Genomic DNA, 230,686 nt, shown 5'->3' with positions numbered 1-230,686 from the left:
CATCGCCGAACAGCTGCCGCCGATGGATTTCGGCCGCATCGCCGCCCAGTCGGCCAAGCAGGTCATCGTCCAGAAGGTGCGCGAGGCCGAGCGCGATCGTCAGTATGACGAGTACAAGGACCGTATCGGCGAGATCGTCAACGGCACCGTCAAGCGCGTCGAATACGGCAACGTCATCGTCGATCTCGGCCGCGGCGAGGCGATCATCCGCCGCGACGAGCTGATCCCGCGCGAGAACTACAAGTATGGCGACCGCGTCCGCGCCTATGTCTATGACGTGCGCCGCGAGCAGCGCGGTCCGCAGATATTCCTGTCGCGCACGCATCCGCAGTTCATGGCCAAGCTCTTCACCATGGAAGTGCCGGAAATCTACGACGGCATCATCGAGATCAAGTCGGTCGCCCGCGATCCGGGCTCGCGCGCCAAGATCGCGGTCATCTCGCGCGACTCCTCGATCGATCCGGTCGGCGCCTGCGTCGGCATGCGCGGCAGCCGCGTCCAGGCGGTGGTCGGCGAATTGCAGGGCGAGAAGATCGATATCATTCCGTGGTCGCCTTCGGCCGCCTCCTTCATCGTCAACGCGCTGCAGCCGGCGGAAGTCGCCAAGGTGGTGCTCGACGAGGATGCCGAGCGCATCGAGGTGGTGGTGCCGGACGACCAGCTGTCGCTGGCCATCGGGCGCCGCGGCCAGAATGTGCGCCTTGCCTCGCAGCTCACCGGCTGGGACATCGACATCCTGACCGAGCAGGAAGAGAGCGAGCGTCGCCAGAAGGAATTCGTCGAGCGCTCGGCCCTCTTCATGGAGGCCCTCGACGTCGACGAGATGGTCGGCCAGGTGCTTGCCTCCGAAGGCTTCACCAGCGTCGAGGAAGTTGCCTATGTCGATTCGGGCGAAATCTCCTCGATCGACGGCTTCGACGAGGACACCGCCTCGGAAATCCAGTCGCGCGCCCGCGAATATCTGGAGAAGATCGAGGCCGAGCATGACGAGAAGCGCAAGGCGCTCGGCGTCAAGGACGAGCTGCGCGAGATCCCCGGTATCACCACGGCCATGATGGTGACGCTCGGCGAGGACGGCGTGAAGACGATCGAGGACTTCGCCGGCTATGCCGCCGATGACCTGATCGGCTGGAAGGAGCGCAAGGACGGCGAGACCAAGGTCTATCCCGGCGTGCTCGCCGATCACGGCGTCTCGCGCGCCGATGCCGAAGAGATGGTGCTGGCCGCTCGCAGGAAGGCCGGTTGGATTTCCGAGGAAGAACTGGCCGCTGAAGAACCCGCGGCCGGCGAAACCGTCGGTGCGTGAGGTGACTACCAATCGCAGGGTCCGTGGACGAGATGAACGATCGTACCTGCATCGTCACGCGCAGGCAGGCCGAAGCGGATGAACTGATCCGCTTCGTCGTCGGCCCGGATTCGGCCGTCGTCCCGGACATCAAGAGAAATCTGCCCGGCCGCGGTTGCTGGGTCACCGCTGATCGCCTACATATCGACAAGGCAGCGGCTAAGAACCTGTTTGCCCGTGCCTTCAAGGCGCAGGTCGCGGTTCCCGCCAATCTCGGCGATATGGTCGACGGGCTGCTTTCCAGATCCGCTCTGGGCATGCTGGGTCTTGCTCGCAAGGCCGGAGCGGTCGTTCTCGGCGCCGCCAAGGTAGAGGCTGCCGTGCGCGACGGGCAGGCGCTGTTTGTGCTGCACGCGACCGAAGCCTCGGACGATGGCGTCCGCAAGATCACTCAGGCGCGGCGGGCAACCGTCCACCTCGGCGGCCCCGCCATCCTTGCCTACAAACTTTTCCCCGAGGCCGAGTTGAGCTTGGCATTGGGGGGTACAAATGTGATACATGCTGCCGTCCTCGCGCAGGACGCGGGTAAGGCGGTTGAGAAGCGCATGGTTGCGCTCGACCGGTATCGGGGCGGAACCCCGGACGATTTGGCAATGCTTGCGGCCGTTGCTGACGAAGATGATGCCGCAGAGGATATGGAATGAGCGATACGAAATCGGGCGACGACAAGACGTTGAGCGTTACGCCGAAGAAGACCTTGACGCTGAAGCGCCCCGGCCTTGAGCAGGGCACCGTGCGCCAGAATTTCTCGCACGGCCGCACCAAGTCGGTCGTGGTCGAGACCAAGAAGCGCAAGTTCTCGCTGCCCGGCGACAAGCCGGAGCCTGTGGCGCCGTCCGTCTTCACGCCGAAGCCCGCAGCCGCGGCACCTGCGCCAGCCGTGCAGGAAGCGCCGAAGGCGCCGCCGCCGGAACGCTCCGGCATGGTGCTGAACGAATTGTCGCGCGGCGAGATGGAAGCGCGCCGCAGGGCGCTCGAAGGCTCCAAGGCCCGAGAGGTCGAGGATCGCCAGCGCGCCCAGGAAGAGAGCAAGCGCCGCGCCGAGGAAGAAGAGCGCCGTAAGCGCGAGCGTGAGGAATCCGCCCGCCGTCAGGCCGAAGAAGAGGCCCGTCTGCAGACCGAGGCCGAGTCCCGCCGCCGCGCCGAGGAAGAGGCCCGCCGCCGCGCCCCGCAAGCTGCCGAGCTGGCGACGGTCGACGAGGAGGAGGAGGTCAAGCCGCGGCGCCCTGGTGGCGCCGGCGCGGGAGCGCCTGTGCGCCGTCCGGCCACGCCGGAAGTCGCGCGGCCGGCCAAGCCCACCAAGGGCGAGGAAGACCGTCGCCGCGGCAAGCTGACGCTGAACACCGCGCTGTCGGATGAAGATGCACGCGGCCGTTCGCTGTCGTCGATGCGCCGCCGCCAGGAAAAATTCAAGCGCGCGATGCACAACGAGCCGCGCGAGAAAGTCATGCGCGAAGTGATCCTGCCCGAAACCATCACCATCCAGGAACTGGCGCAACGCATGTCCGAGCGCGCCGTCGACGTGGTCAAGTTCTTCATGAAGCAGGGCCAGATCCTGAAGCCGGGCGACGTCATCGACGCCGACACGGCCGAGCTGGTCGCCTCCGAATTCGGCCACACGGTTCGCCGCGTCGCCGAGTCCGACATCGAGGAAGGCCTGTTCAACATCGCCGACCGTACCGAGGATCTGGTGTCGCGTCCGCCCGTGGTGACGATCATGGGCCATGTCGACCACGGCAAGACCTCGCTGCTCGACGCCATCCGCAACGCCAATGTCGTCTCGGGCGAGGCCGGCGGCATCACCCAGCACATCGGCGCCTACCAGGTCGAGAAGAACGGTCAGAAGATCACCTTCATCGACACGCCCGGCCACGCCGCCTTCACGGCGATGCGCGCCCGCGGCGCCCAGGTGACCGATATCGCCGTGCTGGTGGTGGCGGCCGACGACAGCGTGATGCCGCAGACGATCGAATCGATCAATCACGCCAAGGCGGCCGGCGTGCCGATCATCGTGGCGATCAACAAGATCGACAAGCGCGACGCCGACCCCCAGAAGGTGCGCGCGGAACTCTTGCGCCACGAGGTGTTCGTCGAATCGATGGGCGGCGAGGTGTTGGACGTCGAAGTGTCGGCGACCAAGGGCACCAACATCGACAGGCTGCTCGAGGCGATCCTGCTGCAGGCCGAAATCCTCGACCTGAAGGCCAATCCGGACCGCACCGCCGAAGGCGCCGTCATCGAAGCCAAGCTGGACAAGGGCCGCGGTCCCGTCGCCACCGTGCTGGTGCAGACCGGCACGCTGATGCCCGGCGACATCCTGGTCGCCGGCAACGAGTGGGGCCGTGTTCGCGCGCTCGTCAACGACCGCGGCGAGCATGTGCCGGAAGCGCCGCCGGCAATGCCGGTCGAGGTGCTCGGCCTCCAGGGCACGCCGCAGGCGGGCGACCGCTTCGCCGTCGTCAACAACGAGGCGCGGGCGCGTGAGATCACCGAATACCGCCAGCGCCTGGCGCGCGAGAAGGCCGTGGCCAAGCACGCCGGCCAGCGCGGCTCGCTCGAGCAGATGATGTCGCAGTTGCAGACGAGCGGACTCAAGGAATTCCCGCTGGTCATCAAGGGCGACGTGCAGGGCTCGATCGAGGCGATCAACGCCGCGCTCGAAAAGCTCGGCAACGACGAGGTGCGGGCGCGGATCGTCCATTCGGGCGCCGGCGGCATTACCGAAAGCGACGTCTCGCTCGCCGAGACCTCGGGTGCGGCGATCATCGGCTTCAACGTCCGCGCCAATGCGCAGGCGCGTACGGCCGCAGCCGCTGCCGGTATAGAGATCCGCTACTACTCGATCATCTACAACCTCGTCGACGACGTGAAGGCGGCCCTTTCCGGCATGCTTTCGCCGGAGCGGCGCGAGACCTTCATCGGCAATGCCGAGATCCTCGAGATCTTCGACATCTCGAAGGTCGGCAAGATCGCCGGCTGCCGCGTCACCGAAGGCAAGGTCGAGCGTGGCGCCGGTGTCCGCCTGATCCGCGACAACGTCGTCATCCACGAGGGCACGCTGAAGACGCTCAAGCGCTTCAAGGACGAGGTTTCGGAAGTGCCGGGCGGCCAGGAATGCGGCATGGCCTTCCAGAACTACGAGGACATGCGCGTCGGCGACACCATCGAGTGCTTCCGCGTCGAGATGGTGAGCAGGACGCTCTAAATTCGGATATACTTGCCGAAATGACCCGGGCGGCGGCCGAAAGGCTGCCGCCCAGCCCCTCATGCACATTGAGACATGCGGCGCGGTCCCATCCCGCGCTTCACGATTTCAGGACCGAAGAAAATGTCCCGTTCGACACCATCAGGCCCCTCCCAGCGCATGCTGCGCGTCGGCGAGCAGGTGCGCCATGCGCTCTCCGAAACCTTGCAGCGCGGCGAGATCATCGACCCGGTGATCGAGAACACCGTCGTCTCGGTCTCCGAGGTGCGCATGTCGCCCGACCTCAAGATCGCCACCGCTTTCGTCTCGCCACTCGGCGTCGGCGAGGCCGGTGCCGTGGTCGAGGCGCTCAACAAGCACGCGAAATTCATCCGTGGCCGCGTCTCCGGTGCGCTGAGGCAGATGAAGTACATGCCGGAGTTTCGCTTCCGGCTCGATACGTCCTTCGACAATTTCGCCAGGATCAACGAGTTGCTGAAGTCGCCGGAGGTCGCGCGCGATCTCGGCCCTGATGACCGCGACAACAACGACAAGGACGAGGAATAAGTGGCGCGGCGCGGCAAGAAAAAGGGCAGGCCGGTTTCCGGCTGGGTGGTGCTGGACAAGCCGGTCGGCATGGGTTCGACCGAGGCGGTCTCAAAGATCAAATGGCTGTTCCAGGCGGAGAAGGCCGGCCATGCCGGCACGCTCGATCCGCTGGCCTCCGGCATGCTGCCGATCGCGCTCGGCGAGGCAACCAAGACCGTGCCTTATGTGCAGGATGGCGCCAAGGTCTACCGTTTCACCGTCGCCTGGGGCGAGGAACGCTCGACCGACGACCTCGAAGGCCCGGTGACGAACAACTCCGACCGGCGCCCGGCCGAGGCCGAGGTGAGAGCGCTGCTGCCGAAATACACCGGCGTCATCATGCAGACGCCGCCGCAATTCTCGGCCATCAAGATCGCCGGCGAGCGCGCCTACGACCTCGCCCGCGACGGTGAGACGGTCGACATCCCCGCCCGCGAGATCGAGATCGGACGTCTCGACCTCGTGGAACACAGTGGCGAGCGCAGCGTCTTCGAGGTCGAATGCGGCAAGGGCACCTATGTGCGCTCGCTGGCGCGCGACATGGGCCGCGATCTGGGCTGCTTCGGCCACATCGCCGAACTCCGGCGCGTCGAGGTCGAGCCGTTCACAGCCGACGATTTTGTCACCGTCGCCGAGCTCGAAGCGGCGCGCTTCGGCGGCAAGACCGATGAAGGTGGTGGCGAAGCCGAGGCGCCGGTCGATTTCAGCGCCATCGACGCGCTGCTGGTCGACACCGCTGTTGCGCTCGATTGCCTGCCGCAGGTCGCGGTCAGCGACGACGCGGCGACGAAGATCCGCCTTGGCAATCCCGTCATCATTCGCGGCCGCGACGCGCCGGTCGAGGCGGAGGAGGCATGCGCCACCGCGCGCGGCAAGCTCGTCGCCATCGGCGCCATCGAGCAGGGCATGTTCAAGCCCAAGCGGGTCTTTGTCGGTTGACGGTGCTCGGCTACAGCAATTCCAGGAAAAGTGCGTAGCGGCTATCCGCCCGGAATTGCTAAGAAACAAAGACCAGTTCGGTTCGAGTTTGCGCCCGAGGATCCCATGGCAAAGGCTGATACCGTCAGGACACGGGCGCCGCTGAAAACCCGCCGCCCGCCGGTCGGCGCTTCGCCGGGCACGCTGATCGCCGATCCGGCGGCGCGGCGCAGCGAGCTTCGGCTGACGCTGATCTCGCCCGAAAAATTCAAGACCATCGACAATGCCAGCATTGACGATCTCAACACCCACTGCGACCGCTGGCCGGTCGTCTGGCTGGATTGTACGGGACTTGCGAACATCCCGCTGATCGAGGAGATCGGGCGGATCTTCAACCTGCATCCGCTGGCCCTGGAGGATGTCGTCAACGCCGGTCAGCGGCCGAAGGTGGATTTCTTCGAGGATCATGCCTTCGTCGCCATGCGCATGATCGACGACGTCACGGCCCATCGCTACGAGCAGATCGCGGTGTTTTTCGGCAAGAACTTCGTCGTCACCTTCCAGGAGCGTGAGGGCGACCCGTTCGATCCGGTGCGCAAGCGCATCGCGGCGGCCATGCCCAACCGGCTGCGCTCACGCGGCGCCGACTATCTGGCCTACGCGCTGATCGATGCCATCGTCGACAGCTATTTCCCGCCGATCGAGGCGGCGAGCGAACAGGTCGACGGCATCGAGGACCAGATGCTGAACACGCCGCACAAGCATCAGATGCGGCAGTTGCATGAGTTGCGGCGCGACGCCAACGTGCTGAAGGGCGTGCTGTGGCCGATGCGCGATGCGCTGGCGACGCTGATCCGCAACGACGTGCCCTTCGTAAAGGCCGAGACCAAGATATTCTTCAACGACACGCTCGACCATTCGCTGCGCCTGATCGAGCTGGTCGAGAACCAGCGCGATATGCTGACCGGCCTGATCGAGATGCACCTGTCGCTGACCCAGGCGCGCACCAATGACGTGATTTCCTATCTGACGATCGTTTCGGTGATCTTCATGCCGCTTACTTTCCTCGTCGGTGTCTGGGGCATGAACTTCGAGCCGGAGAGTTCGCCCTGGAACATGCCGGAGCTGAAGTCTTACTACGGCTATCCGGCGGCTCTGTTGTTCATGCTGGTCGTCGCTGTCGGGCTCGTCGCCTTCTTCAAATGGAAGAAGTGGCTGTAGCTCAAAGCAACCCTCTGTTTTTGCGACAAGACCTGCGACAAGCCGGCTTGACAATTGGGCTGGTGTTTTGCCGGAAATTGCACTATATGCGCCGCAGCTTCGCGCCCTGACGCGTTGCTTGCACCGGCCCCTGCTGGACGACATCCCGGCTGAGGGCGTCCCGTTTCCTCGAACAGATAAGGAAAAACACGATGTCGATTACTGCCGATCGCAAGAAGGAATTGATGACCGAATTCGCAACCGCCAAGGGCGATACCGGGTCTCCGGAAGTCCAGGTTGCCATCCTTTCCGAGCGCATCAAGAACCTGACGGAGCACTTCAAGGACCACAAGAAGGATAACCATTCCCGCCGTGGCCTGCTTGCTCTCGTCTCCCAGCGTCGCAGCCTGCTTGATTACCTCAAGCGCAAGGACGACGCGCGCTATCAGACGCTGATCGACAAGCTCGGTCTGCGCCGTTGACGAATTGACCGGCGGGCTCTCTGCGGAGGGCCCGCCGGTCGCGCATTGGCGCATCGGATGGTCCGGTGTTCCGATGCTGAAAAACGAAATTTGCATTTCGCGCATGGCGCGTTCCGGAAACAAGGGTTTTCGGCGTCATGCGCAAGGCCGGCCCAACCGGTCGGCCAGACCCGGTTCCGGGAGTGCAGAGGGCAACTCGGAACCGCCCGTGGACGGTCATGGGGCAGGATTGCAGGATGCTCGCTCGGCTGTTGCCGGACCTATCGAGCTTCCCGTTGTCTTGCCCGTGGCTGCCCGAAGGAAGCCAGGGAAGGGATGATCCGCGACCGTTGAGACGGCGTGGCCCTTTCCGCATATGAAGGACAAGATATGTTCAATCATCACAAAGTGGAAATCGAATGGGGCGGCCGGCCGCTCATCCTGGAAACCGGCAAGATCGCCCGCCAGGCCGACGGCGCGGTGCTCGCCACCTATGGCGAGACCGTGGTTCTCGCCACCGTGGTTTCGATGAAGGAGCCGAAGCCCGGCCTCGACTTCTTCCCGCTCACTGTCAACTACCAGGAAAAGACCTATGCAGCCGGCAAGATTCCGGGCGGCTATTTCAAGCGCGAGGGCCGTCCGAGCGAGAAGGAAACGCTGGTTTCCCGCCTGATCGACCGCCCGATCCGCCCGCTCTTCGCCGACGGCTACAAGAACGACACCCAGATCGTCGTCACCGTCGTTCAGCACGATCTTGAAAACGATCCGGACATCCTGTCGATCGTCGCCACCTCGGCCGCGCTCACGCTCTCCGGCGTGCCCTTCATGGGCCCGATCGGCGGCGCCCGCGTCGGCTATATCAACGGCGAGTATGTGCTCAATCCGCATATCGACGAGATGGAGGAATCGAAGCTCGACCTCGTCGTCGCCGGCACTGCCGACGCCGTTCTGATGGTCGAATCCGAGGCCAAGGAGCTCAGCGAGGACGTGATGCTCGGCGCCGTCGTGTTCGGCCACAAGGGCTTCCAGCCGGTGATCGACGCGATCATCAAGCTGGCCGAGGTCGCCGCCAAGGAGCCGCGCGACTTCACTGCGCCGGACTATTCCGAGCTCGAAGGCGAGATGCTGAAGATCGTCGGTGACGAGCTGCGCGAGGCCTACAAGATCACCGACAAGCAGTCGCGCTACGCCGCCGTCGACGCCGTCAAGGCGAAGGTCAAGGCAGCCTTCGCCCCGGCCGAAGGCGAGGAAGCCAAGTACGCTTCCGAGCAGATCGGCAGCGTCTTCAAGGAGCTCCAGGCCAAGGTGGTGCGCTGGAACATCCTCGACACCGGCTCGCGCATCGACGGCCGCGACCTGAAGACCGTTCGCAAGATCGTCTCCGAGGTCGGCGTGCTGCCGCGCACCCATGGTTCTGCGCTGTTCACCCGCGGCGAGACCCAGGCGCTGGTCGTCGCCACGCTCGGCACCGGCGAGGACGAGCAGTATGTCGATTCGCTGACCGGCATGTACAAGGAGAAGTTCCTCCTTCACTACAACTTCCCGCCCTATTCGGTTGGTGAAACCGGCCGCATGGGCTCGCCGGGCCGTCGCGAGATCGGCCACGGCAAGCTTGCCTGGCGCGCGATCCGCCCGATGCTGCCGTCGGCCGATCAGTTCCCCTACACGCTGCGCGTCGTCTCGGAGATCACCGAGTCCAACGGCTCGTCCTCGATGGCGACCGTCTGCGGCACCTCGCTGGCGCTGATGGATGCCGGCGTGCCGATCGCCAAGCCGGTGGCCGGCATCGCCATGGGCCTGATCAAGGAAGGCGAGCGCTTCGCTGTGCTCTCCGACATCCTCGGCGACGAGGACCATCTCGGCGACATGGACTTCAAGGTCGCCGGCACCGCCAACGGCGTCACCTCGCTGCAGATGGACATCAAGATCGATGGCATCACCGAGGAGATCATGGGGATCGCGCTCGGCCAAGCCAAGGACGGCCGCCTGCATATCCTCGGCGAGATGGCGCATGCGATCTCCGGCGCCCGCGCCGAGCTCGGCGAATTCGCGCCGCGCATCGAGGTCATGCACATCCCGACCGACAAGATCCGCGACGTCATCGGCTCCGGCGGCAAGGTGATTCGCGAGATCGTCGAGAAGACCGGCGCCAAGATCAACATCGAGGATGACGGCACGGTCAAGATCGCCTCGGCCAACGCCAAGGAGATCGAGGCGGCGAAGAAGTGGATCCACACCATCGTCGCCGAGCCGGAAGTCGGCGAGATCTACGAGGGCACCGTCGTCAAGACGGCCGACTTCGGCGCCTTCGTCAATTTCTTCGGCCCGCGCGACGGCCTCGTCCACATCTCGCAGCTCGCCAATGAGCGCGTCGCCAAGACCTCCGACGTCGTCAAGGAAGGCGACAAGGTTTGGGTCAAGCTGATGGGCTTCGACGAGCGCGGCAAGGTCCGCCTGTCGATGAAGGTCGTCGACCAGGCGACCGGCAAGGAAATCGTCCAGGAGAAGAAGAAGCCGGAAGGCGAGGAAGACGCCGCCTGATCGGCGTTACCAGAGCATGATCCCGAAAAGTGGAATCCGGTTTTCGGAAAAGATCATGCTCAAACAAACAGATAGAGCCCCATCCCGGTTTCACCGGGATGGAATAGGCTCGGGATAATCGAGACGGGCGCGCCGCAAGGTCGCGCCCGTTTTTGTTTGAAGAGTTGTGTGAATGGCCTCAGAGCCGCTGAAGACGCTGTTTTTTCCCTTCGAGGCCGAGGCGCTCCCTTTGCCGCGAAAAGGCGCTCACGTGCTGTTCCTGGGTGCCGAGCCCGGCTTTCGTTTGCCTGCCGGCTTCGACGCCGCGCTGCATCTCGTGCAAGGCTTCCGGCCGCATTTTCGAGCCCTGCAGGCGGCCGGCTACACGGTCGCGCCGCAGGCGGAAGGTTCCGGCTTCGACGCGGCCCTGGTGCTGGCCGGCCGGCATCGCGGCCAGAACGAGCTGCGGATCGCGGAAGCCGTCGAGCGTGTGGTGCCGGGAGGGCTGATCGTGGTCGCCGGTGGCAAGGACGATGGCATCGACAGCCTGCGCAAGCGCATCGATGCGCTGCTGTCGCTTGAGGCGCATCTGCCGAAACATCACGGCGTCGCCTTCTGGTTCCGCCGGGCCGGCATGGACGCAGCCCGGGCGCTTCGCGCCGCCAACCCCGACCTCGTCGTCGAAGGCCGCTTCCGCACCGCGCCTGGCATGTTTTCGTTTGATCGGATCGACGCCGGCTCCAAGTTGCTCGCCGCGCACCTGCCCGACAATCTCGGTGGCAACGTCGCCGATTTCTGCGCCGGCTGGGGTTATCTGGCGGCAGAGGTGGCGGAACGCTCGAAGGGCCTCTCCGGTCTCGACCTCTACGAAGCGGATTTCGAAGCCCTGGAAGCGGCCAGGATCAATGTCCACGCCGATCCAGGACCACGTTTCTTCTGGACCGATCTGCTCACCGAAGCCGTCGAACGACGCTATGACGCAATCATCATGAACCCGCCGTTTCACAGCGGCCGGGCGGCGGAACCGGGCATCGGCGCCGACATGATCCGTGCGGCGTCGAAGTCGCTGAAGCCAGCAGGGCGGCTGGTCATGGTCGCCAATCGCCAGCTTCCTTACGAGCAGGTGCTGGCGGCCACGTTCTCCAGCCACGTCGAGGTCGCGCGCGACGGCATGTTCAAGGTGTTTTGGGCGCGCCGCTGAGGCGGTTACTGCAGGCTGACGAGGCGTGCTGGCTCGCGCGTAGTATGTGCGGGTCGCGCCTGGCCGAACTCGACTTTGAGGGGCGCAGGACGGCCGAACAGATAGCCCTGCACCACCTCGCAGCCGGCGGCTCTCAGCAGCGTTGCCTGGTTCTCGGTTTCGACGCCTTCGGCGATGATGCCGACGCCCAGCGCCCGCGACAGCCCGACGATGGTCGAGACCACGGCGCCCGAGCTGGAGTCGGTGTCGATGCGGCTGACGAAGGAGCGGTCGATCTTCAGCTTGCCGAACGAGAAGTCGATCAGGTAGCTGAGATTGGAGTAGCCGGTGCCGAAATCGTCGACGGCCACTGAGATGCCCATATCGGCGAGCTGCCGCAGGATGACGGCCGCGCGGTCGCGGTCCTGCATCATCGCCGTTTCGGTGACTTCGAGCTCCAGCCGCGACGGCTTTATGCCGGTCGATGCCATGGTCTCGCGCACGATGCCGACGAAGTCCTTGGTCATGAACTGGACCGGCGAGATGTTGACGGCGACGAAGCAATCCTGCGGCAGATACTGGGCGTCGCTGCAGGCCTTGCGCAGCACCCATTCGCCGATCGGGTTGATCATGCCGGTCTCCTCGGCGATCGGAATGAACTCCATCGGCGGGATCATGCCGCGTTCTGGGTGCTTCCAGCGGATCAGCGCCTCGTAACCGACCACGCGGCCGGTCGGCATGTCGAATTGCGGCTGGTAGTGGAGGCTGAAGTCGCCGCGGTCGAAAGCGGTTTTCAGCTCGGATTCGATCCATTGCCGGTAGTCCGCCACCCGCCCCATATCGGCATGGAAGACCGACCAGTTGCCGATGCCGCTTGCGCGCGCATTCTGCAGTGCCAGATTCGAGCGGCGAAGGACGAGCACCGGATCGTTTCCGTCCTTCGGCATCGCCACGATGCCGACGGACATGCTGACGGACTGCAGGTGCGTCTGGAGTTGGTAGGGCTCCATCATGTCGTTGATGAGCTTTTCGAGGAACCGTTCGAGCGATCCCCGGATCTCGCGGTCCGGCAAGAGCACGGCGAATTCGCCCGCGCCGATGCGACCGATCACCGCGTCCTTAGGCATGTTCTGCTTCAGCCTGCCGGTGAAGGCGCGGATCAGCTCGTCGCCGTGGCTGTAGCCGATGGCGTCGTTGATCTGCTTGAAGCGGTCGATGTCGATATCGATCAAATAGACCGGTTCGCCGGTCTCTATCGTTTCCGCTGCCGCCGCCGCCACCTTTCCGACGATAGCCTGGCGCGTCAGCAGGCCCGTCATCTTGTCGAAATGCGTTTCCTTGAAGACATATTCGGCCGATTCATCGACGCCTGCGAAGAAGGACAATGCGGCGCCACCGGCGGAAAGGGCGCAGAGCGCGGCGATGATGCCCGCCATCGTCTCCGCCGGCATGCCGGCCAGGCCGTCGCCGAAACCGAACCGCAGCCCCCAGAGCCCGAGGATAAAACTGCACATGCCCGAGCTGGCGATGGTGATCAGCCGGAACAGCGGTGTTCGCTTCGGGTTGCTGACTGGTGGCATGCAAAGTCCCTGAACTACAGGACCTTCTAGCGGATACCTCCTTAAAATGAGTTTCCGCCGATGCCTCCAATTTTACTGGAAAGTACTTTTTGCGTTAGCGAATTATTCGCGGTCGCCGCCGTTCTGCTTCAGTTCCTCGAGCGCCGGCATGGAGACGATGTGATAGCCGGAATCGACATAGTGGATTTCGCCGGTGACCCCGGAAGACAGGTCGGACAGCAAGTAGAGCGCCGAGCCGCCGACCTCGTCGATGGTCACCGTGCGTCGCAGCGGCGAATTGCGCTGCTGATAGGAGAACATGTGGCGCGCGTCGGACACGCCGGATCCGGCGAGCGTCCGCACCGGTCCCGCCGAGATGCCGTTCACCCGGATGCCGCGCGGGCCGTAGTCATTGGCGAGATAGCGCACGCTTGCCTCGAGGCCGGCCTTGGCGACGCCCATGACGTTGTAGTTGGGCATGACCCGCACCGACCCGGCATAGGTCAGCGTGATCATCGAGCCGCCCCTGGTCATCAGCGCGGCGGCGTTGCGGGCGACCTCGGTGAAGGAATAGCAGGAGATCACCATGGTGCGGACGAAGTTGTCGCGGCTGGTGTCGGCGTAAAGGCCCTTGAGCTCGTTCTTGTCGGAAAAGCCGATGGCATGAACGACGAAATCCAGCCCGTCCCAGGCCTTGCCGAGCGTCTCGAAAGTGGCGGTGACAGAGGCGCTGTCCTCGACGTCGCAGGGCACGACCAGCGAAGCGCCGAGTTTTTCGGCAAGCGGCTTGACGCGCCGCCCGAATGCATCGCCCTGGTAGGTGAAGGCAAGTTCCGCCCCGTGTTCGGACAATTTCTTGGCGATGCCCCAGGCGATCGAATGATCGTTGGCGACCCCCATGACAAGCCCGCGCTTGCCCTTCATCAACCCTTCCATAAAAGGCAATCCTTATGCGGAATAGCGCTGGAAAATCAGCGTTGCGTTGGTGCCACCGAAACCGAAGGAATTGGACAAGACGGTGTCGATCTTGGCGTTGTCGATGCGCTTGCGCACGATCGGCATGCCCTCGAATTCCGGATCGAGCTCCTCGATATGGGCGCTCTCGCCGACGAAGCCGCCCTGCATCATCAGGATCGAGTAGATCGATTCCTGGACCCCGGCGGCACCGAGCGAATGGCCGGTCAGCGACTTGGTCGAGGTGATGTACGGCATCTTGTCGCCGAACACCTCGCGGATGGCGCCCATCTCCTTGGAATCGCCGACCGGCGTCGAGGTGCCGTGCGTGTTGATGTAGTCGACCGGCGTCGAAACCGTGGCAAGCGCCTGCCGCATGCAGCGCACCGCGCCTTCTCCCGAAGGGGCAACCATGTCGTAGCCGTCGGAGGTGGCGCCGTAGCCGACGACCTCGGCATAGATCTTGGCGCCGCGCGCCTTGGCGTGCTCCAGCTCTTCCAGCACCAGAACGCCCGCGCCGCCGGCGATGACGAAGCCGTCGCGGTTTACGTCATACGCGCGCGAAGCTGTCGATGCTTTGTCGTTGAACTTCGACGACATGGCGCCCATGGCGTCGAACAGGTCCGACATCGTCCAGTCGAGATCCTCGTGGCCGCCGGCGAACATCATGTCCTGCTTGCCCCACTGGATCAGCTCGTAGGCATTGCCGATGCAATGCGCCGAGGTCGAGCATGCCGACGAGATCGAGTAGTTGACGCCGTGGATCTTGAACCAGGTGGCTAAAGTGGCCGAAGCGGTCGAAGACATCGCCTTCGGCACCGCGAACGGGCCGATGCGCTTCGGGCTGCCGTTCTTGAGCGTGGTTTCGGCGGCTTCGACGATGGTCCTGGTCGACGGCCCGCCGGAGCCCATGACGATGCCGGTCCGTTCGTTGGTGATGTCGCTTTCGCCTAACCCGGCGTCCGCGATCGCCTGGTCCATGGCGACGTGGTTCCAGGCGGCACCTTGGCTCAGGAAGCGCAAGGCGCGGCGGTCGATCATCGCCGACGGGTCGAGCGTCGGCGCGCCCCACACCTGGCAGCGGAAGCCGTGCTCGGCAAAAGAATTGGAAAAGCTGATGCCGGACTTGGCATCGTAAAGCGAGGACTGCACCTCGTTGGCGTTGTTGCCGATCGACGACACAATGCCGAGGCCTGTCACTACGACACGTCTCATTCGCAACTCCTTCCGGCGTACTTTGGCGAAAAACCTAGTCGGTTTTCGCCTTCGATCATACGCAAAATAAACTGTCGCGGCGTCCTTGCGCATCCGTCGGACACGCGAGGCCCCGTGGCGGTGGCGATCAGGCGGCCGACTGCTTGGACAGGCCGACCTTCAGATCCGTTGCCGCATATATGGGTTCGCCATCCGCCTTGAGCCAGCCATCGGCGATGCCGAGCACGAGGCGTCCGCGCATCACGCGCTTGAAGTCGACGCCGTATTCGACCTTCTTGACCGACGGCGTCACCATGCCCTTGAACTTCACCTCGCCGGTCGACAGCGCCATGCCCTTGCCGGGCTCGCCGAGCCAGCCGAGATAGAAGCCGGTCAATTGCCACATGGCGTCGAGGCCGAGGCAGCCCGGCATGATCGGATTGCCGATGAAATGGCAGGCGAAGAACCAAAGATCCGGCTTGATGTCGAATTCGGCGCGGATGAAACCCTTGTCGAAGGCGCCGCCGGTCTCGCTGATCTCGGTGATGCGGTCGAACATCAGCATCGGCGGGTAGGGCAGCTGGGCGTTTCCCGGTCCGAACAACTCGCCGCGGGCGCAGGCAAGCAGTTCCTCGTAATCGTAGCTGGACTTTTGACCCGCCATTAACTCCGTCCCCGTTTTCGTTCCGGGCGGCAGGGCGCCCATGTCGTTGGTTTCCTAACACACTCTGTTTGCGGCCGGAAACCGGCGTTTGCGCTTAACCCGTGCGCCTGCCTGGGTCAATGCGCGCTATTGATCGCATTTGGGCGACAGAATATATGTCGAGTGATGTCCAGTTTTTGGCGATGACGTCTTTTTGCCATTCTGGGCCTGTCTATGGGGCTGGGCCACGAGCTTTGACGGGATAGATGGATTCGGGTTGCCGGAAGGAAAATGTCGCTGTGGACAAGCGGGTTCGCGAAGCCGGCCTGAGGCCGACGCGCCAGCGCATCGCGCTGGCCGATCTGCTTTTCGCCAAGGGCGACCGTCACCTCTCGGCCGAGGAACTGCATGAAGAGGCGGTTGCCGCCGGCGTGCCGGTTTCGCTGGCGACCGTCTACAACGCGCTGCACCAGTTCACCCAGGCCGGCCTGTTGCGCATCCTCGCGGTCGAAGGGTCCAAGACCTATTTCGACACCAACACCTCCGATCACCATCATTTCTATGTCGAGGGCGAGAACCGGATCTTCGATATCGCCAGCGGCCCGGTGAGCGTGTCCAACCTGCCGGACCCTCCGGAAGGCATGGAGATCGCCAATGTCGACATCGTGGTGAGGCTGCGCCCGAAGCGCCGCGATTGATCGTTGGCGATGCGGCCCGTCGATCTGATGGTCCGGCTGGAATGGGCCGCCGTCGCCGTGGTGGCCATCGTCTTCTATAAAATGACCGGCGTGTCGTGGTGGTTGTTTGCGCTGCTCATCCTGGCGCCTGACCTGTCGATGCTCGGATACCTGGCTGGGCCGCGTGTCGGCGCCTTCGCCTACAATGCCTTGCACATCCTGATTGCCCCGCTTGTCCTTGCGCTCGCCGGCGTCCTGCTTGCCGGTCCGATCACCACTGCCGTGGCGCTGATCTGGATCGCGCACATCGCCATCGACCGCGCCCTGGGCTATGGCCTGAAACTATCCACCGGTTTCCAGGATACGCATCTCGGTCGCATCGGACGCGATCGGGGCAGGATCAGTTCTTGACCTTTTCGCCCGGATAGGCGCCCCAGACCTGCGACTGGGCCATCCAGCCGGTGTGGCCGTCGAAGGTCATTTCGCACCATTGACCGTCGCATTTCTTGATCGAGCCTATCACCCCCGGCTCGATGATGGCGACGACGTTGGCGTCCTTGTTGGGATCGTCGAGCAGATTGATTCGCCCGCCCTTGCCGCGCTGCCAGGGCGCGACGATCGCCGTGCGGCGGCCCGAGAGCAGCGACTGGTTGATCCAGCCCTCGGAGCCGTCGGCATCGCGCACGCGGCGCCAGGTGTCGAATTCCTGGATGACTTCCATAGGCAACCCGGCCTTCATGTACATCCAGTTGACGGAATAGTTGGCGCCCGGGCCGACGCGCGAGTTGACGCGCGCCGGCTTAAGGCTGACGAAGCGCGGCAGCGGCAGGCCGCTCGGCCCCAGAGTCACCGTTTGCGCAGGGGCGGCGGCACTTTGCGCGGATGCCTGCGGCGCGCAAAGCATAGCGCCGAGAACGGCTGCGCTGAAAGCCAGGCGAAGCGACGCGAAACCAGACACTTTCGTTCCTTTCGGCGCCGGTCCGTCGGGATGAGCGCCCCTTTTTCTTTGTCTTCGGCGGCACCGCTTGTTACAGGAGTGGGCTGGTACCGCGATCGGCTACAAGTTTCGCCGGTCTTGGTTAAAGAGGTCTCAACGAGATCGGTTTCGAGGAAGCTTCGGGGATAAAATGGCAGGCAAAAAACGGCCCCTCGTCGTCATCACGCGCAAGCTGCCCGATCCGGTCGAAACCCGCATGCGCGAGCTGTTCGACGCGCGCCTCAATGTTGAGGACCGGCCGATGACCCAGCCGGAACTGGTCGCGGCCGTCAAGGAAGCCGACGTGCTGGTGCCGACCATCACCGACCACATCGATGCCGCGCTGATCGCCCAGGCCGGCGAGAACCTGAAGCTGATCGCCAATTTCGGCAACGGCGTCGACAAGATCGATGTCGCCGCGGCGGCCAAGAAAGGCATCACCGTCACCAACACGCCGAATGTGCTGACCGAAGACACCGCCGACATGACCATGGCGCTGATGCTCGCCGTGCCGCGGCGGCTCGCCGAAGGCGCCAACGTGCTTACCGGCGAGAAGAAATGGGCCGGCTGGTCGCCGACCTGGATGCTCGGTCGCCGCATCTGGGGCAAACGCCTCGGCATCGTCGGCATGGGTCGCATCGGCACGGCGGTTGCGAGACGTGCCAAGGCGTTCGGCCTGTCGATCCACTACCACAATCGCCATCGTGTGCTGCCGGCGGTCGAGGACGAGCTGGAAGCGACCTACTGGGAGAGCCTCGACCAGATGCTGGCCCGCATGGACATCATCTCGGTCAACTGCCCGTCGACGCCGGCGACCTTCCATCTCTTGTCCGCCCGGCGGCTGGCGCTGATGCAGCCTTCGGCCTACATCGTCAACACCGCGCGCGGCGACATCATCGACGAGGAATCGCTGGTCAAGCTCATCCACGACGGCAAGATCGCCGGCGCCGGCCTCGACGTCTACGAGCACGAGCCGGCGCTGAACAGCAAGCTTTTGAAGCTCGCCGCCAGGGGCAAGGTCGTTCTTTTGCCGCATATGGGCTCGGCCACGCTCGAAGGCCGCATCGACATGGGCGAGAAGGTGATCATCAACATCCGCGCCTTCTTCGACGGCCACCGCCCGCCGGATCGCGTGCTGCCGCTCAGGACTTGAAAATACCTCGGGTGTTCAGGCGACGGTGACGACGCCGTCGCCGTCGACTTTGATGCCGCTTCCGCGATAGGTCTCGAACAGGCCACGCTCGAGCCTCACCGCCATCGGCGTTTCCCAGCCCATTTCCCGGGCGACGATCAGTCCGAGCAGCAGGATGGCGTCCGGCTCGTGCAGCACCAGGGCCGCCGGCGCGCGGCCGTTGTGGACCAGCTCCATCAGCACCGCCGAAGCCGACGATGAGCCGATAGTGCCCGGCAGGAACAGCACGCGGCCGGAAATCACCTCGCCATGCTGCGGGTGGCGAACATCGGCGATGCGCCCGGTCTTCGGGTCGACGCCGCCCCAGAAACTGATAGGTGCCGTCAGCACCAAAGCCTCCCCTTCGCCGGCCTTGCCCGGCACCAGGATCTCGGCGGCGCTCATGCGGCGATATCCGTGAAGCGCGGTTTGCCGACGACGGCGCTTTCGACGCAATCGGCGAGCGAGGCATAGAGCACCGCGTAACCGGTGTTGCCCGGCGCGTAATGCGCGAACTTGCCCGAATTGGTCATCAGCACGCCGCCGTCGAGATCCGGCATGATCGGCGTCACCACCACGCAGGTGTCGGCGACGATGACGACCCCGCTTGTTTCGAGCGCCTTTCGTCTACCGTCCTGCTCGAGCGAGGCCAGCACGTGGCGGCCGGTGCAGGCATAGATCGGCACGGCAAGCCGTCTTCCGGCGATCAGCCGCTCCAGCATGCTAAACTCGGCGTCTGACAGATGCGGACTGCCGATCGCCACCGCATCGATCGCCTTGGTCGCTGCGGCGGTCGACAAGCCGGCGCGAGCTTTCGCCACCATCTGCGGCGTGACGTGGATCACCGCCTCCGGTTCCGGCCCGGCCAGAATGGTTTCGGCGTCGGGAGCCTCGGGCGTCACGCCGGCAATATGGAAGAGCCCGACCGCGCCGGACGACGCAGCCGCTGCGCCGAAAGCCTTCAGCGCATCCTCGCCGGGGTGATTGGCGATGCCCGAGACGACGCCGACCGCATTGCCGACCTCGCGGCCGTAGAGGCTGCCCAGCACCGGCCAGGCGATCTCGGTAGCGAGGAAGGAAAGAGGAAGGTCAGAGACGTCGAACATCAGCCGCGCTCTGCGGTTCTCCGGGCGATGCAGGCCATAGTCGGGCGCCTGGCCGGTTATGGCGCAGGCAATGTCGAGGAAGTCGCCGTAGCGGTTGGTGCGGGCGCCCAGCACCGAATTGCAGAACACCACTGCATTGGACTCGCCCCAGGCGACATCGCTGCCCTGCGCGGGCCTGTGCCCGGCCTGATAGGGCGCGCAGGTCCAACTCTGCTCGCAGCCGAGCCTGCGATAGGCCTCCATCATCCGCCGCGCCATGCCGCGCTGCGGCTCTTGCAGCCGAATGCGCGAGCAGCCCATCAAGTCGAGCGCTCCGACATTGAGCGTCGAGCGCACCGCCACCCTGGCGCCGTCCTCGACCAACCGCTCGGCGAACAACGTGCCGGAATCGCCATGGTAGAGCGCGCCGTCGATATGCGCCGAAGCGATTGGGATCAGCCGCGGCGCTCCGAGAAGCCGCGCGCTCTCAGCGACGATGCGCATCGCCATCCCAGCGCCGTCCTTGCCGGCGGCGATTGCCTGTTGTTCGGGGCTGAGCGCGAGGCTCAAGACAACGCCTTTCGCATGGTGATCGAGGTTGGCCGGTCGTAGCCCTCATGCGCCGTGCGCGCGATCTCGCGAAAGCCAAGACGAGCAAAGGCCGCGTGATTTGCGGCGAGCTCGATCCGCGTCTGCAGCTCGATCGCATGCTTGCCGCGCCGCCGGGCAAAATCCTCCACGGCCTGCATCAGCCGCCCGCCGATGCCCCGCCCCTGAAGGCCGGGCTCGACGGCAAGCTTGCCGACATAGAAATCCTTCGCCCTCTCGAGCGCGAAGATGCAGCCGACGACCTGGCCGTTCTCCACCGCCAGGAACGCCGTTTCCTGCCCTGCCTTGCTCATAAGGTTTTCCGGCGTCAGCAGACGCGCCGAGGATGGCGGGTCGATGACGCCGTCCATATAGGCGAAGGCGCGCAGAATCAGCGCCAGCAATTCGTCCCACCGCGCGAAGTCCGGCGGAAGCTCGCTGACAAGGAGAGCGGCCGGCTGGTCCATGCGCTCAGACCGCCTTGTAGCGGACGGTGTCGAAACGGGCGGTGAGCCCGTCGTAAAGCAACAGCCGGCCGACCAGCGGCTCGCCGATCCCGGCAATCAGCTTGATCGCCTCCATCGCTTCGAGCGTGCCGATGACGCCCGTCAGCGCGCCGACGATGCCGGCGACGGCGCAGGATGGCACCAGCCCTTCGGGTGGCGCTTCCGGGAACAGGTCGCGGTAGCTTGGATTGCGCTTGCCGTCGGCACCCGTTTCGTACGGCTTCAGCACCGTCACCGAGCCGTCGAAACGGCCGACGGCGGCGGTGACCAGAGGCTTCTTTTCCAGGGCGCACGCATCGGCCAGCGCATAGCGTGTCTCGAAATTGTCGGAGCCGTCGACGACGACGTCGTAGCGGGCGACAAGGGCGGGGGCGTTTTCAGCCGTGAGCCTGAGGCGATGCAGTTCCATCCTGACATTGGGGTTGATGCGCATGATTGCCGCCGAAGCGCTGTCGGTCTTTGCCATGCCGATTGTGTCGCTGCCATGGATCACCTGCCGCTGCAGGTTGGACAGCGAGACATCATCGTCGTCGACGATGCCGAGCGTGCCGACGCCTGCCGCGGCAAGATATTCGAGCACCGGTGCGCCCAGCCCCCCGGCGCCGATCACCAGCGCCCGCGCCTGCTTCAGCTTCTGCTGGCCGGGGCCGCCGATTTCCGGCAGCACGATGTGGCGGGCATAGCGTTCGAGTTCTTCGTCGGTCAGGGCGGCATTGGTCATAGCTGGACCTTATAGCGGGCGGAAAACCTTGTCATGTACGGGCAAGGCGAAGCCTTGTCCCGCAGCGCAAGTACGGGCAAGGCGAAGCCTTGTCCCGCAGGGCAAGCACGGGCAAGGCGAAGCCTTGTCCCGCATGGCAGGCACGGGCAAGGCGAAGCCTTGTCCCGAAGGGCAAGCACGGGCAAGGCGAAGCCTTGTCCCGAAGGGCAGGCGGTGACGCCCGTTGGTTTTTTCAAGAGGTTAGCCGGTCGGCCCGACGCTGCCGTGATCGACCGTCAGGAACTGCGCCCGTCCGGCAAGGCTTGAAAACAGCGCCGCGTCGGTGCCGGTCATGAAGGCCTGGCAGTTCAGCTCCTCAAGGATGGAAAACAGTGCCGCCCGCCGGCCGCTGTCGAGATGCGCGGCGATCTCGTCGAGCAGCAGGATCGGCGTCAGGCCCGACATCTCGCCGGTCAGCCTCGCATGCGACAATACGATGCCGACCAGCAGCGCCTTCTGCTCGCCGGTCGAGCACAGTTCGGCCGGCATCGACTTCGGCCTGTGCCGGACCACGAGATCCGAGCGATGCGGACCGTCGAGCGTGCGGCCGGCGGCGCGGTCGCGCTCGCGGCCGTTGGCGAGGGCAGCGCGGAACCACTCCTCGACATCGACCGCCGGCGCGACGGCGATCTCGCTCTCCAACTCGCCGGAGAGGCTGATGTCGGCCTGCGGAAACGGGCCGCTGCCAGGCAGCTTGTCGATCATGGCGGCAAGCAGCCGCACCAGTTCCGCCCGCGCCGCCGCGATCGCTACGCCGGTTTCGGCCATCTGCGTCTCGATCGCGTCGAACCAGTCGCTGTCGCGGGAACCTTCCGTAAGCAAACGGTTACGACCGCGCATCGCCTTTTCATAGTCCAGCGCCCGCTGGCCGTGGCTGGGGTCGATTGCCAGCACGAGCCGATCGAGGAAGCGGCGGCGGTCGGCGGCCGGCCCCGGAAACAGCCCGTCCATCGCCGGCGTCAGCCAGACGACCCGCAGCCATTCTAGCATGTCCTCCGCCGACTTCGCCGGCGCGCCGTTGATGCGAACGCGTCTGCCGCCTTCTCCGGCACCGTCGCCGCCGGCAATGCCGGTGCCGATTTCGACCTGGCCTTCCGGTCCCTCGATGCGGGCATGCAAGGCAAAGCCGCCGTCACCGCCCTCGCGCGCCACGTCCGCATAGGGGGCGCGACGGAGCCCGCGTCCGGGTGTCAGCAGCGAGATGGCTTCGAGCAGATTGGTCTTGCCGGCACCATTGTCGCCGGACAGCACAACGGCGCCAGGGCCGAGCTCGAGCGAAAGTCCAGCATAGTTGCGAAAATTGGTAAGCGTAAGCTTACTTATATGGGTCTGTTCCGGCAACCGCTATCCGTCCGTGCAAGCCGCCGTAATCATCGCTCCATCGCCAGCCGGCGCGAAACCGGATGCGGCTAGACCCGCATCGGCATCAGCACGTAGAGCGCGGTCTCGTCGGCCATGTCGTGAATCAGCGTCGGCGAGCCGGCGTCGGCCAGCATGAACTTCGCCTCCGAGCCGGTGAGCTGGGCTGCGACATCGAGCAGATATTTGGCGTTGAAGCCGATCTCGATCGGGTCCGACGTATAGTCGGCCGCCAGTTCCTCGGTGGCGCTGCCCGAATCCGGATTGTTGACGGCAAGCGTCAGCTGGCCTTCGTGAATCGACAGTTTCACCGCCCGGCCGCGCTCGGACGAAATGGTCGAGACGCGGTCGACGGCGGCGGCGAAGCTCTGGCGGTCGATGATCAGCTTCTTGTCGTTGCCGGTCGGAATGACGCGCTGATAGTCCGGGAAGGTGCCGTCGATCAGCTTCGAGGTCAGGATGACGCTGCCGATGGTGAAGCGGATCTTAGTGTCCGACAACTCCGTCGTCACCGCCACATCCGGATCGTCGACCAGCTTCTGCAGCTCGCTCACCGTCTTGCGCGGGATGATGATGCCGGGCATGCCTTCGGAGCCTGCCGGCGCGTCGATCTCGGCGCGCGCCAGGCGGTGGCCGTCGGTTGCGACCGAGCGCAGCTTCAGCTTGCCGCCGGCCTCATGCGTGTGCAGGAAGATGCCGTTGAGATAGTAGCGCGTCTCTTCGGTCGAAATGGCGAACTGCGTTTTTTCGATCAGGCCCTTGAGCGCCACCGAGTCGAGCCGGAAGATGTGCGAGAAGGAGCCGGCCGAGAGCTCCGGGAAATCGGACTGCGGCAGGCACTGCAGGCGGAAGCTGGAGCGTCCGGAAGTGACGGTCATCGCGTTGCCGTCCTCGTCCGTCTTCAGCATCACCTCGGCGCCGTCGGCGAGCTTGCGCACGATGTCGTAGAGCAGGTGCGCCGGGACCGTCGTCGCTCCGCCGCGCTCGACCTTGGCGGGCGTGGCTTCCGTCACTTCGAGGTCGAGGTCGGTCGCTTTCATTTCGAGGCTCGCGCCTTCGGCGCTGAGCAGTACATTCGACAGGATCGGAATGGTGTTGCGCCGCTCCACCACGCGATGAACGTGGTTGAGGGACTTCAGGAGATTGGACCGTTCCAGGATAACACGCATGACGAAACAGGCTCGCTTCAATGAATGGCGGGTCACCGGGGAGCGGCATCCCGCGAAAGCTCCGAAAAGCTCAGAATCTGTGTAAGCTGACAGTAAAAAACCTGCAAGCGCAAGCCCGCGACACCGGTTCCGGCCGGTTGCGCGGGCTTTCTGGGGATAAAGCCTGCGAAGCGCTCAGGCCTGCTCGTTGATCAGCCTTCTGAGCAGTTCGAGTTCCTGTGCCAGCGTGTTGTCGGCACCGGAAAGATCCTCGATCTTGCGCACGGCATGCAGAACCGTCGTGTGGTCGCGGCCGCCGAAGCGCCGTCCGATCTCGGGCAGCGAGCGCGGCGTCATCACCTTCGACAGATACATCGCCACCTGGCGCGGCTTGACGATGGTGCGCGTGCGCCGGTTGGACAGCAGCTCCGTCTTCGACACGTTGTAGTGGCGCGCCACGATGCGCTGGATGTCCTCGATGCGCACCCGCTTCGGCTCGCCCGAGCGGTAGATGTGGCCGAGGATCTCGTCGATGCGGTCGATGGTGATCTGCGGTTCGAAGGACTGGCGAAACAGAAGCTGGTTGAAGGCGCCTTCGAGCTCGCGCCCGCTGCCCGTCACCGTGCGGGCGACGTGATCGAGGATCTCGTCCGAAATGTCGAGCGAGGAATCGTCGATCTTGGCGGTGGCAAGGCGCAGCTTCAGCATGCCAAGCCGCATGGCGAAGTCCGGCGCTGACATTTCGAGCGCCACGCCGCCATTGAGGCGCGAACGCACGCGCGGTTCCAGCGATTCCAGTTCCGACGGCGGCCGGTCGGCGGCGACCACCACCTGCTTGGCGCTGTCGAGCAGCATGTTGATGAGATGGCAGAACTCATGCTGGATCGACTTGCCCTGCAGGAACTGCATGTCGTCGATGATCAGGAGATCGATGTCGCGCAGTTGCTCCTTGAGGGTGAGCGCATTGTTGTCGCGGATCGCGGTGGCGAAGCGCCACATGAAATATTCCGCCGTGAGATAGACCACCCGCGACTTCGGGTTGTGCCTCAGCGATTCCGCCGCGATCGCCTGTAAAAGGTGCGTCTTGCCGAGGCCAACGGTCGCGTGAAGGAAAAGCGGGTTGAAGCGCACCGCGCTCGACTGCGATTCCGCCACCGCCTTGGCCGCCGCGAAGGCCACCCGGTTCGAGGGCCCTTCGATGAAAGAGGTGAAAGTGTAGCGCGGGTCGAGCGGTGACCCCAGCACATTGTGGCGGAACTCGGTCTCCGCCGGCATGCCCTGGCGGGGCGCCGGCGTCCGCTCCACCCGGCCGGCGCTCGCGGTGCCGGCGGCGAGCGCGGTCTGCGCCTGCTTGGTCATCTTGCGCGCAGGTGCGATCTCAGGCTCGACATTGTTGCGGCCCTGCCGCGTGGCGGTCCGCACGATGATCTCGATCTTGAGAATGTCGGGATCCTCATGTCTCCACAGTTCCGCGATAAGGTCGAGATAGTGGCCGTTGATCCACGACCGCAGGAAGGCCGTGGGCACGGAGATGCGGACAATGCCGCGCGAGGCCTCGGCAACCTTCATGCGGCCAAACCAGCTCGAATAGACCTCGGCTCCCAGACGCGCCTTAAGCTGGGTCTTGACCCGCTCGAACTTCTGTTCAGCGTCGCTGGATGCCGTCATTCCGTCCCCTCCGACGAAAGTTGTAGGGAATGGGAGCTCGCCCGCTATCTCCCGTTCGATGCCGCTCTGCATGATCAAGTTCCTTGTCTTCTCGTACCCTTTTCCCGCCGGGAGTGCGCCTCCTGCACCCTGGACCCGGCGACGTTTTTCGCTGCGCTGTCATCGCCGCCGCCGGCGATATGGTCGCAACGTTGCGCAAGGGACCGATGCCGGCTTTTGCAAGCCGGCTTGATCATGCCAGGGCAATACAACACCGTCCGGCGAAAACGCCGGCCAAACGTCGACTGCCATGTACAATTACGCCAGTCCCCTACCCACCGAAGAGACAGACCAAGCCGCACGCGGAATTGCTCCACGTCATGAATTCCGCCATTTTGTGCTGGCCGATTCAGGCTGGGTCAGGGGCTAAAGCCCGTCCCTTCGATGAATGGACATTACCGAAATCGCTGTGGATAGGGCAAGGCCACGTCTAACCGATTTTTAACGAATCTGGTTACCGGAGACGTGTTCGAAGCGGGTGCCACTGGGGCGTGTTTTGACAAAGCCATTGTGATTCAAACCCTTTTCCGGCGAATATGAAAAAGGCCGGCCGATACGAAATTTTCTGAAATAATTCTCTTGACAGCTACTTGTCCCCCGCCGCTCCTCCGCGCGTTGAACAAGCTGTGGATGACCATCCGTAAGTTTCTGAAAAATAAGCGGAATTTTTGACAGGCTAATTTATGGCCATGCCCGCATTCGACGGGCCTCAACATCAGCGATTATGTATATGCCGGCAAAACATTCGCAACTTTGAAATTCGGGCCGAGCTTCGTTATGCACGCGTTCTTTTTAAGTACTTGCCGGCAAACGAAAAAACCCGGCCTATGCGGCCGGGTTCAAGGATAACGGTTCTAAGCGGAAGTCGGTCAGGCCGACAGCACCTTGACCCTCTGGGCCAGCCGCGAAACCTTGCGGGAAGCCGTGTTCTTGTGGATGACACCCTTGGTTGCGGCGCGCATCAATTCCGGCTCGGCGACCTTGAAGGCTTCGAGCGCCGCGGCCTTGTCGCCGGCGGCAAGCGCCTCTTCGACCTGGCGGACATAGGTGCGGACGCGCGACCGGCGGTTCTTGTTGATCGCCGCGCGGCGGGCGATCTTGCGCGTTGCCTTTTTGGCCGAGGACGTATTGGCCATGGATGCCTCTCTTCTGATCTGGTGAGCGCCAGCGGGATGCCGCAGGGCGCAAAAAACAAACGGGCAGCCACGGGGCCGCCTCGGTTGGTGCGGCTTATAGTTCAGCTTTTCCGGCGCGTCAACGCCGCTTCGCGGTCTTTTTGGCGCCTTGTAACGCGCCGCGCTGAAACGCTCGACGCACCGCAAGTCTTTGCCTTATGCGTGCCGTTTTCCCAAACTGGCGCGCGCTTCCGGGGGGACACGCATTAACGGTTGGTGAAATTCGGCTTCCGCTTCTCGACGAAGGCGGCCATGCCTTCCTTCTGGTCGTCGAGCGCAAACAGCGAATGGAAGAGGCGACGCTCGAAGCGCAGCCCTTCGGCAAGCGTCGTCTCATAGGCCCGGTTGACGGCTTCCTTGGTCATCATCACCGACGGCAGTGAAAACTCGGCGATCTTGCCCGCCGCCTTCAGCGCTTCCTCGGTGAGCTCGCCTGCCGGCACCACCCGCGACACCAGCCCGCAGCGCTCGGCTTCGGCGGCGTCCATCATGCGCCCGGTCAGGCACATGTCCATCGCCTTCGATTTGCCGACGAAGCGGGTCAGCCGCTGCGATCCGCCCATGCCCGGCATGACGCCGAGCGTGATTTCGGGCTGGCCGAATTTTGCATTGTCGGCGGCGATGATGAAATCGCACATCATCGCCAGCTCGCAGCCGCCGCCGAGCGCATAGCCTGCAACCGCCGCGATGATCGGCTTGCGCGCACGCGTAAGCTCCTCCCAGCCGACGAAGAAATCCTGGGTGTAGGCGTCGACGAAGGAGATCGCCTGCATTTCCTTGATGTCAGCACCGGCCGCGAAGGCCTTTTCCGAGCCTGTGAGGACCAATGCGCCGATGCCGGCATCGGCGCCGAACGCGTTCACCGCGGCCACGATCTCTGCCAGCACCTGCGAATTGAGCGCGTTGAGCGCCTTCGGCCGGTTCAGCGTGATCAGCCCGACCTTGCCGCGTGTCTCCACGAGAATGGTTTCATAGGCCATGGCATCGTCTCCTTCGATTGAGGAGACCGGTCTAGCTCACCGCTGACAGGTCCGGCAATAGAAGGTCGAGCGGCCGCTCTGCACGATGCGCTCGATATGGCCGCTGCAGCCAGGTTTCGGACATGGCATTCCTTCGCGGTCATAGACCGCGAAGGAATGCTGGAAATAGCCGAGCGACCCGTCTGCCTGGACATAGTCGCGCAGCGAGGATCCGCCGGCGGCGATCGCGTCGGCGATGACCGAGCGGATGGCCTCGGCCAGGCGTTCGCATTGCTCTTTTGCTTTCTTGCCGGAGCCGGCGATGGTGCCGGCTTCGCGCAGCGGCGACAGGCCGGCGCGCCACAGCGCCTCCGACACATATATGTTGCCGAGCCCGGCGATCAGCCGCTGGTCGAGCAATGCCGCCTTGAGCGGCGACCTGCGGCCTGCGAGCAGCGAGGCGAGCAGGGGGCCGTCAAGCGCGTTGCCGGTCGGCTCGATGCCCAGCCCCGCCAGCATCGGATGCGTGTCCGGCGCCCCTTCGGCAAACAGCATGAAGCCGAAACGGCGCGGGTCGTTGAAGATGACGCGGGACCGCTCGCCCTTCGGCGAAGCGACGTCGAACACGACATGGTCGTGCGCCGCGCTTTTCGAGCGCTCATGGTGGAAGGCGCCGGGCGTGTCGCTGCTCCCGGCGGCTTCGACGCGGAACGATCCCGACATGCCGAGATGGCAGATCAGCACCGGACCGTCTTCGATGTGCATCGTCAGATATTTGGCGCGCCTGCCAAGCGCCGTCACGGTCTTTCCGGCAAGCCGCTCCGAAAAGCGCTCGGGAAAAGGAAAGCGAAGGTCGGGCCTGCGCGCCTCGACGTTGACGAGGCGGGCCCCTTCCAGAACCGGCTGCAGCCCGCGCCGGACCGTTTCGACTTCAGGCAGTTCGGGCATGGCCGCCTATCGTCGCCAGGAAAGAGCTGCCGTGGCGGCCGGGCGCCAGGCCGAGATGGTCCGCGACGGTTTCGCCGATATCGGCGAAGGTCGGCCTGAGCCCGATGTCGCCGCCCTTCAGCCCCGGCCCGATGCCGATCACCGGAATGCGTTCGCGTGTATGGTCGGTGCCGCGCCAGGTCGGATCGTTGCCATGGTCGGCGGTGAGGATGAGCAGGTCGCCTTGCCCGATACGCGACAGCGCCTCCGCCAGCCGGCGGTCGAAGGCCTCGAGCGCTCCGGCATAGCCGGCGACGTCGCGCCGGTGGCCGAACTCGGTGTCGAAATCGACGAAATTGGCAAAGACCAGATCGCCGTCGCCGGCGTCGTCCATGGCGCCGAGCGCCTTGTCGAACATCGCCATGTTGCCGCCCGCCTTGCGCACCTCAGAGATTCCGCGATGGGCGAAGATGTCGCCGATCTTGCCGATGGCGACGACCTTGCTGCCGCGCTCCGTCAGCCGGTCGAGCAGGGTCGGCTCCGGCGGCGGCACGGCATAGTCGCGGCGGTTGTGGGTGCGCTGGAAGGTGGCTCTCGTCTCGCCGACGAAGGGTCGCGCGATTACGCGCCCGATCTTGAGCGGATCGACCAGCCGGCGCACCGTCAGGCAAAGCTCATAAAGCCGCTCCAGGCCGAAATGCGTCTCGTGCGCGGCGATCTGCAGCACGGAGTCTACCGAAGTGTAACAGATCGGCTTGCCGATGCGGATGTGCTCCTCGCCGAAGCGCTCGATGATCTCGGTTCCGGGCGCATGGCAATTGCCGAGGATGCCCGGCACCTTGCCTTCGCGGATGATCGCGCCGGTCAGCTCGGCCGGGAAGGCCGGCACGGTGTCGGGAAAGTAGCCCCAGTCGAAGCGCACGGGCAGGCCGGCAATCTCCCAGTGGCCCGACGGCGTGTCCTTGCCGCTCGAGACTTCCTGGGCCGCGCCATGGAAAGATGAGGCAAGCAGAGGCGCGTCGAAACTTATGGGCAGTCCCGCTGCCGTCCGTGCGGCGTGGGCAAGCCCGAGCGAGACCATGTTGGGCACGGCGAGCGGCCCCCCGCGCAAACCTTCACGATCCGCGCGGCCCTCGGCGCAGGCCTGCGCAATATGCCCGAACGTGTTGGCGCCGGCATCGCCGTAGCGTTCGGCATCAGCCGCTCCGCCGATGCCGAAGGAATCGAGAACGAATAGGAAAGCCCGCGCCATAGGGTGCCGTCGTTGCCAGTCCAGTGCATGTCTCCCGAAAGTGAGAACCGGTTTCGGGACAAAGGCATGCGTAAAATCAAAAACCTGAAGCGCACGGAGCGAATCCGAAAGATTGCGACGCGCTTTAGGCAGCCAGACATAAGGTTCCGCGGTGGCGTTGGCAAATCGGAAACCAAACCGCAACGGCTTGGCGCCATAGTCGCGCAATCGGGCGCAGTGTCGGCGGAGTGCGGCAAGGATGGGCAAGGGCACAAGATCCGCGGCAAGCCGGACTTTGAGGACGTGCGCGGCGGCCCTCGCGGTGCTCTCGGCGGCCTCGTCGGCGCGTGCCGACTGGCGCGACGACATCGGCACGTTTCGCATCGGCATCGTCGCCGAGTCCGGAGGCGGCAACACGGTTCCCGGCCTGGCACGCCTGACGGATGCCTATACGAACGCGCTCGGCATGAAGGTGGAGTTCGTGGTTGCCCGCGACTATGCGGCGCTGATCGAGGCGCAGGCGAGCGGCCGCGTCCAATATGCGATCTATTCCGCGCTCGCTTATGCCGCGGCCTCCGAGCGCTGCGGCTGTGTCGAACCGCTGGTGGCGCCGGTCGATGCCGATGGGGCCGCCGGCATCCGCTCCGTGCTGGTGACGCGCGACGGCAAGGTGCCTGACCTCGCCGCCATGGCTTCGCATCGGATCGCGATCGCGCCTGCGGACAATGTCGGCGGTTCGCTGCTGCCGCTGACCGGGCTGGCTGGCCGAGGCGTCAAGATCGCGGACGATTCACCTTTCCTGGCGCGCGCGCCTTCGGCCACCGCGGCCGAGACAATGATCGGCGACGGGCAAGCCGACGGCCTGTTCGGCTGGGAATCTGTCGGCGCCGATGGCCGGCCCACCGATACGGGCGGCACGATCATGCGGCTCGAGGCCGCCAGCATCCCGAAGACGTCGCTTCGGGTGCTATGGACCTCGGCTCCACTGCGATACGGGCCTCACGCCGTGCTCAGCGATCTCGACGCCGAGGCGAAGCGCCGGCTGGCCGTGTTCCTGACCAATCTCAAGTCGATGACGCCGGACGTCTACGATCTTCTGGAATCGAAGCACTCCGGCGGGTTCGAACTCGCCGTGGCAAAGGATTACGCGACGGCGCTGGCCATCGTGCGGCGGGAAGCGGGCGGCCGGGAATAATCTTTCAGCAGTCGCTGCAGGGAACCGTGGGACCGCGCCGGGGCCTCAGATAGTAGGTTTCGCCCATCGGTATCTTGTTGAAGACCGAAGTCAATCCAGCCGCCTTCGAACCGCTGGCCGACCAGGTGATCATCGCCTCATAGCCGAGGTCGCTTTCCACCCGGACAAGGAAAGTGTTGCGGATATTCAGCGTCGCCGGAACGGTGGTGATGCTGTCCTTCAGCGCGTCGGCGCTATAGGTGGTGCCCACGAGCTTGCGCGACCATGCCACCTTCACCTGGGGCGACGCCTCGTCGGTGATCTGGATGCCGGTGATGATGATCGACGGGGTGGAGCGGTTGTAGGGCTGCAGCGTCGAGGTGCCGATCTTCATGATCGCATCGAGGTCAGCTTTCTTGACGGTCGTCTGCTGCGTGACGAGATCCGCCACCATGCTGCCGATGCGGCTGACCTTCTTGCTGGTCTCGATCGCCTGCGAGGCTTCCATCGTGATGAAGTACATGATGAACAGCACCGGCACGATGAACGCGAACTCGATTGCAGCGACGCCCTGGCGATCGCGGCAAAACCGCACGGCCTTCGCCATAATGGCCGAAATTTTCCAGTGTGCCCCCGCACGGTGCATTTTTACCTCCACCCGCCGCAGTCTCAGCCGTCGAGCGGTCTCAGTTGTCGAATGGCTCGTTCTGCCAGGTCACGGACGCGAAATGCAGCGTCTTGCCGTCCTTCAGATTGGCCATCTGTTTGGCCAGGAAATCGGTCATCACCGGCCATTTGTAGAAGACCCTGAGCATGTTCTTCGATTCCGCCAGCCCGGGAGAAACCGTGAAAGTCGTCGAGGTCGTGCCTGTCAGTACGATCTCCTTGTTCACGATCTTGAAACCAGCCGCGGCGGCGTCGGCGAAGGTCGCATACTCGCGCAGGTCCACCAGCAGTGACGCGGTTGCTCCAGACCCCGGGCAATTCGTGGTGACCATGATCGCCATCCTGTCGCAGATCAGCGTCTTGATCGAGGCTTCGGTGACGTTGGCCTTCCTGAGCTGCCCGGTCCGCAGCTGACGGGCGATATCGTCGGTGACGTTGGCCATCACCTCCTGGCCGGCGAACGAGATGCAGCTTTCGAGGATGGCGAAAACGAGCAGGGCGAACGGCACGGCCAGCATCGCGAATTCCAATGCCGTGCTGCCTCGCCTGTCGCTGAAGAAGCCATGGCGGGGCTTTGCCCGTCCCTTGCTGTCCATGCCACCCCCCGGTGCCGGATCCTTGCTCATATTCCGTTCCTGCCGATCTCTCGCAATGTCGGCGGCAACATAGCGAAAACCCATTGAGGTCCGGTTTGGATGAGCGTTAAATTCGCCGTACGGCCTTTAACCCGCCATTAATGTCGCGTGCGCCTGCCTGCGTCGACCTCAGCGGGCGGCGTTCATTTCGGTTTCTGAAGTTCTCTCGGCCTCGCTCTTGTACGAGCTTTCGCAATAGGGCGTGCAGGACATGGTCTGGACTTCGGCGCGCCTGTAGATGCGCACTGAAGACGCAGCTTGCCGCACGACCGTCACCTGCTCATCGATGATCGGACTGCCATCCTCATCGAGCACGACCAGATTGGTGACGCCGAAACCCTTGCCGGTGAGCACGACCGTCGAGGCATCCTGCACGGCGGCATCGGCGATTGCCGGATTGCCGACGACGATCGTATCGGCGGCGCGCGACAACTTGACGATCTTTGCCTGGTTCATGGTGACTTCGATGCCGGCGCCGGCGCTGGCCGGCACGACGAAAGCCGCAACTGCCAGCAACGCGGCAACTGAAAATGGCGATCTCGACAAGGACATTGAGGCGCTCCGAAGCGGCAGGCTGTTCAACGGAACATGAACGAAATTGGTGAACCGACGGTTAAACGCCGCATGGCTGCGGTAAGAATTGGTCGCCTCAAGGACCATGCGCCAGCAGCATGCGCTGTTTTAGCAAGATCGCGGGTGCACCGGATCTCCGCCCTTTTCCCGCCTGCCGATCCGATCCCGGACGTTTAGGCCACGGTTAACTATGCAGCGGGTTCGCCTCCGGAAAGGAATCGGTAAGGGTGTTTATTAAGCCGATTGAAAGAGCTTCTCCCTAGATTCGCAAGCATCCGATCGACCGGCAAGAGAAGTTGACGGAAGTGCTGTAACACGTGGAGTAGGAGCTCTCGAATGTCTAACCTTATCGCACGTTTTGTGAAGGACGAATCCGGCGCGACCGCCATCGAATACGGTCTGATCGCCGCTCTCATCGCGCTCGCCATCATGGTCGGCGCCGGCCAGCTCGGCAACGCCCTGAACACCAAGTTCAAAGCGATCGCCAGTGCGGTCGAAAATACCAACAAGTAACTAACCGAGTGACGGCGAAGTCGTTCTCGACGAGAAGGGCCGCCTCCAGGCGGCCCTTGTTCGTTGCAGCATCTGGTCACCTATACCGCGCGATTTTGATCGCTCGGCACTCACCGACCGTTAATGCCATATGCCTGGACTGGGCATGTTAATTTTCTCACGGCGCTGTGTTGTCTCATGCTTGAAGCCGTAATCTTCGTCGTCTTTCCTTTCTGCATGTTGTTTGCAGCGATCTCGGACATCTTGTCGATGACGATCGCCAACCGCGTGCCGGTGCTGCTCTTGGCGACGTTCGCTCTGGTGGCTCCGTTGACCGGGATGGACTGGGCAACCTATGGCGGGCATTTCGCGGCCGGTGCCCTGGTGCTGGCGGTGACGTTCGGCCTGTTCGCGCTCGGCGGCATGGGCGGCGGCGATGCCAAGCTTCTGGCGGCGACCGCGGTATGGATGGGGCTCAACATCAGTCTGGTCGGCTATCTGGTGACCTCGACATTGATCGGCGGCATGCTGACGGTTGCCATTCTGGCCTACCGGAAATCGCCGCTTGCGGCCTATACCGGCCACAACCGTTTTCTGCGCCATTTCGCCGACGAGAGCGTAGGCATTCCCTATGGCGTCGCGCTTGGTCTCGGCGGGATCGTCACCTTTCCGGATTCTCCGCTGATGGTCTGGGCACTGGACAGGCTCACCGCCTAAAGCGCATCGCGATCTTTCAGATTCGCTCCATGCGCTTTAGGTTTTTGATTTCAATCATGTCTTTGTCCCGAAACCGGTTCCCACTTTCGGCACGGCTGTCCGGGGAAAGTCATGCATAGGAGAAGCTCATCTGGCCTGGGGAGGATCGGAGCTTGCGTTGACTTGGGTTGACGGGCGGCGGTTTGTCGATGGCGGCGATGTTTCGTCGCTCGAAGAGGCATCGGGCGACCAGATCGGTAAACCTGAGGATAGGCATGGCGATACGGCAGGCCCGGGCGGCGATGCGCAGCAGCGCATAGGCGATCATGGCGGCGAAGAGCTGCAGGCGGATGGCGTTGTCATTGGTGCCGAGGAACTTGCGGATCTTCAGGTGCTGCTTGATCCAGCGGAACAAGAGCTCGATCTGCCAGCGGCCCTTGTAGAGGGCGGCGATCACGACGGCGGGGCGCTGGAGATCGTTGGTCACAAGCGTGATGGTGTCGCCGTTCTGGCGCTGCACGGTGAGCCGCCGCAATGGGATGGGCAGCTTGCGGTGGCTCTTGCTGGCAAGGCTCACCTCGACGTCTTCGAGAACGGTGAAGCCGTCGCCCTGCGCGCTCTTGATAGGGCGGCGGCTGAGCACCTCGAGCCCCATGTTGGATTTGGGGCGGGTGACGAAGAAGGCTTGGGCTGCGGCGATCGCCGTCCACCAGCCGTAATGGCAATAGCCCTTGTCGAACACGTAGGTGGCGCCGGTCTCAAGGGTGATCGTGCGGCCGATCTCGGCGTCGTTGACATTGGCGTCGGTGATGTCGAGGACGCGCGGGCAGTCGCTTTTGGGATCGTAGACGACATGCAGCTTCATGCCGCGGATGCGGCCGTTCGACTTGGCCCAGCCGCAGGCCTTGCCGAGCGGGATGGGGGTGGAATCGATCAGCCGCAGCATGGCCGCGCCTTCGCGGCGCATGTGCCGGTCGAGCTGGTTGGCAATGTGCTCGAAGGTCTCGGCAAACACGCCGACGGGGCGGCGCCGGTTGGCATCCGACAAGGTCGAGCGGCTCAGCCGGTCGCTGCCCAAGTGATAATGATGCTGGCAGTTGGCGTTCCAGCCAGCTTCAAGGCCGCGCAGGCTGTCAGCGCCGCTCAACTGCGCGTAGATCAGCACCATGAGATGGTCCCAGCTGTGGAACGACTTGTCGTAGGCGTCCCCATCATGGCTATCCACAATCGTCTGGAAGCGGCGCCGATTGAGCGGTTCAACCAGCTTGCCAAGAATGCTAGGCGTAAGGCGCATGCCCCGTCCCTTTCTGAGTCTCGACAACCAGAAGGTAGACGGAAAAACGCCGTCTTACGGGGCATGCGCATGTGGCATTTCGATTCACCCCTATCTTTCCCCGGACAGCCGTGCACTTTCGGGAGACATGCTTTAACTCGTTTTCCTAACAAGGGCATTTCTCGAGGTGGCGTGGCCGCCTTTTTTCGTTAACGGCGAGCGGTTCCATCCAATTTGAGTAAACCTTAAATTAATCACGATCGTAAGCATTGCATTAACCTTGTTTTGACGATTGCAACTGCAAAGTCCGACCTGGCGAGGTGGTTTGCCTTGAGGCGAAGGGTTCGGACGAATGCCAGCATCCCGACTGATTATTCTGGGCGTGGCTGTGGCCGCGGCGGGTGGCGCGGGTTATGTCGCAAAGAACATGGTGGCGGCGCCGCCCAAGGTGGTCGTCGAGGCTCCCAAGCAGCCGGCGATCGCGCTGCAGGATGTGCTGGTGCTTTCTGGCGATGTCGCCATGGGCAGCCAGCTCGGCGACAACATCAGCTGGGAGCGGTGGCCGGCCAGCGGCGTCAACGCCAATTTCATCACCCGGGCCGCCGAACCGGATGCGGTCGAAAAGCTCAAGGGCTCGGTGGCGCGTGTGGCCATGTATACCGGCGAGCCGTTGCGGCGCTCCAAGCTGGTCGGCGAGGGGCAGAGCTTCATGTCGTCGATCCTGCCGTCCGGCATGCGCGCCGTGGCGACCGCCATATCGGCCGACACATCGGCAGGCGGCTTCATTCTGCCCAATGATTTCGTCGACGTCATCATGACCCGGCGCGGCGATACCGGTAACGGCGGCAGCGGCTTCAACACCGAGACCATTCTCAAGAACATCCGCGTTCTGGCCATCGACCAGACCATCCAGGAAGACGAGGAAGGCAAGAAGACCAGGGTCGGCCAGACCGCGACGCTGGAGCTGACGCCGCAGCAGGCGGAGATCATCACTGTGGCGCAGCAGATGGCGGACCGCCTGACACTGGCGCTGCGTCCGATCGTGGACGCGAATGAGAAGAGCCTGGGCGAGGCCGACTATCTGGTGAACGGCAATGGCCGGCGCGGCACGGTGCGGCTGATCAAGTCGGGCGAAGTTTCCGAAGTGGGAGCAAGGAAATGAAGCTAAACGGCAAACTGCCAGTCATGGCGGCGGCGGCAATCGGCCTGTTCCTGCTCGGCGCCAATGCGTCCGGCCTCGTCGAGGCCAAGGCCGCGAACAGGGCGACAGGCGTGACGGCCTCGGTCGCCACGCAGCGCGTCAAGCTCGGTCTCAACAAATCGGTGGTCATCGATTTGCCGAGCGACGCCTACGACATCCTCGTCGCCAACCCGGCGGTTGCCGACGCGGTGACGCGCACGGCGCGGCGCATCTATCTGTTCGGCAAGGCGGTCGGTGAAACCAACATCTTCGTCTTCGGTCCCAACGGCGAGCAGATCGCCAGCCTCGACCTTGCGGTCGAACGCGACGTCGCCGGACTGGAAGATTATCTCAAGCGCTTCCTTCCGTCCTCTGACATCAAGGTCGAGTTGCTGAACGACAACGTGATCCTGACCGGTATGGTGGACACGCCGCTCGACGCCAAGCGCGCCGTCGACCTGGCGACCATCTTCGTCTCGGGCGGTGAAGCCACGACCGGCCAATATTCGCAGACGGCCGCCGGCGGATCGGCCAATGGCGGCGTCGACATCAACAATCCCGACCAGGAGCGCCGGGTCTCCAAGATCGTCAATCTGCTGCAGATCGTCGGCGACGATCAGGTGACGCTGAAGGTGACGGTGGCCGAAGTCAGCCGCTCGGTGATGAAGCAGCTCGGCGTCAACATGATCGGCAGCGGCAGCGCCAACGGCATTTCCTTCAGCACGGCAAGTTCTCCCGCCTTCGGGTTGGGCAAGCCGATTTCGCAGTCAACCGGCTTGTTGGTGGGAGACACCGTCGGAAACGGCATCCAGACCTACATCAATGCCATGGAGCAAAGCGGCGTCATGAAGACGCTGGCGGAGCCGACCCTCACCGCCGTTTCCGGCGAGAAGGCGACGTTCAAGGTGGGCGGCGAATACAATCTGGTCAGCGGACGCTCGAGCAACGTGTCGACCGACAACCAGACCGGCCTGACCACATATAGTTTCGACAAACTCGAGTACGGCATTGGCCTCGAGTTCCAGCCGGTCGTGCTGTCGGCCGGGCGCATAAGCCTCAAAGTCAGAACCGCCGTTTCGGAGCCGACTACCGAGGGTTCGGCGACTATCGAAGGCGGCGGCACCACGCCTGGCATGACGATTTTGTCGCTTCGCAAGAGACTGGCCGATACCACCGTCGAATTGCCTTCGGGCGGATCGATGATGATTGCCGGCCTCGTCCGCGACGACGTTCGCCAGGCTGTTTCAGGACTGCCCGGCCTGGCCAAGATCCCGGTGCTTGGCGCGCTGTTCCGTAGCAGGGACTTCGTGCGCAACGAGAGCGAACTCGTCATCATCATCACGCCTTACCTGGCAAGACCGGTGGCGCGCAACGAACTGGCCAAGCCCGACGACAATTTCAATCCGCCGAGCGACGGCGCCGGCATGTTCCTTGGCCGCGTCAACCGCGTTTACGGCACCATGCAGACCGACAGGCCACCCGGCCGTTATCACGGCGTGGTCGGCTTCATCTACAAGTGAGCGGGAAAGCGGACATGTCTCAGTCAGCATATAAGGCCATCACGATCGCGACGACAGGATCGGGCCGGGAGCGCATCCGCCGGTCTGTCGTCCCGGCCCTGGCGATCGTGCTTGCGGCGTCGCTCGCCGGCTGCGCCAGCTGGCACAGCGACAGCGTGACGGTCGGCGCCATACCGGACGACTATCGCACAAATCATCCCATCGTCATCGCCGAGAAGAACCAGAAGATCGACCTTCCTGTCGGCGCCGGCGATCGCGGCATGACTGGCGCGCAACGCGACTCACTGCTCGGTTTTCTCGATAACTACGACAGGAGCGCCGCGCCGACGTTGACGATCGCGACCCCGGTCGGGTCCGCCAACCAGCTTGCCGCTCGGGCGGCCAGCCGCGACTTTGCCCGGCTTGCCATGGCCGCCGGTGTGAAGCGCAACCGGATCGTCATGACGTCCTATCAGTCTGCCGTGCCGGAGGCCTCGGCGCCGGTGCGCGTCGCCTTTGTCGCGGTGAGGGCCCAGACCGACAGATGCGGGCGTTGGCCGGACGATCTCGCGGAGACGTCGGAGAACAAGCATTACGCCGACTTCGGCTGTTCCTACCAGAACAACCTTGCAGCTCAGATGGCCAACCCCAACGATCTGATCGGGCCGCGCAAGCAGTCCGATATCGATGCCGAGAACCGCGGCGCGGTGATCGATGTCTATCGTGCCCGAGGCATTTCGGACGAGTTCCTCGGCAATTCGGAAGTGACGTACTGAGCCGCGCCGGATGACGGAAAGAGCATGACGATGAGCAATCTTGCCTACGACACGCCCGCGGATACCGGCGATCTCTCGCAACAGGACATCGCCGCCATGCAGGCGCTGCGCCCGGTGCCGCGCATTTCCATCCAGGCCTTCTGCGAGACCGAGGGCGTCGCCAACCCCATCGGGCGTGCCGGCGAGGATCGCCGCATGGCCAAGGCCCATCTCAAGGTCCATATGGGCGGCATCGCCACCGCGATCGAATTCTACCAGTCGGCGCCGACACCCAACCTGATCCTGCTGGAATCGCGCAGCGAGCCGAAACAGCTGCTCGAACAGCTTACTCAGCTCGCCGAATATTGCGATCCGTCCTCGAAGGTCGTGGTCATCGGCCATTACAACGATGTCGGCCTCTATCGGGAGCTCATCCGTTCCGGCATTTCCGAATATGTCATCGCGCCGGTTTCGATGACCGACATCGTCAGCGTCGTGTCGTCGATCTTCGTCGATCCCGAGTCCGATCCGATCGGCCGCTCCATTGCCTTCATCGGCGCCAAGGGTGGCGTCGGCTCCTCGACGATCGCCCACAACGTCGCCTGGGCGATGTCGTCATTGTTCAAGTCTGAAGTCGTCGTTGCCGATCTCGATCTCGCCTTCGGCACCGCCAACATCAACTTCGACCAGGACCCCGCGCAGGGCATCGCCGAGGCGGTGTTTTCACCCGAGCGCGTCGACGAGGTCTATCTCGACCGGCTGCTCGCGCAGTGCGCCGAGCATCTGTCCCTCTTGGCGGCACCCTCCACGCTCGAGCGCGTCTACGATTTCGATCCGGACGCCTTCTCCCAGGTCATCGAAACGGCGCAGCGCAGCGCGCCCTTGCTTGTGCTCGACGTCCCTCACGTCTGGAGCGGCTGGACCAAGAGCACGCTGATCAAGGCCGATGAGATCGTCATCACGGCCACGCCCGAACTCGCCAATCTGCGCAACACCAAGAATATGGTAGACATGCTGAAGCGGCTGCGTCCGAACGACCCGCCGCCGAAGCTGATCATCAATCAGGCAGGCGTTCCGAAACGGCCGGAGATCGCGGCGTCGGATTTTTCCGAACCGCTCGGCATCACCCCCATGGCGGTAATCAATTTCGAGCCGCTGCTGTTCGGCAACGCGGCCAACAATGGCCGCATGCTCGGCGAGATGGACGCCAAGAGCCCGGTCGTCGGCACGATCAACGAAATCGCGCATGTGCTGACCGGGCGCAGCGAAATCAAGGTGAAGAAGAAGGCAGGCCTGGGCTCCATCCTCGGCAAGCTTTCGCGCAACAAGAAGTGACGCTCGCAAAGCGGCATCGGGTAATCGATCATGTTTGGTAAAAGAGGCAAAGACGACGGCAGCCGGGCAGCTCCCGAATTCCGTCCGCCGGCACCTCCTCCCGCCGCTCCCGCTCCGGCCGGGACGATGGCTCCCGATCGGCCGGCCGCGTCGGCGCCGAGCACGCCCGCAGCACCCCCCGTTCGCCGCCCGATCGAGGCGCCGCCGATGGCGCCCGAGCCGCCGAGAAGGGTCCAGCGCGAGCGCAGCGAGACCTATTACGACACCAAGAGCCAGGTGTTCTCCGCGCTGATCGACACGATCGACCTGTCGCAGCTCGCCAAGCTCGATCCGGAAAGCGCGCGCGAGGAAATCCGCGACATCGTCAACGACATCATCGCGATCAAGAACTTCGCGATGTCGATCTCCGAGCAGGAAGAGCTGCTCGAGGACATCTGCAACGACGTGCTTGGCTATGGGCCGCTGGAGCCGCTGCTGGCGCGCGACGACATCGCCGACATCATGGTCAATGGCTCCAAGAACGTCTACATCGAGGTCAACGGCAAGGTCGAACCGACCAGCATCCGTTTCCGCGACAACCAGCAGCTCCTCAACATCTGCCAGCGCATCGTCAGCCAGGTCGGTCGCCGCGTCGACGAATCGAGCCCGATCTGCGACGCGCGTCTTCCCGACGGCTCGCGCGTCAACGTCATTGCGCCGCCGCTCTCCCTCGATGGCACCGCGCTCACCATCCGCAAGTTCAAGAAGGACAAGCTGACGCTCGACCAGCTGGTCAAGTTCGGCGCCATCTCGCCGCAAGGCGCGGAGATCCTCAAGATCATCGGCCGCGTCCGTTGCAACGTCGTCATCTCGGGCGGTACCGGTTCGGGCAAGACGACGCTGCTCAACTGCCTGACCAACTACATCGATCGCGAGGAGCGGGTCATCACCTGCGAGGATTCGGCCGAGCTGCAGCTGCAGCAGCCGCACGTGGTCCGTCTCGAAACCAGGCCGCCCAATCTCGAAGGCGAGGGCGAGGTGACCATGCGCGACCTCGTCAAGAACTGCCTGCGCATGCGGCCCGAACGGATCATCGTCGGCGAGGTGCGCGGTCCGGAAGTGTTCGACCTTCTGCAGGCGATGAACACCGGCCATGACGGTTCGATGGGAACGATCCACTCCAACAGCCCGCGCGAATGCCTGAACCGTATTGAATCGATGATCGCCATGGGCGGTTATTCGCTGCCGCAGAGAACGGTGCGCGAGATCGTCGTCGGCTCGGTCGACGTCATCATCCAGGCGGCCCGTCTGCGCGATGGCTCACGCCGCATCACCCACATCACCGAGGTGATCGGCATGGAAGGCGATGTCATCATCACCCAGGATCTCGTCCTCTACAACATCAAGGGCGAAGACTCGAGCGGCCGTCTGATCGGCGAGCATGTCTCCACCGGCATCGGCCGGCCGCATTTCTGGGATCGTGCCCGCTACTACGGCGAGGAGCAGCGTCTGGCCAATGCGCTCGAGGCCATGGAGAAACGCGCTGACTGATGCATGTGGAGGTCTGAAGCAATTCCAGGAAAAGTGTGAAGCGGTTTTGCGTCCGGAATTGCGTCTAAACAAAGAAATAGGGCGGTTCGCCGTTTCTTTGAAGCGGCGAACCGCCCTGGGGATCCCGGTCGATGTTCGGAATTGATACCACGGTTCTGGCTTTCGTCGTGCTTGCGGGCTTAAGCGCCGGCGCGGTGGCCTATGCTTTCCTCTTCAAGCGCATCGATAACGAAAAGCAGGCCGGCAAGCGGCTTGAGACGATCAAGGCGGCCGAGACCGACCGGTCGGTGGTGAAGGCTTCGCGCGACCGAGCCGCGGAAGTGGTCCGGCGGCGCAAAAACCTCCAGGATTCGCTCAAGCAGCTCGATGAAAAGCAGAAATCCAACGACCGCAATATCAAGAAGCCGCCTCTGAAGGCCCAAATCCGCCAGGCCGGCATGACGGTTTCCATCGAGCGTTTCTACATCTACTCCGTGATCTGCGGGATCGTGCTTACCTTTCTCGTCTATCTCGCCGGTGCGCCATTGCTGGTCCTGCCTGGCGCTCTCTTGGCGGGCGCCTTCGGCCTGCCGCGCTGGTTCGTGTCGTTCCGCCGCGCGCGCCGGGTGAAGGCTTTCCTGGAGGAATTCCCGAACGCGCTCGACATCATCGTGCGCGCGGTCAAGTCCGGCCTGCCGTTGAACGATGCGATCCGCCTGATCGCCAATGAATCTCCCGAACCCGTTCGGGCCGAATTCCGCCGCATCGTCGATTCCCAGCAGATGGGTCTGTCGATCCCAGATGCCACGCTGCGCATGTCCGAGACCATGCCATGCAGCGAGGCGGGCTTCTTCGGCATCGTCATCCAGATCCAGTCGCAGGCCGGCGGCAATCTCTCCGAGGCGCTGGGCAATCTTTCGCGCGTGCTTCGCGATCGCAAGAAGATGAAGGCCAAGGTGCAGGCGCTGTCGATGGAAGCGAAGGCATCCGCCGTCATTATCGGCGCCTTGCCGTTCGTCGTCGCCTTCCTCGTCTATCTTTCAAGCCCGAACTACATCATGCCGCTATTCACGACCAGCGTCGGCAATCTGATCCTCGGCTGCTCCGGCGTCTGGATGTCGATCGGCATCCTGGTGATGCGCAAGATGATGAATTTCGAAGTGTAGGGACGCGGACCCAATGACAGACCAGGTCGTCAAGACGCTAACCGATCCTTCCTTTCTTATCGCGCTCCTGGTCGGCATCGCGGTTTTTGCGACCGTCTTCACGCTCATGCCGGCACTTGGCGGCAATCAGCTCAAGGCGCGCATGAAAAGCGTGGCGCTCGAACGTGACGAGCTGCGTTCAAAGCAGCGTGCGCGCCTCGCCAGCGAAGCCGACCGCCGCCGCAAGGGCCTGCGCGAGGAGCAGTCGATCGGCATGCGCAACATTGTCGAACGACTGGACCTCAAGCGCGCGCTTGCCGACGAAGGCACGCTGCAGAAGCTCAAAGTGGCGGGCTTCCGCGGCCAGAATCCACTGACGCGCTTCCTGTTCTTTCGCCTGGTCCTGCCCTTCATCGGTTTCGCGCTGGCGGCGATCTACGTGTTCCTTCTCGGCGGTCTGCCGCAGCAACCTGCCTTCATCAAGCTGTTCGTCTGCGTTCTGGTCGCCTATGGCGGCTTCTATGCGCCGATCCTCTATGTCAACAACCGCGCGACCAAGCGCAAGCAGTCGATCCAACTGGCATGGCCTGACGCGCTCGACCTGATGCTGATCTGCGTCGAATCCGGCATGTCAGTGGAAGCAGCGCTTCGCAAGGTCGCCGACGAGATCGGCGCCCAGTCCGTGGCCCTTGCCGAGGAATTCGTGCTCACCAATGCCGAACTCTCCTATCTGCAGGACCGCAAGGTCGCCTATGAGAACCTGGCAAGCCGCACCGGCCTGGAATCGGTGAAGTCGGTTTCCCAGGCCCTGGTCCAGGCGGAGCGCTACGGCACGCCGGTGGCGCATGCGCTGCGCGTGCTGGCCTCGGAAAGCCGCGACATGCGCATGAACGCGGCCGAGAAGAAGGCCGCAGCACTTCCGCCGAAGCTCACCGTGCCGATGATCCTCTTCTTCCTGCCGGTTCTGTTCGCCATCATTCTGGGGCCGGCCGGCATCCAGGTCAGCCAGCGCGGCATCTTCGGCGACCAGCACAATTCCAGCAGCGAGTAGGCGAAGCTGTTGAGCGACGACAAAGCCGCGTGGCGGGCGCCACGCGGCTTTCCTTGTCCGGCAGAGATGGATTGCCGCGCAGCCGCGCGGTCAGTTGGTCGCGACCTTCGCCTTGTCCTTGTCCTGATCCTTGAGCTGGCTCCAGGCGTTCTGCTGGGCAAGCATCTGCCGCAGATAAGCGATGTTGGCCCGCGCCTGCTCCGGCGAAAGCTCCTGCGAGGCAATCTTTTCGGCTTCGTCGAAGCGGCCCTGCAGGCCGACGACCAGCGCCAGGTTCTGCCGCACGCGGCTGTCGGCGTTCGGTTGCTGCACGGCCGAACGCATATAGCTCTCGGCCGTGCGCAGGTCGCCCTCCAGCACATAGGACATGCCGAGATTGGAGAGGATCGAAGCTTCGTTCGGCTTGAGCTCGAGCGCCTTTCGATAGTCCTGACGAGCCTCGTCCCGTTGCCCCATCTGGTCGAGGATCGCGGCTTCCGCCGACACCAGGCGCCAATCCGGATATTCCGGGGTCTGGGCGCGGCGCACGGCATCGAGCGCCTGCTCGAACTGCCCGTTGGCGGCCAGCGCCTTGCCGTAGGCGGCGAGCACGTCACGGTCCTTGGGGTAGGCGATTGCGAGCTTGCGCATCACGGCCAGCGACTGGTCGGCGTCGCCATCCATCTGCAGCGCCGCGGCGAAATTTGTGGCGATGCGTTTGTCGTTCGGGTTCCTGGCATAGGAATCGCCAAGCCTTGTCGTTGCGCTGTGCAATTCGCCAGCCGACATCGTCTCCAGCGGCCTGCTGTCGGAGCGGGAGATGGAGCCGGTGGTGAATTTGCTGGTGCTGCCGCAGCCCGCCACGCTGGCCGCCAGCGCTGCCACGAATGCCGCGGTGATCAGACGCTTGTTTTTGACGTTCGGCGCTGCGATCGGCATCGGCACCTGGTCTCCGTTCCTGTGCGGCCCTTGGTTGGCCGTCTTCCCTCCCGCAGAAATATTCTGTTAACCCTAACGGACCGTTAAGAAGCCGACTCGCCGTGCCCACCTGGAGACCATCGAATGCCTGTCGAACTCATTGACCAGAAGCCGGAATCCGCCTTGCCAGTTTGTCTCGTGGGAAGAGACGGCCTCGACGGCACTGATCTTCCGCCTTCCGCCGTCGCCTGGGCACGGGCCAACGGCTTTTCCGGCGAGGCGGGCCGCACGCTCGTTCTACCGGGCGAGGATGGCGCGCTCGCCGGCGCGCTGTTCGGCATCGGCGACGGCGAGAGCCAGCTTGCCGTCGGCGCCCTGGCGAGATCGCTGCCAGAGGGCGAATGGCATTTTGCCCAGGATTTGCCCGCGCCGGATCTTGCGGCGCTGGCGCTCGTCCTCGGCGGCTATGTTTTTACCCGCTACGGCAGGAAACCCGGTAAGACTGTACGCTTCGCACTGCCGTCCGGGGCTGACGGCGCGCATGTGCGTCGCATCGCCGAGGGTATTTTCCTGACGCGCGACCTCGTCAACACGCCGACCAGCGACATGGGCCCCGTCGAATTGGAAGAGGCAGCACGGACGCTCGCGGCGGTTCACGGCGCCGACATCTCCGTGATCCATGGCGACGACCTGCTGGCGCGGAATTTTCCGATGATCCATGCTGTTGGCCGCGCCTCAACCGGCGCGCCGCGGCTTATCGACATGACCTGGGGGCCGAGCGATGCGCCGAAGGTGACGCTGGTCGGCAAGGGCGTCTGCTTCGACACCGGCGGCCTCGACATCAAGCCTTCATCGGGCATGCTGTTGATGAAGAAAGACATGGGCGGCGCCGCAAACGTGCTCGGTCTCGCCTCCGTCATCATGGCGGCGAAACTGAATGTCCGGCTGCGCGTGCTGATCCCAGCGGTCGAGAATTCGATTGCCGGCAACGCCTTCCGGCCGGGGGACGTGCTGAGGAGCCGCAAGGGCATCACGGTCGAGATCGGCAACACGGACGCCGAAGGCCGGCTGGTCCTGGCCGACGCGCTGGCGCTCGCCGACGAGGAAAGGCCGGCCCTGCTGATGGACATGGCGACGCTGACCGGAGCCGCGCGTGTCGCGCTCGGCCCCGACCTGCCGCCCTTCTACACCGGCGACGAGCCGCTGGCGGCCGACCTGGCTGCGGCTTCGCTCGCCGTAGAGGATCCGCTGTGGCGCATGCCCTTGTGGCGCCCATACGATGCAAAACTGTCCTCGAAGATCGCCGACATCAACAACGTCACCACGGACGGCTTTGCCGGATCGATCACCGCGGCTCTGTTCCTCAAGCGCTTCGTCGAGAAAACGCCCGGCTGGGCGCATTTCGACATTTTTGCGTGGAACCCGAATGATCGTCCGCACGGCCTGACGGGCGGCGAGGCGCAAGGCGTTCGCGCGCTGGAGCGGATCATTTCGACGCGGTTCGGATAGAGCAATTCCAGGAAAAGTGCGTAGCGGTTTTCCGTCCGGAATTGCGTCAGACAAAGACAGCAATTCCAGGAAAAGTGCGCAGCGGTTTTCCGTCCGTAATTGCGTAAAACAAATACTCGGCGAGAACCCGGCAAAACGCGGTGGACTGAAACGGAAGCGAAACAATTTGCCGTCATGCTTACGGCATGTCGATCTCGATGCGCCCGGGCCAGGCTTTGCGACTGTGGCAGCAGGTGTTGCTGTCGCAGGTGCGCGATGGCGCGCCCGATCTCACCATGCGCCAGACGGCGATCCTGCTCACCATCTATCTCGATCCGCCGCCGCACACGGTGCGAGGGCTGGCCGCCAGGCTCAACGTCACCAAGCCGGTCATCACCAGGGCGCTCGACACGATGGGCGCGCTGAAGCTGGTCTCGCGCCACCGCGACGAGCTCGACAAGCGCAACGTGCTCATCCGGCGCACGGTCGAAGGCGCACTCTTTGTCGAGCGCTTCGGCGATGGTATCGTCGCCAGGGCGCATGAGCTGCCCATCTGACTGATCACCAACTTGACTGGATTGCCGATTTGACCGCCAGGGATGCCCGCCTTCACGCCTTCCGTTCCGATCTTGCCGATGCCAGGCTGAAAGGCGAGGTCGCCGCCGACCGCTTCGTCGCCGGCCGGCCGGCGCGGATCACGGCAGCCGTCGCCGACCTGCGCAGGGCGCCGCGCCCCGATGCCGGCGTCAACAGCCAGGCGCTGTTCGGCGACGACGTGCTTGTCTTCGAGGACGCTGAAGGCTGGGCCTGGGTGCAGGCCGAGCGCGACGGCTATGTCGGCTATGTCGCCGACAATGTTCTTGGGGCTCGCGAGCATGCGCCGACCCACATCGTCTCCGTGCCACGCACCTTCCTTTATCCGGGTCCCGACCTGCGCTTTCCGATCAGCGGACAATTGTCGATGGGTTCGGCGGTGACGGTGATGGGCTCCGCCGAAACGCGCGGCACCCACTACGCGCTGCTGCCGTCGGGGCAGGCGGTCATCGCCCGCCATCTGCGTCCGATCGGCGAGGTGGCAGACGACTATGTAACGGTCGCGGAAAGCTTCCTCGGCACGCCCTATCTCTGGGGCGGCGTCTCCGGCTTCGGCATCGACTGCTCCGGCCTCGTGCAACTGTCGATGCGCATGACGGGCAAGGATGTGCTGCGCGACACCGACATGCAGGCGGCATTGATCGGCACGCCATTCCAACCTGGCCCGGATTTTTCCGAACTGCAGCGCGGCGACCTCGTCTTCTGGAAGGGCCACGTCGCGATCATGACCGATGCGAAAGACATGATCCACGCCAACGGCCACACCATGCTGGTCTCGCGGGAAGGGCTGAAGGAAGCCGTCAAGCGCATCGGCTATCTCTATGGTGGCCCGACGGGGTTCAGGAGGCCGTAGTGCCTTTTACCTCTCCCCTTGTTGTGGGAGAGGTTGGATTGTCCCGATTTGCCCTTCGCAAATCGGTTGGCAATCCGGGTGAGGGGTAAGTGGCACCAAGCTGGAGCACCCCTCATCCGTCTCGGCGCTGCTCGCCGATCCACCGCCCGGGGGCGAGCCACGGGTCTCGCCCCGTCCTTCGGACCCCACAGGGGGAGAAGGGAGGAACGATCCCCTTTTGTTCCGATTTTTCTTGGCGAGCGCGCGCCGTCGCGCTACCTCTTCACGCGTGACAGAGCAGCCGCGCCTTGCCGAACAGAATTCCGCCGTTCTCCTGCCCGAGCCATTCGTCAAATGGTTCGCAGCAAAAGGCTGGTCGCCGCGCGTCCACCAGCTCGAGCTGCTGGCGGAGGCTCAAAGCGGACAATCGGTGCTGCTGATCGCGCCGACCGGCGCCGGCAAGACGCTGGCCGGCTTCCTGCCTTCGCTGACTGAACTAGCCGGCCGGCCGCGCCGCAAACCCGGCCAGGCGCATCGCGGCATCCACACGCTCTACATCTCGCCGCTCAAGGCGCTGGCCGTCGACATCGAGCGCAATCTCGGCAAGCCGGTCGAGGAGATCGGCCTGCCGGTCACCATCGAGACCCGCACCGGCGACACGCCTTCGCACAAGCGCCAGCGGCAGAAGCTGGTGCCGCCCGATATCCTGCTCACCACGCCCGAGCAGCTCGCCCTGCTGATCGCATCAAGCGATGCCAAGCGCTTCTTCGAGGATCTGCGCTATGTCGTGCTCGACGAACTGCACTCGCTCGTCACCTCGAAGCGCGGGCATTTGCTGGCGCTCGGCCTGGCGCGATTGCGCAGCTTCGTTCCCAAGCTGCAGACCATCGGTTTGTCGGCAACCGTCGCCGAGCCGGACGAATTGCGGCGCTGGCTGGTTGCGCAGAATCCGCCCAAAAAAGCAAAGAACCCCGACATGGCCGGGCTGATCACGGTCGCCGGCGGCGCCAAGCCCGACATCTCCATCCTCGACTCGCGCGAGCGGGTGCCATGGTCGGGACATTCGGCCCGCTACGCCATTCCCGAAATCTACGAGGCGATAAAGCAGCACCGTACGACGCTTCTCTTCGTCAACACGCGCAGCCAGGCGGAACTGCTGTTTCAGGAGCTTTGGCGGGCGAACGAGGATTCTTTGCCGATCGCGCTGCATCATGGTTCGCTTGACGTCGGCCAGCGCCGGCGCGTCGAGAAGGCGATGGCCGACAATGCGCTGCGCGCCATCGTCGCCACCTCCACGCTCGATCTCGGCATCGACTGGGGCGACGTCGACCTGGTCGTGCATGTCGGCGCGCCGAAAGGCGCCAGCCGCCTGGCGCAGCGCATCGGCCGCGCCAACCACCGCATGGACGAGCCGTCGAAGGCGATCCTGATCCCTGCCAACCGCTTCGAGGTGCTGGAATGCCGCGCCGCGCTCGACGCCAACTATCTCGGCGCGCAGGACACGCCGCCGCTGGTCAAGGGCGCGCTCGACGTACTCTCCCAGCATGTGCTGGGCGTCGCCTGCGGCGGACCGTTCGATGCCGACCTTCTGTTCGAGGAGGTGCGCGGCGCCGCTCCTTACGCGGCGCTTGAACGCGAGACTTTCGACCGCGTCATCGATTTCGTCGCCACCGGCGGCTATGCGCTCAAGAACTACGAGCGCTATGCCCGCATCCGCCGGAACAAGGACGGGCTGTGGCGCGTCTCGCATCCGAGCGTCGCGCAGCAATACCGGCTGAATGTCGGCACCATCGTCGAGATGCCGGAGCTCAATATCCGCTATGTCCGGCAGGGCCGCGGCATGGCCGGCCGCGGCGGGCCGGTGCTTGGCAAGATCGAGGAGTATTTCGCCGAGACGCTGAGGCCAGGCGACAACTTCCTGTTCGCCGGCAAGGTACTGCGCTTCGAAGGCATCCGCGAGAACGAATGCGTCGTCTCCAACGGCGCCGGTGCCAACATCATCGTGCCGTCCTATGCCGGCGGCAAATTCCCGCTATCGACCTACCTCGCCGAGCAGGTGCGCGGCATGCTGGCCGACAGCGACCGCTGGCAGGTCTTGCCCGAGCAAGTGGCCGACTGGCTGCGACTGCAGAAGGAAAAGTCGGTGCTGCCGAAGCGCGGCGACCTTCTGGTCGAGACCTTCCCGCGCGGCAACCGCCATTACATGGTCGCCTATCCCTTCGAGGGGCGGCTGGCGCACCAGACCCTTGGCATGCTGCTCACGCGCCGGCTGGAGCGCGCCCACGCGCGGCCGCTAGGCTTCGTCGCCACCGACTATTCGCTCGCCGTATGGGCGTTGGACGATATGGCGGCACTCTTCAAGGCAAAGAAGCCGTCGCTGGCCGCACTTTTCGATGAGGATATGCTGGGCGACGATCTCGAGGCCTGGTTGAACGACAGCTGGATGCTGAAGCGCACCTTCCGCACCTGCGCCGTCATCGCCGGGCTGATCGAGAAGCGCTATCCCGGCCAAGAAAAGAGCGGCCGCCAGGTGACGGTCTCGGCGGACCTGATCTATGACGTGCTGCGCAGCCATGAACCTGACCATATTTTGCTGCATGCGACACGCACCGACGCCTCGGCCGGATTGCTCGATGTCAGCAGACTTGGCGAGATGCTCTCGCGCGTGCGCGGTCGAATCGTGCATAAGCATCTCGACCAGATCTCGCCGCTGGCGGTGCCGGTGATGCTGGAGATCGGCAAGGAATCGGTGAATGGCGGCGCCAACGACACGCTTTTGATGGAGGCCGCCGACCTGGTCGAAGAGGCGATGGGCCGAGGGTAGCGGGCTGGAAGCAATTCCAGGAAAAATGTGTAGCGGTTTTCCGTCCGGAATTGCGTAACACAGATGGGAATGGAGAGGGGATGAATTTTTCGCTGTCGCGCGCAACGCTGATCGCCGAGGCCGACCTTGTCGGCATCGCCGGCGAGCGCGCGGTTTGCGACCGGCGCGGCGTGCTCTATTTCCCCGATCTGAGGCTGCTCGCCATCTCCGACCTGCATCTCGAAAAGGGTTCGTCCTTCGCCAGGCGCGGCGCGCTGATCCCGCCTTACGACACCGGCGCCACGTTGCTCAGGCTGCAGGCCGTCATCGCCGACTATCAGCCGCGGATCGTCGTCAGCCTTGGCGACTCCTTCCACGATGGCGGCGGCGCCGAGCGCATGCATTTGAGCTTCCGCGAGCGGCTGGAGGCGATGATGGCCGGCCGCGACTGGTTCTGGGTCGCCGGCAACCACGATCCGGATGCTCCCGCCGACCTGCCCGGCGAGACGGTGAGGGAACTCGCCATCGGCTCGCTCGTCTTCCGCCACGAGCCCTCGAAGCTGCGGGCCGAAGGCGAGATCGCCGGCCATCTCCATCCCTGCGCCCGCATCGTGCAGCGCGGCCGCTCGGTCAGGCGTCGCTGCTTCGCCGGCGACGGCGGCCGCATGATCATGCCGGCCTTCGGCGCCTATACCGGCTCGCTCAACGTGCTCGACCGCGCCTATGCCGGCCTGTTCCGGCTGGAAACGCTTGTCGCCTATATGCTCGGCGCCGAACGCATCTTTGCCATTTCCGGCTCGATGCTGCGGCCGGGCTGAACCCGCCCCCTATCTGCCATAGTAAAGCGTGACCGTGTGCTTCGCCTCGGCGAAGAACAGCCAGCGCTCGACCAGCATGCCGGCAAGTTGGGTGACGGCTGCAAGCACCGATGCAATGGCCGCGAGCGGTAACGGTGAGGCAAGGGCAATAGCAAGCAAGACAGCCGGCACGGCGAAGGCCAGGCCCTGCGTGATCCGCCGCAGCTTCGCACTGTGCTTGCGGGCGATGCGGAATCCCATCTCCTTGAGCAGGTAGTTTTCTTCCGTATGCGGCCATTCGATCGACCGCACCGTGCCGCCGGCGAGGCCCGTCGCCGTGTTGGCGGTGGTCGGGATCTCCAGCCGGTCGTTGTGCCGCCAAGTCGCGAGCTTCCAGGCCCAGCCCGCGAGCGTGGCAAGCAGCGCACAGACCAGCACCGCCGTCGAACCCACGGCGAAACTCTGGAGCAGGGCGTTCAGCAACACGCCGCCTGTCATCGCCGAGAAAATAAGATAAGCCGGTAAAGTATAGCGGCTGTGCCACTGCGCGATCGGCTTCAGCGAGGCGTAGATCATGCCGGTCGTGCAGACTGTCGTGACAGAGCCAGCCGCCGCCAGCAGCCCGGCAATGGCCACCCAGCCGCCACTATGGCCAAGCAGTGCCCAGCCGATGCCGAAGATCCCGGCCGGAATGAACGTCGCGACCGACGCCACGCCTTCGCGCGACAGCCAGGAGCTGCGCCATTGCGAGAAGGCGCGCCAGGCTCGTTCCGGTCTCCCAAGGTGGCCGGTCGAGGACAGCAGACCGGCGACAATCAGGCCGAGCGCAAGCGCCATGCCGACAAGGCCAAGCCAGAAATCGGGCTGGATGAAGCCCAGTCCGCCAAGCACGCCGAGCAGCGCCAGCAGGCCGTAACCGGCGCCGGTGGCGGTGGTGAAGAAGACGACGGAAAGGGCGGGATGCATGACTGGCTGAAGCTAGTTCGAAAGCATGCGGTCGATCCAGCCGAGAAGGCCGCCTTCTGCTTTGATAGGCTCCAGCGCAGGCGCGTCCACCTTCGCCGCGCGTTCGCTGCGGGCGCGCGGCGGCAGGTATTTGTTGGTCGGCTTATAGCCAAGCTCCGGCATCAGGTCGCCGCCGCCGCGCTCCTCCACAAGCTGCGATATCGCGGAAGCCGGATCGCCAAGATCGCCGAAATGCCGGGCGCTGGTCGGGCAGGCGGCGACGCAGGCCGGTACTCGGTCTTCCGCCGTCAGATTGTCGTTGTAGATGCGGTCGACGCAAAGCGTGCATTTCTTCATCACTCCGACATCCGTATCGAACTCGCGCGCGCCATAGGGGCACGCCCAGCTGCACAATTTGCAGCCGATGCACTTGTCCTCGTCGACCAGCACGATGCCGTCGGAGGCACGCTTGTAGGAGGCGCCCGTCGGGCAGACGGTGACACAGGCCGGCTGCTCGCAATGCAGGCAGGAGCGCGGGAAGTTCACCGTGCGGCCGCCCAATTCCGTCGTGTGCTCATAGCTGTGCACGCGGTTGAACCAGACGCCGTCGGCACTACCGCCATAGGGATCGATGTCGGTCAGCGGCGCCATGTGGCCGCCGGCGTTCCATTCCTTGCAGGCGGTGACGCAGGCCTGGCAGCCGACGCAGGTGTCGAGGTCGATGACGAGGCCAAGCTTCTTCTCGGTATGGGCGGGAAGGCATGTCATTCGGCGGCTTCCCTCTTCATGCGGAACGCGGCGCCGAAGCGAAGCACATCCGGCGGCGGCCCGACATTTGGCGGCTGCCGGAAACGCTCGAATTGCGGCTCGGTGAAGCCGGCTTCTTCGGGCGCGCATTTGGTGATGCGCACGCGCACGTCGAACCATGCCGCCTGCCCGGTGACCGGATCGGAATTCGAATAGCGTTTGCCGTGGGTCAGGTCGCCGATGATGTGGTTGAGCAGGAAGCCGCGATTGCTCTCTGCGGCATCGTCTTTCAGGCCCCAACTGCCCCGCCGTTTGCCGATCGCATTCCAGGTCCAGACCGTGTCCGGATTCACCCCGTCGATCAGCTTGATCTGCCCTTTCACCTTGCCGTTGGTGCTCTCGATCCACACCCAGTCGTCATCGGCCAGCCCAAGCCTCGCTGCCGTTTCGCTGTGCACGAACAGCCGGTTCTGGCTGGTGATCTGCCTAAGCCACGCATTCTGCGAGCCCCAGGAATGGTACATATGCATCGGCCGCTGCGTCAGCGCATGCAGCGGATATTTTTGCAGGTCAATGGCCTCGTCCTCGAAGGGCGCGTACCAGAAGGGCAGCGGGTCCATATAGGCTTCGATGCGGCCGCGCTCGGCCTCTGGCGGCTGCGATTTCCCATGGCCGCGCGCTGCGAGCCGGAAGCACTGCATCGGCTCTGAATAAAGCTGGAAAACGATCGGCTCCGCCTTGGCGATGAAGCCCATTTGGACTGCGAAGTCGAGATAGGCGCGGTTGCCCATCTTGTAGTAGCGCTGGTCATCGGAAAAATCGTGATGCCAGAAGCCGCCATTGTCGATGTAGCGCTGCAGCTGGTCTGGATTGACCTCGCCTTTGCCGATCGAACGTCCGTCCTTGCCGCGCCAGCCGGCGAGCGGACCGATGCCGGGCGCACGCTCGTGGTTGACGATGTAGTCGGCATAGTCGCGATATTTCGCCGAGCCGTCCTCGGTGACGAAGCCGGACAGGCCGAGCCGCGCGCCGAGCTCGATCAGCACCGACTGGAACGGCCGCACGTCGCGATCCGGCTGCACCACGGGATGGCGGATGGCGTCGCCCGGCCCGTCCGCATGGCTGATCGGCCGGTCGAGCAGGCTGATGCAGTCGTGGCGCTCGAGATAGGTGGTGTCGGGCAGCACGAGGTCGGCGAACGGCACCGTCTCGGAATAATAGGCGTCGGAATAGATGATGAAGGGGATCTTGTACGCGCCAGCCTGGTCCTTGTCGGTCAGCATACGAATCGTCTCGACGGTGTTCATCGAGGAATTCCAGGCCATGTTCGACATGTACATCATCAGCGTGTCGATCTGATAAGGATCGCCGGCCCAGGCATTGCGGATGACCGAGTGCATCAGGCCGTGCGCGGCCAAAGGCGCCTCCCAGGAATAGGCCTTGTCGATGCGGGTAGGGCGGCCGGCCTCGTCGACGAGCAGATCGTCGGGCCCGCAGACGAAGCCGAGCGGCATGCCGTCCAGCGGCGTCATCGGCCGGACGTTTTTTCCGGCGGGTTTTGGTCCAGGTGGTGCGCAACGGGGGTAGGGTGGCTTGAAACGGAAGCCGCCGGGAACGTCCACCGTGCCCAGCAGCACCTGCAGCAGATGGATCGCGCGGCAGGTATGGAAACCATTGGAATGGGCCGAGATGCCGCGCATGGCATGCATCGAGACAGGCCGTCCCCTGATCGTCTCGTGCCGCCGGCCTGCCCAGTCGGTCCAGGCGACCGGCAATTCGATCGTCTGCTCGAAGGCGACATGCGCCAGCTCCGCCGCAATGCGGCGGATCGTATCTGCAGCGACGCCGCAGCGCCCTGCAACAGCATCCGGCGAATAGCTCTCGTCCAGGTAGCGGTCGGCGATCAGTTGGAACACCGGCACGCAGCGATGGCCGTTGACCGTGTAGCTGCCGGTCAGCGCTGGCTTCGCCTCGGGATCGCCGGCGCCGACAGGAACCTTCCCAGCCCTGTCCCAGGCAAGCAGGTTGCCGGCATCGTTGCGGACGAACAGTCCGTCATCGGCCGCGCCGGGCTTCTGAGTCACGAGCACGGCGGCGTTGGTGTGGCGCAGCAGATAGTCGAGATCGACGCGGCCGGCCTTCAGCAATTCATGGACGAGCGCCAGCACGAACAGCCCGTCCGTGCCCGGCTGGATGCCGATCCAGTCATCGGCGATCGCGTTGTAGCCGGTCCGGCACGGGTTGACCGACACCACCTTGGCGCCGCGCGCCTTGAGCTTGCCGAGGCCGATCTTGATCGGGTTGGAATCATGGTCTTCGGCGACGCCGAACAGCATGAAGTATTTTGTGTTGTCCCAGTCGGGCTCGCCGAACTCCCAGAACGAGCCGCCGATCGTGTAGAGCCCGCCGGCCGCCATGTTGACCGAGCAGAAGCCGCCATGGGCGGCGAAATTCGGCGTGCCGAACTGGCTCGCCCACCAGCCGGTCAGCGACTGCGACTGGTCGCGCCCGGTAAAGAAGGCGAGCTTTTTCGGGTCGGTCCGGCGGATCGCCGAAAGTCGCTCGGTGGCGATGGCGAACGCCTCGCCCCATTCGATCTCGCGGAATTCGCCGGAGCCGCGCGGACCCTCGCGCAGCAATGGCTTCCTCAGCCGCGCCGGGCTGTAGTGCTGCATGATGCCGGCGCTGCCCTTGCCGCAGATCACGCCGCGGTTCACCGGGTGGTCCTTGTTGCCGCTGATGTAACGCACCTTGCCGTCCTTGATGTGGACGTCGATGCCGCAGCGGCAGGCGCACATGTAGCAGGTGGTCTTGGCGATGCGGTCGGAGACGCTTGGCGAGGTGTCGACCCCGTCGCCTTCGTCGGGCGCGCACGTGTCGGCTAGCGGTCGCTGGGAGGGTGCGGAATTGGCGCCGCGCGGCGCAGCCGAGTTCATGATCCGCGAACGCCCTTGCCGCCCGCCATCCTGGCCTTCGTCTTCGGCCCCGGTCCGCGCATGTAGTGAAGCTCGGGGTGGTAGCGCTCGCCGGCCAACTGCCGCCTCAGCCGGCGGGTCCAGTGCGCGAAAAGGGATTTGAAGCGCCCGATCATTTCCAACCTTGGCTGTAGAACAGCCAATTTTTTCCAAGCTTTGGCAAAAACTTAGAACAAAGCAATTGATCTGTCTAACAAGCGGTACTTGTAATTCCGATCGGTTTTGCTTCTTAGTTGGCCATGACCCTCGACCAGTTGCGCATATTCGTCGCCGTCGCCGAGCACGGCCACATGACCAAGGCGGCCGAGCTGCTCGGCATCTCCCAGTCGGCCGCCTCGGCGGCCATCCGCGCGCTTGAAAGCCAGCATGGCGTGCGCCTGTTCAACCGGGTCGGCCGCAACATCGAGCTGGCGCAGACCGGTCATCGCTTCCTGCCCGAAGCCAAGGCGGTCCTCGAACGCGCGGCGGCCGCCCACAATGTGCTGGAACATGTTTCGCAGACCGTCACCGGCAGCCTTTCGATCGCTGCGAGCCAGACCATCGCCAGCTATTGGCTGCCGCGGCGCCTGGCCGCCTTCCACGAAGCCTATCCTGCGGTGCGCCTCAGCGTCACCATCGGCAACACCAGGCAGGTGGAGGCCAATGTTCTGGACGGCCGGGCCGATTTCGGCCTGGTTGAGGGACGCACCGAGTCCGACATCCTGCGGCGCGCCACGGTCGACGAGGATCGCCCCATGCTGGTGGTGGCGCGCTCGCACCCGGACATTCCGATGACGCCGGCGGGAAACCTCGACATCAGGGCCCTGCGCTGGATCATCCGGGAAGGCGGTTCGGGCACGCGCGAGGCGCTGGAGGATTTTGCGCGCAGCGAGGGCGTCGCGCCGGCGGAGCTGCAGATATTTCTCGTGCTGCCCAGCAACGAGGCCGTGCGTCAGGCGGTGGAGGCCGGCGCCGGCGCCACCATCATCTCGGAGCTGGTCGTCGCGCGCTCCCTGGCGGAGGGGAGCCTCAGGTCCGTGCCGGTCGATCTGCCGAAGCGCGATTTCGCCATGATCACCCATCGCGACCGACAGGCGAGCCTCGCCCAGATGGCGCTGAAGGCGCATCTCAGCGAGAAGGCGGATGCGTCGTCAACGGACAGGGGCTAGTGGTGGACGCGCTCTCTATTTTGGGGGCTCTATCCGGTGGATGGTCGATCCCGATACCCAGAGCGAACCGGCACCGTAACGAATAGCGTCGCCGAACGAGTTCCCTTTGAACTTGCGGACAAGTGTGTTGGCTTTGGGATCGATCTGAGCGACCGGCGTTCCGGGCGTCGAGACCCACACATAGCCACCACCGCAAACGATATCGCCGCCACTGCCGGATAGGCCTGTTTGAATCGTCGCCAGCAGCTCGCCGGTCTTTCCATCGATTCGCTGAACCGAGCCATCGCCTTGATTGAGCACCCAGATCGAGCCTTCGCCGGAGGCGATGAAGCGTGGCGATGAGCGAAGCTTGATGGTCGAGACTACCGTGTTGGTCTTTGGATCGATCCTGTACAGCTCACTGTTGCCGAAACCGGTCACCCAGACGGAGCCAAAGTCAACGACGACGCCGGCGCTCAACGCTGGCAAATGAATATTCGCATCGACAGCGCCACTGCGGGAATTGAAACGAGTCAGCGTCGTATTGCCGATGCCCTTCCCTGTGACGACCCATACCCCGCCTTCGCCGACGCCGATGCTCCCCTCGTTGCTGAGTATCTGGGCGGGTATTTCCTGGACCAGCTTGTTGGCGATCGGGTCGACTTTGAGGATCATCTTCTTGCTCGTCGCGGGCACCCAGACAGCACCTTCGCCGATTCCGGGGGCTTGAGATCCACCGCGGCCGTTAACGTCGATATCGATGACGCTGTTGTCCGCAGCGTTGACGCGCTCAAGGAGGTTGCCGCTCATCATCCAAAGGGAATTGAACCCGAACCCAATAAGATCGCCGCCTCTCTGGATTTCCGCCTGGATCACAAGCGTATCGGCGGGAAGTTCTTCCGCCGCGATGCTCAATCCTGGCATTAGCGAAAGAATTGACAGTAGGATCAGGGACTTGATCTGGCGCATTTTCGTCCTCCCGACATTGAGACTCATCGGCTCTGCGGCCAAATCGAACGTCGAGAACACAGGTGATTGCCTGCGAGCTTAGGCAGATCATTATACTTGGTTCCGCCCTAAATGTCCGTGCCAATTCGGGCGCACCCATCCGAGGGGCCCCTCACGACCCAGAACGGAAGTCTGTGTCGGGTACCAAGCGTCTGGCTTCCACCACTAGAGAAAAGAAACCTCAAGCAAACTTACGCCGCGCATCCAGCGCCAGGCCGAGTCCGACCGAGCCGAACATGTCGCCTTCGATGACGGAAGCCTGCGGCACCAGCGAAAGGATCCGCCGCTTTGCCAGCGGGATGGCCGTCGAACCGCCGGTGAGGAATACCGCGGTGATGGCAGAAGCCGGAACGCCGGCGTCGGCGATCGTCTGCCTGACTGTCGCGGTCACCCGTTCGATGTCGCCGCCGATCGTCTCTTCCAGGCCGGCGCGCGTGATCCCGGCCGCGAAGCGCGCGCCGGGCAGCGACACCTTCACCTCGGCCGAAGACTGGTCGGTCAGCGCGATCTTGGCCCGTTCGACCAGGCCGGCCATTGCATGGCCGTAGCGATGCTCGACGATGTGGATGAAACGGTCGACGAGATCGGCCCGATCGGCCTCGAAGCGGATTTGCCTCAGATCCGACATCGCCTTGGCCGTATAGACGAGGTTGATGCGCTGCCAGGTCGCGAGGTCGACGAAATAGCTCGCCGGCAGATTGCGCTTGCCGTCCTTGGTCGGCGTCAGATAGCCGAGCTCGGGCATGACATGGGCGATGCTGAGCAGCCGGTCGAAATCGGTGCCGCCGATATGGATGCCGCGATTGGCCAATATGTCGCTCTTGCGGTCGTCCGAGCGGGCGCGCTCCGGCGAGACGCGCACGACCGAGAAGTCGGAGGTGCCGCCGCCCATGTCGACGATCAGCGCCAGCTCTTCGCGGGCGACTTTCTGTTCGTAGTCGAGCGCCGCCGCAATCGGCTCGAACTGGAAGGCGATATGCTTGAAGCCTTGCGCGCGCGCCGCCCTTTCGAGCTCGCCCTGCGCTTTGGCGTCGGCTTCGGCATCGTCGTCGACGAACTGCACGGGGCGGCCAAGCACGACGCGCTCGACCGGGCCGCCTGCGTCCTCCTCCAGCCGCTTCTTCAAATGGCTGATGAAGAAGCCGATGATGTCGGTGAAGCCGATCAGGCGCGCCTTGATGCGCGTCTTCTCGTTCGCGAGCGAGCTGCCGAGCACGCTTTTCAGCGAACGCATCAGCCGGCCCTCGACACTGTCGGTGTAGTCGGCGATCGCGCGACGGCCGAAATAGGTATGGCCGTCCTCGAAGTTGAAGAACACGGCGCTTGGCAAGGTGGGCTGTTCGCCCTCCAGCGCCACCAGTCGGGCGCGGCCGCTGCGGATCACGCCCACCGTGGAATTGGACGTGCCGAAATCGATGCCGCCGAATGCTGATTGCATCGCAGCCTCCTGTCATTGCTTCATGGCGGCAGGCAAACGCATCGACGCGCCGTCGCCCGGATAGCCGGACCGCTCTGCCGAAATTGAATGTGTGAGTGCTTGTCCCTAGGGTTGGGAGGCGGCGATTTATCGCAAAACCGGGAAAAGGAAAACCCCTCTTTTCACGGGAAATGGGTCTTCCCATTTTCCCGGCCGCATCAATCCTTGCGGAAGACGATGCGTCCGAGCCAGCCGGTCAGCATCGCAAGCGACACGGCGAACGCACCGTAGAGGAAGGAATAGTCGTGCGCGACGCGGAAGATCGACTGTTCGAAACCGGACTTGCGGATTTCGAGCTGGGCGGAGCTTTCCTTCACAAACATGCCGCTCTTGAACAGGAAGGCGCGCGCCTTGTGCGTGCCGACCGGAATGTTGGGCGCCAGCCGTACGGTGGCGCGGAACAGGCTCTGCGACAGGAACTGCACGCCGCCGACATTCTCGCTGTAGAGGCCGGTCGCCGTCTTGCGCTCGCGCAGCGCCGCCGTGAACTCCTCTATCGTCGCCGGACTGTCGGTCTCGTCGGCGGGCTTCATGTAGAGGTTCTGTGAGCCGAGCGAAAGCTGCTTGTACTTGTTCGGGTCGGCGATGTCCTGCAGTGGCCGCGTCGTGGCGACCGAATAGGACACCGGCACGTTCTCGAACGTCTCCGATTCGAGGTTGATCCAGACGCCGAGCACCCTGTCCTTGCGGCGCACGACCACCGGCCGCGGCGGCCCTTCGAGCACGACGACGACGTCGTAGCGCCCTTGCCGCGAGACCAGCGGATCGGGATTTTCAAGTGATCCGAAGATGGTGAGATCGGCGCCCGAGAACCCGGCGGTGATCGAGATCGCGTCGGTCGACAGGCCGATCTGGATGCCCTCGGCGGTCGGCGGCGTCTGCGCCGTCGCCGGCGACAGGGCGAAGAACAGCGAAAGCGAAACGGTGGCTGCGAACGCTTTCAATCCCGCCATCAGCTCAGGCCCGCAGCGGAAAGCGAGTAGGGATTGGGCGGGGTCGCGAACAGATCGACGGCAAGGCGTATGGCCACCGCCAGCACTAGCAGCGCCAAAAGCGCGCGCAATTGTTCGCCGCGCAGCCTCTGGCCGGCCTTGGCGCCGTATTGCGCGCCGGCAACGCCGCCGGCCATCAAGAGGAAGGCGAGGATGACGTCGACGGTCTGGTTGGTGGTGGCATGCACCAGCGTGGTGTAGGCCGAGGTGAAGATGATCTGGAACAGCGAGGTGCCGATGACGACGTTGGTCGGCACCTTGAGCAGGTAGATCAGCGCCGGCACCATGATGAAGCCGCCGCCGACGCCCATGATCGACGACAGGAAGCCGATTGCCGCGCCGAGACCGAGCACCGGGATGACGCTGACGAACAGCTTCGAGGCGCGGAAGCGCATCTTGAACGGCAGCCGGTGGATCCAGTTGTGCTGACCGGATTTCTTCAGCACCGGTGCGCCGCCGCTGCGTGTGGCGCGCAGCGCATTCACGCTCTCGACCAGCATAAGGCCGCCGACCGTGCCGAGCAGCGCGACGTAGAGCAGCGAGATGAAGAGGTCCAACTGGCCGATCCGGCGCAGCAGCGCAAACACATAGATGCCGGCGGTCGAACCGACGATGCCGCCGGCCAGAAGCACGCCGCCCAGCTTGAAGTCGAGCGTGCCGCGCTTCATGTGTGAAAGCGCGCCGGAGAAGGAAGAAGCAATGACCTGGTTGGCCCCGGTGGCGACCGCGATCGCCGGCGGGATGTTGTAGAATATCAGGAGCGGCGTGATGAGGAAGCCGCCGCCCACCCCGAACATGCCCGACAGGAAACCCACCGCCGCGCCCATCGCCAGCAGCACGAAGACATTGACGGAAATTTCCGCGATCGGGAGATAGATGCCCACCCGTCTGTCTCGATCAGTTTGCCTCTCGGCGAATGCCGCCGTCCCCGGCAGTTTCGCACCGAAAAGCCAATTTTTTCTTGCGCCGACGCGGCGGCAGGGTCAAACCCCGCCGCCGCGCCGAAACAAAAACCATCTCAATCAGTTAACAGGCAAATCTGTGGCAAGCCGTCGCGGAAGCGACGCGCCCGCAATTATTTGCGCGCCAGCAGCGCCTTGACGAGTGGCGCATCGATCTCGCCGGTCGGCTTCATCTTGTTGTCGGTCTGGAAGGCCATGATGGCGCTCTTGGTCTTGTCGCCCATGACGCCGTCGGCTCCGCCGGCTTCATAGCCGTTCTTGTTGAGGATCAGCTGGATATTCTTCACCGCCTTCTTCATGTCGATGCTGGCGGTGGTCTGCGGCGTGCTGTCCTGCCAGGATTCCGGAATATCGGAGGAGTTGGCGGCCGCGTTGAGGGGCTTGGCCTTCCACAGTTCCGTGGCGGCGCGGGCGCGCTCGAGCTGCTCGGGCCTGAGCGCATTGGCGATCTCGTCGCGCTTGGACGCGGCGTCCTTGTCGCCGGTCTTGGCGACAAGCGCGAACCATTTGTAGGATTCCTCCAGATTCTGCTTCATGCCGACGCCCTTGGCCGAAAGGATGCCGAGGTTGAACTGGCTGTCCTTGACGCCGAGATCGGCCGCCTCCTGGAACCAGTGCGCCGCCGATTCATTGTCGGTGACGCCGTCCGCCGCCATGGCGAACAGCACCGCCAGATTATGCATGGCGCTGGCGTTGCCCTGTTCCGCCGCGAGCTGGTAGTAGGTCTTGGCCTTCTTGATGTCGCGCGCGACTCCGATGCCCTTCTCGTAGAAATTGCCGATGCGGTATTCGGCCGGCGCGAAGCCCAGTTCGGCTGATTTCTCGTACCATTTGGCGGCCGCCGCCATGTCTTCCTTCACGCCGCGCGATTCAGCGTAGCGCGAACCGATCTCGAACAGCGCCTTGGCATCGCCGCCCGCGGCCGCGTCGCGCAGCGCGTCCGGGCCGATGTCGGTTGGGACATCGATCTTGGCGGCCGACATTGCGGGCTGGCCGCCGGCCGGCGGGACGGTGCCGGTGGTGTCAGCGGAGGTGGTTGCCGGCGTGTTGGCCGAAGAAGCGCCGGCTGCCGGAGCACCGGGCACTGGTGTGCTGGCCGCCGGCGCGCCGGTCATGGGCTGCGCATCCGTATCCGTGTCCATGGCCGGTCCGTTCACGGCTGGAGAGACGGGCTCGGACGGCATGGTCGATGCCATCGGCGCCGGCTGGGCCGGCGCGGAGAGAGTCGTCGGGGCAGGCGCCGGTTCGGCCGGCGCCGCGGCGGCGGGCATCTCGGGAGCGGACGGCTGAGCGGCGGCCTGTGGCGCCGGATCGTCCTTCGAGGGCTCGGCCTGCCTGACGGCGCGGGCCGGTGCGCCCTCTGAACCGGCGGCGTCCGCGTCGGCCTTGGACGCGCCGCCGGCATTGAGCGACGCGGTATCGACCGCCTGCGTGGACACGATCGGCGCCGCCTCGTTGCGGGCGACCGGCGCCGGGTCGGAGAAGAAGGCCTTGCCGAGCTGCAGGCCGGCCAGCGCCATCATGATTGCCGCGGCCGCCATCAGGATCGGCTTGCGCCGCGCCTTGAGCAGGTCGCCGATTCTGAGCGCCTTCACCGGGCCGGTCATCGTCGACTGCCGCTTCAGCGCGTCGGCTTCTGCGGCGGCGGCCTGCGCCGCCCGGCGGGCGGCCGCGATGAAATCGGATTTGGCGGCGTCGGTCTCGCTGCGCTTGGCTGGCTGGCCGCGCTCGTCGCGCACGCGCTTCATGATGGCGTTGAGATCCGGCGCGCCGGAGCCCGGCTCCAGCGGCCGGTTGGCCGCTTTGGGATCGAGCGGTTCGTCGATGTCGACGGTCGGAACGTCGCCGGCCGGCGCCGAGCCGGCAAGCGGTAGCGTGTCTTCGTCCTTCTTGCCCTTGAAGGCGCGTGCCAGCCCGCTGAACAACGATTTCTTGCGGCCGGTCTTTTCGGCCTGCTCGCCAATGGCGAGCGCGGCCATGGCGGCGGCCGCCGCGGCTTCGGCCGGCGTGCGCGGTCCAGGTTCGCCACGGGTAACAGGTTCGCCATGCGTAACGGGTTCACCGCGTGCGACCGGCTCATTGCGCACAATGGAGGCGGCACGCGCGTCGAGATCGGCGATGTCCCCTACCAACGGCAGGGGCTGGTCGATATCCATCGACGGCGCATCCTGCACCGCGATCTTGCCGGTGCGAGCGGCTCGTCTGCCGCCCGGCTGCGCATCGACGAGTTCGCTCACCGCTTCGCTGTGGTCGTCCGCTTCCAGCGAGCCGAGCCGGTCGACGATCTTGAGCAGCGTGTCGTGGATGGCCTCGAAGGTTCGCGAATTGCGCTCGTCGGAACGGCGGGTGAGCGCTTCGAGCGTCTTCAGGTCCTGGGCAAGGCCGCCCACGGCGGCCGCGTTGGAAGCGGCCGTGCTGGAACCCGACTCAGCCAGCGACCTGACGGCGTTCTCTGCCGCCTCGCGCGCGACGCTGAGGATGGAATCGCGCGTGCCCGCCAGCGACTTTTCGATCTCGTTGAGCCGCGGGCTGATGTCCTCGAAATCGGGCAGCGCAGCGCTCGGCTTCGAAAGATGCGCCGAAAGCGCGGTCACTTGCGATTCCAGGCTGCGGATCAGCGCCGGATCGATGCCGGCGACCTGGGCGGCGGATGATTCCAGCCGGCTGGAAATGTCTTCGAGCCGGCTTTCCAGGCCGCGGATCGCCATGTCGTTGGCGGCATCGGGCGCGCGCGTCTCGATGCGCTTGGCAAGCGCGGTGAAGCGGGCGTCGATCGCCTCCATGATGCCGGCGCCGTCATCCTGCTGCATGCGCTGGTCGAGCCTGTCGGCGACCTCGTCCAGCCGCCGCTCGAGGTCGCGGAACAGTATGTTGCCTTGCTCGATCGCATCGCCCTGCCGGCGCTCGAGCAGGCTGGACAGCGCGTCGAAGCGCTGCTCCAGGCCCTGGAAGATATGGTCGGCGTCGGGCATCGCCGGCCCGCGGTCTATTCTGTCGGTGATCAAAGCGATCTGCTTGCCCAGACGCTCCATCGCCTGCTCCGGCAGGTTGGCGCGTCCGGCGAGTTCGTCCACCCGGCTGGACAGAAGGTTGAGACGGTCGATCACCTCAGCGGGCCGCGACTGCGCGACCTCCTCGATCTGCTGCGCCAGCGAAGCGATCCGCTTCTCGATTCGGCCGAAAGTTTCCGGGTCGAAGGCATTTGCCTGAGCGGCTACCGTCGAGGCGACGATGGCGCGCGAGATTTCGTCCAGCCGCTCGTCGATCATGGCAAGCGTCTCGCCGCCGCGCATCGTCTGCTGGCTGGCGAAACGGTCGACCGCGCCGGCAAGGGTGCGCACCTTTTCCTCCAGCGAAGCGAGCGATAGCGACTGCGGCAGGTTGTTGACCGCGCTGCTGATCTGTTCGAGCCGGTCGGTGAGGACAGAAAGGTTGGGACCTTCGGCGCGCTGACGCTGGTCGGCGTCGACGCGATCCTCGAACGCGCTCCAGCGGCGGTCGAAATCGTCCCAGCGGCGATCGGCGGCCCGCACACTTTGATCGACGGCCTGCACGCTTTCCTCGCGCGCCAGCGTGTCGAGCGCCGCCTTGACCTGCTCCAGTTCCAGTCGCAGCAGATTGACGCTGCGGTCGTCGCTCTTTTCGGCAAGCGTGTGGATGGCGCCGGAAAGCCGCTCGAACTCGAGGCCGAGCTCGGCGCTGCTCTTGTCGGCGGAGGAGCCATGCTGGCTGTTCGCCTGCATGGCACGATCGATGTCCTTGCGCAGCGCGTCGAATTCGCGCTGCAGGCCGGCGGTCATCTGATGGCGCAGCTCTTCGCGCAGGCCGCGCAGTTCGACGGCGATCTTGCCGACCATCGCGACGCCGTCTTCCTGTCCGCGCACCCGGTCGATGTCGCGGGCAATGGCTTGATAGTTGGGGCCGAAGTCGGAGGGCGCCGGGTTAAGCGGGCCCCGATTTTGCGCATTGGGATTTTGCGGTCCCCGATTTTGCTCTCTCTGCGAGGTGTAGGGGTCCTCGTACCAGCGCGGCGAACCATAAGGTTGCGCGGCCGCGTAGCGCGGCTCGGCGACAGGCCGCCGCGGATCGGGACGTTCGGGCATGTCGGTGCGGGTCCGTTCCAGCCGCTGCTCCAGCGTTTCGAGCGAGCGGTTCAGCTCCTCCAGCGAGGTGTGCGGCCGGCGTTGCCTGCCGGCGTTGAGTGTATCGAGATAGGACCGCTTGCTGTTCATCGATGCGCCCGTGTTCAGAATGACCGGCCGTGGCCGGTTTCCCAAAGTCGTGCCGGGAACGAAGGCGGCCGCGCGGTTCTGCTGCGGAGGAAGACGGGCTTCCCGGGTTTTCACCCACGCTTCGAAGACCGTGAAAAATTCGCTACAGGATAAACACGGGTGACCGACATGCGCACATTTCGCCCAACGTGGTAAACAAGGCGTTAACCAAGCTTAAGAAGTCGCCCATAATCGTAAGCCTACCTAGGTGGGCATCTGGGTGCGGCATAAAGTTCCGTTCCGACAACGCCCTTGCGTCAGGTGCCGGCTATCGGTATAGAATTGACGTAAACGTAAAAGGTGCGAAGCCGTGCCTGTTGCGATTGATTTGTCGAAACCACGATTGGAAGCACGCCCCCGCTTCCACTCAGGCGACGCTTGGTCCGCGACCGCGACGCCATCAGGGGAAAGCCAGTGACCATGAAACTTGTTTCGCCCGGCGAAGCCGCGGCCAATAGCAATGACATTCCGGCCGAGGCCGGTGAGGAATTCGTCCGCATCGGCGAGATGGCCAAGAAATACGGCGTGACCTTGCGCACGCTGCGTTTCTATGAGGACAAGGGCCTGCTCAATCCGAAGCGCGACGGCTCGACCCGTCTTTATACGCGCCGCGACAAGGCCCGGCTGAAGCTGATCCTGCTCGGACGCAAGGTCGGGTTCTCGCTGCGCGACGTCAAGCAGATGATGGACCTCTACGATCCGACCGGCTCCAACACCAAGCAGTTGCGGCTGGCGCTTGACAAGTCGGAGAAGCAGCTCGCCCGCCTGCAGAAGCAGCGGACGCTGATCGAGGACGCCATCAACGAGCTGAGCAATTCGATGACGGTCGTCCGCCGGATGCTCACCGAGCGGGCCGCGCCGCAGGCAAGCGCCGCCGGCTGATCGCGCCAGCACTTAAAGCGCGTCGCGATCTTTCAGATTCGCTCCGTGCGCTTTAGGTTTTTGATTTTACGCATGTCTTTGTCCCGAAACCGGTGCCACTTTCGGGAGACATGCTTTAACGGCGACGAGCCCAAGATAGAGAAGCCGCGTGGCCTTGGCCGCGCGGCTTTTTTGTTGCCCTTGCATCTCCGCTCACCAAAATTTTTCCGGCTGCGACAAGATTGACGTTTACGCAAACGTCAATTTTTGCTATCGGGGCCTCGACATTGGCTCGGCCTCCCGTCCGGACCTGGATCGGGAACTTGCTGGCTGGCCAGGACCGCAAGGGTGGAGGAAGGCATGACGATCTACAGGGCGCCCGTCCAGGACACGCTGTTCGTGCTCAACGACGTGCTCGGCTATCAGCGCTATTCCAATCTCCCTGGCTTCTCCGACGCCACGCCCGACGTCGTCGAGGCGATCCTTGCCGAAGGCGCGAAGCTTGCCGAGAACGTCATGCATCCGCTGAACCGCGTCGGCGACATGGAAGGCTGCGTGCGCCATGACGACGGCTCGGTGACCACGCCCAAGGGCTTCAGGGACGCTTTCGACCAGTATCGCGAGGGCGGCTGGATGGGGCTCGCCGCTCCCGCCGAATTCGGCGGCCAGGGCCTGCCTTACACCGTCCACACCGCGGTCTCCGAATACATGGTCTCGGCCAACATGGCGCTGATGATGTATCCCGGCCTGACGCAGGGCGCGATCGCGGCCATCGTCACCCATGGCACGGACGAGCAGAAGGCCACCTGGCTGCCCAGGCTGATCGAGGGCACCTGGACCGGCACCATGAACCTGACCGAGCCGCATTGCGGCACGGACCTTGGCCTGCTGCGCACCAAGGCGGTGCCGAACGGCGACGGCACCTACAAGATTTCCGGCCAGAAGATATTCATCTCCGCCGGCGAGCACGACATGGCGGACAACATCGTCCACCTGGTGCTGGCCCGCGCCGAGGGGGCGCCGGAAGGCGTGAAGGGCATTTCGCTGTTCATCGTGCCGAAGCTCAAGCTCGATGGCTCGGGCAATGTCGGCGAGCGTAACGCGCTCTCCTGCGGCTCGATCGAGGAGAAGATGGGCATCCACGGCAACTCGACCTGCGTGATGAATTATGACGAGGCCGAAGGTACGCTGCTCGGCGAGCTGAACGGCGGCCTGAAGGCCATGTTCACGATGATGAACGAGGCCCGTCTCGGCGTCGGCCTGCAAGGGCTTTCGGTCTCCGAGATCGCCTTTCAGAACGCCGCCGCCTACGCCAAGGATCGCCTCCAGGGCCGGTCGCTCTCCGGCGTCAAGGCGCCGGACAAGAAGGCCGACCCAATCATCGTCCATCCCGACATCCGCCGCTCGCTGATGACCATGAAGGCCTTCAACGAGGGCGGCCGCGCGCTGGCGCTTTGGACGGCGATCAAGTCGGACGTCGCGCACCGCGCGAGCGACGACAAGGACCGCCAGGCGGCTGACGACTACACCGGGCTGATGACACCGGTGGTCAAGGGCGTGCTGACCGACAAGGGCTTCGACCACGCGGTGATGGCGCAGCAGGTGTTCGGCGGCCACGGCTACATCGAGGAGCATGGCATGAGCCAGTTCGTGCGCGATGCCCGCATCGCCATGATCTATGAGGGTGCCAACGGCATCCAGGCGCTCGATCTCGTCGGCCGCAAGCTGGCGCAAAATGGCGGCCGCGCGGTGCAGGCTTTCTTCAAGGAGGTCGGCGAGTTCTGCGAGGAGAACCGCGCCGACGAGAAGATGGCGCCCTTCACCAAGGCGCTGAAGAAGGGCCTCAACGACCTGCAGGCGGCCACCATGTGGCTGCTGCAGAACGCCATGACCAAGCCCGACAATGCGGGTGCGGCCTCGACCGACTACATGCACCTCTTCGGCCTGGTCGCGCTGGGTTACATGTGGGGGCAGATGGCCAAGGCCGCCCAAACGAAACTCGCCGAAGGCGCCAATGGCGCTACGTCCTTCTACGATAGCAAGCTGGTGACGGCGCGCTTCTTCATGGAGCGGATCATGCCGGAGACTGCGACGCGGCTGGCGCGTATTTCCAGTGGCGCGGATACGCTAATGGCGCTGCCGGTGGAAGCGTTCTAGAAATGCTCGGCGTCCCCCTCCCCCTTGAGGGGAGGGTGGCCCGAAGGGCCGGGAGGGGTCGCCCGCGACGAGCGCCCCCGCCCATGCCGACGCACTCTAGGAGGAGAAACGTAAGAGCATGACCAACCCAGCCGAAGTTCTTGGCCTTCCAAAACCCGCCTGGGCGGCGGATGAGGTTGGCATGCTCTACGACATGGCGACCCGCTTCATGGCGGAAGAGATCGCGCCGCGCTACGACGAGTTCGAGAAGAACGAGATGGTCGACCGCGAGAGCTGGCTCAAGGCCGGAGCCGCCGGCCTGCTCTGCGCCTCCATGCCGGAAAAATACGGCGGCTCGGGCGGCACCTTCGCGCATGAGAGCGCCATCATCGAGGCGATCGGCCATGTCGGCGTCGACGGCTTCGGCATCGGCCTGCACAATTCTATCGTCGCCCCTTACATCCTGCATTACGGCTCCGAGGAGCAGAAAGAGAAGTGGCTGCCGAAACTGGCGACCGGCGAGCTGATCGGCGCCATCGCCATGACCGAGCCCGGCGCCGGCTCCGACCTGCAGGGGGTGAAGACCCGCGCCGAGAAGGACGGCAATCACTACAAGATCAACGGTTCCAAGACCTTCATCACCAATGGCCAGCTCGCCAATCTGATCATCGTCGTCACCAAGACCGATCCGGAAAAAGGCGCCAAGGGCACCTCGCTGATCGTCGTCGAGACCGACGAGGTCGAAGGTTTTGAGCGCGGCCGCAACCTCGACAAAATAGGGTTGAAGGCCAACGACACATCCGAGCTGTTTTTCAACGACGTGCGTGTGCCGACCTCGAACCTGCTCGGCCACGAGGAGGGCAAGGGCTTCGTTCAGCTGATGCAGCAATTGCCGCAGGAGCGGCTGCAGATCGGCACGGGCGCCATTGCCATGATCGAGCGGGCGCTGGCGATCACCATCGACTATGTCAAGGAGCGCAAGGCCTTCGGCAAGGCGATCATCGATTTCCAAAACACCCAGTTCAAGCTGGCCGAGCTGAAGACCGAGGCGACCATCGGCCGCGTCTTCTACAATGACTGCGTTGCCCGCCATATCGCTGGCGGCCTCGACCCGGTCACCGCCTCGATGGCCAAGTACTGGCTATCCGATCTGCAGGGCAAAGTCGTCGACGAATGCCTTCAACTGCATGGCGGCTATGGCTACATGAACGAATATCCGATCGCCCGCATGTACCGCGACGCCCGCGTCCAGCGCATCTACGGCGGCACCAACGAGATCATGAAATTGCTGATCGGGCGCTCTCTCTGAGCGCGGCGACCGGCAAACCCAAGGAGCAGAAAAATGGCCGAAGCTTACGTCTATGATGCCGTGCGCACGCCGCGCGGCAGGGGCAAGAAGGATGGCTCGCTACACGAGGTGCCGGCGGTGCGGCTCGCCGCCAAGACGCTTCAAGCGCTGCGTGACCGCAACGGGCTCGACACCGGCAATGTCGACGACATCATCTTCGGCTGCGTCGATCCGGTCGGCGAGGCGGGCTCGGTCATCCCGCGAGCCGCCGCCTTCGAGGCCGGCTACGACACCAGGGCGCCGGGCATGCAGATCTCGCGCTTTTGCGCCTCGGGTCTCGACGCCATTAACTTCGGCGCCGCCAAGATCGCGCAAGGCGCGGACGAGATCGTCATCGCCGGCGGGGTCGAATCCATGTCGCGCGTCGGCATGGGGATGTCCGGCGGCTCCTGGTTCATGGATCCGTCCGTCGGCCTGCCCGGCTGGTTCGTGCCGCAGGGCATTTCGGCCGACCTGATCGCCACCAAATACGGCTTCAGCCGCGACGACGTCGACGCCTATGCGGTCGAGAGCCAGAAGCGCGCCGCCAAGGCCTGGGAAGAGGGCCGCTTCAAGAACTCGGTGATCCCGATCAAGGACCAGAACGGTCTCACCATCCTCGACCGTGATGAGCATATGCGGCCCACGACCGACATGCAGTCGCTCGCCTCGCTCAATCCGTCCTTCGTCATGCCGGGCGAGATGGGGGGCTTCGATGCGGTCGCCGTGCAGAAGCACCCGGAAGTCGAAGAGGTCAACCATGTCCACCATGCCGGCAATTCCTCCGGCATCGTGGATGGCGCCGCAGCCGTGCTGCTCGGCTCGAAAAAGGCCGGGAAAACCATGGGCATGAAACCCCGCGCGCGCATCCGCGCTTTCGCCAATATCGGCTCCGAGCCGGTGCTGATGCTGACCGGCCCGGTCGACGTTACCGAGAAGCTCTTGAAGCGCGCCAAGATGAAGCTGTCGGACATCGATTTGTTCGAGCTCAACGAGGCCTTCGCTTCCGTTGTGCTGCGCTATATGCAGGCCTTCGACATCCCGCACGACCGGATCAACGTCAATGGCGGCGCGATCGCCATGGGCCATCCGCTCGGCGCCACCGGCGCCATGATCCTGGGCACGGCGCTGGACGAGCTGGAGCGCCGCGATCTGAACACCGCGCTGGTCACGCTCTGCATCGGCGCCGGCATGGGCACTGCCACCATCATCGAACGCGTCTGACGGGGAGAGAAGAGATGAGCTACACCAATTTCACCCTCGACATCGACGCCGACGGCATCGCGCTGGTCACCTGGGACATGCCCGGACGCTCGATGAACGTCTTCACCGAAGAGGCAATGCGCGAGCTCAACGCGATCGTCGATCATGTGGCCGGCGACCCCGCCATCAAGGGCGTGGTGATCACTTCCGGCAAGGACAGCTTCTCCGGCGGCGCCGACATCACCATGCTGCAGAAGATGCTCGCCACCTTCGCCGCCGAAAAGGAGAAGGACCTCGACAAGGCGACCAAGGCGCTGTTCGACAATGCCGGCACCATGACCGGGCTGTTCCGCAAGATCGAGACCTGTGGCAAGCCGTGGGTATCGGCGATCAACGGCACCTGCATGGGCGGCGCCTTCGAGATGTCGCTCGCCTGCCACGGTCGCGTCGCGGCAGATTCCGACAAGGTGAAGATGGCGCTTCCCGAGGTGAAGATCGGCATCTTCCCGGGCGCCGGCGGCACCCAGCGCGTGCCGCGGCTGACCGACCAGCAGCAGGCGCTGCAGATGCTGACCACCGGCCAGAATCTCACGCCGCAGAAGGCCAAGTCGATGGGCCTGATCCACGAGATCGCCGAGCCGAAAAAGCTTGTCGAGGCCGCCAAGGCGATGATCAGGAACGGCCTGAAGCCGGTCGCGCCCTGGGACGAGAAGGGCTTCAAGCTGCCCGGCGGCCCGATCTATTCGGCGGCCGGCGCCAACCTGTGGCCGCCGGCCATCGCCATCCTGCGCCGCGAGACCTACGGCAACTATCCGGCCGCGGCGGCGATCCTGAAATGCGTCTATGAAGGCCTGCTTGTGCCCTTCGACACGGCGCTCAGGATCGAGCAGCGCTACTTCACCGAGATCATGCGGACCAAGGAAGCGGCTGCGATGATCCGCTCGCTCTTCGTGTCACTGCAGGAACTGAACAAGGGCGCACGCCGCCCGGCCGGCGTGCCGGACACCAGGTTCAAGAAGATCGGCATCCTCGGCGCCGGCTTCATGGGCGCCGGCATCGCCTATGTCACCGCCAAGGCCGGCATCCCGGTCGTGCTGCTCGACCGCGACGTGGAGTCGGCCGAAAAGGGCAAGGCGCATTCCGACAGCCTGATGGCCGATCAGGTGAAGAAGGGCCGCGCCAAGCCCGAGGAGAAGGACAAGCTCCTGTCGCTGATCACGCCGACGGCCGACTATGCCGACCTTGCCGGCTGCGACCTCGTCGTCGAGGCGGTGTTCGAGGACTCGGCGGTCAAGAAGCTTGCCACCGAGAGGGCGGAAGCGGTGCTGAAGTCGTCGGCGATCTTCGCCTCCAACACCTCGACCATTCCGATCACCGCGCTGGCGAAGAATTCGGCGCGGCCGAAGAATTTTGTCGGCATCCACTTCTTCTCGCCGGTCGACAAGATGATGCTGGTCGAGATCATCCTCGGCAAGAAGACCGGCGACAAGGCGCTGGCCACGGCAATCGACTTCGTGCGCGCCATCAAGAAGACGCCGATCATCGTCAACGACACGCGCGGCTTCTACGTCAACCGCTGTGTGCTGCGCTACATGTCGGAAGCCTACAAGATGCTGATCGAGGGCGTTCCGGCGGCGATGATCGAGAACGCCGCCAAGGCCGCCGGCATGCCGGTCGGGCCCCTGGCGCTGACCGACGAGACGGCCATCGACCTTGCCCAGAAGATCATGAAGCAGACCATCAAGGATCTCGGCGAGAAGGCCGTCGATCCGAAGCAGATGGCGCTGATCAACACCATGGTCGACACGCATGGACGCTTCGGCCGCAAGAACGGCAAGGGCTTTTACGATTACCCGGCCAAGCCGGCGAAGAAGAAGCTATGGCCGGGCCTCAAGGACCTCTATCCGCAGCTGAAGCACGACAAGGTCGACTATGAGGAGCTGAAAGAGCGCCTGCTGGTCACCATCGCGCTCGAGGCGGTGCGCGTCATGGAAGAGGGCATCGTCACCGATCCGCGCGAGGCCGATGTCGGCTCGATCCTCGCCTTCGGCTTCGCTCCCTTCACCGGCGGCGCGCTCTCCTATATCGACGGCATCGGCGCCAAGCGCTTCGTCAAGATCGCCAAGGGCCTGCAGAAGAAATACGGGACCGAATTCAAGGCGCCCAAGCTTTTGCTTGACATGGCCGAGAAGGGCGAGACCTTCTACCAGCGCTTCGACCCCTACCAGAAGGGCGAGGTCAAGAAGGCCGCCTGACGCTCGATCATGTACGTCTGGGGGCGCCTCGCGCGCATGATGGCCACGGCGTCCAGCCGTGGCCCTTACGTGATCGGCGATCAGAGTCGGCTGGGCTTTCGCTGCCTGCCGACCGACATCGATTTCAACAGCCATCTCAATAATGCGCGCTACATGATGCTGGCCGATCTTGGCCGCATCGACGTCTTTCTCCGCGTCGGTCTCGTCGCGCTCGCGCGTAAACACGGCTGGGCGCCGATGATCGGCGGGCTGCAAGCATCCTATGTGCGCGAGATCAGGCTGTGGCGCCACTTCGAGGTGGCATCCTCGATCGAAACCTGGGAAGCCACTTCAGTCATCGGCAAGCACCGCTTCATCCTCGACAATGGCGAGACGGCCGCGCTGATCATGACCACGGGCGGCGTCTATGACCGTCGCGGCCGACGTTTTCTGGAGATCGGCGAGGTCGTCGCGGCGCTCGGCCATTCCGTGCAACCGCGCCCGCCGACCGAGGCCGAACGGGCGTTCATGATCTCGCACCGGAACCTGCGCGAGCAGGCCAAGCAGGCCTGATTGTCGGCAATTCGGCGCTCCGCCGGTGGACATCGAGGCGATCACACGCTAGACAACGTTGAGGCATTTTTTCCTGTTTTGAAGGGAGCGCGCGTGCTCTCACACGACCGCGTATGGGCTGCAATCGACGCTCTCGCCGAGCGCTATTCGCTCTCGGCTTCCGGTCTCGCCAGGCGCGCGGGCCTCGATTCGACGGCCTTCAACAAGTCGAAGCGCCTGTCTTCCGACGGCCGGCCCCGCTGGCCTTCGACCGAATCGCTGGCCAAGATCATCGAAGCCACCGGCGCTTCGCTGGAGGAATTCACCGTGCTGGTCGAAGGTCGCGCAAGCCCTGCCGCGCCGCAGTCGCGCATGGCCGTGCCGCTACTCGGCTTTGCCCAGGCCGGCGCCGGCGGATTCTTCGACGATGCCGGCTATCCCTCGGGGCAGGGCTGGGATCTGGTGGAGCTTCCGGCGCGGGCGGCGGAAAGCTCCTATGCGCTGAAGGTCCAGGGCGATTCCATGCTGCCGCTCTACCGCGACGGCGACGTGCTGATCGTCGAGCCGGGCGCGCCGACGCGCAAGGGCGACCGCGTCGTCGTCAAGACCGCCGCCGGCGAGGTCATGGCCAAGGTGCTCGAACGGCAGACCGCCAAGTCGATCGTGCTGGTCTCGCTCAATCCCGCTCACCCGGACCGCGACATCCCGATGCGCGATGTCGAATGGGTGGCGCGGATCGTCTGGGCAAGCCAGTAGGTCCGGGCCGGTGCGGGTCCTCCATCTTGCCTTCGCGGTTCTGGCGGTTCCGGCAATGGCAGCGCTGGTCGTTGCCGGAGGCCGCTCGCTGAAGGGCAGCGAAAGCGTCGTCGCGGTCGATCAGATCGATCCAGCCGATACGCTTCCAGGACAAGGCACCGGCGCGGCGCCCCAGGAACCGGCGCCCCAGGAACCGGTGCCCGAAGAACCGGCGACTTCCGCCATTCTGGCGCCGGCCGCTCCGCAGCCGCCCAAGCCGCCGCCGGCCCATTCGCGGGCGATCGATCCCGAGGTGGTGGCGCCGCCCGAAATGCTTGACGAGACGCTCGAACGGGTCGAGCCCCGGGCGCCGCTCAGCGATCTGGCGCTGGCCGGTCCGCCCAAGCCGCCCAAGCTGAAAATGCCGGACGACTGGAATGGCACCAAGCTGTTCCAGCCGGTTGCCACCGCCGCCGGCCTCATCGAGGCAAAAGGCTACGCTGTCGCCATCACCGGCATTGACGTCGTCAAAGCGGACGAAACCTGCAGCGACGAAGGTAAGTCCTGGGCTTGCGGCGCGCGCGCCAGAACAGCGTTCCGCGCCCTCCTGCGCGGGCGCACCGTGGTCTGCACCGTGCCGCCGGAGGGCAGCCGCGACACGATCTCGGCCGAATGTCGCGTCGGCAACAAGGATATCGGCGAGTGGCTGGTGGAAAACGGCTGGGCGCGCGCCGCGCAAGGCAGCCCCTATGCCGAGGCGGGCGACAAGGCGCGCGCGGCCAAGAAAGGCATCTTCGGCGCGGGGCCAAGTCTTGGCGGCCTGCCGGCATTGCCGGCCGCCACTGGCCCGGCGCCCGCCGCGCCGACCTCTATCCTGCCGGCGGACGACGGCGCGGTTACGCCGCCAGCTGACCAGCCAGCGCCCGCTCAATGAGCGCGCGCGTCTCTGTGATGCCGTAAAGCGCCGCGAAGGAGCCGAAGCGGGGCCCGCGCTCCTGCCCGATCAGCACCTGGTAGATCATCTGGAAGAAGGCGACCGACACGCCGGGGCCGCCTTCCGGGCTCTGCTTGGAATGGTCCTGATAGCGCTCGATCCGCCGCGCGACGTTGAGCGCAGCGTTCTGGATCGCCTCGCCGTCGGCGCCTTGCGGCAGGGCGCCGAGCGCTTCCGAGAGCTTCGCCAGCGCCTCCCGTTCCACCGCGTCGGGTGCGCGATAAACCTTGGTCGGCTTCACGAAGTCGTCGAAATAGCGGATCGCATAGCCGGTCAACCGGTCGAGCTCCGGATGCGTCTTCGGCGTCACGCCCGGCGCGTGCCGCGAGATGAAGCCCCACAGCACCGCCTTGTCATGCGCGTTGGAAGCGCTGACCAGGTTGAGCAGCAGCGCGAACGGCACCGGCAGGTCGATGGGCGGCGGATTGCCGTCATGCATGTGCCAGACGGGGTTGCCGAGCCGCTCCTTCCAGTCCTGCCGCGGATAGGCGGAGAGGAAGGCATAATATTCGTCGACCGCCTTCGGGATGACGTCGAAGTAGAGCTTCTTGGCCTGCCGCGGCCGCTGGTACATGTAGAGGCCGAGGCTCTCGGTCGGCGCATAGGTCAGCCACTCGTCGATGGTAAGGCCGTTGCCCTTCGACTTCGAGATCTTCTGACCGGTCTCGTCGAGGAACAATTCGTAGACGAAATGCTCCGGCGCGCGGCCGCCGAGGATGTTGCAGATGCGGTCGTAGATCGCCGCGTTGGTCTGGTGGTCCTTGCCGAACATCTCGAAATCGACGCCGAGCGCTGCCCAGCGCATGCCGAAATCCGGCTTCCACTGCAGCTTCACCTTGCCGCCGGTGACCGGCAGCGTGGTCTCGGTGCCTTCGTCATCGAAGGTGATGGTGCCGGCCTTGGCGTCGACATTTATCATCGGCACGTAGAGCACGCGGCCGCTTTTCGGCGAGATCGGCAGGAACGGGCTGTAGGTCGCCTGGCGCTCCGGCCCGAGTGTCGGCAGCATCACCGCCATGATCTCGTCATAGCGCTCGGCGGCGCGCAGCAGCACCTCGTCGAAGCGGCCTTCCTTGTAGTACTTCGTCGCGCTGGCGAACTCGTAGTCGAAGCCGAACGTGTCGAGGAAGCGGCAGAGCATCGCGTTGTTGTGGTCGGCGAAGCTCGCATAGTCGCCGCCAAAGGGATTGGGCACCGCCGTGAGCGGCTTGTGCAGATAAGGCTCCAGCGCTGCGCGATCCGGCACATTGTCGGGAATCTTGCGCATGCCGTCCATGTCGTCGGAAAAGCAGATGAGCTTGGTCTTGACCTTGTCCGCGGTCAGCACCCGGAAGGCGTGCCGCACCATGGTGGTGCGCGCCACCTCGCCGAAGGTGCCGATATGCGGCAGGCCGGACGGGCCGTAGCCGGTTTCGAACAGCACGGTCTCGGGGAAATCCTTGTCCTTGTAGCGGGCAATGATCTTCTTGGCTTCCTCGAACGGCCATGCCTTGCTTTCGGCGGCCGCCGCAAGCATCTCGGGATTGAGATCGATGATATTTGATCCCGTCATGTCAAAGTTCCAGTCATGTGCCGGCTTTCGCCGCGGGTAAGATTTTTCAACCGGTCTCTAGGCGCGACTGGCCGGAGCGTCAACGATTTGCGGCGGTTTTCCTTGCGGTGCCACAATGGCGTTCTTACGTTGGGGCCATGCTATCAAGGAGTTTTGAATGCCTTTGACGCCACACGAAGCCCTGATCCATCTGATGGTCATCACCTCGGCTTCCGACCGCGACATGACCGATGTCGAGCTGGCGCGGATCGGCGACGTCGTCCGCTCGTGGCCGGTGTTCGTTGACTTCAACCAGGACAGGCTGGTGGCGGTGGCTCAAGCCTGCCAGAAGGCGCTGCATGAAAAGGACGGACTGGAAGGCGTGCTCGCCAGCGCCGCGGAAGCGTTGCCCGAGCGGCTGCGCGACACGGCTTATGCGGCCGCTTTCGAGGTCGCGGCCGTCGATCTCGAAATGCGCATGGAGGAGGTGCGGGTGTTGCAGCTCATCCGCCTCAAGCTCGATCTCGACACGCTGACCGTCGCCGCGATCGCTCGCGCCGCCAAGGCGCGCCTGCGCACGCTGACTTAGGGTCTGTCGATATTCAGGTGAGGCCGGCCTGCGAATGGCGGCTTCCTGCGCTTCCGGCCTTCGCCGGCCGAAGCATTCATGAGCGGCGCGGCAGTTAAGGCTACGGCCGGCGTAGGCCGGTGCTCACGTACTTTGAGTACGCTCCGCTCCGGTTCTCGGAAACGACCATTCTCGACTCGTCCTGACCTGAATCTCAACAGACCCTGGGCCGCGGCTTTGCTATCAGAAGAAGCTCACCGGGAAATAGCGCAGGTAGAACTCGGCGAAGGTTCCCTTGATCGAGATTTCCTGCAGCGCGTAGTCGAAGGCGGCCGCCAGCGCCGGATCGCCGGCCCTGGTGGCGATCGCCATGCCCGAGCCCAGATATTCCGGTGCCAGATACGGGCCGCCGGCAAAGCGGCAGCAGCCGGCGGCGTCGGAACCGCCGAGCCAAAACGAAAACCGCATGCCGTCGCCGAAGGCGGCATCGATCTTGCCGGCCTTGAGGTCGGCATAGAGGTTCTCAGGCTTGTCGAAAGGCACCACCTGCACGGTGCCGAAATAGTCGCGCAGCATCTTCTCATGCGCCGAGCCGGCAATGACGCCGACCCGCTTGCTGCGCAGCTTGTCGAGGATCGGCTCGGCGAGGGCCTTGGCCTTCGGCATGATGAAGCGCGCCGGGAACTGCAGGTAGGAACGTGAGAAGGCGTATTTCTCGCGGCTTTCCGGCGTTGCCGCGATGCCGGCGATGATCGCCTCGCCTTCCCCCTTCTGCAACGCGGCGTCAAGCTCGTTCCAGGGCAAGGCCTGGATCTGGCATTTCTCGACGATGCCGAGCTCCGCGCAGATCGCCCTCGCCAAGTCGATGTGGAAACCCGACAACCGGCCTGAGCCGTCGAGGAAATTGAAGGGTGGAAAATCGGTGGTGGTGAGGAATCGCAACCGCGGCAGCGCCGAAAGATCGGGCTTGGGCAGCCGCTCCTTGGCATCCCACAGCACCGGAACCTGCGGCTCTGCGGCCTGAGTCGCGCCGGCAAACGGCAGCGCCCCGATCAGCGCCGACAGCAGGATCAGAAATATCCACCGGAAAGTCACGATAAGGCTCCGCCCAGTCATGTTCTTGGCTTTTCGTATGAAAACAGAGCGGGCACAATTGTTTTTGATTTCAAACTCGGGAATTCGGCGTATGGTTTAGCATGTTTGCAAGTGGCAGCGCGCGCCGGCACGGGGGAGAGATCACCGGCGCGACGAGGGAGCTTGCAGCCCGGGGGGTTGATGGCGAAGGGTGGTTCGGGCATCTACCGTCGGTGATGAAAGCAGAAAGCAACATGGGGTAGATGTTGCGATGAGCATGTTCGATAGAACTCTGGAATACATAGACCAGCTGCAGCACGCCAGCACGGCGGCGGCGGTGTGCGAGCGCCTGCTCGGCGTCACCTCGAATTTCGGCCTGACGGCGCTGATGGCTGGAACCGTGCCGCAGCCCGGCACCCCGCGCGGCCGGCAGAAGGACCACGTCCTGCTCTGCGACTGGCCGGGCGAGTGGCTGGAGCGCTACGTGGCGCGCAACTACGTCGACCATGATCCGGTTGTCAGCCACATGAAGCAATTGCAGGCCCCGTTCCAGTGGCGGGAAGCCTCGCAGGCCATCGTCATCGACAAGAGCAGCAACGAGGTCATGGGCGATGCCCGCGAGTTCAAGCTCCGCGACGGCCTCGCCTTCCCACTGGTCACGCTCGACGGTCAGATCGTCATGGTTTCGCTGGGCGGCGAATCCGTCGAGTTGTCGGAGGCCGAGTTCGGGATGGTTTCGCTGGCGTCCACCTACGCCATCGGCCGCGCCATGCAGCTTCACACCATGGCCGGCAAGGTCATCGATCACATAGAATTGACGCCGCGTGAGCGCGAATGCCTGCAATGGGCGGCCGTCGGCAAGTCAGAGTGGGAGATTTCGCAAATTCTCGGCATCTCGGAGCACACCTCCGAGAAACACCTTCTCAACGCCAAGAGCAAACTGGGCGCCGCCAACCGTGTGCAAGCTGTCGCCGAGGCGATTAGACGCGGCTATATTAGCTAAGCCGGTGACAGCCCAGAAATTGTCGCCTACGCATTCGCATAATATTTTAGACAAAAGCCGACTGTGTCCTCCTCTTAAGAAAGGGCTAATACTTTCTTAACGCCAAAGCAAACTGGACGCCGTCAACTGCGTGCAGGCAGTCGCAGAGGCGATTAGGCACGGCTATATTAGTGAGGTCGGTCGGTGCCGACCTAGAAATTCTTGCCTACGCGATCGCGTAATATTTTCGGGAAAGCCCGGCCGTATCTTCCTCTTAAGCCCAGGAGACGGCTAATGCTTTTTTCCCTCACCACTCAGGAATTGATGGAACGCCCCGACCTTTGGGAAGCTGTCCATCGCCTGCGCTACAAGATCTTCGTCGAGGAGATGGGATGGGCCGATCTCGATCGCCCGGACGGGCTCGAGATCGATCAGTTCGACCATGACGAGGCCGAACATCACCTCGTCATCCGCAACGGCGAGCTCGCCGGCTATCAGCGCATGCTGCCGACGACACGGGCGCACCTTCTGACCGACGTCCTGTCGGATCTCTACGAAGGGACGCCTCCATCGGGACCGCATGTCTGGGAGCTGACCCGCTATGCTGTGGCGCCAGGCTTTCGCGACGGCAAGCGCGGCGTTTCGACGGTCGGCACCGAATTGATCGCCGGCTTCGTCGAATGGGGCCTCGAGCGCAACGTCAACCAGGTCATCATCGAGTTCGAACCGATGTGGGTGCTGCGGGCGCTGCAGCTCCACTTCCTGGCGACGCCGCTAGGCTACCAGCGCACCTATGGCAACCAGCAGGTCGTGGCGACGCTGCTCACCTTCACCGAGCATACGCTTGAGGTGGTGCGCCAGCGCCGCAGCCACTTCCTGCCGGTGCTCAACCGGGGCTATCCCGGCCAGCTCGGCCTGAGGCAGGCTTCGTGATGGAGGTGGTCATGAGCTTCCATCCCGAACCGGAACTGCACGGCCACACGCTGGTCGTCACCGTGTCCTCGCATGACGGCCGGCCGGTGCTGGACAGGCACGCCTATGCGAGCCTCGCCGGGACCTTCCACGAGGCCGCCGTCAATGACGACGTCCGCGTGGTCGTGCTGCGCGGCCTTGCCGGCTGCTTCTGCCTCGGCGGCGACTTTTCGGAGTTCCTCGACGCCACCAAGCACCGAGAGCTGATCGCCGCCGTCACCGACATGTTCCGCATGCTGGCGACCTTCCCCAAGCCGGTCCTAGCCTGCGTGGACGGGGACGCAGTCGGTGTCGGCTGCACGATCCTGTTCCACTGCGACATGGTGATTGCCTCGAGGGGGAGCACCTTCAGGGTGCCGTTCGTCGATTTCGGCCTCGTGCCGGACGCAGCGACCAGCATCCTGGCGCCCCAGAAGCTCGGCTATGCCGGTGCCTTCCGCTTCTTCTGCCTGGGCGACACACTCGGCGTCGACGACGCCAAGGCGCTCGGCCTGGTCGGCGAGATCGTGGACGGCAGCGCCGAGGACACGGCCTTGGCGCGGGCAAGGCAGCTCGCCAAGAAGCCGGTTGCAGCGCTGTTGCAGACACGCAGTCTGCTCAAGGGCGATACGGGCGTTCTGTGCGACCGCATCGACCATGAGATATCGCTGTTCCAGCAGGCGCTCCAGGACGACGCCACGCTGAAGCGGCTGCAGCGGATCGCCCGCCTGGCCGCCTGAGCACTATCGTAAAACCTCAGCGCCGCGCATCCGAAAGATGCGCGGCGCTGTAAGTTGGACGAATGTCGGCGGGCGCCGGGAAAAGCTATTTCTCCAGGAACGACGGCCCTTCGCCGACGATTTTCTTGTCTTCCTTGCCGATCACGTCGAGATCGCGTCCGGCATAGGGCAGCGACAACAGGATCCGCTGGATGACGGCGAGCCGCGCCCGGCGCTTGTCGTTGGCGCGCACGATGATCCAGGGCGCGAACTCCTTGTGGGTGCGCTCGACCATCAGGTCGCGCGCCCTGGTGTAGTCGTCCCACTTGTTGATGCCGGCAATGTCGATCGGCGAGAACTTCCAGTTCTTCAATGGCGACCAGCGGCGGTCGTGGAAGCGTTCGAGCTGCGTCTCGCGGCCTATGTTCAGCCAGAATTTGAAGAAGTGGATGCCCTCGTTGCATATCATGCGCTCGAAATGCGGCGTCTCGTCGAGGAATTTCTCGTGCTGTTGCGATGTGCAGAACCCCATGACCGGCTCGACGCCGGCCCGGTTGTACCAGGAGCGGTCGAAAGTGACGAACTCGCCCGAGGTCGGGAAATGGTTGACATAGCGCTGATAGTACCATTGCCCAAGCTCCGGCGGCGTCGGCTTGGTCAGCGCCACATTGCGCGCCGTGCGAGGGTTCATGTACTGCCGCAGCACGAAGATCGTGCCGCCCTTGCCGGCCGCGTCGCGCCCCTCGAACAGCGCCATCACCCGCTTGCCGGTCGCCTGCAGCCAGGCCTGCGCCTTGACCAGCTCGATCTGCAGGCGCTCGAGTTCCTTGTCGTAATCTTCGCTTTTCATCTTCTTGTCGTACGGATAGCCGCCGGCGGTCAGCTTGTTGTCCTCGATCCAGTCCGGAAGCGCCGGGTTGTCGATGTCGAACTCGCGTTCCTTGCCGCCGATCCTGATCCTGATCGGTCCCGCGGCGGGCGCCGCTTCGGCGGTTTCCTTGGCATTTTTCATCGAGGCGAACCCTTTCCAGCTTGCGGACTCATGCTATGGAGCCTCCACGACGCCCGCGTCCGTCCGGACGTAGGGGCGTCGTAGCACTTTGATTTTGCGCATGAACATTCCAGAAAATCGATTCCGATTTTTGCGGGGTCATGCGCCGGTTCCGGTCCGGTGAACTTTCACCGGCGGAGGGATACGGGGCAGCGCATGGTCGATACAGGCGCAGAGCGGAGAGGTGGGACGCAAGCCATCGTCGCCCGGCTGCGGCGCCGCCGCTGGTTGCTGGCCGCGGCCATCGTTGCGGTCCTCTCCGTCTACGCTTTCGGCGGCATCTCGATCTATGTGCCGCTGCTGGCCCTGGTCTTGCTGGTTGCAGCCGCGATGCTGCCCGCCGATGTCGAACGGCAATCCGCCGATGAGGCGGCGGCGATCGAGGCCGGCGGGCTGCAGCGGCTCTCCGGCGAATATCTTGCCGCGGCCGTTGCCGACCCGCTGATCATCTTCGACCCCGCGGCAACAATCGTCCACGCCAACGCGGCCGCCTTCGCCGCCTTCGGCGGGCTGGCGCCCGGCATGTCGCTGTCGCTCAAGTTCCGTGCGCCCGAAATGCAGGCCCTGCTTGACGGCATCGTCTCGGGGACCGTGGCCTCCGATGTCGTCGATTATACCGAGAAGCTGCCGGTCGAGCGCACCTACCGGGTGAGCGCATCCTCGGTCGGCCATGCCACCGATCTCTACGTTCTTGTGTTCAAGGATCAGAGCGAGGCGCGCCGCATCGACCGCATGCGCGCCGACTTCATCGCCAATGCCAGCCACGAGCTGCGCACGCCGCTCGCCTCGATCGCCGGCTTCATCGAGACCTTGCGCGGCCCGGCGCGCGGCGATCCTGCGGCACGCGACCAGTTCCTGCAGATCATGCAGAACCAGACGGGCCGCATGGCGCGTTTGATCGACGACCTGCTGTCGCTGTCGCGGCTGGAGATGAAACCCTATCTCAGGCCGGGGACCGAGGTCGATCTTCGCCAGATCATCGAGAGCGTCATCGATTCCCTTGGGCCGCTGGCCAGCGAGAACGGCCTCGTCATCGAGCGGGATTTCGTCGATGGCCCGCTTTCCGTGCCCGGCGACCGTGACGAGCTCTTCCAGGTTTTCGAGAATCTCCTGGAGAATGCCTGCAAATACGGTCAGTCGGGCGGGCATGTTACCGTATCCATCGCCCGCAGCGAGGATGGCCAGGATGCAGGCATCGACGTCACCATAAGAGACTATGGCCCTGGTATTGCCGAGGAACACATCCCTCGCATCACCGAGCGTTTCTACCGCGTTGATGTCGAGAGCAGCCGCGCCCAAAAGGGCACCGGTCTTGGCCTTTCAATCGTCAAGCATATATTGACCCGTCATAACGCAAGGCTGTCGATCAGGTCGGAGGTCGGCAAGGGCGCGGCGTTCACGGTTCATTTGCCGGCTCAATGATCCTATATTGGTTGCCAACCGGCAATTTCTTCTTTCTGTCATCCGGCTCGCGTATCAGCGACAGATTGAGGGAGCGCACCAGCCGGCAGAAACCGGGAAGGCATAGCCATGCAGTCCGTCCACATTGTCAGTGCCTATGACGAAGAACTGAAATTCCTGTCGAAGCGCATCGCCGCCATGGGCGGTCATGCCGAGCGCATGGTCGAACAGGCGATCGCGGCCCTGGTCAATGCCGACCCAGGCCTCGCCCAGAAGGTCATCCAGGACGATCTCGTCCTCGATGAGGGGCAGCGCGAGATCGACGACAAGGCGATCATCATCATCGCCAGGCGCCAGCCGATGGCGACGGATTTGCGCGAGATCGTCGGCGCCATCCGCATCTCCGCCGACATCGAGCGCGTCGGCGACCTCGGCAAGAATGTCGCCAAGCGCGTCGCGGCGGTCATCGACGGCCGCCAGCCGAACAGCCTGTTCCGGGGCCTCGAGGCGCTGGCCAACCTGGCGCTGACGCAGCTCAAGGAAGTGCTCGACGTCTATGCGTCGCGCTCGGTCGAGAAGATCGGCTTCGTGCGCGACCGCGACGACCAGATCGACGCCATGTACACCTCGTTGTTTCGCGAGCTTCTGACCTACATGATGGAAGATCCGCGCAACATAACGCCCTGCACGCATCTGCTGTTCTGCGCCAAGAACATCGAGCGGATCGGCGACCACGCCACCAACATCGCCGAAACCATCTATTACATCGTCACCGGCGACCAGATGCCGGCCGATCGGCCGAAGGGCGACAAGACCGACCAGGTGGTATCCCCGGGGACAGTACCGGCTAAATGAACGGGTGGCCCTCGAACGGCTTTCTAATTTAGGCTAAGCTCCTCCGCGTACAGCGATTTTGTCAGTCGCTGTCTCGGGAGGTTTGCGATGGAACAAGTTCGAAACCTGGCCCCGGCCCCGCAGTCGACATCCGGCATCATTGCCTCGAGCGTCTATTCAGCGGGCAAGCGCATCGCCGACATCGCGATCGAGGAGGCCGGCAGTTGGTCGGCAAGGCCCGGCCATGTCGTCTGGATCGGCCTGCTAGAGCCCGACCGCAACCTGTTGCTCAGGGTGCAGGCGCAGTTTCATCTGCATGATCTGGCCATCGAGGACGCCGAACATCCGCATCAGCGGCCCAAGATCGAGCAATATGGCGACGCGTTGTTCATCGTCGCCCGCACTGCGCAGCTGATCGACGGCCGCGTCACCTTCGGCGAGACGCATCTGTTCGTCGGCACCGGCTATATCGTCAGCGTCAGGCACGGTCCGTCGACCTCCTACGCCCCGGTGCGCCAGCACTGGGAAAGCTGCCCGTCTTCGCTCGCCAAGGGCGAGGATTTCGTCCTCTATGCCATTCTCGATTTCATCGTCGACAATTACATGCCGGTGCTCGAGCAGATCGAGGACGAGGTCGAGCAGATCGAGGACAAGGTGCTGCTGAAGCCGATGACCGGCGCCGACATCGAACGGCTCTACATGCTGCGCCGCGATCTGCTCAGGCTGCGCAACGCGGCGCTGCCGCTGGTCGAGGTCTGCCGCCGCCTGACCAGCGCCGAGCTGCCGCAGATCCACGGCGCCATGCACCCGCTGTTCCGCGACGTTACCGATCACATCCGCACAGTGCAGGAAAAGATCGACAGCCTGCGCGAGGTCCTGGCCTTCGCCTTCGAAGCCAGCCTTCTGGTCGGACAGAGCCAGGAAACGGCGATTTCCAAGAAACTCGCCTCATGGGCCGCCATCCTGGCGGTGCCGACGGCCTTCGCCGGCATCTACGGCATGAACTTCGCCGACATGCCTGAACTGAAGATGGAATACGGCTATCCGACCGTGCTGGTGGCGATCGCGCTGATCTGCGTGTTTCTGTATTGGCGGTTCAAGAAGAATGGGTGGCTGTGAAAAAAGCGAATAGCGAATAGGGAGTAGCCAATAGGGACAAAAGAAGCTTGTGCCGGACTTGGATGCCCGAAACTGTTCTATTCGCTATTCGCTATTCGCTATTCGCTATTCGCTATTCGCTATTCGCTATTCGCTATTCGCTATTCGCTATTCGCTATTCGCTATTCGCTATCCGCTATCAGCGAGCGCGGCGCCGCTCCGCCGCCGGCTGGAACGCGACACGGGCATGATATTTGCAGTATGGCCCGGTCTCGGCGGCGTCGTTGCCGCAGAAGCTGAAATCTTCCGACAACGGATCGCCGTTCGGCCACTTGCAGGTGCGCTCGGTCAGCTCGACGAGCTGCAGGTTGCGCGAGATCGGCACGACGACATTCTCGACCGGGCGGATATAGTGGCGCGCCACCGGCTCCGCGTCGAACTGCACCTGCAGCGCGGTCGCGCCGATGGAGGCCGTCACGTGACGTGTCGCACTTGCCGCCCGGGCCACCGATTTCTGCATGGAGGCTCCTTGTGTCGCCTTCTTCTGGCGCGCCGGCGCTGCTGTGGCGCGGCCGCGGCCCGAGAGTTTCAGGCGATGCACCTTGCCGATGACGGCGTTGCGGCTCACCCCGCCGAGTTGTGCTGCGATCTGGCTGGCACTGAGACCCTCCGACCACAATTTCCTGAGAAGTTCAACCCGCTCGTCAGTCCAGTTCATGAGACCGCGCTCCTGCTGAGGCGTACGGCAGTCAGAATCCTTTCCCGCCCCGGCTCCCGCCGGGCAAACAACACCAGATATACCGGGTGATTAGATCCGCCGCACGAAATCTAGTTATTTCTCGACTACAATTACCTTAAGCGCTGACTCGGTGACAAGAGTCCCCAGGGCAACACGATTCGGTTTTTTCGGTTTTCCCCAACTTGCCTGACCGCTTATGAGCCGGCGTGCCGTCAGAGCCTTGCCGCGCGCTTCTGCGCGACGTTTTCGTTGACTTCATGGCCGAAAAACATGATAAGCCGCAAAGGCCGCCGCATTGGCGGCTTTTTTGATTTCCGGTTCCGGAGACGCATATAATGAGCGGTTCGGCGCTTTACGAGACTTTTGCTCGCGCACCCCTGGCTTTCGATCACGGGGAGGGGACCTGGCTGGTCACCGACAAGGGCGAGCGATATCTCGATTTCGCCGGCGGCATCGCCGTGAACTCGCTGGGCCACAGCCATCCGCATCTGGTGGCGGCGCTCACCGGGCAGGCCGCAAAGCTGTGGCACGTCTCCAACCTCTACGAGATTCCCGAGCAGCGCCGGCTGGGCGAGCGGCTGGTCGAGGCGACTTTTGCCGACAAGGTGTTCTTCACCAATTCCGGCGCCGAGGCACTGGAATGCGCCATTAAGACGGCGCGTCGCTACCAATTCGTCAAGGGCCGGCCCGAGCGCTTCCGCATCATCACCTTCGAGGGCGCCTTCCACGGCCGCACGCTGGCCACGATCGCGGCCGGCGGCCAGTATAAATATCTTGAGGGTTTCGGGCCCAAGGTCGAGGGCTTCGACCAGGTCGCGTTCGACGACATCGACGCCGCCGAAAAGGCGATCACGCCCGAGACCGCGGCGATCCTGATCGAGCCGGTGCAGGGCGAAGGCGGCATCCGCCCGGTGCCGACGCAGTCCTTGAAACGGTTGCGGCAGCTCTGCGACAAGCATGGCCTGCTTCTGATCTTCGACGAGGTCCAGTGCGGCATCGGCCGCACCGGCAGGCTCTTCGCGCATGAATGGGCGGGCGTGACGCCTGACCTGATGGCGATCGCCAAGGGCATCGGCGGCGGCTTCCCGATGGGTGCCTGCCTTGCAACCGACGACGCCGCGACCGGCATGACGGCCGGCGTGCACGGCACCACCTTCGGCGGCAATCCGCTGGCGATGGCGGTGGGCAATGCCGTGCTCGACGTGGTGCTGGCCGACGGCTTCCTCGAGGATGTGCAGCGCAAGGCGCTTCTCTTGAAGCAGGGCCTTGCGGCGGTCGCCGATGAATTCCCCCGGATCATCGAAGGCATCCGGGGAACCGGCCTGATGCTTGGCCTGAAATGCGTCATGCCCAACAACAAGGTGAACATGGCGCTGCGCGACCAGCACCTGCTGGCGGTGCCGGCCGGCGACAATGTCATCCGCCTCTTGCCGCCTCTCACCGTCACCGACGCCGAGATCGGCGAGGCGCTGAAGCGCATCCGCTCGGGCGCCAAGGGTCTGACCGACGCGATTGCGGCCGAAGCCGCGAAATAATTCTGGAATCCTGCCGATGAGCGTTCGCCACTTTACCGATCTGTCAGCCGTTTCCGCGGGCGATCTGCGCATCATGCTGGACGATGCGGTGGCGCGAAAGACCAGGCTCAAGGCCGGCGAGCGTTCGAAGCCGCTCGAAGGCAAGGTGCTGGCGATGATCTTCGACAAGCCGTCGACACGCACGCGCGTGTCCTTCGACGTCGGCATGCGCCAGCTCGGGGGCGAGACCATCATGCTGACCGGCACCGAGATGCAGCTCGGCCGTTCCGAAACCATCGCCGACACCGCCAAGGTTCTGTCGCGCTATGTCGACGCCATCATGATCCGCACCACCTCGCATGACCGGCTGCTGGAGCTCACCGAGAATGCGACCGTACCGGTCATCAACGGACTGACCGACGATACCCATCCCTGCCAGCTCATGGCCGACATCATGACCTTCGAGGAGCATCGCGGTCCGGTGGCGGGCAAGACCTTCGCCTGGACCGGCGACGGCAACAATGTGCTGCACTCGCTGCTCGAAGCCTCGGCGCGGTTCCGCTTCAATCTCAATGTCGCAGTGCCGGAGGGCAGCGAGCCGTTCGAGAAATATGTCGACTGGTCGAAGGCCAATGGCGGCAAAGTCAGGTTCGCCCGCTCGGCCGAGGAGGCGGTCGACCAGGCCGATTGCGTCGTCACCGACAGCTGGGTGTCGATGGGCCAGGAGCATCGCGCTCGCGGCCACAACGTCTTCCTGCCTTACCAGGTCAACGCAGCGCTTATGGCCAAAGCGAAGTCCGACGCGCTCTTCATGCACTGCCTGCCGGCGCATCGCGGCGAGGAGGTCACCGACGAGGTCATCGACGGACCGCATTCGGTGGTGTTCGACGAGGCCGAGAACCGGCTGCACGCCCAGAAGGCGGTGCTGGCCTGGTGCCTGGGCGCTTGATCGAGGCCGGCTTGATCCGGGCCAACTTGATCCGCGGATGCGTGATGCCTATTTGCGGGCCATCACGCAAATCGAACGCGCTTTTCCCCATGCCGCTTGGAAAGCGGGATGGACGCGCCCCGGAGCTTTGTCATGTTGGAAATCCGTCCATTGGCTGAACATCAACCCAAACTCGGTGAATTCGGCTTCGCCGGCGACGACCATGTCGTGCCTTACGAGGTGGCGCCGCTCGACGTGCGCGGCCGCACCGTGCAGCTCGGGCCGATGCTCGACGCCATCCTCAGCCGCCACGACTATCCCGAACCGGTGGCGCGCCTGCTGGCGGAAGCCTGCGTGCTGACGGTGCTGCTCGGCACGTCGCTGAAGTTCGAGGGCAAGTTCATCCTACAGACGCGCACCGACGGGCCGGTCGACATGCTGGTAGCGGACTTCACCACGCCGCATGCGCTGCGCGCCTATGCGCGCTTCGATGCCGACCGGTTGCAGGCGCTGGTTGCCGCCGGCGAGACCTCGCAGCAGAAACTGCTCGGCACCGGCGTGCTGGCGCTGACCATCGACCAGGGCGCGCACACCCAGCGCTATCAGGGCATCGTCCAGCTCGACGGCACGTCGCTGGAAGAAGCCGCGCGCACCTATTTTCGCCAGTCCGAGCAGATCCCGACCGATCTCAAGATGTCGGTCGCCAAGCTGGTGACGCCGGGCCCCGGCGGCGCCCGCGAGCAATGGCGTGCCGGCGGCATCCTTGCGCAGTTCCTGCCGCAGGCGCCGGAGCGCATGCGCGTGCCCGATATTTCCGGCGGCGACGGTGATCCGCGCGACGTGACGCACGAGCCGGCCGACAATTCCTGGCGGGAACTTCTGGCGCTGCTCGGCACCACCGAGCCGACCGAGCTCATCGATCCGACGGTGGGCGCCGAGCGGCTGCTCTACCGGCTGTTCCACGAACATGGCGTGCGCGTCTTCCGTGGCGTGCCCGTCGCCGACCGGTGCTCCTGCTCGCGCGAGAAGATCCGCGGCATCCTCGAAGGCTTTTCGGCCGACGAGATCAAGGACTCGACCGAGGACGGCGGCATCCATGTCGCCTGCGAGTTCTGCTCGACGCAGTACGACTTCGATCCGGCGGAGTTCGCGGCCGAGTGAGATCGTCCTTCTCCCCGTCACTATACGGGGAGAAGGTGCCGGCAGGCGGATGAGGGGCGGCGCCAAGTCCGGCGATGGTCGCGCCTCTCATTCCAGCGTTGTTATATGCCTGGAAGATAATCGCACGAGTCCGGCGCTGCCCCTCATTGTCCTGCCGGGCATTTGTCCCCGTATAGTGACGGGGAGAAAAAACGCTCTCGCCCAGCGTTTAGTTCACCGTTCGCCTCGTCCCCGGCATGTCGAGCGAGAAGGCGGGGATGGCGACATCGAACGTCTCGCCGCGCCCGTTGCGCATCGTGTAATGGCCGACCATGATGCCTGATGGCGTCGAGAGCGGGCATCCCGACGTGTACTGGTAGCTGTCGCCGGGGTTGAGCTCCGGCTGGTCGCCGACGACGCCCGCGCCGCGCACTTCCTCGACGCGACCGCGGCCGTCGGTGATGTGCCAGTAGCGCGACATAAGCTGCACGAACTCGTCCGACCGGTTGTCGATCGTCACCTGGTAGCCCCACACATAGCGGTTCTCGGACGGATCGGAACGATCCTCCAGATAGAACGGCCTGACCTGCACTTCGATGTTGCGCGTCACGGCGCGATACATGGGTCACTCCGGTTTGCCGGCGAAGGGAACGTTTGTCGCGCTTCGTGGTTATTAGGTGAGGCGCCATCCTGCCAGTTTCTAGCGCACGTGCCGAAAAACAATGTCATTTAAGTGACACATGACAATGTTGGTGTGCACAAACCATGCCGGGCGACTCGGGCGCTCTGTCGACTGATTGAAATGGCCGCGGGCGGCTTTTCCGGAGTGACCAGATCTCGATGGAACTGACTCTCGCAGCCGCCTTTGCATCGTCAGCCCTTCTTCTTTCCAATTTCGCCAGCATCATGCTCGCATCGTCGCGGCTGAAGGCGCGTCGCATCATTCCTCCGCCCGCGGAGAAGCAGCCACCGGTCTCCATCATCGTGCCGTCGCGCGGCGTCGAGCCGTTCGCCGAGGAGATGCTTGATCGCGCCTTCTCGCTCGACTGGCCGCGCTATGAGCTGATCTTCTGCGTTGCCGGCGCCGAAGACCCCGTGGTCAAGCTGATCAATGCCGCGATCGCGCGCTTCCCCAAGGTTCCGGCGCGGCTGCTCGTCGGCGACGACAGGATCAGCGCCAATCCCAAGCTCAACAATTGCGTGAAGGGCTGGCAGGCGGCGCGGCACGACTGGGTGATCCTTGCCGATTCCAACGTGCTGATGCCCAAGGACTATGTCCAGCATCTGATGGCGGCCTGGCGGCCGGATACCGGCCTCGTCTGCTCCACGCCGATAGGCTCGCGGCCGGACGGGTTTTGGGCCGAAGTCGAATGCGCCTTCCTCAACACGCTGCAGGCGCGCTGGCAATATGCGGGCGAAGCGCTCGGCCTCGGCTTCGCCCAAGGCAAGAGCATGTTGTGGAACAAGCCGATGCTCGACGCGAACGGCGGCATCCAGGCTTTAGCCGCCGAGATCGCCGAGGACGCGGCCGCCACCAAGCTGGTCAACGGCTTGGCACTGCGCGTCAATCTCGTCGCGTCGCCCTTCGAACAGCCGCTCGGCCAGCGCACGTTCGCCGAAATCTGGTCGCGTCAGGCGCGCTGGGCGCGGCTGCGCCGCGTCACCTTCCCGCTGTTTTTTGCCCCCGAAATCCTGACCGGTGTGGCGTTGCCGTTGCTGCTCGCGCTTGTCGCGGCGGCCAGTGCCGGCGTCAGCCTGCCCACCACGGCGCTTTGCGTTCTGGCGTTCGCCTATGTGCCGGAATGCCTGCTCGCCTGGTCCAAGGGCTGGTATCTGTCGCCGCGCAGCGTCACCGCGATGATCGTGCGCGACGCGATGCTTCCCGCCGTCTGGGCGCGCGGCTGGCTGGCCGGCGCTGTCGAATGGCGCGGCAACGCCATGACCATCCGCACCAGCGCGATAACCGAGCTGGAAGAGATTGCCTGAGCCTCGCTCAGGCGCTCTCTCGATCGGCCTGCTACTTCGCCGCTTTCAGCGCCTCGTCGATATCGGCCAGCAGATCGTCGGCGTCCTCAAGCCCGACAGACAGACGCAGCGTCCCCGGGCCGATGCCGAGCTCTGCGCGCGCCTCGTCGCTGAGGTTCTTGTGCGTCGTCGTCGCCGGATGGGTGATCAGGCTCTTGGCGTCGCCGAGATTGTTGGAGATCAGCACGATGTCGAGAGCGTTCTGGAAGGCGAAGGCCGCCTGCTTGCCGCCCTTGACGTCGAGGCAGATCAGCGTCGAGCCGCCGGACATCTGCTTCTTGACGATATCGGCCTGCGGATGGTCGGCCCGGCCCGGATAGATGACGCGGGCGATCTCCGGCCGGCCGGCCAAGAAGTCGGCGATCTTGCCGGCGCTCTCGGTCTGCTGGCGCACGCGCAGCGGCAGCGTCTCAAGCCCTTTGAGCAGCGTCCAGGCGTTGAATGGCGACAGGCTCGGGCCGGTGTGGCGGAAATAGTCGTGCAGGTTCTCGTCGATCCACTTCTTGTCCGACAGGATGACGCCGCCGAGGCAGCGGCCCTGTCCGTCGATATGCTTGGTCGCCGAATAGACCACGACATGGGCGCCAAGCTGCAGGGGCTTCTGCTGCAGCGGCGTGGCAAACACATTGTCGACGATCACACGTGCGCCGATCGAATTGGCCAAAGCGGCAACAGCAGTGATGTCGACCACTTCCAGCGTCGGGTTGGTCGGGCTTTCCAGGAAGAACAGCCTGGTGTTCGGCCTGACCGCCTTTTCCCAATTGGCGATGTCGGTGCCGTCGATCAGCGTCGCCTCGATGCCGTAGCGCGGCGCCAGCGTCTCGACCACCCAGCGGCAGGAGCCGAACAGCGCCCGCGCCGCAACGATGTGGTCGCCGGCCTTGACGCTGCAGAGCAGTGCCGCGCTGACCGCCGCCATGCCGGAAGCGGTGGCGCGCGCATCTTCCGCGCCTTCGAGCGCGCACATGCGCTTCTCGAACATGTCGACGGTCGGATTGGCGTAGCGCGAATAGATGAAGCCCGGCTCCTCGCCCTTGAAGCGGGCTTCCGCGGCTTGCGCCGTTTCGTAGACATAGCCCTGGGTGAGATACATCGCCTCGGCGGTCTCACCGAAACCGGAACGCAGCGTTCCGCCATGCACGAGTGCCGTCTGAGGCTTCCAATTTCGCGTCTTCGTCATCGCCCTAGTCCAACCCTAAGAAGCAAACACAAAAAAACCGGCCGCGATGTCGCAACCGGTCCATACGGCCTTGCGGCCAGCGGTCCTTTAGCGACTTGTTTAACGTGGCTGCAAGCCGACCGGCCAAATCACCACGGGATAACGATCCTTTAGACCCGCGCCGCGCTTGCGTCAATTGCCGGCTTGATTAAGAGGTTTGTACCAGGCAGGAGCCTGCACCCATGCGCTTGCCCGGCCTTAGAGCAATTCCAGGAAAAGTGTGAAACCGCCGGAATTGCGTCAAAACAAAGAGGTAGAGCGGTTCGCCGTTTCCATGAAAGGGTGAATTGCTCTAGCGGAGCCAGACCTTGCGGCAGACAGGCATTCTACCGGATCAGGACATCGCGGCGCTGTTTGAGGCGAACGCGCTGAAATCGCCGCGCGCCCTCGACACCAACCAGATCCAGCCGGCCAGCCTCGATCTGAGGCTCGGCGAAAAGGCTTTTCGCGTGCGCGCTTCCTTCCTGCCAGGTCCGGATCACCTGGTGGCCGACAAGCTCGACCGGCTGAAGCTGCACGAGATCAGCCTTGCCGAGGGCGCGGTGCTGGAAACGGGCTGCGTCTACATCGTGCCGCTGCTCGAGAGCCTGGCGCTGCCGTCAGAAGTGTCGGCATCGGCCAATCCGAAGAGCTCGACCGGGCGGCTGGACATTTTCACGCGCGTCATGACCGATCGCGGCCATGAGTTCGACAAGATCGCCGCCGGCTATCAAGGCCCACTCTACCTCGAGGTCAGCCCGCGCACCTTCCCGATCGTCGTGCGCGCCGGCTCGCGGTTGTCGCAGATACGCTTCCGCACCGGCAACGCGCTGCTGTCGGAGAACGAGCTGCGCGATCTCCATCGCGCCGAGATGCTGGTCGCCACCGAGCCTCCCAACATCTCCGGCGGCGGCATCGCGCTCTCCATCGACCTCGACGGCGACAAGGACGGCCTGGTCGGCTATCGCGGCAAGCACCACACCGGCTTGGTCGACGTCGACAAGCGCGCCGCGCAGGATGTCGTCGACTTCTGGGAGCCGCTTTATAAGAGCGGTGCCGGCGAGCTGGTGCTGGACCCGGACGAGTTCTACATCCTGGTCTCGCGCGAAGCCGTGCATGTGCCGCCGCTCTATGCCGCCGAGATGACGCCCTTCGACCCGCTGGTCGGCGAGTTCCGCGTCCACTATGCCGGCTTCTTCGATCCCGGCTTCGGCCACTCCGCCGCCGGCGGCAGCGGCAGTCGCGCAGTGCTCGAAGTGCGCAGCCACGAGGTGCCGTTCATCCTCGATCACGGCCAGATCGTCGGCCGCCTGGTCTACGAGCATATGCTCAAGCGCCCGCAGGCGCTTTACGGTACCGATCTAGGCTCGAACTATCAGGCGCAGGGGCTCAAGCTCTCCAAGCATTTCAGAGCAGCGCGCTGAGGCTGGGGTCTCCCCCCTTGAGGGGGAGATGCCCGGCAGGGCAGAGGGGGTCGTCTCACATAAAGCGCGACGCCCTGCAGACGTGAAGAGGAGTTGGCGCTCTACGCGCAGCGACCCCCTCTGTCGCCTTCGGCGACATCTCCCCCTCAAGGGGGGAGATTACGCTCTCACAGCGCCTTCACCGCCACCTTGACCGGCTTTTCGATCTCCAGCGGGTTGCGCAGCGGCAAGCCGAAGTCCTTGGCCTCGATCTCGAACACGTCGCCCGCTTCCGTCCTGATGCCGTCGGCGAAGGACAGCGTCGCCGTGCCGAACATGTGCACATGCACGTCGCCGGGCTGACGGAAGGCCGAGTACTTGAAGTGGTGATGCTCGAGATTGGCGATGGTGTGCGACATGTTCGCTTCGCCCGACAGGAACGGCTTTTCCCAAAGCAGCTTGCCGTCACGCAGGATGCGTGAAGAGCCCCTGATATCGGCGGGCAAGTCCCCGATCAGGATCTCCGGTCCGAAGGACGCATTGCGCAGCTTGGAATGGGCGAGGAACAGGTAGTTCACCCGCTCGGTCACATGATCGGAGAATTCGTTGGACAGCGTGAAGCCGACGCGGAACGGTGCGCCGTCGTCGCCGATGACATAGATGCCGGCGATTTCCGGCTCCTCGCCGGCGTCCTGCGCGAAGGCGGGCGACATCAGCGCGGCACCGGGCGCAATCGCCATGGTGCCGTTGCCCTTGTAGAACCATTCCGGCTGCACGCCGATCTGGCCCTTGGCCGGCTTGCCGCCTTCCAGTCCCATGCGGAACATCTTCATGGAATCGGTGAGCTGCTCCTCGCCGTCGCTGAGCTTCTTGTGCATGGAATCGCGCGTCGCGGCTGAGCCGAGATGCGTCAGCCCCGTGCCGGTGAGGTGGAGATGCGCGGGATCGGGATGGTTGATCGGCGATACCAGGCGCCCTTTCTTGTAGGCGGCGTCGAGATCGACCGTCTCGCCGTAGCCCTTGCGCTCGATCAGCGCTTCGAGGCCGGTGCCGGTGCGCGCCGCCTCCATCGCCAGCGAATAGACGCTGCGCGCGCCGTTGATGATCCGGGTCTTGCCGCCGCTGCGGGCAACGACGCGGATCGTCTCGGCGTCGTCGAGGATCTGGGAAATCAGCATGATGTACCCTCTCTCTTTTGCCTTGGCCTGGCTGCCGACGGGCAAACCCTGACCGGCGCGGCCCGGAACCAATCCGCGCCGCGGTTGAAACTCTTCGTCCGGATTGCGCTCGCGAGCCCGGTCCTTCAGGGGACTTCTTGGCGCCGACGGGCTGCCGGCAGCGTCGCGATCTAGAACCCGTATGCCTCCTGAACCTCGCTTCCGGCCTTTAAGCCTTGTTCTTGTTGTAGACGTCGAAGATCACGGCGCCGAGCAGCACCAGGCCCTTGACCACCTGCTGCCAGTCGACATTGACGCCCATGATCGACATGCCGTTGTTCATCACGCCCATGATGAAGCCGCCGACCACGGCGCCGATAACCTGTCCGACACCGCCCATAGCCGAGGCGCCGCCGATGAAGACGGCCGCGATCACGTCGAGCTCGCTGCCGAGACCGGCGGCCGGCACGGCCTGGCCCAGGCGCGCCGCGATGATCAGGCCGCCGAGTGCCGAAAGCACGCCCATGTTGATGAACACCATCAGCGTCAGCCGTTCGGTGTTGATGCCCGACAGCTGTGCAGCCTTGGCGTTGCCGCCCATCGCGTAGATGCGACGGCCGATGGTCATGCGCTTGGTGACGAAGACGAACAGCGAGATCAGCACGCCCATCACCAGAAGCACGACCGGCAGGCCCCTGTAGCTCGCGAACTGGACGACCAGGAACAGCGCCAATGCGCTGCCGACCAGCGTCTTGATGACGAACAGCGGGAAGGGCTCGGCCTCGTAGCCATGACGCTCACGCTTGCGGCGGGCCCTCAGCCCGAAATAGGCATAGGCCAGAACGGCGATGAGGCCGAGCACGATCGTCGTCATGTGCAGGGTAAGCCCGCTGCCGACGATGGTCTTGCCGGCGGCATTCACCGTCGGCGGGATCAGCGTCAGCGGCCCGATCACGTCCGGAATGAAGCCTGAGCTCAGCGCCTTGAAGCTGTCGGGAAGCGGGCCGACCGAGGAGCCGCCGCCCAGCAGCGCCTGGCAGATGCCGCGGAAGATCAGCATGCCCGCCAGCGTGACGATGAAGCTCGGTATCCGGTGGTAGGCGATCCAATAGCCTTGCGCCGCGCCTATGCCGCCACCGACGATGAGACAGATGATTGAAACCACCAGCGGATTGCTGAGCGGGCCGAGCGGCCAGATGACCATCATCATCGCCGCCAGTGCGCCGATGAAGCCCGCAACCGACCCGACGCTGAGGTCGATATGGCCGGAAACGATGACCAAAAGCATGCCCAGCGCCATCACGATGATGAACGAGTTCTGCTGCACCAGGTTGCTGAGGTTGACCGGTTTGAACAGCGTTCCCGACGTCGTGTACTGGAAGAACAGCATGATGACGATCAGGGCGATGATCAGGCCGTATTCGCGCAGGTTCGTCGTCAGCGCCGAGACGGCGATGCGCGGCCCCTGCTTGACGTCTTCGGCAGCGCCGGTCTGCGGTGCGGGAGCGCTTTCTGTGCTCATGATGCTTTTTTTCCTTCTCCGCGAACGATGGCTCGCATGATCTTTTCCTGGCTGGCGTCACTTGCCGCCATTTCGCCGACGATGCGCCCTTCGTTCATGACATAGATGCGATCGGTGATGCCGAGCAGCTCCGGCATTTCCGACGAGATGACGATGATCGCTTTGCCCTCGGCGGCGAGGCGGGCGATGATCGTATAGATTTCGTACTTGGCGCCGACGTCGATGCCGCGCGTCGGCTCGTCGAGGATCAGCAGCTCCGGGTCGGCGAACAGCCATTTCGACAGCACCACCTTCTGCTGGTTGCCGCCCGAGAGATTGCCGGTCATCTGGTAGACGCTGGAGGCGCGGATGTTGGTCTTCTTGCGATAGTCGTTGGCCACGCTCATTTCGCGCATGTCGTCGATGACGCCGCGGCTCGAAACGCCGCTCAGGTTGGCTAAAGTCACATTGTGCTTGATGTGGTCGATGAGGTTGAGGCCGTAGGTCTTGCGGTCCTCGGTGACGTAGGCGATGCCATTTGCCACCGCCTTGCTCACCGTCGAAAGGTCGACGGGCTTGCCTCGGTGCAGGACCTCGCCGGTGATATGCCGGCCGTAGGAGCGCCCGAACAAGCTCATCGCGAATTCGGTTCGGCCGGCGCCCATCAATCCGGCGATGCCGACCACCTCGCCCTTGCGCACATTGAGGTTGACGTTCTTGATCACCTGCCGCTCGGCATGGATCGGGTGGAAGACCGACCAGTCCTTGACCTCGAAGACCACCTCACCGATGTTCGGCTCGCGCGGCGGGTAGCGGTCGTCGAGCGAGCGGCCGACCATCGAGGTGATGATGCGGTCCTCGCTGATATCCTTCCTGGGCAAGGTCTCGATGGTGCGTCCGTCGCGGATCACCGTGACCTTGTCGGCGACGCGGTTCACCTCGTTGAGCTTGTGCGAGATCAGGATCGAGGTCATGCCCTGGCGCTTGAACTCGAGCAAAAGGTCGAGCAGCGCCTGGCTGTCCTTTTCGCTGAGCGAGGCCGTCGGCTCGTCGAGGATCAGGAGCTTCACTTCCTTGCTCAGCGCCTTGGCGATCTCGACCAGCTGCTGCTTTCCGACGCCGATATTGGTGATCAGCGTCTTGGGATCTTCCTTGAGACCGACTTTCTTGAGCAGCGCGCCGGTGCGCTTCTCGTTGGCGTTCCAGTCGATGACGCCGTAGGTGGCGTGCTCGTTGCCGAGGAAGATGTTTTCCGCGATCGACAGCATCGGCACCAGGGCAAGCTCCTGGTGGATGATGACGATGCCGATATGCTCGCTGTCATGGATGCCCTTGAAGTGGCATTCCTGGCCGCGAAAGACGATCTCGCCTTCATAGGTGCCGGACGGATAGACACCCGACAGCACTTTCATGAGCGTCGATTTGCCGGCGCCGTTCTCGCCGACGATGGCGTGGATCTCACCTTCCTCGACGCTGAGGTTGACGTTCGACAGCGCTTTCACGCCAGGGAACGTCTTGGTGATGTCGCGCATCTCCAAAATCGTCGAGGTCATCAGGAATTCCGCTCCCTGGGCGCATGTCTTCCGCTTCGGGAAAGTGTCATACGCGAAATCAACATACCACAGCTTCTATGAGCCGTGACGGCGCATGGCGCTGCAGAGGCCGGCAAAAACAATACCGGGGTCGCTTCTGAACGAAAAGGGGCCCTGCGTGGCGCAGGACCCCTCGTTTTCCAAGCCGGATTACTTCAGCTCGTCGGCCTTGATGTAGCCGGAGTCGACGACCTGCGCCTGGTAGTTCGACTTGTCGACCTCATGCGGCGTCAAAAGGATCGAGGGAACGACCTTGACGTCGTTGTTGTAGGTCTTCTCGTCGAGGCCATCGGGCTTGCCGCCGGACAGCACCTTGTCGACCAGCTGCACGGTGGCTTTGGCCAGTTCGCGGGTGTCCTTGAACACCGTCGAATACTGCTCGCCCGAGATGATCAGCTTGACCGAGGCGGTCTCGGCGTCCTGGCCGGTCACGATCGGCCAGGGCTGAGCGTCCGTGCCGTAACCGACGGCGCGCAGCGAGGCGGTGATGCCGCGCGACAGGCCGTCATAGGGCGACAGAACGCCATCGACACGGCTGCCGTCCGAGTAGTTGGCCGAGAGCAGGTTGTCCATGCGGGCCTGGGCGGTGGCGGCGAGCCAGCGCAGCGTGCCGACCTTGTCCATGCCCGTCTGGCCGGACTTGATCTTGATCGAGCCGTCGTCGATCAGCGGCTGCAGGACGGAGATCGCGCCGTTGTAGAAGAAGAAGGCGTTGTTGTCGTCGGGCGAGCCGCCGAACAGTTCGACGTTCCACGGCTTGGTGTTCGGGAAGCGCTCCTTGAGGCCCTTGACCAGGGAATTCGCTTGGATGACGCCGACGCCGAAATTGTCGAAGGTGGTGTAGTAGTCGACATTCGGGGTCTTCTTGATCAGGCGGTCATACGCGATGGTGACCACGCCGGCATCGTTGGCCTTCTGCAGTGCATCGGCCATGGTGGTGCCGTCGATCGAGGCGATGATCAGCGCCTTCGGGCCCTTGGTGATTTCGTTTTCCAGCTGGCTGAGCTGGTTCGGGATGTCGTCCTGCGCGTACTGCAGGTCGACCGTGTAGCCGAGCGCCTCGAGCTGGGACTTGACGGCGTCGCCGTCGTTGATCCAGCGCTGCGAGGTCTTGGTCGGCATCAGCACGCCCACGAGACCCTTGTCGGCCGCGTGCGCCGAATAGGTCGTGGCGGCAATGCCAAGGGCCGCGATGGCGGCCAGCGTCTTGATGATCTTCACATTACTCTCCCTGGTTGATGGACGCGACACCTCGGGGCTTCGCGGGCCGCGCAGTCGAACAGGAGCGCGGTCGCGCCTCTGTCGGCTTTATCGATCTCCGGTATCCTCCCAATCGGCCCCGCGGCGCCTTTTCAATCGATACGATTTTGCTCGTTGCCGATCTCTGCGCCTCGGAACGCGCGAAGGGTGGGTCCCTTTGACATAACTGTCAAATGCGATCTTTGCTGGTTGCTATACCGAAACTGGTATAGTTTAAGGCACAACAAAAACCTGGCGGAGAGGTTCGAAAATCATGGCGGCATTGCGCGATCCCGATGCGATTTCAGTAAGTTACGAGAAGCTTCCCGGAGACGGCAAGACGCTTCTGCGCAGCGGCTTGAGTCTCCGTCACATGCGCATGATCGCGGCGCTCGACGATCACGGACGGGTGAGCGCCGCTGCCCAGGTCATGAACATCTCCCAGCCGGCCGCCTCGCGTATGATCGCCGAGATGGAGGCGGTGCTCGACGTGAAGTTGTGCGAGCGGCTGCCGCGCGGCATCACGCTGACACCTTACGGCCAGGCGCTCGCCAGGCGCGCCCGCTCCATCCTGCTCGAGATGCGCGAAGCCGACCGCGAGATTTCGGAGCTCAAGGCCGGCAAGGGCGGCTCGGTATTCCTTGGCGCGGTGACCGCGCCGGCGATCGAATTGGCCGTACCAGCGATTCGCGAGATACGCCGCATCTACCCGCGCATCGAGATCACCATGCAGGTCGAGACGTCCAACGTGCTCGCCCGCGAGCTGATCGCGTCGCGCCATGACTTCATCATCGCCCGCATTCCCGACGACCTCAATCCGCGGCTGTTCGAATCGCGCGTCATCGGCATCGAGAAGGCTTGCCTGATCGTGCGCCGCGGCCATCCGCTTGCCAGCGGCAAGATGGTCGGCCTGGAGGAAACGGCTGCCTATGACTGGGTCTTCCAGTCCGGCGGCTCACCGCTGCGCCAGGCGATGGAAAGCAATTTCCTGAACCGCAACATCCCGCTTCCCGACCGCATCCTCAACACCTCCTCGCTGCTCTTGACGCTGGTGATGGTGGCGCAATCCGACGCCATCGCCCCCGTTTCGGTCCAGGTGGCCAGGTTCATCCAGAGCGCCGACGGGCTGGCGGGAGCGATCGACGTCGTGCAGACCGAATTCGACATCGAGGTCAGGCCCTACAGCCTGATCACGGTCAAGAACCGCGTGCTCTCGCCCGCCGCCAAGATGCTGCACGACTTCATTTTGCGCGAAGTGGGGTAATGGAACGAGAATGCTACTTGCACGTTCAAACCGAGCGGCGGCTTCCCGAGCCTGTTTCCGGGTGAAGGACGAGCTGTCGATGCTCAACAGCTCGGGAGGTTTTGATGGAACGTCGGTTGTTTCTGACTGGAATGCTTGGCGTTGCGGGGGCGGCAGCGCTTGCAAGCCTGGCCGGACCAGCCAAGGCGGTTGCCGGCATCCCCAAAGGCAACGGGATTCTCGATGAATTGGACAAGCCGGATCCGGCCATCTACGAGGAGGATGACCAGGATCTGGTGCAGCCGGCTCAGTACTATTACCGCCGTCGCCGCTACTACCGCGATCGCTACTACCGCGATCGGTACTACCGCCGTCGCCGCCGCCGGCGGGTTTGGAGAAGGGTCTGTCGCCGCTACTGGCGGTATGGCCGGCGTCATGTCCGCTGCTGGCGCCGCCGCGTCTGGATCGGCTTCTATCTCTGAGGCGATAGCAACCACGTACCCGGCGCTTGCCGGGTGACTTCGCAGACTGGGTCTTGCACGCCGTGCAAGACCCAACGGCTTTGTTTGCAAAACCGCCGGCTCCACCCTTGCGCATAGGCTCGGCCTGAGGTCTCCCAATGCAATTCCACGCCGCAGTCCCAACAACCGACCGGGAATCGGTCGCGTAAAACCCAGTATTAAACTGCGCAATTTGGCCGCTGGTGAAGTCTGGCTCAAGCCCTTGCGTCGCAAGGTGGAGCGGGTAGCGGGAATCGAACCCGCGCGTTCAGCTTGGGAAGCTAGCAGGAATCGATTGTTTCCAAAGGTTTGGTTGTAAAAACATGCCAAACCGACCCTTTCCAAATCAATAGCTTACGTGTCAAATGTAAAACGCATTGGATCGACCGGACGGCTCGATGCGTCGCTCCGGTGAGTCCGGTCAGCAAACCGCGCATCCTTTTGGAATGCCGGGCCGAAGACAGCAAGCCGGCATTCCCTTTCCTGGCCCCCGCGTTTTGGACATCGTGCACAATCTATCAGCGGCAGGAACCGTTCGGGCGTCGCCAGGCTTGTAGGTTGGACGGCAAATTACCGCGAACGAGGGGAACAAGAAAGTACAAGAAATGCCAATTTCTTGACAATAGTTCCGGCATTCTCCTCCGTTTGATAGGTAAGCTGGATCAGAAATACCGACCGGCATTCCAGAACTATCTCGTGTTACACACCTGCACGCTACACAGGCGCTGGCTGTGTCGAGAAAATTCAAAACTAGTGCTATGGTAAAAACTAGAGCGGTTCAAGATTTGACGGAATCGGAAGGGATTCCCGATTTGTCGGATTTGTGATTCAAGATGCTGGCTGGAATGGAGGCCAGCATCTGATGACGCGACCTCTTTCGAATGATCTTCGCGAACGGGTTGTGGCGGCGGTTTTGAGTGGTGAGAGCCGCCGGTCGGCGGCCAAACGGTTTGGCATTTCGGTTTCGGCGGCGGTGAAGTTGTTGCAGCGCCATCGGGCGACTGGTTCGGTTGCTCCAGGCAAGATGGGCGGACATCGCAAGAGGGTGTTGGAGCCGCACCGTGCCTTCATCGCGGCCCGTCTACGTGAGACGCCGCATCTGACGCTGCACGGTCTGAAGGATGAGTTGGCCGCTCGCGGGGTCAAGGTTTCGCATAACGCAGTGTGGCAATTCCTGCGCCGCGAGGGGCTGAGCTTCAAAAAAAACGTTGTTCGCTCTTGAGCAGGCACGCGCCGATATTGCCCGAAGGCGCCAGCGATGGCGATCCTGGCAGGCCGGCCTCGATCCGCAGTGCCTGGTTTTCATCGATGAGACCTGGATCAAGACCAACATGGCTCCGCTGCGTGGCTGGGGGACGAAGGGCAAGCGGCTGCGCGGCTTGGCTCCGCATGGCCACTGGCGCACGCTGACTTTCCTGGGCGCGCTGCGCTGGGATCGGCTCGCGGCACCTTGTGTCTTCGACGGACCGATCAACGGCCAATGCTTCCGCGCTTATGTCGAGCAACAGCTCATCACTGTCCTTAAGCCCGGCGATATCGTCATCATGGACAATCTGGGAAGTCATAAGTCGGCCGCCATCAGGCAGATGATCAAGGCCGCCGGTGCCAGGCTTTGGTACCTGCCGCCCTACTCGCCGGACCTTAATCCGATCGAGCAGGCCTTCGCCAAAATCAAACACTGGATGCGCCAAGCTCAGAAACGTACCGTCGAGGACACCTGGCGTCACATCGGTCACCTCGTCGAAACCATCGAGCCAGCCGAATGCAAGAACTACTTCGCAAACGCAGGCTATGCTTCCGTCAAAACGTGAAAGACCCTAAAAGCCTCGCCGATTTCATGAGAGCCTCATGAGGGAGTCGGTCACATAGATAATCTCTAATTTAGCAATCTATAAAGTAAGAGGTGGATGTAAGCTATTCATCTTTTTAGCCGAGCGTCGTCGAGCTTCCTAATCCGCTCGCGGATGGCCGCGGACCGACTGACGTAGCGCCTGATTATCCGCGACACGTGATCCTCATCCCAAGCCATCAGTTCGGCGATCTCGCGCTCAGGGAGGCCGTCCAGATAGAATTTGGTCGCCGCAGTGCCGCGAAGGTCGTGGAAATGCAAATTGTCGCCGTCGGGCCACGCCTCATGTTTGGCCTCAGCGAACGAGCTGGACAGGCCGTCCTTTGTCCACGGCCGCTTCTTTGTGCTGGTGAGGATAACTGGTGAGCGGCGAGGTATCCGGGCCAGCACTTCGCGCAGCTCGGCGTAGAGCGGGATGACAGCCTCGCGCCGATGTCGACTCTTGCCGGTGGTGATGACGATTGCGTCCTCCCCAATGTGCGACCACGACAGCCGCACCAGGTCGCCGGCCCGCAACCCGGTATGCGCCGCCAGGTCGACGGCGTGGCCAATCTCGGCCGAACACGTCTTTTTCAGGTACGCAATGTCGGCATCGGTCCAGATGATCTCTGCCCGGCTGCCAGCATAGAGCTGCTTGATGTCTTCGCATGGGTTGGCCCCAAGCTCGCCGAGAGGATCGACGGCATATGCCCAGGCCAAGCAGGATCAGATGGACCGCTTCAAGCGGATCGCGGTCGAGAACGAGTTTGACCAGGCCGTCGCCGACCAATCGGAAGAACTGGCGCGCAATGCGCCCGCCGACGGTTCCGGCATCCATGACGGCATCGTGGGGCAGATCGATCCGACAACCGGCGCCGTGGTCAAGCCCGGCCTGTTCGACAATCTCGCTTCGCAATTCCGTGACCGCGTTCCGTCGAGCCAGCGCGGCTTCTTCGATGCCACCCTTGCAGCAAAGCGCCTGAATGCGTCGGGCTCGGCAGCCGCAACCCAGTATGCGCATGAGCAGAAATACGCGACCCTCGAAACGGCAAAGATCCAAGACGGCTTGCTGAACTCCATCCTGCAGGCCGACCCTGGCGACACCGCATCTTATGACGCCTACAAGGCGAAAGGCCGCGCTGTCATCGAGGCGAGCCCGCTTGCGCCGCTGGCGAAACAGGCCGCGCTCGATGCATGGGACCAGCAGGCACCCAAGGCTCTGGCTCAGGCGATCACGGCACGCGACCCGGGCAAGCTGCGCGCGATGCTTGGCATGGCGCCGAAGGAGGCGACGGGCGGCAATGCCGTTGATGAGGTTGCGGACCGCATCATTGGAGTTGAGAGCGGTGGCGATCCGAATGCGAAAAATCCCAACTCGTCGGCGTCTGGCATCGGTCAGTTCCTCGATTCGACCTGGGTGCAGACTATTCGCCAGCATCGCCCAGACCTTGCAGAAGGCAAAAGCGCCGCGCAGATCATCGCACTGAAGGGTGACCGCACGCTTGGCCGCCAGATGGTCAAAGCCTACAGCCAGGACAACGCCGACTATCTGTCGAACCGGGGCCTGCCAACGACGCGCGGCAATATCTACCCCGCCCACTTCCTTGGGCCTGCCGGCGCGACTGAGGTGTTGAAGGCCGATCCGAACATGCCAGTCGTCAACATCGTCGGGCAGGACGTGGTCAACGCGAACCCCTTCCTGAAGGGGATGACTGCCGCCGATACCATCGCATGGTCGGACAAGAAGATGGGCGACGCCGGGACCGTCTCGAAGCCCGATCCGCGCCTTTCCACCCTATCGCCGGATGACCGCATGGCGCTTGCCAATGCCGATGATGTCGCCTTTCGTCGGAAACAGGCCGAAGACCTGGCGAACGCGAACGCGGACTATTCCGCCTACAAGGGCGCGATGGAGCTTAGCATCGTTCAGGGTAATGTGCTGGACGAGGCCTGATTTCCAACGACACGGTCCTGAAGAACGGCGACAAGGCCGCGCTGATCCGATCGCTCCGTTCGCAGAACGAGACGATCAACCAGACCCAGGCCGCTCTATCGGCGCTCGTCAGCGGCGGGCTCACCGTCGATCCATACGCCACCAAGGACCGGACCCGCGTCGATAACGTCTATTCGGAATCGCTGAAGCACGTCCCGCAGGAACAGCAGGGCGCCGTGGCGACAGAGATCATCCGGCAGACCGGCATCGTTCCCCAGCCCGTGGTCAACACCATGCGGCAGGGACTTTCGAGCCAAGACCCGGCACAGGTGGCGGCCGCTGCTCAGACCGCACAGCGCATCGCACAAATTGACCCAGCGGCGAACTGGCGGAAGGTGAAGTGCTACGCCGAAAAGGAAATGGACATCATCGGGGTCAAGCGCGAGGCCGGGAAGCCGGCGATGGTGCTCATGGCCGAGAACGGCCGCTACATGGGCGGCGCCTTCGTTACCTTCAAAGCCGACAAGCGGCAGACCCTATGGGATCTCGCGCAAGGAAAGGCCGGCGCTCCGCCGCCGAAGGGCCTAGCGAAAGAGAAGGCCGAGTGGCTGAAACCCGGTCTGGTGGGCCGGGTGAAGTTCCTGAAGGGCGAGGAGAAGCTGCGCCACGCCTCGCTGAAGGATTTCTGGAAACAAGGCTAGCCGGCGCCGCCCTGCGCTGGTTAATGGACTTTTGGCCGTGTTGTGCGGGCTCCCGAAAGGCTGCAATCTAGCCGTGCCCTGGAACGCGTTTCAGGACCGGCCCGGCCCGCGAATCCTGTGTCACTACAACGATAAAGCGGGCCGGGCTGTGGGTGTTCCATTAGATGGCTGCCCGCGCTGAAGATATCTTGCACGACGTGAACAAGTTCGCCCTCTTGACCGTTCTCAGATCAGGAGGCCGGTTTTCATGAGTGACGATGACAACAGATCAGGTTTGCAAATTGGAGCGATGAAGGTTCTGGCCGATCGCCTGGTCAGAGAGGCAGACATTACCGAAGAGCAAGCCCGCGAGCTGATCACGCTGATCGGGACCGATTGGAATTCCCTGCTTCGAGAGGCTCACTTCTTGAAGGCGCGGCACCGCCTATGAGCGAACGCGGGGCAGAATTCTTTGGGAAGTGGATCACCGACAACGTGATGCGCGGCAGCGTCGGCGCCGACATCATTTCTGTGGCGGAGCTGACGACCAAGCTGTTCGCCGATGCGAAGGCCGCAGGTATTTCCGAGGACGAGATCGAAGAGGAAATCGGCAGTGCCTATGAAGCGATACTTGCTGCGATAAATGGTCCGCCAGATTTCGAATCCGAGTGACTGCCGCGCGGGGCTTCACCCATTCTAAATTGCCATCCGTCCACAACGAAGTGCACCTTGGCTCGCGCCGCGGAATTCGCTCTTCTACCTGTAGCTGGTCAAACTCGGATCGAGGTTCTGCTACAGTCCCGAATGGCCGTCCGAATCGTGGTTGTCCTGGCGCTTCTTTCCGCCTTCGCCTTGGGATTCGCAAAACTCGTGGAACGCTATGGCGGCGTTGGCGATCGGTCCCCTCCATGTGAGCAATTGTCTGATTGCCCCGGCCCGAACACGCCACCTCCGGAGCCCGAACCTAAGAAGGGCTAACTGAGCAGCATATATCGCGTCCCATTTTGAAGGGCTGCCTGGCGAGTTTGCCGAGGGGAGGGCAACTGAGCTACAAGTGTTTCCCGGCGCGCATCATCGCCCGCGCCATTGCCAACTCAGTTTCAACCCTGGCGTTTTCCTTCTGCGTCATGCTGTCGGCGGCGATCAGACGCCGTAACGCCCGCATCCACCTCGCCGCGCTGCCAGCCGGCATCGAGCATGCAGTCGAGGATCGCTTGAAAGCCCGGCTCCATCGCCTCCTGGCAATCGATCTCGCGATCAGCGTAGTCGCCTTCCTGCTTTGGCGCCATGATCATGCGTTACCTTCTACCGCGCTTTCCTCGTCCAGCGCATGCGGCACCGGCAGATATGCATTCGCCACCAGCCAATCATCCAAGATCGTCTCGACCAGATCGAGCTTCCCTTTGCCCATCTCGGCCGCCAGTCCGGCCAGGATTTCCTCGGTGCGCGGTTCAAGGCTCAGCCCGCCAACGTTCCGCAAAAACAGGGCGGCCCGACGAAGCAGCACCTGCAGGTCGGCCCGCGGGGCGTCCGCGATATGGTTGGCGGTGCTTTCCAGTTCTTGGACGAATTGATGGCGGGACATCAGCGCGATCTCCTGATTTCGTCGCTCATGGGCAACAGTGAACGAAATGAGAACAAAATAGTCAAGCGGCCTCTTGACCAATGAGGAATATGTTCCTCATTTCAGATACATGCCCGACCAACCCGAGAAGTGGCCGCGAGGCGCAGCCTGGACCCTGACGCATGCCCACGACGCGGGGCAAGTGACGGGCATCCGTTGTGCCCGCTGCAACGTCACCCGCTACTACAAGCCGGCTGAGCTGCGCGAGGTCATCGGCAATGTCACGATCGACGAGGTTCGCGAGAAGGTTCGCTGCCAGAAATGCGGCAGCCGCGAGTGGATGGGCGCCGAGTTATTCCACCCGACCGGGGAGCAGGCGCACACGATCCGGTATCGGCGATTGGTTCAAATCCGCTGGGAGAAACGTGTCATCTGGCGGGATGAGTAGGTGGAGAGATCAAATCCGCTCGCTTTGTTCAAACGGTCGGTGCACGTTTCTGAAATCGACCTTCGCGAAAGTCGAGCAATTTCTGATACACCTCAAGGTGTCCGACAAAATTGCGCGCTAGAAACCGCACCAACTTCGGGCTGTTTAACAATCTGTCAAAATAACTCGTAACGGCGATTAGGTTGAGCACTGTTGCGCCGTGGGTGCTGGCGACGCTCAGATATTCATGGCTGACCTTGGCCAGGTCGGTTTCCATGGCAGCCAATTGCGAGGGGGAGATGCCCTCATATTGCTTTCTACGAGCAAAGGGATCGGTGAGCTGCGATCGTGGTGTAAGCGCGATCAAGACTCTCACCACTCGAAATTGCACGCGGTCCAACGCTATCATGAGCCGCACGATTTCAACCTGCCGGCTCGGCACAACCTCTCGCAATAAGGGGAAAATCTTCAAGGGGGCGCCAAAATCGTTCAGAAGGTCGAGAACATCGAGACAGATACCGCCGACAAGCTGCGGCCCCGCTGTGAAGCACAACGGGCCTTGCTGTTCCTCAGAACGGGAATTCGGTCCGCCGGTTGGCGAACCTTGCGTCAAGATCGAAGGCAGCGTTCCGAGATCATGCGCCTGCAGCAAGGCGCGAAACGCAGCGTTGGGTAGAATCTGACCGGTGGCATTGACAACGCTTTCCAGTTGATGCTGCGCTGCGTCGGCTTCTCTGATGAAATCCTGCATACGATCGAATTGGCGCTTGTAGGTCCGCAAGAATGCCGGGCCACGCAATGGGTTCAGCGGCGCCTGCAAATTGTCAGTCAGACGACTGGCATGCCGGTTGTTCTCGACGAAGCGACGAAGCTCGGCCTTGGTCATTTTCACGGAATTGCCGAAATCGATTCTCGTCTCGCCATCTCCACCACAGGATCAAGCGAAGCGAAGAGGAAGGCATCAAGGCGCACGCCATTGTCTGCCTTGAGCATGCCAAGGGCAGACTGGGCTTCGTGTGCGGGCGCAATCAGGAAGTCATGAACGGTTTGATGGTCACGCTTCATTCTGATTAGGACCGTCACGTCCGGCCCAACGAGACCGCGATTTCTGAATTGCCAGCGCGGGTAGCCGGTGACGATAGTACGACAGCGTGCAATCCATATCGCGACGCTGAATTCTCCATTGACGCGCATAAGCTTTCTTCTGGGCTCGTAAAGTGCGGACCCGCCGACCCTCCTAATGTCCGACATCAAGTTCTCAATAATCTGCTGGCGTATCTGATTGAGCCGATTGCCAATATCGAGTTTCCGATAGTTCGCCGAGGCGTCGTATCCGATCAGCTGGTAGGCGGCCTTGAGACTTCCAAATCGATGCCAGTAAATACTGGCTGAATGACAATCCGGGGCGGCGTCAATGATTGGTGACGACAGCTTCCCTCGCTCTTTTAGGAGCTTGGTAAGGTCGGCCAGCAAATGTTCATCGGGGATGAGGTAACCGCGCGCCCGCTTGATAGCTTGCGCGCGATCGAACAGCGCCCGGCTCACGAGCGGCTTGAAGACGTTGTCGGCGCGAACAAATGCGCTCGGCGGATTTCTTACCCGGTTGTGCAGAAGCTTATGGGATATTCGGTTCCAGACATTGTTGCCGATATATTTCTCACTGGCCAGTACCGTGCCCACGCACGCTTTGGTCCATGGTCGGCCGCGTTCCGTGACCAGGCCGCGAGCGTTTAATGCAGTCGCAATTTCGGCTTCCGTTTTTTCCTTCGTCACGAATTGATTGAACATCCATCGTACGGTTGCGATCTCATCTTTTGGCCCCGGGACCAGAATGACGCGGTCACTGGCCAGCCCTTTTCGCTCGTTGCGATGAAGCATTGCCTTGGGATTTCCGGAGCCGTCAACAAGAAGGCGCCTGAAGCCATAGCCGGCGGGGCCACCGCCGCTGAAACCCAGTTTGACTATGCGGCTTTGGCCGGCGAAGACCCTGTTCGACAGCATGCGGCTGTACTCCGCGGCCATGCTGCGTTTGATAGCCTTCAGCACGTCGGACCCGATGCTCCCATCGTTGACGAATAGCTCGGCGCAGAACTCGATCCGCACTCCAGCTATCTGGCACCGGTATTCATAGGAGGCGCTTTCATCGGTATTCTGGAAGCGCCCCCAACGGCTCACGTCGTAGACAACGACGGTTTCGAAATCGGCTCGCCGGCCTTCCACATCTTCCAACAGCCGCTGCAAGCCTGGACGCCCCCCGAGGCTGAGGCCACTTCGCCCGGGATCCTCATAGGTTGCAACAATGTCGTAACCCATGACGTTCGCATAATTGCGGATCGCATCTCTCTGGTTGTCGATCGAGTAGATCTGCCTGTCTGTGGACATGCGCAGATACTGGGCAGCGCGAACCCTCCGCCTTTCTCGAGGACCGGTGATCCCTCCGGACTTGTTCATCGCTTCGCGCCGTCGTACCGATGTGTTAATCAGCGACTTTGCCACTGAGAGTGTCGGTCAGGTGAAATTCCGCCCCATCAAAAAAGGACGGCCGAGACACATAGCGGTCTGGAAATAGGCCCGCCGGCGAGGCTGACAAGGTTAGGGCTTACATGCGCCGATACGTTGCGGTGATCCACAAAGAGAACGACAGCGACTTCGGCGTGTCATTTCCGGACTTCCCGGGCGTCGTCACGGCCGGCCCGACGGTCGCCGAAGCGTGCGAGCTCGCCGAGCAGGCACTCGCATTTCACGTCGAAGGCCTTTTAGAGGACGGCGAACCTGTTCCAGAGCCGACTCTTGCTGAGCCGTTGACGAGTGACAAAGACGTGCTCGAGACTGTCCAGGTGCGCCTGAGGCCGCCGGGTATTTCCCGCGTCGGCTTAGCTAACTGACCGTCGCGTATCCCTCGACGCCCCGCAGCTCGGTCCCGTCGGTCCCCTCGCACTCAGCGCAAGCAACGCTGACCCCGGGGCACCTGTGCTGGTGCGTGCCTGCCGGACAGCAATGACCGTTGGAACTGCGCCACCGCGAACATTCGAAGACCGTGCCGGTGCCGCCGCAGCCCTGGCATTCACCTATTTCGGATAAGAACGAACTCAATTTGTCCAAACCCCTCGGCGCCGCAGCGCCGCTACCCCACGAACCGGCGGTGCCCAACCGCCATCTCCTGACATTACCATGTGGCAATTAAGGCTTTTCTAAAACGCTAAAATCTGCGCGAACATCATCTCCGCTGAATATTCCACATGCTATGAAGGGCATCACACTTCCCCGATGTGCCGTTCGTCTTTCCTGTTTGGCGACTATGGCGTTCAACAGTCGGGAAACCATGACTCACTTCGTGAGCGGGCTTCGCCGCCGTTCCGCCGCAATGCGAGCCCACTGCGCCGGGTATGCCCCTGTTTCTTTTGGTGTTTGGGGCTTCGAAGGAGTTCTGGAGATGATGATCAAGAAGGTTCTTGCGGCGGTGCTGATGACCGCAGCACTTGCTGGATGCGAGACGCAAACCGAGGGCCAGCAGCGGGCCACCACCGGCGCGCTCGTCGGCGGCGCCGGCGGCGCGCTGGTCGGCCAAGCGATCGGCGGCAACACCAAGAGCACGGTGATCGGCGCCGCGAGCGGCGCGCTGCTCGGCGCCGTCGTCGGCTCGGCTACGACGCCGCAGCGCCGCGGCGAGCAGCTCTGCCGCTACCAAGACCGCTACGGCCGCATCTACACCGCGCCTTGCGACGACCGGTATTACAACGGCGATTATTGACGCCGGATAAGCCGACAGGTCGGCGATGCGTCTCGCCGATCTGTCATTTTTTGCCCACTTGCCTGGGCTAGGCTATCCTTCGATGCGGCGGGCAGGAGGAGGTCGATTTGACGACGACGAGCCTTGCCAGCACCCTAAAATCCCGAAGCAAGCAAGCGGTGAAGCGGCTGATCGGTTACGACAGCCGCAACTGGCTGCGCATCCGCCAGATCGAAGCCTTCACGACCTTCCTCGAAGCGGCCAACCGCAAGTCGCGCGACGTGATCGAGATCTCGCCGGGCTGGAACCGTTACTGGCGGGCGATGTGCCCGGACTACCGCTCGCTCGATTTCCCTGACTTCGACATCTGCAAGGATCGCACCGACGAGCAATATTCGATTGTCATCGCCGACCAGGTGCTGGAGCATGTGCAGCGGCCGCTGGCGGCCGCCGCCAACATCCACGCCATGACCAAGCCCGGCGGCTGGGCAATGGTGGCGACGCCCTTTCTGTTTCGGGTGCATGCCCGCCCGCTCGACTATAACCGCTGGACTCCCGCGGGCCTGAAGCAGGTGATGGTCGAGGGCGGCTTCGCCGAGGACGACGTGCAGGCCTTCGGCTGGGGCAACAAGGCCTGCGCCAAGGCGCATATCGGCGGCCCGGTGCGGGCTTACGGCCTGTGGCGGGACCTCAGCAACGACGAGGAATATCCGCTGATGGTGTGGGCGTTCGCAAAAAGGGCGTCTTAGCGCTGGTTCTGTTTCCGCCAGTCCCACGGCGCGGTGAACGATCCAGCCCACAACCCGCTCCTTGCGGTACGCGCCTTGCTCTGCATCTGTGCGTAGGCGCCGTAGCTGTATTTCGGCCAGTCGAGCGCATAGCCCTGCCGGACCATCCATTCGCCAATGTCGACGCCGCCGGCCGTGCAGACGGCCACCATGCGGCCCCAACGGGTATCCCTATCAACTTCGATGCATGACACCGGGCGGCGCGCCTTCAGGAAGTCATCTAGGGCGAGCGCCGCCTTCTGCCCGCAGCGATACTCTCTGCCGGCACCATCGATGCAGAGTTGGTCACTCTCCGGCGCGTCGATCCCGTTGAGGCGTATCCGGCTGCCGTGAATTTCAATGGTATCCCCGTCGATGACTGAGGCCACGCCGACGAGCGGTTGGGCCTTCGCCGGGACAGCAAATGCGCAAATCAGAAGCGCCAGCAGGAACCGACCGCGAACCAAAAGTGTAAAACTCGGTGTAAAACTGCCCATTTTTGCCGTTGATGAAATCAGGCTCAAACCCTTGCGTCGCAAGGTGGAGCGGGTAGCGGGAATCGAACCCGCGCGTTCAGCTTGGGAAGCTGACAAGCTACCATTACATCATACCCGCGCAGCAGCCTCGTTACCATGATGGCGGGGTCTCAAGCAATCGGCTCTTGTCGCGAGACCCGGATATGTTTCGATGCCTGCGCGACCTGGCCGACAGTACGCTTTCCTCGACGCGGCGCGGCGGCCCGCACACAGTTGCACTGCTTGATGCTGGTCGACCAAATGCGTATTTCTGGGGCCATGCTGCCGAATCGGGCCAGCTCGAACCGGAGAACGGCCTTGTCCGCACTGACACGCTTTCTCGGCGATACGCCACTCAGGGTGCTCGTGAAGCTGCTGGTGGTTTCCTTCCTCGTCGGCCTCCTCATGCACGCCTTCGGCTGGAGCCCGATGGACGTGCTCTATGGCATCCGCCAGTTTTTCATCGATCTGTGGAATCTCGGCTTCCACGCCGTCGACCGCTTCCTGGGCTATATCCTGCTCGGTGCGGCGATCGTCGTCCCGGCCTTCATCCTGCTCAGGATTGCCAGTTACAGGAAGTAGCCTCGACGCGTCACGCATAGCGGGCTGCCGCCTCGAACAGGAAGGCGTGGCGCGCGGCAAGCGCCGGCACGTCGGTCGAATAGCCGCCGCCAATGACGCCGCACAGCGCAATGCCGGCTGTGCGGAAATGATTGATCACCATCTCGTCGCGGGCGCGCAGGCCGTTATCGGAGAGCGCCAGCCGGCCAAGTCGGTCTTCGGCATGGACGTCCACGCCGGCATTGTAGAAGACGATGTCCCAGCGCCGTCTTGCGGAGAGCTCCGCCAGGATGGCGCGGAGTCGGTCGAGATAGGCGGCATCGCCGGTGCCGTCGGGCAAGGCGATATCGAGATCGGAGGCGATCTTGCGCGCCGGGTAATTGCGATCGCCATGCATGGAGAAGGTGAAGGCGCGCGGTTCGTCCTTCAGGATGTCCGCCGTGCCGTCGCCCTGATGCACGTCGAGATCGACGACCAGGACGTTTTCGACGGCACGCTCGGCAAGCAGCGCCAGCGAAGCGACCGCCACATCGTTGAAGGTGCAGAAGCCGGCGCCCTGCGCGCGCCTGGCATGATGGCTGCCGCCGGCGGCGTTGCAGGCAATGCCGTGTTTCAGCGCCAGCCGCGCCGCCAGCGCCGTGCCCGCGGTGGCAAGCTGCGCCCTCAGCGACACGCGCCGGCCGACCGGAAAGCCGATCTCGCGCTCTATTCTTTCGGGCACCTCGCATGCGAGCACCTGGTCGACATAGTCGGCCGCATGCGCGAGTTTCAGCCACTTCGCCGGTGCTGGTTCCGGCATCGAAAGCGCTTCCGGCATGGCCAGCCCGCGGGTGCGCAAGGCCTCCATCAGCAGCGGATATTTGCTCATTGGAAAGCGATGGTTGACGGCAAAGCCGGCGTCATAGTCGGGGTGGTGGACGATCTGCAAAGGCATGATGGAGGCGGCCTGCGCCAGTCTTTCTGCGCCAGTCTGGGAATTCGGTTGGCCGCCACCGGATGGCGATTGCGCGGCAGCGGCAAACTGGGGCACATCGGCGGTTCGATCAAGCAGCAAGGCAGCAGTCCCTTTGGATGCGACCCGGGCCAACGCCAGATCCTTCATCGTCACCAATCGCTCGGTGCTGGCGATCGCGGTGCCGATGACGCTCGCCTATCTGACGACGCCGCTGCTCGGCATCGTCGACACGGCGGTGGTCGGCCAGTTCGGCGACGCCGCCCTGCTCGGCGGCCTGGCCGCCGGCGCGCTGGTGTTCGACGTCGTCTTCACCACCTTCAACTTCCTGCGTTCCGGCACCACCGGCCTCGTCGCCCAGGCCTTCGGGCGCGGCGATCCGCTGGAGGAACAGGCCGTTCTGTGGCGCGCCGTGCTGATCGCGGTGGTCGCCGGCGTGGTGCTTGCAGCACTTGCGCCGCTCTTTGCCGTGGCCGGCCAGTGGTTCATGGGCGCCGAGCCGCGCGTCAGCGCGGCGATGTCGGTCTATATCCGCATCAGGCTGCTTGCCGCGCCCTTCTCGCTCGTCAACTACGCCATATTGGGCTATGTGCTGGGGCGCGGCGAGGGCGGGCTCGGGCTGATGCTGCAGGCCGTGCTCAACGGCATCAACATCGCGCTCTGTTTCCTGCTCGGCCTCGAACTTGGCTGGGGCGTCGCCGGCGTCGCCTGGGCGACCGTCACCGGCGAATTCCTGGCGATGCTGCTCGGCCTTGCCATCGTGCTCAGCCGCTTCCGCAAGCTGCGGCGGCCGTCGCGCCGGCGTATCCTCGACTTGCCGGCCTACCGTCGCATGCTGTCGCTCAACCGCGACATCATGATCCGCTCCTTCTCGCTGCTTGCCGCCTTCGCGCTGTTCACCAGGCAGGGCGCGCAGTTCGGCACGGTGACGCTCGCCGCCAACGCCGTGCTGATGAACTTCTTCCTCATCGCCGGCTATTTCCTCGACGGCTTCGCCACCGCTGCCGAGCAACTGGCCGGCCGCGCCATCGGCGCGCAGGCGGCGACACCATTCCGCCAGGCCGTGCGGCTGACGCTGATCTGGGGTTTCGGCCTCGCCGGCGTTGCGACCCTGGTGCTGCTCACGGCGGGCGCCAATCTGGTGGCGTTGGTGACGACCTCGGCGGATGTGCGCCAGGCCGCCGACACCTATCTGCCCTGGGCCGCCTTCACGGCGCTGAGCGGCGTGCTCGCCTTCCAGATGGACGGCGTCTTCATCGGCGCCACCTGGTCGCGCGACATGCGCAACATGATGCTCTTGTCTTTCCTGGCCTTTTCCGCCGCGCTCATCACGCTGGCGCCGGCCTTCGGCAACAACGGTCTTTGGGCATCACTGCATGTGTTTCTGCTGGTGCGGGGGTTGAGCCTGCTGGCGGTGCTGCGGCTCAGGGTGCGGACCGCATTTTAGGCGGCTTAGTTTCCGCAAAAGCCTGTTAGACTAGGGCCGCGCTGCCAGCCGTCCCTCAACCCCAAAGGTCGGTCGAGAGGTATTTCAGGCCGGAATCACAAATCACGACGGCAATGGTTTTCCCTGCTTCCTCGCCCGAAAGGAGATGCAGTGCGGCGGCCACGTTCGCGCCGGACGAGAAGCCTGCGAAAATACCCTCGCTCCGCGCAAGCAGTCGGGTGGTTTGTCGTGCCTCGTCACCCGAAACCTGAAGGTATCCATCGACCGGAACGCTCTTCAGGAAAGCAAGATCGAGTATCGCGTATCCGCCGCCCTGAATCGGATGTTCGGCTTGCGTGATTGTCTCGCCAGCCGCGGCGGCGGCGCCTTGGGGCTCGACGACAAAACACTTGATCCGCGGATTGCGCTCCTTGAGCGCCTTCGTAATACCCGCGTAAGTCCCGCCTGAGCCGATGAAATCTACAAACGCGTCCACGGCTCCGCCCGCCGCGTCCCATATTTCCGGGCCTGTCTTGCGGTAATGCGCAAGCCAGTTTCCTTCTCGATTGAATTGATCCGCACGGAATGCGCCGCGCTCTTCGGTCACGGCGTTTGCCCTCTGGTCCACAAGCGCCAGATCACCGCCAGACACTTGCCCCGGCACCGACTCAGGCAACTGGTCCACAAGGATCACTTCTGCGCCCAGCGCGCGCATCATCCGCGCGCGCTCCTCCGAGTTGCCTTTCGACATCACCGCGACGAATGGGTAGCCCTTGACCGCGCAAATGATCGCAAGGCCCGTGCCCATGTTCCCGGAAGTAAGCTCGACCACCGTTTGTCCCGGCTTGATCGCCCTTGTGCGCTCCGCTTCCTCGATTATGCCGAGCGCCGCACGATCCTTCTTGGAAAAGCCCGGATTCAGGTACTCCAGCTTGGCTAAGATCGCGCCCTTGACGCCGGCCTGTTCCGTCAGCCTGTCGAGCCGGACAAGCGGTGTTCCTCCGATTGCATCGACGACGGAATTCAAAACATCGGTCATGGTCTTCCCTTGTCGATCCGATTCGCGGTGCCTTGCCGAACCCACATCCTCATACAGCTAGCTGAAAAGAGACGCGATCTGGAACGTTGTCCGTCTCAGATCGGCCTTGACGCCCAGCTATCAAGGCCGGCGTCGCGCAGCTCGCGGATTGAGCTCAGCCGCTCCCGATCCGCAAACCGCGCCATGCCGGCAACGATGCGCCCAGGCAGCGCCGGTCCGGCATAGATCATGCCGGTGTAGAGCTGGACGAGATCGGCGCCGGCGCGGATTTTCTCCAGCGCAGTTTCCGCTGAGTCGACGCCGCCGACACCGATGATCGCCATTTCCGGGCCTACCAGCTTGCGCATTTTCGCCAGCACCGCGGTCGAGCGCTCGAACAGCGGCTTGCCCGACAGTCCGCCGGTTTCGCCTGCCAGGCTTGCGCTGCGCAACCCGGCCCGCGACAGCGTCGTGTTGGAAACGATGATGCCGTCGATCTTTTTCTCGATGACCTCGGCGGCGATGTCTTCCAGCTCGGCCTCGACGAGGTCCGGCGCGATCTTGAGGAAGACGGGCGGCTGCGCCGGCGCTTTCGCGCGCGCGGCCATGACGCGCGACAACAGCTCGCCGAGCTGCTCGCGCGCCTGCATGTTGCGCAGGCCCGGCGTGTTGGGCGATGAGATGTTGACGGTGAGATAGCTGGCGTGAGGCGCGAAGCGGGTCACGCCGCGCTCATAGTCGCTGATGCGGTCGGCGCTGTCCTTGTTGGCGCCGATGTTGACGCCGACTATGCCTGAGCGCCCCTTGCGCGCCGCAAGGCGCTTTTCGGCGGCTGCGTGCCCTTCATTGTTGAAGCCGAGCCGATTGATCACGGCTTCGTCCGCGGTCAGCCGGAATATGCGCGGCTTCGGGTTGCCCGGCTGCGGCAGCGGCGTGATCGTGCCGACCTCGGCGAAGCCGAAGCCGAGCTTGAGCAGCGCATCCGGCACCTCGGCATTTTTGTCGTAGCCGGCCGCCATGCCGAGCGGGTTCGGGAAATCGAGGCCGCAGACGCTGACCTTCAGCCGAGCGTCCCGCGGTGGACGCGAGGCGACCGGCAGGCCGCAGCGCAGCGCCGCGATCGACATCCCATGCGCGGTTTCCGGATCGAATGAGAAAAGCAGTCTTTGGCCGATCCGGTCGAGCATGCTCATTCGCCCTCCAGCTCAGGGAATTGATGCCGGCCATCGCCGCCGAGCGGCAGCGGCCTTGCCCAGAGGACTGCATCGAGGTCGAGCGGGGCGTAGAGATGCGGGAATAGCGCGCCGCCGCGCGACACCTCGTATTTCAGCGCATCGCCCAGCTTTGCTTGGTCGATCGCGATCAGAAGCAGATCCGTCTGCCCGGCGAAATGCCTGGCTGCCGTCTCGCGCACTTGGCTCCCGGTCGAGAAATGGATGAAGCCGTCGGCAATGTCGATCGGCGCTCCGGTGAAGGCGCCATTCTTCTCGGCCTCGCGCCACATGGCTTCAGGCGCGATCTTGTAGATAATCTGAGACATTGTCGCGCTATAGTCCGAACGAACCATGGGGAAAAGGGGGCAAGCAGGTTCCGGAAAAGTGTGACGCGGTTTTCCGGTAGGAACCTGCTGCAGGACCAAACCGCACTCTTCCCCATTTCAGGCGCAAACCTGTGATATTCTTGGCTCAACGGCTCATGGAGGACAACAATATGCGTCTGCAGCATATCCTGATCCCGGCGGCGCTTTGCTCGCTGGTCGCCGCATCGGCCTATTCCGAGGAGACCGACCGCTACCGGCTCGAAAAGTCCGCCAACGGCTATGTCCGCATGGACACCCAGACAGGCGCCATGTCGATCTGCGAGGAGCATTCCGGCCAGCTCGTCTGCAAGATGGCGGCCGACGAGCGTGCCGCCTTCCAGGACGAGATCGACCGGCTGCAAAACTCGGTCAAGGCGCTGGACGAGCGCGTCACCAGGCTCGAGAACACGCCCTCCGCCCGCCTCGAATCCAACCTGCCCAGCGAGGAGGATTTCAACAAGACGATGAATTACATGGAGCGCTTCTTCCGCCGCTTCATGGACATCGTGAAGGACATGGACAGGGAAAACGGCGACGGCGGCGCCAAGCCCGACCCGCAAAAGACCTGAACCGCTCCGGGAAAAACCCGCGCGCGGCCTTTGCCGCTTGAAAAGCCGCCGCGCCGCCGCATAATCATTCCGATCCCGCAAGAAGCACATAATCAGCGATGGGATCCGGGGAGGAATATTTGCCGTCGGGTCACACCTTCGTCATTGCCGACGACCATCCGCTGTTTCGGGGCGCGCTGAAGGAGGCGCTTTCCGGCATCGGCGACGTCGCCGCCATCCACGAGGCCGGCGATTTCGAAAGTGCCAAGGCGCTGGTCCTTGCCAATGAGGACATCGACATGGTGCTGCTCGACCTCTCGATGCCGGGTGCCAGCGGCCTGTCCGGCCTGATCTCGTTGCGTGGCATCCATTCCTCGGTGCCGCTGGTGGTGGTGTCGGCGCACGATGATCCAGTCACCATCCGCCGTGCGCTCGATCTCGGCGCTTCCGGTTTCATCTCCAAGTCGGCAAGCATGGAGGAGATACGCAGCGCCGTGCAGGCCGTGCTTGCCGGCGATATCGCGGCACCAGCCGGCATCGAGCTCGGCGTCGAGCGCGACCCGGAAATCTCGGACCTGATCAAGCGGCTGCAGGCGCTGACGCCGCAGCAGACGCGGGTACTCGGCATGCTGGCCGAAGGCCTGCTCAACAAGCAGATCGCCTATGAGCTCGGTGTCTCCGAGGCCACCATCAAGGCGCATGTCTCGGCCATCCTGCAGAAGCTCGGCGTCGACAGCCGCACCCAGGCGGTCATCCAGCTTTCCAAGATCGGCGGCGATCCGCTGCAGCCGGTCGCCTGACCGCTCCTTTCGGCATCAGAACTGTTCCTCCGTTGCCGGGCTTGTCGACCAGGTCGCGGATCTCTCCGGCCTGATGTCTTCCGCATCGACCCCTGTCGTTGAAGCGTGCCGCGCTCTTCCGATCGCGACACCCAATCCGAGCGACGCGATCGCCACCAGCGGAATGCCGGCTACCCAGGGCAGGCGGGGCGCAAGCGCATAGAGCGCGGTGCCGATCGAAGGTCCGAGCGAGTCCTTGAGATCGACGGCCACCGACGAAGCAGCCATGTAGGAGGCGCGCCGCGCCGGCGGTGCAAACGCGTTGACGGCGGTCGGCACGAGCGGCCCGACCAGCATCTGCGCCACCGAGCAGAGGCTAACCGCGGCAATCAGCGACAGCATCGCCGGCGAGGCCATGAGCAGGACAAAGGCGGCGATGGTCGAGAGCCCGGCGCCGGCAGTCAACCAGAGCGCGGATCGCGTCTCGGCGAAGCGGCTCACCAGCATCTGAAAGCCGACCGTCAGCGCGGCCGCATAGGCAAACAGCGTGCCGATGCCGGATGGGGAAAGTGTGCCGGCGTCCCGCGCATAGAGCGGAATCACGGCCTCGATCCAGTTGCCGGAAATCTCGAACAGCACGACCCAGAGGAGCAGCTTCGCCAGGCGGCCGTCGCGGAAGGCCGGCAGCAGCGCCGACAGGCCCTCCTCTTCTTCCTCATCGCCCCGGTCGCCGGCTGCGGAGCGTCCGCTGCCGATCGTCTCGCCAAGCGCCACCAGCATCACGACACCGCCAAGGATAAGCATGCCACCGGCGGCGAGGAACACGGCGTCGAGCGATATCAGCACAAGCAGGGCGCCGCAGGCCGGACCGAGGATCTGGCCCGCGCTTGAGCTCACTCGGGCCATGCTGACCAGCGCGGATGCGCCGACGGCGCCGTCACATCGGCGATCGCGGTGAGGATGGTCGGATGGAGCACCGACTCGCACATGCCGGTCAAGATGAGCACGATCGCGGTGGCTGCAACGCCGTGGACGAAGAACAAGGCGATGAAGCCGCACCCGACGCCGAACGACGAGAAAATCAGCACCGGCCGCCGGCCGACCCGGTCGGCAATGCCGCCGATCAGCGGCGCCGCGATCAGCTCGCCGCCGGCATAGCAGCCGAACAGCAGGCCGACCGCGCCGACGGGAATGCCCGCTTCGCCGCTCGCCCAGAGCGGAAAGAACGGCACCAGCGCGCCGTCGGCGAAGCCGGCGCAGAAGAACAGGAAAAGGCCGAGCAGTGCCGGGCGCGGCATGGCACGCCAGAAGGAGGAAATTGCGGTCATGATGTCACCTGCGCGTCAAATGCCCGAGGATCGGGGATGGCGCGTTGGCTAACGTGAACGCCTACGGCCGCTCGAAGAACAGCGCGAGTCATGGATCTGTTTGTTCCGCTCCTGGCGGGCTTGCTCAGCCGAGCCGCATCGACAGTTCCACGTCGTCGCCGAACGGCGTCGACATGTAGCCGCCTGCCGGCGAGCGCACCCGCTTCAGATATTCCGGAGAGAAGTCGGCATTGTCGGCGATGACCAGCGCGCCGGGCCTGAGCCGGCTCTCGACCAGGCTGAGGATTTCCGGATAGAGCGCCTTGGCGCCGTCGAGCAGCAGAAGGTCTATTCGGTCGGGCAGGTCTTTGCTCAGCGTCTCCAGCGCGTCGCCTTCGCGGATCTCGACCAGGTCGAGAAGGCCGCCTTCTGTCAGATTGGCCTTGGCGCGCACCACCTTGGATGGCTCGAACTCCGTAGAGATCAGGCGGCCGCCGCCATTGTCCCTCAGCGCCGCGGCAAGGTAGAGCGTCGAGATGCCGAACGAGGTGCCGAACTCGACGATGATGCGCGCGCCGGTGCTGCGCGCCAGCATGTAGAGCAGCGTGCCGGTCTCCGGCGAAACCGCGAGCCAGAGGTCCTTCAGGCTGCCGTAGAAATCGAGGTACTCGGTCTTGCTGCCGAGCAGGCGCGCCCGTTCCTCGCTCGAGTACCGGGCGATAGCCGGGCTGGTCGCCGCTGCGGCTTCCTTGAACAGGCGGGTGAGCAGGGGCGCGAGCGGGGTTTCGGTAAGGGTGGTCATGGCTGTCTCCAGTCGGGAACAAATGCGTTCTTGTGTCGTCTCGAAAAATACGAATAATCCTTCAGGTTTCCAATTCGCATTCCCGAGCGCCGCCATGATCCAACGCCCAAGCCCTTCAATTTCCACCCGAAAACAGCCCAAACAAGCCCGCGCAACAGAGCTCGTCGCGGCGATTCTGCAGGCAGCTGCTCAGGTTTTGGCAAGCGAAGGCGCGCAGCGTTTCACCACCACGCGCGTGGCCGAGAAGGCCGGCGTCAGCGTCGGCTCGCTCTACCAGTATTTCCCCAACAAGGCGGCGCTGCTGTTCCGGCTGCAGAGCGATGAATGGCGGCAGACGACCGACCTTTTGTGCGGCATCCTCGAGGACGTCGAGAAACCGCCGCTCGAACGGATACGCACCCTGGTCCACGCCTTCATCCGCTCCGAATGCGAGGAGGCCGCGGTGCGTGTCGCGCTGAACGACGCAGCACCCCTCTACAGGGACGCGCCCGAGGCACGGGAGGCAAAGGCTTCGGCGGAGCGCACGGCCGAGGCATTCATGCTCGAGGCGTTGCCAGAGGCCTCGCAAGCCGCTCGCGCTATGGCTGGCGAGCTCATCCTGACGACGCTCAGCACAGTGGGGCAGGATTTTTCGGCGAGTCCGCGCACGTCTGCCGAGATCGAAACCTATTCCGACGCGCTCGCCGACATGTTCTGCGCCTATCTCAGAAGCCTCGGGCATCAGGGCGGAGGCAGAGGGCGTGGCCGGCCTGGATCTATTCCGCCGCCGGTGCCAGCGCCCTGACGCGCGCCATCATCGAGCGCAGCACGGCCGGCTTCAGCGGCTTGTTGACCACCGGAATATCGAGCTTGCCTGCAGCGGTGCGCACCTCGCTGGAACGGTCGGCGGTGACCAACACACAAGGCAGGTCCTGGCCGAAAGCGGCGCGCAGCCTGTGAATCGCGTCGAGCCCGGTGCTGCCGTCGAGATGGTAGTCGGCAAGCACGACATCCGGCCTTGCCGCGCCGGGCCGCATAAGGTCTCCCGCTCCCGAAGCCGTTTCGACGCTGCAGCCCCAGCCTTCGAGCAGCAGCCGCATGCCGTCGAGGATGCGAGCGTCATTGTCGATGCAGAGCACATTGAGCCCGGCAAGCGAGGATGCCGCGCGCGCTGGCATTTTGCCGACCTCACGCGGCGGCGTCGCGACCGCCGCGACCGGCAGGATGACGGAAAAGCGCGTGCCCTTGGCCGGATTGGAGAAGATACGGATTTCGAGCCTGAGCACCCTTGCGATGCGGTCGACGATGGAAAGGCCGAGACCGAGGCCTTCGGCCTCGCGCGCGCCTTCGTCCAGCCGGGTGAATTCGTGGAAGACGGTGTTGAGCTTGTCGCCTGCAATACCGATGCCGGTATCGATCACCTGGATCTCCGCCAGCTCGCCGCGCCTTCTGACGCCGACCAGGATGCGGCCCTCGCGCGTGTATTTGATGGCGTTGGAGACGAGGTTCTGGACCAGCCGCCGCAGAAGGTTACGGTCCGTCATGACCCCGAGCGACGACGGCATGATTTTCAGACCGAGCCTCTTTTCGGCGGCAAGCGGGCGAAAATCGTTGCCGATCTGGCTGAGCAGTCCGCCGAGGCTGAAGGCGGTGTCGTCGGGCTTCAACGCTCCGGCGTCGAGCCGCGAGATGTCGAGCACCGCGCCGAGGATGGTCTCGACCGATTCCAGCGAGGACTCGATGTTGACCGCGGCCTTGCCGGCTGGCCCCTTGCCGGCCTTCTCGATCAGCGAGGAGCAGTAGAGCCTGGCGGCGTTCAGCGGCTGCAGGATGTCGTGGCCGGCGGCGGCGAGGAAGCGCGTCTTGCTGAGGTTGGCTTCCTCGGCCAGCATCTGCGCCTGCGCCAGCTCCTCGTTGACGCGGGTCAGTTCGATGGTGCGGGTCCTGACCCGCTGCTCCAGCGATTCGTTCGCCCGCTTCAGCGCCAGGTCCTGCTCGACGCGGCCGGAAATGTCGGCATAGGTGGCGACGATGCCGCCGTCCGGCATCGGGTTGGAGCGCAGCTCCAGGATCCGTCCGCTGGTCTTGAGCTCCATCTGCCAGGGGCTGACGAAGCTGGTCAGCCGATTGAGCATCGTCACCCGCTGGTCGGCGGGGATGTCGCCGCGCTCGGCGAGGTGGCGCAGAATCTGGTCGAGCGAGACGCCGACTTGGCCCATCTCGTCCGGCAGGTCGAACAGCGCCCGGTACTGTCGGTTCCAGCAGATCAGCCGGAAGTCGCGGTCGAAGACGGTAATGCCCTGCTCCATCTGGTCGAGCGCGATCTGCAACAGGTCGCGATTGTGCTGCAGCGCCTCGGTGGCGTCGTCGAGCAGCCGGAAGGCATCCTTGGAGTCGCGGTCGTTGCGGCGGAAGAGCAGCGATAGGATCAGCCGCGCCGAGGACGAGCCGACGGCGCTCGCCAGCAGTTGTTCCGAGAAGCGGATGACGTCCATGCTGGCCTGTTCCTTGCCATGCAGGGAGACGCTCGCGTTCTTCTCGAAGGATTGGAAGGAACGCTCGGTGCGCTCGACGCCGAGATAGCGGGAGATCGTGTCCTTGAGATCATTGACGGTGACGGCGGTGCGGAAGCGGCGCAGGCTCGGCATCGGGCTGGCTTCGCGCGGCACGAAGATCGCCGCCTGGATGCGCTCCAATGGCACGGACGCGCGGGACAGCGATCCCAGCACGAAGAACAGCGCGTTGATCGACAGGCTCCACAGCACGCCGTGGTTCAGCGGCTCGCCGACGGTGCCGAACAGTGCCTGGGGTCTGAGCGCCTCGAAGCCGAACAGGCCGTGGACGACGATATCGGTCTCTGGAGCCACGAGCGAGGGGAGCAGCAGCGTATAGCCCCACACCAGAATGCCGGCGACCATGCCGAGCGCCGCACCCCGGCCATTGGCGCCGCGCCAGATCAGCCCGCCGATCAGCGCCGGCGCGAATTGCGCGATCGCGGCAAACGACATCAACCCGATCGAGGACAGTCGCGCGCTGTTGGTGCTCTCGCGATAGTAGAGGAAGGCGATGAACAGCATGATGAAGATCGAGGCGCGGCGCACGTTGAGGATCAGCGTCGACCAGTCCTCATTGTCCGAAGAGGGGGTCTTGAGCAGGCGGCGCACGAACAGCGGGATGACCAGATCGTTGGAGATCATGATCGACAGCGCGACGCTTTCGACGATGACCATGGCGGTCGCCGCCGACAGGCCGCCGATGAAGGCGGCCATGGCGAGCACATCGTGGCCGCTGAACAGCGGCAGCGACAGCACGTAGAGGTCGCTGCTGGTCCTGGTGCCGACCAGCAACAGGCCAGCAAAGGCGATCGGCAGGACGAACAGGTTGATCGCCACGAGATAGAGCGGAAACACCCAGGTCGCGGTGCGCAGCTCGGCCTCGCTGCGGTTCTCGACGATGGTGACGTAGAACTGGCGCGGCAGCATCAGGATGGCAAAGCCGCTCAAGCTCGTCAGCACCAGCCAGGTGGCCAAGGAGGTGTTGTAGCCCATGGCCTGGCGCACCTCGGCATTTGCCGCGAGCGTCGCGAACATGTCGCCGGGGCCGCCGAAGATCAGGAAGGTCACCATCAGCCCGATGGCGAGGAAAGCGGCAAGCTTGACCACGGTTTCCACCGCCACCGCCAGCACCAGCCCGTCCTGGTGCTCGGTGGCGTCGGCGTGGCGGGTGCCGAACAGCACTGCAAACAGCGCAAGCAGCATCGCGACCACCAGTGAAATGTCGCTGACGAACGGATCGAACGAAGGCGGCGATCCGGTATAGTGCTCGATCATCAAGCTGACCGAGCCCGAAATCGCCTTCAGCTGCAGCGCGATATAGGGCACCGCGCCGATCGTCGCGATCAGTGTGGCGATCGCCGCGACCACGAAACTCTTGCCGTAGCGGGCGCCGAGAAAGTCGGCGATCGAGGTGATCTTTTCGCTCTTGGCCAGTCGCACGATGCGGTTGAGCAGCGGGAAGCCGAACACGAAGACCAGCACCGGGCCGGTATAGATGCCGAGGAATTCAAGACTGCGCTCGGAGGAAAGGCCTACCGAGCCGAAGAAGGTCCAGGACGTGCAGTAGATGGCGAGGCTGAGCGCGTAGATGAAAGGCCGCGCCCGGCCGGGCCCGGCGGCCGCCGAGCGCCGGTCGCCGACGCTGGCGATGGCGAAAAGCAGCGTGACGTAGGCGATCGCGATGATGACGACGAACCAGCCTTGCACGGCTCGCACTTCCTCCCTGACCGGTCTCCCATCCGGTCCGCCCCCAGCAATTCCAGGAAAGGTTTCCGTTCGGAATTGCGTAGGAAACAAATACTTAGAGGGCTCGGCGTTTCCATTAAACGCTAAGCCGCTCTAGACGCAACCACAGCTTGGGGCCCAAGTCCATCGCGGCTTTCGGCGCATGTGCCTGACGGCGCAGCGTAAGCACAAACCGGTGGCTTCGCCCTTTTTCCGGTTTTGCAACCGGGGGTTTTTGTTATGGTGGATTTGGGCCGGCGCCGGCGAGCCGGGGCGGCGGCACGGCCTGTCATGGCAAGGAGGGTCGAATGCTGAAAGAATTCCAGGAATTCATCTCCAGGGGAAACGTGATGGACTTGGCCGTCGGCGTCATCATCGGCGCGGCCTTCGGCAAGATCGTCGATTCGCTGGTCAACGACATCATTATGCCGATCGTCGGGGCGATCTTCGGCGGGCTGGACTTCAACAATTATTTCTTCGGGCTGTCCTCGAACGTCCATTCGGCCGCGTTGGCTGACGCCAAGAAAGAGGGCGCCGTTTTCGCCTATGGCAGCTTCATCACCGTGGTGCTGAACTTCCTGATCCTTGCCTTCATCATCTTCCTGATGGTCAAGGCCGTGAACAATCTGCGCAAGCGGCTGGAGCGCGAGAAGCCCGCTGCCGCTGCCGCGCCGCCGGCGGATGTCCAGCTTCTGACCGAAATCCGCGACCTGCTCGCCAAGAAGTAATCTCAAGCCGGACGCGCTGGACCAAAACCCCGGCCGCTCACGGCCGGGGTTTCTGTTTGCGGCTGTCGTAAAAGACGTTAGCAGTCATGGAAAACCGGACGGATTCCTGCATGACCCTGATCCAGACCTTGCGTGCGGAAGCCCGCGCCGCACCCGAAAGCGGCATTGTCGCCGTCGTCAACCACGGCCGTTTGCGCGACGGCCTGATCCCGCTCTGGGCCGGCGAGGGCGACCTGCCGACGCCTTCCTTCATCAGCGATGCCGCCGCCCGCGGGCTCGCCAACGGCGAGACCTTCTACACCTGGCAGAAGGGTATTCCCGAGCTCAGGCAGGCGCTCGCACGCTATTACGCCAGGCATTTCGGCAAGCGCCTCGCCGAGGAAGAGTTCATCGTCACCGCTTCCGGCATGCATGCCATCCAACTGGCCATCGACGCGATCGCAGGCAGCGGCGACGAGGTGATCTATCTGTCGCCGGCCTGGCCGAATTTCGCTGCCGCCGCCGGTGTTGCCGGCGCCGTCCCGGTTGCGGTCACGCTCGACCAGTCCGGCAATGGCTGGTCCTGCGACGTCGACAAGATCGCCTCCGCCATCACGCCGCGGACAAAGGCGCTGTTCGTCAACACGCCGTCGAACCCGACCGGCTGGACCGCCGACAAGGAGACTCTTCAAGCGATCCTCGATCTGGCCCGTGCCCGCAATCTCTGGATCATCGCCGACGAGATCTATTCGCTGTTCCACTACGGCCATGGCCGCGCGCCGTCCTTCCTCGACGTCGCCACGGCCGAAGACCGCATCCTGTTCGTCAACAGCTTCTCCAAGAACTGGGCGATGACCGGCTGGCGCGTCGGCTGGATCAAGACCCATCCGGCCCTGCAGCAGGTGTTCGAGAACCTGATCCAGTATTCGACCTCGGGCGTCGCGCAGTTCATGCAGCGCGGCGCGGTTGCCGCCCTCGACGAGGGCGATGGCTTCATCGACAGCCAAGTCGAGCGGGCACGCGCCGCGCGCGACCTCGTGTGCGATATCCTGGGTGCCACCGGCAAGGCGCGCTTCACCGTGCCGCAGGGCGCGCTCTACCTGTTCTTCACCGTCGACGGCATCACCGATTCCCGCACCGCCGCCTTCGACATCGTCGACGATGCCAATGTCGGCCTGGCGCCCGGCACCGCCTTCGGCCCCGGCGGCGAGGCCTTCCTCAGGCTATGCTTCCACCGCCGCCTCGATCAGCTCGAGGAAGGGGCGCATCGCCTGGCGAAATGGATGAAGACGGTGTGAGTCAGGCGGCTTCAGCCGCCCGACTTCGGCACCAGCAGCGGGATAATCCGGTCGCTCTTGGCGACGGCAGGCCGGCCGGAGGCGGCATAGGGGATGCCGAGCGCGTCCCAGGTCTCGACCAGCGCGTCCTGCAGTTCGGCGATCAGCGCGTCCGAATGGAACGGCGTCGGCGTGATGCGCAGCCGCTCGGTGCCGCGCGGCACCGTCGGATAGTTGATCGGCTGGATGTAGATGCCGTGGACGCCGAGCAGGCGGTCGCTGGCCATCTTGCAGAGCTCGGGATCGCCGACCAGCACCGGCACGATATGGGTGGCCGATTCCATCACCGGCAGCCCGGCCGCGGCCAGAACTTGCTTGGTGCGCGCCGCCTGGCGCTGCTGCGCGTCGCGCTCGGCCTGCGAGCGCTTCAGATGCCGGATCGAGGTGGTGGCGGCCGCCGCGATCGCCGGCGGCAGCGCGGTGGTGAAGATGAAGCCCGGCGCATAGGAGCGCACCGCGTCGATCACAGCGCTGGTGCCGGTGATATAGCCGCCGAGCGTGCCGAAGGCCTTGGCCAGCGTGCCTTCGATGATGTCGATGCGGTCGGCCAGGCCCTCGCGCTCGGTGATGCCGCCGCCGCGCGCACCATACATGCCCACAGCATGCACCTCGTCGATATAGGTCATGGCGTTGTAGCGCTCGGCGAACTCGACGATCTGCTTGATCGGGGCGATGTCGCCATCCATCGAATAGACGCTTTCGAAGACGATCAGCTTGGCGCGCTCGCGGCCCGCGGCCTGCAGCAAGCTTTCCAGATGCGCGACGTCGTTGTGGCGGAAGATCTTCTTCTCGGCCCCCGAGCGCCGCACGCCCTCGATCATCGAGGCGTGGTTCAATTCGTCCGAGATGATCAGGCAGTTGGGCAAAAGCCTGGCGATGGTCGAGATCGAGGCCTCGTTGGAGACGAAGCCGGAGGTGAAGACAAGGGCTGCTTCCTTGTCGTGCAGGTCGGCGAGCTCATGCTCGAGCTCGACCAGCGGATTGGAGGTGCCGGAGATGTTGCGGGTGCCGCCGGCACCCGAGCCCATCTTGCCGGCCGCGTTCTGGAAGGCGGCGATGACGTCGCCGTTCTGGCCCATGCCGAGATAGTCGTTGGAGCACCAGACGGTGATTTCCTGGGCGCGGCCGTTGGCGCGCCAGATGGCGCGCGGAAACTTGCCCACGATGCGCTCGAGGTCGGCGAAAACGCGGTAGCGTCGCTCGGCATGGAGCTGGTCGATCGCGTCTTCGAAGAACCGCTGGTAATTCATGTCGGCTTCCCAAATTTTGCGGCGGATCATAGTCACTGGCCCATGCCACGTCCACCGCGCCCCACCGGTCAAAATGCCACGCCCCGGGCCTGTTCCTAACGATGTCGGATCGTGGCCTATTCCCGACTGTTTGATGCAGTTTTGTTTCAGTACGATGCCTCAGACGGGAGGAACTGTTACGGACTTAACATTATAGGGAGGCGTATGCATATCGCCCAAAAGTGCACAGCGCCTCTGGGGGAACGACATGCGCTTAACGGGCTTGCGGCGGGGTTTCCAGCACGGTGGCTGTTGAGGCAGTTTCCGATAAATCTTGATCAGCGAGGTAGATGATGACGGTTTTGGTGACGGGCGGCGCCGGTTATATCGGCAGCCATATGGTCTGGGAGCTTCTCGACGCCGGCGAAGGCGTCGTCGTGCTCGACAGGCTTTCCACCGGCTTCGAGTGGGCGGTGGCGCCCGAGGCGAAGCTCGTCGTCGGCGACGTCGCCGATCGCGAGCTGGTCGGCCGGATCATCCGGGATAACAAGGTCGACGCCATCATCCACTTCGCCGGCTCGATCGTGGTGCCGGAATCGGTCGCCGATCCGCTTGGCTACTATGAGAACAACACCTGCAAGACGCGCACGCTGATCGAAACCGCGGTGCGCGAGGGCGTGCCGCATTTCATCTTCTCCTCCACCGCGGCGGTCTATGGCGGCGCCGGTCTGGAGCCGGTGCGCGAGGACGCGCGACTGGCGCCGGAATCGCCTTACGGCCTCTCCAAGCTGATGAGCGAATGGATGCTGCGCGATGCGGCGATGGCGCATGACATCCGCTACACGGCGCTGCGCTATTTCAACGTCGCCGGCGCCGATCCCAGGGGCCGCACCGGCCAGTCGACGCCCGGCGCCACGCATCTGATCAAGGTCGCCTGCGAGACCGCGCTCGGCAAGCGGCCGTTCATGCAGGTCTTCGGCAACGACTATCCGACGCCTGACGGCACCTGCATCCGCGATTATATCCATGTCAGCGATCTCGCGGCGGCGCACCGGCTGGCGCTGCAGCGGCTGCGCGACGGCGGCGAGAGCCTCGTCGCCAATTGCGGCTACAGCCACGGCTATTCGGTGCTGGAAGTGATCGACAGCGTGCGCCGCGCCTTCGGCCATGATTTCGACGTCCGCATGGGCGAGCGCCGCCCGGGCGACGCCGCCGCCGTGGTCGCCAATTCCGACCTTGCCCGCAAGGAATTCGGCTGGACGCCGCAGCGCGACGATCTCGATCAGATCGTCAAGGATGCGCTGGCCTGGGAGCGCATCCTGACCGGCAAGAACTCGGCGCGGAGCTGATACAGCAAGCTGTTGGGCCAAGGGCTCGTCCGGGGTGTTGATACGCGCTATTGAGGGTTCCGAAACGGCGCGTGGAGGCGTGCCGTTCGGTTCGATCCTCAAGGGGGCGGCATGAAGGTTGTGGTGCTCGGAGCCGGCGTGGTTGGCACGGCGGCGGCGTACTATCTGGCCAGCGACGGCCATGAGGTGACGGTGATCGAGCGTCATGAAGCGGCGGCGCGCGGCACCAGCCAGTCCAACGCCGGCCTTGTCTCGCCTGGCGACGCCACCGCCTGGGCCTCGCCGGCGGCGCTGAAGACTTTCCTGCGCGGACTCTGGAACCATGATCTCGGCATCAAGGTCCGACTTCGCCTCGATCCTTATTTCTATGCCTGGAGCCTGCGCTTCCTGCGCGAATGCACGGTGAAGCGGCTGCGCGCTAACACCAACGTCAAGCTCCGGCTCGCACTCTATTCGCGCGACTGCATCAATGCGCTGTCGGAAACGACCGGCATCCGTTACGACGAGCGCAAGAAAGGCATCCTCTACTTCTTCCGCTCGCAGAAAAGCCTCGACACCGGCACCGACAACTACCGCTATCTCGGCGAACACGGCCTGCCGATCGAGATCGTCGGCCGCGACCGTCTGGCCGAGTTGGAGCCGGGGCTCGCGGGCGTCAAGGACAAGATCGCCGGCGGCATCTACTCGCCGATCGACCAGACAGGCGATTCCAAGCAGTTCGTCGACAAGCTTGCCGCCTATACGGCCGACAAGCTCGGGGTCAAATTCCTGTTCGGCACCACCGTGCAAGGCCTCGATATCGAGGGCGATCACGTGCGCGCCGTGATGACCTCCGCCGGTCCGGTCACCGGCGACGCCGTCGTCATCTCCATGGGGCCGGAAAGCGGCCTGCTCGGCCGCCGCTACGGCATCGACCTGCCGGTCTATCCGGTGAAAGGCTACACCGTGACCGTCCCGTTGGAGGACGAGAGCAAGGGGCCGACCATGGGCGGGGCCGACGAGGACCGGCTGATCGGCTATTCCAGGCTGGGCAATCGGCTGCGGATGTCCTCCACGGCGGAATTCACCGGCTTCGACCGCAGTTTTAAGCCGCGCGATTTCAACTCGATCCTGAACACCGGCAAGGACCTGTTCCCGGGGGCTTTCGACGAGAAGAAGGCGCTGCTGTGGGCGGGCCTGAGGCCGATGATGCCGAACTCGGTGCCTATCTTCGGCCAGGCGAAATACCGCAACCTCTATCTCGACACCGGCCACGGCCATCTCGGCTGGACCATGGCTTGCGGCTCCGGCAAATTCCTGGCCGACCTCGTCGCCGGCCGCAAGCCGGAGATCGATCCCAAAGGATTGCTGTACGGGACGGCACGCTGAGGGGTCTTTAGTTGCCAATGTCGGCGCCGCCCCTCATCCGCCTGCCGGCACCTTCTCCCCGTACAACGGGGAGAAGGGAACTGGCCGCAACGCCGGCAACATTCTGCAACGCTGACAATTGGCGAAATCCTCGGCGACAGCGTTTTTCTCCCCGTCACTATACGGGGAGAAATGCCCGGCAGGGCAATGAGGGGCGGCGCCTACCTGTCAGGTAGTGGACTACGTCCTGACGGCTTGTTGCCAAGCTCGCGCATAGTCGATCCACATGCGCTCAGCCGGCGGTTCAGTCCGTTCCCCCTTGCTCATCACGGTAGCGCCGCGCGACGCCAGCAGTGCCGCGCCGATGCTCGTCCCTGTTAAGGTCTCCGACGCGATGACAGCCCGCCCGGTCACTGCCGCCAGCATGCGGATGAACAGCCGGTTCTGCGCGAAGGGCCCTTCGACGGTCGTCGGCCCGTCGCCGCCGATCAGCTCGAGACAGGTCGCGGTCATCAGCGCCAGATAGAACGAGATGGCGACGAAGCGCTGGCCGGGGCTCAACGCCTCAGCATTGCGCCATTGCGCGGCGCGATGCGGGAACGGTCCCGAACCCTGCTGGGTGGAAGGCAACAGCGAGGCTTTTTGCGCCAGCACGGCCGCGACATCGCCCTCGTTCCAATCCACTGGCTGACCATCGGTCAGCAGCGAGAACTCGCGCCCGCCCATGAAGCGCGCCGATGGCACGGGATCGCCGAGCGCGTTGACGTTGACCAGCGTGTCGCGCGCCGGGTCGAGCTCGACCTTCTTGCCGCCGACCGCCATCGACACCACCCATGTGCCGGTCGAAACGACTGAGAAGCGCGGTGCGTCGGACAACAGATGCGGCAGCAGCGAGGCGTTGGAATCGTGCAACCCGCAAAACACCGGCGTTTGCGGGTCGAGCCCGGTTTGCGCTGCGAGTGCGGGCAGGATCGGCCCGAGCCGGTCTTTCGCCGGCCGCACCGGCACCATCAGCCGGCGCCAGCCCATCCGGTCGACCAGCGATGAGTAATCGGCCCGCCAGGGATTCCAGAGATCGGTGTGGCAGCCGAGCGATGTCACCTCGTTGGCGGCGGCGCCCGTGAGCCGTAGCGCCCAATACTGCGGATACATAAGAATTGCCGTCGCTCCGGCGAATTCACCGGGAAAGCGCCGCTGCTGCCAGAAAAGCTGCGCGCCGATGTTGAGGCCGGCCGGCAGGCGCGGCGTGCCGGTCTCGGCAAAGGGCGGACGGACCGCTTCATAGTCAGCGGCAAGCTGGCCGGGGCCGTCGAATTCGTAATCGAGCACCGGCAGCGCCAGTTCGCCTGAGTGATCGACCAGCGCGCCCGTCGCGCCGTGGGTGGTGATCGAGATCGCGTCGATCCGCCGTTCGCGGTTGAGATCGGCGAGGCTGTCGAGGATGAAGGCCCACAGTCCCTCGACATCATGGTGCGGGTAAGGGCCATCCGTGGCGACGGCATTGGCCGTGCGGCGTAGCGCCACCTCGGCCATGCGATCGAGGTCGACCAGCGCCACCTTGGCGTTGGTCTTGCCGATGTCGATGACGGCGACAATCATGCCATATGGAACATTGTTTCCAGCGGCACCGCCACCGGCTCGTTGTCGGGCTTGGTCTCCATGAGGTCGGCCATATGCGCCCACCAGCGCTGCATCACCGGGTGTTTCGGCAGGTCGGCCATGCCGTGATCGTCACGCCGCCACAGCACCCCGAACAGGATGCTGCTCTCCTCGTCGAGATGGATCGAATAATCGGAAACGCCGGCCTGCTTCAACAGAGTAACCAGCTCAGGCCAGATCTCGTCATGGCGGCGCTTGTATTCGGCCTTCATGCCGGGGTTGAGCTTCATCTTGAAGGCGTATTTCTCCATCAGGCGAAGCGTCCTTCGCGCAGCCGCCGCCACACGATGGGCAGGGCGATCACGATGATCAGCAGCAAGCCGATGAAGATCGACATGACGATGCCCGGAACGTTGAGCAGGCCGAGGCCGAACGTCACCAGCCCCATGATGAAGGCGGCCAGCACGACGCCCAGAATGCTGCCGGCGCCGCCGAGGATCGACACACCCCCAAGCACCACCATGGTGATCGCCTCCAGCTCATAGCCTTGCGCGATCGACGGCCGCGTCGAGCCGAGCCGCGAGGTGATCAGCACCGAGGCGATGCCCGACATCAGTCCGGTCAGGCAGAACAGGATGAACTTGATGCGGCCGACGCGCACGCCGGAAAACTGGCAGGCGACCGGGTTGTTGCCGATGGCAAAGACCTTGCGGCCGAAGCTCGTGCGGTGGAGCACGAACCAGTAGACGAGCGCCGCGACCAGGAACAGCGCCAGCTCGAACGAGAAAACCCACCAGACATAGCCCTGGCCGAAGAAGGCGAAGCTCTCCGGATAGCCCTTATAGGCCTGGTCGCCGAGGATGATGAAGGCGATGCCGCGGAACAGGCTCATCGTGCCGATGGTGACGACGATGGAAGGCAGGCCGAGCCGTGTGACCAGCAACCCGTTGAAGGCGCCGCAGCCGAGCCCGACCACGATGCCGATCCCCACGAGCACCGGCGTGCCGGCGCCGGCCTGCACCGCCATGCCCATCATCGTCGAGGCGAGCGCCACGATCGCGGCGACCGAGAGGTCGATCTCGCCGGAGATGATCAGCAGCGCCATGGCGAGCGCGATCAGGCCCTTTTCGGTGAAGTTGAAGGTCAGGTCCGACAGCGACCACGGATCGAGGAAATAGGGCGAGGCGAAGCTGTTGACCGCGAAGATGATGACCGCGATGACGACGAGCAGCGCCTCCCAGGAGAAAACCGCCGAGGAGAGCGGCTTGTCGAGCCGGTCGGGGATATGGCGCGGGGCAGGGGTGTCGGTCATGCCGCTTCCGCCTTTCTGAGGATGATGCGGCCCTGCCGGCGCTCGCCGCGCGCGTTGAGCACCACGGCCAGGATGATGGCGCTGCCCGAGATCGCCATCTGCCAGAAGGGCGAGATGTTGATGACCGGCAGCGCGTTGGAGATGATGCCGAGGAACAGCGCGCCGAGCACCGCGCCGCCGACCGAGCCGATGCCGCCGGCGATCGAGATGCCGCCGATGACGCAGGCGGCGATGATGTTGAGCTCATAGCCGTTGGCGACCTCGACCGAGGCGATCACATAACGCGAGATCCAGAGATAGCCGGCGAGCCCGCCGATCATGCCGGAAATGCAGAAGACGATGAACTTGGTGCGGCCTACATCGATGCCGGCATAGACCGATGCGGTCGGGTTGACGCCGATGGCATGGATCGAGCGGCCGATCGCCGTGCGCGTCATCACCAGGAAGAACAGCGCGATCACTATCATAGCGATCCAGGACAGCACCGGCAGGCCGAGGAAGGCCGCACGCTGGAAATTGATGAAATCCGGGCTCATCTGGTCGGCATTGACCCAGGCGCCGCCGGAAACGACGAAGGTGGCACCCCGATAGATGGTGAGCGTTCCGAGCGTCACCACGATCGACGGGATGTTAAGCCGCCACACCAGGAAGCCATTGATCGCCCCGAGCACGAGCCCGACGAGCAGTGCGATGACGATAAGCACCGGGATCGGGATTGCCGGATGGGCGGCGTTGAGCATCGCGACGACCATGCCGGTGAAGCAGAGGTTGGACGCCATCGAGAGGTCGATCGATCGGGTCAGGATCACCACCATCTGTCCCAGCGCCAGGATCATCAGGATCGAGGTGTCGTTGAATACCTGGCGCAGATTGGCCGGATCGGCAAAGCCGGGAAACCGCGTCGAAATCAGCCCGATCAGCACGACGACGCCGGCGAGCAGCCAGATTTCGCGGTATTTGAGGAAGTTCTTCATGCCGCGATCCCCGCTGCGGTCCTGACCAGCGTCTCGGCGTCGAGTCCCTTATTGTCGTAGGTGGCCGCGATGCGGCCTTCGCGCATGACGACGACCCGGTCCGACATGCCGAGGATCTCCGGCAGTTCGGACGAGACCATGATCACCGACAAACCTTGCGCGACCAGCTCGGCCATGAAGCCGTGCACGGCCGCTTTGGAGCCGATGTCGATGCCCTTGGTCGGCTCGTCGAGGATGATCACCTTCGGCGTCGTCGCCAGCCACTTGGCGATGACCACCTTCTGCTGGTTGCCGCCGGAAAGCGTGCCGACATCCTGGCTGAGCGATGAGGCGCGCAGGTCGAGCCGCTCGGTGTAGGAGCGGGCGAGCGAGAATTCTTCCGCGAGCCTGAGCACGCCGGATTTGGAGGTGCGCGTAAGCGAAGGCAGCGAAACATTCTGGAAGATCGGCAGGCCGATCACCACACCCTGCTTGCCGCGCTCTTCCGGCACGTAGACGATGCCGGCCTCGATCGAATCCGCCGCCGATTTCGGCGCGATCGTGTTGCCGTCCAGGGAGATGTCGCCTCTGTTGGTGCGGGTGATGCCGGCGATGGCCTGCATTACCTCGCTGCGCCCGGCGCCGACCAGGCCGTAGAAACCGAGGATCTCGCCCTTGCGCAGCTCGAAGCCGATGTCGTCGAACTCGGTCGGATGAGACAGACCGGAGACCGACAGCACCGGTGCGCCGATCTTCGGCTCGCGATGCGGAAAGATGTGGTCAACGTTGCGGCCGACCATCATGCGCACGATCTCGTTCTGGCCGGTGTCTTTCAGCAGGCCTTCGCCCACCATCTCGCCGTCGCGGAAGACGGTGTAGCGGTCGGCGATGCGGTAGATCTCGTCGAACTTGTGGCTGATGAACAGCACCGCCTTGCCTTCGCTCTTCAGGAATTCGATCAGCAGGAAAAGCTCCTCGATCTCCTTCATCGACAGCGCCGCCGTCGGTTCGTCCATGATGACGATGCGCGCGTCGATCGACATCGCGCGGGCGACGGCTACAAGGTGCTTGTTGGCGATGCCGAGGTCCTTCAGCCGCGCGTCGGCGTCGATATGGCCGGCGCGCATCGTCTCCAACACCTCGCGCGCATTCTTGCGCATGGTGCGCCAGTCGATGGTGCCGAAGCGGGTGCGCGGCGCATGGCCGAGGAATATGTTTTCTGCGACGGAAAGATCGTCGAACAGCACCGTCTCCTGATGGATGGCGGTGATGCCATGACCGAAGGCGGCATGCGCGCTGGGCAGCGTCGTCACCTGGCCATCGATGCTGATTTCGCCGGTGTCGGGCTGGTAGATGCCGGTCATGATCTTGACCAGCGTCGACTTGCCGGCGCCGTTCTCGCCGATCAGCGCCGTCACCTGGCCCGGATAGAGCGACAGGCTGACATTGTGCAGCGCGCGCACGCCCGGAAAACTCTTGGAGATGCCGGAGAGCGTCAGGCGCGGGCTGGCGCTTGGGGCCGGGCCTGAAGGCTCGGGCTGTTGCGTCTCCGCTTTGCGCTGGGCTGTCGTGTCCATATCCGTATCAGGCCCTGAGAGAAGGTCCGTTTGACGTTGCGGCGGGACAATTGTCCCGCCGCACGAGCTTGAAGTCACCTGGGATCAATAGATCTTGGAGAACTTCTCGATGTTGGTCTTGTCGAACTGGAAGGGCGGAGCCATCGCAGCCGAGTTGGTGTCGTCGAGCGTCACCTTGCCGACGCGGCCGATCGACAGCGTGGCGCCGGGCTTTGCCTCTTCCTTCTTCACCGCCAGGTCGTGGGCGAGGTAGATCGCCGAGTAGCCGAGGTCGATCGGGTTCCACAGCGCGACCGCCTGGCTGGCGCCGTTGTCGATGAACTTCTTGAACTCCGACGGCAGCGCCAGGCCGGTCACATTGACCTTGCCGATCAGGTTCTCGTCGGTCACCACCTGGGCAGCCGCGACAACACCCACTGTGGTCGGCGCGATGATCGCCTTGAGGTTCGGATAGGACTTCAAGAGGCCCTTGGCTTCGTCGGTGCTCTTGGCCGAGTCGTCATCGCCATAGACGGTGGCGACCAGCTTGATCTTCGGGAACTTCTCCGGCAGCACCTTCTTGGCCGCTTCGATCCAGGCGTTCTGGTTGGTCGCGGTCGAGGATGCCGACAGGATCGCAACGTCGCCGCCTTCCGGCAGGTAGTCGGCGGCGAGCTTGATGATGGTCTCGCCGATCAGGTTGGTGTCGGACGGGTTGAGGTGAAGCTGGCGGCCTTCCTTGGCGACGCCGGAGTCCCAGGAGATCACGGTGATGCCGCGATCCATTGCCTTCTTCAGCACCGGCACCAGCGCGTCGGCGTCATTGGCCGAAACGGCGATCGCGTTGACCTTCTGCGCGATCAGCGAGTTGATCACCTCGATCTGCGCTTCTGCCGTTGCCTTGGTCGGGCCGGTATAGATCACGTCGACATCGCCCAGTTCCTTGGCCGCTTCCTCGGCGCCCTTGTTGGCGGCGTCGAAGAAGCCGTTGCCGAGCGACTTCACCACCAGCGCGATCTTGACGTTCTCGGCATAGGCGGCATTCACGAACATGGCGGCGGAAAAGGCCGCCGTTACCAGCAGTTTCTTCAAGAAGCTCATCGAATATCCTCCCTTGAGCGTTGCATTCCATCGCCGCTGCGGCGCGAGTTTTCCTCAGGCCTGCAGTGAAGATTCTTCCTTGTCGCTTGACTGTCTGCGGGCGACGACCAGCGCCACGCCGGCCGTCTCCAGCATCTTGGCTTCGCGGTCCTCGATGCCGTCGTCGGTGATCACGGTCGCGATGCGCGACAGCCCGCACAGGATCAGGCTCGAGCGCATGCGGAACTTCGAGGAATCGACCAGCACCACCAGCTCGTCTGCCTGGTCGATCAGCTTCTGCTCGGCCTGGATCAAGAGCGGATCGCCTTCCATCAGCCCGAGCGGCCCCAGGCCTTGCGCGCCCATGAACATGCGGCGCGCATAGAAATTGCGCGTCACGTCATTGTCGAAGGGCGACAGGATGATGTTCTGCTCCCGATAGATCGTGCCGCCCGACAGCATCACCGTGTTCTTCGAATGCTTGAGCAGATGCTCGGCGATCGGGAAGGAATTGGTGAAGATCGGCATGCGGCGGCCGGTCAGGTAATGCACCATCTGGAAGGTTGTGGTGCCGCCATTGATGATGATCGGCTCGCCATCCTGGCAGAGGTTCACCGCTTCCCTGGCGATCGCCCGCTTCTGCGCGGCGTTCAGCGTTTCGTTGACCGAGAAGGGCCGGCCGGCAAGGCCGATGAACTGCGGCGGCGAGATCGCCTCGGCGCCGCCACGCACCCTGCGCAGCCGCTTTTGCACATGGAGCGCCGCGATGTCGCGCCGGATCGTCGCCTCAGACGAGTCCGTCAGCTCGACCATTTCCTGCACCGTCACCACAGGCTTTTCCTGGACGGCGGACAGAATGATCCTGTGGCGCTCTTTTTCGTGCATGGTTCCTCCCTGCCTGACCATCAGGCACCAGAAAACGCGCAGTGTCAATCATTTCCGATCACATATTTTCATTGTGCAGTGCAATATGATCGATCTTGATCGTTTGTGATTGACAAGAGCGCCAGTTGCGTAGACATTCCCGTCAAAATGGACTGCGCCTTTTTGCGTCCCAAGGGAGGATACCTATGCTCGACAAGCGCTCCGGCTCGCGCCTCGCCAATCTGTGGGACGATGCAAAAGCCGAAGGGATGAGCGGCCCCGAGCTTCTGGTCTATCGCTCGAACACGCTCGGCTCCGACAAGCGCGTCACCAACTATGGCGGCGGCAACACCTCCTCCAAGGTCTGGCAGAAGGATCCGCTGACCGGCAAGGATGTCGAGGTTCTGTGGGTCAAGGGCTCGGGCGGCGACAGCGCCTCGATCAAAAAAGACGGCTTCGCCACGCTCTACATGGACAAGCTGCGTGCGCTCAAAGGTCTCTATCGCGGCCTCGCCCATGAGGACGAGATGGTGGGCTACTTGCCCCATTGCACCTTCAACCTCAATCCGCGCGCGGCCTCGATCGACACGCCGTTGCACGCCTTTGTGCCGAAGGCTTGCGTCGACCACATGCATCCCGACGCCATCATCGCCATTGCCGCCGCCAAGGATTCCAGGGCGATCACGAAAGAAATCTTCGGCGATGCCATCGGCTGGCTGCCGTGGAAGCGCCCGGGCTTCGAGCTAGGCCTTTGGTTGGAGAAATTCTGCCTCGAAAATCCGGATGCCAAGGGTGTCGTGCTCGAAAGCCACGGCCTGTTCACCTGGGGCGACACGCCCAAGGAATGCTATGAGACGACGATCTCGGTGATCAACCAGGCGATCAACTGGTTCGTGCGCCGATCCGAAGGGGTCGCGATCTTCGGCGGCGAAGTCGTGAAGTCGCTCGACGCGCCGGCGCGCCGCGCCATCGCGGCGAAGCTGATGCCGCGGATTCGCGGCCTGATCTCGGAAAAGAGCCATAAGCTCGGCCATTTCGACGATCAGCCGGCAGTGCTCGAATTCGTCAATTCGAAGGATCTGCGCCCGCTGGCGGCGCTGGGCACGTCCTGCCCCGATCATTTCCTGCGCACCAAGATCCGGCCGCTGGTGATCGAGTTCGATCCGAAGAACCCGGATGTCGATGCCGTCATCGCGCGCCTCGCCGACGACATTGCCGCCTATCGTGTCGGCTACCAGGCTTACTACGACGCCTGCAAGCATGCGGACTCGCCCGCCATCCGCGATCCGAACGCGGTCGTCTATCTGATGCCGGGCGTCGGCATGTTCACCTTCGCCGGCGACAAGGCGACGGCCCGCATCTCCGGCGAGTTCTACGTCAATGCCATCAATGTCATGCGTGGTGCCTCGACGGTCTCCTCCTATGTCGGCCTGCCCGCGCAGGAGGCTTTCGACATCGAATACTGGCTGCTCGAGGAAGCAAAGCTGCAGCGCCTGCCGAAGCCGAAGGCGCTGGCCGGCCAGATCGCGCTGGTCACAGGCGGCGCCGGCGGCATCGGCCGCGCCACCGCCAACCGGCTGCTGCGCGAAGGCGCCTGCGTCGTGCTCGCCGATATCGACGAAGCGGCGCTCGCCGGCGCCCACGAAGAGCTGTCGAAGACCTACGGAAAAGATTTCGTGCGGCCGGTGCGGATCGATGTGACATCGGAGGATCAGGTGACTGCCGGCTTCGCCGAAACAGCGGTCGAATTCGGCGGCATCGACATCCTGGTCTCGAATGCCGGTCTTGCCTCCTCGGCGCCGATCGAGGAGACGACGCTGGCGTTGTGGAACAAGAACATGGACATCCTGTCCACCGGCTATTTCCTGGTTTCGCGCGAGGCCTTCCGGCTGTTCCGTGCCCAGAAGATCGGCGGCAACGTCGTCTTCGTCGCGTCGAAGAACGGGCTCGCCGCTTCGCCCAACGCCGCCGCCTATTGCACCGCCAAGGCGGCGGAAATCCATCTCGCGCGCTGCCTGGCGCTGGAGGGCGCGGAGGCGCAGATCAGGGTCAACGTCGTCAATCCCGACGCCGTGCTGCGCGGCTCCAAGATCTGGACCGGCGAGTGGAAGGAGCAGCGCGCCGCCGCCTACAAGATGTCGACCGACGACCTGGAAGAACATTACCGCTCGCGCTCGATGCTGAAGCGCTCGGTGTTTCCCGAAGACATTGCGGAAGCGATATACTTCTTCGCGTCCGACATGTCGGCCAAATCGACCGGCAACATCGTCAATGTCGACGCCGGCAACGCGCAGAGTTTTACGCGGTAAACTATCGACGGCGGCGCTGCCCCTCACCCTTACCCTCTCCCCGTGAAGAACGGGGAGAGGGGGACGCCAGCGCTGGAGCGCTTCCCTTCTCCCCGTCACTATACGGGGAGAAGGTGCCGGCAGGCGGATGAGGGGCAGCGCCGACGAATATTGGGGAGGATACAATGTCCGAACAGATCATCTCAGCCGACCTCGTCTCTAGCCACAACGCCGCGCGCAAGGCCGATCTCGAGCGCGACTATGCCTCGCTCGGCGAGCGCCTCGACCGGCGCGGCATCGCCATCGACGTCATTCGCGACAAGGTGGAGAAATTCGGCGTTGCGATCCCGTCCTGGGGCGTCGGCACCGGCGGCACGCGCTTCGCCCGTTTCCCCGGCGCCGGCGAGCCGCGCGACATCTTCGACAAGATCGAGGACTGCGCCGTCATCAGCCAGCTGACGCAGGCGACGCCCACCGTCTCGCTGCACATTCCGTGGGACAAGGCAGATCCGAACAGGCTGAAGCAGGCGGCCTCCCGCTTCGGCCTCGGCTTCGACGCGATGAACTCCAACACCTTCTCCGACGCCAGCGATCAGAAGCTCTCCTACAAGTTCGGCTCGCTGTCGCATGCCGATGCCGGCACGCGCCGCCAGGCGGTCGAGCACAATCTCGAATGCATCGAGATCGGCAAGACGCTTGGCTCGAAGGCGCTGACGGTGTGGATCGGCGACGGCTCGAACTTCCCCGGCCAGGTCAATTTCGCAAAGGCCTTCGAGCGTTATCTCGACGCCATGCGCGAAATCTATGCCGGCCTGCCGGACGACTGGCGGCTGTTCACCGAGCACAAGATGTACGAGCCGGCCTTCTACTCGACGGTCGTGCAGGACTGGGGCACCAACTACATCATCGCCAAGGAACTCGGCGACAAGGCCTTCTGCCTGGTCGACCTTGGCCACCACGCGCCCAACGTCAACATCGAGATGATCGTGTCGCGGCTGATCCAGTTCGGCAAGCTGGGCGGCTTCCACTTCAACGATTCCAAATATGGCGACGACGACCTCGATGCCGGTTCGATCGATCCCTACCGGCTGTTCCTCGTCTTCAACGAGCTGGTCGATGCCGAGCTTTCGGGCGCGAAGGGATTCAATCCCGCGCATATGCTCGACCAGAGCCACAACGTCACCGATCCGATCGAGAGCCTGATGCTGTCGGCCGTCGAGGTGCAGCGCGCCTACGCGCAGGCGCTGCTGGTCGACCGCAAGGCGCTGGAAGGCTTCCAGGAGGAGAACGACGCGCTGATGGCGACGCAGACCTTGAAGGTCGCCTACCGCACCGATGTCGAGCCGATCCTCGCCATGGCGCGGTTGAGAACCGGCGGCGCCATCGATCCGGTCGCCGCCTATCGCGAGGCCGGCTACCGGGCGAAGGTCGCGGCGGAACGGCCGGCGGTAGCCGGTGGCGGCGGCGGGATTGTGTAATCAACTTCTTCCGTCGATCCGACGGGCGAGGGCGGCGCTTGAGCACCCCCCTCCGTCCTGCCGGACATCTCCCCCGCAAGGGGGGAGATCAGCAGTTCCGCCGACGGCGCTGTTCCTGCAACATCGTCGATTGGCGAAAGCGACGGCGACGTCCAATCTCCCCCCCTTGCGGGGAGATGTCCGGCAGGACAGAGGGGGGTGTGACGGATCGCCAACCGTCACAATTGGCTGGACTCACCCACCCCAACGGTCTTTCCTAGGCGTCCCCCGCCAGGAGCCCCGCCATGCATCTCACTCGCCGGACGCTGATCGCCGTCAGCCTTTCGCTCACCTTTATCTTTGCACAATCGACCGCCATCTTCGCCGCTTCGCCCGCCCCGGCGAAGGGCGAGCATGGCATGGTGGTGACCGCCCAGCACCTTGCCACCGAGGTCGGCGTCGACGTGCTGAAGAAGGGCGGCAACGCCGTCGATGCGGCGGTCGCCGTCGGCTATGCGCTGGCCGTCGTCTACCCGAACGCCGGCAATATCGGCGGCGGCGGCTTCATGACCATCCGCCTCAAGGACGGCCGCTCGACCTTCATCGACTTCCGCGAGCGGGCGCCGCTTGCCGCCACCAAGACCATGTATCTCGACAAGGACGGCAAGCCGATCAAGGGCGCCAGCCTCGACGGTTATCTCGCGGTCGGCGTGCCGGGCTCCGTGGCCGGCTTTGAGCTGGCGCGCGAGAAATACGGCACAGTTTCGAGGCAGGACCTGATGGCGCCGGCAATCGCCTATGCCAAGGACGGCTTCGTCCTCAACCAGGGCGACGCCGCTTCATTTGCCGGCAGCGCCGACCGGCTGGCGAAGGATCCGGCGGCGGCCGCGATCTTCCTCAAGCCCGGCGGCAAGCCCTACGGCATCGGCGAGCAGCTCACCCAGCCGGATCTCGCCGCCTCGCTTTCAGCGATCTCGGAAAAGGGGCCCGACGCCTTCTACAAGGGGCCGCTTGCCGATGCCATCGTCAAGGCAAGCGGCGCCAAGGGCGGCATCCTCGCAAAGGACGATTTCGAACAATACGCAGTGCGCGAGCTGAAGCCAGTGACCTGCTCCTATCGAGGCTACGAGATCATCTCCTCGCCGCCGCCGAGCTCGGGCGGCGTCATCATCTGCGAGATCCTCAACGTGCTCGAAGGTTATCCGCTGTCCTATCTCGGCGCCGGCTCGGCCGAGACGGTCCATGTCATGGTCGAGGCCATGCGCCACGCCTATGTCGACCGCAACTCGGCGCTCGGCGATCCTGATTTCGTCGACAATCCGGTCTCGAAGCTGCTCGACAAGGACTACGCCAAGGACATCCGCGACAAGATCGACCCGTTCCGCGCCGGCGTCTCGAAGGATCTGATGCCGAAGGGTTTCGGTGAGTCGAAGGAAACCACCCACTATTCGATCATCGACAATGACGGCAACGCGGTGGCGGTGACTTACACGCTGAACGGCTCCTTTGGCGCCGGCGTGGTCGCCGATGGCACCGGCATCCTGCTCAACAATGAGATGGACGATTTCACCCAGAAGCCCGGCGTGCCGAACCTCTACGGGCTGGTCCAGGGCGAGGCCAACGCCATCCAGCCGAAGAAGACGCCTTTATCCTCGATGAGCCCGACCGTGGTCACGAAGGACGGCAAGCCGTTCATGGTTATCGGCAGCCCGGGCGGCTCGCGCATCATCACCATCACGCTGGAGGCGATCGTCAACGTCATCGACCACGACATGAACATCCAGGAAGCGATCGACGCGCCGCGCATCCACCATCAGTGGTTGCCCGACACCGTCTATGTCGAGCCGTTCGGGCTCTCGCCGGACACCGAGAGGCTGTTGGCCGGCATGGGCTATCACCTCGATCTCGGCGACCAGAGCTGGGGCCAGGCGGCCGGCATTCTGGTCGGCGGCAAGAGCCTGGCTGAGATCGAGAAGGGCGGCGGCGCCCGCTACAACGGCGCCATCGACAGCCGGGCAGCTTCCGGTGAAGCGCTGGGCTATTAGATCAGATCACCAGCGTAAGGGTCGAGCCGATAAGCATCACGGCGGCGATGGCAACGAAAAGCGCGTAGATGCGCGGCCGGTCGAGCAGCAGCGCATTGCCCGAGATCCAGGCGGCCGTGGCGCCGCCGAGCGCGAACAGGAAGCCGTTGCGATGGCCCCAGTTCATGGACGCAGCCATCAGGCCGCCGATGATCAGCGCGCCGAACACGATGATGACGGCTACGGCATATTTCTCGAAATCGCTGCCGCGGCCCATCGCCGGCCCCATCGCATTGAGATTGGGCAGATCGTCCGGATCGAAGGGGCTGGCCGAGCCGTATTCGTCTTGACCGAGGGATTCGCGCATCATTCGTTCTCCGCTGGGCGGCAACAAACCATCAACGCTCGCCGAGCGCAACCGGCATCGCCAACGCAGCCCTGCATTCGCCCATTGCCTGGTGCCGACGTGCCACGGTTTCCCGGCAGGGCTCAACGGCTGAGGGTGTGGCGCGGTTCCACGGCTTGATCTATCTGGAAAAATCGCTGCGCACGATGCCGTGCCGCTGCAGCTTGTCGTAGAAGGTCTTGCGCGGAATGCCGAGCGCCTCGATCGTGCGCCGGACATCGCCGTCGTTGCGACCAAGTGTCTCGCGGATGATCTCGGCCTCATAGCGCTCCAGCCGTTCCGGCAACGGCATTGCGGCGTCCGAATCGACCGGCTGAGGGGAAGGGCTGCCGCCGATCTCCTCCAATCCGAGCACGAAGCGCTCGGCGAAATGGGCGAGCTCGCGGACATTGCCGGGCCAGTCATGTTCTCTCAGATGGCGCTGGACGGCGGCCGGCGCCGCGGGCACCGTGCGATGGAAGCGGGCCGCGGCGCGCTCGGCGAAATAGCCGAACAGCAGCGGCACGTCGTCCCGGCGCTCGCGCAGCGGCGGGATCGAGAGCGTCACCACATTGAGCCGGTAATAGAGGTCCTCGCGGAAAGCGCCGCGCTGGCTCGCGTCGCCGAGATCGACCTTGGCGGCGGCGACGACGCGCAGGTCGACCGGCCGGACCTCGTTGGTACCGAGCGGCGTCACCTCGCGCATTTCCAGCACGCGCAGCATCTGCACCTGCGTCGAGGCCGGCATGCTTTCGATCTCGTCGAGGAACAGCGTGCCGCCGCTCGAATGCTCGATGCGGCCGACGCGCTTCTTCTGCGCGCCGGTGAAGGCGCCGGCCTCATGGCCGAACAATTCGCTCTCGATCACCGTCTCCGGCAGCGTGCCGCAGTTGAGCGCCACGAAGTTGCCCTTGGCGCGGCGGCTCCAGCGATGCAGCAGGCTCGCCACCACCTCCTTGCCGGAGCCGGTCTCGCCGGTCACCAGCACGTCGACATCGGTGTCCGCGATTTGCCTCAGCGTGCGGCGCAGCCGCTCCATCGCCGGCGTCTGGCCGATCAGCGGCAATCCCTCCTGCGCCTGCTCGGCCGCCTCGCGCAAGGCGCGGTTCTCCATCACAAGGCGGCGCTTCTCCGCCGCGCGCCATACACTTTGCGCCAGCCGGTCGGCGGCGAACGGCTTGGTGATGAAGTCGTAGGCGCCGTCCTTGATCGCCTTGACCGCCATGGCGATATCGCCATGGCCGGTGACGAGGATGACGGGGATATCCGGGTCGAGGTCGACCACGCGGTCGAAGAGCTGCAGTCCGTCCATCTCAGGCATGCGGATGTCAGACACCACGACGCCGGCAAAGCTCGCCTCGAGGCCGGCGAGTGCCTCGCTTGCCGAGGCAAAGGCTGAGACAGCAAAGCCGGCGAGCTCCAGCGTCTGCCGCGTCGCCTTGAGCAGGTCGCTGTCGTCGTCAATCAGGATGACCGGGTTGCCGTTCATGATGCCGCGCCGGCTTTCGAGAAATGGACGGTGAAGCGGGTGCCCTGCTCGCTGCTCGACACCTCGATGCGCCCGCCATAGTCGGCGACGATATCCTTGGAGATGACGAGGCCGAGCCCAAGCCCCCTTTCCTTCGACGTATTGAACGGCGTGAACAGCGACTTCAGGATCGCGGGCGGGATGCCAGGGCCGTTGTCGGAGACGATCAGCGCAACGCCGTCGGCGGTTTCGGACGCGGACACTTCGACCCGCGCGTCGTCGCGGCCCTCGAGCGCTTCCAGCGCGTTCTGGAACATGTTGATCAGCACCTGCTCCAGCCGCAGCCGGTTGCCCATTACTTTCAGCGTCCGCGGCGGCAGCGTGATCGCCAGCGCGTCCAGCCGGCCGGCAAAGCGGCTTCTGAGCAGCACCACGGCGCCTTCGATGACGCCACGCAGTTCGACCGGCTCGGCCGCCGTGCGGCCCTTGCGGGCGAACGCCTTCAATTCCTCGGTGATCGAGCCGATGCGCTCGGTCAGCGCGGCGATCGCGCCGAGATTCTCCTCGGCGGAATCATTCTGCTTGCGCTCCAGGAAGACACGGGCGTTGTCGGCATAGGCGCGGATCGTCGCCACCGGCTGGTTGATCTCATGCGCGACGCCGGCCGCCACCTGGCCAAGCGTTGCAAGGCGGTTGGCCTGCACCAGCTCCTGCTGCATGACCTGCAGCTTCGCCTCGGTGCTGCGATGATCGGCGATCTCGGCCTGCAGACGGTCGCGCGCGAGGCTGAGATCCTGCGTGCGCTCGACGACGCGGCGCTCCAGTTCGGCGCGCGCCGCCTGTTCGGCCGCGATCCGCATCTGGGCGGACTGTCGGCGCCACAACAGATAGGCGACTAAAGCGATCAACGGAACGATGACGCCGAGTGCCAAGAGCCGCATTTCGCGCTGGGCCGAAGCAATCGGCGCTTCGGCCGGAACGAGATAGTCGAGCCGCCACGGTGTCGAGGGCACGGCCGTGGACAGCCGCAGATATTCCGCGTCGCTGCCGCCAGGCGTGATCGCATGGACCAGCGTGACATCGGGGCTGAGCGGTTGCGGCCTCGTGATCGGCAAAGCTACGAGCGGAGCGCCGCCGAACTGCTGGCTGGCGCGGATGTCGGCAAGCACCGGGGCGGCCAAGGGCGCCGTCGTCATGAAGCGCCAGGAGGGCACGCTGGTGATCAGCACCACGCCATGCTCGTCGCTGACATAGGCCGGGCGGTTGGCCTCATGCCAGTCGGCCTCGAGCTGGTCGAACTCCATCTTGACCACGACGACGCCGAGCGGTCCGGCGGCGCCGTCGACGCGGCGCGAAATATAGAGGCCAGGGCGCTTGCTGACATTGCCGAGCGCGAAATACTCGGCCGTGCCGGATTGCATGGCGCCCGAGAAATAGGCGCGAAAACCATAGTCGTTGCCGACGAAGCTCACCGGCTCGCGCCAGTTGCTCGAGGCGATCGCGAAGCCGTCGATGCCGGTGACATAGAGCACCGAGGCCTTGGTGCCCGAGACCAGCCCTTCCAGCTTGCGGTTCAGCACGTCGATCGAGGCGGGGCTGCGCTCAGTCAGCGCGTCATGCACCTGCTGGTCTTCGGACAAAAGCAGCGGCAGCGCGCGCGGATTCTCCAGCACCGCGCGCAGCAACGCTACCTTGAGATTGGCATCGGTGCGACCCTGCGCGGACAGCGCCTCGATCTCGGTCGAGCGGCCGTAGAGCCCGGCGCCGTAGAGCGCCGCAAGCACGATCAGCAGCGCTATTCCCGCAAACAGCAGCCAGGCGCGCCGCGCACGCCCGGCGAGCAGTTCGGGCGTCAAGGAGAGGGCAGCGGCATGGCGTTGCAGCATACCGCATTTGTGCATGATTTCGCACAAAGCACAATTCGACCTATGCGGATCACCGCACGGCGCGCGAGAAAAATACGGATCATCAGGCCGAAAACCCCAGCGGAATCAATGAGCGCGGCTTCGAGGTGGAATCTGGCACGCACATTGCAAAGTCATCCGCAGCAGTCGCGAGGCTGTGGAGGTCAACTGCCCCAGGGAGGTCGAGCTTTCTCGATCGGGGCTGAACGGAGGATACGATGCAGACAGCTATCGCTGCCGCGGAACTGCGCGGCAAGGTTCCCTTTTATCGGCATCTCTATGTGCAGGTCCTGGTGGCGATCGCCGCCGGCATCCTGCTCGGCCATTTCTATCCCGACTTGGGTGCTTCGCTGAAGCCGCTTGGCGATGCCTTCATCAAGCTGGTCAAGATGGTCATCGCGCCGGTGATCTTCCTCACGGTGGCAACCGGCATCGCCGGCGTCTCCGACCTGCACAAGGTCGGCCGCGTCGCCGGCAAGGCGATGATCTATTTCCTCGTCTTCTCGACGCTGGCGCTTGTCGTCGGCCTGGTCGTCTCCAATGTCATCCAGCCCGGCGCCGGCATGCACATCAATCCGGCGACGCTCGACGCCTCGAAGGTCTCGACCTTCACCGAGAAGGCGCATGACACGACGATCGTCGGCTTCCTGATGAACATCATCCCCGACACCATCATCGGCGCCTTCGCGCAGGGCGATATCCTGCAGGTGCTGTTCTTCTCGGTGCTGTTCGGCGTGGCGCTGGCGTTGGTCGGCGAGCGCGGCCGCCCGGTGGTCGATTTCCTGCAGGCGCTCACCGCGCCGATCTTCCGCCTCGTCGCCATCCTGATGAAGGCGGCTCCCATCGGCGCCTTCGGCGCCATGGCCTTCACCGTCGGCAAATACGGCATCGGCGCGATCGCCAATCTCGCCTTCCTGATCGGCACCTTCTACCTGACGTCGCTGCTCTTCGTGCTGGTCGTGTTGGGTGCGGTGGCATGGTATAACGGCTTCTCCATCCTGGCGCTGATCCGCTACATCAAGGAAGAGCTGCTCCTGGTGCTAGGCACGTCGTCGTCGGAGGCAGCCCTTCCCGGCCTGATGGCCAAGATGGAACGTGCCGGCTGCAACCGCTCGGTGGTCGGCCTGGTCATCCCGACCGGCTATTCCTTCAACCTCGACGGAACCAACATCTACATGACGCTGGCAGCGCTGTTCATCGCCCAGGCGACCGACACGCCGCTGACCTTCGGCGACCAGATCCTGTTGCTGCTCGTCGCCATGCTGAGCTCCAAGGGTGCCGCCGGCATCACCGGCGCCGGCTTCATCACTTTGGCCGCCACGCTGTCGGTCGTGCCTTCGGTGCCCGTCGCTGGCATGGCGCTGATCCTCGGCGTCGACCGCTTCATGTCGGAATGCCGGGCGCTCACCAACTTCGTCGGCAATGCGGTTGCGACCATCGTCGTGGCGCGCTGGGAAGGCGAGCTCGACCAGAAGCAATTCGCCGCCGCCATGGCCGGCCAGTTGCCGGAAGAGGCGGACCTGGCGCTGTCGGGCGGTCTCCAGCCAGCCTGATTGGTCAGGCATCCTCCCGAGCCTGGATAGGCCGTGGCGCTCGCCGCGGCCTGTTCTTTTTGTCGGCCGCCGCATAGGGTGGCGCAGGCCGGCATCCTTCCCGGCGCATTCGAGCGTGAGGGGCCGGCGAATGAGCAGCGCGTTTCCCGAGATCTACCTTGCCCGTCATGGCGAGACGGAGTGGAGCGCCTCGGGCAAGCATACCGGCCGCACCGACATTCCGCTGACCGCGAAGGGCGAAGAGGCCGCGCGGGACGTTGCGGAGCGTCTCAAGGGCTTGACCTTCGAAGCCGTCTGGTCGAGCCCGTCGCAGCGCGCCTTCGACACCTGCCGGCTTGCGGGGTTCGGCGAGCGCGCGGTGAAGAAGGCCGACCTGCAGGAATGGGACTATGGCGCCTATGAAGGCGTGACGACGAAGGAAATCCTTGGCCAGCGCCCCGGATGGAACGTGTTTCGCGACGGCTGCCCGGGCGGCGAGACGGCGGCCGATGTCGGCGCCCGGGCCGATGCCGTCATCGCCGGGCTGCGTGCCGTCGCCGGCAATGTGCTGATCTTTTCGAGCGCGCATTTCCTGCGTGTGCTTGCCGCCCGCTGGATCGGTCTGCCGCCGCAGGGTGGCGCGCATTTCGTGCTGGATACCGCGAGCCTCAGCGTTCTAGGCTACGAGCATGATCTGACCGAGCCGGTCATTCGTCGGTGGAACCGGGGATAATCCGGGCTTTATAGCAGATCGACCCTGGCGGTTGGCCGAAACGCTTTTCGTCATCCACGGGCGGAGCAAGGAGCGAAGCGACGCGGCGCAGACCCGAGGATCCATTTACCTATCAGCGTTGCAGCGATGCAGAACGACCCCTGTCTCGCACCGTCTTTACCCCTTGCGCGAGGGTCACGGAATGGATCCTCGGGTCTGCGCGTCCGCTTCGCTCCCGCTCCGCCCGTGGATGACGAAGCTGAGACGTTTCGGCTAGACTCTGACCATCGCCAACTCTTCGGCCGTCAGGTGCCTCGCCTTGCCTTTCGCCAGATCGCCCAACTGCAGCGCGCCGATCGCCACCCTGACCAGCCTGAGCACCTCGATGTCGAAAGCGCCGAGCAGGCGGCGGATCTGCCGGTTGCGGCCCTCGTCGAGCATGATCTCCAGCCAGGCGGTGCGTCCGCCGCTGCGCAATAGCTCGATCGAGCTTGCCGTCAGCAGCTCGCCGTCGACGACGGCGCCTGTACGAAAACGCGCAAGCATCGCTTCGTCCGGCATCGAAGCGATCTGCACGTGATAGGTCTTGGCGACATGCGAGGCCGGATCGAGCAGGCCGTTCGCCCAGCGCGTGTCGTTGGTCATCAGGAGCAAGCCTTCGCTCGCCTTGTCGAGGCGGCCGACCGGCGAGACGAAGGGCAGGTCGAGGTCGGCAATGCAATCATAGACGGTGCCGCGCCCTTCGGGATCGTCGCGCGTGGTGACCAGGCCGCGCGGCTTGTTGAGCATCAGATAGACCTTGCGCTCGGCGACGATGCGCTCGCCGTCGACGGTGATGCGATCGCGATCAGGATCGACGCGTAGCGACGGATTGCTGACCACCTTGCCCATCACGCGCACGCGCCCCTCGGCGATCATCTGTTCGGCCTGCTTGCGCGAACAGAGCCCGAGCTTCGACAGCGCTCGGTTGAGACTGACCTTGGGAGCCGAAGCGGCTTGCTTGGCTTCCGGCCGCGCGTGGATGAACTTGCGTGTCATTCCCGCGCAGATGCCATGCATGGCAATGGCCACGCAAGCCGGCATCGTCCCCTATCCTTGACCCGTTAGTCGTCTTTCAATGTTGACTATTGAACTCATGTTTCATAGTCACCGGCATCGACGATGGATTTTCGAAAGTCGCCATGTGGCAGAAGGAGCGGGGATCGTGACGAACAATCATGGCCTCGCGGGCACCATGCCGGATCGTTCGCCGACGCCCGGCACGAGAACCGACGTGCCACAGGGGCAGCCCTCCCGCATCACCCGGCGCGCTGCGCTAGGGCTCTTCACGCTGCCTTTCGCGGGCATTCGGCAGGTCGCCGCGACGTCGAGGCTGCCGCGCATCGTCTGCCTCGACGATGGTCTGGCCGAGACCTTGCTGATGCTGGGCGTCAGGCCGGTCGCCATCGCCGACCGCAAGGTCTGGGAGGACTGGGTGGTCGAACCGGCGCTGCCGCCAGAGGTCGCCGATATCGGCACGCTGCTCGAGCCCAATCTCGAATTTCTTCAGCAGCTCAAGCCGGACCTGATACTCAGCAGCCCTTATCTGGATGGCATCAAGCCGCTGCTCGGGCGCGTCGCGCCGGTGACGACCATCGGCATCTACGGGGAGAACGGACAGCCCTATCGCAATGCCGTCGAAGCCACGCGGAAACTCGCTCGCCTGGTCGGTAAGGAGGCCGAAGGCGAGGCGTTGATCGAAGCGACCGAGGCAAGCTTGGCAAGGGTCGGGCGGGAGTTGGCGCCGTTTGCCGCCAGGCCGCTCTATGTCGTCTCCTTCATGGATCCGCGCAATGTGCGCGTCTATGGCCGGATGAGCCTTTTCCAGGATGTGTTCGACCGCATCGGCATCCGCAACGCCTGGACCGCCGAGACCAATTACTGGGGGTTCTCGACCGTCGGCATCGACGGCCTGGCGACGATGGATGAGGCGCGTCTTGCCTATCTCGAACCTTTGCCCGCGGGAGCCGGCGGCACGCTGACCGAAAGCCCGGTCTGGAACGCGATGCCCTTCGTGCGCAGTCGCTCGATCATGCGCCTGCCTCCCGTGCTGATGTTCGGAGCGCTTCCCGCCGCTGCCCGCTTCGCCCGCCTGCTTGCCGAAGCGATGACCGCCCATGGCTGAGGACGCTGCCGGCATGGTGCAGAGCCGCACGAGCTTCGCCGGCGCGGCGGTCTCGCGCGCGGGCGGCTGGCCGCTTGGCGCCATCTTGCTCAGCGCGGTGCTCGCCGCGTTTGGCTTGGCGGCGTCGGTCGCCAACCTTACCGCGCAACTGCCGGCGTCGCTCTGGTTCGACGCGACGTTCAGGCCCGACATCGACGACATGCGGCAGGTGCTGGTCCACTATGCCTTCCTGCCAAGGCTTGCCGTCAGCCTGCTCTGCGGCGCGGCGCTCGGCCTGGCCGGTACCATTCTGCAGCAGGTGCTGCGCAACCCGCTGGCCTCGCCCGAAACGGTCGGCGTTTCCGCCGGCGCCTATCTGGCGCTGGCGCTTGCCACGCTCTTCGCGCCCTCGCTGCTCGCCTTCGGGCGCGAATGGGTGGCGCTTGCCGGCGCCTTTGCGGCGTTGGCGGCCGTGCTTGCGCTCTCCTGGCACAAGGGCCTGTCGCCGCTTTCCGTCGTGCTCGCCGGCCTCGTCGTCAGCCTTTATGCCGGAGCGATCGGCGCAGCGCTTGTCGTTCTCAATCACGAATGGCTGGCCGGCCTGTTCATCTGGGGCGCCGGCTCGCTCGGCCAGCAGGATTGGGTGACGACGCTGTGGCTGCTGCCGCGTCTGGGCTTCGCCGCGCTGGCGACCGGCCTGATGACGCGGCCGCTGACATTGCTCGGCCTCGAGGACGAAGGCGCGCGCAGCCTCGGCCTGCCGCTTGGCGTCTATCGTTTCGCCGGGCTCGGCATGGCCGTGGCGCTCATCGCCTTCGTCGTCGCGGCCGTCAGCGTCATCGGCTTCGTCGGCCTCGCGGCCGCGGCACTTGCCCGTATCGGCGGGGCGCGCCGGTTCGGTCAGCGGCTGGTCGTGGCGCCGTTGATCGGCGCCGCGTTGCTATGGGCCGCCGACCAGGGCGTGCAACTCGCAACCGGACCGCGGGGCGACCTGCTGCCGACCGGCGCCATCACCGCGCTGCTCGGCGCGCCGCTGCTGCTCTGGCTGCTGCCTCGCCTCAGCCTCGGCGCTGAACTTCCGGTGCTCGCCGCGGAGCGCCTGCCCAGGCTACGGCGCCCTGGCATGCTGCTCGCGGTATTGGGCCTCGCCATGCTCGTGGCTCTGGTTCTTGCTCTCTCTTGCGGACCCGGGCCGGAAGGCTGGAGCTTCGCCGTCGGCGATCAGTTGCAGCCCTTGCTGTCCTGGCGTTGGCCGCGCGTGCTTGCCGCCCTGTCCGCCGGCGCCATGCTGGCGCTCGCCGGGCTGATGATGCAGCGTCTGGCCGGCAATCCGATTGCGAGCCCCGAGGTTTTGGGCATCAGCGCCGGTGCCGCGCTCGGCATGGTGGTGGCGATGTTTGCCGTCTCCGATCCAGGCCGTCCCCTGCAGACCATGGCTGCCGCCATCGGCGCCTTCGCATCTTTGTTTGTCGTGCTTGCCATCGGTCGCCGCGCCGCCTACGCGCCGGAGCGGCTCTTGCTTGCCGGCATCGCGCTGACGGCGCTGTTCGACGCGCTGATCCTGGTGCTGACCGCCACCGGCGATCCGCGCGCCATGCTTCTCATCAACTGGCTGACCGGCTCGACCTACGGTGTCGATCAAGGCTCGGCGGTCCTGACGGCGTCGATCGCGCTTTGCCTGCTGCTGATGTCGCCGCTGTTCATCCGCTGGCTCGACATGCTGCCGCTGGGCGCGCCGGCGCTGCGCTCGCTCGGCGTCGATGTGGCCAGAACCCGGCTTCTGGTGCTGCTGATGGTCGCCGTGCTGACCGCCGCCTCCACGCTGATCGTCGGTCCGCTGACCTTCATCGGCCTGATGGCGCCGCACCTGGCCCGCCGCCTCGGCCTTGCCCGCGCCTTGCCGCAGGCCGTCGGCGCCGTGCTCGCCGGCGCGCTGATCATGGTTTCAGCCGACTGGATCGGACGCACGGCCATCTTCCCGCGCCAGATCCCGGCCGGCCTCGTCGCCACGCTCATCGGTGGTCCGGTGCTGATGTGGCTGCTGCGCCGCCGCTGATCGCTCGTCTGCGGTGAAGAGGTGGCCGTACCAGCGCGCCCATGCGGGGGCGTTTCGGTGAAGTAGAAGCGGACGGGACGGTCGGCGTGGCGCGAAGTCACGGTTCCGGCGGCGCGCTCAACCGCCGGTAAGGGACGCCGTCGAAGGTTGCCGTCACGAAGCTCTGCACCGACATCCTGCGCTTGCGGCCGTCGCTGCATGCATAGACCGGCCAGCCGGCCTCGCTGCATTCGCTGGCCGCGCAGATGCGCGCAAGGCAGTTGCCGACGGTGAGCCGGAAGCCGCCCTTGCCGGCAAAACCTTGCAGCAGGCTGCCGTCGGCCGAGCGCCATGTCCGCTGGCGAAACTCCGGCCGCAAAGTCAGAGGTTCGAGGGGGACGGCGAGGTTGGCCGTACCGGTACGCGCCATGAGCTGAAGGCGGTAGCGGGCCATTCCGGTCGTATAGGCCGTCACCAGGTCGGACTCACCCAGATAGGCGGCCGCCAGGTCGGAGTTGTCGGTGAGATGAGGCAGCCGCTCGCCCGCTTCTGTCGGCCTCACCAGGGCAACCAGGGCGGCAAAGGCCAAGCAAGCGCGCAACATCTCGATTTCCAGCAGCCATGCATATCCGGCGTGCCAGCGCCCCCGGCTGCCTTCCATACCATCCCGCCAATTGGTTCGCGGTGCAAGCCGCCTCAGCCGGTAGGGGACGGCGGCAGCTCGAACAGGGTGGCGCCGTTCTCCCGCCCCCGGTCGACATAGCCGATGACCCGAAACCATCTTGCGACGTCCGGTCCACGCAGCCAGCTGCGCGAGTGTACGGGAAGGTTGCCGGCGAGCGCCTGGATATGGCGGATGTGGCGCTTGCAGAAGCGAACGGTTGCCGCGCTGAAGAAGTCCTCCTGTGCGGCAAACAGCGTGTCGGCCGCGTCGCCGTGCTCATGCCAGGCGATGATGGCGACGGCCTTGTCGTCCTGGACCAGCGCATGAGCCCGGCCTTCCTTCAGGTTCATCATCAGATTGTCGTAGGCGGCCTTGCTGTCCTTGCCGGCCGCCAGGTACTCGTCCGACATTCGCTTGGACAGGCCGCGGAAAACATCCTCGAGGTCTCCGACCGTCGCTGCGCGCGCTCTCATTTCTCCTCCAAACAGCCCGGGAGGCAGTTTGCCCTATCGACGGGGGATCACCAAGCAAAGCAAATCCGCCGTCGGGCCGATGCGCGCAAATGCATTTCACAATGCCGTGATCGCCGTGCCGCGCTCGTGCGGCGCGCCGGCTTGAGATCGGAACGGCACCACCCCCTTATCACGCAATCAGTAAGGTCGTTGAGCGCCAGGGCCCGACATTCGCAACGACCGCAGATCCTTGCCGCCGAATAGATTTTGGATTATGTCCGCGCCTAATGGACACAGGTGTACATTCAAGCTAAGTTCGCACCGCGCGAAGGTCGACGGCCTTCGTCAATCTGAGCAGGATGGAACGGACCATGGGCTTCAAGGGCGGGGCGAGTTGATTGCGCCGGTTTGGCATCACGCCGGCGGCGCGGCGTCTCAATGCCCTGCGCACGGATGCAATACCACTCGCGTAATGATGCGGGCTTGAGTGCATGACAAGACACTATTCAGCGCTTTCACTCTTCAAGGAAGGCGTCGCCGGTCAGACCGGCTGGGACAAGGCCTGGCGCTCGCCCGAGCCCAAACCGCGTTATGACGCCATCATCATCGGCGGTGGCGGCCATGGCCTCGCCACCGCGTACTATCTCGCCAAGAATCACGGCGTCACCAACGTGGCCTTGCTCGAGAGGGGCTGGATCGGCGGCGGCAACACCGGCCGCAACACCACCGTGGTGCGCTCCAACTATTTCTATCCCGAGAGCGCGGCGATCTACGGGCTGGCGCACAGCCTCTACAGGACGCTTTCGAACGACCTGAACTACAATGTGATGTTCTCCGCGCGCGGCATCCTCACCCTCGCGCACAGCGAAGCGGCAATGGAAACCGCGGCGCGGTCCGTCAACGCCATCCAGGCCAACGGCATCGACTGCGAATTGTTCTCGGTCGAGGACGTGCGCCGCGTCGTGCCGATCTACAATTTCGGCCCGGATGCCCGCTACCCGGTCTATGGCGGCACATGGCAGCCTAGCGGCGGCACCGCCCGTCACGACGCCGTCGCCTGGGGCTATGCGCGCGCGGCCAGCCGTCTCGGCGTCGACATCATCCAGAACTGCGAGATTTCCGGCTTCATCATCGAAAACGGACGCTGCCGCGGCGTCGTCACGTCGCGCGGCGAAATCCGGGCCGAGCGGACGGGAATGGCGGTGGCCGGCCATTCGTCGGTGCTGGCGGCGAAGGCGGGATTCCGGCTGCCGGTCAATTCCTACGCATTGCAGGCCTGTGTGTCCGAACCGGTCAAGCCGATCATCGACACGGTGGTGATCTCGCCGGACACGGGCGTTTATGTCAGCCAGTCGGACAAGGGCGAGTTGGTAATCGGCGGCGCGCTCGACCGCATCCCATCCTATGGCCAGCGCGGCAACTTGCCTGTGCTGGAAGGCGTGATCGCCGGCATGCTCGACATGTTCCCGATCTTCGGCCAGCTGAAGATGATGCGGCAATGGGCGGGCATCGTCGACGTGGTCCCGGATTCCTCGCCCATCATCGGTGAATCGCCGCTGCCCGGCCTGTTCCTCAATTGCGGCTGGGGCACCGGCGGCTTCAAGGCGATTCCGGCCGGCGGCACGCTGCTTGCTCATCTGCTTGCCACCGGCAGGCATCACGACATCAGCCGGCCTTTCGATCTCGACCGCTTCGCCCGCGGCCGGCTGATCGACGAAGCCGCCGGCTCCGGCATTGCCCATTGAAGGTTTAGAAAAAGATGCAGCTCTTTCCCTGCCCGTTCTGCGGGCCGCGCGAAGAAAGCGAATTTCACTATGGCGGCGAGGCCGGCAATCTGAGGCCCGACGGCAGCGACGTGACGGCCGAGCGCTGGGCCGGCTATCTCCACATGCGCGACAATCCGAAAGGGCCGACCCGCGAGATCTGGGTGCATCTTACCTGCGGCGAATTCTTCGCGATGAGCCGCGACAGCGTCAGCCATAAGGTCTCGGGTTCTTCCGCGCTCGGCGAAACGGAGCACGGCGCATGAGCGCTTCGCGTCTCCCCGATGGCGGCAGCGATATCGATCGCGCGCGGCGGCTGACCTTCACCTTCGACGGCAGGCGCGTGGAGGGCTTTGCCGGCGACACGATCGCCTCGGCCTTGCTGGCGAGCGGCCAGGCCGTTGTCGGCCGCAGCTTCAAATATCACCGGCCGCGCGGCATCTGGGGCTCCGGCGTGGAGGAGCCCAACGCATTGGTCGACGTCGAGAGCGCCGACGGCCGCATGCCGAATGCGCGGGCGACGACGGTCCCGGCGAGCGACGGCATCGTGGTCAGGAGCGTCAACGCGTCGCCGACGGCGCTGGCCGACCGCAATGCGGTGCTGGACCGCTTTGCCCGCTTCCTGCCTGCCGCCTTCTACTACAAGACCTTTATGTGGCCGGACTGGCATCTGTTCGAGCCGCGCATCCGCGCGATGGCCGGGCTTGGTGTCGTCGACCGCGACTGGAAGCCGCGCCGGGTGGCGGACCAGATCAACCATCACTGCGACGTCCTGGTGGTCGGCGCCGGACCGGCGGGCCTCGCCGCGGCTGCCGGCGCTGTGGCGGCCGGGCACTCGGTTGTCCTCGTCGACGACAGGACGCATCCCGGCGGATCGCTGCGCCACCGCGCCGGCGAAATCGACGGTGTCGAGGGGACGGCGTGGGTCGATGCGACGGTTGCCAGGCTGAAGAGCCGCGGCCACATCGTGCTCACGGAAACGACCGCCTTCGGCCTCTACGATCACAATCTGGTCGCGCTCAACCAGCGGCACCGCGACGGCCGGCCCGATACGCTGTGGCGCGTGCGGCCGCGCCGCATCGTGCTGGCGACGGGCGCGATCGAGCGGCCGGTTCCGTTCGCCAACAACGACCTTCCGGGGATACTCTCCGCCGACGCGGCGCTCAGCTACCTGCGCCGGTACGGCGTGCTTGTTGGCCGCCAGATCGTGGTCGCCACCAACAACGATAGTGCTTACGAGCCGGCCTCGGCGCTTGCCGCGTCCGGCGCCTCGGTGGCGGTGGTCGATTGCCGGCGCGACGGCGGCGCGCAGGCGAAGACCGGTATTCACGCCCTGGCAGGGCGGATGGTGGCGGCGGCGCGTGGCCGCAATGCCGTCCAGGGCGTGCTGCTCGATGACGGCACGACGCTCGCGGCCGACTGCGTGCTCGTCTCCGGCGGCTGGACACCCACGGTGCACCTGTTTTCGCAGGCAAAGGGCAAGCTCGCCTGGAGCGATCAACTGGCGGCTTTCATTCCGGGAGAGTCAATCGACGGAATCGGCGTGGCCGGCGCCGTGGCCGGCACGGTCTCGCTTTCCGAAACCTTGGCGAGCGGCGCAGCGGCCCTCGGTTCGTTCGGCGCCGCATCGTCGCCCGCGCCGCGCAGCACGGGAGCGGAAGCGACCTTGGGCGTTGTCGGCCTGTGGCCGAAGCCCAAGGCCAAGGGCCGCGTGTGGATCGACTACCAGAGCGACGTCACCGCCAAGGACGTCGAACTTGCGGCGCGGGAGAACTTCGTCTCCGTCGAGCACCTGAAGCGCTACACGACGCTCGGCATGGCGACCGACCAGGGCAAGACGTCGAACCTGAACGGCCTGGCGCTGCTGGCAGACGTGACAGGCCGCGCGATCCCCGAGGTCGGCACCACGACCTACCGGCCGCCATTCACGCCTGTCCCATTTGCCAGCCTGGCCGGAGCGCGCCGGGGCAGCATGCACGCTCCGATCCGCCGCCTGCCGCTGGAGGCAAATCATCGCGCGGCAAGAGGGGTGTTCCAAGAATATGGCGGCTGGCTGAGGCCTGCCTATTACGGGAGCGGCGAAGCCAGGGCCGCAATCCAGGAGGAAGCGCGGCGCGCCCGGCAATCCGTCGCGCTCTTCGACGGATCGACGCTCGGCAAGATCGAGGTGATCGGCCCGCGCGCGGCCGAATTCGTCGACTTCATCTACTACAACACCATGTCGACCCTGAAGCCGGGCCATTGCCGCTATGGCTTCATGCTGTCGGAAAATGGCGTCGTGTTCGACGATGGCGTGCTGGTCCGCCTGGACGAGCACCGCTTCATCGTCTCCTGCTCGTCGTCGCACGTCGCCGCCGTCCATGCCCGGCTGGAGGAATGGCGGCAGGATCGTTTCGGCCGCGATGCCGTCTATATCCATAACGCCACGGCGCAATACGCCACCTTGACCGTTTCGGGTCCGAACGCGCGCGGGTTGGTGGAAGCGCTCGATCTGGGTGCCGCGCTGGACGATGCCAGCCTGCCGCACATGGCCGTCGCCGTCGGCCGCTTTGCCGGCGACGAGGTGCGTATAACCCGGGTCTCCTTCACCGGCGACCGAAGCTACGAAATCTCCATCCGCGCCGACGGGGCCGAGGCGCTATGGGCAAGGATGCAGCAGGAGGGCCGCGCGTTCGACGCCGTTCTGCTCGGGCTGGAATCCTTGATGATCCTGCGCGCCGAGAAGGGCTACATCGTCATCGGCAAGGACACCGACGGCAACATCATGCCGCACGACCTGGGCGTGGCGGGGCCGCGGACCAAACGTACAGGTGAATTCGTCGGCCGGCGTTCGCTTTTCACCGAAGCGGCGAACCGAACCGACCGCAACCAGCTCGTCGGTCTCGCGGTCCGCGACGGCGAGGCGCCGCTGGCGACCGGCGCGCACGGTGTGGAGAAAAGCGGGGGCCGCCTCCGAAGCATCGGCTTCGTCACTTCGAGCTATCAAAGTCCGACCCTGGGGCGCCCGGTTGCCCTGGCGCTCATCGAACGCGGCGCCGCGCGGCACGGCGAAACGATCGACGTTCAACATCTGGGCGTTGTGCGGCAGGCCACCATAGCCGCGCCGTGCGCCTTCGATCCGGACGGGAAGCGGCTGCATGCGTAACCTTGCCGAAAAGTGGCCGGCAGCGCCGGACTGGACCACCGCAACGCTGAACAAGGACGGCCTCGGCGTGCGCACGCTTGGCGGGCTGATCCAGCTCCTGGTCAGCGGCGACCTGACGGCCTGGTCGCAGGCCTCCGGCCTCGCGGGTGAGGGCGTCGGAGCCGGCGCGGTTGCCAGCGGCGACAAATACATGGTGCGGATCGCGCGCGATCGCGTTCTTGCCGTCGGTGAACGGCCATTCCCCATCGCGGCCGGCTGGCACGAGGCCGGTTTCGCGGTCTCGGTCATGGACGCCGGGCTGCATGTGTTCGAGATCGAGGGGCCGGGTCTGGCCAGTCTGGTCGCGCGGGGCACTGCGCTCGATCCGGGACAGGCAAGTCGCTCGGCCTCGATCCTTTTCGCCGGCGTCAATGTGCTCTTCTACCGCTTCGGCAATCCCAACCGGGGGCGTCTCCACGTTGACCGCGGTTTCGCGCCCTATCTTTGGGAATGGCTCGAAAAATCGGCAGCATTGTAGCGGCTCGGTTTCGGGTCTATCTAGAGCAATTCCAGGAAAAGTGTGTAACGGTTTTCCGACCGGAATTGCGTCAAAACAAAGAGATAGAGCGGTTCGCCGTTTCCGTGAAACGGTGAAACGCTCTAGCCCCGGTTGAATTTGTCTGGCTCGCTATGCTCTCCGATTCCAGAGTTGAAGACGTCGTGCGACGGCCCGGTCTGATCGGCAACACCAAGGTGACGCGCGAGGACTGGATGAAGCTCGCGCTGGAGACGCTGATCTCCGAGGGTGTGGAGGCGGTGCGCGTGCTTGCGCTCGGGCAGAAGCTGAACGTCTCCCGCTCCAGCTTCTACTGGTATTTCAAGAGCCGCCAGGACCTGCTGGATCAGCTTCTGGACCATTGGCGCAACAATAATACCCGATTCATCGTCGAGCAGGCCGGCCGGCCCGCCGCGTCGATAACTGAGGCCGTGCTCAACGTCTTCGAGTGCTGGCTGGACGAGAAGCTGTTCAATCCGCGGTTGGATTTCGCTGTGCGCGCCTGGTCGCGCCAGTCCGCCGAAGTGCACCGGATCGTGACCGAGGAGGACGATGCGCGGGTCGACGCCATCCGGGCGATGTTTTCGCGGCACGGCTACGCGGACACGGAAGCGTTCGTGCGGGCGCGCGTGCTGTACTTCACCCAGATCGGCTACTACTCGCTCGAAATCGTCGAGCCGGTGAGCAATCGTCTCTTCCTGACGCCGGCCTACCTGCTCACCCACACGGGCAAAGAACCGCGCGATGGCGAGGTGGAGGCCTTCGCCGAAAAGATGCTGGCGCGAAGCCGCAACTGAGCAAGGCCGACTGATCGACGCTGCTGAGCACCGTGGGCCGCATCACCTCAATTCAGGTCGCGCGGAAACTCCTTGACCTCTTCGCGATCGATGCGCGGAAAGTCACGCTGCGACCGGCAAGTGCTACAGCTTTCCTACTCCGTCGTGTTAGCTTTTTTTCTCCGCCGATTGGCGTGCGACTGCGCGACGGCGATTTTTAACTCGGGTGCGATCTCCAGCGGCGCATTCTCTGCCCCATGTGGGTTCTGTAGCCCCTGGATGTGGACGGTCGGAAATGGAAGTTCGATGCCCTGCTCCTTGAAGACTTGGCGCAGGCGTACATAGAATTTGCCTTTCATACCGAAGGCGCCTCCCGGTCTGGTTGTCACCTTGACCCTCAATACGATGCCGTACTCGCCAAACTCCTGTATGCCCTGCATCTTGATCGGTTCGAGCACCCAGTGCTTGAACTCGGGATCTTCCGCCAGTTCAAGGCCGATTCGCTTGATCAGTTTGCGAGCGAGGTCGATATCGGTGTCATAGCCGACGGTGATGTTGAATTTGTCGGTAACCCAGTCACGGCTCTGGTTCTGGACTGCCCCGAGTTCACCGAAAGGTATTGTGAACAGCGGGCCACGATGGTGGCGCAGCTTCACCGAGCGCAGCGAAAAGCTCTCCACCGTTCCCACATAGCGGCCGGATGTAATGTATTCGCCAACGCGAAACGCATCGTCGAGCAGAAAAAACACCCCCGAAATGACGTCCTTGACGATGGTTTGTGCCCCAAATCCCACCGCGACGCCAACGACGCCGGCGCCGGCGATCAGCGGGCCGATCTGGATACCCACCGAGGCGAGTATCATCAGCACCGCCATCACGACGATTACTGCAAGCAGAATGTTCTGGATGATCGGCAACAGCGTGCGCAGGCGAGCCTGCTGAGGATCGAGGGTCGGGACGTCCTCCTCGCCCATCACCGCGTGCGGTGTTTCGATGCCCAGCTTTCGTTCGATCAACGCTTTGATGATCGACCAGCCGAAATCGGCGGCAAGCGCAATGACGATGATATTGATCAGGCCGCGCAGTACGAGCATGGTCGTCGTATCGCCGTCTTGCATGGACTGCATGTCCAGACCCCAGATACGCGCGAGAAAATAAGCCGCCGCCAGGATGAAGATCATCCGGATTCCGCGATCGATGACAGCGATCGTCACCGCCGGGATCGTAGGCCGGCCAGCTTCTTCCGAACCCGGTCGCAGGACGAAATTGACCCCGCGCTGCGCCAGCACGATCGCCAAAGGCAGGAAGAATGCGGCGAAGGTGAACCAGAAGAGTATATAAAGGCCGGCGATGCGCTGCAGGAACAGAACGACGAAATAGGAAGTCAGCAACCACGTCGCTGCCGTATGATGCGCACCCTCTCGCTGTGTTCTTGGCCGACGCCAAATCGCAAGTAGCAAGAGCAGCAGCAGCACGAAATCGGCGCCCACCGACAGGACCATCATTCCGTCCCGGTCGATGCCGAGACCCGGCAAGAGGATAAACGCGGCGGCGAAGAAGGCGAAGACGCCGACGACCCGGGGTAGCCAATAGAACCAATGGTCAGCCGTCTCGTTTGTGATCGGCAAAGCGCGAACCTCGACGGCGTTCTCGACCTGCATGAAGGAAGGTACGAGCATGGCTGCGAGGTACATGCGCACAGCCGCTGTGGCGACTGCAGCCATCAGAAATGTCAGCACGATCTCGCGGATAAGCATTGGCCAGTCGAACAACATGAACGCGCCGGCGCTGCCCAGCGCGAACGAGACGATCAGCAGGCTGGAATAGAGCGTGCGGCCGCCAATCTTCTTGGCCCGCCCGATGGGTGTGTCCTTCGGCTGCGCGATGATCCAAAGACGAAACGGACGGGTGAGCCTGTACGTTGCCCAGGTGAGCGCCACGCCGGCAGCGATGAACATCGCGATCAGCAAAAGCACGCCGGCCGATCCCTTGCTGGACATATCGTCCATGGTCTCTGCCCGAACGCGCGCGAACTGGCCTGGCAGCAAGGGCAAAGTTCGCGCGATTCTTTCGATATGATGCTTGATCCCATCGAGTGCAGAGGACGCCATCGTATTCATCTGGCCCGGTGCGGCCACGGCGTTGGGCGATGCGTCGGCCGGCGAAGCTCCTGCCTCTGCAGGCGCTCCGGTTGACCCGGCGTTTTGATTTCGTTGTCCGGCCATCCAGGCCTTCACCGACGGATCGTCGAGAAGCTCGAATAGCTGTTTGACCTTTTCAGGCGGGACGCTCGCCGGCGCCTGCGCCAGTGCCGGGCCAGCCAACAGGAGAGCGATCACGAAGACAAGCGGCCTGGCAATCAGAGCTAACATCGCTGTCAGATCTCCGAGACGTCGTGGCAGGCGCGCCAGGTTCCTGGCTCCCAATCGTCGAATCATGAGTGGCATCGTACTGTAATCTTTCGGTCAAATCGGCAAGCAACGACATCTATGTCCGTTGTTGCCCTACCTTGAAGAAACCGATGTTGCGGGGCAAGACGTCATCGTTGCGAGTTCGCGCCGGGTACTTGGCGGTGTTTATTTAGCCATCGGGGCAGGGCATTCCGACCTCGGCCTCCAGCGGAAGCGTTGGCTGCCGGGACCTGGGCATGCAAGCCGGCCTTCGGAAGGCCAGGGACGATCTGCCGCTGGCCGAGATCGCGCAACGCACGGGTTTCACACATCAGGCGCATATGAACCGTGTCGTGACCAGATTGAAAGGCCTCTCGCAGGCCGGCTGCGGTCCCGTGGGCGCGCTTCAGAATCGTAAAACAGAAAGGAGGGTCGATGCTCAAACGCCCGCAACAAGGCGATTTACATCGCGCTCGGCATCCTGCCCGACGGCAGCGAGGAGATACTGGGCATCTGGATCGAGCAAACGGAGGGCGCCAAGTTCTGGCTGCGCGTCATGAATGAACTGAAGAACCGTGGTGTCGCCGACATCTTCATTGCCGTCGTCGACGACTTGAAGGTTTTCCAGAGGCGATCAACGCCGTTTTCCCGCAGACGGTCGTGCAGACCTGCGTCGTGCACCTGATGGCGCGCGAGATGGTTCCACAACAATAGGCGCCGTGCGACGCCCGGCGACCTTGTCCTTTCGCATGCCGATCAGGCATCAGGTATATTGGCGAGACAGCGGGATTCGCCTTCATCTTTTGGATACCGCTTTCCCCTTTCCGGCTCAGGCGATCACAAAGCCTATCTGACAGGCATTCCACAGAATAGGTTCGAATTGGTGATAGCCGGCCACTTTCAGCCACGAGGCGCTGTCACGCGGCGGCTCGAATTGGACAACATTGTCGAAGGCTGTATAGCGGACGACGATCCGCTTGAAGGCACTATCAAGCAGAGCGTGCGCCATCCTTGGACGCTGTTGGGTAATACAAATTGAAAATTGCGCCCTCATGTTCCACAACAGGTAGACCCGCGTGGGCGGTTTCGGATACTGCGGAGCCGCCCACGGTTCTCAAGGCGAGAATTCTAAGAGACGTTCAACAATGACCCAGCACGCACAAGACGCTCGAATTCTCATGTACAGCCACGATACGTTCGGGCTCGGCCACTTGCAGCGCTGCCGGACGATCGCGCATTCCCTGGTCGAGGATTTCCACGGACTTCAGGTGCTTATCATTTCGGGTGCGACCATCGCTGGCGCCTTCGACTACCGCGCCCGTGTCGACTTCGTGAAGATCCCCAGCGTCATCAAGTTGCGCAACGGCGAATACACCTCGCTGGAGAAGGATATCGATCTGCATGAGACGCTGAGGATGCGCCAGTCGATCATCCGCCACACGGCCGAGACCTTCCGGCCGGATATCTTCATCGTCGACAAGGAACCGCTCGGCCTGCGCGGTGAGATCGAGGATACGCTGTCCTACCTCAAGACGCGGGGCACCACGCTCGTGCTTGGCCTGCGCGAGGTGATGGACGCGCCGCATCTGCTCGAAGCAGAGTGGGCACGCAGGGATGTGATGCGCAAGATAGGCCTGTTCTACGACAAGGTCTGGGTTTATGGTCCGCCGGATTTCTACGATCCGTTGACCGGCCTGGATGTGCCGCCTGCGGTCAGGGCAAAGATGAAGTTCGTCGGTTTCCTGCAACGGAGCCTGCCGCAGAACGAGTTGCCCGGCCACCGGCCCGAGGGCGACTATATCCTCGTTACCACCGGCGGCGGCGGTGACGGCGCCGAACTGATCCACGACGTCATCGATGCCTATCAGCAGGATCCGCAATTGCAGCATAGGGCGCTGATCGTGCTTGGGCCCTACATGCCGGCACGCAAGCGCAACAAGCTGCGCAAGAAGGGGGCCAAGATCCCCTATATCAAGATCATCGACTTCGACAACCGCATGGAGGAGCTGATTGCCGGCGCCAAGGCGGTTGTCGCGATGGGCGGTTACAACACCTATTGCGAGATCCTGTCTTTCGACAAGCCCGCGCTGATCGTGCCGCGCGTCGAGCCCCGCGAGGAACAACTGATCCGAGCACGGCGCGCAGCCGAACTCGGCCTCATCGAAATGCTTTTGCCGGAAAAAGCCGAGGACTCCCAGCGGTTTGCCGATGCACTGGAGGTGTTGCCGGACCGGCCCCGCCCATCGCAGAGCAATCCGCATCTGACGCTGGAAGGGCTGCCTCATATTTCCGAAATCGTCGCCGAACTGCTCGACCGGCGGGCCGGCCTTCACCTTTCGGTCATCGAAGGCATGAGCTGAGTTGCAACATCGCAAAATCGTCGTGGTTCTGAAGGGCTATCCGCGGCTGTCGGAAACCTTCATCGCGCAGGAGCTGCTCGGTCTGGAGCGTGCGGGGTTCGACCTTATACTCGTCGCGCTCAGGCGGCCGACCGACGCAAAACGCCACCCCGTCCATGACGAGATCAAAGCGCCCGTCCATTATCTGCCGGAATATCTGCATGAAGAGCCGCTGCGCGTAGCCCGCTCGCTGTTTGCTTATCTGCCGCGGCCGGGCTTCTGGCGCGCGCTCGGATCGCTGGCTACCGATATCCGCCGCGACTTTACGCGCAATCGCGCGCGCCGCTTTGGGCAAGCGCTCGTGCTGGCAGCCGAATGGCCGCAAGACGCGGGCTGGCTGCATGCACATTTCGCGCACACACCGGCATCGGTGACGCGCTACGCCAGCCAGCTTCGTGGACTGCCTTGGAGTTGCTCGGCCCATGCCAAGGACATCTGGACTTCGGCGGACTGGGATCTGGCTGGCAAGCTTTCCTCGGCGCGCTGGACGGTCACTTGCACGAAAGCCGGCTTCGACCGCCTGAAAAAACTCGCTAACGGCAGCTCGACTGTGCATCTGAGCTATCATGGGCTCGACCTTGATCGCTTCGGCAGTTTCGGCGCGGAGCGAAAACAGCATGATGGCTCGGCGCCGGGCGAACCGGTTGTCGTTCTGAGCGTCGGGCGCGCCGTTGAAAAGAAAGGTTACGATACCTTGCTGGAGGCGCTTGCCCTCTTGCCTGGCGATTTGGCGTGGCGTTTCGAGCATGTCGGCGGCGGCGAGCAACTTGAACGGCTCAAGGCGCTGGCGCAAAAGCTCGGACTGGATGGTCGCGTCTCCTGGAAAGGCGCACTTGCGCAGGAGGAGGTGCTTGAGCACTACCGAGGCGCCGACATTTTCGCCCTGGCCTGCAGGATCACCGCAAATGGCGACCGGGACGGTCTGCCGAATGTTCTGGTGGAGGCGGCCAGCCAGCGGCTTGCCTGCGTGTCGACCGATATTTCCGGCGTGCCGGAGCTTTTGTCGCCGGATGAAACCGGGCTGCTGGTTCCGACGGAAGACCCAATTGCCCTGGCGCAGGCGCTGGAGCGCCTGATCCGTGATCCCGCGCTGCGCGCCCGCCTCGGCGAGGCCGCGGAGCGGCGCGTGCGAAGCAATTTCGATCATATGGCAAGCATTGGACAGCTCAAGCAACTGTTCCAGCAGGAGTGGCAGGCTGCCGAATGAAGCGGCTGCGCGCTTTCTTCTATGTCCAGCACCTGCTCGGTATCGGCCATCTCGCGCGCGCCAGCCGCATTGCGGCGGCTCTGGTCGATGACGGGTTTGACGTAACCGTCGTGACCGGTGGAGCGCCGATCGCGGGGTTTCCGGGACCGGGTGTAAAATCTGTAACCTTGCCACCCGTCACTTCCGGTGATGAGGGATTTTCCGCGCTTGTCGACCTGCAGGGCAAACCCATCGACGATGATTTCAAGAAATGCCGTTCAGAGATGCTGCTGCAGGCATTCCGGGATTGCAGGCCCGATATCGTCATTGTCGAGGCGTTTCCATTTGGACGCCGGCAGATGCGTTTCGAACTCTTGCCGCTGATCGAGGCCATCGAGGCGACGTCACCCAGACCGCTGCTGGCGACGTCCGTCCGGGATATCCTTCAGGAGCGCGTCAAGCCGGGCCGAGACGAGGAAACGGTCGATCTCGTCAACAGGCATTTCGACCTTGTCATGGTCCACGGTGATCCGGCTTTCGCAACCATCGACAAGACATTTCCGCTGGCCGGGGCGATCAGGACCGAGGTCACCTACACAGGGCTCGTTGCCGCGCCGCCACCGCCCGCGGCCGCCGAGCGCTTCGACGTTCTGGTGTCGGTTGGCGGCGGGGCTGCCGGAAAGAGCCTTGTCAGCTCCACCATCGCAGCGGCGCGGAAGGCCAGCAACGCTTGGAAATGGTGTTTGATCACCGGCCCAAACCTGCCGAAAGACGAGTTTGACCCGATCGCACGCGATGCGACGCCGGGCCTGTCCATCTTCCGGTTCCGCGAGGATTTCGCCAGCCTGCTGACCGGCGCCCGCCTGTCAGTCTCGCAGGCGGGTTACAACACGGTCTGCGATGTCCTGCGCGCGGGTTGTCGCTCCCTGCTCGTTCCGTTTGCAGCCGGCGGGGAAACCGAACAGACGGTACGCGCCCTGATGCTCGAGGAACTCGGTCTTGCAACGGTGCTGATGGAAAAGGACCTGACGCCTGGAGGTTTGGCGCAAGCGATCGAACAGGCGCTTGTGGGACCGACGCCATCCGCGCATCGTCTCGATCTGGAAGGCGCGCGTCGCTCGGCGCAAATCCTGCGCGAGCGATATCGAACATGGTCCCTAAAAGGGGGGCCCGATTCCGGAAAAGTTCACGATCAAACAGCCGCTGGACGCTAGACCGTGATGGCGTTTCGTTGAATCGCCATCACGATCTAACTCTTTGTTGGAGCATGATCTTTCTCCGAAAACCGGTTCCCACTTTTCGGGATCATGCTCTAACGGACGTCGCGTCCGATGAGATTTGTGCGAAGCGCTTCAAGTCATTGTTTTTATGTATGTCGTTGTCCCGTGAACGCTACGGACTCTTGGGCAAAATGCATCAAACAGTTCCAATCAGCATGAAGCGCGTATAATTTTTTGTCGGCAGTTCGCCGGAGAACCGCACCTCCCGCAGCGCCGCCATTGCTTCGAAGGCTGCAAGTGAAGCCACGCAATTGATGTGCGTTGGCTCGCTGAAATAATCGTTCGATTGCAGCAGTACATTCGCGCCCCGCGGAAGCAGAGCAAGCCAGGCGCGCAGATCGGCTATGTGTTCGCAGCTCGTATTGACCGTCAGGTCGGGCCGTCCGGCCGCATAGTCGAGTGCGTACATATCTGCCGTCAGCGCCCGGAACCGGTCACCGGCTTCCCGGTTGAGGGTCCGGGCGACCGGCGCGACTTCGGGATCGATGTCGATACTATCGACCGCCGCGATGTCGAAGCGGGCGTCGTTGAAAAGCATTGCCGGCAATACGCCGTACCACCCACCCAGAACCCATATGCGCCCGAACCGGCCGCCGCAGCTTTCGAACAGCCTGTCGAGCGCCCACATCTTGCAGGCGACCTGCTTGTGGTTGAAGGCGTTGGCGATATCGGCCTGCGGATGCTTGGCGATGACGCGCGCCAGCCCCGCCACGAGAGGGCAGTCGACATAGGCGGCAATTCCCCGCGTGAGGTCCAAGGCTTGCTCGTGCCAGTCCATGCCGGCATTGCGTGGTTGCGTGACATCCATCATATTCGTCTTGTATGTTGGGATTTTGGGCGACACAACGCAATCTTGCCTCCCGCAAGGCTGTTTGATTCGCGGACATAATTATGCTGCAAGCCGCTTCGCCATTGCCCGGTGCCGGTGAGAGCCGCTTGCATCTGTCCGCGAAGCCGCGAACCGTTTGGCCAGCTGCTTCTTTCGCATGGTCGACAATGCCCATCCTCGACCATGCGCCGGAACTGGATCGCCCCGCCCCGCAGCTTCCTTCCATCGTCGAACGCAGGGCGATCTCTTTGCACCGTAGCTTCGAACTTGTTGTTGGCGACGAAGAAATTGCCGATACGGCATTCGCCAGCAGGCGCTTTCACAACCTGCTCCCTCCCAACTGAAATAGTCGCATGGAACCCAGCCTAGCCCGCTATATCTGGACGCACACCAGGAAGCAGCAGCTCTGGATATTGACGATCGTCCTGCTTTCGATGATCCCGTATTTCATGTCCTTCGACCTGCCGAAGCTGATCGTCAACGGCCCGATCCAAGGTAAGGGCTTCGAGCAGCCGGGCGCGACCCAGTCATTCATGAGGCTCCACTATAACCTGCCGTTCATTGGAGAGGTGCAGTTCTTCTCCGGTTTTCAGCTCGACCGCACGGCGACGCTGTTTGCCCTCAGCGTTGTGTTCCTCTTGCTCGTCATCATAAACGGGCTGTTCAAATTATACATCAACACCTACAAGGGCCGTCTCGGCGAACGCATGCTGCGGCGTATCCGCTTCGACCTGGTCGATCGTGTGCTGCGGTTTCCGCCGATTTATTTCAAGCGGGTGAAATCCGCCGAAGTGGCGACCATGGTGAAGGACGAGGTGGAGCCGCTTGGCGGCTTCATCGGCGACGCCTTCCTGCAGCCGGTGCTGCTCGGCGGCCAGGCGCTGACGGCCATGCTGTTCATCATGGTCCAGAACTTCTGGCTCGGAATGATAGCGGTTGTGATCGTGGCGATCCAGATCGTGCTCATCCCGCGAATGCGGCGGCGGCTCATCGTGCTCGGGCGCAAACGGCAGTTGACGGCGCGCGCGCTTTCGGGCCGGGTTGGCGAAATCGTCGACGGCATCGGCGCGGTTCACGTCCACGATACGTCAAACTACGAGCGCGCCGACATAGCTGCACGGCTCGGGCTCATCTTCAAGATCCGCTTCGATCTTTACCAATGGAAATTCATGGTGAAGTTCCTCAACAATTTTCTCGCGCAGCTCACGCCCTTTCTATTCTACATGATCGGCGGATACCTGGTCATCCAGGGGCGGCTGGACGTCGGCCAGCTCGTGGCCGTGATCGGCGCCTACAAGGACCTGCCCGGACCGATGAAGGAACTGATCGACTGGGATCAGGATCGGCAGGATGTCCAGGTCAAGTATCAGCAGGTCGTTGAGCAGTTCACCGTCGAGGGTCTCATCGCGCCGAGAATCGGGGCATTGACGATCGACGATCCCGATCCGATGACCCACCCGCTGTCGGCGATCAGTCTATCCATGGCAGACGATGGCGGTGCAATGCTCCTCGACCGTATCTCCCTCCAGGTCAAGCCCGGTGAGACGGTTGCGCTGGTCAGTACCGCAACAGGCGGAGCGGAGGCGCTTGCGGAAGCCTTCGCGCGGCTGAACTGGCCGGCCAGCGGAAGGGTCGCTTCCGGCGCCGACGACCTGCTTGAACTCTCGGAAGCCGTGACCGGCCGGCGCATGTCCTATGCCTCGTCGGATGTTTTCCTGTTCCAGGCAAGCCTGCGCGACAACCTGCTCTACGGATTGAAGCACGCGCCCTTGACATCGGTGCCTTATGACGGTGCCGCGGCAGAGCAGCAGCGCTGGAACATCGACGAGGCGCGCCGCTCGGGCAATCCCGAGCTTGATATCCACAGCGACTGGATCAACTATGCTTCCGCCGGCGCTACCGGCCCGCACGACCTCTTTGAAGCCGTACGTCGGGTGCTCGACGCGGTTGTTCTGTCACGCGACATTCTGGATCTTGGCTTGCGCTCTTCGGCCGACCTCACGCGTCACACGGAGCTTGCCAGACGGATCGTCGAACTGCGTGCTGCGCTGCGAACCCGGCTGGAACGCGAAGGGCTGAGCGAACTGGTGGTTCCTTTCGAACCTGGCGCCTACAACAAGGAAGCAACGATCGGCCAAAACCTGCTCTTCGGCGCCGCCGCCGGCCCCGAGCTGGCCGACAGGGCTCTCGCGGCCAATCCGTATTTTGCTTCCGTGCTGAGGCAGGCCGGCCTCGACCGCACGCTCTACGAAATGGGCATGGAGATCGCCCAACAGGCGATCGAGCTGTTTGCCGACCTGCCGCCCGATCACCAGTTCTTCCAGCAGCTCACCTTCATGAGCGCCGAGGAGATACCCGCCTACGAAACCTTGCTGCAACGGCTCAAGAACCGTCCGTACGAGGCGGTTTCGGAGAACGACCGGGCCATGATCGTCACCCTGAGCTTTGCCTATATTGAGCCCCGGCACCGCTTTGGCCTGCTCAGCGACGAGCTGATGAGCAAGATCGTCGCTGCACGCAACCGGTTCTATGAAAATCTGCCGCCCGAGCTGCAAAATGCGATCGAACGGTATGATCCTGCCAAATACATTGCCGCAGCCACCGTGATGGATAATGTCCTGTTCGGGCGTGTGGGCAACAACCATCCCGACGCGCCGGATCGCATTCGGTCCATTGTCTATGACATTGTTGACGAATTGGGGCTTTATGCCGAACTTCTGGATGTCGGCCTGGACTTCAACGTCGGCGCTGGCGGCAGACGGCTGACGGGCGGACAGCGACAGAAGCTCGATGTTGCCAGGGCCCTGCTCAAGCGTCCCGATTTTCTCATTCTCAACCGCCCGCTGTCGGCGCTCGACCAGCGCATGCAGGATAAGGTGCTTCGAAACGTACTCGAGGAAGCCAGACGCGACGGCCATTCGCCGGCAATTGTGTGGGTCGTGACGAATCCGGCAATGGGGCTGATGTTCGATCGCGTTGTCGTCTTCGATTCGGGTCAATTGGTGGAAGACGGAACACACGAGACACTTTTGGCAGGGAGCGGTATCTTCAAGGAACTGGTGTCGTAGTCTAGTCTGGCAAACGCGAATTTTGAGGTTTGCGACAATGCTGCTCAAGGATGAAGTTGGAATGCTGCAACGCGTTCCCCTGTTCTCTGGCATCGAGCCGGCAAAGCTCAAGCTGCTTGCGTTCACATCCGATCGCGTGAGCTACAGCGCCGGCCAGATCCTTTTCCGGCAAGGCGACGAGGGAGACGCGGCCTATGTCATCCTTTCAGGCACGGCGGATATTCTGGTCGATTCCGACAGCGGACCGATAAAAGTTGCCGAATTGCTGCCAAATTCGATTGTTGGCGAGATCGCCATATTGTGCAACAGCTCCCGCACCGCCACCGTCAGAGCGGCAAGTCCGCTGGAAGCGTTGAGAATCCGCAAGGATCATTTTCTGAGGCTTATGAAGGAGTTCCCGGAAATGACGATCGAGATATTGCGGGTTCTTGCCGATCGCCTGAGCCATACGACCGCGGATCTGATCGACGCACGAATCGCCAGATAACGAATGACGTGCGCTCAATCCTCGCCGTTGTGACGGCACTGGCCTCTTGCTTAGAATATCTCCCGGAGAAACCTGTCTCGCCTAGCAGCAGTTGTTTGGCTACGATAGGCGACGGGGACTGCGAAGGGCTAGCATGGACGACGACGTTTTCCTGGTCAGATTTTGGGGCGTGCGCGGCAGCATTTCGGTATCGGGGCCAGAATTCTCTCGCTATGGCGGCAACACGATCTGCATTGAGATGCGATGCGGCAAGCATACGCTTCTGTTCGACGCGGGCTCCGGCATACGGCCTGCCGGCTGGGCGCTTCGGGCGTCGGGCGTGAACGATGTCGACCTGCTTTTCACCCATTGCCATTATGATCACATCATCGGCCTGCCGGCTTTTGCGCCGATCTATGACCGGAGCGTCAAGGTTACGCTTTGGTCCGGGCATCTCGCAGGACGCATGACGACCCGGCAGATGGTCGATGAGTTCATTCGCCCGCCGTGGTTTCCGGTGACAATGGACGTTTGCAAGGCTAGCCTCGACTGCCGCGATTTCGTATCCGGAGACGTGCTTCGGCCGCGCGAAGGGGTGGTGATCCGAACCGGCAGTCTTACCCACCCGGGCGGCTGCATAGGCTACCGGGTCGAATGGGGCGGCCGCGTCGTGGCGGTGATCACAGACACCGAACACGAGCCGGACAAGCTCGATCTGGCGGTGCTCGGCCTGATCGAAGATGCCGACCTCGTCATTTACGATTGCACCTACACCGAGGAGGAAATGGAACCCCGCCGCGGCAACGGGCACTCGACATGGCAACAGGGCGTCAAGCTCTGTGAGGCGGCCGGTGCGCGGGGGCTTGCGCTGTTTCACCACGATCCGACTCGCACCGACGAGGAATTGGACGAGATCGAGAAACTGGCCAAAGACAGGTTTGCCGGCGCTTTCGCCGCGCGGGATGGCCAGACGCTCAAATTTCCAGTCTCATTGCACAAAAAGCGCTGAGCTATTTGCCCCTACTTCCTTGTTTTGATGCAATTCCGGACGGAAGGCTACGGCGAAGCCGACGAGCCCGACCGCTCACACTTTTCCTGGAATTGCTCTACCGGCGCTGCGCCCGATCAATGTCCTGATCGGAAGCCATGCGCAGGCTTCAGTCCGTGCGGTGACTGTGAACAGCCGTTCGAGGAAAAGCCAGGCCGATTCATCATGTACGAGATGGTGGGTGAGCAGGCCGACCGGCTCGCCGCCGTCGTGCCGCAATTGCGCGATGATAGCCTGAACCAACAGGTCATGATCGCGGCAGCCGTGCGTGCCATGCCAATCCATGATGTCGACATTGCTGTTGACGACCGCCAGTGAAGCCGGCTTCGGCGGCCCATAGACCGACAATGCCGCAAAGCCTATCGATCCAAGGTCGGATACCAAGCCGGCGTCGATCCTGTTCCAGGGCGGCACCAGCATCGGAACGGCACGTGCGCCGTGCAGGCCGGTCACGTGCGACAGCCCGCGAGCCAGATCGTCGAGCACCGCCTCGCGCGGCCGATGCGCGCCGAGCTCCTGCTTTTTCTGGTCCTCGGGCGCATGATTTCGGTGCGCCCAGCCATGGGTGGCGACCGTGGCATGCGGCGCCTCGTCAAGCCGGACGACAAGCTTCTCATCAGTCAGCGCCGGAATGACGGCCAGAGTGACCGGAACCGCGAATTCAGCGGTGAGGGCGAGCAGCCGATCAAGCGCAGGTGTCGGATCCACGGCGTCATCGTCGCGCAGCCAGAACTCCACCTTACGGCCTGCCCGTTGCCGGCACGCCAGTTCTTCCACCAGGGGCTGCCAGATCTGATCGGATGTCATGAAACCGGGATCTTCGCAAGAAGTCCGGCCAGACGCGCCACTGCGGCACCGAGGGAACGTTCCTCGAGGATGAAACGTCTGGCTTCCGCGGCCATGACGGTTCTTTCGTCGCTACCGGCCAGAAGCCTTTCAATGGCGGAAGCGAACGCAGCCACATCGCCCGGCGGGGTGAGAAGCCCGGTCTGGCCATGCCGCACGACCTCCGGCACGCCGGCGATATCCTGAGCCACCACCGGAAGGCCGGCGGCCTGCGCTTCAAGATAGGCAACGCCATAGGCCTCGCCGCAACCCGGCCAGACGTAAATTCCCCCACTGTAGAGGACATCCGGCACGGCGGCCGGCTCGATCGCGCCAAGCCATTCGATACGGTCGGCGGGCAAGCCGGCGAATTGCGCTTTGACCTCGTCGCGGGCAGGCCCGTCCCCGACAACCGACATGGTCCAGGGCAGATGGCCGATCGGACGGAGCGCTTGCGCCAGCATGCGATAGCTTTCGGCTTTGTCGCCCGGGCGCATCATGGCGACGGTAACGAGGCGCGTCGGACAACCCCGTGCCGGCGTTTCCCGGAACGGCGAGGTGTCGATGAAGGGCGAAAGCATACCGAAAGCGGCGCCGGGAAGCGCCTCTGTCAGTCCCTGACGATCCCTTTGCGTGAAGCAGATGTTCAGCGCTGCCTGTTCGACGGCTCGCACCACCAACGCTTGCGTATCGGCCCACAAGCCGGCGTTGCGCCGCCTCGAATAGGAGGCTTCCGCGGTCACATAGGGGACAGCAAAGGCCGACGCCAGCTCGGGCCCGATCAGATCGGGCGCCTTGTAATAGGGATGATAGCAGAACCAGAGATCGGGCTTGCCGTCACGATCCCAAAGCTTGGTCAACCGCGCGGCTTCCTCTCGGGCCGCGATCTTGAGCGCATCGAAACTTTTCGCTTCCGGTTCGCGTAGATAGAAGCGCAATTCGGATGCCAGTTCGACGCTATGCCCTCCATGCTCCAGCGCCTTGACCAGCATCCGTGCCATCTGGCGGTCGCCGGAGGCAACGGGATCGTTGGGCGACTTCAGCGGCGCGTAGAAGGCAATTCGCATCGCCAGACCCTATCATCGGAAAGCCTGTGCAAGTCAATTTCGAAGCATGATCGACATCACCTTCAAGCAGTGGAATGTGCTATCTGATGCTCATGGAAACAGCTGCCGCGCCCGACCCGTTTGTCGCTTCTTTGCCGGTCTTCGCAAAGTTCGAAAGCGTTGCCGATATCGATAACTATCGTCCCATCCCGGATGGCTGGGCGCTGGCCACCGCCGACATCGTCGGCTCGACCAAGGCGATCGGGGCCGGGCGCTATAAAACCGTCAATATGGCCGGCGCCAGCGTCATTTCGGCGCTGCTCAATGCGCTGGGTCGGCAAGATCTCCCCTTTGTCTTCGGCGGCGACGGCGCGCTCGTGGCGTTTCCGGGCTCGGCGCTGGAGGTCACCCGCAACGCGCTGGCGGCTGTGCAGAGATGGGTGGCGGACGAACTGGACCTGACCTTGCGCGCCGCAATCGTGCCGATAAAGGATATAAGAGCGCAGGGCCTCGACGTTCGGGTGGCGAGGTTCCGGGCCTCCGAAGCGGTCTTCTATGCCATGTTCGCCGGCGGTGGCGGCAGTTGGGCGGAAGCCGAGATGAAAGCGGGGCGCTACCGCATCGATCCTGCGCCGGCCGGCGCGCGGCCGGATTTGACAGGCCTCTCCTGCCGCTGGAACCCGATCGAAGCCCGGCATGGCGAAATCGTCTCGATCATCGCCATACCGGGGGTATCGCGCGACTTGCGCGGTTTTCAGTTTCTGGCTTCCGACATCATCGCCCTTGCCGGCAGGCAGGAACGCGACGGCCACCCGGTGCCGGTGAACGGGCCGGACTACAGTCTACTGCCCGCCGGTCTCGATATCGAGGCGCGGGCCGTGGCACCGGCAGGGCGGCGGTGGCTGGCGAAGCTGTGGGTAGTGTTCCTGATGACGCTTACGGCTGTCACCGATAGATTTGGCTGGACGATCGGCAGTTTCGATCCGAAGGTCTACAAGCGCGACGTGGCGAGCAATTCGGATTTCCGGAAGTTCGACGACGGCTTGAAGATGACCATCGATGTTGACGCGGATGTGCTGCAACGGATCGAGAACCGGCTGAAACAGGCGGAAGAGGCGGGCATCTGCAACTATGGCCTGCACCGCCAGAAATCGGCCTTGATGACATGCCTCGTCGCTTCGCCGCTGCAGCGCGATCACGTTCATTTCATCGACGGCGCCGCCGGCGGTTATGCAATGGCTGCCGCAAGCCTGAAGGCGAAGATGCCGGACTGACGACGGCTTGCGGAAATTCGATTTTCCGCGACTCTTCGAGGAATGGGTCTGATCCCGTCGTTTTTTTCGATGTCAGGATCATGGTTGCAATCCGCCGGCAGCCTCGACACATAATACCCCAGGAAATAGATGCAGTTGCGCCTATCCTTGCCGGCAAGGATAGTCATTCGAGAAATTCTTCGCCGGCTTTTGCCGCCCAAGCCGGCCTCGTTGACTAGGGTCCTATCTTTGGGTCGTTGGCGGACTGTGTTATGGCGGATCAAAGGATAATGGCTCGTCTTCGACGGGTTTGGAGATCGTATGAGCACGGCGCAAGCAGAAATTTCCACCATTCTCATGGATAAGGTTGCCGATTGGCTGAACCAATCGGCTCTGGCGGGCAACGACCTGGAAACATTGGTAAAAGGCTTTTGCGAACGGCTGGCTGCTGCCGGCCTGCCGCTGAAGCGGGTGCATCTGAGCTTTTCGATGCTTCATCCGCTTTATGATGCGCTTGGCTTTACCTGGCTTCGCGGCAAGGGCATGGAAGTGGAAGGCTTCCGCCATAAGGCCGGCTTGCCGTCTGAAAGATTCCTGACCAGCCCATACTACCATCTGCTCAGCAACAAGCTCGAGCATCTGCGACGCCGGCTCGACCCATCGGTGCCGTCGGAGTTTCCTGTTTTCGATGACCTCCGGCTTATCGGCATCACCGATTACATGGCTTTTGTCCTTCCCTTCAGCGGCAACACCAGTCAGGGCATGATGGGGTCCTGGTCCACCGACAGTGCCGCGGGCTTCAGCGACAGCATGATTTCGGCGCTGCTGCGCATCCAGAGCCATCTCGCCATCGCAACCAAGATGGCGGTGCTCACCAAGCTCGCCGACAACATGATGACCACTTATCTCGGCGGCGACGCCGGCAGGCGCGTGCTTGACGGTCAGATCAAGCGCGGCGAGGGCGATACGATCCGGGCCGCGCTGGTCATGGGCGACATGCGCGGGTCGTCAAGGCTTGCCGAAACCTCGGGCCGCGAAATCTATATCGATACGCTGAACCAGTTTTTCGACGCCGTTGCTGCACCTTTCAATCGCAAAGGCGGGCAGATCATGAGTTTCATCGGGGATGGCTTCATTGCCGTCTACCCTTGCGAAAGGCATCGCTCGCAGTCCGAGACCGCCTGCCAGGCTGCTCTTGCGGCAGCGCACAAAGCCGCGGCGCGCATGGTGGATCTCAACCTGCGCAGAAAGGAAGAGGGGTTGTCCGACATAAAATTTGGTATCGGTCTGCATGTCGGCAATGTGATGTTCGGCAATGTCGGGCTTACCGACCGGCTCACATTCTCTGTCTTCGGCTCGGCTGTAAACGAGGTTCAGCGCCTCCAGATCCTGACCAAGAAATATCCGCACAGCGTTCTCGCCAGCAAAGACTTCGCCAGCTATTGCGGCGACAGCAGCTGGCTGACGCTCGGCAACGAGGAACTGCCTGGCATCAAGCAGAAGCTGACGGTGCTTTCACCCGATCTATCGGGCGCTCTCGCACTCGATGAAGACGGTGCGCTGGAGCCGATTTACGACCGAATGTCGGATGCCGAGCAGGTCATGCTGCTTCACCGCGATGCCTCGCGGCTGTCGGCGGGCGACCCGAGGAAGCTCCAGTAACCGCCACGATCAGATCCGAACGCCTCGGTAGCCGCCGGTTACGCCGCCGACGGCCGTTGCGAATCCAAGTTGCTCTGGGCTGGCAATGCGCTAGTCTCGCTTTCTGGACCTGCCAGAGTGGGGCTGGTGTGGAATGAATTCGGGTGTTGATCTGCTGCGGATCGAGGATGTTGGCATCTCCTTTGCCATAATCGGGGGACCGTTGCATGCCGTCAGGCGCGCAAATCTTCGCGTCCTGCCCGGCAAGGTTACCGCGCTTGTGGGCGAGTCAGGTTCCGGAAAATCGGTCCTCAGCCAGGCGGTGATGGGCATTTTGCCAAGCTCGGCCCATGTTCGCGGCCGTATCCTGTTTTCCGATCCTGAAAAGCCCGGCACGACGCAGGATATCCTGCAGATGCCGCGTGATGGACCCGAAATCCGGGCGTTGAGAGGCAGCCGCATCGGCAAGATCTTTCAGGAGCCGATGACATCGCTATCGCCGCTGCACACGATCGGCAACCAGGTTAGCGAATCCCTGCAGATTCATTCGCCTATGGCTCGGGCGGAGTGCAAGGCGCAGACCGAGGAAATGCTCGGCCTTGTCGGCTTTCCCAATCCCAAGCGCGCCTATCACATGTACCCCTTTGAACTTTCGGGAGGATTGCGTCAGCGCGCCATGATCGCCATGGCGCTTATCTGCCGGCCGGCCCTGTTGATCGCCGATGAGCCGACGACGGCGTTGGACGTAACCATCCAGGCGCAAATCCTGCAATTGCTGCGCGGGCTTCAGACCAAGCTGAACATGGCGATGCTGCTGATCACGCACGATCTCGGCGTGGTCGCCAATGTCGCCGACGAGGTGGTGGTCATCTACCATGGCGAGATCATGGAAGCGGGACCTGTCGAGGCGATTTTCCGCCGGCCGGGCCACCCTTACCTGAAGGGCCTGATGGCGGCCGTTCCGCATTTCGACCTGAAGCCTGGCGAAAGGCTAAAGGCGCTCCGTGAGGTGCCGGTGAATGTCGGGAACCTGCTCGGCAAGCAGACGGCGCCGGCATGGAAGGGACCGGACGACATCCTGCTGTCGGTCAGAGATCTGAAAAAGGTCTTCACCATCCACAAGTCCGGATGGTTCGGCGGGGATCATCAAACCACTGTTCGCGCCGTGGACGGCGTGAGCTTCGATATCAGGCGGGGTGAGTGCCTGGGGCTGGTCGGCGAAAGCGGCTCCGGCAAAACCACCGTCAGCAAGATCCTCATGCGGGCTGTCACCCCCAACGGCGGCTCTGTGATCTTCAACGGGCGCGATGGAGCGATCGACGTCTTGCAAGGCGACGGCGACGCCCTGCGCATGCTGCGCGCGAAAATCCAGATGGTCTTCCAGGATCCGGTTTCATCTCTTTCACCTCGCATGACGGTCGAGAACATCTTGAGCGAGCCGCTGGAAATCCATCAACGTGGCAATGCCGCGTCCCGTCTCGCCACGGTCAAGAGCCTGATGCAGGCAATCGGGCTCGATCCGCGCTTCATCAAGCGCTATCCGCACAGTTTCTCCGGCGGGCAGCGTCAGCGTATCGGCATCGCGCGCGCGTTGGCGCTGGGACCTGAACTGCTGATCTGCGACGAGCCGGTTTCGGCGCTCGATGTCTCTGTCCAGGCGCAGATCCTGAACCTTCTGAAGGACCTGCAGAAGGAACTGGGCCTGACCTATCTGTTCATATCCCACAACCTGGCGGTGGTGGACTACATGGCAGACCGCATCGCGGTGATGTGCGGCGGGCGTATCGTCGAGCTTGCGCCGCGCGAAGTTCTGCTCAGGAAACCCGTCCACCCCTACACGCGCTCGCTGGTCGCCGCGGTGCCTTTCCCCGACCTCGACAGGCCGATGGATTTCAAGACGCTGAAGCTCAGCGGCGCTTCCGACACCAGCGCGTGGGGGCCGCAATTCCGCGACGAGGGCGACGAGGACATGCTGTCGCCGCTCGATCTTGGCGGCGGCCACCTCGTGCTGGCCCGACGTTCGGCCGATGTCAGCGAGCTACGCCATTGATCAGCCGGCGCACAGTCCTTGGCTTCATGGCTTCGGCATTTCTGCCGGGCACGTTGCGCGCCGGCGATCTGGAGCCGGAATTTCTTCAGCCGCAACTGAAGGCCAGGGCGCTGCCGGCACTCGCCGAACGCCTGCCCAAGAGCCCGCGCGCGTTGAATCTCGCTGCGATGGGCCGGCAGCCCGGCCAGTATGGCGGTACGCTGCGCACGATCATCGGCAGCCAGAAAGATATCCGGATGATGACGATCTACGGGTATGCTCGCCTGGTCGGCTATGACGAAAAACTCAACATGCAGCCCGACATTCTCGAAAGTTTCGACGTAGCGGATGATCGCGTCTTCACTTTCAAGATACGGGAAGGACACAAATGGTCTGACGGCAGCCTGCTGACGCCAGAGGATTTTCGCTATTGCTGGGAAGATGTCTGGCTGAACGATGAGCTTTCGCAAGGCGGGCTCGCCCCGGTCCTGCTGGCGGACGGCAAGCCGCCGCGCTTCGAGATCGTCGATCCTTTGACGGTCCGTTATAGTTGGGATGCGCCCAATCCCGACTTTCTGCCCAAGCTCGCTGCCGCTTCGCCGCTATCGCTCGTTCTGCCGGCCGCCTATCTCAAGCAGTTCCACAAAAAATACCAGGATCCATTCCGGCTCGCCGGCCTGATGAAGGAGAACCGGGTCCAGAAATGGACGCTCCTGCATATCCGCATGTCGCGGCAGTATCGCCCGGAGAACCCGGATCTGCCGACGCTCGATCCCTGGCGGAACCGGACCAAGCCGCCGGCTGAGCAGTTCGTCTTCGAGCGGAACCCGTTCTTTCATCGAATAGACGAGAATGGCCGGCAACTTCCCTATGTTGACCGGATCGTCATGAATGTCAGCTCGTCGGCGATCATTTCCGCCAAGACCGGTGCGGGCGAGAGCGACCTGCAAGGCATGGGAATTGACTTCGGCGATTACGCCTTCCTGAAGGATGCGGAGAAGCGCTACCCGGTGAAGATGCATCTCTGGAAGCGCACACAGGGCTCGCGGCTGGCGCTGCTGCCCAATCTGAATTGTGCCGACAAGGTGTGGCGTGGCCTTCTTCGCGACGTGCGCGTGCGCCGCGCGCTTTCGCTCGCTGTGGACAGGCGCGAGATCAATCTGGCCGTGTTCTACGGATTGGCGCAGGAAAGTGCCGATACGGTCCTGCCGGAGAGCCCGCTCTACCGGCCGGAATTCGCGAAAGCCTGGGTCGCCCATGATCCGGACCAGGCCAATGCCCTGCTCGACGAGGTCGGGCTTAAGACGCGTGACGATGACGGCCTGCGGATACTTTCCGACGGGCGCCCGGCGCAGATCGTAGTGGAGACGGCCGGCGAAAGCACGCTGGAAACCGACGCGCTCGAACTCATCACCGATCACTGGCGCCAGATCGGCATCGCCCTGTTCATCCGGACTTCGCAGCGCGACATCTTCCGCAGCCGCGCGCTTGGCGGCCAGATCATGATGTCGATGTGGTCGGGCATCGACAATGGCGTGCCGACCGCCGACATGAACCCGTACCAACTGGCCCCCACCATCGACGACCAGCTGCAATGGCCGCTCTGGGGCGCTCACTACTTGTCTCATGGCACGGTCGGTGAGGCGCCCGATCTTCCGCCTGTGGTCGAGTTGATGGCTTTACTCAAGCGCTGGAACGCATCGACCGAAGCCACCGAGCGCGCCGAAATCTGGAATTCAATGCTGTCGATCTACACCGATCAGGTGTTTTCGATCGGCACGGTAAACGGAACGTATCAGCCGGTCCTGGCATCCTCGCGGCTGCGCAATCTGCCTGACAAGGCGCTCTACGGCTACGACCCGACCGCCTATTTCGGTGTCTACATGCCGGATACATTCTGGCTTGGAGAGTCCTGAGCGTGCTTCGATATATTGTCTGGCGCATCGCTGTGATGGTTCCAACGCTGCTGATCATATCGGCGCTGGTGTTCACGATCATCGAACTTCCCCCAGGCGACTACTTCGACAGCTATGTCGCCGAGCTTCGGGCTCAGGGCGAAGCGGTGGATTCCGATCGCATCGAGATGATGCGGAAGGAATATGGCTTCGACAAGCCGCCGGTCATTCGCTACTTCTACTGGGTCGGCGGGATGCTGCACGGCGATTTCGGCTATTCCTTCGAATATGAGTTGCCGGTTCGCGACGTCATCGGGGACCGAATGTGGCTGACCGTGATGGTTTCCTTCGTCACGATCGTCTTCACTTGGCTCATCGCCTTTCCGATCGGCATGTACTCCGCCACGCATCAATACAGCTGGGGCGACTACGGCCTGACTTTCTTCGGCCTTCTCGGGCTTGCCATTCCGAACTTCATGCTGGCGCTGATCCTGATGTATTTCGCCAACATGTGGTTCGGCACGTCCATCGGCCATCTCATGGACCAGCAATATCTCGGCGAGCCGATGAGCTGGGCCAAGGCGAAGTCGATCCTCGCCCATCTCTGGATCCCGGTCTTGATCATCGGCACCGGCGGCACGGCGAGCATGATCCGGAGGCTGCGCGCCAATCTGCTCGACGAGCTTCACAAGCAATATGTCGTGACGGCTCGCGCCAAGGGCCTTCATCCCTTCAAGGCGCTGGTCAAATATCCGCTGCGCATGGCGCTCAATTTCTTCATTTCGGATATAGGCTCTATCCTGCCGGCCATCATCTCCGGCGCCGAAATCACGGCGATCGTGCTGTCTTTGGAAACGACCGGACCGATGCTGATCAAGGCGCTGCAAAGCCAGGACATGTATCTGGCAGGGTCGTTCCTGATGTTCCTCGCCTTCCTGACGGTCATCGGCGTCCTGATTTCCGACCTGGCGCTGGCGCTGCTTGATCCGCGAATTCGATTGCAGGGCGGCAGCACCAAATGAACACCCAATCGCCGCTGCCCGCTCCGGGTGCCCCGCTGCAACACTACGTTTCCATCGCGCCCTTCGACCTGCAGTCGGTCGAGGCGATGACGCCGGAGCAGTCGAAGGTCTTTCAGGCGTCGCAGTTGCGGCTGATGTGGTGGAAATTCCGGCGGCACCGGCTTGCCCTTATATCCGGCATATTCCTGGCAGCGCTTTATTTCGGGATACTGATCTGCGAGTGGCTGGCGCCCTACAATCTGCACACGCGCAACATGGACTACATCTATGCGCCGCCGCAACGGGTGCACCTGTTCCACAACGGCCAGTTCGTCGGGCCCTTCGTCTATGGCCGCCAGATGACGCTGGATATGGACACGCTCAAGCGGAACTACGTCGACAAACAGGACGATGTTCAGCGGATCCGTTTCTTTTGCAAGGGCGACAGTTACCGGTTCTGGGGCCTGATCGAAGGTGACAGGCATTTTGTCTGCCCTGCCGAAAACGGCCAGCTCTTTCTGGCCGGCACTGACAGGCTGGGGCGCGATGTGCTCTCGCGCATCATCTATGGCGCACGGATTTCACTGACAATCGGCCTCGTCGGCATCAGTTTCAGCTTCCTGCTCGGCATAGTCATCGGAGGACTGGCCGGTTATCACGGCGGCATCTTCGACCTGGTCGTTCAACGGATAATCGAAGTTCTGCAATCGATCCCCAGCATTCCGTTATGGATGACTCTGGCGGCGATCATGCCGATAACCTGGAGTCCGATTCTGATCTATTTCGGCATCACCGTCATTCTCGGGCTGCTCGACTGGACCGGACTGGCGCGGGCCGTGCGTTCAAAGCTTCTAGCCTTGCGGGAGGAGGATTACGTTCTGGCCGCGCAATTGATGGGTGCCAGCAGCGGCCGCATTATCCGGCGGCACCTCATTCCCGGCTTCATGTCGCATCTGATCGCGGCGGCGACGATCTCCATACCCGGCATGATCCTGGGCGAGACGGCGCTGAGCTTCCTCGGGCTCGGCCTGAGGGCGCCGATCACCAGTTGGGGTATCCTGCTCACCGAGGCCCGCAGCGTCAGCGTGATCGCGTTCTATCCATGGCTGCTTTTGCCGATACTCCCCGTCATTCTCGTCATCCTGGCGTTCAACTTCCTCGGCGACGGCTTGCGGGACGCCGCAGACCCCTACAAATGAGATCGCTATTCCACCGCGCGGGGTGCCGGTAAGGTCCTTGTCGGCGGCCTGTCCGATTGTTGCAATGTTCATTGTTGGCCTCTATACGCGGCAAGGTCCGATCGGGGTTTATCACGCCGCCCTCGGGTTTCAGCCGCCAAACGCTCTGGTCGGGGGCATTGCCGATTTCGTGGACCGGTTCAGGACATACGATCGCATATGAGTCGCCTCGATAGTTTCATCCGCAGGATGACGGCACAGCGCGACATTCTCGATCAAGTCTGCGCGGAAGTGGCGAAGATGGAGGGGCCGGTGATCGAGTTCGGCCTCGGCAATGGACGGACGTTCCACCATCTGCGCGAGCGCCTGCCCGGACGCCGGATCGTGGCGTTCGACCGCGCGCTTGCCGCACACGCCAGCTCAATTCCCGAGCCTGAAAACCTCGTGCTCGGCGAAATACGCGAGACGGCGATCAGGTTCATCGGCATCGACGCCGCTCTTGTTCACGCCGACATCGGCACCGGCTATGAAGATCGCGATGCAGTGACCGCTACCTGGCTTCCCGATCTGACCGCGCGTCTGCTTCGCGTCGGCGGCATCGCGGTCAGCGGCACGCCGCTCGATCACCCGCGGTTGCAACGCCTCCCGCCGCCGCCCTCGGTGCCTGCCGATCGTTATTTTGTCTGCAGGCGCGTGTGAGGGCCCGAGACGACCGAAGTCTTCAGGGGATCGTATATATCGCTATCTCCCGCTCAATGCCGCGCAGCGAGACTTCGTGGGGCACGGGCGTCAGCGCGTTCCTGTGCAACAGATCGGCGGTAAGATTGTCGTCGACCACCGCACGAGTGGCGAAGATCGCCTGTGCGTTGGCAAGGTTCTGGACCCGCGAGGCAATGTTGACCGTCTGGCCGAAATAGTCCTGTCGCTCATTCATGGACACGGCGATGCAGGGGCCGGCATGGACTCCGATCTTGAGCAGCAGATCCTCGCGACCGCTCTTGTCGTTAAGCGCTCGCATAGCATCGCGCATCCTGAGGGCCGCAGCAATCGCACGATCAGGCGTCGGGAAGGTCGCCATCACCGCATCACCGATCGTCTTCACCACCGCGCCTGCCTCCGCCGCGACGATCTCGTGCAGAACCTGGAAATGCTCGCGCACGAGATCGAAGGCTGAAAGATCGCCCACCCGCTCGTAAAGCTCGGTCGATCCGCGCAGGTCGGTGAACAGGAAGGTGAGGCTGGTGATTTTCAGGCGCTGGTTGATGTCGAGCGTATCCGTGCGATAGAGATCGCGGAACGTCTGGTTGGTGAGCAGGCGCTTGGCGGTCAGGAAGGGCCGGCGTTTGCCCAGGAGATCATGCAATTCCCGGCCGGCGATGAAGACCGTCGGCAGCACGCGGGTGTCGGTCCTGTTTTCCAGCGAAATGCGCAACGGGCCGGGTAGCATCTCCAGCGTCTGGCTCTGGACATGCTCGCGGTCGAAGACCAAAGAGAGGCTTCGGCGCTCCCTTGTTGGTTCGCCCTTGACGTCGATGAACTGCACCGAATGGGTGACCGGCTCGAAGACGATGATGAATTCGGACGGAAGCTGTATGGGCAGAACCGCCCTTTCACCGGGCGCAAGCTCGATATCCTCCAGCGAGAACGCTTCCATCGTTTTCGCGAAATCCTCTTCCGGCAGATCGACGCCGGACCCCCAGTAGATCTGGCGGAAATATTCCACCAACGGCAGTTCGTGTGGATTGTGGGCGGCAATCCTGCGCACGCGGGGACTGACGGTGAACGTCACCTCGACCATCTCGTCGAGGGTTGGCGAATAGCCCTCGGAGCACAGCGCGCAGGTGTATTCGTCCTTCTGCAGGGTTTTCAGCGTGGCGTTGGTGTCGAGCACGCCGCCACAGCCGGGGCATAGAACATTCCAGGAAATGTCGAAGATGCCCACCCGCGCCGCATGGAGAAAGGCGCTTATGGTGCGTTCCTCGTCGAGGCCATGCTTGCTGGCGAAGGCCGGCGCGTTGATGCGGCAAAGTTCGCGTTCCTTGCCCTCCGTAACGGTTCGCTTGATCGCGTCGATTGCCTGTGGATCGACGTCGGTCGATTGCCGCAGAAGCGAGAACAGATCCTGAGCTTCGTTCATCGTGCAGGCTCCGGAAAATGCGCCCCGAGCCGTGTTGACCGGCCGGTCCTCGGTCCGGGCGTTCCATCTTACTTCGAAACGGGCCGTACGGCCATTCGAATGGATAAGCCTGGTGACAGTTCAATTTCCGTTCGGCGGATTTTCACCGGCCGCAAGCGGCACTATGATGGTCCCTAGGGCATTCATCTTTGGGGCTTCTCCCATGCCGACATCCGACAACCCGCCATTTCCCGCGGCCCTGCGGCTTTTCTCGGCGGTTGTCATCATCGTCCTGATCGTAGGCGCCGGCCTGTTTTTCGCGCCTGTGCTGGTCAAGCCGCGCTGGCCCTGGGCCGTCACGCCGTTCAATGCCCGCTTCCTCGGGGGCTTCTACACGGCCGAAATGGTGGTGATGGCGGCGCTGCTGCTCTGGAATCGCTGGTCGCCCGGCAGGCTCGTGCTCGTTATGGCCTTCATCTTCACCGTCATCGTGTCGGGGGCCTCGTTCGCCAATCTCGGCTATTTCAACTTCGAGCGCAAAGCGCCCTGGCTCTGGTTTTTGGTCTATCTGGGCTCGGTCGCTGTATCCGGGCTGTTCCTGTGGCGGACCAGGGCCCGTCCTTCTGCAAAAGGCGCGGCCTTAAATCCCGCATGGCGCGGCTACATGGCCGTGGAATCGGCGATCCTTGGGCTCTATGGCGTCGGCCTGCTGCTGTTTCCCCTGACATTCGGCGGCTTCTGGCCATGGCCGGTCGATAGCTTCCACGCTCAGGTCTACAGCGCCATTTTCCTCGCCGGTGCCGGCGGTACATATCTCGTCTGGAGAAGCGCGCCGCGCGAGGAACTGCTGGTGCTCGGCCTGGCGCAGTTTCTGGTTGGCCTGCTTGCCATCCTTGGCCTCGCCCTCACCGACGCTGCGGTGCACCGGATCGACTGGAGGGCGATGGGGACATTGTCGTGGCTCGCCCTTTTCGGGTGGATCGGCGTCAGCGGCGTCTTTAAACTCTACGCCGCCTCCCGGTATTTTAGCTCGCAATCGGCATCATAGGTTGCAGAGACGGCTGGATTTTCAGGTGCCGTCCGGTGCATCGTGCCGGGCCGATTGTCTTCGCCGGAACGCCATGACCAGCACGACCTCGCCATCCTCCGAGAAAATCCGGCCGCAGCTCCGGTCAGTCCGGCCAAGCGACGCGGAGGCGCTTTGCGCTATCTTCAACATGCCGGGCTTCCGCCGGGGCACGCTCAGGATGCCCTTCGAGATGGTGGAGCAGGTGGAGCGGCGCATCGCCAAGTCCGGCCAGGAGACCACCTGGATCGTTGCGGAATTGGACGGCAAGGTCGTCGGCCATGGCAGGCTGGTCGTGCAGGGTTCGCCGCGCCGTTCGCATGTCGGCGAGATCAATATCGGCCTTGACGATGCCTTTGTCGGCAAGGGTATCGGCTCTGCCATACTTGGCGCGCTGCTTGACGTGGCCGACAACTGGCGCGCCCTGAAGCGGGTCGAATTGACCGTCTATGCCGACAACAAACCGGCCATCCGTCTCTACACAAGCCACGGCTTCGAGGTCGAAGGCCGGCATGTGAAGGCCGGTTTTACCGACGGGCAGTACCAAGACCTCCTGAGCATGGCCCGGCTGCGGTTCTGAGTCCCGCTGTTTGGCCCTGACTGTTTAGCCGTCTAACAGTTCGCGCCGAGACCCGCGAACAGGTGATTGCTGGAGAACTCCGTTGGATACGGTCAATTTCGTCTCACACCATCTTGATCGAATTGACGATCTTCGTGTGGCCGGCCGCATCCAGCAAGTCTGGTCTCCCTTGGCGTTTGCACCGCAAAGCGGCTAGACGAAACCAATGACCGCCGCAGTTGACCCTATCCCTACGCCTCCGGTGGAAATTCTGGCTGTGCTGTCGCTGCTCTGCCCGGAAGTCGTGCGTGACATCGAGCAGAACTGGAATGCACCGGTTTCCGATTACGCCCGCCATCTGTGGCGGCCGGTGGCAAAGCCCGCATCGGGCCCGGCGATCGCTGCCCGCTCGATCCTGCGCGAAGTCCTGCATCGGCGCCTTGGTGTGATCATGCAGCCCGAAGAGATCGGCAAGGCCCTCGAAGAATTCGAGCAGAGACCGGTGATTCAGGCCGGCCTGCATTGCTTGCTTCTGATGGACCGGATCACCTTCGATGCCCTCCTGCTTGCCTGGCTCGGCGCGGTCGAAAACGGGCTGTCGGCCTTCTTCGGCTTCATGGGAACGACGATGACCATGGAGACAATTGGCCGGGAGGGGCCGGGATGGCTCGATGTCGGCGACGACAAGGTCAACCTGTTTGGCATGGGGCGCCACAAACTGTGCCGCAAAAGCGCCTGCGCGGCCGGTCCCGTCACTCTCAACAAGCGCGCGCTCGAAGCGGTGGGCGACGAGACGGATGCCAGCCGCTGGCTGGGCACACTGCTTGCCAGCCAGGACAAGGTGTTTGGAACCGCCGCCGATGCGCTGACGGCCCTCAACGAGGATCTGGTCGCCGATTGGGATCGTTCCGGCTTGGCTCTGCCGGTTTTCATCGATGATCGGCTCGCCGCGGCTGCCATGGCGCGGCATCTGGAATATGACGGCAGCCTTCTTTCGAGGCTGCTGATTGAGCCCGCAAGGCGCCAGCGTCTCGAACGTGCCTTAAAAGAGGCCGCATCGGGCCCGTTTGGCAGATTCCTGCCCGATGCCACGGCCTATTTCTGGGGCATCCGCAAGGAGCGCGTGCGCAAGCTCGTCCTCGAGAACGGGTACCTGATCGAGCCCGACAGGCCGCATGGTCTTTCCATCCCGTTCGAGCGGCCGCATCTCAAGCAGGCGCTGCTGGACGGCGTGCTGCTGCCGAACCTGTTCCTGACGTTCCTCGTCCTCGCCATATTGCCGCGCGTGCGGGTTGTGGGCGGCCTGAGACAGATTGGCTATGTGGCGCTTTTCCACTCGATCCTGTTGGCTGCGCTGGATGAAAACGCGCCGGAAGAGCGCGATCTGGCTGCGGAGCTGCAGGTTCGGGAAAATGCCTGGGGCATGCGGGTCATCGATGAAAAGATATCGGTCCGCGAGCAGCTTGCCGGCCTGCCGGAACGGGCGCTCTTCCCGGAACTGCTCCGGCAATATCGTTTCCGGACATTTGCCGACACGACCGACAACTTGAAACTGGTTCGCGAGGACTCCCGGTGGCGCAAGATCGGCCTGGCGGAGATCAAAGCGACCTGAGCGTCGCTTCAGGCCTCAACGGCAATCGAACGGAAAACAAACGGTCGCGGAGGGTCCATCGCGATCGGCTGCAGTTCAAGGCCTAACCTGACAAGGCCTCACCGGTCATTGCACAATACCGGCCTTGCGGAGCCCCTCCACCACGAGTTCGAAATCGGCAGGGTTCTTGTAGGGCAAGACTCTGCGACGGTAGTCCAGCGAATAGTCGGGATTGACGCGAAGCACCTCCTGCCAGGCCGTGCGGGCCTCGGCGAAACGGCCCAGATGGCCGTAGCTGGCGGCCAGGAGCGCGCGCGAGACGTCGGTGACAGCGTTGCGAGCCAGCCGTTGCATCAAGAGGTCAACGGCCTCCTCGTACCTTCCTAGTTGAAACGAGGCCAAAGCCTGGAAGTGCAGAAGCACATCCGGAAAGTATGGATTCAAGGCCTTCCCCCGGGCGAAGCTCTCGAGGGCCTCCTCGGACCTGCCCGAATAGTACAGCGCCTCGCCGAGGATGACGTGCCCTTCGGCGAAGTTCGGATTGAGGACTATCGCGCGCTCGGCCTCGTTGATGGCCCCATCGTGCCGTCGTGTGTACAGCTTGACGATAGCCAGCGCCCAGTGCGCCCAGGGATCGCTGTCATCCAGCATTACCGCTCGCGTTGCGACCTCTTCCGCTTGCGCCATCGATTCCGGCGGCGACGCACTCCACCTGTTCAGGTAATCGAGCCCGTGCGTGAGGGCGAGGAAGGCGTGGGCAGAGGCAAACTCCGGATCCTGTTCGATGGCACGTTGCAAGAGGTCGCGGGCTGCGATGTTCGTCTCCTTCGTCAGCCGGTACCACAGCTCTCGACCCCGCAGGAAACAGTCATACGCCTCGATGTTGCGCGGGTGCTCGGGCGCCAGCCGCTGACGGTCACCCTCAGTCAGATTGAGCGCCAGCGCACCGACGATCTGCTGCGTCACGTCGTCCTGCACGGCGAATATGTCGGTCAGGTCGCGATCGAACCGCTCCGCCCAAAGATGGCCGCCCGAGGTCGCATCGATGAGCTGCGCGGTGATGCGCACCCTGTTCCCCGACTTGCGTACGCTGCCCTCAAGTACATGCCGCACGCCGAGCTTCTTGCCCACCTCCTGCACTTGGACGTTCTGGCCCTTGAAGGTGAACGACGAATTGCGTGCGATGACGAAGAGCTGCGACAGTTTGGACAGCGCCGTGATGATGTCTTCAGAGATGCCGTCGGCGAAGTAATCCTGTTCGGCGTCACCGCTCATGTTGGCGAACGGCAGGACGGCGATCGACAGTTTCGGCGGCGCTGCCGTCGCCGGCCGGCCCGTCGCGGTTTCCGAGGTCGCGGCCGCCTTGGTCCCGGCGCCGACTTGCAGCGAATAAACCCGGATCGGCTCGGCGATGTTCTTGAGCTGTGTGCTGCCGAGATCGCTGACCGAGAGGTCGAGCCTCGCCTTGACCTGGCGATAGGCATCCTCGGACAGGCAGATGGCGCCCGGCGCCGCGACGCCCTCCAAACGCGAGGCGATGTTGACGCCGTCGCCCATCAGGTCGCCGTCGCTTTCTTCGACCACATCCCCCAGATGAATACCGATCCTGAACTCGATGCGGCGGTCCTGCGGCACGCCGGCATTGCGCTCGACCATACCGTTTTGAACCTCAACGGCGCAGCGCACGGCATCGACCACGCTGCGAAACTCAACCAGCGCCCCATCCCCTGTGCGCTTGATCACCCGCCCGTGGTGCACGGTGATGGTCGGATCGTCAGGTCGCTGCGCAGCGCCCGCAATCTCGCCAAGGTACGATCTTCGTCCGCGCCCGCGAGCCGGCTGTATCCGACCACATCTGCAGCCAGGATTGCGACCAGCTTACGATTTTCGCTCATGGGTCCGTCACCTCATCTCCACGATAGCAGGAGACGGAGGGTAAGAGGGAACTTTCGCAAAAGACGGCCACGCAGCCGCCCGAATCGGCGGCGCTCTGCCACCGGACCTGCACGGATCGCTCGATGCCATTTGCGCTGCCGCTTGCTGGTCGACGGTTATCGGTTCATCCTTGTGAATATTGCGGCCGTGAAATGGCGTAGCGAGGTCACGCCGTCACGGCCCCAAGTGAGGTCTTGTTCCATGGACTGCTCGGGCTGCGGTTTCGAGGTTGAGGGCGGTTACGCCTTCTGTCCGAGGTGTGGCAGGCGCCAGCCCGTGCCATGCGCCAGTTGCGGCTACCTCTGCGCACCTGATTTCGAGTTCTGTCCGAAATGTGGGGCAAGCGTCGGTGCGCCGGCAAAAGCCGTCGAACGGCCTGCTCCGACACCGAGCCGGACCATTGTGCCGCCTTCTCGAACTCCGTCGCTGCTTCCGAACATCGAAAGCGAAGAAGGGCTGCATCCCGTCTCTGATGCCGATCGCAGGACGGTAACGGTCCTGTTCGCCGACCTTTGCGGCTTCACCACGCTCAGCGAGCAGCTCGACCCCGAGGTGATGCAAGCGCTGCAGAACGAACTGTTCAAGGAATTGACGGCGGCCGTGCGAAGCTTCGGTGGTTTCGTCGACAAATTCATTGGCGATGCGCTGCTCGCTTTGTTCGGTGCGCCGGTCGCGCATGAGGACGATCCGGAACGCGCGCTTCGCGCCGCTCTCGACATGATCGCCCGGACGGCGCGGCTCGGCCAAAGCACCTCCTCCTATTCCGGCTCGCCTCTGTTGCTCCACATCGGCATAAACACTGGTACGGTCGTCACTGGCGGATTGGGCATCGGCACCGCCAAATCCTATTCGGTGACCGGCGACACGGTGAATACGGCGCAACGCCTGCAATCGCTGGCTGCACCGGGTGAGGTGCTGGTAGGCGAGCTCACTCACAGGCTGACCCGGCATGCTTTCGCCTACGAGCCGCTGGGTGATGTCGTGCTTCGCGGCAAGGCCGGCAGTGTTCTCGTCCATCGACTGGATGCACCGCTTGCGGCGCCGCGCGCAGCGCGCGGACTCGAGGCGCTCGGCCTCAGCGCGCCAATGATAGGTCGTGGTGCGGAGCTCCAGAGAATGCTGGCGAGCCTTGACCAGGCGTGCAGCGGCTCGGCGCAACTTGTCCGCCTCGTCGGAGAAGCCGGTATCGGAAAATCGCGGCTGGTGAAGGAGTTCGTCGCCCGCGTCGGCGACGAGGATCGTTTTCGCAATGTCGCCGTGCGGCAGGCCACGTGCTCACCGCTGGGCGAACAATCATTTGGCGCCTTGGGCGCAGTGATGCGCAGCGCTGCCGGGATGATGCAAAACGACAATGGGGACGAAATGCGGGGGAAGCTCGCAGCCTTGCTTACCGATCTCGGTCTGCAGGGCGAAGAGGCGCAGCGGCTGATGCCTTTGCTCTACCATGTGCTTGGCCTTGGCGACCCCGATGCTACGTTGCAGCATGTCGAGCCCGAGCAGCTGCGGCGGCAAATTCTCTATGCAGTCCGCACAATCGTCGAACGGCGGCTTGCATTGTCGCCGCTGTTGATCGTCGTCGAAGACCTGCACTGGGCCGACGCCGCTTCGCTCGAGGCACTGCGTTTCGTGATGGACAGGTTGGAACGCACGCGGTTGATGGTGCTGGTCACGCATCGGCCGGCGCCGGACAGTGGCCAGCTCGATTCAAGTCGGGTCAGTCACACAGCGCTCAGGCTTTCACCGCTCAACAGTGGTGACGGACGCAGCTTGCTGGCGGCGCTTTTCGGCGAGAGCTGGGTAAAGTCCGCAGGAGGGCTTCTCGACCAGATCCTCGAGCGCGCGGGCGGCAACCCCCTTTTTATAGAGGAGATCGTTCGCGGCCTTATCGATCGCGGTGTACTGACGCGCGAGGGCCAGCGATGGCGGACCGTGGGGGGCGAAGTCGCAACCGGCATTCCCGCCACCATCCAGGCAATGCTGCTTGCTCGCGTCGACCGGCTGCCCCAGGAGGTGCGCCGGTTGGCCCAGGAGGCCGCGGTGATCGGCCCGCGCTTCGATGCCACACTTTTGAAAGCCGTGACAGCCGACCCTGGCCGGCTGGAAGCCGGCTGCGAGCTGCTTTGCGATGCCGAAATCATCGAGGAAGTCGCCGGATCGGGCTCGGTCTCGTCGCAAAGCTACCGCTTTACGCAAACATTGCTGCAGGACGTGATCTACCAGAATCTGCTCCTGCAACGCCGGACCGACATTCACGGGCGGGTCGGTGCCGGCTTGGAGCGAATGTGCGGCGACAAGCCGGAACGGCTCGAGGATTTGACCGTGCTCGGCCATCACTTCGCACAGAGCGCCGAGCGGGAGAAGGGCGCGCAATACCTGCAGGCGGCGGGCGATCGCGCTCGCATGATATACGCCAACGATGACGCCCTTCGTTTCTACGAGCGAGCACTGACCGCGTTGGGCGCGATCGGGCAAACGCCGCTCAAACTGGCAATTGCAGAAAGCATTGCCGATTTGAGCGGCCCGGCAGGCCGCCGCGAAATCGCGCATCACCACTACGAGACGGTGTTGCAGGCATACCGCGACGCAGCCGATCGTGTCGCTTCGGCGCGAGTTTTGCGCAAGATCGGTCGGCTGCTCTGGGACGTCGGCAAGCGGGACAGCGCCGAATCCCGCTACGCTGAAGCCGCAGCGCTCCTCGATGGAGCGGATGCCCCGATCGAGCAGGCGCATCTGTGGCAAGAACGTGGCCGACAGGCGTTCCGTAGCGGAGATCACGCTCTCGCGGCAAAATGGGCGGACGCGGCGCTGGACGGCGTACGCACTCTGACAACGGAGCATGTCTCCGAGGTAGGGCGTGATGCCACTCTTGTGACCGCCGAGGCACTCAACACCAAGGCTGTCGCGCTGGCTCGCCTTGGGCGAAACCTTGAAGCGGTGCGTCAGATTGAGCGTAGCATTGAATTGGCCGAAGACGCCGGTCTGCTGGGAGCGGCCTGCCGCGGCTACACCAATCTCGGCGTGCTTTACACGACCATCAATCCGGCGCAGGCCATAGAGGTCTGTCGGCGCGGTCTTGAAGTGGCGCGCCGCATTGGTGATTTGGGTTTCCAGGCGCGCCTCCTCGCCAATCTGGCGGTCGCTTGTTGTACTTTCACCGATCGCTGTCCAACGGAGGGCGTGCCTGCCGCGGAGAAGGCCATCGAGATCGACCGGGCGCTCGACCAGCGCGAGCACCTGCCGGTGCCGTTGATCGTGCTTGGGCAGATCCACCAGTGCAACGGCCGTCCGGAACTGGCGGTTGGCTTGTTCCACCAAGCACTGGACGTAGCCCGCGAAACGGGCGAGCCCCAACTGCTGTTTCCGTGCTATGATGGTCTGGCAACGCTCAATCTCGACCTCGACAATCTGGCCGAGGCCGAACGCTACTTTTCCCTGGCGCAGGGTATATGCGCCCAGCACGGGCTCGACCCGGAAGCGCTTGTGGTGCTGCCTTTTCTCGATTAGCCGGGCGGGAGGTTGAAAATGTCCGCGCGTATTGACTTGTTACCGCTTCAACCGGGCGACCGTGCGCCGAATGTGGTGCTCGACGCCATTACCCAGGAAGGCAAGATCGCGCTTGACGACTTTCGCGGACAAAAACCGGTGCTGGTCGGCCTGTTTCGAGGCCTGCATTGTGCGTTTTGCCGGCGCCATATCGCCGCCCAGGCGCGACTTGATCCGGAGCTGCGCGAAAAGGGCGTGGAGAGCCTGACGGTGGTAAACACGCCGATCGAACGGGCGCGTCTCTATTTCCGCTACCACCCGATGCCGAATCTGCTTGCGGCCTCCGACCCTGAACGCGCTTCGCATCGTGCTTTTGGACTGCCCAATCTCGAATTCACCGAAAACGAGACGGTCTGGCCGTACAAGGTCTCGATGGCGGCGGCAAAGGATATGCGGGTCGACGTACCGGGCGAGTTGCCTGGTCCAATGGATCCATTTGCGGCCAGCGAATTCCTCGACAAGAAGGACAATTACGAAGTGACCGAGGCCGACGAGCAGATGATGGCGACGGGACATGGACAACTGATCGGTCAGTTCCTGCTGGACCGGCAGGGGGTCGTCCGCTGGAGCTTCACGGAGGTTCCGGAGGGTGGGCGATACATGTTTGGGGCGCCGAACCCGCAGGAGCTGATGTCAGCCGTGTCCCAGGTCGCCCAATAGACTTGCGAACGAGGCGACGGGCGGGACGCTGAAGGAAAAGCGGAACCAATTTGTCGCAAATCTAGACGCTGCCCACCGTTCATTCGAGCACGGCCTCGACACGGGCAACAAAGTCATCGAGCGAGCGATCCCCGCGAACCTCGATGCGCGGAAGGTCGATGGGATCGCAATCGAGGTCCGCAGGCCCATGTTTGCCGCCGAAGCCGATCCGATAGCCGCATTCCTTGGCCAACCGGCCAAGCCGTCGGTCAGTGACAGAGAAGGGTGCCGCGAACGCCGTGGTCGGCCGACCGGTCCACCGTTCGACGAACATGCGGGAGCGCAGGAGCTCGGCGGCCAACTCAGAACTCGACAGACCATCGATCGCGCGATGCGTCGCCAGATGGCTTCCGAAGAACGCACCTTCGCCGGCGAGGCGTCGCACCGTCCCGGCGTCCATAAGCTGCGTCGGCGGACCGCTGTCGACATCCCACCGTGCACTTTCACCCACCAAGTCCGTTACCAGGAACACTTCCGCGGTCAGGTCGTTCGCGCGCAAGATCGGCCAGGCATGGTCGGCAAAATTCTGGAAGCCGTCATCGAAGGTGATGAGCACCGGGCGGCCAACGAAAGGTTGACGGTTGGCGATGGACCATCCCAACTGCTCGGACGTGATCGCGTGAAAGCCGTTGGCGCGCAGCCACGCCATCTGGCTGCCGAATGCGGCGGGCGTGAGCCGAAAACGGGCGAGGGCGGCCGGACCATCATCGGCGACGCCGTGATACATGAGGACAGGCATACGCTGCCGCCGCTCGCTGCGTGCGACGTCGCGGCGCAAGGCCCGTGCCCCGCCCCAGACGACATTTCGCGCGACTCCAATACCGATGGGCGCGCGGATTGGCACATGATCGATCACCGGTTCCGTGGCCATGCCGTCCGGTGACAGGCGGCGGAAGCGGTCTATGCGATAGAGCTCGGTCTGGATCGATTGCTCGAGGACGAGGCCTTCGGTCGCTGCCAGCGTCTGCGAGATCGCTTGTGCACCGAAAGTGTTCCAGTCGAAGCCCGTCCTTTCTACATTGTCACGGAGCACGAATGCGTGTGCGCTGACGAAACTGCCGCCGGGCGCCAACGCCGCAACGATTTTTTTGGCGATGCGCCGCAACTCGTCGAGATCATCCAGGTAGTAGAGCACTTCCGAACAGACGATCAGATCCATCTCGCCCGGCAGCGTGTCCGCCGAGAAATCCAGTACGCCGAACTCGACATTCGGCTGATCGCTGCATCGCGCGCGCGCCCGCCCGACGGCTACGTCGGAGATGTCTGTTGCGGTCAAATGGCCCACTCGCGGCGCCAGTTGCCGCGTGAAGTGGCCCTCCGCGCAGGCCAGCTCAAGCGCCCGTCCGATGGGACCGGCGGGCAGAATTTCGAGCTGCCGCTCATACTTTTCCTGCTCATAGGGCGAACGATAGTTCCAGGGATCCTCGGTCGCGAAACGGCGATTCCAGAACGACGTACGATCATTGTCGTGGCCATTCGCGGCTCGTGCGCGGCGCGGCGTTGCAAGACGCTCCGCAGGTTCGGCGCTCGACCGAACCAGCCGCTGCGCCTCCGCGGCCAATCGCGCGAGTTTGCCGAAGTGGCTGTCCCGATCAGGCCGGGGTGCCGCCATGGACGACGATGCCTTGGCTGCAAACATGTCTGACTTGTCGGCGCCGGCGCCCGTTTGCGGTGCAAGCCGCTCAGGGGGCACGAAATTCAGCGCCAACTCAATCCAATGACGCCTTGTCACTTTCCCGAGTGCGCCGAACTGCGCGCGAGCCTCGATCCGGCCATCCATCATCAGATAGGCATAAATTCGATCGATTCCTTCCGGAAGGTCGGTGGAGGCCGGATTTCGAGCGTCGACGCGGATTCCAAGTGTCCGCGCCAGTCTGCGCGGCGCGGCAAGGTCGTCGAAGTCGAGAAGCATTTGCTCAAGGTGATACTGGACGCGGCGAGCCGCTTCGGGATCGTTCCAGAACTTGCCGAGTTCAACGATCAACTCGGTGATGGAACCGCCGAACCTGTCCCACCTGGCAGCCAATTGGGCTGGCGCCGATAGGCTTCCTGCCATAAGGCCGTCGAAGGCCACCTTGGCGATCTCACCCGCCCACTTGCGCCCTGCCGGCAGCGCGCGCAGGGACTGCGGGTCGATCGAGCGCGCGCCGCGGCCGCAATCCGACGCGGCGTTCCACAACGCGAACCACGCGAGTGCTTCGGAAGCGGTGCCGCCATTCGCCGAAATCGCTCCATTGGCGTGAGCCGGTGCTGGGCGTTTGACCCTGGGATCAGGAGAAAAGCCGCGGGCGATCACGATTTCCGCATCTGCCAACATCTGCGTCGAATTGCGGGTGAGCGACTTGGGGCCGACCCGATAGAAAGCGAGCGGTTCGTCGACCATCACCCAACGCTTGCCTAAACGTGCGAGGCGCAGCCACAGATCCCAGTCCTCGCAGGTGCGCAGCGACACATCGAAACCGCCCAACTCGACAATTGTCTCCCGGTCGACCAGCAGCGCGTGAGTGCGAATGGCACACCGGCGGGCGAATGTTTCGAAGGGCTGGATCGCAACCTCCGTCGAGATGCTCGACGGGGTGAGTTCGCCATCGGGCATCACGCGCCGAGAACCGCAATAGGCGGCCGCTGCATCGGGAGCGCTTTTCAGTGCGGCCAGCATTTTGGCAAGGAAGCTGGCAGCCACCCAATCGTCCGCATCCAGAAACATGAGCCATTGGCCGCGCGCTGTCGAAGTCCCGCTATTGCGCGCGCCGGCGGCGCTATGCGCGCAAGAGCTCAGCGTCCGAAATCGGGCATCGCGCTCCACATAACCGGCGATGATCGCGGGGGTGCGGTCCGTGGAAGCGTCGTCGACGATGATCGCCTCCCAATCCACTATCTCCTGATCGAGAAGGCAATCGAGCGCGCGCGCCAGCGTTGCCTCCGCGTTGTGCACAGGAACCACGATTGAGACCAAGGGATTATGCGCCACGCCGTCTTACCCGCGCCTGGTTCGAAGGTAGGGCAAGAGCCCCGAGACATAGCCGGCGATTTCCGGCCAACGGAAACGGTCGTCAGGGACGCTGCGTCCAAACAGTCTCCTGCGAACTCTCCCGAGATACCACAGCGGCTTCCATTTGAAAGCCCGGCCGTCCCGAAACCTGACAGTCCGGTGCCGGCCTCAAGCTGGCCTGTCAGGGATGCGCCGCATGGCAGTCATTTCTAAAGTCCTGTCGATTCATCAAAAGTAGACATCGCTAATGCAAAGGTCGCAAGCAGCCTTGCGCCAATAACAGCCGTTGTCCCTGCATTCTCGAACAGCCATTCTCCGTCCGAAAGAAGAGCTTCCTTCCAACGGTGGGCCCGCGTCGGAGGCTGACGGGCGCAGTATACATCCGGGTGCGAGACAGTACCTGCGCCTCCAGGTTAACGAACTGCAATGCACCAAAGGACTATTCTAAATTTATTTTCGATCCAGCAGATATAGCCTGACATTACTCCTTTCGGTAGTAGATTGCATCAAATGGTCAATTTGGATATCTGGTTATTTCCGCTATCAAAAGAGGTAAAGAGCGACATCAATCGGAACTCGCGCATTTGTTGTCAGTCCAACAGGCGTACAAGCGGCGCACGAATCGGCTCGAACCAAGAAGATTTCGGCTTGCGGGTCGGGTATTTGTCTGACATAATTTTTTGCTTCCGAGTTCTGCACTGGGCAATTGGGGCATAGTGATGGCTAAGGAATCTTCGAGTGCCGCTTCTTCAGCAAATAAAGCGGACGCAAATCTGATAGGTAATGCAGAGGGAAACGGGCTGAACTTCATGGCGGGCCAGGCTCGCGAGGGTGGGGCCTCGGGCGATGCCGTAGGTGTCGACAAGATACGTGATCTGCTGTTCGGCAACCAGATGCAGGACTATGACCGCCGCTTTTCCAAGCTTGAAGAACGGGTCCTGCAGCGCTTCAAGGATGTCGAGTCCGAGGCCAAGCGCAATCTCGAAATGTACGAGTCAAACGCGAAGAAGCAGGTTGACTCGCTTGCGACGCAATTGCGGAATGAAAAAGATGCACGGGCCGAGGCCGACAAGGAGATTGACCGGAACCTTCGCGATCAAAATCAGGCACTTGAAAAGCAGGTGCGCGCGCTGTCGGATCAATTGAGCGATCTCGAGCGCGAAGTTGCGGACCGGATCAGTCGAAACGATCATTTGCTGCGTGAGGAAATCAAGCAAAAGTACGAAAGCGTTCAGATGCTGATAGAGAAAGTGTTTTCCGACCTCAGCAACGTCAAGACCGACCGAAATCTTCTGGCTGGCCTGTTTGTCGAGGTCGCAAAATGTCTGAATCAGGATCCCGTCGGCAGCAAGGGCAACTCGGAGCGTAACTGGAAAGCGAGTTGATCGGAACTTGACGTCGAGCGTCGACCCAATCAGCCTTCCTCAAAAAGCAGCTTCGAACGATACCGAGATTGATCGCGAGGCTCTGGCTCGCCTTTTGATCGAAATTGCCCGAAACGTTGATCCGGACCATCGTGCGCGTCTGGAAGGAGTTCCGACCGCCGATCCTCGCATGGAAACGCTTCGCCAGTTGCTGGTCGGCGGCGAAATTTCGGAGCTTTCACGCGTTACGCACCTGCTCGACGAACCAGAGCAGCTTGCGGCTGCAGTGGGAGGCGTTCTCCCCAGTGCAGCCTCGCTCGCGCCTCATGCGCAACTCGGCGAGGCCCTTGCGCCGGCTGTCGAGAGGGCCGCGCAACGGTCCATTCAGAAGAACCCGAGCACGCTCACGGATATATTATACCCGGTGTTCCTGCCGGCTATTCGCAAGTCGATCGGCGAAAAAATCGACCAAACCTTTCAGTCGCTGAATGAATCTTTAAGACATATATTTACCTGGCATGGACTTAAGTGGAGATTTGAAGCTTGGAGAACGGGAACAAGCTTCTCGGAAGTTGTCCTTAATCATTCTCTCGTCTATCGTGTAGAACACGTCTTTCTCATTCACCGCACTTCCGGGCTTTTGATCGCGCATGTAACTGCCGAAAACGCTACGAGCGAAGACCCTCAACTGATTTCTTCGATGCTTAGCGCAATTCAAGATTTTGTAAGGGACTCATTCAACGAGAAAGAACAGAGCGGGCTGGACACTATCCGGTTCGGAGAGCTTCGCCTGTGGTCGGAGGTTGGACCGTTTGCGACCTTGGTTGCGGTGATCCGGGGAAATCCGCCGGAGGAATTACATGAAATAATTCGCGATGCATTGCTTCGCATCCATGAAGATTGCTCACAGGCTTTAGAGCAGTTTGACGGCGACAGCTCGCAGCTGGCCGGCGTGGAGACGCGGTTGCAGACCTGTGTTGAACTGCAGCACGCGGATTCAAACCAGGGATTTCCGTGGCTGGTGGTGACGGCAGTCCTGCTGGTTTTGATTCCGGCAGGCGGCTGGTTCTTTCTTTCCTGGCAAACCGGGCAGCGCTGGCAGGCCTATGTGTCGCGGCTGGAGACCCAGCCGGGCATCATCGTTGCCGAACAAAAGGTGCGCGGTGGCCAATTCTATATTGCCGGCCTGAGGGACCCGCTTGCCGCCGACCCGCAGTCGCTGTTGTCCGGAACGCAGGTCGATCCTGCTCGCGTTCATTCAAACTGGCAGTTCTATCAGAGCCTCGAGCCGGCGTTCGTGTTGAAGCGGCTGACGGCGTCGCTGGCGCCGCCGGATTCGGTACGACTTTCGATCGTCGATGACCGCATCGTTGCCGAGGGCGAGGCCACCGCCGCGTGGATCAGCCGCGCGCGGGCCGCCGCCCAGCAACTTTCGGCGGGCGGGCCGGTATTCGATATCGCCAGGGTCCGCGATGTGATGAGTCCCGAAGAACGCGCGGCGGAACGCTGGCAGGCCTACGTCTCGCGGCTGGAGACCCAGCCGGGCATCGTCGTCTCCGAACAAAAGATGCGCGACGGCCAGTTCTATATTGCCGGCCTGAGAGACCCGCTTGCAGTCGACCCGCAGTCGCTGTTGTCGGGAACGCAGGTCGATCCCGCTCGCGTTCATGCAAGCTGGCAATTCTATCAGAGCCTTGAGCCGGTGTTCGTGTTGAAGCGGCTGACGGCGTCGCTGTATCCGACGGATAAAGTGCGACTTTCGATCGTCAATGGCCGCATCGTTGCCGAGGGTGAGGCTCCCGACACCTGGATAGATCGGGCGCGCGCAGCGGCAAGACAGCTTTCGGCAGGCGGACCGGAGTTCGACATCTCCAAGGTTCGTGATGTGAGCCCCGATGCACGCGCGGCGGAGCATTGGCAGTATTATGTGTCGCGACTTGAGGCCCAACCGGGAATCATCGTTGCTCAACAAACGGCGCGGGGCGGACATTTCTACATTTCCGGTCTGAGAGACCCTCTTGCCGCCGACCCGCAAGCTCTGCTGTCCGGAACGGAGGTTGATCCTGCCCGCGTTCATTCACAGTGGCAATTCTATCAGAGTCTTGATCCGAAGTTCGTGGTGAAGCGGCTGACGGCGTCGCTGTCCCCGCCGAAATCGGTTCGGCTTTCGATCGTCCAGGGTCGCATCGATGTCGTGGGCGAGGCACCTGCCGGCTGGATCAGCCGGGCGCAGGCCGCCGCCGACCAACTTTCGGCGGACGGAGTGGTTCTGGATGTCTCGCAGCTGCGCGAGCTGAACCTTGCAGAACTTAATCATTTGAGAGAGGCTATCCAGACGACCGATATTTTCTTCTCTTCCGGTAGAGTTGTCCCGGGAGCGGAGCAGACGCCGGTGCTCGACAGATTGGCTGATCAGTTGAAGGAATTCGCCCAAAATGCCCGCAAGGCAGGCGTGACAGCGCGGTTCATGTTGACCGGCCATTCGGACACAACGGGCCGTGAGACGGCCAACGCGTCGATCAGCGCCGCCCGCGCCGAGACAGTTCGCGCGCTTCTCAACAAGCGCGGCGTCGCTCCGGAACTGCTGCAGGTTCGGGGCGCCGGCACCTTTGAGCCGGCGGTGCCCGAAAATGAAAATAGTCGAACTGGGAACTCCACCAATCGCCGGGTCTCGATTACTGTGAACCTGGAGTAGTGCGGAGCCCAGGATGCTGCAAAAAAAGATCTGCATGTTGGGCGGGTTCGCTGTCGGAAAGACGAGCCTGGTGCGCAGGTTTGTGCAAAGCATCTTCTCGGAAAACTACCTGACCACGGTGGGCGTGAAAATCGACAAGAAGAGTGTCGTACTCGCGGACAAAACCGTGGATCTGATTTTGTGGGATTTGGCCGGCGAAGACGATATCGGCTCATTCCGCGTCAGCTATGTGCGAGGTGCGACCGGGCTGGTGCTTGTCGTCGATGGAACCCGGCCCGCTACTCTTGCCGTGGCGCTCACGCTGCGCGAGCGGGTCGAGGCCGAATTCGGCGTGATGCCGTTCATATTGCTGTTCAACAAATCCGATCTCACCGATCGGTGGGCGATATCGGATGGTGAGATCGACGAACTGAAGCAGCGTGGATGGCAAATCTACCTGACAAGCGCGCTTTCGGGCGAACATGTTGACGATGCGTTTCGTCACCTTGCTTCGATGGTCGCCAAATAGACCATGCCCAGGGTGCCGAAAGAAGTCAGAAGCTGGATATATGATTTCTTCTATGATGAGCGCTCTGCCGCATATCTGAAAATTGACGCCCGGCAATGCATAGCCGCGAAGGGCGGCAACATTGAACATTACGGACTCTCGTCGCTTCGCACTGGCAAGCCTGTTGCCGATCAGCTTGAATTCATGGAAGGGCTGCTGCCTTGCCCGGAGCTTCCATATCATATGCCCATGGTGGAGCTGCCCGGAGGGCGTGTCGCGGACCTTCATCTCTTTGGCGACGGCGGCTCGGTGTGGCTGCTCTTTCTCGACGCCACTGCCGAACGCGACAACCAGCAGCGGCTTCAACAGAAGGCTTATGAAATGACGCTCCTGCAGGAGAGGGAGCGTCAACTCAATGCGAAGCTGCAATCGACGAACGAGGCATTGAGGGAGAGCCAGGAGGGATTGACGCGTGAATACCAGCGCGCCGAGTCCCTGCTCCTCAACATTCTTCCGGCGTCGATCGCGGAGCGGCTGAAAGCGGACGAGCAAATCGCAGACAACCACGCGGAGGTCAGCGTGCTTTTTGCCGATATCGTCGGTTTTACGGAAAGAGCGAGGAGCGTCGGAGCCGTGACGACGCTCGCTATTTTAAATTACTTCTTCAAGGCGGCGGATCTGCTCTCGGAACAACATGGCTGCGAAAAAATCAAGACCATCGGCGATTGTGTGATGGCGGTCGCTGGCCTGCCCGCCGCGCGATCCGATCATGCAGAAGCCCTTGCGCACTATGCGCTCGAGCTGCGGGAGGCGGCCAGGCGCGAGCGCTTCGCAGGCGAACCGCTAAGTCTCAGAATTGGAATTCACTCCGGACCGATCGTGGCGGGCGTCATAGGCAAAAGGCGGTTTGTCTATGACCTGTGGGGCGACACCGTCAATCTCGCCGCACGTATTCAAAAGTCCGCGGAGCCGGATGAAATCCGTATTTCGGATGCAACTCACAAACTGCTTGGACCAGATTTTGCTTGCGACCCACTCGCGGAAACGGAATTGCGCGGCACAGGTCGTGTGCGAATGTGGCAGCTCCTGGCCTGATGCCGCTTGGCCGTGCCGAGCTGGAGCGCATTGCATCTCAAGCTAGTCAAACACCGCGTTCAGAGTTCCCGAAAGTCGAGCCCGATATCGAGGATCGGGGCGCTGTGAGTCAACCAGCCGATGGAGATCAGGTCGACGCCGGTCGCGGCGATGACCGGCGCCGACGCGGACATTATCCTGCCCGACGCCTCGGTGATCGCCCGGCCGGCTACCATGCCAACCGCCTGGCGCAGTTCGTCGGCCGACATATTGTCGAGCAGGACGGCATCCGGGGCAAGCGCGAGGGCTTCATCCAGTTGCGTCAGCGTGTCGACCTCGACTTCGATCTTGACGAGATGGCCGGCGCCGGCCCGCGCCCGCTCGATCGCCGGGCGAATGCCGCCGGCGATAGCGATATGGTTGTCCTTGATCAGGATGGCGTCGTCGAGGCCGAAACGATGGTTGGAGCCGCCGCCTGCGCGCACGGCGTATTTTTCGAGCGCGCGCAATCCGGGTGTCGTCTTGCGCGTGCAGGCGATTTCCGCCTTGTGCCCGCGCACGGCATTAACGATCGACGCCGTTGCCGTGGCGATGCCGCTGAGACGGCACAGGAAATTGAGCGCCGTGCGTTCTGCCGTCAGGATGGCCCGGGCCGGGCCTCTCACCGATGCGACGGCTTGCCCTTGCGTGACCTTGCTGCCGTCAGGAGTGTGCACCACCACGTCCACATCCTGGTCGAGCAGCCGGAAGGCGAGCCTTGCAATATCAAGCCCGGCGACAGTTCCGCTCTGACGCGCCGCAAGGACGGTCGTGGTTCGACGGTCCTTCGGAACAATGCAGTCCGTGGTCAGGTCGCCAGCCCGGCCGAGATCTTCGAGAAGGGCTGCTCGCACCAGCGCTTCGAACATGATTGTGGGTAGTGGCGAGAGGTTTTTCATAGGGCCTCTTCTGGCCTTCGGACGTGATCGAGTTCATGCGCCGCCGCCAGGGCGGCGTCGAGCGTCATTCTGGGGCGCCGGTCGACGGCTGCATGGCCGGGAAAATCCGTTCGGAAATGAGCGCCCCGGCTTTCCTGACGCTGCAAGGCGGCAATCGCGATCATCAAACCGACGGCGGCGGCATCGGATGAAGCGTCGTTCCGCTGCGCCAGCGGCAGCAAGGCGCCCGCTACGTCCTTCAAGCCTTCGCCATCCCGCGTGACGCCGAGGGCGCGCGACAGGAGAAGGCGCGCAGGCCCTGGGTCGGGCCTCGGCCCCTCAGTTGCCGCAAGCCGCGTCCCAGGGGCGGTGGCAAACGAGCCAGCCACGCTCTCGGCAACCCAGCGCGGGCAGACGATCGCTTCGGTCAGCGAGTTGCTGGCGAGCCGGTTGGCGCCGTGCAGTCCTGTCGAGGCGACTTCTCCGCATGCCCAAAGTCCGGGGACCGACGTGCGTCCTGCCAGGTCCACTGCGACACCGCCCATGTGATAGTGCTGCGCCGGCCTGACGGGAATGAGGTCCAGCGCCGGATCGATGCCGGCGGCGCGGCAGGCAGATGCGATCGTTGGAAAATACCGCGCGAATGCCGGGCCTGGCTTTTGGCGTGCGTCGAGGAAGACCTGATGGCCGCCTGCCAGATGTCTCCAGACCGCGCGCGCCACGATGTCGCGCGGCGCGAGTTCGGCGCCCGGCACGCCATCGAGGAAGCGCCGACCTGTCTGATCGACCAGGATTGCCCCTTCGCCGCGAACCGCCTCGCTGACGAGCGCCATCGGACGGCCCGGCCCGTCGAGCGCGGTCGGGTGGAACTGGATGAACTCCATGTCGGCCAGAAAGGCGCCTGCGCGTGCGGCAAGCGCCAGGCCCTGCCCAAAACTGCCAAGTGGATTTGTCGAGTCCTGAAACAGCCCGCCGATCCCGCCCGTGGCGAGGACGACCCGCCCCGTGGCAAAGAGCACTTGACCTGTGTTTGAACTCGCCTGCACACCGACGATCCTGCCATCCGACACGGCAAGCCGGCGCGCCTCGACACCCTCGAGGACCGTTATCGTGGGCGTCGACCGCACGGCGGCCACAAGTCCGCGCATGACTTCGCGGCCGCTGCCGTCGCCACTGGCGTGAACGATGCGCCGGCGGCTGTGCGCCGCCTCCAGCCCAAGCCGCAATGCTCCTTCGAGCGTCCGGTCGAAGCGAACTCCGAGCCGCGCCAAGTTTTCGATCGCGGACGGGGCGGCATACACGATGCGCCGCACGGCCTCCGCATCGCAAAGCCCGTCGCCGGCGGCAAGGGTGTCGGCAAGGTGGAGTTCCGGATCGTCGTCACCGCCCAGGGCGGCGGCAAGCCCACCCTGGGCCCACGCGCTCGATGCATCCGCGCCAAGCGGCGAGCGTGACAAAAGCAGCACCGGTTCGGGCGCCAGATGGAGCGCCGTCATCAGTCCGGCTATGCCGCCGCCGACGATGACCGGCCGGCCTGCGAGGTCTTGGACATCCAGGATCATACGGCCAGCATCCGCTCCACGGCCAGCCGCGCGCGTCCAGCCACCTCGGCATCGACGGTCACGACATGGCGGTTCCGCTCCAGCGCCGCGCGGATGTTGGCGAGCGTTATGCGCTTCATGTGCGGGCAGAGATTGCAGGGGCGCACGAACTCGACTTCAGGGTGCTCGACGGCAACGTTGTCGCTCATCGAACATTCGGTCATCAGCACCACGCGCGCGGGCCTATGCCGTCCGACATAGTCGGACATCGCCGCCGTCGAGCCCGCGAAATCCGCTTCCGCGACAACCTCCGGCGGGCATTCGGGATGAGCCAGTACCGTGACATTGGGATACGCCTGCCGCAGCTCGCGAATATCGGCGGGCGTGAAGCGCTCATGCACTTCGCAGTGCCCCTTCCAGGCGATGATCTCGATCTTTGTCTGAGCCGCGATGTTCCTGGCCAGATATTCGTCGGGCAGCATGATGACCCGCGGCGCCCCCAGCGATTCCACCACCGCCAATGCATTGCCCGAGGTGCAGCAGATGTCGGACTCGGCCTTCACGGCGGCCGAGGTGTTGACGTAGGTCACGACCGGCACGCCGGGATAGCGCTGCCGCATCAGGCGTACGTCCGAAGCCGTGATCGAGTCGGCCAGCGAGCAGCCCGCGTCCAGATCCGGAATGAGCACGGTCTTGTCCGGATTAAGTAGCTTGGCCGTCTCGGCCATGAAATGCACGCCGGCCAGCACGACGACATCGGCTTCGGTCGACATCGCCTTGCGGGCAAGCGCAAGGCTGTCGCCGACAATATCGGCCACGCAGTGGAAGATTTCCGGCGTCTGATAATTATGCGCCAGGATGACCGCGTTGCGCTCGCGCTTCAGCGTGAGAATGGCATCGATGTCGTCGGTGAAGGCCGGCCATTCGATCGGCGGGATCACCCGCTGGACGCGATCGTAAAGCGACGCGGCGGTAGGCAGCGAACTGTGCATCGGCGCTCCAATTATTCTCAATATGAGTATAATTGACGCATATACTCACTGTGAGAATAAGGGTTGTCAAGCCCGCGACAATGGCAATTTCGTCCCCGCCACCGCCCGCTCGTCGAGAACGGCGTGACGGAAGCGGAAAAGCTTCGCCGGCCGTCCGACCGTGTCGGCGGTTGTCTCTCCCGCTTCCTCGACCAGCTCCTGCTGTTCGATCAGGCGCCGGAAGTTCGGCTTGTGGACCAGCCTCCCGGCCAGCGCTTCCACGGTCCGCTGTAGCTGAAGCAGGGTGAAGAGAGGCGGCATCAGCTCGAACACGACAGGCCGGTACTTGATCTTGGAGCGCAATCTGGCGATGCCGGTTGCCAGGATGCGGCGGTGATCCGCCGCCATGGACGAGCCAGTGGCCGATCGGACATCATTGTTCAAGCCGCGATGCGCTTCCTCCACCAGGGCCGCCTCATAAAGCAGCTCGTAGCGTTGCAGCACCAGCTCCTCGTTCCAGCCGTGACCCTCGAGACCGAAGGCAATGGCCATCCGCTGCCGGCGTTCGCCTCGCATCGAGAAATTGTCCGGGGCGTCTGCCCAGGCGTTCAGCCGCGGGACAATCACCTGATGCAATGCAGGCGGGACGCCGTGGCGATGATCCTCCCAGGGGAAGTAATCATACCAATCGCACCATGTCGCCTTGCCGGCGGGCGCCGACTGCTCCTCACGGGTGAGGGCTAGATAGCTGATCGAAATGATTCGTCGCGACGCGTCGCCCACGCGATCTCGGTCGGCGAAGGTATAGAGTTGCTCGATGTAGCCAAGGGGATGCCGCGTCTGCTGTTCGACCCAGTCCCTCAAGCCGGACTGCAGCGAGCGGTGCCCAAGTTCGAACGGGCCGGAGGGCAGGGCCTTGCCACTATCGATGGTCATCACGCGCGGTTGACCATTTGTCACCGCGACCAAGACCGCGATCAACTCGGCAACGATTGAATGTGACAGTTCGTTTCCGCGCCGGTTTGTCTTTGATGCCACCTTGCATCTCGCCTCAGAATCCAAACCCAAGAATATCGGGACGCAACATACGTGACACCTTGAAGTCCTTGAACCTCACCGTTTCGACTTTTTGTCGTTGCACAGGCCATCGATGGCGTATCGAAAGACGGGGCCAACACGCCGGCTCGTTGGACCAAATACGCCGAAAATCCGTGAAACGCGCTCAAGTGCGCCGTACGCACCGAAAAATTCAACGATTTCATCAGTTTGCAGAACCAGAAGCGTGGCGGCTTCGGCGGAAGGGTACAGGGGAGAAGAGAGGATGGTGCCCAGAGGCGGAATCCAAGCAAACGAAATCTGACTTTGTTTTCAACTGTTTGGAGATCGCTCGGCGGAGGTGGTGACCAACAAAAATACCAACAAAATATTTCTGTGGATTAGTTCAGTTGCCAGACCGCCTCTTCCCCGTTGCCGTTGATTGCGGCGGACGGCACTTCGCACGCACGATCGCGCAAATCCACAGAACTCTTCCGCTCGATCCTGGATGACTGCTCCGCGCCTCATACGAGTCGTTCCCGGATCGACTGACGAGCCCGAAAGTCGCCAACTAATCATTTGATCGGGCGGAGGTGGGATGCGCCATTGGATACATCCCGGCAATGGCTAGGCCGAGCCAGTCCCTGGTGACCGAGCCTATCGAGAGAATTTCCAGGCGTTGAATGACGAGGGCATCGCCCTCGGACCTGAGTGCTTTCCCACCGTCATGTGGGCTGGCGGTGAGAGGGAACCCAAAGCGATCCCGGATCTATTCCAAGGGATGAACGGTTTCGTCGTGTTGGAGAAAGCTGCGGACGTTTTGCTTCAGTTCGATCTGGGCGAGGGCGGTGTCGATCCAGTGAAATTGCTGCGTCGGGACCGTTTAACGGCATTTCCTGATGCATACTCTTTCTAAACGTTGGAAACTGGAAGACCGCGTTCTTGGTCGAGCAATCGCCGCGAGCCAGATCATCATCCGGGGGTGGATGGGTACCTCCGGGCTCGCTCGAAGATGATGATTTTGCCGTTTCCATGACTCGCGCATCGCAAGGCGCGGATATCTGGGTCGACACGCAGGTTTGGGACGCGTTCTTCGTCGGTGCGGCGCTGGGCGCGCTACGGTCCGCGAAGGTCGCCAAACCTTTCTGGCTGCGGAGATTAAGACGGTTCACGATTGACCCCGCTCAGACGCGTAACCCACCTCATATCCATGCTCTCCAGGTCAGTCAGTATCCGTCCTCCGTCGAGCAGGCCGAAGTGCTGAAGCGAGCAGGACCACTTACCATTCCCAATGGACTGCGAGACGACCGCGATCTCGGAGTCGCTAATTCAGCCGGACCGCAATCACCGGCTGCATTCCGAGATGGTCGCTGGTCTGGAAACGCTGCCCCTCGATGATCACAGTCTGTTTCCGGCCGGTGCGCTCGAGATTTGTGTCGGCCGCATAGTGCATGGCCAATACGATGCCGGTGGCGATCTGCAACCCCAGCATCATCGTCAGGATACCGCCAAACGTGTATGCGAAATTCAGGTTCCGCGGCACCGGATAGACGATGAAGGAGTCATGCACCAGCCGCGGCAGCGCCAGGCGTCCAACCGGCGTTCGATGCCGGCTTTGGGCTTGTAGGTCGAGCGTCCCTCCTTCATCGAGGTGTCCTCTGCCTCAGCCGATACGGATCTTGGTGTTGGGAATGAATTGGAACACCGGCACCGCCATGTTCTCCGGAGCCGGGCCTTTGCGGATGCGTCCGGCACCGTCGTATTGCGATCCGTGGCATGGGCAGAGCCAGCCGCCGGCATCGCCTTCCTGGCCGACCGGAATGCAGCCCAGATGCGTACAGATCTGAACCATCACGATCCAGGCTTCCTTGCCGGGCGCGGCGCGGTTGGCATCGGTCGCCGGCGCATCGGCAGGCAGATTGGCGTTACGGGCGATCGGGTCCTTGAGGTCGGCCAAGTTGACAGCCTCGCCATCCTTCCCTTCTTTTTCGGTGCGGTGGCGCACGACGACACGTTTATCGCGCCAGGTCACCACCAGCGATGTTCCCGACGTCAGAGAAGATGCGTCGACCTCGATCGGGTCCACTTTGCGCGTCTGGTGGCCGAACGTCTCGATTTGGATATTTTCATACCTCCGATGGAACCGCCGGCTATGGACGTCACAATGTATTGGCACCGCCGATTTGATCGCGACACCGGGAACGCTTGGCTTCGTGAGCAACTGGTGGCTGTTGCTTCGTTTGAACCGTAGCGCCGGAATTGCTTCGGGCGAAATCCTGCCGACCGCCGGTTCTCCGAGCCGGCTAAGTTTAATTTTCTTCTAATTGTCACTACTTAATATTACCGAAGCTTTACCGTCGTTCATCCGCTTTCGAAAAAAGTAAAAAAAAGATGTAGTTCATGTTCTTCCCATGGCGCGACGAGAATTGGCATGATAAGGAAGTGACATTCCGTATCTTACCGAGGGGGCTTGGGATGCTGCGTCCATTCGCTGTGGGTTCTTCATCATCGCGGGAAACGGTGCAAGAATCGAGAAATGCCGGAAGAAGCATGTGGGCGCGGTTGCTCGGATGGGGCAGGAAGCGCAAGGCAAATCGGAAACCGCACTCTGCCACAAGTCATCTTCCCGGTCTTAGGCTGGAGCCGTTGGAGCCGCGCTTCCTGCTCTCGGCCGACATAATCCCCTTCCGGGTCGATATGATGGGCGACGCGAGCGGCGCGCATTATTCTTTGAAGTACGACAATCTTATCCAAGCCGTTCAGGTTTTCGACGACCGAAGCGGCATGCTGATCGACAGCCGCAGCGCGCAGGAAATCAACTTTATCCGTGTCGTCGGCACCGCTGCAAACGACCGGCTGACGGTCGACTTCGCCAAGGAATTCCTGCAAGGGATCGAAATCGACTTCGAAGGCGGTGACGGCGACGATGTGCTGGCGCTGGCGGGCGGGTCCTTCACAGACGTCACAGTGACGATGACCGGCGACGGCGCCGGGGCGGTCACAGTCAGCGGCGCGGCTGGACCGCAGACGATCGGCTTCACCGGCGTCGGCACTGTTTTGGATGGGAACGCGGCCGGTAACCGCATCTTCCGGGACGCGACGGGGCAGGGTCAGACGCTCAGGATCGGCGACAACGGGACCGTGGGCGACGGTATCTCGACCATCGACGCGGTCGGCGCCGGCGGCGCGCTTACCTACAATTTCCTGCACCCGGACGTTAAGCTTACGATTGACGCAGGCGCGGGCGACGACACTTTCGTCCACGACGACTTCGAGACGGCGCTCGCCGGCAAGATCCTGCTGAGCGGCGGCGCGGGCGGCGACGCGGTGACCGGCCCTCCGGCAGACACCACCTGGAACATAACCGGACGGGATTCGGGCAGTGTTTCAGGGGTGTCCTTCGTTGAGGTCGAGAACCTTCGGGGTTCGGCCGACAACGAGGACACCTTTTTCGTTTCCGCAGGCGGCGTCATGAGCGGTGTCATGGACGGCGGCGCCGGCGGCTTCGACAGCATGGTTCTGGAAGGCAATTCCGGCACAATCGTCTACAAGGCCGACGACGCTCATTCCGGTACCATCACGCGCGACGGCGCGGTGCTGACCTATGCCGGCCTCGAGCCGGTCAGCCTCGGCAACGCCGCAAACGTCACCATCGACCTCAGCGCCGCTTCCGACAATGCAGTCGTGACGATGAGCGGGTCGACCGTAACCGTCGCGTCGCAAAGCATTCCGACGTTCGAGCAGACATCGTTCGAACTACCAACCAATTCCGTCACGATCAAACTCGGCAACGACCAGGGTCTCTTCCCGCTTCTCAATGAATATTTGGGCGAGGACGTATTCGCTGGCGCCAACTTGGGGAACCTCATCGCCGCCTTCGTTGAGGGTGATGCGATCACCTTCCAGGGCACCATCAATCTCGGCTCGGCGAGTCTGACGGTCGATGGTGAGGATGGGCTCGACAACATCATCGTGACCGGCGCCCTGACCGCTGGAGCGATCCACTTCAAGGCCGAGGAGATCAATGTCGACGCGGGCGCGTCGGTCTCCGGCACGTCCGTCAACTTTGAGGCCGTCGGCGAAGGCAACGGCCTGATTCCGACGGAACTCACCAAGGGTCTCTATTTGGCGGCGCCGCACGCCACCATCAACGTCACGGGCAGTGTGACCGCTACTGCGGGCGACGTCGTGATGAGCGCAACTGCTACCTCTTCGCTCACACCCAGCCAGGGCCAGATCGGAAGCATCGGCGGCGCTATCGTGGTCGGACTGCCTAAGGCCACGATCACCTTGGGCGACGGCTCATCCAGCGCCCATATCTCGGCCACGGGCAAGGTCGATCTCGACACCGCCGTGAACGTTACCGTCACGGCTGCAGACGAGGCGGATTCGAGCGACACCGAAGCCAAATTGGACGCCGCGATCGCGGTCACTACGCTGATTTCCAAGTCCGAAGTCGGGATTTTTGGCGGCAGCACGATCGACGCAGCCGGTGCGGTCAGTATCGATGCCGCATCGACGTTCGAGATCGAGAACGTCGCGGACGGAACGGCAGGCGGCGCAGGCGCGACCGTGGCCGCGACGGTGGTCGTTGCCGCCACCGGCGTGAAGTTCAGCGACTCCGCATCGATCGGCGCCACCACTGCGCCGACGTCCGTCGCGTTCGCCGCGACGACCACCAGCACCATCACAACCTCGGCGATCTCGACCAAGGGTGGTGGCGATGAGAATGGCGGTGCAAACCAGTCCGAACAGCAACTCGACAGCAACAATGCGAAGACCGCCGAGGGCTCCATCAAATTTGCAGGCGCTGTGGCAGTAACCGTCTACAGGCCGGTCACGGAGATCTCCAGCGATACTTCAGGCTCCATAACAAGTTCCGGCGACATCACGCTGTCGGCGACGACCACCGATACCATCACGTCCAGCGCCGATGGGTCCAACACCGGCGAAGCCCAGGACCCGCCGCCATCCGGCGGCACCGGCGTAGGCGTCGCCGTTGCAATCGGCATCATCGCGCCCAAGACGCTCGTTTCCCTGGGCGGCACAGGCAGTTATACAGCCCCGAACGTGGCGCTGACGTCGACGCTCGATGCCGGCAGCACCTACAAGACCGAGGCCACGTCTGGCGTCGGCGACGGCGGCAAGACCGGCTTCGCCGGCTCGCTCGCCCTCAGTGTCGTCACCTCCATCACCACCGCGCTCGTCGAGAGCAACGCGAACGTCAATCTGAACGGCGCCAACCTGACGGTGTCGGCGGAGTCCGCTACCGCCACCGAGGCCTCCGCCAAGGCCACCGTCGACGGCAGCGGCAACTCGACGGGCATCGGCGCTTCGGTGGCGATCAGCGTCGGTGACAACGACACGGTCGCCCGTATTTCCGGTGCGGTTTCCGGCGCCGCCGACATCACCGTTTCGGCGAAAGGTATCCATGACGTTCTTGCCACCGCCGAGGGCGGCGCGACGGGCGGCACGGCTGTCACTCCGGTTGTCGCGACCGCGGTCGCGCTCAACGACACGAGTGCCGACATCCTGGCTGGATCGACGCTGACGATCACGGGCGATCTGACGGTCAACGCCGAGCACGATAACGAAGCGGCCTCTACCGCCAGCGGCGCCGCCAAAGGCACCAAGGCCGCGGTTGGCGCGAGCCTCGCGCTGACGATCGCGCAGGACAGTTTGCTCGCCGGCCTGGCACGCAGCGTCACGGCGGGCGGCGCGGTGCTCATTTCCGCGACCAGCCGGGCGGCCAACCGTGCCGATTCCAAGGCGAGCGCAACCGGCTCCAAGCAGGAAGGCGACAACGGCGGCAACACGGCCCAGAGCCAGACCGATACCCAGGTCGCCGGAGCGAACAATGCCAGCGGCGCGAACGCTACCTCGCCCGGCACCAATACTTCGTCCGGCCCGCTCAGCGTGGCGGCGGCCATCGGCATCAACATTGTGCAGGACACGTCTTCGCGTGCAGTCATTGGTGGTGTGTCGGGAGCCCCGATCACGGTCGCTGCAGAGGGCGGCGTCACCGTAAAGAGCCTCGCCAATCACGATGCCGCGGCAACCGCCGACGGCAAGTCCGTGACCACCTCGAACGCCACCGCCATTGGCGCGGCCGTTGCGGTCAACGCCTCGGACAGCCAGAACCATGCTTTGATCGAACATGCCACCGTGACCGGCGACGGCGTCACCGTCGAGGCAGGGATGGCCGAACGCGAGAGCGAGGCGCTCCCCACCATCGATCTCGACGCCGACACCATTTTCGTTGGTGAGCAACCCGGCCTCGAGACCGGCGAGAAAGTCGTCTATTCCAACGGGGGCGGCGGCGACATCGGCGGACTGACGAGCGGTGCAGAGTATTTCGTCATCAAGGGCGAGAAGGGCCTGATCCAACTCGCAGCATCGGCGGATGACGCCGACAACGGTGTTGCTGTGGACCTGACCAGCCTCGGCTCCGGCGACGCACATAAGCTCCAGCGCCCCGATACCGCGGAAGACGACGACATCACCTTCGATCCCGATGCAGCGCGGTTCTCGTCGCCCGGCGTGGTGACCGGTGACGAGGTCGTCTATTCCAACGGTGGCGGCGGCGATACGGACATCGGTGGCCTGACCAACGGCACGACCTATTTCGCCATCGTTGACGGCAGCGGAAACATCAAGCTCGCCGAAGATCGTGCGAAGGCCCTGAAGGGCGAGGCGATCGATATCACCTCGTCCGGCACCGGTGATGGCCACAAGCTGACCGAAACCAGCCATTCGACCGACGCGACCGCCAAATCGGGCGCCAGCAAGGGCAAGATCGGCGTGGCGGGTTCGGTGGCGATCAACGTCGCCGAGGGCGAAACCAGCGCCATTTTCGGCGACGGTGCAGCCATCACCGCCCAGGACGGTGACGATGCCGACACGGACATTGGCGCCTCGGCCGTCAAGGCCGAGACGACGACCTATACGCTGACGCGTGCGTTTCCGGCGACCGCGGCGACGGGAACGACCACGGGCGTGGGCCTCTCCTTTGCCGTCGGCTATGCCGGCTACGACACGCTCGCCGAAATCAAAGGCTCGGCCACGGTGACCGCGAACGACCTGACGGTCGATGCCGACGGTGGCCACGGCTTGATCACGCTGGCGACCGCCGGCGCTGGCGCTGGCCAGGGCGGCACTTCGGTTGGCGGCGCTATCGCGCTGGGGGTTTCCGACAACCACACCGACGCGCGCGTGTTGGCGGGCCTGGCCATCGAAATCGAGGGCGACCTGACGATTACGGCGGACAATGTTGTCAGCCAGACGACCGAAGCCAATGCCGAAGTGACCGGCTCTGGCGGTACCGGCGTCGGCGCAGCGATCGCGCTCGGGTGGACCGAGGACGACGTTGGCGCGCGGCTTGAGCGCAGCGTCTCGACGGGCGCGGCGGTAGCGGACGATGTGAAAGTGGAGGCCAAGGGCACGATCACGTCGACGGTGCTGGCGACGGGCAGCGCCGAGGGCGAGAAGAACGCCAACAGCGGCGGCCAGACTTCGCAGAACCAGACCGGTTCGCAGACCAGTTTCCTGAATGCCAGGACGAATTCCAGCCTGACCGAACCGACCCCGCAGACCCAGGTGGCGAGCGCCAACCAGACGTCGCAGAACCAGACGACGAATCCGGGCGGGCAGGGTAACGCCAACGCCAATCAGGCGGGCACGCAGACGTCCGGTGGCGTGCTGAGGATCGCTGCGTCGATCGGCGGAACGGTGATCGTATCCAAGGTCGCGGCTGAGATCGCGGACGATGTGGATATCGATGCCAGCGGCGACCTGTCGGTCAAGGCGATCAGCGACGCCGACGCGCAGGCCGAAGCGGTCAGCATCGCCTTCACCAAAGGCTCGTCCTCGTCCGACAATGTGAGCGCCGCGGTAGCGTTCAACGTCGCGCTGATGGACACCACAGCGCGGCTGGGCAACGGCACCACGACAGCAGGGTCGGTGACCATCGAGGCTGGCACCAGCGCCGGCGAGGTGAATGCGTTCAAGGCGCTGGCTCTCTCGGGAGCCGGCTCGCAGCAGAGCAGCACCGGCGGGGCCACCCAGGGCGGTTCCGGTGGCGGCGGGCAAGGAACCGGCGGCGACAAATCGAGCCTCGGCATCGCCGGCGCGGTCGCCTTCAGCGTCCTCGGTTCACCGGCGACTGACGATCCGAACACGGTGAGCGCCAGCATCGCGGATGGTGCAACCGTCACGGCGCTCAACGGCGATGTCACGGTCACCGCGCGCCAGGACATCGGCATGCAGAACATCGCCGGCGGCGGTGCCCTGAGGATCTCCGGTGGTGGGGGCGGGGGCGGAGGCGGCGGTTCCGACACGACGGTTGGCGCAGCGGTCACCATCGGCGTCCTCGATGTCGAGACGCTGGCTACGATCGGCAGTGACGCCACGGTCACGGCGGACACCGGCAATGTCGACGTGAGCGCCTTGACCACGTTCAAGCCGCTTGAGATCGTCTCGCCCTTCGTCAAGGCAGTGGATACGGGCGTCGACGTCACCAATCTGGCGATCGGCGCGGCCATCGGCTCGGGTGGCGACACCGGCGCCGGCTCGGCAGTCATCAACGTCCTCGACGTGACCACTCGGGCGAGCATCGGCTCCGGAGCGACGGTTACTGCGTCGGCAGGTGACGTCTCGGTGACGGCATCGAGCGACGTGAACGTCATCGACTTCGCGGGCAGCATCGCCGTCACCATCGGCTCCGGGCAAAAGAGCGGCAGCGGCGTCGGCATTGGTCTTGACGTCACCGTACTCAACGAAACGACCGAAGCGCTGGTCGCGACGCGCAACGGCGCGGCGACCACGGTCACCGCCGGCGGCAACGTCGCCGTCGACGCCACCTCGTCGGAGGACTTTTTCCAGCTCACCGTCAATGCCGGGGCAGGCAACAGCACCTCGGGCGCCGGCGGGCTCAATGTGCTCGTCAACGATACCACCACGCGGGCGCTGGTCGGGCGGGACCCGACGGATGCTGCTTCGACTACCGGCACAGCAGCGATCGATGCCGACGGTTCGGTTGTCGTCGCCGCGGACAGCAAGACGTTGATCGAAAGCTATGCAGGTTCGCTCGGCGTCTCGTTGAGCGGATCGGCGGTCGGCGTTTCTATCGGCATAGTGGTCGACCTCGACCAGACCACCGCAACGGTGGGCGCAGGGTCCACCATCACCGCGCTCGGAGGCGAGACCGCCTCTGTGAACGATGGAATCTTCGACAGTGACGGCAATCAGGGCTCGGCATCCGTCCGCGGTCTTGCCGTTACCGCGACCAGCTATGGCGACGTGTTCCTGCTGGCAATCGCGGCGTCCGGCTCGCTGGGCAGCGACAATAGCGGCCAGGGCGGCGGCTCCGGCGGCAGCAGCAGCTCCGGCGGCGGCACCAAGGTGGGCATCGCGGCATCGGTCGGCGTTGCGGTCCTGAAGGGCGAGACCAAGGCCACAATCGGCAATGGCGTCGCGGTCAATCCGGACAATACCGGGGCCAATGCGGCGCAGGGAATCCTGCTGCGCGGCGCCGGCGAGACCAATCTGACCAACGTCACGGGCGGCCTGACGATCACCCTCGGTGGCGGCGACGCCGGAATCACCGGCTCGGTCACTGTCAACGAGGTCGATAATTTCGTCTGGGCGAGCGCGCTCGGCGACAACACGCTGAACGCAGCCGGGGGCGGGGTCAGCCTTGATTCACACGCCAAGGTCGACATCGATGCGGTGACGATCGCTGTCGCCGGCGTCGTCAGCACCAGTTCGTCCAGTTCCGGTAAGAACAGTTCCGTCAATTTCTCCGGCGCTGGCGCGGTGACCGTGAACATGGTCGAGACGGAGGCGCTGGCCGATATCGGGGCCGGCAGCGCGGTCTCGACCACCGGCGACCTGACGCTTGAAGCGAGCGACGATTCGGCAATCACCGCGGATTCCGGCGGTGTCGCTATAACCGTCTCGACCAATAACGGGACAACGGCAGGCTCCGTCGGCGCGTCGGTCGCGGTCAATGACATCACCCAGACCATTTCGGCGACGGCTACGGACACCTCCATCTCGGCCGCCAATGTGTTGGTTACAGCCGACAACAGCGCTGTCATCGATGCGCTGACGATCGCCGGCTCGGCGTCCGTCTCGACTGGTGGCAATGCGCTGGGCGGCGCAGGCTCCGGCTCCGGCAACTTCGTCGTCTCCACGACCACGGCTGGTGTGCTGAATCCGTCTGGAACGAAGAGTCTGACGGCGACGGGCAACATAACGGTCGAGGCTACGGATTCGAGCCAGATCAACGCCGATGCCGGCACAGGGGCTCTGTCGGTTTCCACCAACGGCGGCAATCTCGGCGCCATCGCCGTGGGTGCTGCTGCAGCCGACAACGAGATCACCAAGACGACGACGGCAACGCTGCAGAACGTCAATGCGAGCGGTGCGAATGTCGACGTGACGGCCAGCTCCACCGGCACCATCAGTGCCTTCACACTCGGCATCTCCGGGTCGCTGAACACCAGCAACGGTCCACTGTCGCTGGCTGGCGCCGGCTCGGGATCCGGAAATTACATCACGTCCACGACCACGGCGAGCATCGATCCTAGCATCGTAAACGCTACCGGCGATGTGACGGTTTCCGCGATCGACAGCGCCACCATCACGGCCACGGCTGGCGCAGTCGGCATCAGCTTGAATGTCGGCAGCGGCAGTGGAGCCAAGGTCGGCGTAGGTCTCGGCCTGGCGATCGCCATCAACGAGATCAACAGCAGCGCTCTCGCTTTGGTGGAAGACAGCTCGGTGTTCGCCGGAGGCGCGATTTCGGTCACGGCCGGCAGCACCGGCAACATAGATGCGACAGCCTTCGGCGTGTCGCTGACGGTTTCCAACTCTTCCTCGGCTGCCGCCGTGGGGGTCAGCGCGAACATTGCAGCCACGACCAACGACCTAACCTTGACCACCAAAGCCGCGATCACCGATGACGCCGGCGGCGATCCCCAAAGCGCCTCGGCCGGTGCGGGCCTGTTGGTCAGCGCCACGGATTCGGGCATCATCAACGCCGACGCGACCTCCGTCGGCCTGAGCGTCGCGGCAGGTGGCAGCAGCGGCGTGTCGGTGGCCGGCACGGTCAGCGCGTCGGTTGCCCAAAATTCCATTGCTTCGACGACGGAAGCCATTATCGACAACGTCGACACGACGGTTACCGGCGACGTCGATATACTGGCGTCGTCGTCGAAGTCGATCGACGCCATTGTTACAGCCGCTTCGGTGGGCGTGTCGGTCGGCTCCGGCAGCGCCAGCGTTTCGTTGACCGGCGCAGGCGCAGGCGCCTCGAACGTCACCAACAATTCGGTGTCTGCGATCATTCGCGCCGCAGATGTCGGCGCTTCGGGCGACGTGACGCTCACCGCCGCCGACCAGACCGATATCAGCGCCACGATCGTATCGGTCGCCGCATCGGTCGGCGTCAGTGGCGGCAGCGGCGCGTCGGCGACGCTGACTGTATCGGCGATCGACGCCACGAACTCCATCACCAATATCACCCGCGCAGTGGTCGAGAACGGATCGAACGTCACCGCCGGCGGCGAATTCACCGCGGACGCTTCCTCGACCGGTTCGATCACCGCCACAGCGGTGGCGGCGTCGATCGGCGTCGGTGTCGGCGGCGGCAACGTCACCCTTTCCGGCGCCGGCGCCGGGGCCGGTGCCGACAACGCCATCTCGAATACGATCGAGGCGGGCGTCATCGGCGGTTCGTCGGTCGAGGCGGACGGCAATGCCGACATCTTCGCCACCGACTCCGCGACGGTGAATGCCAATGTGGCGACGGCCGCGATCTCGGCATCCATTGGCGGCAGTTCGGCGACCGTTTCGCTGACCGCGGCCGTTTCGGTCGCCACGAACACGGTGAACGACATCGTGGCCGCGCATGTGGTGGACTCGAGCCTCACCTCGGGTGGAAGCGCCACTATTGAGGCCGATTCCACCAAGTCGATCACCGCCCTGCAGGTCGCGGTCTCGGTTTCGATCTCGATCGGTTCCGGCACGGCAACTCTGGCCGGAGCGTTTGGCGTCGCGCAGGTGTCGAACGTTATTGGCGGCTCGACGACGGCGGGCATCTTCGATGCTGATGCCGGTGAGAGCCAGGCGGCGACCATTGGCGGGCCGCTGACCATCAGCGCGACGAGCGCCGGAATCATTCACGCCACGCTGGTGGCAGTGACAGCGTCCGTCGCGGTGGGATCGGGCACGGTCACGCTGTCGATGTCGGCGGCGGTTGCGCTGGCCTCGAATAGCATATCCAGCGACGTCCTGGCGGCCATTGAGAGCTCCGTTGTCGACGCGAGCGGCGCGGTCGATATCACCGCGACAAACAGCAAGGACATCGACGCGGTGTCGGTGGGTGTGGCGATTGCGGTGTCGGTGGGAAGTTCCGCGTCGATTTCGGCGGCGTTGGCCTTCTCCAAGGCCACGAATGCCATCATGGGATCGACCGAGGCGCTGATCACGCAGAGTTCGGTGACGGCGGACGGCTCGGTGGCGCTGACGTTGGAGGATACCTCCTCGATCACCTCGGACGTCATCGCGGCGTCGGTCTCCGTCGCAGTTTCCGGCGGGATTGCCGGGGTCGGCTTGGCGGTTTCGGTCGCTCTGGCGGAAAACACCATCTCGGGCAGCAGCCGCGTCGCCATCGACGGTTCAACCGTCACAGCCAGTGGCGGAGCAAGCGACGTCACGGTCGAAGCGACGACCGAAAACACCATCAAGACGGTTGCTGTCGCGGCCTCGGTCTCGGTCTCGGCCAGCAGCGGCACCGTGGCGCTTTCCGGCTCCGGCGCGGGCGCATCGGCCACCAACACCACGACCAACGAGGTCCTGGCTGAAATCGTCGGCTCGACAGTTGAAGCCGGACGCGCCGTATCGGTCACCTTGTCAGACGATTCGGTGATCGAGGCCAAGATTGTGGCGGCTGCCGTCGGCGTCTCGGCGTCCAGCGGCGTTGGCCTGTCCGGCGTGGTCGCGGTAACCGTCGCCACCAACAGTATCGGCGGCGTCTATGGCGCCACGATCTTCGATTCCGACGTCGATGCGTTGGCCGGCGGGGTGACGGTTTCGGCGACGGCCGACAACTCGATTGACGCAATCGCTGTCGCGGTCGCCATCTCGGTAGCCCTCGGCAGCAGTTTCGCCGGCTCTGTTGCTGTTGCAGGGGTCATTGCGGAAAACATACTGACCAATTCTTTGACTGCCGGCATTGTCTCCGGCAGCAATATTGGCGCTCATGGTCTTGTCGGCGTCAGCGCCACCGACACATCGTCGATCAAGGCCACCCTCGTGTCGGTTGCCGCATCAATTTCGGCCAGCGGCAGCGCCAGCGTTGCTTTCTCGGTCTCGGCAACGGTCGCCAACAACGAGATCGGCTCGACCCTCAAGGCGACGATCGATGATTCCGCCGTCGATACAATGGGTGCGGTTTCCGTCGAAGCGCGGGCTGATACGCTGATCTCCGCCACGGCGGCGGCGATCAGCGTCAGCGTCGCCGTCAGCGGCGGAGTGTCGATTTCTGGCGCCGGCTCGGGTGCCTACGCAGCCAACAGCACGACCAATTCTGTCGAAGCCTCCATCATCGGATCGTCGATGACGGCGGTGGGCGATGTCGATGTGCTGGCGACCGACATTTCGAGTATTTCGGCGACGCTTGTTTCAGCTGCGGTCGGCGTGTCTGGCGGCAGCGGGCTTGCCGTGTCCGTGTCCGTCGCGGTCACGCTGGCGGAAAACACTATCGATAGCGCCTTGCTGGCAACGATCGACGATTCCACCGTGAGCACTTCCGCCGGCGCGGTCACCGTTGCGGCGACCAATTACGACGACGCCCTTGCGCGAGGCATGGGCATTACGGCGACAGCTGTGGCTGCGGCCATTTCGGCCGGTGGCTCGGGCGGTGTGTCGGTTCAAGGCGCCGGCACCGGCGCGGTAGCCACCAACAGCATCAGCACCGGCATAGAAGCAAGTATCGTCGACAGCACGGTCACTGCACACGGTACGGTTTCGGTCGCGGCAACGGACGAGGCAAGGATCAAGGCCGTGCTCGTGGCGGCCTCTATCGCTGCCGGCGGCGCAGGCGCCGTCTCAGTCAACGTTGCGATCAGCGCCACGGTAGCCGAAAACACCATAGGCGGCGGCTTGCTGGCGACCATCGACGGCTCGACCGTCAACACGACGGATGGCGCAGTGACTGTCGACGCCATCGCGGACAGGACCATCGAAGCGCTCGGCGTGGCGGTGGGCGTCGCGGCGGGCGGCGCTGGAGCCGTTTCGGTCAATGTTGCCCTCAGTGCCGTTGTGGCGACCAACATCATTGCCGGCGCAACTGAAGCCAGCATCAAGGGCGGCAGCGATGTCGACGCCAACCACGCGTCCAACGGCTTCGTTAGGGTCAACGCGCTGGACACGTCCTCGATCGAGGCGACCCTGGCGTCGGCGTCGGTTACTGCCGGCGGAGCCGGAGCGGTGTCGGTCAACGTGGCCGGCGCATTCGTCTATGCCAACAATGCCTTGACGGCGAGTGCCGATTTCGACTGGAACGCCGACGGCGTCATCGATTTCCACGACATTCATGCGGGCCTGGCGGTGCTGACCGCATTGCATGACCTTCAGATCGGCGACGACGGCGTAATTGGCGATCAGCCCGGCCCTGACGGAGATCCCGATACTTTGGGGGATAACGTCCCCTCCGACGATCTGACCGTCGATCAAGCGATCGACGCTCTTGGCAATCTGAGCGTCTTTGGAGCAGGACAACCGAGCGCTGCATACAAGACGGCGCTGAAGAACCTGATCGGTTCGAGCTTCGACATTGATGGCGACGGCAACATCACCAATCGCGATCTGCTGCTCACTGGCAGCACGTCTGACGACGTCGTCATCGCGAACTCGATGGTCGCGTCAATTGAAACGTCAAGCGTTGATACAGCCGGGGCGGTTGCCGTATCAGCCTCCAACTACGATGCCGGGTCGGCCAGCGGAATGACCATCCATGCGACCGGTATTGCGGTCGGCATCGCCGCCGGCGGCGCGGGCGGTGTTTCCGTCAACGTCAGCGGTGCCGGCGTGGTGGCGTTCAACGACATCAACAACGGCATCGAAGCCAGCATTGTGGGAAGCACGGCAACCGCGGGCGGCAATGTGACTGTCCATGCCGAGGATCGGGCGGGCATTAAGGCCGAACTGCTGGCCGTCACCGTATCTGCGGGCGGTGCCGGTGCGGCCTCGGTCAACGTTACCGTGTCGGTCACCTATGCCGAAAACACGATGAGCGGCAGCCTGCTGGCCACCATTGACGATTCCACCGTTACTTCGACGTCAGGCAATGTCACGGTCGATGCTTTCGCCGACGACCTGATTGAGGCCGAGGGCATAGCTGTCGGTGTGTCGGTCGGCGGCGCTGGCGGCGTGTCCATCAATGTCGCGGCCAGCGCGGTCCTGGCGACGGCTGTTCTGACCAATGTGGTCGAAGCCAGCATTGTCGACGGGTCCAATGTTGCGGCGAACTCCGTCAGCGCCACGGCGACCGATGAATCGGCCGTGGATGCTACCCTGGTTGCGGCTTCCGTCAGCATTGGCGGCGCGGGCGCTGTTTCCGTCAATGCGTCGATCGCGGTCTCCGTCGCGCAAGTGGATTTTGGCACGACCACACGGGCGCTGATCTCGGGATCGAAGGTTCTCGCGCGAACGGGCGATGTCGGCCTCACCGCGCTCTCAACCGGATCCGTCGATGTGGACGCGGTTGCCGTAGGCGTATCCTTCGGCGCATCCGGCGGCGTCTCGGGTTCGATCGCGGCCGCGGGCGCGATTGCAATCATCAATTCGACCAATCTTGTCGCGGCAGTGATTGTCGCCGATTCGGATGTCGACGCGACATTGGGGTCGGTGATCCTAAGCGCGACCGACGAAACCCTGTTCACCAGCGATGTCGACTCGGTCAGCGTCGCCGGGGCAATCAGCGGCGGCGCAGGGATTGCGCTCTCGATCGCCTATGCGCAATCGAACACGTCGATCGACGGCACGGTCAAGACCGAAATCAACGACAGCGACGTTGACGCCGGAACCGATATTACACTCACTTCCTTGGCCGATGGCACGATCGACGCCAATGGCGTAGGTGTCTCTGTGTCGCTTTCCGCCGCGGTCGGCTTCTCGCTTTCGGGCGCCGGCGCGGGCGTCATTATCACCAACGTCATCGGCCAGGACGTCATTGCGGAAATCGGCGACAGCGAGGCCGCTGAAGGCCAGGGTGCGACCGCCGGCAACGATGTGCTTCTCAGCGCCACTGATTCCATCAAAAGCACGGCTGACGCGTCGGCCGCCACCGTTTCAGGGGCCGCGAGTTTCGCGGCGGGCGCTCTGGCGATTTCAGCCGCACGTGCGAGCAATTCCCTCGAAGGCACCACTCGCGCCGGCATCTGGAAGAGCAAGGTACAAGCCACTGGTGGCGACGTCGATGTTAAGGCGAAATCGGAAAGCGAGCTGATCGCCACGCCCGAAGCCTATGCGCTTGCCGCGGCGGCCGGTTTTGGCGGCGCGGCCGCTGGCGCAGGGGCGGAAGCAAGCAACACCGTCACGCGCACAACCGAAGCCTTCATTCGCAACCAGTCCGACGTGCGGGCGTTGAACGGCCTGTTGACAGTCGAGGCCCACGACCTTCTTAAGGCAAAGGCCGATGTCGACGTGTTCTCACTCAGTGTCGGCATGGCTTCGTTCGCGGCTGGCGTCGCCTTGGCCAGCAACAACATTGCGTCGGTTACCACGGCGTCCGTCGAAGGCAGCACGGTACAATCCGGCCTCGGCAATCTGTTGATTGACGCGGATAGCCAGCAGCTTGACGCCGATCTCATCACCCGCAGCGATGCCGCTGCAATCGGCGCCGGCATTGGTGTGGCAGCGGTAGGCGTTGTCGCTGAAGAAGTCGTTGCGTCGCGTGTTGACGCCTTCGCCAGCGGCTCGACGCTCATCGCCGCCGGACAAGTCAATGTCGACGCCGATAGCAACCACAGAGCGACCCCCGAAGTCTTCGGCTTGTCTGCCTCGCTCGGCATCGCGATTTCGGTGGTCGATGCGACCGCGATCGTCAGCGGCGCAACGCGCGCCTATATCGACGGCAATTCCACAGTCAGTGCCTCCGGCGATACCAATGTGACGGCGGACAGTCTGTCTCACGCGCTGCCTGACGGCGACTCCGTCGCCGTTGGTGGCGGGATCGGCGGCGCGGCCGCGATCATGGACGCGCAGGTCAATCGCGTGACGGAAGCCTTCGTCGGCCGGCGTGCAAGCAAGCAGCTTGTGGTCGATACACGGCTCAACAGCATCCAGCTCGACCAGCCGGCAACGGCGTGGGGCGACGCCGAGATCGTCACCTACTCGGCTGGCGGCGGAACCGCGATCGGCGGCCTCGTCAGCGGCAAGCAGTACTATGTCTTCCAGAGCTCCGACGGGCGGATCATGCTGGCCGAAATCCTGCGCGACGGTGGCAACAACATCAAGCCGCTGGCGGAACAGGACAATCTCAACGGCCGCATTGCGATCGACCTGACCTCCCTTGGCAGCGGCACCAACCATCAGTTGATCCGTGCGGGGTTGATAGCCGATGTGGCGTTTAACCCGTCCGAGGTGCTCAACCCTGCACCTTTGACCACGACGGTGCTGGACATCGGCGCCCACAAGCTCAATGTGCTGGCGAATTCGACTTACGAGGCGCGGGCCGACAGTCTTGCGGCCGGCTTCGGCCTGCTGGGCGGCGCAAGCGTCGCCAAGTCCTCCGCGAGCGTCGTCGGCGACACTCTCGCCTATGTGGGCGAAGGCGCGACCGTCAAGGCCGGTGGCCTCGATGTCAAGGCCGTGTCACATGACGGCGCCTATTCGTTGAACGAGTTCTACGCCATAGGCGGTGCTATCGCGGTAAACGTGACTATCGCCGACGCCACGATCGACAGCCGCACCGAGGCGTTCATCGGGACGCAGGCAGGCGTCACACCGGCCAGTGGCGCCCCGACTGTCGTCACTCTCACCGATGCGGTCGGCGTGGACGGCCGCCTGTTGATCGATGCGAACGGCAGCCAGACGGCGACGGCCGAGGCCAAGGGCATCGGCGCGTCGTTCGGGGTATCCGTCAACGTGTTGCTGCCTACGGCGGACGTGTCGGGCGCAGTGCGCGCCTATGTCGGCGAGAACACGACGGTCGTCGCCGACCGGCTCGACGTGCTGGCCCATGGCGACGTGATGGATGCGACCGCAACGGTGAGATCCGGCACGATCAGCGGCATCGCCTCGGTCACGGGTCTGTCTTCGCTCGCGAAGGTGACCGGTGAAGTCGAAGCCTTCATCGGCGCACACAATGATCGTGGTGCCTCCGCGACCCTGGCGCCTCAACTGACCATCTCCGGCAGCGACGCCGGTGACGGCGCCGTCGTCGTTGATGCCGATGCGACCATGGATGCGGTCGCCGATACGTTCCTCGTCGGCGCAAGCTTCGGCCTGACCGTCAACATTGCCGAACCGAAAGCTGAACTGAGCGGCAAGACCCGCGCCTATGTGCGCGATGGCGTTGCCCTGAAGGCCGCGTCGCTTGAGATCGAGGCCGGCGATTCGGCGGATCGCGTCCAGTACAACGCAACCGCAACAACCTTTATGCTGAGCCTCGGCGGCCTCGCGTCCGTCTCGACTCTCACGGCCAATGCGCTGGTCGATGGAACGGTCGAGGCCTATATCGGTGCGCCGTTCAACGGTCCGGTCACCGGTGGCACCGGCATGACTGACATTACCGGTGTGGTAACCGTCAACGCCTGGTCGGACATGAATGCGACCGGCGGCATCGACAACGGCGGCTTTGCGCTCAATGTGGGCGGCGTCGCCACCATCAGCGTCTTCGACACATTGTCCGACGTGGCCGGCAAG

182 protein-coding genes, 1 tRNA gene, 5 pseudogenes and 1 riboswitch (2 of these 189 only partly in view) are annotated in these 230,686 nt (G+C 63.6%); of the genes and pseudogenes, 106 read left to right on the top strand and 82 right to left on the bottom strand.

The genetic code is table 11. The features are described 5' to 3' along the window. From nusA to ABID26_RS13630, 9 genes are all read left to right on the top strand, one after another. Window positions 1-1,306, top strand: partial view of a transcription termination factor NusA gene (gene nusA, locus ABID26_RS13670; RefSeq protein ID WP_126096332.1) — the 3' portion only. 290 nt of this gene lie to the left of the window's left edge; only the last 1,306 of its 1,596 coding nucleotides appear in the window; its start codon lies off the left edge, out of view; the stop codon is at window positions 1,304-1,306. Between the two features lie 32 nt (window positions 1,307-1,338). Then, entirely contained in the window at window positions 1,339-1,989 is a 651-nt protein-coding gene (locus ABID26_RS13665; protein WP_126102430.1) for an RNA-binding protein, read from the top strand. After that, on the top strand, window positions 1,986-4,550 hold the full coding sequence (gene infB / locus ABID26_RS13660) for a translation initiation factor IF-2 (RefSeq protein ID WP_292299541.1): 2,565 nt from the start codon (window positions 1,986-1,988) through the stop codon (window positions 4,548-4,550). Before ABID26_RS13665 ends, infB begins: the two co-directional genes overlap by 4 nt. A 123-nt stretch (window positions 4,551-4,673) precedes the next feature. Beyond that, a complete protein-coding gene (gene rbfA / locus ABID26_RS13655; protein WP_126096330.1) occupies window positions 4,674-5,096 on the top strand; it encodes a 30S ribosome-binding factor RbfA in 423 nt (140 codons plus the stop codon). Further along, on the top strand, window positions 5,097-6,056 hold the full coding sequence (truB, locus tag ABID26_RS13650; RefSeq protein WP_126096329.1) for a tRNA pseudouridine(55) synthase TruB: 960 nt from the start codon (window positions 5,097-5,099) through the stop codon (window positions 6,054-6,056). It abuts the gene before it with no gap. 105 nt (window positions 6,057-6,161) lie between these two features. Further along, window positions 6,162-7,256, top strand: a complete 1,095-nt coding sequence (gene corA / locus ABID26_RS13645; RefSeq protein ID WP_292299542.1) for a magnesium/cobalt transporter CorA — start codon at window positions 6,162-6,164, stop codon at window positions 7,254-7,256. A 191-nt stretch (window positions 7,257-7,447) separates the two neighbouring features. Further along, entirely contained in the window at window positions 7,448-7,717 is a 270-nt protein-coding gene (gene rpsO / locus ABID26_RS13640) for a 30S ribosomal protein S15 (RefSeq protein WP_027165894.1), read from the top strand. A gap of 369 nt (window positions 7,718-8,086) precedes the next feature. Then, entirely contained in the window at window positions 8,087-10,237 is a 2,151-nt protein-coding gene (gene pnp / locus ABID26_RS13635) for a polyribonucleotide nucleotidyltransferase (protein WP_292339780.1), read from the top strand. Between the two features lie 172 nt (window positions 10,238-10,409). Beyond that, window positions 10,410-11,417: a class I SAM-dependent methyltransferase gene (locus tag ABID26_RS13630; RefSeq protein WP_354415834.1), complete on the top strand. Its 1,008-nt coding sequence runs from the start codon at window positions 10,410-10,412 to the stop codon at window positions 11,415-11,417. Window positions 11,418-11,422: 5 nt separating this feature from the next. Here ABID26_RS13630 and ABID26_RS13625 read toward each other — a convergent pair whose 3' ends face one another. From ABID26_RS13625 to fabA, 4 genes are all read right to left on the bottom strand, one after another. Continuing rightward, a complete protein-coding gene (locus ABID26_RS13625; protein WP_126096325.1) occupies window positions 11,423-12,976 on the bottom strand; it encodes a putative bifunctional diguanylate cyclase/phosphodiesterase in 1,554 nt (517 codons plus the stop codon). A gap of 102 nt (window positions 12,977-13,078) precedes the next feature. Next, window positions 13,079-13,891 (bottom strand): enoyl-ACP reductase FabI, encoded by an 813-nt coding sequence (gene fabI, locus ABID26_RS13620; protein ID WP_126096324.1) that lies wholly within the window; start codon window positions 13,889-13,891, stop codon window positions 13,079-13,081. Window positions 13,892-13,903: 12 nt separating this feature from the next. Next, window positions 13,904-15,124, bottom strand: a complete 1,221-nt coding sequence (fabB, locus tag ABID26_RS13615) for a beta-ketoacyl-ACP synthase I (RefSeq protein WP_292299546.1) — start codon at window positions 15,122-15,124, stop codon at window positions 13,904-13,906. 127 nt (window positions 15,125-15,251) lie between these two features. Beyond that, a complete protein-coding gene (gene fabA / locus ABID26_RS13610; protein WP_027165888.1) occupies window positions 15,252-15,767 on the bottom strand; it encodes a 3-hydroxyacyl-[acyl-carrier-protein] dehydratase FabA in 516 nt (171 codons plus the stop codon). A 245-nt stretch (window positions 15,768-16,012) separates the two neighbouring features. Between fabA and irrA the strand changes: the two genes are divergently transcribed. Next, a complete protein-coding gene (gene irrA / locus ABID26_RS13605) occupies window positions 16,013-16,444 on the top strand; it encodes an iron response transcriptional regulator IrrA (protein WP_126096323.1) in 432 nt (143 codons plus the stop codon). 9 nt (window positions 16,445-16,453) lie between these two features. After that, complete coding sequence (locus tag ABID26_RS13600) at window positions 16,454-16,834, top strand: DUF4260 domain-containing protein (RefSeq protein WP_126096322.1); 381 nt, start codon at window positions 16,454-16,456, stop codon at window positions 16,832-16,834. Here ABID26_RS13600 and ABID26_RS13595 read toward each other — a convergent pair. Next, on the bottom strand, window positions 16,824-17,381 hold the full coding sequence (locus tag ABID26_RS13595; protein ID WP_126096321.1) for an SH3 domain-containing protein: 558 nt from the start codon (window positions 17,379-17,381) through the stop codon (window positions 16,824-16,826). The two genes, ABID26_RS13600 and ABID26_RS13595, sit on opposite strands and share 11 nt — an antisense overlap. A 169-nt stretch (window positions 17,382-17,550) precedes the next feature. Here ABID26_RS13595 and ABID26_RS13590 point away from each other — a divergent pair, with 169 nt between their 5' ends. Further along, entirely contained in the window at window positions 17,551-18,552 is a 1,002-nt protein-coding gene (locus ABID26_RS13590) for a 2-hydroxyacid dehydrogenase (RefSeq protein WP_126096320.1), read from the top strand. A 15-nt stretch (window positions 18,553-18,567) separates the two neighbouring features. Here the strand turns inward: ABID26_RS13590 and ABID26_RS13585 are convergent, their stop codons facing one another. The 11 genes from ABID26_RS13585 to ABID26_RS13535 form a co-directional block, all read right to left on the bottom strand. After that, complete coding sequence (locus ABID26_RS13585; protein ID WP_292345567.1) at window positions 18,568-18,975, bottom strand: aconitase X swivel domain-containing protein; 408 nt, start codon at window positions 18,973-18,975, stop codon at window positions 18,568-18,570. After that, a complete protein-coding gene (locus ABID26_RS13580; RefSeq protein ID WP_126096318.1) occupies window positions 18,972-20,225 on the bottom strand; it encodes an aconitase X in 1,254 nt (417 codons plus the stop codon). Before ABID26_RS13580 ends, ABID26_RS13585 begins: the two co-directional genes overlap by 4 nt. Continuing rightward, on the bottom strand, window positions 20,222-20,710 hold the full coding sequence (locus tag ABID26_RS13575) for a GNAT family N-acetyltransferase (RefSeq protein WP_126096317.1): 489 nt from the start codon (window positions 20,708-20,710) through the stop codon (window positions 20,222-20,224). The genes ABID26_RS13580 and ABID26_RS13575 overlap by 4 nt, the downstream gene beginning before the upstream one ends. Window positions 20,711-20,714: 4 nt before the next feature. Then, entirely contained in the window at window positions 20,715-21,470 is a 756-nt protein-coding gene (locus tag ABID26_RS13570) for a molybdopterin-synthase adenylyltransferase MoeB (RefSeq protein ID WP_126096316.1), read from the bottom strand. 240 nt (window positions 21,471-21,710) lie between these two features. Further along, on the bottom strand, window positions 21,711-22,850 hold the full coding sequence (gene recF / locus ABID26_RS13565) for a DNA replication/repair protein RecF (protein ID WP_126096315.1): 1,140 nt from the start codon (window positions 22,848-22,850) through the stop codon (window positions 21,711-21,713). Window positions 22,851-22,918: 68 nt separating this feature from the next. Then, window positions 22,919-24,037 (bottom strand): DNA polymerase III subunit beta, encoded by a 1,119-nt coding sequence (gene dnaN, locus ABID26_RS13560; protein WP_126096314.1) that lies wholly within the window; start codon window positions 24,035-24,037, stop codon window positions 22,919-22,921. A gap of 174 nt (window positions 24,038-24,211) precedes the next feature. Next, complete coding sequence (gene dnaA / locus ABID26_RS13555; protein ID WP_126096313.1) at window positions 24,212-25,756, bottom strand: chromosomal replication initiator protein DnaA; 1,545 nt, start codon at window positions 25,754-25,756, stop codon at window positions 24,212-24,214. 836 nt (window positions 25,757-26,592) lie between these two features. Continuing rightward, a complete protein-coding gene (gene rpsT / locus ABID26_RS13550) occupies window positions 26,593-26,859 on the bottom strand; it encodes a 30S ribosomal protein S20 (RefSeq protein WP_059185001.1) in 267 nt (88 codons plus the stop codon). A gap of 245 nt (window positions 26,860-27,104) precedes the next feature. After that, window positions 27,105-27,878 (bottom strand): enoyl-CoA hydratase, encoded by a 774-nt coding sequence (locus ABID26_RS13545; RefSeq protein WP_292345571.1) that lies wholly within the window; start codon window positions 27,876-27,878, stop codon window positions 27,105-27,107. Window positions 27,879-27,914: 36 nt separating this feature from the next. Next, the gene (gene mutM / locus ABID26_RS13540; protein WP_354415833.1) at window positions 27,915-28,805 is read right to left on the bottom strand and encodes a bifunctional DNA-formamidopyrimidine glycosylase/DNA-(apurinic or apyrimidinic site) lyase; all 891 of its coding nucleotides are present in this window, start codon (window positions 28,803-28,805) and stop codon (window positions 27,915-27,917) included. Beyond that, entirely contained in the window at window positions 28,789-30,036 is a 1,248-nt protein-coding gene (locus ABID26_RS13535; RefSeq protein ID WP_354415832.1) for a phosphopentomutase, read from the bottom strand. The genes mutM and ABID26_RS13535 overlap by 17 nt, the downstream gene beginning before the upstream one ends. A gap of 238 nt (window positions 30,037-30,274) precedes the next feature. On the opposite strand from ABID26_RS13535, the gene ABID26_RS13530 reads away from it, so the two are divergent. Beyond that, window positions 30,275-31,210 carry a phosphate/phosphite/phosphonate ABC transporter substrate-binding protein gene (locus ABID26_RS13530; RefSeq protein WP_354415831.1) on the top strand — a complete coding sequence of 312 codons (936 nt, stop codon included), beginning with the start codon at window positions 30,275-30,277 and terminating at the stop codon, window positions 31,208-31,210. Between the two features lie 4 nt (window positions 31,211-31,214). On the opposite strand, the gene ABID26_RS13525 is transcribed toward ABID26_RS13530, so the two are convergent. The 3 genes from ABID26_RS13525 to ABID26_RS13515 form a co-directional block, all read right to left on the bottom strand. Continuing rightward, window positions 31,215-31,835, bottom strand: coding sequence for a TadE/TadG family type IV pilus assembly protein (locus ABID26_RS13525; protein WP_354415830.1), 621 nt, complete (start codon window positions 31,833-31,835; stop codon window positions 31,215-31,217). A gap of 40 nt (window positions 31,836-31,875) precedes the next feature. After that, on the bottom strand, window positions 31,876-32,481 hold the full coding sequence (locus tag ABID26_RS13520; RefSeq protein ID WP_435528570.1) for a TadE/TadG family type IV pilus assembly protein: 606 nt from the start codon (window positions 32,479-32,481) through the stop codon (window positions 31,876-31,878). Window positions 32,482-32,619: 138 nt separating this feature from the next. Further along, the gene (locus ABID26_RS13515) at window positions 32,620-33,042 is read right to left on the bottom strand and encodes a pilus assembly protein N-terminal domain-containing protein (protein WP_126096306.1); all 423 of its coding nucleotides are present in this window, start codon (window positions 33,040-33,042) and stop codon (window positions 32,620-32,622) included. A gap of 357 nt (window positions 33,043-33,399) precedes the next feature. Between ABID26_RS13515 and ABID26_RS13510 the strand changes: the two genes are divergently transcribed. After that, entirely contained in the window at window positions 33,400-33,576 is a 177-nt protein-coding gene (locus ABID26_RS13510; RefSeq protein WP_126096305.1) for a Flp family type IVb pilin, read from the top strand. A 177-nt stretch (window positions 33,577-33,753) separates the two neighbouring features. After that, window positions 33,754-34,272 carry an A24 family peptidase gene (locus tag ABID26_RS13505; RefSeq protein ID WP_354415829.1) on the top strand — a complete coding sequence of 173 codons (519 nt, stop codon included), beginning with the start codon at window positions 33,754-33,756 and terminating at the stop codon, window positions 34,270-34,272. A gap of 109 nt (window positions 34,273-34,381) precedes the next feature. Here ABID26_RS13505 and ABID26_RS13500 read toward each other — a convergent pair whose 3' ends face one another. Further along, window positions 34,382-35,545 (bottom strand): IS4 family transposase, encoded by a 1,164-nt coding sequence (locus tag ABID26_RS13500; protein ID WP_354415828.1) that lies wholly within the window; start codon window positions 35,543-35,545, stop codon window positions 34,382-34,384. A gap of 331 nt (window positions 35,546-35,876) precedes the next feature. Between ABID26_RS13500 and cpaB the strand changes: the two genes are divergently transcribed. The 7 genes from cpaB to ABID26_RS13465 all read left to right on the top strand — a co-directional run bounded on the left by cpaB (window position 35,877) and on the right by ABID26_RS13465 (window position 43,998). Then, a complete protein-coding gene (gene cpaB, locus ABID26_RS13495; RefSeq protein WP_354415827.1) occupies window positions 35,877-36,686 on the top strand; it encodes a Flp pilus assembly protein CpaB in 810 nt (269 codons plus the stop codon). Then, window positions 36,683-38,224, top strand: a complete 1,542-nt coding sequence (locus ABID26_RS13490; protein WP_126096302.1) for a type II and III secretion system protein family protein — start codon at window positions 36,683-36,685, stop codon at window positions 38,222-38,224. The genes cpaB and ABID26_RS13490 overlap by 4 nt, the downstream gene beginning before the upstream one ends. A gap of 14 nt (window positions 38,225-38,238) precedes the next feature. After that, entirely contained in the window at window positions 38,239-38,979 is a 741-nt protein-coding gene (locus tag ABID26_RS13485) for a CpaD family pilus assembly protein (protein ID WP_292345632.1), read from the top strand. A gap of 30 nt (window positions 38,980-39,009) precedes the next feature. Next, complete coding sequence (locus ABID26_RS13480; RefSeq protein ID WP_292345638.1) at window positions 39,010-40,293, top strand: AAA family ATPase; 1,284 nt, start codon at window positions 39,010-39,012, stop codon at window positions 40,291-40,293. 30 nt (window positions 40,294-40,323) lie between these two features. Beyond that, window positions 40,324-41,823 carry a CpaF family protein gene (locus ABID26_RS13475; protein WP_126096299.1) on the top strand — a complete coding sequence of 500 codons (1,500 nt, stop codon included), beginning with the start codon at window positions 40,324-40,326 and terminating at the stop codon, window positions 41,821-41,823. Between the two features lie 131 nt (window positions 41,824-41,954). Beyond that, window positions 41,955-42,968, top strand: coding sequence for a type II secretion system F family protein (locus tag ABID26_RS13470; RefSeq protein WP_354415826.1), 1,014 nt, complete (start codon window positions 41,955-41,957; stop codon window positions 42,966-42,968). Between the two features lie 13 nt (window positions 42,969-42,981). Continuing rightward, window positions 42,982-43,998 (top strand): type II secretion system F family protein, encoded by a 1,017-nt coding sequence (locus ABID26_RS13465; protein ID WP_354415825.1) that lies wholly within the window; start codon window positions 42,982-42,984, stop codon window positions 43,996-43,998. Between the two features lie 90 nt (window positions 43,999-44,088). Here ABID26_RS13465 and ABID26_RS13460 read toward each other — a convergent pair whose 3' ends face one another. Further along, window positions 44,089-44,916, bottom strand: coding sequence for a tetratricopeptide repeat protein (locus ABID26_RS13460; protein ID WP_354415903.1), 828 nt, complete (start codon window positions 44,914-44,916; stop codon window positions 44,089-44,091). Between the two features lie 123 nt (window positions 44,917-45,039). Here ABID26_RS13460 and ABID26_RS13455 point away from each other — a divergent pair, with 123 nt between their 5' ends. From ABID26_RS13455 to pdeM, 5 genes are all read left to right on the top strand, one after another. Next, window positions 45,040-46,404: a leucyl aminopeptidase family protein gene (locus ABID26_RS13455; protein WP_354415824.1), complete on the top strand. Its 1,365-nt coding sequence runs from the start codon at window positions 45,040-45,042 to the stop codon at window positions 46,402-46,404. A gap of 185 nt (window positions 46,405-46,589) precedes the next feature. Beyond that, a complete protein-coding gene (locus ABID26_RS13450) occupies window positions 46,590-46,940 on the top strand; it encodes a MarR family winged helix-turn-helix transcriptional regulator (RefSeq protein ID WP_126096294.1) in 351 nt (116 codons plus the stop codon). A 29-nt stretch (window positions 46,941-46,969) separates the two neighbouring features. Continuing rightward, the gene (locus ABID26_RS13445) at window positions 46,970-47,830 is read left to right on the top strand and encodes a C40 family peptidase (protein ID WP_354415823.1); all 861 of its coding nucleotides are present in this window, start codon (window positions 46,970-46,972) and stop codon (window positions 47,828-47,830) included. Between the two features lie 268 nt (window positions 47,831-48,098). Next, window positions 48,099-50,633 (top strand): ligase-associated DNA damage response DEXH box helicase, encoded by a 2,535-nt coding sequence (locus tag ABID26_RS13440; protein ID WP_354415822.1) that lies wholly within the window; start codon window positions 48,099-48,101, stop codon window positions 50,631-50,633. 80 nt (window positions 50,634-50,713) lie between these two features. Then, a complete protein-coding gene (gene pdeM / locus ABID26_RS13435; protein WP_354415821.1) occupies window positions 50,714-51,430 on the top strand; it encodes a ligase-associated DNA damage response endonuclease PdeM in 717 nt (238 codons plus the stop codon). Window positions 51,431-51,439: 9 nt separating this feature from the next. On the opposite strand, the gene ABID26_RS13430 is transcribed toward pdeM, so the two are convergent. From ABID26_RS13430 to ABID26_RS13415, 4 genes are read right to left on the bottom strand one after another with little or no spacing between them, the layout of a single operon-like run. Then, window positions 51,440-52,375, bottom strand: coding sequence for a dimethyl sulfoxide reductase anchor subunit family protein (locus ABID26_RS13430; RefSeq protein WP_354415820.1), 936 nt, complete (start codon window positions 52,373-52,375; stop codon window positions 51,440-51,442). Window positions 52,376-52,387: 12 nt separating this feature from the next. Then, window positions 52,388-53,122 (bottom strand): 4Fe-4S dicluster domain-containing protein, encoded by a 735-nt coding sequence (locus ABID26_RS13425; RefSeq protein ID WP_354415819.1) that lies wholly within the window; start codon window positions 53,120-53,122, stop codon window positions 52,388-52,390. Next, complete coding sequence (locus ABID26_RS13420; protein ID WP_354415818.1) at window positions 53,119-56,037, bottom strand: molybdopterin oxidoreductase family protein; 2,919 nt, start codon at window positions 56,035-56,037, stop codon at window positions 53,119-53,121. Before ABID26_RS13420 ends, ABID26_RS13425 begins: the two co-directional genes overlap by 4 nt. Further along, on the bottom strand, window positions 56,034-56,192 hold the full coding sequence (locus tag ABID26_RS13415) for a hypothetical protein (protein ID WP_292299568.1): 159 nt from the start codon (window positions 56,190-56,192) through the stop codon (window positions 56,034-56,036). Before ABID26_RS13415 ends, ABID26_RS13420 begins: the two co-directional genes overlap by 4 nt. Window positions 56,193-56,315: 123 nt before the next feature. Between ABID26_RS13415 and ABID26_RS13410 the strand changes: the two genes are divergently transcribed. Next, window positions 56,316-57,224, top strand: a complete 909-nt coding sequence (locus ABID26_RS13410) for a LysR substrate-binding domain-containing protein (protein ID WP_354415817.1) — start codon at window positions 56,316-56,318, stop codon at window positions 57,222-57,224. Between the two features lie 15 nt (window positions 57,225-57,239). Here the strand turns inward: ABID26_RS13410 and ABID26_RS13405 are convergent, their stop codons facing one another. The 5 genes from ABID26_RS13405 to ABID26_RS13385 form a co-directional block, all read right to left on the bottom strand. Then, window positions 57,240-58,172, bottom strand: coding sequence for an NHL repeat-containing protein (locus tag ABID26_RS13405; protein WP_354415816.1), 933 nt, complete (start codon window positions 58,170-58,172; stop codon window positions 57,240-57,242). A 220-nt stretch (window positions 58,173-58,392) separates the two neighbouring features. After that, window positions 58,393-59,649: an Hsp70 family protein gene (locus tag ABID26_RS13400; RefSeq protein WP_354415815.1), complete on the bottom strand. Its 1,257-nt coding sequence runs from the start codon at window positions 59,647-59,649 to the stop codon at window positions 58,393-58,395. A 197-nt stretch (window positions 59,650-59,846) separates the two neighbouring features. Beyond that, a complete protein-coding gene (locus ABID26_RS13395; protein WP_292299570.1) occupies window positions 59,847-60,641 on the bottom strand; it encodes a TIGR02186 family protein in 795 nt (264 codons plus the stop codon). Beyond that, a complete protein-coding gene (locus ABID26_RS13390; RefSeq protein ID WP_354415814.1) occupies window positions 60,641-61,564 on the bottom strand; it encodes a sulfite exporter TauE/SafE family protein in 924 nt (307 codons plus the stop codon). Before ABID26_RS13390 ends, ABID26_RS13395 begins: the two co-directional genes overlap by 1 nt. A 191-nt stretch (window positions 61,565-61,755) precedes the next feature. Beyond that, window positions 61,756-65,874, bottom strand: coding sequence for a peptidoglycan-binding protein (locus ABID26_RS13385; RefSeq protein ID WP_354415813.1), 4,119 nt, complete (start codon window positions 65,872-65,874; stop codon window positions 61,756-61,758). A gap of 459 nt (window positions 65,875-66,333) precedes the next feature. On the opposite strand from ABID26_RS13385, the gene ABID26_RS13380 reads away from it, so the two are divergent. From ABID26_RS13380 to ABID26_RS13345, 8 genes are all read left to right on the top strand, one after another. Continuing rightward, window positions 66,334-66,795, top strand: coding sequence for a MerR family transcriptional regulator (locus ABID26_RS13380; RefSeq protein ID WP_126102429.1), 462 nt, complete (start codon window positions 66,334-66,336; stop codon window positions 66,793-66,795). 339 nt (window positions 66,796-67,134) lie between these two features. Next, the gene (locus ABID26_RS13375; protein ID WP_354415812.1) at window positions 67,135-68,931 is read left to right on the top strand and encodes an acyl-CoA dehydrogenase; all 1,797 of its coding nucleotides are present in this window, start codon (window positions 67,135-67,137) and stop codon (window positions 68,929-68,931) included. A gap of 118 nt (window positions 68,932-69,049) precedes the next feature. Continuing rightward, window positions 69,050-70,219: an acyl-CoA dehydrogenase family protein gene (locus ABID26_RS13370; protein ID WP_354415811.1), complete on the top strand. Its 1,170-nt coding sequence runs from the start codon at window positions 69,050-69,052 to the stop codon at window positions 70,217-70,219. A 33-nt stretch (window positions 70,220-70,252) separates the two neighbouring features. Further along, window positions 70,253-71,461, top strand: a complete 1,209-nt coding sequence (locus ABID26_RS13365; RefSeq protein ID WP_292367527.1) for an acetyl-CoA C-acetyltransferase — start codon at window positions 70,253-70,255, stop codon at window positions 71,459-71,461. A 14-nt stretch (window positions 71,462-71,475) separates the two neighbouring features. Beyond that, a complete protein-coding gene (locus tag ABID26_RS13360) occupies window positions 71,476-73,695 on the top strand; it encodes a 3-hydroxyacyl-CoA dehydrogenase NAD-binding domain-containing protein (RefSeq protein WP_354415810.1) in 2,220 nt (739 codons plus the stop codon). Between the two features lie 9 nt (window positions 73,696-73,704). After that, complete coding sequence (locus ABID26_RS13355) at window positions 73,705-74,247, top strand: thioesterase family protein (protein WP_354415809.1); 543 nt, start codon at window positions 73,705-73,707, stop codon at window positions 74,245-74,247. 93 nt (window positions 74,248-74,340) lie between these two features. After that, window positions 74,341-74,982: a S24 family peptidase gene (locus ABID26_RS13350; protein WP_354415808.1), complete on the top strand. Its 642-nt coding sequence runs from the start codon at window positions 74,341-74,343 to the stop codon at window positions 74,980-74,982. A gap of 10 nt (window positions 74,983-74,992) precedes the next feature. Then, the gene (locus ABID26_RS13345; protein WP_354415807.1) at window positions 74,993-75,895 is read left to right on the top strand and encodes a thermonuclease family protein; all 903 of its coding nucleotides are present in this window, start codon (window positions 74,993-74,995) and stop codon (window positions 75,893-75,895) included. Here the strand turns inward: ABID26_RS13345 and ABID26_RS13340 are convergent. Then, the gene (locus tag ABID26_RS13340) at window positions 75,858-77,507 is read right to left on the bottom strand and encodes a lysine--tRNA ligase (RefSeq protein WP_292339816.1); all 1,650 of its coding nucleotides are present in this window, start codon (window positions 77,505-77,507) and stop codon (window positions 75,858-75,860) included. The genes ABID26_RS13345 and ABID26_RS13340 overlap by 38 nt on opposite strands. 157 nt (window positions 77,508-77,664) lie before the next feature. Here ABID26_RS13340 and ABID26_RS13335 point away from each other — a divergent pair, with 157 nt between their 5' ends. Next, complete coding sequence (locus ABID26_RS13335; protein ID WP_354415806.1) at window positions 77,665-78,075, top strand: tellurite resistance TerB family protein; 411 nt, start codon at window positions 77,665-77,667, stop codon at window positions 78,073-78,075. Between the two features lie 222 nt (window positions 78,076-78,297). Here ABID26_RS13335 and ABID26_RS13330 read toward each other — a convergent pair whose 3' ends face one another. After that, a complete protein-coding gene (locus tag ABID26_RS13330) occupies window positions 78,298-79,170 on the bottom strand; it encodes a transporter substrate-binding domain-containing protein (RefSeq protein WP_435528569.1) in 873 nt (290 codons plus the stop codon). Between the two features lie 229 nt (window positions 79,171-79,399). Here ABID26_RS13330 and ABID26_RS13325 point away from each other — a divergent pair, with 229 nt between their 5' ends. From ABID26_RS13325 to ABID26_RS13315, 3 genes are all read left to right on the top strand, one after another. Beyond that, window positions 79,400-80,131 carry a LuxR family transcriptional regulator gene (locus ABID26_RS13325; protein ID WP_354415805.1) on the top strand — a complete coding sequence of 244 codons (732 nt, stop codon included), beginning with the start codon at window positions 79,400-79,402 and terminating at the stop codon, window positions 80,129-80,131. A gap of 273 nt (window positions 80,132-80,404) precedes the next feature. Further along, window positions 80,405-81,043 carry an acyl-homoserine-lactone synthase gene (locus tag ABID26_RS13320; RefSeq protein WP_354415804.1) on the top strand — a complete coding sequence of 213 codons (639 nt, stop codon included), beginning with the start codon at window positions 80,405-80,407 and terminating at the stop codon, window positions 81,041-81,043. Between the two features lie 11 nt (window positions 81,044-81,054). Beyond that, a complete protein-coding gene (locus ABID26_RS13315) occupies window positions 81,055-81,801 on the top strand; it encodes an enoyl-CoA hydratase-related protein (RefSeq protein WP_354415803.1) in 747 nt (248 codons plus the stop codon). Between the two features lie 85 nt (window positions 81,802-81,886). Here ABID26_RS13315 and ppk2 read toward each other — a convergent pair whose 3' ends face one another. Beyond that, window positions 81,887-82,792 (bottom strand): polyphosphate kinase 2, encoded by a 906-nt coding sequence (ppk2, locus tag ABID26_RS13310; RefSeq protein ID WP_354415802.1) that lies wholly within the window; start codon window positions 82,790-82,792, stop codon window positions 81,887-81,889. A gap of 195 nt (window positions 82,793-82,987) precedes the next feature. On the opposite strand from ppk2, the gene ABID26_RS13305 reads away from it, so the two are divergent. The 3 genes from ABID26_RS13305 to ABID26_RS13295 all read left to right on the top strand — a co-directional run bounded on the left by ABID26_RS13305 (window position 82,988) and on the right by ABID26_RS13295 (window position 86,185). Beyond that, a complete protein-coding gene (locus ABID26_RS13305) occupies window positions 82,988-84,253 on the top strand; it encodes a sensor histidine kinase (RefSeq protein WP_354415801.1) in 1,266 nt (421 codons plus the stop codon). Window positions 84,254-84,361: 108 nt separating this feature from the next. Then, complete coding sequence (gene phoU / locus ABID26_RS13300) at window positions 84,362-85,087, top strand: phosphate signaling complex protein PhoU (RefSeq protein WP_126096269.1); 726 nt, start codon at window positions 84,362-84,364, stop codon at window positions 85,085-85,087. A gap of 87 nt (window positions 85,088-85,174) precedes the next feature. Beyond that, window positions 85,175-86,185 (top strand): magnesium and cobalt transport protein CorA, encoded by a 1,011-nt coding sequence (locus tag ABID26_RS13295; RefSeq protein ID WP_354415800.1) that lies wholly within the window; start codon window positions 85,175-85,177, stop codon window positions 86,183-86,185. Between the two features lie 178 nt (window positions 86,186-86,363). Here the strand turns inward: ABID26_RS13295 and ABID26_RS13290 are convergent, their stop codons facing one another. Continuing rightward, on the bottom strand, window positions 86,364-86,882 hold the full coding sequence (locus ABID26_RS13290; protein WP_059185039.1) for a GcrA family cell cycle regulator: 519 nt from the start codon (window positions 86,880-86,882) through the stop codon (window positions 86,364-86,366). A 356-nt stretch (window positions 86,883-87,238) separates the two neighbouring features. On the opposite strand from ABID26_RS13290, the gene ABID26_RS13285 reads away from it, so the two are divergent. The 3 genes from ABID26_RS13285 (at window position 87,239) to ABID26_RS13275 (ending at window position 90,506) form a co-directional block, all read left to right on the top strand. Next, entirely contained in the window at window positions 87,239-88,438 is a 1,200-nt protein-coding gene (locus ABID26_RS13285; RefSeq protein ID WP_354415799.1) for an aspartate aminotransferase family protein, read from the top strand. A gap of 16 nt (window positions 88,439-88,454) precedes the next feature. Then, window positions 88,455-89,366, top strand: a complete 912-nt coding sequence (gene argF, locus ABID26_RS13280) for an ornithine carbamoyltransferase (RefSeq protein WP_126096265.1) — start codon at window positions 88,455-88,457, stop codon at window positions 89,364-89,366. Between the two features lie 108 nt (window positions 89,367-89,474). Next, window positions 89,475-90,506 (top strand): Hsp33 family molecular chaperone, encoded by a 1,032-nt coding sequence (locus ABID26_RS13275; protein WP_126096264.1) that lies wholly within the window; start codon window positions 89,475-89,477, stop codon window positions 90,504-90,506. 208 nt (window positions 90,507-90,714) lie between these two features. On the opposite strand, the gene apaG is transcribed toward ABID26_RS13275, so the two are convergent. Further along, on the bottom strand, window positions 90,715-91,107 hold the full coding sequence (apaG, locus tag ABID26_RS13270) for a Co2+/Mg2+ efflux protein ApaG (protein ID WP_292339828.1): 393 nt from the start codon (window positions 91,105-91,107) through the stop codon (window positions 90,715-90,717). Between the two features lie 218 nt (window positions 91,108-91,325). Here apaG and ABID26_RS13265 point away from each other — a divergent pair, with 218 nt between their 5' ends. Further along, window positions 91,326-92,471 (top strand): ceramide glucosyltransferase, encoded by a 1,146-nt coding sequence (locus ABID26_RS13265; RefSeq protein WP_354415798.1) that lies wholly within the window; start codon window positions 91,326-91,328, stop codon window positions 92,469-92,471. Between the two features lie 31 nt (window positions 92,472-92,502). On the opposite strand, the gene ABID26_RS13260 is transcribed toward ABID26_RS13265, so the two are convergent. After that, the gene (locus ABID26_RS13260) at window positions 92,503-93,690 is read right to left on the bottom strand and encodes an O-succinylhomoserine sulfhydrylase (RefSeq protein ID WP_126096261.1); all 1,188 of its coding nucleotides are present in this window, start codon (window positions 93,688-93,690) and stop codon (window positions 92,503-92,505) included. Between the two features lie 67 nt (window positions 93,691-93,757). After that, a riboswitch (SAM riboswitch) is annotated at window positions 93,758-93,835 on the bottom strand. A gap of 202 nt (window positions 93,836-94,037) precedes the next feature. Between ABID26_RS13260 and ABID26_RS13255 the strand changes: the two genes are divergently transcribed. Further along, window positions 94,038-95,132, top strand: a complete 1,095-nt coding sequence (locus ABID26_RS13255) for a 2'-deoxycytidine 5'-triphosphate deaminase (protein ID WP_354415797.1) — start codon at window positions 94,038-94,040, stop codon at window positions 95,130-95,132. A 167-nt stretch (window positions 95,133-95,299) separates the two neighbouring features. Here the strand turns inward: ABID26_RS13255 and araD1 are convergent, their stop codons facing one another. The 4 genes from araD1 to chvE all read right to left on the bottom strand — a co-directional run bounded on the left by araD1 (window position 95,300) and on the right by chvE (window position 100,582). Next, a complete protein-coding gene (gene araD1, locus ABID26_RS13250) occupies window positions 95,300-96,289 on the bottom strand; it encodes an AraD1 family protein (protein ID WP_126096258.1) in 990 nt (329 codons plus the stop codon). Window positions 96,290-96,497: 208 nt separating this feature from the next. After that, complete coding sequence (gene mmsB / locus ABID26_RS13245; RefSeq protein WP_126096257.1) at window positions 96,498-97,790, bottom strand: multiple monosaccharide ABC transporter permease; 1,293 nt, start codon at window positions 97,788-97,790, stop codon at window positions 96,498-96,500. Further along, entirely contained in the window at window positions 97,787-99,322 is a 1,536-nt protein-coding gene (gene mmsA, locus ABID26_RS13240) for a multiple monosaccharide ABC transporter ATP-binding protein (RefSeq protein ID WP_292302098.1), read from the bottom strand. The genes mmsB and mmsA overlap by 4 nt, the downstream gene beginning before the upstream one ends. A 189-nt stretch (window positions 99,323-99,511) precedes the next feature. Further along, window positions 99,512-100,582, bottom strand: coding sequence for a multiple monosaccharide ABC transporter substrate-binding protein (chvE, locus tag ABID26_RS13235; RefSeq protein ID WP_126096255.1), 1,071 nt, complete (start codon window positions 100,580-100,582; stop codon window positions 99,512-99,514). Window positions 100,583-100,874: 292 nt separating this feature from the next. Between chvE and ABID26_RS13230 the strand changes: the two genes are divergently transcribed. The 3 genes from ABID26_RS13230 to ABID26_RS13220 all read left to right on the top strand — a co-directional run bounded on the left by ABID26_RS13230 (window position 100,875) and on the right by ABID26_RS13220 (window position 104,154). Continuing rightward, window positions 100,875-101,864, top strand: coding sequence for a LysR family transcriptional regulator (locus ABID26_RS13230; RefSeq protein WP_292339834.1), 990 nt, complete (start codon window positions 100,875-100,877; stop codon window positions 101,862-101,864). A gap of 104 nt (window positions 101,865-101,968) precedes the next feature. After that, a complete protein-coding gene (locus ABID26_RS13225) occupies window positions 101,969-102,325 on the top strand; it encodes a protamine-2 (modular protein) (protein WP_292372213.1) in 357 nt (118 codons plus the stop codon). 880 nt (window positions 102,326-103,205) lie between these two features. After that, window positions 103,206-104,154, top strand: a protein-coding gene (locus tag ABID26_RS13220; RefSeq protein WP_354415796.1) for an IS630 family transposase whose coding sequence is annotated in 2 segments (ribosomal slippage) — window positions 103,206-103,541 and window positions 103,543-104,154 — 948 coding nt in all. Because the reading frame shifts where the segments join, the coding sequence is not laid out codon by codon here. Window positions 104,155-104,261: 107 nt separating this feature from the next. Here the strand turns inward: ABID26_RS13220 and ABID26_RS13215 are convergent. Further along, window positions 104,262-104,882, bottom strand: a pseudogene (locus tag ABID26_RS13215) (tyrosine-type recombinase/integrase); the annotation flags it as partial. 19 nt (window positions 104,883-104,901) lie between these two features. Between ABID26_RS13215 and ABID26_RS13210 the strand changes: the two are divergent. From ABID26_RS13210 to ABID26_RS13195, 4 genes are all read left to right on the top strand, one after another. Beyond that, a complete protein-coding gene (locus tag ABID26_RS13210; protein WP_354415794.1) occupies window positions 104,902-106,125 on the top strand; it encodes a lytic transglycosylase domain-containing protein in 1,224 nt (407 codons plus the stop codon). A 215-nt stretch (window positions 106,126-106,340) separates the two neighbouring features. After that, on the top strand, window positions 106,341-106,805 hold the full coding sequence (locus ABID26_RS13205; RefSeq protein ID WP_354415793.1) for a hypothetical protein: 465 nt from the start codon (window positions 106,341-106,343) through the stop codon (window positions 106,803-106,805). A 247-nt stretch (window positions 106,806-107,052) separates the two neighbouring features. Further along, the gene (locus ABID26_RS13200; RefSeq protein ID WP_354415791.1) at window positions 107,053-107,235 is read left to right on the top strand and encodes a hypothetical protein; all 183 of its coding nucleotides are present in this window, start codon (window positions 107,053-107,055) and stop codon (window positions 107,233-107,235) included. Next, window positions 107,232-107,456, top strand: coding sequence for a DUF768 domain-containing protein (locus tag ABID26_RS13195; RefSeq protein ID WP_354415788.1), 225 nt, complete (start codon window positions 107,232-107,234; stop codon window positions 107,454-107,456). The genes ABID26_RS13200 and ABID26_RS13195 overlap by 4 nt, the downstream gene beginning before the upstream one ends. A 428-nt stretch (window positions 107,457-107,884) precedes the next feature. Here ABID26_RS13195 and ABID26_RS13190 read toward each other — a convergent pair whose 3' ends face one another. After that, complete coding sequence (locus tag ABID26_RS13190) at window positions 107,885-108,079, bottom strand: hypothetical protein (protein WP_354415787.1); 195 nt, start codon at window positions 108,077-108,079, stop codon at window positions 107,885-107,887. Then, window positions 108,076-108,369, bottom strand: a complete 294-nt coding sequence (locus ABID26_RS13185; protein ID WP_354415784.1) for a hypothetical protein — start codon at window positions 108,367-108,369, stop codon at window positions 108,076-108,078. Before ABID26_RS13185 ends, ABID26_RS13190 begins: the two co-directional genes overlap by 4 nt. Before the next feature lie 73 nt (window positions 108,370-108,442). Between ABID26_RS13185 and ABID26_RS13180 the strand changes: the two genes are divergently transcribed. Then, a complete protein-coding gene (locus ABID26_RS13180; protein ID WP_354415782.1) occupies window positions 108,443-108,796 on the top strand; it encodes a hypothetical protein in 354 nt (117 codons plus the stop codon). A 28-nt stretch (window positions 108,797-108,824) separates the two neighbouring features. On the opposite strand, the gene ABID26_RS13175 is transcribed toward ABID26_RS13180, so the two are convergent. Next, window positions 108,825-109,661, bottom strand: a complete 837-nt coding sequence (locus tag ABID26_RS13175) for a plasmid partitioning protein RepB C-terminal domain-containing protein (RefSeq protein ID WP_354415780.1) — start codon at window positions 109,659-109,661, stop codon at window positions 108,825-108,827. A 2-nt stretch (window positions 109,662-109,663) separates the two neighbouring features. Further along, window positions 109,664-111,226 (bottom strand): recombinase family protein, encoded by a 1,563-nt coding sequence (locus ABID26_RS13170; RefSeq protein ID WP_354415777.1) that lies wholly within the window; start codon window positions 111,224-111,226, stop codon window positions 109,664-109,666. A gap of 152 nt (window positions 111,227-111,378) precedes the next feature. On the opposite strand from ABID26_RS13170, the gene ABID26_RS13165 reads away from it, so the two are divergent. The 3 genes from ABID26_RS13165 (at window position 111,379) to ABID26_RS13155 (ending at window position 113,254) form a co-directional block, all read left to right on the top strand. Continuing rightward, window positions 111,379-111,660 carry a type II toxin-antitoxin system HicB family antitoxin gene (locus ABID26_RS13165; protein WP_320226481.1) on the top strand — a complete coding sequence of 94 codons (282 nt, stop codon included), beginning with the start codon at window positions 111,379-111,381 and terminating at the stop codon, window positions 111,658-111,660. Window positions 111,661-112,208: 548 nt separating this feature from the next. Then, window positions 112,209-112,526, top strand: coding sequence for a YMGG-like glycine zipper-containing protein (locus ABID26_RS13160; RefSeq protein WP_354415774.1), 318 nt, complete (start codon window positions 112,209-112,211; stop codon window positions 112,524-112,526). 107 nt (window positions 112,527-112,633) lie between these two features. Next, window positions 112,634-113,254, top strand: coding sequence for a class I SAM-dependent methyltransferase (locus tag ABID26_RS13155; RefSeq protein WP_354415771.1), 621 nt, complete (start codon window positions 112,634-112,636; stop codon window positions 113,252-113,254). Here ABID26_RS13155 and ABID26_RS13150 read toward each other — a convergent pair. Both ABID26_RS13150 and ABID26_RS13145 read right to left on the bottom strand, forming a co-directional pair. Then, window positions 113,251-113,796, bottom strand: coding sequence for a thermonuclease family protein (locus ABID26_RS13150; protein WP_354415768.1), 546 nt, complete (start codon window positions 113,794-113,796; stop codon window positions 113,251-113,253). The genes ABID26_RS13155 and ABID26_RS13150 overlap by 4 nt on opposite strands. A gap of 17 nt (window positions 113,797-113,813) precedes the next feature. Next, a tRNA-Gly gene (locus ABID26_RS13145) sits at window positions 113,814-113,887 on the bottom strand. Between the two features lie 218 nt (window positions 113,888-114,105). Here ABID26_RS13145 and ABID26_RS13140 point away from each other — a divergent pair. Then, entirely contained in the window at window positions 114,106-114,369 is a 264-nt protein-coding gene (locus ABID26_RS13140) for a DUF6460 domain-containing protein (protein WP_354415765.1), read from the top strand. Between the two features lie 10 nt (window positions 114,370-114,379). Here ABID26_RS13140 and ABID26_RS13135 read toward each other — a convergent pair whose 3' ends face one another. Next, window positions 114,380-115,282 (bottom strand): histone deacetylase family protein, encoded by a 903-nt coding sequence (locus tag ABID26_RS13135; RefSeq protein ID WP_354415763.1) that lies wholly within the window; start codon window positions 115,280-115,282, stop codon window positions 114,380-114,382. Window positions 115,283-115,415: 133 nt separating this feature from the next. Here ABID26_RS13135 and ABID26_RS13130 point away from each other — a divergent pair, with 133 nt between their 5' ends. After that, window positions 115,416-116,747: an MATE family efflux transporter gene (locus ABID26_RS13130; protein WP_354415761.1), complete on the top strand. Its 1,332-nt coding sequence runs from the start codon at window positions 115,416-115,418 to the stop codon at window positions 116,745-116,747. A gap of 55 nt (window positions 116,748-116,802) precedes the next feature. Here the strand turns inward: ABID26_RS13130 and ABID26_RS13125 are convergent, their stop codons facing one another. From ABID26_RS13125 to ABID26_RS13115, 3 genes are all read right to left on the bottom strand, one after another. Next, window positions 116,803-117,765 carry a PLP-dependent cysteine synthase family protein gene (locus tag ABID26_RS13125; RefSeq protein WP_354415758.1) on the bottom strand — a complete coding sequence of 321 codons (963 nt, stop codon included), beginning with the start codon at window positions 117,763-117,765 and terminating at the stop codon, window positions 116,803-116,805. Window positions 117,766-117,860: 95 nt separating this feature from the next. Beyond that, window positions 117,861-118,937 (bottom strand): quinone-dependent dihydroorotate dehydrogenase, encoded by a 1,077-nt coding sequence (locus ABID26_RS13120; RefSeq protein WP_354415756.1) that lies wholly within the window; start codon window positions 118,935-118,937, stop codon window positions 117,861-117,863. Beyond that, the gene (locus ABID26_RS13115) at window positions 118,934-119,284 is read right to left on the bottom strand and encodes a DUF952 domain-containing protein (RefSeq protein WP_354415753.1); all 351 of its coding nucleotides are present in this window, start codon (window positions 119,282-119,284) and stop codon (window positions 118,934-118,936) included. Before ABID26_RS13115 ends, ABID26_RS13120 begins: the two co-directional genes overlap by 4 nt. A gap of 170 nt (window positions 119,285-119,454) precedes the next feature. Here ABID26_RS13115 and ABID26_RS13110 point away from each other — a divergent pair, with 170 nt between their 5' ends. Both ABID26_RS13110 and ABID26_RS13105 read left to right on the top strand, forming a co-directional pair. Continuing rightward, window positions 119,455-119,892 (top strand): hypothetical protein, encoded by a 438-nt coding sequence (locus tag ABID26_RS13110; RefSeq protein ID WP_354415750.1) that lies wholly within the window; start codon window positions 119,455-119,457, stop codon window positions 119,890-119,892. Between the two features lie 119 nt (window positions 119,893-120,011). Continuing rightward, on the top strand, window positions 120,012-120,671 hold the full coding sequence (locus ABID26_RS13105; protein ID WP_126096246.1) for a response regulator transcription factor: 660 nt from the start codon (window positions 120,012-120,014) through the stop codon (window positions 120,669-120,671). A 15-nt stretch (window positions 120,672-120,686) separates the two neighbouring features. On the opposite strand, the pseudogene ABID26_RS13100 reads toward ABID26_RS13105, so the two are convergent. Both ABID26_RS13100 and ABID26_RS13095 read right to left on the bottom strand, forming a co-directional pair. Then, a pseudogene (locus ABID26_RS13100) lies at window positions 120,687-121,948 on the bottom strand (MDR family MFS transporter). A 154-nt stretch (window positions 121,949-122,102) separates the two neighbouring features. Then, the gene (locus ABID26_RS13095) at window positions 122,103-122,759 is read right to left on the bottom strand and encodes an O-methyltransferase (protein ID WP_354415747.1); all 657 of its coding nucleotides are present in this window, start codon (window positions 122,757-122,759) and stop codon (window positions 122,103-122,105) included. Between the two features lie 94 nt (window positions 122,760-122,853). Between ABID26_RS13095 and ABID26_RS13090 the strand changes: the two genes are divergently transcribed. Continuing rightward, window positions 122,854-123,543 (top strand): TetR family transcriptional regulator, encoded by a 690-nt coding sequence (locus tag ABID26_RS13090; protein WP_354415744.1) that lies wholly within the window; start codon window positions 122,854-122,856, stop codon window positions 123,541-123,543. Here the strand turns inward: ABID26_RS13090 and ABID26_RS13085 are convergent. Further along, window positions 123,515-127,000 carry a PAS domain-containing hybrid sensor histidine kinase/response regulator gene (locus tag ABID26_RS13085; RefSeq protein ID WP_354415742.1) on the bottom strand — a complete coding sequence of 1,162 codons (3,486 nt, stop codon included), beginning with the start codon at window positions 126,998-127,000 and terminating at the stop codon, window positions 123,515-123,517. The genes ABID26_RS13090 and ABID26_RS13085 overlap by 29 nt on opposite strands. 326 nt (window positions 127,001-127,326) lie before the next feature. Here ABID26_RS13085 and mscL point away from each other — a divergent pair, with 326 nt between their 5' ends. Both mscL and ABID26_RS13075 read left to right on the top strand, forming a co-directional pair. Continuing rightward, window positions 127,327-127,746: a large conductance mechanosensitive channel protein MscL gene (gene mscL / locus ABID26_RS13080; RefSeq protein ID WP_126096241.1), complete on the top strand. Its 420-nt coding sequence runs from the start codon at window positions 127,327-127,329 to the stop codon at window positions 127,744-127,746. Between the two features lie 110 nt (window positions 127,747-127,856). Beyond that, entirely contained in the window at window positions 127,857-129,023 is a 1,167-nt protein-coding gene (locus tag ABID26_RS13075; protein WP_354415739.1) for a pyridoxal phosphate-dependent aminotransferase, read from the top strand. Window positions 129,024-129,034: 11 nt separating this feature from the next. Here the strand turns inward: ABID26_RS13075 and hemA are convergent, their stop codons facing one another. After that, window positions 129,035-130,312, bottom strand: coding sequence for a 5-aminolevulinate synthase (hemA, locus tag ABID26_RS13070; RefSeq protein WP_354415736.1), 1,278 nt, complete (start codon window positions 130,310-130,312; stop codon window positions 129,035-129,037). Between the two features lie 332 nt (window positions 130,313-130,644). Between hemA and galE the strand changes: the two genes are divergently transcribed. Together galE and ABID26_RS13060 are read left to right on the top strand one after the other, a co-directional pair. Further along, complete coding sequence (galE, locus tag ABID26_RS13065; RefSeq protein ID WP_354415733.1) at window positions 130,645-131,640, top strand: UDP-glucose 4-epimerase GalE; 996 nt, start codon at window positions 130,645-130,647, stop codon at window positions 131,638-131,640. Between the two features lie 111 nt (window positions 131,641-131,751). After that, the gene (locus tag ABID26_RS13060; protein WP_354415732.1) at window positions 131,752-133,008 is read left to right on the top strand and encodes a D-amino acid dehydrogenase; all 1,257 of its coding nucleotides are present in this window, start codon (window positions 131,752-131,754) and stop codon (window positions 133,006-133,008) included. Between the two features lie 219 nt (window positions 133,009-133,227). On the opposite strand, the gene ABID26_RS13055 is transcribed toward ABID26_RS13060, so the two are convergent. From ABID26_RS13055 to ABID26_RS13025, 7 genes are all read right to left on the bottom strand, one after another. Beyond that, window positions 133,228-134,586 (bottom strand): FGGY-family carbohydrate kinase, encoded by a 1,359-nt coding sequence (locus tag ABID26_RS13055; protein WP_354415729.1) that lies wholly within the window; start codon window positions 134,584-134,586, stop codon window positions 133,228-133,230. Continuing rightward, window positions 134,583-134,897: an L-rhamnose mutarotase gene (rhaM, locus tag ABID26_RS13050; protein WP_354415726.1), complete on the bottom strand. Its 315-nt coding sequence runs from the start codon at window positions 134,895-134,897 to the stop codon at window positions 134,583-134,585. The genes ABID26_RS13055 and rhaM overlap by 4 nt, the downstream gene beginning before the upstream one ends. Next, on the bottom strand, window positions 134,897-135,898 hold the full coding sequence (locus tag ABID26_RS13045) for an ABC transporter permease (protein WP_126096236.1): 1,002 nt from the start codon (window positions 135,896-135,898) through the stop codon (window positions 134,897-134,899). The genes rhaM and ABID26_RS13045 overlap by 1 nt, the downstream gene beginning before the upstream one ends. Further along, complete coding sequence (locus ABID26_RS13040) at window positions 135,895-136,872, bottom strand: ABC transporter permease (RefSeq protein WP_354415723.1); 978 nt, start codon at window positions 136,870-136,872, stop codon at window positions 135,895-135,897. The genes ABID26_RS13045 and ABID26_RS13040 overlap by 4 nt, the downstream gene beginning before the upstream one ends. Continuing rightward, the gene (locus tag ABID26_RS13035; RefSeq protein ID WP_354415720.1) at window positions 136,869-138,428 is read right to left on the bottom strand and encodes a sugar ABC transporter ATP-binding protein; all 1,560 of its coding nucleotides are present in this window, start codon (window positions 138,426-138,428) and stop codon (window positions 136,869-136,871) included. The genes ABID26_RS13040 and ABID26_RS13035 overlap by 4 nt, the downstream gene beginning before the upstream one ends. An 84-nt stretch (window positions 138,429-138,512) precedes the next feature. Then, window positions 138,513-139,508: a rhamnose ABC transporter substrate-binding protein gene (gene rhaS, locus ABID26_RS13030; RefSeq protein WP_124996133.1), complete on the bottom strand. Its 996-nt coding sequence runs from the start codon at window positions 139,506-139,508 to the stop codon at window positions 138,513-138,515. Between the two features lie 54 nt (window positions 139,509-139,562). Then, window positions 139,563-140,372, bottom strand: coding sequence for a DeoR/GlpR family DNA-binding transcription regulator (locus ABID26_RS13025; protein ID WP_292304365.1), 810 nt, complete (start codon window positions 140,370-140,372; stop codon window positions 139,563-139,565). 185 nt (window positions 140,373-140,557) lie between these two features. Here ABID26_RS13025 and ABID26_RS13020 point away from each other — a divergent pair, with 185 nt between their 5' ends. The 3 genes from ABID26_RS13020 (at window position 140,558) to ggt (ending at window position 146,141) form a co-directional block, all read left to right on the top strand. Next, window positions 140,558-142,660: a bifunctional rhamnulose-1-phosphate aldolase/short-chain dehydrogenase gene (locus ABID26_RS13020; RefSeq protein ID WP_354415715.1), complete on the top strand. Its 2,103-nt coding sequence runs from the start codon at window positions 140,558-140,560 to the stop codon at window positions 142,658-142,660. Window positions 142,661-142,824: 164 nt separating this feature from the next. Next, window positions 142,825-144,117 carry an L-rhamnose catabolism isomerase gene (gene rhaI / locus ABID26_RS13015; RefSeq protein ID WP_354415712.1) on the top strand — a complete coding sequence of 431 codons (1,293 nt, stop codon included), beginning with the start codon at window positions 142,825-142,827 and terminating at the stop codon, window positions 144,115-144,117. 284 nt (window positions 144,118-144,401) lie between these two features. Further along, complete coding sequence (gene ggt / locus ABID26_RS13010; RefSeq protein WP_354415709.1) at window positions 144,402-146,141, top strand: gamma-glutamyltransferase; 1,740 nt, start codon at window positions 144,402-144,404, stop codon at window positions 146,139-146,141. Window position 146,142: 1 nt separating this feature from the next. On the opposite strand, the gene ABID26_RS13005 is transcribed toward ggt, so the two are convergent. The 3 genes from ABID26_RS13005 to ABID26_RS12995 all read right to left on the bottom strand — a co-directional run bounded on the left by ABID26_RS13005 (window position 146,143) and on the right by ABID26_RS12995 (window position 149,859). After that, the gene (locus tag ABID26_RS13005) at window positions 146,143-146,490 is read right to left on the bottom strand and encodes a hypothetical protein (protein ID WP_292304902.1); all 348 of its coding nucleotides are present in this window, start codon (window positions 146,488-146,490) and stop codon (window positions 146,143-146,145) included. Window positions 146,491-146,647: 157 nt separating this feature from the next. Further along, complete coding sequence (locus ABID26_RS13000) at window positions 146,648-147,994, bottom strand: sigma-54-dependent transcriptional regulator (protein ID WP_292372178.1); 1,347 nt, start codon at window positions 147,992-147,994, stop codon at window positions 146,648-146,650. Beyond that, window positions 147,991-149,859 (bottom strand): sensor histidine kinase, encoded by a 1,869-nt coding sequence (locus ABID26_RS12995; RefSeq protein WP_354415705.1) that lies wholly within the window; start codon window positions 149,857-149,859, stop codon window positions 147,991-147,993. Before ABID26_RS12995 ends, ABID26_RS13000 begins: the two co-directional genes overlap by 4 nt. Before the next feature lie 236 nt (window positions 149,860-150,095). Here ABID26_RS12995 and ABID26_RS12990 point away from each other — a divergent pair, with 236 nt between their 5' ends. Both ABID26_RS12990 and ABID26_RS12985 read left to right on the top strand, forming a co-directional pair. Continuing rightward, window positions 150,096-151,430 (top strand): dicarboxylate/amino acid:cation symporter, encoded by a 1,335-nt coding sequence (locus tag ABID26_RS12990; protein WP_292300761.1) that lies wholly within the window; start codon window positions 150,096-150,098, stop codon window positions 151,428-151,430. Window positions 151,431-151,560: 130 nt separating this feature from the next. Further along, window positions 151,561-152,142: a histidine phosphatase family protein gene (locus tag ABID26_RS12985; RefSeq protein ID WP_354415702.1), complete on the top strand. Its 582-nt coding sequence runs from the start codon at window positions 151,561-151,563 to the stop codon at window positions 152,140-152,142. Window positions 152,143-152,394: 252 nt separating this feature from the next. Here ABID26_RS12985 and ABID26_RS12980 read toward each other — a convergent pair whose 3' ends face one another. Beyond that, window positions 152,395-153,159, bottom strand: coding sequence for a pseudouridine synthase (locus ABID26_RS12980; RefSeq protein ID WP_354415902.1), 765 nt, complete (start codon window positions 153,157-153,159; stop codon window positions 152,395-152,397). A gap of 259 nt (window positions 153,160-153,418) precedes the next feature. Between ABID26_RS12980 and ABID26_RS12975 the strand changes: the two genes are divergently transcribed. Continuing rightward, a complete protein-coding gene (locus ABID26_RS12975; protein ID WP_435528575.1) occupies window positions 153,419-154,285 on the top strand; it encodes an ABC transporter substrate-binding protein in 867 nt (288 codons plus the stop codon). A 13-nt stretch (window positions 154,286-154,298) separates the two neighbouring features. Beyond that, complete coding sequence (gene fhuB / locus ABID26_RS12970; RefSeq protein ID WP_435528574.1) at window positions 154,299-156,320, top strand: Fe(3+)-hydroxamate ABC transporter permease FhuB; 2,022 nt, start codon at window positions 154,299-154,301, stop codon at window positions 156,318-156,320. A gap of 97 nt (window positions 156,321-156,417) precedes the next feature. Here fhuB and ABID26_RS12965 read toward each other — a convergent pair whose 3' ends face one another. Both ABID26_RS12965 and ABID26_RS12960 read right to left on the bottom strand, forming a co-directional pair. Next, window positions 156,418-156,960 (bottom strand): hypothetical protein, encoded by a 543-nt coding sequence (locus ABID26_RS12965; protein ID WP_354415693.1) that lies wholly within the window; start codon window positions 156,958-156,960, stop codon window positions 156,418-156,420. Between the two features lie 35 nt (window positions 156,961-156,995). Further along, entirely contained in the window at window positions 156,996-157,436 is a 441-nt protein-coding gene (locus ABID26_RS12960) for a hypothetical protein (protein WP_126102065.1), read from the bottom strand. A gap of 470 nt (window positions 157,437-157,906) precedes the next feature. Between ABID26_RS12960 and ABID26_RS12955 the strand changes: the two genes are divergently transcribed. The 5 genes from ABID26_RS12955 (at window position 157,907) to ABID26_RS12935 (ending at window position 163,655) form a co-directional block, all read left to right on the top strand. After that, window positions 157,907-159,160 (top strand): sarcosine oxidase subunit beta family protein, encoded by a 1,254-nt coding sequence (locus ABID26_RS12955; RefSeq protein ID WP_354415690.1) that lies wholly within the window; start codon window positions 157,907-157,909, stop codon window positions 159,158-159,160. Between the two features lie 14 nt (window positions 159,161-159,174). Continuing rightward, on the top strand, window positions 159,175-159,444 hold the full coding sequence (locus tag ABID26_RS12950) for a sarcosine oxidase subunit delta (RefSeq protein WP_292341800.1): 270 nt from the start codon (window positions 159,175-159,177) through the stop codon (window positions 159,442-159,444). After that, window positions 159,441-162,323: a sarcosine oxidase subunit alpha family protein gene (locus ABID26_RS12945; protein ID WP_354415687.1), complete on the top strand. Its 2,883-nt coding sequence runs from the start codon at window positions 159,441-159,443 to the stop codon at window positions 162,321-162,323. Before ABID26_RS12950 ends, ABID26_RS12945 begins: the two co-directional genes overlap by 4 nt. Next, entirely contained in the window at window positions 162,316-162,840 is a 525-nt protein-coding gene (locus ABID26_RS12940; protein ID WP_354415684.1) for a hypothetical protein, read from the top strand. The genes ABID26_RS12945 and ABID26_RS12940 overlap by 8 nt, the downstream gene beginning before the upstream one ends. A 152-nt stretch (window positions 162,841-162,992) precedes the next feature. Further along, entirely contained in the window at window positions 162,993-163,655 is a 663-nt protein-coding gene (locus tag ABID26_RS12935; protein ID WP_354415682.1) for a TetR/AcrR family transcriptional regulator, read from the top strand. Window positions 163,656-163,789: 134 nt separating this feature from the next. On the opposite strand, the gene ABID26_RS12930 is transcribed toward ABID26_RS12935, so the two are convergent. Further along, window positions 163,790-166,006, bottom strand: coding sequence for a mechanosensitive ion channel family protein (locus ABID26_RS12930; RefSeq protein ID WP_354415680.1), 2,217 nt, complete (start codon window positions 166,004-166,006; stop codon window positions 163,790-163,792). A gap of 466 nt (window positions 166,007-166,472) precedes the next feature. On the opposite strand from ABID26_RS12930, the pseudogene ABID26_RS12925 reads away from it, so the two are divergent. Further along, window positions 166,473-166,723, top strand: a pseudogene (locus ABID26_RS12925) (transposase); the annotation flags it as partial. Window positions 166,724-166,853: 130 nt separating this feature from the next. Here the strand turns inward: ABID26_RS12925 and ABID26_RS12920 are convergent. Beyond that, a complete protein-coding gene (locus ABID26_RS12920) occupies window positions 166,854-167,033 on the bottom strand; it encodes a hypothetical protein (RefSeq protein ID WP_354415677.1) in 180 nt (59 codons plus the stop codon). A gap of 136 nt (window positions 167,034-167,169) precedes the next feature. Between ABID26_RS12920 and ABID26_RS12915 the strand changes: the two genes are divergently transcribed. Genes ABID26_RS12915 through ABID26_RS12905 form a run of 3 tightly spaced genes read left to right on the top strand, consistent with a single transcriptional unit; the run spans window position 167,170 to window position 170,823 of the window. Next, window positions 167,170-168,384, top strand: a complete 1,215-nt coding sequence (locus tag ABID26_RS12915; protein ID WP_126102057.1) for a glycosyltransferase family protein — start codon at window positions 167,170-167,172, stop codon at window positions 168,382-168,384. A 1-nt stretch (window position 168,385) separates the two neighbouring features. Beyond that, window positions 168,386-169,630 (top strand): glycosyltransferase, encoded by a 1,245-nt coding sequence (locus tag ABID26_RS12910; protein WP_354415674.1) that lies wholly within the window; start codon window positions 168,386-168,388, stop codon window positions 169,628-169,630. Continuing rightward, the gene (locus ABID26_RS12905; protein WP_126102055.1) at window positions 169,627-170,823 is read left to right on the top strand and encodes a glycosyltransferase family protein; all 1,197 of its coding nucleotides are present in this window, start codon (window positions 169,627-169,629) and stop codon (window positions 170,821-170,823) included. Before ABID26_RS12910 ends, ABID26_RS12905 begins: the two co-directional genes overlap by 4 nt. Window positions 170,824-171,025: 202 nt before the next feature. Here the strand turns inward: ABID26_RS12905 and ABID26_RS12900 are convergent, their stop codons facing one another. Continuing rightward, window positions 171,026-171,697 (bottom strand): methyltransferase domain-containing protein, encoded by a 672-nt coding sequence (locus tag ABID26_RS12900; RefSeq protein ID WP_292341829.1) that lies wholly within the window; start codon window positions 171,695-171,697, stop codon window positions 171,026-171,028. 188 nt (window positions 171,698-171,885) lie between these two features. On the opposite strand from ABID26_RS12900, the gene ABID26_RS12895 reads away from it, so the two are divergent. From ABID26_RS12895 to ABID26_RS12880, 4 genes are all read left to right on the top strand, one after another. Next, entirely contained in the window at window positions 171,886-172,062 is a 177-nt protein-coding gene (locus ABID26_RS12895; RefSeq protein WP_354415670.1) for a hypothetical protein, read from the top strand. 9 nt (window positions 172,063-172,071) lie between these two features. Next, window positions 172,072-174,786, top strand: a complete 2,715-nt coding sequence (locus ABID26_RS12890) for an ABC transporter transmembrane domain-containing protein (RefSeq protein ID WP_292372151.1) — start codon at window positions 172,072-172,074, stop codon at window positions 174,784-174,786. Between the two features lie 37 nt (window positions 174,787-174,823). Next, window positions 174,824-175,273, top strand: a complete 450-nt coding sequence (locus tag ABID26_RS12885) for a cyclic nucleotide-binding domain-containing protein (protein ID WP_126102053.1) — start codon at window positions 174,824-174,826, stop codon at window positions 175,271-175,273. A 133-nt stretch (window positions 175,274-175,406) separates the two neighbouring features. Beyond that, a complete protein-coding gene (locus tag ABID26_RS12880) occupies window positions 175,407-176,261 on the top strand; it encodes an MBL fold metallo-hydrolase (protein WP_126102052.1) in 855 nt (284 codons plus the stop codon). Window positions 176,262-176,336: 75 nt separating this feature from the next. Here ABID26_RS12880 and ABID26_RS12875 read toward each other — a convergent pair whose 3' ends face one another. Continuing rightward, window positions 176,337-177,107: a polysaccharide deacetylase family protein gene (locus tag ABID26_RS12875; RefSeq protein WP_292372149.1), complete on the bottom strand. Its 771-nt coding sequence runs from the start codon at window positions 177,105-177,107 to the stop codon at window positions 176,337-176,339. Next, window positions 177,104-178,192 carry a glycosyltransferase family 4 protein gene (locus ABID26_RS12870; protein ID WP_292372147.1) on the bottom strand — a complete coding sequence of 363 codons (1,089 nt, stop codon included), beginning with the start codon at window positions 178,190-178,192 and terminating at the stop codon, window positions 177,104-177,106. Before ABID26_RS12870 ends, ABID26_RS12875 begins: the two co-directional genes overlap by 4 nt. A 74-nt stretch (window positions 178,193-178,266) precedes the next feature. Here ABID26_RS12870 and ABID26_RS12865 point away from each other — a divergent pair, with 74 nt between their 5' ends. From ABID26_RS12865 to ABID26_RS12835, 7 genes are all read left to right on the top strand, one after another. After that, window positions 178,267-179,445: a DUF3095 domain-containing protein gene (locus ABID26_RS12865; protein ID WP_292372145.1), complete on the top strand. Its 1,179-nt coding sequence runs from the start codon at window positions 178,267-178,269 to the stop codon at window positions 179,443-179,445. Window positions 179,446-179,745: 300 nt separating this feature from the next. After that, window positions 179,746-181,086, top strand: a complete 1,341-nt coding sequence (locus ABID26_RS12860) for an adenylate/guanylate cyclase domain-containing protein (protein WP_292372143.1) — start codon at window positions 179,746-179,748, stop codon at window positions 181,084-181,086. Window positions 181,087-181,219: 133 nt separating this feature from the next. Then, window positions 181,220-183,115 (top strand): ABC transporter ATP-binding protein, encoded by a 1,896-nt coding sequence (locus ABID26_RS12855; protein WP_292372141.1) that lies wholly within the window; start codon window positions 181,220-181,222, stop codon window positions 183,113-183,115. Then, window positions 183,112-185,010: an ABC transporter substrate-binding protein gene (locus ABID26_RS12850; RefSeq protein WP_292372139.1), complete on the top strand. Its 1,899-nt coding sequence runs from the start codon at window positions 183,112-183,114 to the stop codon at window positions 185,008-185,010. Before ABID26_RS12855 ends, ABID26_RS12850 begins: the two co-directional genes overlap by 4 nt. A gap of 2 nt (window positions 185,011-185,012) precedes the next feature. Beyond that, a complete protein-coding gene (locus ABID26_RS12845; protein WP_292300796.1) occupies window positions 185,013-186,011 on the top strand; it encodes an ABC transporter permease in 999 nt (332 codons plus the stop codon). Then, entirely contained in the window at window positions 186,008-187,189 is a 1,182-nt protein-coding gene (locus ABID26_RS12840; protein ID WP_126102044.1) for an ABC transporter permease, read from the top strand. Before ABID26_RS12845 ends, ABID26_RS12840 begins: the two co-directional genes overlap by 4 nt. A 198-nt stretch (window positions 187,190-187,387) precedes the next feature. Beyond that, on the top strand, window positions 187,388-187,867 hold the full coding sequence (locus ABID26_RS12835) for a class I SAM-dependent methyltransferase (protein ID WP_126102043.1): 480 nt from the start codon (window positions 187,388-187,390) through the stop codon (window positions 187,865-187,867). 22 nt (window positions 187,868-187,889) lie between these two features. Here ABID26_RS12835 and ABID26_RS12830 read toward each other — a convergent pair whose 3' ends face one another. Beyond that, window positions 187,890-189,305, bottom strand: a complete 1,416-nt coding sequence (locus ABID26_RS12830) for an adenylate/guanylate cyclase domain-containing protein (RefSeq protein WP_292372136.1) — start codon at window positions 189,303-189,305, stop codon at window positions 187,890-187,892. Window positions 189,306-189,339: 34 nt separating this feature from the next. Here ABID26_RS12830 and ABID26_RS12825 point away from each other — a divergent pair, with 34 nt between their 5' ends. The 3 genes from ABID26_RS12825 (at window position 189,340) to ABID26_RS12815 (ending at window position 192,521) form a co-directional block, all read left to right on the top strand. Next, on the top strand, window positions 189,340-190,332 hold the full coding sequence (locus ABID26_RS12825; RefSeq protein ID WP_354415662.1) for a hypothetical protein: 993 nt from the start codon (window positions 189,340-189,342) through the stop codon (window positions 190,330-190,332). A gap of 73 nt (window positions 190,333-190,405) precedes the next feature. After that, on the top strand, window positions 190,406-190,930 hold the full coding sequence (locus ABID26_RS12820) for a GNAT family N-acetyltransferase (protein WP_292372132.1): 525 nt from the start codon (window positions 190,406-190,408) through the stop codon (window positions 190,928-190,930). A 205-nt stretch (window positions 190,931-191,135) separates the two neighbouring features. Then, window positions 191,136-192,521: a hypothetical protein gene (locus ABID26_RS12815; protein WP_292372130.1), complete on the top strand. Its 1,386-nt coding sequence runs from the start codon at window positions 191,136-191,138 to the stop codon at window positions 192,519-192,521. 105 nt (window positions 192,522-192,626) lie between these two features. Here the strand turns inward: ABID26_RS12815 and ABID26_RS12810 are convergent. After that, a pseudogene (locus ABID26_RS12810) lies at window positions 192,627-194,395 on the bottom strand (adenylate/guanylate cyclase domain-containing protein). 241 nt (window positions 194,396-194,636) lie between these two features. On the opposite strand from ABID26_RS12810, the gene ABID26_RS12805 reads away from it, so the two are divergent. Next, window positions 194,637-197,939 (top strand): ATP-binding protein, encoded by a 3,303-nt coding sequence (locus ABID26_RS12805; protein WP_292372128.1) that lies wholly within the window; start codon window positions 194,637-194,639, stop codon window positions 197,937-197,939. 18 nt (window positions 197,940-197,957) lie between these two features. Continuing rightward, window positions 197,958-198,638: a redoxin domain-containing protein gene (locus ABID26_RS12800; RefSeq protein WP_292372126.1), complete on the top strand. Its 681-nt coding sequence runs from the start codon at window positions 197,958-197,960 to the stop codon at window positions 198,636-198,638. Window positions 198,639-198,717: 79 nt separating this feature from the next. On the opposite strand, the gene ABID26_RS12795 is transcribed toward ABID26_RS12800, so the two are convergent. Next, window positions 198,718-201,648, bottom strand: a complete 2,931-nt coding sequence (locus ABID26_RS12795) for a trifunctional glycosyltransferase/class I SAM-dependent methyltransferase/polysaccharide deacetylase (protein ID WP_292372124.1) — start codon at window positions 201,646-201,648, stop codon at window positions 198,718-198,720. Window positions 201,649-202,388: 740 nt separating this feature from the next. Between ABID26_RS12795 and ABID26_RS12790 the strand changes: the two genes are divergently transcribed. Genes ABID26_RS12790 through ABID26_RS12775 form a run of 4 tightly spaced genes read left to right on the top strand, consistent with a single transcriptional unit; the run spans window position 202,389 to window position 207,310 of the window. Next, window positions 202,389-203,054 (top strand): hypothetical protein, encoded by a 666-nt coding sequence (locus ABID26_RS12790; protein WP_126102034.1) that lies wholly within the window; start codon window positions 202,389-202,391, stop codon window positions 203,052-203,054. Window positions 203,055-203,061: 7 nt separating this feature from the next. Then, a complete protein-coding gene (locus tag ABID26_RS12785) occupies window positions 203,062-205,728 on the top strand; it encodes an OmpA family protein (RefSeq protein WP_292372123.1) in 2,667 nt (888 codons plus the stop codon). Window positions 205,729-205,741: 13 nt separating this feature from the next. After that, entirely contained in the window at window positions 205,742-206,236 is a 495-nt protein-coding gene (locus tag ABID26_RS12780) for a Rab family GTPase (RefSeq protein WP_354415654.1), read from the top strand. A gap of 3 nt (window positions 206,237-206,239) precedes the next feature. After that, the gene (locus tag ABID26_RS12775; RefSeq protein WP_292372119.1) at window positions 206,240-207,310 is read left to right on the top strand and encodes an adenylate/guanylate cyclase domain-containing protein; all 1,071 of its coding nucleotides are present in this window, start codon (window positions 206,240-206,242) and stop codon (window positions 207,308-207,310) included. 59 nt (window positions 207,311-207,369) lie between these two features. Here the strand turns inward: ABID26_RS12775 and nadC are convergent, their stop codons facing one another. The 4 genes from nadC to ABID26_RS12755 all read right to left on the bottom strand — a co-directional run bounded on the left by nadC (window position 207,370) and on the right by ABID26_RS12755 (window position 211,687). Beyond that, window positions 207,370-208,227 carry a carboxylating nicotinate-nucleotide diphosphorylase gene (gene nadC / locus ABID26_RS12770; RefSeq protein ID WP_292372117.1) on the bottom strand — a complete coding sequence of 286 codons (858 nt, stop codon included), beginning with the start codon at window positions 208,225-208,227 and terminating at the stop codon, window positions 207,370-207,372. Further along, entirely contained in the window at window positions 208,224-209,768 is a 1,545-nt protein-coding gene (locus ABID26_RS12765) for an L-aspartate oxidase (protein WP_292372115.1), read from the bottom strand. Before ABID26_RS12765 ends, nadC begins: the two co-directional genes overlap by 4 nt. Beyond that, window positions 209,765-210,739 (bottom strand): quinolinate synthase NadA, encoded by a 975-nt coding sequence (gene nadA / locus ABID26_RS12760; protein ID WP_292372113.1) that lies wholly within the window; start codon window positions 210,737-210,739, stop codon window positions 209,765-209,767. Before nadA ends, ABID26_RS12765 begins: the two co-directional genes overlap by 4 nt. Before the next feature lie 66 nt (window positions 210,740-210,805). After that, a complete protein-coding gene (locus ABID26_RS12755; RefSeq protein ID WP_435528568.1) occupies window positions 210,806-211,687 on the bottom strand; it encodes an NUDIX hydrolase in 882 nt (293 codons plus the stop codon). Between the two features lie 745 nt (window positions 211,688-212,432). Between ABID26_RS12755 and ABID26_RS12750 the strand changes: the two genes are divergently transcribed. Further along, complete coding sequence (locus ABID26_RS12750) at window positions 212,433-212,669, top strand: hypothetical protein (protein ID WP_292372108.1); 237 nt, start codon at window positions 212,433-212,435, stop codon at window positions 212,667-212,669. A gap of 510 nt (window positions 212,670-213,179) precedes the next feature. Here the strand turns inward: ABID26_RS12750 and ABID26_RS12745 are convergent. Together ABID26_RS12745 and petA are read right to left on the bottom strand one after the other, a co-directional pair. Further along, window positions 213,180-213,400, bottom strand: a pseudogene (locus ABID26_RS12745) (cytochrome b); the annotation flags it as partial. Between the two features lie 16 nt (window positions 213,401-213,416). After that, window positions 213,417-213,974 (bottom strand): ubiquinol-cytochrome c reductase iron-sulfur subunit, encoded by a 558-nt coding sequence (gene petA / locus ABID26_RS12740; protein ID WP_292372107.1) that lies wholly within the window; start codon window positions 213,972-213,974, stop codon window positions 213,417-213,419. Between the two features lie 179 nt (window positions 213,975-214,153). Here petA and ABID26_RS12735 point away from each other — a divergent pair, with 179 nt between their 5' ends. Further along, a protein-coding gene (locus ABID26_RS12735; protein WP_354415648.1) for an LEPR-XLL domain-containing protein crosses the window boundary here: on the top strand, window positions 214,154-230,686 show its beginning. The gene runs 19,779 nt beyond the window's last position; 16,533 of the gene's 36,312 nt are visible here — the first part of the coding sequence; its start codon is at window positions 214,154-214,156; its stop codon lies beyond the right edge, outside the window.

Source organism: Mesorhizobium shonense, from assembly GCF_040545255.1.
GTDB lineage: Bacteria > Pseudomonadota > Alphaproteobacteria > Rhizobiales > Rhizobiaceae > Mesorhizobium > Mesorhizobium shonense.
The sequence above is the reverse complement of the archived record's forward strand: the minus strand, read 5'-3'. Positions and strand labels throughout refer to the sequence as shown.

Excerpts from the sequence above, each read along its gene's own strand:
- ABID26_RS13665 (WP_126102430.1), top strand. The coding sequence starts at position 1,339 with ATGAACGATCGTACCTGCATCGTCACGCGCAGGCAGGCCGAAGCGGAT.
- infB (WP_292299541.1), top strand. The coding sequence starts at position 1,986 with ATGAGCGATACGAAATCGGGCGACGACAAGACGTTGAGCGTTACGCCG.
- rbfA (WP_126096330.1), top strand. The coding sequence starts at position 4,674 with ATGTCCCGTTCGACACCATCAGGCCCCTCCCAGCGCATGCTGCGCGTC.
- corA (WP_292299542.1), top strand. The coding sequence starts at position 6,162 with ATGGCAAAGGCTGATACCGTCAGGACACGGGCGCCGCTGAAAACCCGC.
- rpsO (WP_027165894.1), top strand. The coding sequence starts at position 7,448 with ATGTCGATTACTGCCGATCGCAAGAAGGAATTGATGACCGAATTCGCA.
- pnp (WP_292339780.1), top strand. The coding sequence starts at position 8,087 with ATGTTCAATCATCACAAAGTGGAAATCGAATGGGGCGGCCGGCCGCTC.
- ABID26_RS13630 (WP_354415834.1), top strand. The coding sequence starts at position 10,410 with ATGGCCTCAGAGCCGCTGAAGACGCTGTTTTTTCCCTTCGAGGCCGAG.
- ABID26_RS13625 (WP_126096325.1), bottom strand. The coding sequence starts at position 12,976 with ATGCCACCAGTCAGCAACCCGAAGCGAACACCGCTGTTCCGGCTGATC.
- fabI (WP_126096324.1), bottom strand. The coding sequence starts at position 13,891 with ATGGAAGGGTTGATGAAGGGCAAGCGCGGGCTTGTCATGGGGGTCGCC.
- fabB (WP_292299546.1), bottom strand. The coding sequence starts at position 15,124 with ATGAGACGTGTCGTAGTGACAGGCCTCGGCATTGTGTCGTCGATCGGC.
- fabA (WP_027165888.1), bottom strand. The coding sequence starts at position 15,767 with ATGGCGGGTCAAAAGTCCAGCTACGATTACGAGGAACTGCTTGCCTGC.
- irrA (WP_126096323.1), top strand. The coding sequence starts at position 16,013 with ATGGATTCGGGTTGCCGGAAGGAAAATGTCGCTGTGGACAAGCGGGTT.
- ABID26_RS13600 (WP_126096322.1), top strand. The coding sequence starts at position 16,454 with ATGCGGCCCGTCGATCTGATGGTCCGGCTGGAATGGGCCGCCGTCGCC.
- ABID26_RS13590 (WP_126096320.1), top strand. The coding sequence starts at position 17,551 with ATGGCAGGCAAAAAACGGCCCCTCGTCGTCATCACGCGCAAGCTGCCC.
- ABID26_RS13585 (WP_292345567.1), bottom strand. The coding sequence starts at position 18,975 with ATGAGCGCCGCCGAGATCCTGGTGCCGGGCAAGGCCGGCGAAGGGGAG.
- ABID26_RS13575 (WP_126096317.1), bottom strand. The coding sequence starts at position 20,710 with ATGGACCAGCCGGCCGCTCTCCTTGTCAGCGAGCTTCCGCCGGACTTC.
- ABID26_RS13570 (WP_126096316.1), bottom strand. The coding sequence starts at position 21,470 with ATGACCAATGCCGCCCTGACCGACGAAGAACTCGAACGCTATGCCCGC.
- dnaN (WP_126096314.1), bottom strand. The coding sequence starts at position 24,037 with ATGCGTGTTATCCTGGAACGGTCCAATCTCCTGAAGTCCCTCAACCAC.
- dnaA (WP_126096313.1), bottom strand. The coding sequence starts at position 25,756 with ATGCAGAGCGGCATCGAACGGGAGATAGCGGGCGAGCTCCCATTCCCT.
- rpsT (WP_059185001.1), bottom strand. The coding sequence starts at position 26,859 with ATGGCCAATACGTCCTCGGCCAAAAAGGCAACGCGCAAGATCGCCCGC.
- ABID26_RS13545 (WP_292345571.1), bottom strand. The coding sequence starts at position 27,878 with ATGGCCTATGAAACCATTCTCGTGGAGACACGCGGCAAGGTCGGGCTG.
- mutM (WP_354415833.1), bottom strand. The coding sequence starts at position 28,805 with ATGCCCGAACTGCCTGAAGTCGAAACGGTCCGGCGCGGGCTGCAGCCG.
- ABID26_RS13535 (WP_354415832.1), bottom strand. The coding sequence starts at position 30,036 with ATGGCGCGGGCTTTCCTATTCGTTCTCGATTCCTTCGGCATCGGCGGA.
- ABID26_RS13530 (WP_354415831.1), top strand. The coding sequence starts at position 30,275 with ATGGGCAAGGGCACAAGATCCGCGGCAAGCCGGACTTTGAGGACGTGC.
- ABID26_RS13525 (WP_354415830.1), bottom strand. The coding sequence starts at position 31,835 with ATGCACCGTGCGGGGGCACACTGGAAAATTTCGGCCATTATGGCGAAG.
- ABID26_RS13520 (WP_435528570.1), bottom strand. The coding sequence starts at position 32,481 with ATGAGCAAGGATCCGGCACCGGGGGGTGGCATGGACAGCAAGGGACGG.
- ABID26_RS13515 (WP_126096306.1), bottom strand. The coding sequence starts at position 33,042 with ATGTCCTTGTCGAGATCGCCATTTTCAGTTGCCGCGTTGCTGGCAGTT.
- ABID26_RS13510 (WP_126096305.1), top strand. The coding sequence starts at position 33,400 with ATGTCTAACCTTATCGCACGTTTTGTGAAGGACGAATCCGGCGCGACC.
- ABID26_RS13505 (WP_354415829.1), top strand. The coding sequence starts at position 33,754 with ATGCTTGAAGCCGTAATCTTCGTCGTCTTTCCTTTCTGCATGTTGTTT.
- ABID26_RS13500 (WP_354415828.1), bottom strand. The coding sequence starts at position 35,545 with ATGCGCCTTACGCCTAGCATTCTTGGCAAGCTGGTTGAACCGCTCAAT.
- cpaB (WP_354415827.1), top strand. The coding sequence starts at position 35,877 with ATGCCAGCATCCCGACTGATTATTCTGGGCGTGGCTGTGGCCGCGGCG.
- ABID26_RS13490 (WP_126096302.1), top strand. The coding sequence starts at position 36,683 with ATGAAGCTAAACGGCAAACTGCCAGTCATGGCGGCGGCGGCAATCGGC.
- ABID26_RS13485 (WP_292345632.1), top strand. The coding sequence starts at position 38,239 with ATGTCTCAGTCAGCATATAAGGCCATCACGATCGCGACGACAGGATCG.
- ABID26_RS13480 (WP_292345638.1), top strand. The coding sequence starts at position 39,010 with ATGAGCAATCTTGCCTACGACACGCCCGCGGATACCGGCGATCTCTCG.
- ABID26_RS13475 (WP_126096299.1), top strand. The coding sequence starts at position 40,324 with ATGTTTGGTAAAAGAGGCAAAGACGACGGCAGCCGGGCAGCTCCCGAA.
- ABID26_RS13470 (WP_354415826.1), top strand. The coding sequence starts at position 41,955 with ATGTTCGGAATTGATACCACGGTTCTGGCTTTCGTCGTGCTTGCGGGC.
- ABID26_RS13465 (WP_354415825.1), top strand. The coding sequence starts at position 42,982 with ATGACAGACCAGGTCGTCAAGACGCTAACCGATCCTTCCTTTCTTATC.
- ABID26_RS13460 (WP_354415903.1), bottom strand. The coding sequence starts at position 44,916 with ATGCCGATCGCAGCGCCGAACGTCAAAAACAAGCGTCTGATCACCGCG.
- ABID26_RS13455 (WP_354415824.1), top strand. The coding sequence starts at position 45,040 with ATGCCTGTCGAACTCATTGACCAGAAGCCGGAATCCGCCTTGCCAGTT.
- ABID26_RS13450 (WP_126096294.1), top strand. The coding sequence starts at position 46,590 with ATGTCGATCTCGATGCGCCCGGGCCAGGCTTTGCGACTGTGGCAGCAG.
- pdeM (WP_354415821.1), top strand. The coding sequence starts at position 50,714 with ATGAATTTTTCGCTGTCGCGCGCAACGCTGATCGCCGAGGCCGACCTT.
- ABID26_RS13430 (WP_354415820.1), bottom strand. The coding sequence starts at position 52,375 with ATGCATCCCGCCCTTTCCGTCGTCTTCTTCACCACCGCCACCGGCGCC.
- ABID26_RS13425 (WP_354415819.1), bottom strand. The coding sequence starts at position 53,122 with ATGACATGCCTTCCCGCCCATACCGAGAAGAAGCTTGGCCTCGTCATC.
- ABID26_RS13420 (WP_354415818.1), bottom strand. The coding sequence starts at position 56,037 with ATGAACTCGGCTGCGCCGCGCGGCGCCAATTCCGCACCCTCCCAGCGA.
- ABID26_RS13415 (WP_292299568.1), bottom strand. The coding sequence starts at position 56,192 with ATGATCGGGCGCTTCAAATCCCTTTTCGCGCACTGGACCCGCCGGCTG.
- ABID26_RS13410 (WP_354415817.1), top strand. The coding sequence starts at position 56,316 with ATGACCCTCGACCAGTTGCGCATATTCGTCGCCGTCGCCGAGCACGGC.
- ABID26_RS13405 (WP_354415816.1), bottom strand. The coding sequence starts at position 58,172 with ATGCGCCAGATCAAGTCCCTGATCCTACTGTCAATTCTTTCGCTAATG.
- ABID26_RS13400 (WP_354415815.1), bottom strand. The coding sequence starts at position 59,649 with ATGCAATCAGCATTCGGCGGCATCGATTTCGGCACGTCCAATTCCACG.
- ABID26_RS13395 (WP_292299570.1), bottom strand. The coding sequence starts at position 60,641 with ATGGCGGGATTGAAAGCGTTCGCAGCCACCGTTTCGCTTTCGCTGTTC.
- ABID26_RS13385 (WP_354415813.1), bottom strand. The coding sequence starts at position 65,874 with ATGAACAGCAAGCGGTCCTATCTCGATACACTCAACGCCGGCAGGCAA.
- ABID26_RS13380 (WP_126102429.1), top strand. The coding sequence starts at position 66,334 with ATGAAACTTGTTTCGCCCGGCGAAGCCGCGGCCAATAGCAATGACATT.
- ABID26_RS13375 (WP_354415812.1), top strand. The coding sequence starts at position 67,135 with ATGACGATCTACAGGGCGCCCGTCCAGGACACGCTGTTCGTGCTCAAC.
- ABID26_RS13370 (WP_354415811.1), top strand. The coding sequence starts at position 69,050 with ATGACCAACCCAGCCGAAGTTCTTGGCCTTCCAAAACCCGCCTGGGCG.
- ABID26_RS13365 (WP_292367527.1), top strand. The coding sequence starts at position 70,253 with ATGGCCGAAGCTTACGTCTATGATGCCGTGCGCACGCCGCGCGGCAGG.
- ABID26_RS13360 (WP_354415810.1), top strand. The coding sequence starts at position 71,476 with ATGAGCTACACCAATTTCACCCTCGACATCGACGCCGACGGCATCGCG.
- ABID26_RS13355 (WP_354415809.1), top strand. The coding sequence starts at position 73,705 with ATGTACGTCTGGGGGCGCCTCGCGCGCATGATGGCCACGGCGTCCAGC.
- ABID26_RS13340 (WP_292339816.1), bottom strand. The coding sequence starts at position 77,507 with ATGACGGGATCAAATATCATCGATCTCAATCCCGAGATGCTTGCGGCG.
- ABID26_RS13335 (WP_354415806.1), top strand. The coding sequence starts at position 77,665 with ATGCCTTTGACGCCACACGAAGCCCTGATCCATCTGATGGTCATCACC.
- ABID26_RS13330 (WP_435528569.1), bottom strand. The coding sequence starts at position 79,170 with ATGACTGGGCGGAGCCTTATCGTGACTTTCCGGTGGATATTTCTGATC.
- ABID26_RS13325 (WP_354415805.1), top strand. The coding sequence starts at position 79,400 with ATGAGCATGTTCGATAGAACTCTGGAATACATAGACCAGCTGCAGCAC.
- ABID26_RS13320 (WP_354415804.1), top strand. The coding sequence starts at position 80,405 with ATGCTTTTTTCCCTCACCACTCAGGAATTGATGGAACGCCCCGACCTT.
- ABID26_RS13315 (WP_354415803.1), top strand. The coding sequence starts at position 81,055 with ATGAGCTTCCATCCCGAACCGGAACTGCACGGCCACACGCTGGTCGTC.
- ppk2 (WP_354415802.1), bottom strand. The coding sequence starts at position 82,792 with ATGAAAAATGCCAAGGAAACCGCCGAAGCGGCGCCCGCCGCGGGACCG.
- ABID26_RS13305 (WP_354415801.1), top strand. The coding sequence starts at position 82,988 with ATGGTCGATACAGGCGCAGAGCGGAGAGGTGGGACGCAAGCCATCGTC.
- phoU (WP_126096269.1), top strand. The coding sequence starts at position 84,362 with ATGCAGTCCGTCCACATTGTCAGTGCCTATGACGAAGAACTGAAATTC.
- ABID26_RS13295 (WP_354415800.1), top strand. The coding sequence starts at position 85,175 with ATGGAACAAGTTCGAAACCTGGCCCCGGCCCCGCAGTCGACATCCGGC.
- ABID26_RS13290 (WP_059185039.1), bottom strand. The coding sequence starts at position 86,882 with ATGAACTGGACTGACGAGCGGGTTGAACTTCTCAGGAAATTGTGGTCG.
- ABID26_RS13285 (WP_354415799.1), top strand. The coding sequence starts at position 87,239 with ATGAGCGGTTCGGCGCTTTACGAGACTTTTGCTCGCGCACCCCTGGCT.
- argF (WP_126096265.1), top strand. The coding sequence starts at position 88,455 with ATGAGCGTTCGCCACTTTACCGATCTGTCAGCCGTTTCCGCGGGCGAT.
- ABID26_RS13275 (WP_126096264.1), top strand. The coding sequence starts at position 89,475 with ATGGACGCGCCCCGGAGCTTTGTCATGTTGGAAATCCGTCCATTGGCT.
- apaG (WP_292339828.1), bottom strand. The coding sequence starts at position 91,107 with ATGTATCGCGCCGTGACGCGCAACATCGAAGTGCAGGTCAGGCCGTTC.
- ABID26_RS13265 (WP_354415798.1), top strand. The coding sequence starts at position 91,326 with ATGGAACTGACTCTCGCAGCCGCCTTTGCATCGTCAGCCCTTCTTCTT.
- ABID26_RS13260 (WP_126096261.1), bottom strand. The coding sequence starts at position 93,690 with ATGACGAAGACGCGAAATTGGAAGCCTCAGACGGCACTCGTGCATGGC.
- araD1 (WP_126096258.1), bottom strand. The coding sequence starts at position 96,289 with ATGCTGATTTCCCAGATCCTCGACGACGCCGAGACGATCCGCGTCGTT.
- mmsB (WP_126096257.1), bottom strand. The coding sequence starts at position 97,790 with ATGAGCACAGAAAGCGCTCCCGCACCGCAGACCGGCGCTGCCGAAGAC.
- mmsA (WP_292302098.1), bottom strand. The coding sequence starts at position 99,322 with ATGACCTCGACGATTTTGGAGATGCGCGACATCACCAAGACGTTCCCT.
- ABID26_RS13230 (WP_292339834.1), top strand. The coding sequence starts at position 100,875 with ATGGCGGCATTGCGCGATCCCGATGCGATTTCAGTAAGTTACGAGAAG.
- ABID26_RS13225 (WP_292372213.1), top strand. The coding sequence starts at position 101,969 with ATGGAACGTCGGTTGTTTCTGACTGGAATGCTTGGCGTTGCGGGGGCG.
- ABID26_RS13210 (WP_354415794.1), top strand. The coding sequence starts at position 104,902 with ATGGACCGCTTCAAGCGGATCGCGGTCGAGAACGAGTTTGACCAGGCC.
- ABID26_RS13200 (WP_354415791.1), top strand. The coding sequence starts at position 107,053 with ATGAGTGACGATGACAACAGATCAGGTTTGCAAATTGGAGCGATGAAG.
- ABID26_RS13195 (WP_354415788.1), top strand. The coding sequence starts at position 107,232 with ATGAGCGAACGCGGGGCAGAATTCTTTGGGAAGTGGATCACCGACAAC.
- ABID26_RS13190 (WP_354415787.1), bottom strand. The coding sequence starts at position 108,079 with ATGATCATGGCGCCAAAGCAGGAAGGCGACTACGCTGATCGCGAGATC.
- ABID26_RS13185 (WP_354415784.1), bottom strand. The coding sequence starts at position 108,369 with ATGTCCCGCCATCAATTCGTCCAAGAACTGGAAAGCACCGCCAACCAT.
- ABID26_RS13175 (WP_354415780.1), bottom strand. The coding sequence starts at position 109,661 with ATGACCAAGGCCGAGCTTCGTCGCTTCGTCGAGAACAACCGGCATGCC.
- ABID26_RS13170 (WP_354415777.1), bottom strand. The coding sequence starts at position 111,226 with ATGAACAAGTCCGGAGGGATCACCGGTCCTCGAGAAAGGCGGAGGGTT.
- ABID26_RS13165 (WP_320226481.1), top strand. The coding sequence starts at position 111,379 with ATGCGCCGATACGTTGCGGTGATCCACAAAGAGAACGACAGCGACTTC.
- ABID26_RS13160 (WP_354415774.1), top strand. The coding sequence starts at position 112,209 with ATGATGATCAAGAAGGTTCTTGCGGCGGTGCTGATGACCGCAGCACTT.
- ABID26_RS13135 (WP_354415763.1), bottom strand. The coding sequence starts at position 115,282 with ATGCCTTTGCAGATCGTCCACCACCCCGACTATGACGCCGGCTTTGCC.
- ABID26_RS13125 (WP_354415758.1), bottom strand. The coding sequence starts at position 117,765 with ATGACCGATGTTTTGAATTCCGTCGTCGATGCAATCGGAGGAACACCG.
- ABID26_RS13120 (WP_354415756.1), bottom strand. The coding sequence starts at position 118,937 with ATGAGCATGCTCGACCGGATCGGCCAAAGACTGCTTTTCTCATTCGAT.
- ABID26_RS13115 (WP_354415753.1), bottom strand. The coding sequence starts at position 119,284 with ATGTCTCAGATTATCTACAAGATCGCGCCTGAAGCCATGTGGCGCGAG.
- ABID26_RS13110 (WP_354415750.1), top strand. The coding sequence starts at position 119,455 with ATGCGTCTGCAGCATATCCTGATCCCGGCGGCGCTTTGCTCGCTGGTC.
- ABID26_RS13095 (WP_354415747.1), bottom strand. The coding sequence starts at position 122,759 with ATGACCACCCTTACCGAAACCCCGCTCGCGCCCCTGCTCACCCGCCTG.
- ABID26_RS13090 (WP_354415744.1), top strand. The coding sequence starts at position 122,854 with ATGATCCAACGCCCAAGCCCTTCAATTTCCACCCGAAAACAGCCCAAA.
- mscL (WP_126096241.1), top strand. The coding sequence starts at position 127,327 with ATGCTGAAAGAATTCCAGGAATTCATCTCCAGGGGAAACGTGATGGAC.
- ABID26_RS13075 (WP_354415739.1), top strand. The coding sequence starts at position 127,857 with ATGACCCTGATCCAGACCTTGCGTGCGGAAGCCCGCGCCGCACCCGAA.
- hemA (WP_354415736.1), bottom strand. The coding sequence starts at position 130,312 with ATGAATTACCAGCGGTTCTTCGAAGACGCGATCGACCAGCTCCATGCC.
- galE (WP_354415733.1), top strand. The coding sequence starts at position 130,645 with ATGACGGTTTTGGTGACGGGCGGCGCCGGTTATATCGGCAGCCATATG.
- ABID26_RS13060 (WP_354415732.1), top strand. The coding sequence starts at position 131,752 with ATGAAGGTTGTGGTGCTCGGAGCCGGCGTGGTTGGCACGGCGGCGGCG.
- ABID26_RS13055 (WP_354415729.1), bottom strand. The coding sequence starts at position 134,586 with ATGATTGTCGCCGTCATCGACATCGGCAAGACCAACGCCAAGGTGGCG.
- rhaM (WP_354415726.1), bottom strand. The coding sequence starts at position 134,897 with ATGGAGAAATACGCCTTCAAGATGAAGCTCAACCCCGGCATGAAGGCC.
- ABID26_RS13045 (WP_126096236.1), bottom strand. The coding sequence starts at position 135,898 with ATGACCGACACCCCTGCCCCGCGCCATATCCCCGACCGGCTCGACAAG.
- ABID26_RS13040 (WP_354415723.1), bottom strand. The coding sequence starts at position 136,872 with ATGAAGAACTTCCTCAAATACCGCGAAATCTGGCTGCTCGCCGGCGTC.
- ABID26_RS13035 (WP_354415720.1), bottom strand. The coding sequence starts at position 138,428 with ATGGACACGACAGCCCAGCGCAAAGCGGAGACGCAACAGCCCGAGCCT.
- rhaS (WP_124996133.1), bottom strand. The coding sequence starts at position 139,508 with ATGAGCTTCTTGAAGAAACTGCTGGTAACGGCGGCCTTTTCCGCCGCC.
- ABID26_RS13025 (WP_292304365.1), bottom strand. The coding sequence starts at position 140,372 with ATGCACGAAAAAGAGCGCCACAGGATCATTCTGTCCGCCGTCCAGGAA.
- ABID26_RS13020 (WP_354415715.1), top strand. The coding sequence starts at position 140,558 with ATGCTCGACAAGCGCTCCGGCTCGCGCCTCGCCAATCTGTGGGACGAT.
- rhaI (WP_354415712.1), top strand. The coding sequence starts at position 142,825 with ATGTCCGAACAGATCATCTCAGCCGACCTCGTCTCTAGCCACAACGCC.
- ggt (WP_354415709.1), top strand. The coding sequence starts at position 144,402 with ATGCATCTCACTCGCCGGACGCTGATCGCCGTCAGCCTTTCGCTCACC.
- ABID26_RS13005 (WP_292304902.1), bottom strand. The coding sequence starts at position 146,490 with ATGATGCGCGAATCCCTCGGTCAAGACGAATACGGCTCGGCCAGCCCC.
- ABID26_RS13000 (WP_292372178.1), bottom strand. The coding sequence starts at position 147,994 with ATGAACGGCAACCCGGTCATCCTGATTGACGACGACAGCGACCTGCTC.
- ABID26_RS12995 (WP_354415705.1), bottom strand. The coding sequence starts at position 149,859 with ATGCTGCAACGCCATGCCGCTGCCCTCTCCTTGACGCCCGAACTGCTC.
- ABID26_RS12990 (WP_292300761.1), top strand. The coding sequence starts at position 150,096 with ATGCAGACAGCTATCGCTGCCGCGGAACTGCGCGGCAAGGTTCCCTTT.
- ABID26_RS12985 (WP_354415702.1), top strand. The coding sequence starts at position 151,561 with ATGAGCAGCGCGTTTCCCGAGATCTACCTTGCCCGTCATGGCGAGACG.
- ABID26_RS12980 (WP_354415902.1), bottom strand. The coding sequence starts at position 153,159 with ATGACACGCAAGTTCATCCACGCGCGGCCGGAAGCCAAGCAAGCCGCT.
- fhuB (WP_435528574.1), top strand. The coding sequence starts at position 154,299 with ATGGTGCAGAGCCGCACGAGCTTCGCCGGCGCGGCGGTCTCGCGCGCG.
- ABID26_RS12965 (WP_354415693.1), bottom strand. The coding sequence starts at position 156,960 with ATGGAAGGCAGCCGGGGGCGCTGGCACGCCGGATATGCATGGCTGCTG.
- ABID26_RS12960 (WP_126102065.1), bottom strand. The coding sequence starts at position 157,436 with ATGAGAGCGCGCGCAGCGACGGTCGGAGACCTCGAGGATGTTTTCCGC.
- ABID26_RS12955 (WP_354415690.1), top strand. The coding sequence starts at position 157,907 with ATGACAAGACACTATTCAGCGCTTTCACTCTTCAAGGAAGGCGTCGCC.
- ABID26_RS12950 (WP_292341800.1), top strand. The coding sequence starts at position 159,175 with ATGCAGCTCTTTCCCTGCCCGTTCTGCGGGCCGCGCGAAGAAAGCGAA.
- ABID26_RS12945 (WP_354415687.1), top strand. The coding sequence starts at position 159,441 with ATGAGCGCTTCGCGTCTCCCCGATGGCGGCAGCGATATCGATCGCGCG.
- ABID26_RS12940 (WP_354415684.1), top strand. The coding sequence starts at position 162,316 with ATGCGTAACCTTGCCGAAAAGTGGCCGGCAGCGCCGGACTGGACCACC.
- ABID26_RS12935 (WP_354415682.1), top strand. The coding sequence starts at position 162,993 with ATGCTCTCCGATTCCAGAGTTGAAGACGTCGTGCGACGGCCCGGTCTG.
- ABID26_RS12930 (WP_354415680.1), bottom strand. The coding sequence starts at position 166,006 with ATGTTAGCTCTGATTGCCAGGCCGCTTGTCTTCGTGATCGCTCTCCTG.
- ABID26_RS12920 (WP_354415677.1), bottom strand. The coding sequence starts at position 167,033 with ATGGCGCACGCTCTGCTTGATAGTGCCTTCAAGCGGATCGTCGTCCGC.
- ABID26_RS12915 (WP_126102057.1), top strand. The coding sequence starts at position 167,170 with ATGACCCAGCACGCACAAGACGCTCGAATTCTCATGTACAGCCACGAT.
- ABID26_RS12905 (WP_126102055.1), top strand. The coding sequence starts at position 169,627 with ATGAAGCGGCTGCGCGCTTTCTTCTATGTCCAGCACCTGCTCGGTATC.
- ABID26_RS12900 (WP_292341829.1), bottom strand. The coding sequence starts at position 171,697 with ATGGATGTCACGCAACCACGCAATGCCGGCATGGACTGGCACGAGCAA.
- ABID26_RS12895 (WP_354415670.1), top strand. The coding sequence starts at position 171,886 with ATGCCCATCCTCGACCATGCGCCGGAACTGGATCGCCCCGCCCCGCAG.
- ABID26_RS12890 (WP_292372151.1), top strand. The coding sequence starts at position 172,072 with ATGGAACCCAGCCTAGCCCGCTATATCTGGACGCACACCAGGAAGCAG.
- ABID26_RS12885 (WP_126102053.1), top strand. The coding sequence starts at position 174,824 with ATGCTGCTCAAGGATGAAGTTGGAATGCTGCAACGCGTTCCCCTGTTC.
- ABID26_RS12880 (WP_126102052.1), top strand. The coding sequence starts at position 175,407 with ATGGACGACGACGTTTTCCTGGTCAGATTTTGGGGCGTGCGCGGCAGC.
- ABID26_RS12875 (WP_292372149.1), bottom strand. The coding sequence starts at position 177,107 with ATGACATCCGATCAGATCTGGCAGCCCCTGGTGGAAGAACTGGCGTGC.
- ABID26_RS12870 (WP_292372147.1), bottom strand. The coding sequence starts at position 178,192 with ATGCGAATTGCCTTCTACGCGCCGCTGAAGTCGCCCAACGATCCCGTT.
- ABID26_RS12865 (WP_292372145.1), top strand. The coding sequence starts at position 178,267 with ATGTGCTATCTGATGCTCATGGAAACAGCTGCCGCGCCCGACCCGTTT.
- ABID26_RS12860 (WP_292372143.1), top strand. The coding sequence starts at position 179,746 with ATGAGCACGGCGCAAGCAGAAATTTCCACCATTCTCATGGATAAGGTT.
- ABID26_RS12855 (WP_292372141.1), top strand. The coding sequence starts at position 181,220 with ATGAATTCGGGTGTTGATCTGCTGCGGATCGAGGATGTTGGCATCTCC.
- ABID26_RS12840 (WP_126102044.1), top strand. The coding sequence starts at position 186,008 with ATGAACACCCAATCGCCGCTGCCCGCTCCGGGTGCCCCGCTGCAACAC.
- ABID26_RS12835 (WP_126102043.1), top strand. The coding sequence starts at position 187,388 with ATGAGTCGCCTCGATAGTTTCATCCGCAGGATGACGGCACAGCGCGAC.
- ABID26_RS12830 (WP_292372136.1), bottom strand. The coding sequence starts at position 189,305 with ATGAACGAAGCTCAGGATCTGTTCTCGCTTCTGCGGCAATCGACCGAC.
- ABID26_RS12820 (WP_292372132.1), top strand. The coding sequence starts at position 190,406 with ATGACCAGCACGACCTCGCCATCCTCCGAGAAAATCCGGCCGCAGCTC.
- ABID26_RS12815 (WP_292372130.1), top strand. The coding sequence starts at position 191,136 with ATGACCGCCGCAGTTGACCCTATCCCTACGCCTCCGGTGGAAATTCTG.
- ABID26_RS12805 (WP_292372128.1), top strand. The coding sequence starts at position 194,637 with ATGGACTGCTCGGGCTGCGGTTTCGAGGTTGAGGGCGGTTACGCCTTC.
- ABID26_RS12800 (WP_292372126.1), top strand. The coding sequence starts at position 197,958 with ATGTCCGCGCGTATTGACTTGTTACCGCTTCAACCGGGCGACCGTGCG.
- ABID26_RS12790 (WP_126102034.1), top strand. The coding sequence starts at position 202,389 with ATGGCTAAGGAATCTTCGAGTGCCGCTTCTTCAGCAAATAAAGCGGAC.
- ABID26_RS12780 (WP_354415654.1), top strand. The coding sequence starts at position 205,742 with ATGCTGCAAAAAAAGATCTGCATGTTGGGCGGGTTCGCTGTCGGAAAG.
- ABID26_RS12775 (WP_292372119.1), top strand. The coding sequence starts at position 206,240 with ATGCCCAGGGTGCCGAAAGAAGTCAGAAGCTGGATATATGATTTCTTC.
- nadC (WP_292372117.1), bottom strand. The coding sequence starts at position 208,227 with ATGAAAAACCTCTCGCCACTACCCACAATCATGTTCGAAGCGCTGGTG.
- ABID26_RS12765 (WP_292372115.1), bottom strand. The coding sequence starts at position 209,768 with ATGATCCTGGATGTCCAAGACCTCGCAGGCCGGCCGGTCATCGTCGGC.
- nadA (WP_292372113.1), bottom strand. The coding sequence starts at position 210,739 with ATGCACAGTTCGCTGCCTACCGCCGCGTCGCTTTACGATCGCGTCCAG.